Raw genomic sequence first — 229,525 nt, forward strand, 5'->3', positions numbered from 1 at the left:
TCGGGCGAGATCGCTGCGATGGAACCCTTTGAGCTGGTGAGCAAGGGCGACACCATCCCTGTGTTCGCCTGGCGCATCAAGGAGGGTTACACCTCGACGTGGACCCTGTACGACCTCGCTGACAGACTTCGACTTCGCGGATGGCTGGTGCCCGCGTATCCGATGGCCGACGACATGTCGAATCTGGTCCTGCAGCGCGTCGTCGTCAAGAACGGGATGAGTCACGACCTCGCGGTCGCGCTAGTGGCCGACATCAAGAGCCAGGTCAGCTACCTCGAAACCCTTGAGGCGCCGCTGCCACGCGACGGAAGCGGCCCGAACTTTCATCACTGACGGGATACTTGAGGGGTGACTGAGTCAAACGATGTCGAGACCCTCCGTACCCGCGTCCACGAGCTGATGCCACAGGCCCGCAGCGACCTCGCCGAGATGGTTGCCTTCAAATCCGTCTACGACCCCGCCGGAGAGCCCCCGCCCGACTGTGACGAGATGGTCGAGTGGCTGATTACGGCGTTCACCGAGGTCGGGGTGCACGACGTCGAAGCGCATGTGACCGCCGACGGAAGCAAGGCCGTGACCGGACACATCCCCGGACCGCCCGGTGCGCCGACCGTGCTGCTCTACTTTCACCACGACGTGCAGCCGCCGATGGACCTCAACGCGTGGAAGTCGCCCGCATGGGAGCTCACCGAACGCGACGGCCGCTGGTACGGGCGGGGTGCGGCAGATTGCAAGGGCAACATCGCCGTCCACCTCACCGCGCTGCGCGCACTCGCGGGCGAGGCCGGAGTGGACATCAAGATCATCGGCGAGGGCTCGGAGGAACAGGGCTCGGGAGGCATCGAGGACTTCGTGCCGAAGCATCCCGAATTGCTCGACGCCGACGCCATTCTCATCTGCGACTCCGGCAATTGCACTGTCGGACAACCGACTTTGACGACGAGTCTGCGTGGTGTCGCCAACGTGGTCGTGAGTGTCGAAACACTGGAATCGGCAATGCATTCGGGCATGTTCGGGGGTGCGGCTCCCGACGCCCTGGCGGCATTGATCTCGATGCTCGCGAGCTTGCGCGACGAGCACGGCAACACCACGGTCCGCGGGCTGGACGCCACACAGGAATTCGACGGCATCGACTATCCCGCAGAGAACTTCCGACGCGACGCCACTGTGCTCGACGGCGTGGATGTCGTTGGCTCCGGCCGTATTTCGGACATGGTGTGGGCGCGCCCGGCCGCAACGGTGCTCGGCATCGACTGTTCGCCGGTCGTCGGGTCGTCGGCTGCAGTGACGCCGCGTGCACGTGCACGCATCAACCTGCGGGTGCCGCCCGGCATGGACGCGAAGGTCGCACAAGACGCGCTAATCGCGCACCTCGAAGAGGTCGCGCCCTGGCACGTCAAGATCTCGGTCGAGCGCGAGGCCATCGGGGCGCCATTCTCCGGATCGACCGAGGGGCCGGCCTTCGACGCGTTGGTCGACGCGATGAGTTCCGCATACGGGCGCGACGTGGTCATGCAGGGGCAGGGCGGATCGATTCCACTGTGCACCGTGCTGCAGCAGACCTTCCCCGACGCCGAGATCATGCTGCTCGGCGTCGAAGAGCCGTCGTGTCTGATCCACGCTCCCAACGAGAGTGTCGACCCGTCGGAGATCGAGAACCTCGCCATCGCGGAGGCCTTGTTCCTGCGCGACTACGTGCGGCCGGAGTAGTCGACGACTAATCCTTCTCCCCGCTGAAGCGTTGCAGGAGTAGCCCTTTCAGTTCGGGGCGACTTGCGGCGACAAGGGTGAACGTCGCTTCGCGGGAGAGTCGGTCGGCGTCGCTTCCGACAATCAGTGCGCGGCCGCCGTCTGCTGCCACGAGCGCGGCGGCGGCGTCGACGGCCAGTTGCGCTCCGTCGGCGCGTGCGGCGAGCAACGCGTCGGCGTCGGCGAGGGACGTGTCGAGTCGGGTGCGGATCTCGCTGCCGCGCTCGCGGAGTCGTCGGGCCTGCGCGGTTGCGCCACCGCGGTCGAGCAGCGCTGTGCATCGGCGGAGGATTCCGAACGGCAGTGCGCCGTTGAGTCGGATGCCGATGTTCTGGTTGGCGAAGAAGGCGTCGAGCGCGACTCTGCTGACCACGAGTGCGTCGGGAACCGGCAGCGAATCGACGCGCAGGCTGACGGTGTGCGACGCGTTGGCCGCGGTGAGTCGCATCGGCGAGACCGTGATGGCTGCCGACATCGGGTGCGTGGGAACGATAGCGGCGATGACGTCGTCGGTGTCGACGTCGCGCGCGGAGATCTGCAGCAGGTCGATGTGGCCCCAACCGCTGACGAACGGCGCGTAGCCCGAGAAGACCCAGCCGCCGTCGGTACGCGACGCACTCATCCGTGGCGGTGTCGGCACGGCACCCGCGTAGGCGACGCCCGCGCGGGTGCGGCCGGTCACGGCGTCGTCGAGGAGTTCGGTGCGTAGGGCGTCGTTGGTGGTGCTTGCCAGCGAGATGACGACGCCGTGGTGCTGCAGCCAGGTGAACGCCGTGGAGAGGCAGCCGCTGGTGAGGACTTCGATGATCTCGATGACCTGAGTGAGTTCGAGGCCGGGTCCGCCAACCACATGCGGTGCTGCGACGCCGTACAGCCCGGCGTCGGCGAGGGCCTTCCAGTGGGAGGCCGGCACCTCTCCCGTGCGGTCGACCTCTGCTGCGTCGGGAAAGAGGAGGTCGTCGGCGATGCGGTAAGCGGCGTCGATGAGCGCGGTGGGGCTTGGCGCGGTGTCCACGCGTTCAGGGTAATCGGCCGGGCGGCGAACTCGAGCCGAGCTCGCCGTCCGGAGTGATCAGACGGCCCGGGTGATCAGACCGTGCAGAGCGGCGAGTAGTCCGAGCGGCCACCCGTGATGGGGGAGATCAGGAAGGTGCACGAGTTGAAGCCCAACGACTCCGTCTTGAGCCGCAGCATGTGCAGTTTCTCGTTGCTCACGACCTTTTCTCGGCTCAGTACGAAACCCGACAGCCGGTACGGGTCACCGACGATCGCGTACTCATAGGGGCCCTTCGGATCCTTGCCATCCGCGACCCACGCGATCACGTAATTGGGGAACGAACCGGTGTTGATCGTGTTCGGGATTCCCGGAAAAGAGACTGCCAGTGCGGCATTGCTCTTCTTGGGATCGACGACGGTCGCTTTTCCCTTGATCCCGTCGGGTTGTCCGGTGAAGCTGGTGCATTTGTTGTCGACGCCGACCGTCGTCGAGTTGATCAGCGTGTAGGTGGCGTTGGTGTCCTTGGCGCAGCGGATTCCGTAGAACGCCGGAATGGTGGCCTGCTGCCACCAGGTTCCGAGGTAGCGCTCGACGTCGAGGTTCTTCACCGGCTGGAGCGTGGTGTCGGCGCGTGCGGGCGCGAGTATCGACAGCAGCGCTGTCATGGCGGCGAGCAGTGCTGTGGCGAGTACGACGAGAATCCGGACGGGACGCTGCGTGTGCATCGGACGACTCCTGGGGTCGGGTGGGGTCATGGAACGTTGCAGGATTCGACGCCGATGACACGGCGGATTGGTTGGCGGGCCACGTCAGTCGCGCAAAGAGTGCGGTCCCGATCAGCGGCTTGCCCGTTTTCAGTCATTTTCTCGTCGACTGTCGATGCCGACCTGGGCTTTTGCCGATCGACACCGCCCCAAATGACTGGAAACGGGAATGACTGAAAACGGGCGAGCCCTTGTCCAGGGCTCGCCCGCTTTGTCGTGAGTTGGCAGGTCAGGGAGTCAGCGTGTCAGACGACGTCGGGTTGCCAGGTGGACACGGCCCAGATGACAACGATGTCGAGGACGATGATCAGGATCGCCCACCACGGGTTGTAGGGCAGCCAGAGGAACTGCGCGATGATCGAGAGGGACGCGATGATGATCGCCGAGACTCGGGCCCATCCGGAGCCGACCGCCAGGCCGCCCGCGACGATGATCGCGATGATGCCGATGATCAGATGAATCCAGCCCCACGTGGTGAGGTTGAACTTGTAGATGTAGTCGGGAGTGGCGACATAGAGGTTGTCGCCCGCGATCGCGGAGATTCCGGCGAAGACGCCGACGATGCCCGCCACGAACAGAAGTGCAGCGGCCACGACGGTGATTCCGAATGCGGTGCCTTGTTTCGCCTCGTACTTCTCGAACTCACTACTCATGTGCCCGTACCTTTCGCATTGTCGATTCTGATGAATTGGTCGCGCTGGTCGAGAGGTGATTGTTCTGGTTCGGACACTAGTGACCACAGGGGCAGATGTGTCCTTTTTGTGTGGTAGTGATGCCAAACCTTGTCTCAGAATGCGTTGTTCTGAGTCCTTCGGCGATCGCGGTGGTCGGATTGTGTTCCCGTGATTCCCGTTGCTCGCGTCGGAGTTCGCGCTGTGCGGTCGCCTGTTCGCGTTGGCTGCAATCGACACTCTGACCAGGCGATTTAGTAGCTGGGCGGTCGCGGGGGTAAGCTATCGCAGGTTGCACACGGGGTGTGGCGCAGCTTGGTAGCGCGCTTCGTTCGGGACGAAGAGGTCGTGGGTTCGAATCCCGCCACCCCGACAACGGATCTGGTTGAACCCGATCCGACAAAGCTTCTTGTGGTTGAGAAGTAGTAGCAGGCCCTGACCCGGAGTGATCCAGGTCAGGGCCTCCTCGTTTCTATGGGGCTATCGCGTTTTTCTGCGGGGCTGTCCGCCTCGAGCCGTCAGCTCGTCTCGGAGGCCAGCTGCGGCAGCGAGTGGTCTTCGTCGAATTCGGCGTCGCCGTGTGAGACCGGAGTGAGGGTCAGCAGGCTGGCCTCGGGGCGGCAGCAGAACCGCGCGGGCGCCCACGGTGAGGTGCCGAGTCCGGCGCTGACGTGCAACTTCATCGACGTGCCCCAATTCGACGGTCCCTTGACGCGGGAACGGTCGAGGTGGCAGTTGGTGACAATGGCCCCGATGCCGGGCAGGCAGAGCTGTCCGCCGTGCGTGTGGCCGGCCATCACGAGGTCGTAGCCGTCGTCGGCGAAGCGGTCGAGGACGCGCGGCTCGGGCGAGTGCGTCAATCCCAGGCGCAGGTGCGCGAGTGGGTTGGGGCGCCCTGCGATGGTGTCGTAGCGGTCGCGCTCGATGTGCGGGTCGTCGACGCCCGAAGCGACGACGCGGACCCCGGACACCTCGAGCTCGCGTACGGAGTGCGTCGCGTCGAGCCAGCCGCGCTCGATGAACGCCGCGCGCAGATCCTGCCAGGGCAGCGGGGTGCCGTGGGTGCGCTCGTGATCGGTCTTGAAGTACTTCAGCGGGTTCTTGGGGCTCGGACCGAAGTAGTCGTTGGAACCGAACACGAAAAGCCCTGGGCGCGAAAGCAATCCACCAAGCGACTGGATCACGGCAGGCACCGCGCCGGGGTGGGCGAGGTTGTCGCCCGTGTTGACGACGAGGTCAGGTTCGAGCGACTCGAGCTCAGACACCCACGCCTGCTTGAGGCGCTGGTTGGGCGTCATGTGGAGATCGCTGATGTGCAGGACGCGCAGCGGTGCGGCGCCCGGTTCGAGGACCGACATGGTGGCGTGGCGCAACGTGAAGGCGTTGCGCTCGATCACCGTCGAATAGAAGAGTCCGCCCGCGGCGAGGCCCGCCGCTGCGCCGACCGCACGCGCGGTGCGGTGCGACGCCAGTTGCTCACGGAACAGCCCCGAAGGAGTGGACGACGCGATAGACGAGATTGCGGCCCGCACCCGTAATGCGGCATCCGAGTGGACATCAGACATTCACCCAGGATACGCGCCACGGTGGTCGGCCAACCACCTCAACAGCACGCCTCGGCGAGCGCTCCGGCGAACTCACCCCTCCGGCGTCAAAGCCGGGTAGCCCACCCTCCGGCGTCAGCGGGGCAGCCCACCCTCCGGCGTCAGCCGGGAAGCTGGATCACCACGGGACCGACGCCCGGTACCTGCACCGTGGTCTGCGTCGGGCCGGGGCTGTCGCCGCTGTCGTTCTTTCTGCCGTTGCTCACGTAGATCGTGACGGTGCTGCCGGGCATCGCCGAGTCGGACGGCGCTGTGAACACCACCGTGCCCTGCTGCCTGCCGCTGTCGACCTCGAGCTGGTTCACCTTGAAGCCCGCTTCTTGCAGCCGCGACGTCGCGTCGCTGGCGGGCAGTCCCGTGACCTGCGGTATCCGACCGCTGTTGTTGCCGTTCATGTAGCGCGGGTCGGCGGGTGGGAGGCTGACCGGACCGAACTTCGTCGCGATCGGGGTGAGTGCCGAGTACCACGTCCGAGCGGGTTCCATGCCGCCGTAGATGTCGCCCTCGCCGCACAGCCGTGCCGGTCCGGAGCAGACACCCGACGGGTTGGGGCCGTCGGAGTAGACGTAGGTGGCCGCAGCCATCTGGTTGGTGAACCCGACGAACGCTGCCGAGCGGTGTGCTTCCGTCGTACCGGTCTTGCCCGACATCGGAAGGTTCCAGCCCGATGCGCCTGCCGCGCCCGCGGACGTGCCGCCGCCCCTGTCGTCCTGGCTCATCAGATTGGCCATCGTGTTGGCCATACCGGGTTCGACGACCCGTTCACAGCCGGGCGGATTGAACGCGACCGGAGTGGTCGCGGGCTTGCCGTCGGGGTCCAGGACCGGGTTGCCGTACTGGTCGCGCTTGATCTTGCTGATCGACTTGATCGGGTTCGGTGGGCACCACATGCCGCCCGAGCCGAGGGTCGCGGCGACGTTCGAGAGCTCCATGGCGTTGACCGGCCAGGGGCCGAGGGTGAACGAACCGAGATTGCCGTCCTTGACGTACTGCGCGATGCTCTTGTCGCCGAAGCCCGATGAGCCGGGCACCGTGTACGAACGCATGCCGAGGCGGACGGCCATATCGACCGCGGGCTTCACGCCGACCTGCTGCAGCAACTTGACGAAGGCCGTGTTGGGCGACAGTGCAAGTGCCTGCGTGATCGACATCGACGCCGGGTACTTACCGTCGTTCTTGACGCAGTAGAAGTTGACGGGGCAACCGAAGGCTCCGCCGCTGTCGCCCATGCCCTCGACCGCGATGCTGCCGGGAACCGGGATGTTGGAGTTGCCCGGCAGACCCTTCTCGAGGCCCGCGGCGACGGTGAAGATCTTGAAGACCGAGCCCGCGCCGTCGCCGACCAGCGAGAAGGGTTGCGGCTGCACTGTCTGCGACGCGTTGGCGTTGAGTCCGTAATTGCGGCTCGATGCCATCGACAGGACGTCGTGCGAGCGGGTGCCCGGCCGGATCACGCTCATGACAGCGGCGACACCGTCGGCGTCGGGGCTGACGTTGGCTTGCGCCGACCGCACGCTGTTGCGTTGCACCTCGGGGTTGAGAGTGGTCTGGATGATGTAGCCACCGCGGGTGACCGACGATCGCGACATGCCGTTCTCGGCCAGGAACTGCAGTGCGTAGTCGCAGAAGAAGCCGTTGTTGTCGGCGCCGATGCAGCCCTGGACGGGCGTTCGCGGCTGGGGAAGAACACCGAGCGGAGCTTTCTTGGCTGCCTCGAGCTCTGCGCGCCGCTCGGGGAAGTTGACGATCATCGTGTCGAGGACGGTGTTGCGTCTCTCGGTCGCCGCCTCGGGATTGCTGTACGGATTGAGTGCAGAACTCGACTGCACCATGCCTGCGAGCAGCGCCGATTCGCCGACGTCCAGATCCTTGGCGCTCTTGCCGAAGTACGTTTGTGCCGCAGCCTCGATGCCGTAAGCGTTGTTGCCGAACGGCACCACGTTGAGGTAGCGGGTGACGATCTGCTTCTTCGCCTCCTGCTTGGCGGCGGCGTCGTCTAGTCCCTTTCGTTTCGCCTCGTCGCGAAGCGACTGTTCCATCGTGAGTGCCATGCGCACCTCACGCAGCTTGCGCGCGGGCGTCGTCTCGATGGCTGCCTGGCGGTCGGCTTCGGTGCGGGCGAGCACGAGGAGTTGGTAATTCTTGATGTACTGCTGATCCAGCGTCGATGCACCCTGCTGCACTTCGCCCGACGACGAGTTCTTGAGGAATGCGCGGATCGTGCCCTTCCAGTCGACGCCGTCGTGCTCGAGGAAGCGTCTGTCCTCGATCGAGATGATCGCGCGGATCATGTCGGGGGAGATGTCGTTGTATCCGACCTGGTACCTGTACTGGTCGAAGAGTCGCGCGATGGGTGTCCCCGCCGCGTCGGTCATCGTCGTGACCTCTGGCAGCGTTCCGCTGAGTAACTCCGACGAGACGTTCTCTACTGCCGACGCCGCGCGGTTCGACGCGATACCCACGCCGCTGGCCGCGGGATAGAGGAATCCGGCAACGAGCACGCCGGCCAGCACGCATGCCCCTGCGAGCGACCACAGCTTCTTCGACTTCGGCACATCGGACAGGATACGTGTGATTTCTGAGACAACCGCGTGGCCCGCCGATGAGGTGCCCGACGGTCTGCTCCGGCGCGCAACGTCGGCCTGAATCCGCACCCGGCGCGTCGAGTCGATGGGGTCTTTGTCGGCGGTTTTGTCTGTTTCCCTGCGAGTTTGCACGGTTGTGCCAGTTTTCTCCGGTTCAGGGGTTGCGGACGCATGCACAGATCCTTAGATTGAGTGCAGAATGTGACTCACATAACAACGGAGACCAGAAGTGGTACGGGCATCTACGAATGGTCGACCGCCGCGGAATCGGTGACGTGGTGTGGGAGGCGAGCATTCGCCGGCAACGACGCAGGGTCGTTGTGCCGGGCACGGGTCGCGCACAGCGCGCAACGACAAGGGGCGCGCACAGCGCGCAACGACAAAAAGACAGGGGTCGGCTCATGGCGACAGCGGCGGTATCGACCAACGAAACTCGACTGACGTGGGTGGCACGGGCGCGTTGCCGTGGCGAGGATCCCGATGAACTCTTCGTTCGTGGAGCGGCTCAGCGGAAAGCCGCAGTCATCTGCCGCCACTGCCCGGTGCAACTCGAATGCGGAGCCGACGCTCTCGACAACCGCGTCGAGTTCGGAGTGTGGGGTGGCATGACCGAACGTCAGCGTCGTGCGTTGTTGCGTCAGCACCCCGAGGTGACCTCGTGGGCAGAGTTCTTCGCTGCCCAGCGCCGACGCCGCGAGGTATCCGTCGGCTGATCTCGCCCCGGGTTCAACCCCAGGGTGAACGGGGAAACCCGTTGCGCAGGAATGAGATCAGCAGTGCATTGAGTGCGTCGGGTTGCTCAGCGGGCACCATGTGACTGCCCGGCAGTACTGCCAGACGTGCATGCGGGAGTGCGGCTACGACAGCCGAACTGTGATCGAGTGTCACCTCGTCGCGGTCTCCCTGCAGAACCATCGTCGGAGTCATGATCGACGTCAACGAGTTCAGATCTATCCGCGGTTCCGTGGCGAACAGGTGCTTCATCTTCGCGTCGAACGTCGTGAAATGGTCGGCGCCGTCGGGCGAAAGCGCAGCGTACTGCGACCGCAGGCCCGCCATCGCGCTCCCGGAATCGAGAAGCTCGGTCAGCGGGCTGTCGGCAACCTTGCCGTCGTCGTTGTAGTACTAGCCGATCAACACCATGCGCGTGATCTTCTCGGCGCGATCGCGCGCCGCCAATAAAGCGACAGCGGCGCCGTCACTCCAGCCGACGAGATGTGCGGGACCCTCGACGTGACGCTCGAGGTAGGCGACCGTGTCGTCGGCCATCGCCTGATACGTGATCGGGCCATCGACGTCGGGCGTGCGCGCGTGCCCCCGACGTTCGGGGACGTGCACGCGGAATCCGGCCTCGACCAACACCGGCGCGGTGAGCGCCCACGACGACGCCCCGCCGTACCCTCCGTGCAGCAGGGCGACGGCCGGTCCACTCCCCGCGACCTCGTGCCATTCGCGGTGACCTGCGACGTCGACGTAGGAGCCGTCGAATCCGCGGAGCGTGGCGGTCGGCCGCGTGCGTGCTCGCCGACGTTGCGCCATCAGATGTTCAGCCCCTGCCGGTGATCTCTTCCGCGACGGCGTGCAGCGCGTCGAGGTCGGCGACCTCGAACGGCAGCGACGGAACGCCGACGATCGGGACCGTCGGGTGCGACGCGGTAAATCGTTGCAGGAGGTGCAGTTCGCGCTTGCCGGTGGCCGCGCGCGCGGCGTGCAGTCTCAGCACGCCCTCGGTGAGGTCGTCGGAGACTCGTTCCAGAGCGACGTGGGCAGCTTCTTCGGAGATGCTCGTCAGGTTGGGGTGTGTGCGGTTGAGGATCAAGCCCGCCAGGGGCATCGACTCCTCGCTGAGACGGTCGACGAAGAACGCGGCCTCGCGCAGGGCGTCGGGTTCGGCCGCCGCGACCACCGCGAACCGGGTGCCGGGTTGTTTGAGCAGCTCGTAGGTGCGCAGTGCGCGCTCCTGGAAGCCGCCGAACATCGAATCCAGCGATTGCACGAATGTCGCGACGTCGCGCAGCATGTCGCCGCCGATGATCGTCGACACACCTCGCATCGCGAGGCTCATCGCGCCGGTGACCATGCGCCCGACGCCGCGTCCGCCGCCGACGAGCACCTTCATCAGGCGTCCCGACAGGAACGACCCGAGGCGTTGCGGGGCGTCGAGGAAGTCGAGTGCATTGCGCGACGGTGGCGTGTCGACGACGATGAGGTCCCAGCGATCCTGCTCGAGCAGCTTGCCGAGCTTCTCCATCGCCATGTACTCCTGCGTGCCGGAGAACGACGACGCGACGGTCTGATAGAAGGAGTTCTCCATGATCGCCGCCGCGCGCTCGGGCGTCGAATGTTCGAGCACCATGTCGTCGAAGGTGCGTCGCATGTCGAGCATCATCGCGTCGAGCGAACCGGAGCCGTCTGCGGTGACCGGTGAGACGGTGACCGGCTGAGGGTCGTTGGTCAGCTCGGTCATGCCGAGCGACTGCGCGAGGCGTCGAGCGGGGTCGATGGTGAGAACCGCGACGTTGCGGCCGTGCTCGGCGGCGTACACAGCCATCGCGGCGGCGGTGGTCGTCTTGCCGACACCGCCTGCGCCACAACAGATCACGACGCGGGTCTCCGGATCGGTGAGAACGGAGCCCATCTTGAGGTCGAGCGGCATCACGCACCGGCTTTCTGCAGCAGGTTGGCCAATTCGTAGAGCGAGCCGAGGTCGATGCCCTCGTCGAGCAGCGGTAACTCGAGTGTCGGCACCTCGACCTCGTCGAGCTGAGCCTTGGCGACCTGCTGGGCCTGCAGGCGCGTCGCGTGCTCGATGCTCTCGGTGAGCAGACCCGCGAGGTCGGCCTCGGAGACCGGCATCTGCGCGTCGGCGAGACTCGACGCGATCCTCGGGGCGTCGATGACTCCCTCGGCGATCGCGTCGATCTCATCGGCAGGGAGATAGACGGGACTGACCTTGTTGATGATGAGCGTGCCGACGTTGACGTCCTTGGACCGCAGGTCGTCGACGGCCTCGACGGTTTCCTGGATGGGCATCGCCTCGAGAAGTGTCACCAGGTGGACGACGGTCTCTTCGGAGTGCAGCAGCCGGGCGACGCCGTCGCTCTGATTGCGGATCGGTCCGGTCTTCGCCAGATCGGCCATCGCGGTGGTGACGTCGAGGAAGTTGCCGATCCGGCCGGTCGGCGGGGCGTCGACGACGACGGCGTCGTACACGCGGTTGCCCGCCTTGTCGGTGTGGATGATCCGCTCTTTGATCTTGCCGGTGAGCAGCACGTCACGGAGGCCGGGCGCGACCGTCGTGACGAAGTCGATTGCGCCGATGCGCTTCATCGCGCGCCCGGCGAATCCCAGGTTGTAGAACATGTCGAGGTATTCGAGCAGCGCGTGTTCGATGTCGATGGCGAGCGCCCACACCTCGCCGCCCCCCTCTGCGGTGGCGATGCGGGTGTCGTTCGGCGGGAGGGGCGGGATGTCGAAGAGCTGCGCGATTCCCTGACGTCCCTCGCACTCGACGAGAAGCACCCGTTTGCCGTCGGCTGCCAGCGCCAACGCCAGGGCTGCTGCGACGGTTGTCTTGCCGGTTCCGCCCTTGCCGGAGACAAAGTGCAGGCGCGCACGTGAAGCGCTGTCCGGCCAGGTGTTCTCGGCTTCGTCGGCGGTGCCTGGCAGTGTCTCCCCGTCGGCTGTTTTGTCGGCCACAGGTTCACCTTAGATGCTGGGTGTCTCGGGATAGGGTGGGTCCATGACTGAAGTGACCGCCTGGGAGTACGCGACGGTGCCGCTGCTGACGCACGCCACGAAACAGATCCTCGACACCTGGGGTGCCGACGGATGGGAACTGGTCAGCGTGCTGCCCGGTCCGACCGGCGAACAACACGTGGCATATCTCAAGCGACCCAAGGGCTGAGGAGCGTTCCATGAGCTGGAGTGAACGACTTCCGCAGATCGGCATCGTCCTGCCTCCCGCAGCCAAGCCGGTGGCCAATTACGTTCCGGCCGTGCGCATCGGGAACCTGGTCTACACGTCGGGGCAGTTGCCGTTCGTGTCGGGCAAACTCGAGTTCCGGGGGAAGGTCCATGAGGGTGCCGACGGCACCGTCACCCCGGAACAGGCGGTCAGTGCTGCCAGGCAGTGCACGCTCAACGCGTTGTCGGCGATCGACGCGCTCGTCGGCCTCGACGCGATCACGCGCATCGTGAAGGTGACCGGATACGTCGCCTCCGGTCCGGGTTTCTCCGGCCAGCCGCAGGTGCTCAACGGGGCGTCGGATCTGCTCGCCGACATCTTCGGCGAAGCCGGTGTCCACGCGCGTTCTGCCGTCGGCGTTGCCGAACTGCCGTTGGCGTCGCCCGTCGAGGTCGAGCTGATCGTCGAGGTCACGCCCGAGTCGTGATACCCACCGACTGGTGAGTCTCGACGTTGTAGTCCTCTTCGTCGCGGCCGTCGCCGCGGGTTGGGTCGACGCCGTCGTCGGCGGTGGCGGGCTGATCATGATCCCGGCGTTGCTGATCACCAACCCCGGACTGGCGCCGGCGACGGCGCTCGGGACCAACAAGCTGATGGCGATTTTCGGGACGTCGTCGGCCGCGTGGCGCTACTCGCGTCGGGTACCGATGGACCTTCGACGCCTCGCCCCGGTCTTCGCCTGTGCGGTCGTCTTCTCCGCTCTGGGTGCGCTCGTCGCGGGTCTGCTGCCCGCCGACGTCTTCACCCCGATCGTGCTGGTCTTGCTGGTCGCCGTTGGTCTGTTCGTCGCTCTCAACCCGCGCTTCGGCTCCCACGAGATGACGGGAAAGTCGCGCCGGTCGATCATTCTCGGGCTGGCGATCTGCGGTGTCGTCATCGCGTTTTACGACGGCGTGCTCGGACCTGGCACCGGCACGTTCCTGATCATCACGCTGACGGCGCTCGTCGGCACGAGCTTTCTGGAGAGTTCCGCGATGGCCAAGGTCATCAACACCGGAACCAACCTCGGCGCGCTCGCGGTGTTCGCGGCGCAGGGGAACGTGATGTGGCTGCTCGGCCTGGCACTGGCCATCGGAAACATCGCGGGCGCGCAATTGGGTTCGCACATGGCGCTCGGGCGGGGGAGCTCGTTCGTGCGGTGGGTGCTGCTCGCGGTCGTCGTCGTGATGGTCGCGAAGCTCGGCTTCGACATGTGGAGCAAGTAGGGAGCAGCGGTCGGTCGTCGTGGGTGGGCGGCCACATGCGGCCGATGTGAGCCGCATTACGCTGTGTGCATGACGAGTCCAGGCGATCGTGACGACCTCGCCACCACCGCATCCGACGCCACCACCGCATCCGACGCCTCCGGCACGCCCGACGCCGAAACCGATTCGGGCGTATCGCATCCCGCGTACGGGGTGCTGCGTGAGGTGACGCCGTTCGCGTCGGTTCTGTTGTGCGAGAACCCCGGAATGATGGAGCTCGACGGCACCAACACGTGGGTGCTGCGTGCCCCGGGAAGTGACGAGTGCGTCGTCGTCGATCCCGGGCCACGCAAGCACAAGAAGCATGTCAAGCGCATCGCAGAGCAACCGGGGATCGCGCTGACGCTGATCACGCATCGGCACGGCGACCACACCGGAGCAATCACGGCGTTGCACAAGCACACCGGCGTGGCGACGCGGGCGCGGCTTGCCGAACACTCGCGTGGCGCAGCACCTCTCGCCGACCGCGAGGTCATCGAGATCGCCGGGCTGAAGATCACCGTGCTGCACACGCCGGGCCACACCGGCGATTCGGTGAGCTTTCTCGTCGAGTGGGAGGACCAGCGCGCGGTTCTCACCGGCGACACCATCCTCGGAAGTGGCACCACCGTGCTGGATCCCAGCGACGGCACGCTGCGCGATTACCTCAACTCGTTGAACCGGTTGATCGTCGAAGGTGAGGGCGCGGCACTTCTACCTGCGCACGGCCCCGACCATCCCGATCTCGGTCCCGTTGCGCGGTACTACAAGAAGCACCGTGAGGATCGGCTCGACCAGATCGTCGCCGCACTCGACGACATGGGTGTCTCGGCGAAGAAGGCGAAGCCCATGAAGGTGGTCCGCAAGGTCTACGCCGACGTCGACAAGAAGCTCTGGCCTGCCGCACGTATGTCGGTCAAGGCGCAGTTGGAGTACTTGAAGGCGACGTAGGAAGAACTAGCGCGCGCGGCGTGCGAGGCGCTCGGAGTCGGCGATCAGGACGCTCTTGCCCTCGAGGCGCAGCCAGCCGCGCTGTGCGAAGTCGGCGAGAGCCTTGTTCACGGTCTCGCGGGATGCGCCGACGAGCTGGGCGATCTCTTCCTGGGTCAGGTCGTGGGTGACGCGCAGTGCGCCGCCCTCCTGGGTGCCGAAACGCTGTGCGAGCTGCAGGAGCTGCTTGGCAACGCGTCCGGGAACGTCGGTGAAGATCAGGTCGGCGAGGTTGTTGTTGGTGCGACGCAGGCGTCGGGCCAACACGCGGAGCAACTGCTCTGCGATCTCGGGGCGATCCTTGATCCAGGCGCGCAGCGCGTCGCGGTCCATCGACACTGCGCGGACCTCGGTGACCGTGGTGGCCGACGACGTGCGCGGGCCCGGGTCGAAGATGGAGAGCTCGCCGAACATGTCCGACGGTCCCATGATGGTCAGCAGGTTCTCGCGTCCGTCGGGTGAGCGTCGTCCGACCTTCACCTTGCCCGACAGGATGATGTAGAGGCGGTCTCCTGGCTCTCCCTCATGGAAGATCACGTGTCCACGCGGAAAATCCACGGGCTGTAGTTGCTTGGTCAGCGCCGCGACAGCGGAGGGCTCCACACCCTGGAAAATTCCCGCCCGCGCCAGTACTTCCTCCACCTAAGGAACCTTTCTCATCGGCCGCGTGAACGACACACGCACTCAGCAACGCTACTCTCGCCCTGAAGCATATGTGTTGGATGGGTCACTAGCGCCACTTTGGGGCCGTGTTGCGCGTGCTGAATTGATGTTCCGGCGGGGCCGTGTGAATCGTGGAGATCGCCCTACGAGGGCGTGATCATCGGATGGTCGACGACGTCGACGTGGTTCGCCACATGTGTCGGACGAGGGTTGCGCTCAGCTCGCGCGACGCTCGCGCAGCTCGTCGAGCGCTGCCGGAAAACCGTCCCTGGCCAGCGTGTCCACATGTTGTGACTCGGCTGATTGCAGAAACTCCTCGACGTTGTCGCGGGAGACGCTGAGCCGGTCCGTGTGGTGCTGAACCTTCTCCATCGCGAGTGCGAAGAGCATCAACACAGCAGGGAAGAGCAGTGCGGCGAGTCCTTGCATACCGATCAGTAAACACCGACCGCCGACGAGGCTCATAACTGGAATCGTCGCCTTCACTGACTTGTTATCAAGCCGTCGCCACCGACCTGGTCGGAGTCGATGGCTAACCTGAATCGTGTGAGTGCACGTAAGACGGCTGCGGGAGCCAGGACAGAAACCCATCTCGGACTGGTTCGCCGTGCACGCCGCATGAACCGTGAACTCAAGGTCGAGTTCCCGCATGTGTACTGCGAATTGGACTTCACCAACCCGCTCGAATTGTCGGTCGCGACCATCCTGTCGGCGCAGTGCACCGACGTCCGCGTGAACCAGGTGACGCCCGCGCTGTTCGCCAAATACCGCACCGCCGACGACTACGCGGGTGCTGATCGCACCGAACTCGAGGAGATGATCCGCTCGACCGGCTTCTACCGGAACAAGGCCAACTCGATCATCGGGCTCGGGCAGGCACTCGTCGAACGTTTCGACTCCACGGTGCCCCACACCCTGAAAGAGCTGGTCAGCCTTCCCGGATTCGGCCGCAAGACCGCCAACGTCGTGCTCGGCAACGCCTTCGACATCCCTGGCATCACCGTCGACACCCACTTCTCGCGTCTCGTGCAGAGATGGGGGTGGACCACCGAAACCGATCCGGTCAAGATCGAGCACGCCGTCGGCGAGCTCTTCGAGCGCAAGGAATGGACCAACCTCTCGCATCGCGTGATCTTCCACGGAAGGCGCGTGTGCCATGCGCGCAAGCCCGCGTGCGGCGTCTGTGTGCTCGCCAAGGACTGTCCGTCCGTCGGACTCGGTCCGATGGACAAAGCAGAGGCCGCGAAGCTTGTGAAGGGGCCGGAAACCGACCACATCCTCGAACTCGCAGGGATCTCCGCGTAGTGGGCACATCCGCGACGACATCGGGACCCGACGCCCCGACCCCGCACGACGACCCACCGCCGCAGCGTCGAGGCAACCGTTTTCCGTCCTCACTGCGCTGGACCCTGGTGTTCTTCGTCGTCATGGTCGCGTTGATCGTCGCCATCTGGCCGCGCGATTCGGGATCGTCGAACAACCTCGGCAGCCCGACCGACAACTCAGGCGTCGCGGCGGTCCCCGACGCGAAGGTCGACGACGCCACGCTCGCCAAGGCCCGTGCCGACGCCGCCGTCGAACCCTGCCCGAACAACGGCTTGCCCGAATCGAGTGGCGCAGTGCTCGCGGGGGTCGTCGCGCCGTGTCTGGCGACCGGGAGTGCTTACAACCTCGGCGCAGGAACCGCCGGAAAGCCCGTGCTCATCAATATGTGGGCGGTGTGGTGCCTGCCGTGTCGGCGCGAACTACCGGTACTCGCCGAGTACGCGCGGCGCGCGGGCGATCGGGTTACGGTGCTCACCGTGCATGCCGAACAGGGCGCGGGGAATCCGTTCGCGGTCTTGACGTTCCTGCGCGAGGTCGGCGTCCATCTCCCGACGGTCCTCGATGTCGACGGCAAGGTCGCGGCGGCACTTCGGGCACCGCGAGTCTTCCCATCGACCATCCTGCTCCGACCCGACGGGACCATCGCCACAACACTTCCCAAGGAGTTCGGCAGCGTCGACGAGGTTGCCGACGCCGTGCGCGACGCCACCGGTGTCGCCACGTGACGCGCACCGATCAGCCGTCGCAGGAGCCGCACGTCGGGCAACTTGTCGACACAGCGAAGGTTCCTCCGTGGTTGCGGCAGCTCACCGGCAATGTCTCGGCCGTGACCGACAGCGTGCTCGATCGTGGTGGCGACCGCTCTCGCTGGGCGTCGATGCTGCGTCGCGACCGACGCGCGGCGTCGGTGCTGATCCTGTTCTCCGGCTCGTGGGATGCCGACCCCGACTATCCGGGCGGGCTGCCCGCCGACGCGGAGGTGCTGCTCACCGAGCGCGCCCCGACGTTGCGGCAGCACAGCGGGCAGGTGGCTTTCCCCGGCGGCTCGTTCGATCCGGGCGACGACTATCCGGTCGGTACCGCACTGCGCGAAGCGACCGAGGAGACCGGACTCGAGGCGAGCAGTGTCGACGTCCTCGCGAATCTGCCGAGCTTTCCCGTGCCGGTGTCGAATTTCGAGGTGACCCCGGTTGTCGCGCACTGGCGTGAACCGGGGCCGGTCGACGTCGTCGACTCCGCGGAGACGTCGCGGGTTGTGCGGGTGAACCTGCGGGAGATGTTGGCAGCGCAGAACCGTTTTCAGGTGCAGCGGTCGGTGCTCGGTGCGCGCGCCTATCGCGGTCCAGCGTTCTTCGTCGACGGACTTCTGGTGTGGGGCTTCACCGGCGGGCTCATCGCGGCGATCAGCGACGCGTCGGGGTGGGACGTCCCGTGGAACCACGACGACGTCCGGCCGCTCGAAGAGGCGATAGCTCGGGCGGGATCGCCTCAGCTGAGCGGATTTCCGTCGCTGAGCCGCGCTGTCGACCACGGTGACGGTGATGCCGAGACGTCCGAGGATGCAGCTCGGTGAGCGGGTCGACGTGGGTTGACGTGATCGTCATCGCGCTCGCATTGCTGGCTGCGCTGAGTGGATGGCGACAGGGCGCGGTGGCGTCGGGGCTGGCGGTCGTCGGCGTGATACTCGGCGCGATTGCCGGCATTTTGATTGCGCCACATGTGCTTTCGCGGATCGATGATCGGAGTATGCGACTCGTAGTAGGGGTCGCGCTGCTGGTGGTGTTGGTCATCATCGGCGAGACGTCGGGCATGGTGCTCGGGCGCGCGGCCCGCGGCGGGATCAGGTCGACGGCGCTGCGGCACGTCGACAGCGTGATCGGGTTGATGCTGCAGGTGGTCGCGGTATTGGTCGCGGCCTGGTTGCTGGCGATTCCGCTCGGACGCGCGTCGTCGCCCGAGATCGCAAGCGCGGTACGCGGATCCACGATCCTGGGTGGCGTCGATTCATTCGCCCCGACGTGGCTGCGGGATTTCCCGACCCGCGAGCTCGGACCGATGCTCGACGATTCGGGTCTACCCCAGGTGATCGGCCCGTTCGTGCAGACTCCGGTCGCGAACGTCGGCCCGCCCGACACATCGCTCGAGGATTCCGCCGTGGTTTCGCGGGTGCGGCCGAGCGTCGTGAAGATCGAGGGTGTCGCCCCGAGCTGCCAGCAGGCGCTGGAGGGCAGCGGATTCGTCGTGTCGGCCGAGCGGGTCATGACCAACGCGCACGTCGTCGCGGGCACCCGCAGACTGACGGTGCAGACCGTTGGCGGCGACTCGCTTGCCGCGAAAGTGGTGCTCTTCGACAGCCGCAACGACATCGCGGTCCTCGACGTCCCCGGATTGCGCGTCAGCGCACTGCAATTCGACGACTCGTCGGCGAAGCCGGGAGCCGACGCCATCGTGCTCGGCTACCCCGAGGCCGGGCCGTTCACGTCGACCGCGGTGCGCGTGCGCGAGACGATCAACCTGTCGGGGCCGGACATCTATCGGACCGACCAGGTGCTGCGCGAGGTGTACACGGTGCGCGGCACCATCCGGCAGGGCAATTCCGGCGGACCGATGATCTCTCCGGACGGCGATGTGCTCGGCGTCGTCTTCGGTGCCGCCGAGGACACCGCCGACGACACCGGCTTCGTACTCACCGCCAAGCAGGTGAAGTCCGACCTCGACGCCTCCGAGCGCCGCACCGCCCGCGTGAGCACGGGCCAGTGCGTGCATTCCTGACACACACTCGACCGTAGGAAGCGCACAGTCGACGGGTTTTGCGGTCGAGCGTGCGCTCGAGAGCGTCGACTGTGCGCTAGTCGTCGCGGTCGGTGTGGGCGAGAAGGTCGCCCAGCAGCTTGCTGACCTCGGCGGGCCGCTCCTGGTGGGCGAAGTGGCCGCTGCCGGGGATGGGGCGGTAGTCGAAGTCCGAGGCCCATTCGGCGCTGGCACCGACTGATTCGTCGGTGATGTAGGGATCGTCGACGCCGCGCACCGCGAGGACCGGGATGGACAACTGCTTCTCCATGAGGTCCATGAAGCGGACGCCGTCGGGTCGGAATTGCGACCGGAACACCCAGCGCTGGTACTCGAGGCTGCAGTGTGCGGCTCCGGGTATCTGGATCGCGGATCGGTTCTTGTCGACGGTGTCGGTGTAGTCGTCGGTGTCCTGCCATCCGAGGCCCGACCGCTCGGCGAAGTACTCGCCGATGAACGCGCCGTTGTGTCTGGTCAGTCGTCGTTCGGCCATGCGCGGCACCTGATTGCTCAAGAAGTTGCCGAGGAACGACGACCGCTGCTCGGCGTCGCGCAACACGTCGCGCCGCAGAACCCGCGGATGGGGTGAGGAGATGACCGCGATCGCGCGCACGGCGCGGGGGTGCAGCGTTGCGGTTGCCCAGCATGCCAACCCGCCGTCGGCATGGCCGATGAGCGTCGCGGACGTATGTCCGAGTGCACGGACGAGTCCGTTGGTGTCGCCAGCCAGCGTCCACCCGTCGTATCCGCGTGGGGGCTTGTCGCTGTCGCCGTAGCCGCGCAGATCCACCGCGACAGCGCGGTACCCAGCCTCGGTCAGGTCGGCCAGTTGGTGCCGCCAGCTCCACCAGAACTCACCGAAGCCGTGAAGCAGTAGCGCGAGCGGGCGGTCGGGACTCGGCGACGACGTGGTTGGACCGTCGGCTTCGACAGCGTGGAACCGCACCCCGTTGGCGCGAACGTCGAGATGACGCCAGGGCCCGGCGAACCGGACACTGGACGGGTCGGGGGCTGCGGCCAAATCTCAGGCCTCGCGTGCGGGCGGTATCGCGGGATGACTACCGCCGTGCCCGATCGCCGCGTCGTCGTGGCGGCCCGGCAGCACGTTCTGCACTTCCTTGACGCTGCTGATCGTCTTCTTCGGACCGCGGACCCTCTTGAACACGAGGTAACCGACGAACGCTGCGATCAGCGTGATGAAAACGAGGATCGCGAACACGATCAGGAACGCGAGCCAGCGCGACACCCAGTTGTCGAGCAGTTCGGCGAGGAAGAAGAAGAAAAAGAAGCTCGCGTACAGAGCCATCACGCCCGCCACGATCAGCAGAGCGGTACCGGCACCCGCCTTCTTCGCGTCGTCGACCAACTCCGCCTTGGCCAGCGCGACCTCGGACCGGAACAGCGTCGAGACGCTCGCGGTGGCGTTCTTGACCAGGCTTCCGACGCTTGCCTCGCCGGACGAGTCGCGGTCGGCGTCACTCAGCGGGATCGACGGTGTCTTCCCCCCTGCGTTGCGGTAGTCGGACCGGCCGGACTCGTTTCCACTCACAGCATCCTCCGTCTTTGGCGTTCTCCTGCCATATGTTGCCATGCGCCGGTCTCCGCGGTCGTGCCCGCCGCCACGTCGACGTGGCGTGTGGTGCGTGCCGCCCGATCATGAGCGGTGTTGTCGCAGCGTGGCGAGTGCGGCCACTGCGGGATCGTGGTCGGCGATGTGCGCGTCGAGGATGTGCGCGGCTACCTCGCCCGGCAGGTCGACGAGTGCCTGGGCGAGTCTGCTGCGCGCTCGCGAATCGAGATTGTCGCTGTCGAGGAGTCGGCCGAGTTCTGTCGCGATGTCGTCGGCGGTATCGACGGCGTGCGCGAGATCGCGGAGCGTATCGGCCGCGTCGACGTCGTGACTGCCGTCGACGATCATGTCGATCAGCCGCGGAATCATGTCGGCGTGACCTCGTGATCCGAGGACGAGTGTCACGGCATCGGCGACGGCGCGGTCGGAGTCGTCGAGTGCTCGCCGCAGGAGTTCGTCGGCCGTGTCGGTGCCCAGCTTCGAGATCGCCGACACCGCGCGGCGTCGAATCTCAGGGTCTGCGGAGTCGAGGCCAGAGCCGAGAGCAGCCTCGGCGGCGGGATCTGCGGCACTGGCGAGCGCCCAGACGAGGGTGCCGGCGACATTCGTATCGGGCTCGGCCAGAACGGCTTTCGCGAGTGCTTCCGGTGAGAGTCGTCCGTCGCGCGCGGTCAGCGCGGCCCGCTGGCGTAGGGCCGCGGAGTCGGAGTCGAGATCGTGGAGCAGTTTCACCGAGTTCAGCACGTCCTCCCAGTCGGTGGGCGCGGCGTCGGCGATGCGGGTCAGGAGCGTGAGCAACTCGGTCTCGCGCGAGATTCGTTGGCGCGTCTGCGCGATGAGCTCGTCGACCATGTCTGCGGGCTCTGCGGTCCCCGGGGTGTCCAGCAGCGTTTTGATGCCCGCCAGCGGCACACCGAGCGCGCGGAGCCCGACGACGCGGAACAGCCGCGCGATGTCGTCGGGGGAGTAGTCGCGGTATCCGCCCGTCGTGCGGGTCGCGGGTCGCACCAGGCCGAGCCGGTCGTAGTGCCGCAGCATCCGGACGCTGACGCCCGAATGCCGCGACACCTCACCGATCAGCATCGTCGACGCGGACGGGTGCACCACGCAGTGTCAGTGCGCGCCGTGCCTGCTCGACCGCGTCGGCGAAGTCGCCGTCCGGGTCGTTCATCAGGTGCCGGGTGGCGTCGGCGTGAATGCGCACCGCTTCGGAGTCGCTCGCGCTCGCCGTGTCGACAACGGAAGTTGCCGACTCGCCGAGTGCGCTTAGCGCACGGCTGAGACTGCGCTGCACCTCCCGGTCGCCGCGGCCGAGCTCTGCGGCCAGGGCGGCTGCGAGATCGGCGACCTCTTCATCGGGAACGAGCGCGACCGCCGTCCGCCACGCGGTTCGGGCCACGTCGTCGTCCGGATCGTGCAGTAGGTCCGTGACGTGCCGATAGACACTGCGATCGCCGATCTTCGACAGCGTGTGCAACGCCTGACTGCGCGCCTGCGCCGACGTCGAATCCAACTGCGCCAGTACTCGGGGCACCGTCGCTGACGGCGGTGTCCGGGTGAGCGCCCAGGTCAGCATGTCGCGGACGAAGAAGTCGGGTTCAACGCCGCTGCGGTGTACCAGAGTGTCGACCAGCGCCGGATCGGGTTCGGTCCCCGCCGCCAGTGCCGCCCGCAGCCGTATCGACGAATCCGGCGCCGACAGCGCGTCGATAAGTGTCTGAGTCATCGTGATCACCTCCGCGACCCAGTCAAAACCCTGTCACCGTGTCAGGGTCAAGAGCAAGACCGCCTTGAGATGGGATCGCCAGACGCAGCTCGCCCGTTTTCAGTCATTTTTTCGTCGGCTGTCGACCCCGACCTGGGCTTTTGCCGGTCGGCGCCGCGCCGAATGACTGAAAACGGGCGAACAGTACGTGCGGATCAGCCTTTTCGGCTGCGAATCGCCTCGAACACCGATGGGTCGACCAGCGTCGAGGTGTCGCCGAGCTCGCGGCCCTCGGCGACGTCCTTGAGGAGACGTCGCATGATCTTGCCCGAACGGGTCTTGGGCAGTTCGGGCACCACGTTGATCTCACGCGGCTTGGCGATCGGGGAGATCTCCACCGACACCTGCTCGCGGAGCTCCTTGACCAGCTGATCTCCGGTGTTCTCGACACCTTCGCGCAGGATCACGAACGCGACGATGCCCTGCCCGGTGGTCTCGTCGGCGGCTCCGATCACGGCGGCCTCCGCGACACCGGAGTGTCCGACCAGCGCCGACTCGACCTCCGCGGTGGAGATGCGGTGGCCGGAGATGTTCATGACGTCGTCGACTCGGCCGAGGACCCAGAGCGCGCCGTCGTCGTCGTAGCGGGCGCCGTCGCCCGCGAAGTACCAACCCTGCTCGGCAAATCGCGACCAGTAGGTGTCGCGGTAACGCTCGTCGTCGCCCCAGATGCCGCGAAGCATCGACGGCCACGGCTGGTCGAGGACCAGGTAGCCCTGCTCGCCCGCTCCGACGGGTTGGCCGTTGTCGTCGACGATCTTGGCCGAGATGCCGGGCAGCGGTCCCATCGCCGAACCGGGCTTGGTCGCGGTGACACCCGGTAGCGGCGAGATCATGATGGCGCCGGTCTCGGTCTGCCACCAGGTGTCGACGATGGGTGCCGAGTCGGCCCCGATGACCTCACGGAACCACTTCCACGCCTCGGGATTGATGGGTTCGCCGACGCTGCCGAGAAGTCGGATGGAGCTCAGGTCGTGGGCGTCGGGGATCTGGCGTCCCCACTTCATGAACGTACGGATCAGCGTCGGGGCGATGTAATAGGTTGTGACACCGTACTTTTCGATGATCTCGAAGTGGCGGTGCTCGTTGGGGGAGTTGGGGGTTCCCTCGTAGACCACCTCGGTCGCGCCGTTGGAGAGCGGCCCGTAGACGAGATACGAGTGGCCGGTGACCCAGCCGATGTCGGCGCCGCACCAGAAGACGTCGCGGCCTTCCTTGTGGTCGAAGACGTAGTGGAAGGTGTAGCTGGCCTGGGTCAGGTAGCCGCCCGAGGTGTGCACGATGCCCTTGGGCTTACCGGTGGTGCCCGACGTGTAGAGCAGGAACAGCGGGTGCTCGGCGTCGAAGGCTTCTGGTTCGTGATGAGTCGACGACTCGTCGACGGTGTCCTCCCACCACACGTCGCGACCTTCGACCCAGTTCAGATCGGGATCGTGGTTGGTACGACGCACGACGAGGACCTTCTCGACGGACTTCGCGGCGTCGTCGCCGGTGCCGAGTGCCTCGTCGACGGCGGTCTTGAGAGGTGCGGGCTTGCCGCGGCGGAACTGGCCGTCGGTGGTGATGACGAGTTTGGCCTCGGCGTCGTCGACGCGGGACCGCAGCGCGCCCGCGGAGAATCCGGCGAACACCACCGAGTGGGTCAGGCCGAGGCGTGCGCACGCGAGCATCGAGACGAGCGCCTCGGGAACCATCGGCATATAGATGGCGACGCGGTCGCCGGGGACCAGGCCGATCGAGGCGAAGTAGTTGGCCGCCTTGGACACCTCGTCCTTGAGCTGGCTGTAGGTGAGGTCACGCGAGTCGCCGGGTTCGCCGACCCAATGGATCGCGACGCGGTCGCCCTTGCCCGCGGCGACGTGGCGGTCGACGCAGTTGACCGCCACGTTGAGTTTGCCTCCGACGAACCACTTCGCGAATGGCGCGTCCGACCAGTCGAGGACCTGGTCGAAATCGGTGTCCCAATCCAGGCGCCTGCCCTGCTCCGCCCAGAACTCGAGGCGGTCGGCGTCGGCGTGGTCGTAGAGCGCGGCGGTGCCGTTCGCCTGCGCGACGAATTCGGGCGTCGGCGGATACACCTGTGCGGTGGGGTGTGCAGCTGTGGACATCTCTGAGCAGGGCCTTTCACTCTCGGTGTGCATTCACGCGACTCCACCCGCAGTGAGGTGGGGCGTGCCGGGGTCTCATTGTGAGGGTAGTCACGTTGGGGTGGCGTTGCAGTCGCCGGGGGACTGGCGGCACAGCTCGCGCGCCGAGCTGTCGATCGGGTGCGACGAACGGTTCACACGGCGTCTGACACCGGAACAACGATCTGGGTGATCATGTCCTCCGGATCGGCGTCGGGAGTCGGCTGAGTCAGATAGATCTCCCACACGACGTCCCCGCGGATCAGCGAGTGATCGGCAATCCATGCGAACAACTCCGCGTAGACGTCGGACAGGTAGTCGTAGTTTCCGCGATGGTCGTAGGTGACCGCGCGACCTCCCGGCGTCTGGAACGGCGCCACGTCATCGGTCACTTCGATGACTCCGTCGACGGGGAACCCGACACCGACATCAATGGTGTCGGTAGGGAGGCCGAAGGTCAGCCCACGTGGCGGGCCGGTGATCGCCAGCCCCGACGACGCGATCGCCGCGGGCAGTTTGCCGAACGCGTCGTCGTAGAAGCTACGCAGCGCGTCAAAGGTCACGGTCGCGCGTATCAGCGCTAGTTGCTCGGCGTCGACGGAGGTGATCTGTGGTTCCTGGGTGAGAAGAGGCATGCTTCGACGGTGTCACAGTTGCGTGGCCGCGACCGGGTATTGGCCGGGCGGGCTCCAGCTGGGTGGGGGTATTTGCGGGGTGGGTGCGCGCCGGGGCACGATTCGTGGCTGCGCCGGCATCGATTACCGTGGCGAACTGTGACTACCGACCCTCTCGCGCCGCTTGTGGAGTTGCCCGGCGTGCGCGAGGCCGCCGACCGTGCGCGCGATGCGCTCGGCGCCGTGCACCGGCATCCGGCCAATTTGCGTGGCTGGAACAACACCGCGACAGAGGCGTCGTGGCGAGCCGGCCGATCGTCTGCGGCGATCGACGGGGGGAGCGTCGAACTGAGGCGCGACGGAGACTTCGACGACCCGATCCTTGCCGGTGCGATGCGGGTGGCCCAGGCGCTCGATGGTGATTCGCTCGATGCGTTGACGTCGGTGTACCGACGCGCGCCCGCGCAGGCGTTCGCGCGACTGCACATGCTGGCCGCCGCCGACCTCGTCGACGACCCCGACCTGCTCGGCCGTCCGCGACCCGGCTCCGACGTCGCGACGCGCCTCGAACTCCTCGGACAGTTGATCACCGGCGCGACGTCGGCACCTGCACCGGTGCTGGCCGCAGTGGTGCACGGCGAACTGTTGACGCTCGACGCATTCGGTAGCGCCAGCGGTGTCGTCGCCCGCGCGGCGTCGCGCCTGACGTCGACGTCGAGTGGCCTCGATCCACACAGCCTCGGTGTGCCGGAAGTGACCTGGTTCAAGAAGGTCGACGAATATCGTTCGCTGGCAACAGGATTCGGTACCGGTGAGCCGGCAGCACTGGGCGCGTGGATCGTGTTCTGCTGCGAGGCGATGGTGGCGGGAGCGACAGAGGCGAAGTCGATCGCCGACGCCGCCCGCGCGGGATGATTGCCGCCTGATTGGTGCCGGGGAGCCGGACGCTGCCAGCGAGCGAAGACTTGCCCAGACAGCACTGCGGGCGGCCCACCTGTCTCTCGACAGGTTGCCGCCCGCGTAGCACGGACCCAAGTTACCAAGCGTGCTGCGGTGGGTTGTGGTCACCGCCTCGGCGAGGGATCACGTTCTGCGAGAACAGGTCTCCTCCGTCGCGCTGCCCTTGCTCTCTGGCCCGCTCACGGCATCCGTCGATGTCGGTGCCGGACGAACTCTCGGGCCAGGCGTGGCGCTGCAGTTGTCGGAGTTGTTGCTCGAAGCCGCGATGTCGCAGGCGCACAACACTTGTGCCTAATGCGGCGTGCTCCGCGTGGGTGCTTGCCGCCCGTGCTGGGAGTGCTCGCCGGGGGGTTCGGTCCTTCTCTTCCGGATCGGACTTTGCTCGACGAGGTTTCCGTGATTTACGTTCTACACCGTGATCGGCGTCACATCAACCCCCTCGGGCACTGCTCCACAGAACTCATTCGAGGAAGCTCGGCGGACGGGAATGTGGACCCGAACCGGGGCTCGGGATCAGGCCCGAAAGGCGCCCAGCGGTCGTTTGACCCACACGGAACCCCCGCGGATTCGGTTCGACATCTTTAACTTCGATCGACGCGCAAGAGGACTAGTCGGCATATTCGCAGGTCCAGGCCTTACGCGACTCAAACGCCGTTCAGGACGAGCGACCGCTCGGCGAACTATCACAAATGCTGCAATCACTATTCTCACCTGCGGTTCACATGTGTATAGTCAGTGCTACCCGGTTCTTTATTGAACCGGCGCCTTTCAGCCCGACCCCCCGGGGCTGAAACGCGACAACCCCGGCCCCCTCCCCCCCTGGCCGGGGTTGTCCTCTGTCTGGGGTCGTTCATTTTTCGGCGCGGCGGGTGGCCGCGTTTAATCGCCGGGCTGGGCGGATCTGGACGCGTCAATCTGCGGTCAATCAATGTGATGAGCGTACACCATTGTTGAGCAGATTCAGTATAGTGAATCTGCTTACATCGAACCGCCCACCGAGTCGCGCGTGCGTCTCATCCACAAGCACGCCTCAGTCCACAGATGTGCCCACTCCTTGCGGTGCCGGGCGTACCGGCGACCGATGCGACGCATGCTCGGTTCATGTCCGACGACCTCCTCGCCCTCGTGGCCGAACACCTGCACGACGACGTTGCCCGGTGCGCCGCAGCAGCGGGATATCGGTTGATCCCAGGTGACGCACGTGAGTGCCGACGGGACTGGCTGAGAACGCGGGCGGTGGTGCTCGATCCGCCCGCAGTCGCGACACTCGCACCGAGCTCACTGCCACGGCGTGGCGGCGTCGTGCTGATCTCCGATACTGAACCCGCTTCCGCGACGTGGCGCGGTGCGCTCGATCTCGGCGCCGTCGACTCCGCGGTTCTTCCAGAAGACGAGTCCCACCTGGTGCGGATTCTCACCGAGTTGCGGCTGCCGGCGTCACGCCAGGCAGGAGCGTTGGCGTTCATTCCGGCGCACGGCGGGGCCGGAGCGTCGACACTCGCCGTCGCGAGCGCGCTGGCCGCCGTCGAGAGCGGAGAGCGGGTGTTGCTGCTCGACATCGACGAACTCGGGGCTGGGTTGGATCTCACGCTCGGTGTGGAGGCGCGCGAAGGGCTCCGGTGGCAAGACCTCTCCTTCGACGAGGGGGCCGTCAGCGGTGCTTCGCTCCGAAATGCGTTGCCGCGCTACAACGACAGGCTCGCGCTGGTCACCGGTAGGCGTGATGACATCCGACCGCTCGCCCGTGGGCCCGTGCTCGCAGCGGTAGACGCCGGTCGCGCTCATGGCGACCTCGTGATCGCAGACCTCCCGCGTGCCGATACCCCGGTGGTCCGCGCGGTGGCCGAGTCGGCCGAGTTGGTGGTGGTCGTGACGACTCCGACCGTCGCGGGAACTGCCGCCGCACGTCTGCTGATCGCTCGATTGTTGACGGCGTGCCCGCGTGTCGAGCTCGTGATCCGCGGGCCGTCTCCTGGCGGGTTGCGAGCGGCTCAGGTTGCCGACGCCGTCGGTGTGCCGTTGATTGCCGCGTGCCGACCCGACCCGCGCCTGGCCATGCGCCTCGAGGCCGGACGCCTGCGGGTCGCGCCGCGCAGTCCGCTGGGCCGAGCAGCGTCGGCCGTGTACTCGCGATTCACCGATGCTCGAGTGGCGGCGTCATGAGTAGCGTGGCGCCACAGAGGGTGTCACGGCTGCAGTCGACCAATGCGACCTCCGACGACGCTCTGATCGATCGGGTGCGCGAACGCCTCGCCAAGGAGTCGGCCGAACCGACGGCTGCGGTGATCGCGGAGGCGATTCGCGCCGAGTCGGGTGGTGTCCTCGGCGATACCGATCTGCTTGCGGCACTGCGACATCTGCAGACCGAACTGACGGGCGCGGGCCGACTCGAAGTGCTTCTCGCCGAGCCCGGCGTCGCCGACGTGCTCGTCGTCGGACCGCAGCGGGTCTGGGTCGATCGGGGCGGTGGTCTCGAACCGACAGGTATCACCTTCGACGACGACGCGGCAGTTCGACGACTCGCGAGTCGGCTGGCGCTCGGCGCTGGGAGACGTCTCGACGACGCGCAACCGTGGGTCGACGCCCAGCTCACCTCACTCGGCAGGCGCGGACTCACCGTACGACTCCACGCGGTCATCCCTCCGCTGGCCGCGGACGGCACGTGTATCTCGCTGCGGGTATTGCGAACGGCCGGAATGGATATGGCGGGACTGATCGCGTCGGGGGCGGTCCCGCCCGAGTTGGTCGCGGTGCTAGAAGCGATGGTCGCCGCACGTCTGGCCTTTCTCATTGTCGGCGGGACCGGCTCGGGTAAGACGACTCTGCTGAACGCGCTGATCGGTGCGATGGCCCCGACCGATCGGGTGCTGTGCGTCGAGGACGCCTTGGAACTCGCCCCTGCGCATCCGCATGTGGTGCGTCTCGTCGCGCGAACGTCGAATGTCGAAGGGATGGGGGAGGTTCCGGTGCGTGTTCTCGTCCGTCAGGCGCTGCGAATGCGTCCCGACCGCATTATCGTCGGCGAGGTTCGCGGCGCCGAGGTCATCGACCTCCTCACCGCGCTCAACACTGGTCACGAGGGTAGTGGCGGGACGTTGCACGCGAACTCGACGTCGGAGGTTCCCGCTCGTATGGAAGCGCTTGCGGCACTTGGGGGAATGAACCGGGAAGCCTTGCACTCACAGCTTGCCGCCGCTGTACGAATCGTCGTCGGGGTGAGTCGTACGGCCGGTGGCGCGCGGGGGATCGTCGAAATCGGACTGGTATCACGGAACGCCGACGGGTGGGTCACGATACTGCCGATCTGGCTGCGCAACAGTGGATTCACCGACCATCGTGCTGAGTTCGACGCGATGGTCGAGGAACGCACATGAGCGTCGTGTTGGCGGCGCTTGCGGTCGCGGTGACGTGGTGGCCGAGGAGTCGGGTCGAGCACCGTTTGTCCACGCTGACGGGGATGGCGGCGACGCGGTGGGCCCGCTTGCAGCCGAGTGCCTTTGGCTTGATCTGCGCCCCGTTGATGGCATTGCTCGTCGGAGGCATCGCCGGTGCGGTGGCGGCATCGATTGCGGTGGGGCTGGTCGTCTGGCTTCGCCGGCGCAGGGCTCGGGCGGCTGAACACGAGACTCAGCGCGACGAGATGCTGACGGCTCTGGCACTGATGATCGCCGAACTGTCGGTGGGAGCACCGCCGGCTCACGCATGTGCTGTTGCAGCGCAGGAGATCTCGCGGGGAAGAGAGACGCCATCGGAGGTGGCCCAGGGGCTGACCGTCCTGGCCGCGCGCGCAGAACTCGGCGGGAGCGTCGTCGTCGACGACATGTCGGATGGTCGGGGGCAGGTGTCTGGTTCGGATTCCGGGGGTTCGGTTTCAGAGGGCTCGTGGCGGCGGATCGCCGTCGCGTGGCGGACCGCAGAGCATTCGGGCGTTCCGATGGGGGAGTTGCTCGAGGCGCTGCGCGCCGACCTCGCCGCGCGACGCGCATTCACCGAGCGCACGCGTGCCGGTCTCGCGGGTCCACGCGCGACCGCCGTTGTGCTGGCCGGACTTCCGCTTCTCGGGATCGCACTGGGCCAGGCGACGGGCGCACGCCCGATCCAGGTTCTACTCGGCGGAGGCCTCGGCGGCATGCTGTTGGTGATCGGCACGGCGCTCGTCGCGGCGGGCATGGTGTGGACCGAACGCATCACCGACAAGGTGGTGCGCGGATGACGGTGTCGATGTTGCTGCTCGCAGCGGCGTTGCTGACCCTGCCGCCGCGGCGGTGGCTGCTGTATCGGGTTGTCGAGCCACCGGACCGTCCATCGGGCGAAGCGCGGTGGCTCGGCAGGAACCGTGAGGTCGACGATCCGTTCGCCGTTGCCGCAGGCCTCGACCTGTTCGCGGTGTGTCTGCGTGCGGGTCTCACAGTCCCGGCCGCCGCGCTCGCCGTCGCGCAGACGGCGCCTGCGGTGTTGGCGGAACCGCTGACCGCTACGGCAGAGCTACTCGAGCTCGGCGCTGAGCCCGAGCGCGCGTGGTCGACGCCGCTGGGAGATCTGTCCGCGCGCCGAAAGTCCTCCGACACAGACTATTTCGAACAGTTGTCGATGCTCGCTCGGCGGTCGGCTCGTGCTGGGTCTGCGCTGTCGGCTCAGGTAGGTGAGCTCGCTGCCGAGACCCGACGTCGCGCACACGACGACGCGCATGCTCGTGCGGAGCGGGCCGGGGTGTTGGTCAGCGGGCCGCTCGGCTTGTGCTTTCTCCCGGCGTTCGTGTGTCTCGGCATCGTTCCGGTTGTGATCGGCCTCGCAGGCTCGACACTCTCCGGTCTGTAGAAACTCGATGGATCTCTGCGCGGGTTCTCAACGTCAAAGCAGTGCAATACCGACTAGTTTCACCTCAACCGAAAGGCACATCATGAAGATCCTTGACTCGACCCGAAGCGGAATCGAGCGAATCGCGGGTCGTACCAACGCGAACCTGGCCAGATTGATCACCGACGACGAAGGCATGAGTACGGCAGAGTATGCGATCGGGACGATTGCGGCAGCCGCGTTCGGGGCGATCTTGTACACAGTGGTCAGTGGCGACAATATCGTCAGCGCGCTGACCGGGATCATCACCAAGGCGCTCAACACGTCGGTGGGTTGAGATGCGGCCGCGACGGATTGTCGACGACGAGTCGGGAATGGTCACGATCGAGGGAGCGTATGCGATCTCGGCTGTCGTGATCGTCGTGATTCTCGCGGTGGGTGTGGTCACGGCTGTGACAACCCAGATCCGCTGTACCGATGCCGCCCGAGAGGTGGCTCGGCTGACGGCTGCGGGTGATGATCACGCCCGCGCCGCCGGCGAGCAGATCGTGCCGGGGGCGCAGATCTCCATTGCGGCGCAGGAGGATCGGATCGTCGTCGAAGTCCGTCGTGGTGCGCCGATGGTGCCGGGTCTGACACTGTCGGCGCGGGCCGTCGCCGTTCCCGAGCCCGACGGTTCCGACCAGGTCGAAGTCGCGCCGGGCGTGGTGCGGTGAACCGCCGCTTGGCGGGTGCGGCGCGGGCGCAGCGGGATTCACGCCTCACCCGACTTCTCCGCGACGAGGGCGGCTACGCCACCGTGGCTGCGGCAGGCGCGATCGCGGGTATCGCAGCGTTGATCGTGTTGGTCATCTACGTGGGTGCGGCGACGCTGGCTCGCCATCGTGCGCAGTCGGCAGCCGACCTCGCGGCGTTGGCGGCCGCGGCAGATCATGTTGCGGCGCTGAATGATCCGTGTGCCACGGCCAGGTCCCTCACGTTCGAGCAGCGGCCGCGGGCGGAGGTCTTCGAGTGCACGGTCGTAGGTGAGGACGTCGTGGTCGGTGTGCGTGTGTCGGTGTCGTTGGGGGCGTTGGGAATCCGAGCGGCGTCAGCACGGGCGCGTGCCGGTCCGGCAGATGACCCGTGACGCCTTCCGCCGTGCTGCCCACTGGCGACAAGCAGTGTGGTCCGTTCGTACGCAAACGTCGACTTTCCCCTGATCGAGTGACATCGGCGGTGCGCCGGGCTGGGTACCGTCCAGTGGCGCAGTATTGTTCCGTTTGTCCGAATCTCGGAGGTCGTCCATGAAGTTCTCCCGTTCAGCTGGCGCTGCTGCACTGTGTGCTGCCGCGGTGGTCCTGTCGATGCCTGCTGCCGCTCACGCGGGGGGCACCAAGGACCCGCGATACGCGGCGCCGCCCGCTTCGTCGGCGCCGACGTCAGCGTGCTCGGATCGTGCGCCGTACACGGGGCAGTGGATTGGGCACGGGCGATCGATCGATCTGCGCGACAACGGTTCCGGAACCATCACACTCGGCAGCGGTGCGTCGAACAGTGAGACGTGGACGCTGGGCTGGAAAGCGCAGAGGACCACCGTGTTCCCCGACTGCGGCATCCTGACCGAGGTCAAGGCACAGACCAACAAGATCGGTGAGGGCAGCTACGGACTGCTGGCCGCCGGGAAGCGGTTCGAGGGTGCGTTGGGTAAGCGGGAAGGACACACGGTTCTGCTGATGTCACTGCATCCCGGACAGGACTCGATTGCGTTCTGCCGCAAGGACGACTACGCCCGCGACTGTGGCGCGTAGTTCCCTATCCTCGCAAGGGTCTCTGTCGTGGCGGGGGAGATCAGGCTCCGCACTCCCGTGAGTAGCCATACTGGTCCTGGTTGCACCAGGGCAGTGAGTGCCCGGCGGCGGTGAAGCCGGCCATCTGCATGTAGGTGACTGCTTGTGAATCCTTCACCAGCACACCGTGATAGACGGCACCGGCGTGCATCGAGTTGTCTCCCAGACCTTCGCCGTGCTTCGAGATCTGTTCTCCGAGCGTCATGGTGGCGCCGCTGGAGTCAGCGCTCCAGGTGAGTGTCCACTTCTCGCCGTCGGCGGCACCGATCGATACCGACATGTCGCCGGTGCCGTCGGCGTTGAGATTCATGTCTCGCGTGTGACCCACCCATGCCCCGGTGAAAGCGTCGGCACCAGAGGGAGCTTTCGGGGTTGCTGATGCCGTCACGGTATTCACGGGCGTGCCAGGGTTCACGGGTGCGGCAGAGTCGACCTCGGTCGGGCCCGTGGTGCCGGGGGCGGTTTCGGATTCGGTGACGGTCGACGTCACGACGACAGGTGCCGACGGACTGGGCGTCGCGGATGAGTTCTCGTCGGGACCGCAGCCGGTCGCCGTCAGCGCCAACGCGATTGCGGCAGAACCGAGTACACACGCCCTCGCGAGCCGTGTTCGGTGTCGTCTGATGTCGGGCTGATCGATGCGCATGACCGTTCCTCTCGATGACTGGACCCGATAGGTGCTCGATCCGACGACGACTCGAACAGGCAATCGTGACTCGACGAAGCGCGGGCCTCTCACCGACTATCGCAACGAATCGCCGCGGCGTATCACCACGTCATTCAGCTGAACGGCAGCCGGTACGGCGAGGTCGGCGCCATGTGAGGGGCAGAACTCAGAGAGCGTCGTCGCCGATGTGGATACGCTTGGGGTACACCCGTGTCGAATCCATCGGGGCGAACCAGACCTGCGAGAAGGAGACCTCGGCGTCGCCGCGGTAGGCGAGTCGGAGTCGGCCCGGCCCGGCCTTGGAAGTCGAGCCGGGAATCGAGCCGTCGGCAAGGTCGGCACTTGCAACGCGGCTGTTCGGAATGCGCGGTGCCACTGCGTCGACGAATGGGGCCCAGTGCACCACCTCGCTCTCGGTGAGGAACGCGCCTGCGGCGGCGTTGACCTCGCCGGTCTCGGTGTCGGTGGCGAGATAGACCTCGCCGAGTGCGGTGGCGATGCGCGGCCCGACCATTGCGCTCTGCAGGTACCACTGCGCGGTGTCGACGACGTCGGCGTCGAAACGGGCGGCACACCAGGCGAAGTGGATGTCGAGTGCATCGAGTGCCTGCGCCTCGGAGTAGAACACGTCCGGCTCGCCGATCGACGCCGGCAGAGTATCGGCGGATCCCGTCGGACGAGCCATTAGGAAGAACGCTGGGCGCGCGCGAGTAATGAGCGGCGACGGTGTCACGCGATCGGGGGTCCCCTCATACATCGTTCAAGTATCCCTGAGAACAGTCTGTGACAGGCGGTAGTGACCGGATTCGTCAGATTCGACGCGTTGGGGAACGGTCCAATTCGCGGCTGACCTCGGCTGAGCGGTCAGCGGGACGGCACTGGTCAGACGCCCAAGCGGAGGAATACGGCCGCGTGTGGCACGATTCGCCAGGTCCAACCTGAGAGTTCGCTGAGACTGTGCGCTGGGAGCCTTCAGTGCGACACCGCCACACCGATTCACACCCACACACCATGTCTGCAGACGGCACGCCCACAGTCACCACGCCCGCTACCACGCCCGCGGGCTCTGGCTCAGCGACCCCGCGATAAACTGCTGACCAGCGGTCGGGCGCTCTGCGGGGAGTGCCTGTCCGGTCCGCTCTCGCCTATTGAATTTGCTGCGGGCAGTGCTGCCTACGGGGCGTATGTCCGCGGCGTGTTGCCTACGGGAGATGATCGGGTGTCGGCCGAATGCGTCGCGGAGCGGTCCGGCGATGACGCACAACCTGACGACGCGCAATCTGACGAGGCACAACCTGACGAGGCACAACCTTCAGGGCACGTGCGTCGCGGGGCGTTGCTCGGTCGCGAACGTGAACAACGTGAAATCGGCGGTGTCATCGACTCCGTAATCGCAGGCCACTCGGGAGTCGTGCTGGTGCGCGGCGAACCGGGCGTCGGCAAGACGGCACTGGTGACTGCCGCGGCGGACGGTGCAGGCAGGGCCGGGGCCGCGGTGTTGCTCGGGCGCGCGGTCGCCTTTGAACAGTCCCTCCGCAACGCGCTTCTGCAGGTGCTTCTGCTGCATCTCGTCGATGGGTCGACAACTGTTGCATCGCAGCATGTCTCGACGCTGCGCCTCGCGCTCGGACTGGAGGCCGGGGAAATGCCGACGTCACCAGCGCTGGCGGATGCTGTTGTCTCCCTCGTTGCCGAGATATCCACTCGCGCACCGGTCGTCATCGTCGTCGACGATCTCCAACACGCGGACCAGAGCTCGAAGGAGGTGCTCGACGCACTCGTGATGGCGCGGCTGCCACGTGTGGCGGTGGTGGCAACCGCTCCGGCGCACACGCAGTGCGGGCTCGGCTCGTGCACGGTCATCGACGTCGTGCCACTCGTCGGCGACGCCGCGTCGAAACTCCTCTCTCTGGCCCACCCGAACATGGCACTCGAGGTCCAGCGCCGCATACTGGCACTTGCCGAAGGCAATCCACTCGCGCTGCGCGCGTTGCCCGCCGAACTGCGGCACGACCACCTCGACGGCTCGGCGTCGTTGCCGCCAGTACTTCCAATGTCAACTGTGCTGCGAGACAGACTGTTTCCCGACATGCCGGAGCTTCCCGGTGTGACGCGGCGCCTGCTCTTGATGCACGCGTTGGCGCCCGACATTCCGGTCAACGATCTTCTCGCGGCCCTCGGCAGTCGCACATACTCGGAGGTCGTCACTCCCGCGCTGGACGCGGGGGTCGTCGAAATCAGCGTCTTCGACGGCGAGGCCACGCCCGCGGATTCGCCACGAATCCGCTTCACCCGAGCGCTCTTCGGCTCGGCGCTGATGAGCACGGCAACCGATGACGAGCGTTCGGCGACGTATCGATCGCTGGCTCGGGTTACGTACATCTCAGCCGGGATCGAATCCGACTTTTTCGAATCCGACTTGTCTACGGGAAGAACCAGATTCGACGACGCGCTGGCAACTCGACTCGAAGTGGCCACGGAGGCCGACCTGTGCACCGGCGAGTGGCGTTCGGGGCTGGACCGACTTCAGCGAGCCGTCGAGCTGACCGGTGACCGCGGTGAGCGTCACCGGCGACTGGCTCGCGCAACGCAGGTTGCCGCGCGCGTCGATCGTGAAGTGGCGGCACAGATGTTCGTCGGAATGCAGACAGGGCAGCGGCATTTCGAGAATTCGATCACCGACGCACTCGCCGCGTCGGCTGTCATCGTCATCGACGACGACGGCGATGTCGACACGGCGTATCGAATGCTGATGGATGCCTTCGAACGCACTGCGCCGCACGACGCCGACGATCCGGTGGTTGTCGAGGCCGTCGAGGCCCTGCGCGAATTGTGTTGGCTCGGTGGGCGGGCGGAGTTGTGGGACGGATATCGGCGGGTCGTCGACGAGGTGGCTCCCGAGGCGTCGTCTGCGCTCGGACTTATGGCGGCACTCTGGAGGGGGCCGTCGACGCTGTCAGCCGTGCAGCGGACCACTCTGGACGCGCTGATCGCCGGATTGTCGGTCGATCATTCTCCATTGTGGATCGGCGAGATCGCCGAGATGGCAGCGACATTCGACCGGATCGACGAATGTCGTGCGGTACTCGATGAGCTGATCGACGGCATCGACACCTGCCGCGACGTGACGAGCAGGCCGTCGATCGCGGCGGTGTGGGCGATGCTGCTGCTGGCGCAGGACGCGTTCCACCGTGGTAAATGGTCCACCACAACCGAATTGGCGCGACAGGCCAAGGCGGTCTGCGGCGTCGACGGCCACGATCACCTCGGCTGGCTCGCCGACTACCTGCTCGGTATGGTGGCCGCGGTTCGTGGTGAGGTCGACCTGGTGGAGCAACTCGCGGCGCGCATGCGTGCCTGGGCGATCCCGCGTCGTGCCTTCGTGCTCATCCGGTTCGCCGAACACCTGTGGACGTTGGTCGCCGGTGGGCGAGGGGACGTCGGTTCGGTGTACATACATGCAACGGCGGTCAGTCCGGTCGGTCGGCTCGGACCCTACGTGTCGATGTCGGGAATGATTGCGCTCGATCTCGTCCGATCGGCGACTCGCACCGGTCGTGACGACGACGCGCGGGCGCATGTCGCCGCCATCGAAGAAGCTCAGATCGGTCGAATCTCTTCGCGGCTGAACCTGATTGCGCTGGCGTGCCGGGCGATGATCAGCGGCGACGATTCGGGCCGACTGTTCGAGGAGGCGCTGGCGCTACCCGGAGCCGACCAGTGGGTCTTCGAGTACGCGCGTATCCAGTACACCTACGGGATGGAACTGCGACGTAACCAGGAACTCGTCGCTGCCAGGAGGCAACTGCGAGCAGCATTGTCGACGTTCGTCGAACTCGGTGCCACGCCGTGGGCCACGCGCGCCGAGGCGGAACTCGACGCCACAGCACCGACACGCAACGTGGTGGCCGCAGACTCGGAGCTGACCGCCTACGAGCTGCGCATCGCTGAGATGGCCGCGGCCGGACTCACGAACAAGACTGTCGCAGAACGACTCGACATCTCTCATCGGACCGTCGGCAATCATCTGTATCGGATCTACGCGAAGCTGGGAGTGACATCACGGGTCGAACTGCGAGACGTGCTCGCAGTATCGAAGCCGAGGACCGGCAGCCCCGCCGGCCGACTGGTCAGGTGAAGAGGGCGCAATCACGCAGTGCCGTACGGGATCTGACTCCGACGGTGCGGTATACGTGCGAAAGGTGGCTTCCGACCGTGCTCGGTGCAATGCCCATCCGAGCTGCGATGGCACGGTTCGACATTCCGGATACGGCCATCTCGGCGATGCGATGTGCCGTGGCGGAAATCTGTGGGGATCTACGCGGCGGCGTGAAGGTGGTGACCGACTCGCCGAGCAACCGTAGTTCATCGGCGGTTCGTGCAGACCAGTGGTCGGCGCCGAGCACGGTGAACGTCGAGAGAGCTTGGTAGAGTTCCTCTCTCGCGGCGCGACCGAGGCCGTTCATGCGCAACCGACGCCCGAAGTGTAAGCGCACGCGCGCGACGTCGAACGGCCATCGGTCGGCGCCGGGCGTTGCGATCGCAGAGCGATATGCCTCGACATCGTCGGTGACGATCGCATACGAACCCGCACGCAGGAAAGCGAGCCGGAGATCGGGCCCTGGACCGACTGCGGTCAACGCCTGCGCCACCGACTCTGTTGCCGAACGTGATTCGCATTCGGAGGCGGCCTCGGCGAGGTCGATGATGGCGCGGTCGCCGCGAGTGATGACGTCGGCGGGCCCGTCTTTGGAGGCGCGGAAGATGCGTAGCGCGCTCCGCGGATTACCCGCGCCGAGAGCGGTGACAGCCTGGAGGTGGCCATGGTGTCGCGTGACGCCGACCCCCTTGGATATCCACTCGGGTACCGCGAGGGATGCGGTCGATGTCGAGAGCAGCTCTCCGCGATACGCCGACAACAGTTTTCGTGCACTGACGAGATACGCCTGTGCGTAGAGTTGCAGGCCCGACTCGCGGCAGAGGGCAATCCCACCGTCGAGAATCCGCTGTGCCTCGTCCCAGCGTCCCGCACCGAGATAGTGCGAGCCGAGCATCCACGCGGCACACACCGACGAGGTGACCGACGAGCGGGGGTCGCTCCACACGCGATGCAACGCGGCACGCCACCAGTAGCTGCTGCTGCGCGAGGTTGCGACAAAAGCGCTGCGCACTACATCAGCGCTGTCGGTTGAGTGTTGCAGGGTGTCGATCAGTCGGTCGAGCCGAGTATCGAGGTGCGCATGCGATGCGCGATCGGGCGAAAGTGTCTGCGCCGCAATCAGTGCCCATTCCGGTGCTGTCGCCGCGTGTTGGGTTACCAGGGCGGTGAATTCTGACCAGTGCTCCGGCCGGTCGTCGAGATGGCACAGCTGGTAGTGCGACCAGAGTGCGTGGTCGAGAATGCGGTCGCCCGGAATCGACGGCTGTGCGCGAATCGCCCGCGCGAATGTTCGCTGTGCCTCGCGGATCGACTCCGGCGCCTTCGCCGACAGGTACGAGCGCGCAACGACGGCTTCGAGCGAACGCGTCGCTGTGGCGTCGGTGCTCAGTGCGTCATCGAGAAGTGCACTGGCGGTGGGGATATCGGCGCTCACAGCAGAGACCAGAGCCGACGCCGCCGCCAGTCGTCGAGCCTTGGCGGGCGGGTCTGTCGTGCGGGCGGCGCTGAGCCTGAAATTGTCGGCGGCAGTGTGGGAGTCGCCGTGCCGAAGCGCCTGCGCCGCAGAACGTTGGAGAAGATCTGCGACGTCGTCGTAGTCCAGTCCGACTGTCGAGGAATCGCTCTCGGGAAGTGCTGACTCGGTCGACGCGATGGCGAGATAGCCTGCGCGGACCAGTTCGCGGGGGCGGCCGTCTCCGCGAAGCGTGATGCGACGACGATCAGCGGAATCAAGGCTCGGAAAGTGTAGGCGCAGAAAGCGATCGGACGACGACACGTCGAGCGGATGGACCGCGATCGCGACGTCGACCGCATGGCTGGGAAGGCCTGCGACACCCGGCACGCAGGTGGTGACGAGCTTGACCCGGCTGCCGGTCAGGCGTCGGCACAGGAACGAGAGTGTCTGTGCGGCAGTGTCGTCGAGCTGGTCGGCGTCGTCGAGTCCGATGAGTAGCGAGTGAGATCGCGGCCGACGCGCAAGGCTGAGCAGCGTCTGTCGCAGATCGGTGGCGGCATCGTCCGCGACTGTGTCCGAGTGGGACTCCGATGTGTCGGATTCGCGGAGGTGGGCGGCCAGTTCGGTCAGAACCGACTCGGAGCCGGCGCGGGTGTTCAGCCGCGCGAGTCGGTACCCGGCCTCCGACGCCATACGTTCGGCCGCGGCCAGCAGTGCTGTGCGCCCGGTGCCCGGTGCGCCGACCAGCGCAATCGAATGGTCAGTCGGCGACGAGACGAATGAGCTCAGTGACGCAAGAAGCCGGTCGCGCGCCGTCAGGGTGTGTGACACCACCGCGCGGTGACCTCCCCTGTGAGCTAAGTTACTTGCAAGTACAAACAACAATGTAGCTCACCTCGGAGGCGCCCAGATGTCCGGGTTGCCGGAAGCTGGAGTCGGCACGTCCGGCCTTGCACGGTGGCAGAACACAGCGACGCCCACGACCGTGGTGGTCGTGGGCGCCGCGTTGTTCGTGGAGCTGCTACTTCGAGGCGGAGCCGCTCGTCGACGACGCGTTCGACGCGTTGCTGCTCGAAGCCGACGACGGTGACGACGCGGCGTCGGAGTCGGCCGAGGCGGTGGCGTCGGAACTCGCGGCTCCTCCGGCTTCGGCAGAACCGGCGTCGGCAGAACCAGTGCCCGCAGATCCCTTGCCGGCAGTGTCGGTGCCGCTTGTCGTGCCGGGGTCGGCTGCGGGGGAGTCGTCGGTCGCTCCGGCCGCGTCGTCGCCTGCGGTAGCAGGTGCAGACGCGCCGCCTGAACCCGTCACGCCATCCGTGACACCCGGCCCCGTGACGCTCTCGCTCGGCGGGACCGCACCGGCGTCGGACGAACCGGAGTCGGTGGATTCCGACGAGGTAGCGGTCTCCGCGAGATCGGTTGCGGTCGTTGCGTCCTGGGCATCGGACGCTACCGGTGTCGCAGCCCTGACGATCGGCGCGCTCGCGACCGACGAGGCATCGACGGTGTACGACGTCTTCGGAGGTAGCGGAGCGAGCGCACCCGCGATCGACGTCACGATGTGCTGCAGGGCGCCGAGCGTGCCCGGCAGGAGGATGTTGAGCTGACCGTCCTCGTCGAAGCTGCTGTCGAGCGCGGGGTGCAGCAGACCGCCATTGATGACGGGGAAGTCACCGAGACCGATGATGTTGCCGACGCTCGGGCCATAGCCGCCGTTGAGGAGGCCGTCGAGCATGACGCCCGGAGCTTGCATCAGCGCGGTCGCGACCTGCCCGATATCACCGGCTTCGGCGCCGTCGACCACGCTCTGGACAGCATGCCCGACCGCCCCGAGGCCGCCGGCCAGCGGACTGATGATGCCGATTCCGGCGAAGAGCACGACCTCGGGCACCTGATAGACCAGGCGCTTGCCCGCGGCGAACGGCTCCGACAGCGCAGCGCTGATTCGATCGTTCGGGATCGCCCCGGCGAGCGCCAGTCCGGCGTCGAGCGGCACGTCGAGGATCTTCATCAGTGCGGGCATCACCGATCCGGTGGACGGATTGATTGCCGCGTAGATCGGCGCGACGGCGACCAACAGGATGTTGTTCATCGCCGACTCGATGTCGCCCGCCTTCAGTGCTGCGGTGACGGCGGCGAGCAACTGCGGAACGTCGTTGCGCAGTGCGTCGGCAACGTCGTTGACCGCGCCCGACAGCCCTGGTCCGACGCCGGCGGCGGCCTCGGACGCCTGCTTCCACAGCGCGGCGAAATCGGGGCTGGTGCCCGCCTTCCACTCGCCGTTCGCAGCGCCGTCGGCGACGCCCTTGACGAGATTGAGCTGGTTCTCCAACACCTGGCTCAATATCGGCAGCGCTTTGTCGGGCGAATTGGCTTGCAGCGTTTCGATATTCGTGAGCGCCCGCTGGATCGCGTCCGCGTAGATCTGCGTCGGGTCGGCATCGGCGGCCAGGGTGGTCAACGCATGCGCGCCGACGGTTGCGGTGTCGGCGACGAGCTGCGTCGTCGACGCTGCTCCCTCGGTTGCGGCCACCGTCGCGGCCTGGCTCATCGCCGGGACGGCTGCGATCACTGCGGCACTCGCGATGGACATCCCGGTGAGGGCCAACGCGCCCACCCCCGGGCGAACGACAGCGTTCTTCATGGTCACTCCTTGTCAGTGGCGGCACCAGAACCTCGTCCGCCCCCGAGCGACCCGATTGCGGCGCGCACCACCACCCGACGCGCCGTCGTCGAGGGTGCCTCGTTCGCACAGCGAAATGACGGGATACGCGCAAGCCGGTAGCCGCGTGACTCAGCTTGTGACGCGGAACACGGCGCACAAAAGCGCTCGGCGCCCGCGGAGTAAGTGTCCGCGGGCGCCGAGGCGTCGTGAGTGGTGTGTCGGATCAGAGCGTTAGCTTTCGCTCGACGCTGAGCTCCCTGCCGCGTCGGATCCGGACTTCGACGTTGCGGAGTCCGCAGACTCCGTGGTGTCTGCCGCGTCGGCGTCAGCATCGGCATCAGCGTCGGCAGCCGAGCCGGTTCCCTTCGACTCCGCAGAATTCGAACCCGTGCTGCTCGAACCCGCGCTGCTAGATCCCGCAGAGCTCGAACCCGTGCTGCTCGACGTCGAGTCGGTAGCGGACTCCGAAACGTCTGCGGTGCTGGATGATTCGACGCTGCCCGACTTATCGCCGGAAGACTGCGCGGGTGCCTCTGTGGAATCGGCAACCGTTGCCGTCGGCGCAGCCGCATCCGAAGCAGCCCCATCGGACGCGGTCGCAGCCGCGTCGGAAGCAGTCGCGGTCGAGTCGGTCTGGGCCGCGACCAGCGTGGCCATGTCGGCGCTCACGGTCTTCGGCGGCACCGGCGTGATGGCCTTGAGGATGTCCGCCTGAAGGCGCTGAAGCACCCAGCCCGTGCCCGGAATGATGGTGGCGCGGTTGCCGTCGGCGTCCTTGCCGAAGAGCTGCAGCCCGCCTCCGAGCAGGCCGCCGCTGACGACGCGCACTCCGTTGACGCCCACCAGTCCGCCGACGCTCGGTCCGTAGCCGCCGTGCAGGAAGCCGTCGAGCGTGATGGCAGGCGCCTGGACGAGTGCTGTCAGTGCGCCTTCGAGATCGTTGGTGCCCAGGGCGTCGATCACGTTCTGCACGCCGCGACCGAAGCCGCCGATCCCGCCTGCGACCGGGCTGATGATCCCCATCCCGATGTAGGCGAAGTCGGAGCCGATCACGTTGTTCACCTTGATGGCGTTGCTGATCGGTGTCGAGATGGCGGCGGCGATGTCGGCGTTCGGGATCGCACCCGCGGCGATGAGGCCGGCGTTCAGCGGAACGTTGAGCAGCTTGACGAGCGTCGGGACGACTCCGCCGCCTGCCTTGGTCGGCTTGATCACGGAATACACCGGCGTGACCACGGCAAGCAGGAGGTTGTTCATCGCGCCTTCGATGTCGCCTGACGAGAGCGACGTCGAGACGGCTTCGAGCAGCTTGGGGAGCTGATCGGAGAGTGCCGCGGTGACGTTGACTTCGATGCCCGCGGAGTCCAAGCCGTCGAGTGCGGCCTGGATCTGGGTCCAGATCGGCGAGAAGTCGGCGGCCTTGCCCTCTTTCCACTCACCGGCGACAGCACCGTTGATGATGCCGTTGACCAGCGCGGTCTGGTTCGCCAGCAGCTGGTTGAGGATCGGGTACTCGGTCTTCGACGCCGTCTTCTTCAGCTTCTCGATGGCAGCCTGTGCCTTGGTGAGCACCTGCTGGTAGATCGCGAGCGGATCGGTGTCGGTAGCGGAAGGTGTTGCGGCAGAGGGTGTTGCTGCAGAAGATGTTGCGGAAAGTGGCGTCGCCAGCGCTGCGGCGGCCGCAACAGCGGCGTCCTGCGTCACGGCCGTTGGCGTTGCTGCGGCATACGTGGCTGCCTGGCTCATCGACGGGACGGCCCCGATCACCGCGGCACTCGCCACGGAGAACCCGGCGAGGGCCATCATGCTCGCCCGTGGGCGAACGGCAGCGTTCATCATTGTCACTCCTAGAAACCGGTGGCGAGCAGTCGTGAGTAGTCGGGGTGGCCAGGTGGACCCCGCAGGTGGACGCCGTCGCCACTCGCCGGCGCTCACCGCCGATGACTGTGCATGCCGAATCGACAAAAGGGACGAATCGTCGCAACGCCGTGGACAAATGACTCAGCTTGCGAGGTGGGTCATATCCCGCAGCAGGTGTGTGATAGATCGCAGCACGCTCAGGGCTCCCGCCTTGTCGAGCGGTTCATTACCGTTGCCGCATTTCGGCGACTGCACGCACGACGGACATCCCAGCTCGCAGCCGCATTCGGAGATGGCGTCCGCGGTCGCTGCGATCCACGTCGCGAACTGCGCGTACCCACGCTCGGCGAATCCGGCTCCGCCGAGATAGCCGTCGTAGACGAAGACGGTCGGAAGTCCGGTGTCGGGGTGCAGGTTGGTCGAGAGCCCTCCGATGTCCCACCGGTCGCACGTCGCGACGAGGGGCAGCATGCCGATCGCCGCATGCTCCGCGGCGTGCAGGGCACCGGGCAGGCGCGTGGCGTCGATACCCGCGTCGGACAGCGATTCCGGCGTCAGCGTGTACATGACCGCGCGCGTGTGCAGGGTCTGACGCGGCATGTCGAGTTCGACGGCGTCGAGAACCTCGCCAGACGGAAGCGACCGCAGATATCCGACGACCTGATGGCTGACGTCGACGTCGACGAACGCCACCGATAGCGGCCCGTAGGTGTTCGACGAGACCACGGACGTCACCGACACGTCCGTGGTCTCACGCGCCGACGTCGTCCAGTCCGGCTCCTCGGGATGAGCCAGCGCGAGTCCCTCGTCGAGATCGAGTTCGTCGACGACATAGCTCTCGCCCTGGTGGATGTGTAGCGCTCCGGGATGCACCGTGGCGGGTGCGCGACCGGCGTCGACGGTCCCGAGCAGCTCCGACGTCGTCGCATCGACGATGAGGACCTGCCCGCCGATTCCACCGCGAATGTCTATGTCGCCGTGGGGTTCTACGCCCGCGGCCGGATACCAGCCCGCCTTACGCTTTCGGAGTAGACCGTCGGCGGCGAGTTGCTGCACGGCGTCGCGCGCGCCCCAGCGCTCGATCTCGTTGTCCCCCAACGGGTACTCGGTGGCTGCACACAGCAGGTGCGGCGCGAGGATGTACGGGTTGGTCGGATCGATCACGGGCGCCTCGACCGGCGTGGCGAGTAGCGCGTCGGGATGGTGGACCAGATACGTGTCGAGCGGGTCGTCGCGTGCGATCAGGACGACGAGCGCATCGCCGGATTCACGTTGGCGCCCAGCACGTCCCGCCTGCTGCCAGAACGACGCGATGGTGCCCGGGTAGCCCGCAATGATCACTGCGTCGAGTCCGGTGATGTCGACGCCGAGTTCGAGTGCGTTGGTGGTCGTCACCCCGACGAGCCTGCCGTCGGAGATCGCGGCTTCGAGTCGACGACGATCGTCGGCGAGATACCCCGCGCGATACGCGGCCACCTTGTCGACGAGGTCGGGAGCGCTGTGCGACAACAGATCACGAGCCCGCAGCGCTGCGATCTCGACGCCCCGCCTGCTGCGTCCGAAGCACAGTGTGCGAGCGCCCTCGACGACGAAGTCGGCCAGCAGGCGGGATGCCTCTGCATCTGCGGATCGTCGTACCGGAGCATTGTTCTCGCCGGTCACGCCCGGCACGAAGTCGGGTTCCCACAGCGCGACTGTCCGCTCACCTCGCGGCGACCCGTCGAGTGTGACCCCGACCGCGGGTTCGCCGATGAGTCGTTCGAGTGCGGCGGCGGGATCGGCGACGGTCGCGCTGGCCGCGATCACCGTCGGCTCCGAACCGCACGCACGTGCCAGACGCAACAGTCGACGCAGCACCATCGCGGTGTTGGAGCCGAACACTCCACGGTAGTGGTGACATTCGTCGACGACGATGTATCGCAGGTGTGCGAAGAACTGTCGCCATTGGCCGCGCGACGGGCCGCCGGTGTGTGTGCCGGGCGTTGCGACGCCGGTGAGTATCCCCAGGTGCAGCATGTCGGGATTGGTGAAGATCCACCGTGAATGTGCGCGAGCCCACTGTCGGATCTCGGAATCGGTGTCGCCGTCGTACGCGCACGGTTGGAGGTGGGAAAAGTCGCGGCGCCCGGAGATGATCGACGTGAGTGCCTTGAGTTGATCGGCGCCGAGAGCTTTTGTCGGGCTGAGATACAGTGCGGTCGAGTGTGGTTCGGCGAGAAGTGTCGTCAGAATTGGCATTTGGTACGACAACGATTTGCCAGATGCAGTTCCGGTCGCAATCGATACATGTCGGCCTGCGAATGCGTGGTCGGCGGCCTCGGTCTGATGAATCCACGGTCGTTCGATTCCGCTATCGACGAGAGCGGAGCGGACCTCACTCGAAATCCATTCCGGCCAGGGCGCGAAAGTTGCTGAGCGGGAATCGATTACCGAGAGATGGGTTACCGGACTGGAGTCCGGATCTGTTCCAGCCAGTGAGCGACGAAGAAGTTCGGTGCCGAACGTGGAGTGGTGCATAGACGAAATGTCGTGCTGATCGGGCGATCTCGGTTCGCGAGGCCCCAATCGGTGCGAGTGCGTGATTGTGTCCTAGAGCCAGCCGGTTTTCATTGCATACGATGTTACCTTTCGGTCTCGAACGTCGAAAAATCGGGTGCTTTTGGCTCAGAGTGATTGCGACGACTATCCAAGTCGCCTCGAACATGATTGACTGAGTTCGGCCGCAGCTCCCGGGCGGCCATCGCTGATTGCGGTGATCGCGCGGGATCGGGTTGCAGCCGTGGTACTGAAGTTGTCAGGCCGAATGGTGTTCGTCCACGAACTCTTCCAATCGGCGTTCTCCGAGGTATGGCGGTACGACCGGCCGCGACACGTGACCAGCGTGTCGGGACAGTTTGAATGTATGTAAAGGATTGCAGGAATGGCACAGGGGACTGTGAAGTGGTTCAACGCGGAGAAGGGCTTCGGCTTTATTGCTCCCGATGAGGGCAATGACGACGTGTTCGTCCACTACTCGGAGATCCAGGGCAACGGCTTCCGTACCCTCGAGGAGAACCAGCGCGTGGAGTTCGAGGTCGGACAGGGCACCAAGGGTCCGCAGGCGACGGGCGTCCGCGCCGTCTGAGACTTCGGCTCAACAGACGAGCTTGATCGATGCAACGCTCCCGTCCTCTTTCGAGGGCGGGAGCGTTCGTCTGTCAGCGTTCCTTTATCTCCGAAGACGATCGGTGACGCGGCGTTCGACGTCCCTCTGTTCGACGCCCCAGTAGGCAAGGCACCAGTATTGTCTGGTGCGTGGGCCAATTGGCGTTCTTCTCCGCCGAACTCGACGAGCCGTCGCTCGACGACCTCGGTGGTCTTCTCGCAGCGCACGGACAGTCGTCGCGCATCGCAGGTAGCGGGTCGGGCGCGGGTGGTACGCGCGTATCGATCGTGCTGTCGGCGCCATGGCGCGCGTCGGCCGTCGTGGAGGAGCTGAAGGCCTGCGGTGTCGACACCGAGCGCGCCGAGTCCGACGAGGGCAATCCGCTCGCACGCACCGCGCTCACTCCGCTCCTCGACACTCTGCATGCAGCCTGGTCGCGCGGCGCGGTCAAGGCAGTTCCCGCAGGCTGGGTACCCGGCCCCCGTGCGCTGCGACTCTGGACGATCGCGGCGGGATCGTCGGATGCCGGGCACTACCAGCTCGGACTCGATCCACATGCGCCCGATACCCATGCACAACTCGCGACTGCGCTGATGCGGAGCGGGATTGCACCTACTCTTGTTGGCACGCGAATCCATTCGCCCGCACTGCGGATCTCGGGTCGTCGTCGACTCGCTCGTCTCTGCGAGTATGTCGGCGAGGCGCCGCACTTCGCGGGAGCGCGTGCGGACTGGCCGGACGTCGGGGACTGACGAACGACACACATCGTTTCGCGCTCGGCATATTCAGCGTTGACCTGGCGTTATGGTCGGCAGCGTCGTCGAATCGCGTGGTGGATACCCGCCCATCGTGAATTCCGATGTGCAAATGGCGCTATACATAAGGTACAAACCTCAAACGAGACGAGACCCCACCCGCCGGCCAACCGGCACGCGGCGGGCGGGTCCAAACCGAAGGACACCCGTTGGCCGAGACCAGCACCACCGCACCCGCAAAAGGAGAAGCGATCCGACGACTGGTGATCGTCGAGTCGCCGACCAAGGCGCGCAAGATCGCGGGGTATCTGGGGGGCAACTACGTCGTGGAGTCCTCGCGCGGTCACATTCGTGACCTGCCACGGGGTGCCGCCGACGTTCCGGCGAAGTACAAGGGCCAGCCCTGGGCGCGGCTCGGTGTCAACGTCGACGACAACTTCGAGCCGCTGTACGTGGTCTCGGCAGACAAGAAGTCGACGGTTTCCGAACTGAAGTCGTTGATGAAGGATGTCGACGAGCTCTATCTCGCGACGGACGGCGACCGCGAGGGAGAGGCCATCGCCTGGCATCTGCTCGAGACGCTCAAGCCGAAGATCCCGGTCAAGCGCATGGTGTTCCACGAGATCACCGAGCCTGCGATCCGCGCCGCAGCCGAGAACCCGCGCGACCTCGACATCGACCTCGTCGATGCGCAGGAGACCCGACGCATCCTCGACCGCCTCTACGGCTACGAGGTCTCACCCGTGCTGTGGAAGAAGGTCATGCCGAAGTTGTCGGCGGGCCGTGTGCAGTCGGTGGCAACGCGCATCATCGTCGAACGTGAACGCGAGCGCATGGCGTTCGTGTCGGCCGAGTACTGGGACGTCGACGCCACGCTCGACGCCGGTGAGTCGACGACCCCACGCACCTTCTCGTCGCGGCTCGTGTCGGTCGACGACGCGCGGGTCGCCGCCGGTCGCGATTTCGACTCACGCGGCAACCTGAAGCGCGCCGACGGCGTCGTCGTACTGGATCGGGAGCGGGCGACAGCCCTGGCCACGGCCCTCGACGGTGCCGACATGACAGTCACCTCGGTCGAGGAAAAGCCCTACACGCGCAAGCCGTATGCGCCGTTCATGACCTCGACGCTGCAGCAGGAGGCGGGTCGCAAGCTGCGCTTCACCTCCGATCGCACGATGCGCATCGCGCAGCGGCTGTACGAAAACGGCTACATCACCTACATGCGTACCGACTCGACGACGCTGAGCGAGTCGGCTATCAACGCCGCACGAGCACAGGCTCGCGATCTGTACGGCGCCGACTTCGTGCACGCCACGCCGCGTCAGTACACCCGCAAGGTCAAGAACGCTCAGGAGGCGCACGAGGCGATCCGACCGTCGGGCGAGACGTTCCGGACCCCCGGCCAGGTTGCCGGTCAGCTCGAAGCAGACGAATTCCGGTTGTACGAGCTGATCTGGCAGCGGACCGTCGCGTCGCAGATGGCCGACGCGCGCGGCACCACGCTGAGCCTTCGCATCGCCGGAACCGCGAGCGGGCAGGGCGGCAACGGTGAGCGCTGCACGTTCGCGGCGTCGGGTCGGACCATCACGTTCCCCGGCTTCCTGTCGGCGTACGTCGAGACCGTCGATGAGCAGGCGGGCGGCCAGGCCGACAACGCCGAGACACGGTTGCCGCAGCTCACCGAGGGGCAGCACCTCACCGCCACCGACCTCGAGGCCGACGGTCACTCGACCAACCCGCCCGCCCGCTACACCGAGGCGTCGCTGGTCAAGGTGCTCGAAGAGTTGGGCATCGGCAGGCCGTCGACCTATGCGTCGATCATCGGGACCATCCAGGACCGCGGTTACGTGGTGAAGAAGGGCAGCGCGCTCGTCCCGTCGTGGATCGCATTCGCTGTCGTCGGGTTGATGGAGGCGTACTTCGAGAACCTCGTCGACTACGACTTCACGGCGTCGCTCGAGGACGACCTCGACCAGATCGCGAACGGCAACGAGAACCGCACCCGCTGGCTGACCGAGTTCTACTTCGGCGACAAGGCGGCCGACGAGTCGTCGAGCGGTGATCAGGGCGAAGTGCCGGAGATCGCAGGCTCCGACATCGCCAAACACGGCGGATTGAAGAAGCTCGTCGGCGTGAATCTCGAGGAGATCGACGCCCGCGAGGTCAACTCGATCAAGCTGTTCGACGACGAGCAGGGCCGACCGGTGTATGTCCGCGTAGGCCGGTTCGGGCCGTACCTGGAACGCAATGTGGCGACGTCGCCCGACGCAGAACCGGATCTCCAGCGCGCCAACCTGCCTGCCGATATGACTCCCGACGAGCTGACGCTCGAGGTTGCGGAGAAGCTGTTCTCGACGCCGCAGGAGGGGCGCTCGCTCGGCGTCGACCCGGTCAGCGGACACGAGATCGTCGCGAAGGAAGGACGATTCGGACCGTACGTCACCGAGATCCTGCCGTCCGACGACGACGAGGACGGCTCGGGTGGCGGCGCTGCGCCGTCCACGATTCCCGCAGGTCCGACCCCGCGTGACGGCGGCGAAGGCGGTGTGGTGCCGCTCGACGACGCGCCCGCGGGCGGTGGCACGGCCACCAAGACGGTCGCGAAGAAGACTGCCAAGAAGGCCGCGAAGAAGGCGGGACCCAAGCCGCGGACCGGTTCGCTGTTCAAGTCGATGGACATCTCGACGGTCACACTCGACGACGCACTCAAACTGCTCTCACTGCCGCGGGTCGTCGGCGCCGACCCGGAATCCGGCGACGAGATCACCGCGCAGAACGGCCGCTACGGGCCGTATCTGAAGAAGGGCACCGACTCGCGGTCGCTGGCCAACGAAGACCAGATCTTCGGGATCACGCTCGACGAGGCGCTCAAGATCTACTCCGAGCCCAAGCGTCGGGGACGGCAGGCCGCAGCACCCCCGCTGCGTGATCTCGAGAAGAACGACGAGGTCAGCGACAAGCCGATGGTGATCAAGGACGGCCGATTCGGCCCGTACGTCACCGACGGCGAGACCAACGCCAGCCTGCGCAAGGGCGACGACGTCGCGACCATCACCCCCGAGCGGGCGATGGAACTCCTCGCCGACCGCCGCGCCCGCGGCCCGGCGAAGAAGGCCACGAAGAAGAAGGCCACCGCGAAGAAGACGCCTGCGAAGAAGACCGCCACCAAGACGGCCGCGAAGAAGACCGCGGCCAAGAAGACCACGGCTGCGAAGAAGACGACCGCGAAGAAGACCGCCGCGAAGAAGAGCGCCCCGCCGGCCGAGGAGTGATCTCGACAAGCTCGATCAGCGGGTGGGCGCTCGATCAGCGGGTGCACCCCGCTGGGTGATCTCGACAGGCTCGATCAGCGGGATGCCACCTAGCGCCGGTACGGCGTCAGGTGCGGACGGGCGAGCAGCGTCTCGATGCCGCGGCCACGTAGCTCGACGCCTTCGCCGATGTCCCAGTTCTTCGCCTCTTCGCTCGAGGCGAGGAACACCGCGCGGGCCGAGCCGAGCACGCGGGTCGGTTCGTCCTTGGCCAGTTCAGTGAGGCGGGCGGCCTCGTTGACCGGGTCGCCGATCACCGTGTACTCCAGCCGTTGCTCCGAGCCGATGTGGCCGGCGATGGCCTTGCCTGCGGAGACGCCGATGCCGATGTCGGTGTCGCCGAGTGTCTCGTACAACTCCTGGCGCATCTCCCGCGCCGCGGCGAGTGCCTGACCGGCGAAGTCGTCGAGGTTCAGCGGTGCGCCGAAGATCGCGAGCGCGGCGTCGCCCTGGAATTTGTTCACGAATCCGCCGTGACGTCCGACGACGGCCACCACCACCCGGAAGAACTCGTTCAGCAGGTCGACGACCTCTCGCGGTGGCCGATTCACGGCCAGCCGCGTCGAGCCGACGATGTCGACGAACAACACCCCGACGTAGCGTTCCTCGCCGCCGAGTTCTGTTCCGGTCTCGATGGCCTTGCGCGCGACATCCTCGCCGACGTACCGGCCGAACAGGTTGCGTAGCTGCTGCCGCTCGCGCAGGTCGGCGACCATGTCGTTGAAGCCTGCCTGCAGGAGCCCGAGGTCGGAGCCGTCGTAGATCTTGACGGCGGTGGTCAGGTCGCCTTCGCTCACGCGTGTCTGGGCGGCGCGGAGTTGCTTGATGGGGTCGTTGATGGCGCGTACGACGCGCACGATGGCCAGCAGACTGAACGCCAGCGATGCCAGGCACATCCACAGAATGGGGCGCAGCAGCCCGGTGGCGTCGGTCGCGATGAAGTGGATGCGTTGCAGCAAGATGAGGCCGACGATCACGACCATCGGCGCGACGACGCTGATGACCCAGAAGACGGCGATGCGTGTGGTCACGCCCGGCGCGATCGCGTCGTCGGGGTTGTTGGCCATCGCTGCGACGGTGATGGGGCGCAGCACCTTTTCGGACTGCAGGAAGCTGAGCACGCAGGTCACGAGGGCGCCGATCGCGCTGGCGACGGCAACGATGAACGCATCCTTGTGTGAGACGGTCAGGTTGACCGCGGTGAACAGCACACCGCCGATGACCCACAGACCCAGGTTGACCAGCGACAACGTCACCGGCAGACGCAGCGCTCGCTTGCGGGCCATGTCGTTGTCGAGTCGCGTTCGACGTCGGTGCCACACGAGTACCGGCAGCGACAGTTTGATACTCAGCGCGCCGCCCACGATCATCGCCAGGAGGAGATAGGCGAGGAAGATGCCCTGATTGAGTGCGGTGATGTCGTTGAACTGGAACGAATCCTGCGACGGCATACCGAAGCGAAGAAACGCGAAGGTGAACAGCGCGCCAACGAGATTTGCGCGCAACAGGTCGAGAGCGAGGATCGGCCACGGCGTGCGCGCAAGCCATTTGGCCAGGTGCAAGCCGTAAGACAGCCTGGATCGACGTTCAACCACGACCTTTACGGTATCTGGCTGCTTGCAATTGTTAAACGTTCATCCACAAGCCGGGGTGTCCGAACTGCGGATTACGCTGGTGATGTGACAAATGTCTTCGACCGGCTCACCGGGCAGCGGGCTGTGGCGCAGGAGCTGACCGACGCCGCAACGGCGGCCAGGGTCCTCGCCACGCGCCTCGACGCAGGCCCATCCACCCCCGCTGCTGACTTCGACGCCGCAGAGCTCGACGCGTCGGTCCTGGACGCTGCCGACATCGACGAGCCAGACTTCGACGAGCCAGACTTCGACGACCCGACCTTCGACGGCCCCACTCCGGCGTCCCTCGTCGTGCCGCGGGCGTCGATGACGCATGCCTGGCTGTTCACCGGTCCGCCCGGGAGTGGTCGATCGGTGGCAGCGACGTGCTTTGCGGCCGCGCTGCAGTGCCAACATCCCGACGTCGTCGGATGCGGTGAGTGTCGCGCATGCGTGACTGTCATGGCCCAGACGCACGCCGACGTCCGCCACATCGTGCCGCAGGGGCTGAGTCTTTCCGTCGACTCGATGCGCGAGATCGTGCAAGCCGCCGCGCGTCGACCGGGTACCGGTCGCTGGCAGATCGTTGTCGTCGAAGATGCCGACCGGCTGACGGAGCAGGCGGCCAACGCGCTGCTGAAGGTCGTCGAGGAGCCGCCGTCGCGCACGGTCTTTCTGCTGTGCGCGCCGTCCGTCGACCCGGAGGACATCTCCGTCACGCTCCGCTCGCGATGCAGGCATGTCCCGCTGGCAACGCCGACCGTCGCCGACATCGAACGCGTCCTCATCGACCGCGACGGACTCGACGCTGAGGCCGCGCGGTGGGCGGCGTCGGTCTGCGGCGGCCACATCGGACGTGCCCGACGCCTCGCCACCGACCCCGAGGCTCGCGAGCAACGCGACAAAGCATTGGCACTCGCACGCGCGGCCACCCGCGATTCGACGGCCTACGCGGCCGCGGAGGAATTGGTGAAGTCGGCCGACGCCGCCGCGAAGGCGATCAGCGCCGAACGAGACGAAGCCGAAACCGAGGAGATGAAGACCGCCCTCGGCGCCGGCGGCACGGGCAAGGGGACAGCCCGACCGCCCCGCGGAACGGCGGGCGCACTCAAAGAGCTTGAGAAGCGCCAGAAGTCGCGCGCCACCCGCGTCGGACGCGACACCCTCGACCGTGCACTCGTCGACCTCGCGGCTCTCTACCGCGACGCCCTCGTCGTCTCGATGGGTGCACAGGTCACTGCGATGCACCCGGACAAGGCTGCCGACATCGCTGTTCCGATGGCCGCGTATGCCTCTCCGGAGCAATTGCTCCGCTGTGTCGAAGCCGTGCTGGAATGTCGTGAAGTCCTTGACCAGAACGTGAAGCCGAAGTTCGCTGTCGACGCGATGGTTGCCACCATCGGACAGGTCATGCGCCCGAGCTGATCTCCGGGGCTGCCACTTGTCGCGCTCGGCGCCCGGAGTAACCGCCGGGTAATCACGGTGAAACACAACGCTTCTAGCGTGGCAACTCATGACATCTGCACAGGGGGCGACGTCACGCGCGTCAGAGCGGCCGCCGGGGACCGGCATCGACATCTCCGGATTGACCAAGACCTTCACCAGCCGATCGGTGCGTGGGACCAACACGGTCACCGCGCTGTCCGACGTGTCGTTGAAGACCTCGGAGGGTTCGTTCCTGTCGTTGCTCGGTCCGTCCGGATGCGGCAAGTCGACGGTGCTGCGCATCCTCGCGGGACTCGAGGAACCGACGTCGGGTACCGCGTTGATGAACGGCCAGTCGCCGACCGAACTGCAGCGAGATCACTCGCTGGGCATCGCCTTTCAAGATTCTGCCCTGTTGCCGTGGCGGACCGTCGAATCCAACATCAGGTTGCCGCTCCAGGTCGGACACATGCCCTCCGACGACGCCTTGGTGTCGGATCTGATCGAACTCGTCGGCCTCACCGGGTTCGAGAAAGCCAAGCCGGCAATGCTGTCCGGCGGTATGCGACAACGTGTTTCCATCGCGCGGGCGCTCGTCGTGCGTCCTACCGCGCTGCTGCTCGACGAGCCGTTCGGTGCACTCGACGACATGACGCGTCAGCGCCTCAACATCGAATTGCTCCGCATCTGGACCGAGAAGCCCGCCACCACACTCATGGTGACCCATGGGATCGCCGAGGCGGTCTTTCTCTCCGACGTCGTCGCTGTGATGAGTCCACGACCGGGTCGCGTCGTGGAAGTGGTGCCCATCGACCTTCCCCGCCCGCGCGTTCCCGAGATGATGCGCACGCCGGAATTCCATGCGCTGCATGACCATTTGTCCGGCTTGCTGTTCGGCGGCACGGCATCGGACGGTCCTGTGAAGTCCGCCGAGCCCGAACCCGACAGGGATGTTCCCGACACCGCAGACGCCGACGCGATCTCCGAGGCCACGAGTGGCTAGCGCCGTGGTGGAACGGACGTCGTCGGCGCGCACGGTCGCAGGCGCCGACCGGTGGGCCGCGGGACTCATCGGCATCGTCGCCGTGCTGGTGCTCTGGTCGATGGCCGGAGCGTTGGAATGGTTTCACGGGACGATTCCCACCCCCTGGGCCGTCGTGCAGACCATCGCCGACACCGGGTGGAGCTACTACGCCGAAAACTTCTCGTCCACAATCGGATTGGCGCTCCGCGGCTTCTTCTGGGGCAATCTGCTCGCGATCCTGCTTGCCTTGCTGGTGATCGTGATCCCCCCGATCGAGGGCTTGGCGACTCAACTCGCGATCATCTCCTACTGCACACCCATCATCGCCGTCGCGCCGATCATCCAGGTGGCCTTCGCGCAGGTGCAGACGATGATCATCTTCCTCGCGGCCATCTCGGTGTTCTTCACGACAATGATCGGAACGCTCAGTGGGTTGCGGTCTCCGAACAAAGCAAGCCTCGACCTGATCCGCGTGTACGGCGGTGGCCGTTGGTCGCAGTTGCGGCGCGTGCGGATCGAGGCTGCACTTCCGAACACGTTGGCCGCGATCAAGATAGCTGCACCGGCCGCGGTTCTCGGGGCCGTCCTCGGAGAGTTCCTCGCGATGCCGGACAAGGGCGCCGGCCCGGCGATGATCGTCGCGCAGCAGCGCGGCGACATCCCGCAGGTGTGGGCGATCGCGCTGATCTGTGGTGCCGTCGCGGGCGTCGGCTACGCGATCGTCGCCGTCGTCGCCCGGTTCGCAACGCGTTGGGCCGCGGGCAAGGAGGTGTTCGGATGAGCGCTCCCACAACCGATTCGACGACCGACGTGGTGGTCGCCGGTACACCGACACCATCGAACGGACAGCCAGAAAGCGTTGCTACAGGTCCGAACATCGGAGCGCTGCTCTGGCAGATCACCAAGTTCCTCGGATCACTCGTCACCTCCTTTGTGTTGATCCTGGTGATCTGGTGGCTGTTCCTGCTCGCCTTCCCCGACATCGGACCCATCATCGGACGCACCCCTGTGCAGGTGTTCCAATACCTGTTCACCGAGCCCGGCGCTGCGGACGCAAGGTCGGAGATCTTCGACAATCTCGCGATCACCCTGACCGACGCCGCGATCGGCTTCGTCGTGGGAATGACCGCGGCGCTGCTCGTGGCGGCGCTGTTCGTCGTATCACGGCCTGCCGCACAGACATTCATGCCGATAGCGATGCTGCTGCGCTCGGTGCCGTTGGTCGCGATGACACCGCTGATCACCCTCGTCGTCGGGCGGGGAATCGGGGTGGTCGCCGTGATGGGTGGCATCGTGGTGTTCTTTCCCGCGCTCGTCATGATCATGACCGGCCTGGCGAACGCGCCCACCCAGATCAACGACGTGATCGCCGTGTACGGCGGCAATCGATGGACTGCGTTGCGACGCTCCGCGATTCCCTCGGCGGTGCCCTCGTTGTTCAGTGCCGCCAAGATCTCGGTTCCCGGTGCGCTCGTCGGCGCGACCGTCGCCGAATGGCTCGGCACCAATAAGGGACTCGGTGCAACGTTGCAGCAGGCGCTGCCCGCGGCGGCATACAACGAGCTGTGGGCGTCGGTGCTCGTCATCACCGTTGCGTCGATCATCCTCTACGCGATCGTCGGCGTCGTCGAATCAATTGTCCTGGCCCAGATGGGTATGCAGCAGAACTGAGGCTGCTGATCGTGGCCAGCCCGGTCGGGTGATCCTCGCCCGATCCACCTGAAAGGAAGAACACCCAATGAGTAATTCCGTGCGTAGCGGCGGCGGACTCGATCGTCGCGCATTTCTTCGGTACTCGCTCCTTGCGGGCGGTGCTGCGGGTGCACTGGGCGTGTCCGGGGCGCTCGCGGCCTGTAGCAGTGGCAGCAGTTCGTCCGGCGGGGCGTCGTCGGACAATCCCAAGGTGCAGCTCTCATGGCAGAAGAACATCGAATTCGCCGGGGAATACTGGGCTTTGGAGAAGGGCTACTACAAGGCGGGCGGTCTCGGAACGCCCGAGCTGATCACCGGTGGTGGCGCCGGTACCGGTGTCGAGACCGGCCTGACATCGAACAAGGTGTGGATCGGTACCACCGCACCGCAGCTCACCGCGCCGGTGATCCTGCAGGGCGCCAAACTGATGACCGTCGCGGCCACCTACCAGAAGAATCCGTTCTGCATCGTGTCGTCGGCCGAAAAGCCGATCAAGACACCACAGGACATGGCGGGCAAGAAGATCGGCGTACAGGCATCCAACGAGAATGTGTTCAAGGCACTGCTCACCGCCAACGGGATGAAAGAGTCCGACGTCCAGAAGATCTCGGTGCAATACGACCCGACGCCACTCACCAAGGGCGAGGTCGACGGCTGGGTCGCCTACGTGACCAACGAGCCGATCACGTTGGCCGAAAGCGGTTTTGCCAACACCAACTTCCTCTTCGCCGACTTCGGACTCCCGCTGGTCGCCGAAACACTCGTGGTGAAGCAGGAGACCATCGACAACGAGCGCGACAAACTCAAGGCGTTCCTCAAGGCCGAGGTGCAGGGCTGGAACGACGCCGTCGCCGATCCCGCGGGTTCGGCGAAGCTCGCCGTCGAGAAGTACGGCAAGGATCTCAAGCTCAACCTCGATGAGCAGACCAAGGAAGCGACGGCCCAGAACACGCTCGTCGTGTCGGAGGACACGAAGAAGAACGGTCTGCTGACCATGACCGACGCCCTGATCGCACAGAACATCGAGGCACTCGGCAAGGCGGGCTACACCCTCAAGCCCGAGCAAATCTTCGACATGTCGCTGATCAACGAGGTTTTCAAGGAGAACCCGGACCTGATCAAGGCCTGATCTCCTTCACGACACACCCGCGGGGCGGCGAGCGCGCGACGCGTTCGCCGCCCCTGTGGGTACGAGGACCGTCAGGATCGCGCGGCGGTGAGCTCCGCCGACAGTGCTCGACGCAGCTTGGCGATCCGTCCCGGAGCGTCGACGGCCACCGCTCCGAGCAGCCGGTCGCCGTCGGAGTAGAGCACGACGCCGTCGTCCAGGCTCTCGGTGACCGTGCCCGACGGGTCGACCTCGGTGGCGCCGACGATCTGAATGCGGTGACCGTGCCACGACGACCAGGCGAACGGCACCCCTGCATATGTCTGTTGCGCGCCAACCGCATTCGCGCCCGCGACGAATCCCTGTGCGGTGGCAGAGGTCCAGTGCCCGCCGGCAGCGCCGTCGACCGAAGCGACATCGCCCGCCGCCCACACCGCGGGCACGCTGGTCGCCATCGTCGAATCGCAGATCACTGCACCCGACGTGGGATCGAGTTCGACGCTGCTCGCCGCGAGCCAGTCGGTGGCAGGCGTGGAGCCAATGCCGACCACGACGGCGTCGACCGGGACGTCGCGTCCGCAGGATGTGCGGATCGAGTCGATCCCGTTGTCGCGCGACGAGATACCTGCCAGACCGGAGTCGGACAGGAGTGTCACGCCGGCGTCCTCGTGCAGTGTTGCGAGCATGCGTCCGGCGAGCGGGCCGACGCTACGGGCGAGCGGGAACGACGACGTTCCGATCAGGGTGACGTCGATACCTCGCGCGGCAGCGGCCGATGCGATCTCCGAACCGATGAAGCCGGCACCGAACACGGCCAGACGTGTTGCGTCGCGGAGTGTTTCGCGGATTGTGACCGCGTCATCGAAGTGACGGAGCGTGTGGACGTTGTCGAATCCGTCGAGTCTGCCGATCGTGCGGGCACGATGCCCGGTGGCGAGTACGAGCGCGTGGTAGTCGATTGGGCCCGCGTCGGTGAGCAGTTTCCGGCGCGTGACGTCGATTCCCGTTGCCGTGGTGGACATTCGCAGGTCTATGTCGAGTGCTTCCCAACTCTCTGCCCGTCGCAGGGTGGGCAGTTCGGGTTGCTTGTCGGCGTCGAGCAATGCTTTGGACAACGGCGGGCGGTCGTAGGGGAGGTGCGGTTCGTCGCCGATCATGACGATGGCGCCGGTCCACCCTTCGGCGCGGGCGCCCTCGGCGGCGCGTACCCCCGACAAGGACGCACCGACGATGACGAGCGGAAGAGTGTCAGATGACATGAGTGGTGCGGACACGGCGCACCTCAGTCGAGCATCCGCAGGGCGGATACCGGGCAGGAGTCGACGGCCGCCCGCACGTAGGTCTTGTCGCTGTCAGGGACGTCGGATGTCGCTACCTCGACGATGCCGTCGTCGCCGATCTGGAAGTACTCGTTGGCCTGTGTTTCGCACATGCCGATGCCCTCGCAGGTGGGGCGGTCGACCTGGATGTGACTCATGATTCTCTCCTTCGATAGCGGGCTGGTGAACGACTATCTGTTGTCATCTTGACCGGGAGATGCGTCGCAAACATTGGTCCTAGCACCCAATCTGACGCTATCGACTGTGCAATCACACAGTCTCTGGCAGTTTGGGGTGATGACCGAGATCGCCGACTGGCTGGAGATGTTCGTCGCCGACCAGCAGAGCCCGACTGCGCTCGACGACTGGGTGTCGACCACCGTCGATGCGATCATCGCCGGTGTCGATCTGCCCGCCGACATTCGACCGGTGCTCGTTGCCGCGGTCGAGGAGCACTGGCTCGCGTTCCTCGGCGGCGTGACCGTCGACGCGGACGGGGCAACCGAACTCGTACCGGCAGCGGGAGACCTGTCGATCCAGATCGCGCGGCACCACCTCGGACTGCCGGTGCTGTTGAAGGTCTATCAGAGCGCGCAGGAGGCGTCGTGGGATTTCGCCGTCGACGTTGTCGGGCATGCGCCACAAGATCTCGATCACGAGTCGCTCCTCGTGTGGTTCTGGACCAAGGCCAACCGCTGGTTCGCCACCTCGGTCGAACTCTCCGTCGCGTTGTATCAGGACGAAGTGGAGCGGATTCGACGACGCGGCGATGCGCGACGCTACGAGTTGGTCGCCGATGTCCTCGATGGGAAAAGCGTTGGCTCGACAGAACTCTCGGCGGAGCTGGGCGGCCATCCGATCGCCGGCGTCACACAGGTCGCGGTCATCGCGCACGCGATGGACGCCGACTCCATCGAGCGGCTCGAACCGCCACTCGTCCGCCTCGCGTCGTCGATTCCCGGAGCACGGCTGGCAGTTGTGCGGCCGGGAGGCCGCGAACTGTGGGGATGGCTGGCGCTGAATGTGGCACCAAGCACTGCGGCCCAGTGGGATTCGCGTGGCGTCGATCCCGCACAGATTCGCTTTGCGATCGGAGAGGCAGCCGAGGGTATCGAGGGATTCGTCCGTTCGCATCGCGATGCTCGTGCGGCGCAACGTGTCGCGCTGTCGCCGCGTCGAAAAATCGCGCTGACCGTGTACGAGGACGTCGCCGCGCTGACTCTCCTGACCGGAGATCCCGACGCCGCAGCGCGTTTCGCGCGTGCGGTGCTGCGTGGACTCGCCGGACCGGAACTCGACGAACTGCGCGGCACCGTTCGCTACGTGTTGACCACCGCTGACAGTGCAGACCAGGTCGCGACATCACTTGGTATCCACAAGAACACGGTGCGCTACCGGATACAGCAAGCAGAACGCCTGCTCGGGCATCCCATTCGGGAGCGAGCAGGCGATCTGGTGTTGGCGCTGGACTACTTCGACGCCTTCCTCGGCTGAGGCGGGTCGCGGGGCGACTACGCGCTGGTCTCCTTCAGGGGGATGAAGTCGACCTTCTCGCGCACACCGCAGTCCGGGCAGGTCCAGTCGTCGGGGATCTCCTTCCACGCGGTACCCGCGGCGAATCCCTCGAGTTCGTTGCCGACCGCGACCTCGTAGGTGTAGCCGCAGCCGGGGCAGCGGGCCGCGGCGATGTCGTCGTTGATCGCGCCGGGCGTCGCGTCGTCGAGACGCGACTCGTCGAGCGTCCTCTCGCTGGGGATGGGGAACCTGCGGGTGAGACGGTCGAGCTTTCCGGGAGCGACGTTGGCGAGTCGGACGTCGCCGTCGAAGTGTTCGACGACGCGGTGGTCCATGACCCTGCGCCAAAGGGGTGGGAACAGTGCGAGGACGATCATTCCGGCGTAACCGGTTGGTAGTGCGGGTGATTCGCGATAGTCGCGCAGTGTCTGGTAGCGGCGAGTGGGGTTCGCATGGTGATCGCTGTGTCGCTGCAGGTGGTACAGCAGTACGTTGGTCGCGATGTTGTTGGAGTTCCACGAATGCATGGGAAGCACGCGCTCGTAGCGTCCGGCTTTGGTCTGCTGCCGCAGCATGCCGTAGTGCTCGAGGTAGTTGACGATCTCGAGTAGCGAGAAGCCGACGACAGCCTGCAGCACGAGGTAGGGCAGAATCCCGACGCCGAGCCAGATGATCAGCGCGGCCCACAGCACGACGGTCATCAGCCAGGCGTTGAGTACGTCGTTGCCGATATGGAACGGGTGAGTGTCCCTGCGGCGGTATCGCTTTGCCTCGACCTGCCATGCGCTGCGGAGCGAGCCTGACACGGTGCGGAACCAGAACCGGTAGAAGCTCTCACCGAGTCGCGACGACGCAGGGTCTTCCGGAGTGGCGACCCGCACGTGATGTCCGCGGTTGTGCTCGATGTAGAAGTGGCCGTAAAAGCTCTGTGCCAGTGCGATCTTCGACAGCCAGCGCTCGTGGCTCTCCTTCTTGTGCCCGAGCTCATGCGCGGTGTTGATCCCGATGCCGCCGATGAAACCGAGTGTCACGGCGAGCCCGATGCGATTGATGATCGGCCAGTCCGCGGTGGCGATGAGATACATCGAGAGGATGAAGCCCGCGTACTGGATCGGCAGGAACGCGAAGGTGATGTAGCGGTAGTACTTGTCGTTCTCGAGTTCCTCGATCACGTCGTCGGGCGGGTTGGTCGGGTCGAAACCGGCGACGAAGTCGATCAGCGGGACCACGCCGAGCACGATGATCGGACCGACCCACAGGAAGACACCCCACCCGGTGAGTTCATAACCACCGATGGCGATGAATGCGAACGACGGGACGATCAGACCGATCAGCCACAGATAGCGCTTGCGATCACGCCACCTTGCGGTGCTTCCTTCGGCAACGGTGCCGGTGGCCTCGAGTGCCATGATGTACCTCCTGAACACGGGCTGTATTTCTGAACTGTTGTCAGAATCCACGCGTTCTGGATCACAATCACCGTGCTTTTCACCCAATGTGCGGCGTCACGCTGTGCGATCACACAATCAGGTGGTGGACGCCAGCGCGACGTCGAGAAGCTCTCGCGCAGGTCCGCGCACGGTGATGTGCGAGGTCCACACGGCACGGAGTGGACGCACCATCGACAACCCGTCGACGTTGATGCGCACGAGGCGTCCGGCCGCGATGTCGTCGGCGATCGACAGTCGCGACAACACCGTCACCCCGTTCGACGTCAACACCGATGACCGGATCGCGGTGACCGACCGCAGTTCGATGAGTGGGTCGGCGGCGACGAGTCCGAGTTCCGAGAGCGCCTTTTCGTAGGTGATCCGTGTTCCGGAGCCGGGTTCGCGCTGGATCAGCGGCGTCGACGCCAGTTCGTCTGCCGACACCGTGCCCGTGCGTGACCACCGATGGCCGGGAGCGGCGACCACGTACAGCTCGTCGGTGGCGACGAGCGCGGCGTCGAGGTCGGCTGTCTCGCCGGGACTTTCGACGAACCCGAGGTCGGCATCACCGGACCGCACAGTCTCGATGACCTCGGCGGAATTCATGGGGCGCACCGAGATTCGTGCTCCGGTACGTGAGGTGAGCGTGGTGAGCCAGCCCGGTACCAAATACTCGGCGACGGTCATCGACGCCGCGACGACGAGCGTCGCGTGCCTGTTGCCGACCAGTGTGTCGACGCCTGCGACGAACTCGGCTGCCCGCTCGACGAGCGCGTTGGCCCACTCGAGGACCAGGCGACCGTTCTCGGTCGGTTCGACGCCCGCGGGGGAGCGTACGAAGATTTCGACGCCGAGTTCGTGCTCGACGCCACGCACGCGCGAGCTGACGGCCTGCTGGCTGAGTCCAAGGCCGCGGGCGGCGGCGCCCATGCTGCCGAGTCTGCCGACCGCGACGACGACCTCCAGCGCTGTGATGTCGGGAAGGCGGCGTGCGGGCATGGCGATGACGTTAGGCAACGCCTCGTCTGGTCACAAGCATGATCTGTGGCCTTGTAGGGTGGTCACTGCGCGGCCTGCAGTGGGGTCGTGCGGTTCGTAGGATTCCCGACCACTGACGAGGGAGCGAGATGTCGGACTTCATCAAGAAGATCAAAGACGACGCGAAGGCCGTCGGTGCCGCCATCGACAACGAGCTGACCGTGCTCGAAGGCGTTCCCGGCTACGACCCGCTGGCCGACGACGATTCCGCGGGCGACGAGAGCGCCGGGGACGAGAGCGCGGCCGACACGCCTGAGGCTGAGCCGAAGAATTCCTAGGGTCTCGGACCTCACGCCAACGCGGCGCTCGACTCTCGACGCCGCTGCGGGTCGGGGTACGGCACGGCGTCGAGCAGTGCGCGCGTGTACTCGTCGCGCGGCCGGGTCAGCACGTCTCGCGCAGACCCGTGTTCGACGACCCGCCCGTTGCGCAGCACGTACACGCGGTCGGACACCTGCTCGACGACGGCGAGGTCGTGGCTGATGAACAGCGCCGCGAAGCCCAGCTCGTGCTGTAGTTCTGCGAACAGTTCGAGCACGCGTGCCTGCACCGACACGTCGAGCGCGCTGGTCGGCTCGTCCGCGATGAGGAGCTTGGGCCGCACCGACAGCGCCCGCGCCAGCGCGACACGCTGACGCTGACCGCCGGAGAGTTCGTGCGGAAGTCGGTCGGCGAACGAGCGAGGCAGATGCACCGCGTCGAGCAACTCCTCGACGCGGGTCGATTGCTCTGCGCGCGTTCCGATGTGCTGGATGTCGAGCGGTTCGCGAATCGACTCGGCGACGGTGAAGCGCGGGTCGAGCGACGCCGTCGGGTCCTGCGGCACGAACGCGATGGTGTGGCGCAGCGAGCGCAACTGTGCGCGGTCGACGGCGTCGAGGTCGTGTCCGTCGACCAGGATCTTGCCACCACTGAGGTGGGTGAGCCCGCCGATAGACCGGCCGAGAGTCGTCTTCCCCGAGCCGGATTCGCCAACAACCCCGACAACCTCGCCGGGATCGACGTGCAGCGAGACGTCGTCGAGTGCGACGACGGGCTTGCGTCCGAAACCACCGCGATGCGCCGCGGTGACATGCTCGACGGCCACGATGGGAACGGGTGCCCCAGTATCGGCAGCGTCGGCGGTGTCGGAATCTGATGCCGCCCCGGCACTCTCGTCGTCCGTGGAGTCGACGGTCGGCAGCTTCGGGACCGCGGCGAGAAGTTGACGGGTGTACGGCTGTGTTGGCCGAGCGAAGATGTCGAAGACCGTTCCGCGTTCGACGACCTCGCCGAGCTGGACGACGACGACGCGGTCGGCGATGTCGGCCACGACGCCGAGATTGTGTGTGATGAGTAGGATTCCGGCGTCGATCCTGCCGCGCAGACGCAGCAGCAGGTCGAGGATCTCACGTTGCACCGAGACGTCGAGCGCCGTCGTCGGCTCGTCGGCGAGGAGTAGTGCCGGGTCGTTCGCGAGTGCGAGGGCGATCACCACGCGCTGCTTCTGACCGCCGGAGAGTTGGTGGGGGTAGTAGTCGACGCGCTGCTCGGGGTCGGGGATCTCGACGAGCGACAGCAGTTCGACGGCGCGGCGTCGAGCGTCGCGTCGTGAGATCGATTGATGTGTCCGCAGCGCCTGGCGCAGTTGCCATCCCACGGTCTGGGCGGGGTTGAGTGCGGTCTGCGGCTCTTGGAAGATCATGGCGACACCGGTGCCGCGGATCGCGTTGAGGTCGCGTTCGGAGGCGTTCAACACCTCGACGCCGTCGACCTTGACCGAGCCGGTCGCGACCGCGTGCTCGGGGAGCAGGCCTATCGCCGCGCGGGCGGTCATCGTCTTGCCGGAGCCGGATTCGCCTACCAGGGCGACGATCTCGCGCCGATTGACGCGCAGGCTGATGTCGGAGACGGCCGGACGCGGGTAGTCGAAGGTGACTCGAAGGGAGTCGACCTCCAGTGCGGGTGTGGGATCGACTGCTGTGTGGTCGTTGTCTGCAGCGTTGGTCATCTCACTGCCTCCTGCTGCGCGAAATGGATTGGGAAATCAGGTAGAAACCGAGGACGAGTGCTGTGATCACGATGAGCGGCGCCACCGAGAACCACGGATTGGTCTCGAGGTAGCTGTTTCCCGACGACAGAATGCCGCCGAGGGACGGCGTCGGGGGAGTCACACCGATACCGAGGAAGCTCAGTGCCCCTTCGACGAAGACGGCGAGTGATAGCGACAGCGCGAACTGGACCCCGAGTGACTCGATCGAATTGGGCAGTACGTGGCGGCGTAGGACGTAGCTGTTGCGGGCGCCGCTCACACGCGCCGCCTCGACGTAGGGCAGTTCTCTGACGCGCAGTACCGATGTGCGGGCGAGTCGGCCGAAGATGGGAATCTCCGCGAGCACGATGACGATTCCGATTGTGGTTGCGCCAGGAGACAATACGGCGGTCAGGGCGATACCGAGGACGAGCGCGGGAAAGGCGAGGATGACGTCAAAGGTGCGCTGTGCGATGACATCCGAGATCGGGTGGGAGACGGTGAGGACACCGATCGCGGTACCGAGAAGGGCGCCGATCGGTACCGCGATGAAGATGATCAGCAGATCCACCCGGATGCCGTAGAGCACCCGTGTCGCGACGTCGCGGTTGAGGTCGTCGGTGCCGAACCAGTGGTCGGCGCCGGGCGGCAACAGGTATGCGCCGTCGATCTGCTGGTCCGGTCCGTACGACGTCAGTAGCGGTGCGAGCAGGGCGAGCGCCGCGATGCCGAGCACCAGAACGCTTCCGACGAGGCCGCTCCCGGTGAGGAGACTGCGCCACAACGGCGTTCGGATTCGACGCCGCTCCTTGTCGGTGGGCGACTCCGGGATCAGACCCGGTTCGATATCTACGGCGGAGGCCCCGGTCGCGGACGTCGAGCCGGACGAGGTGGTCAGTGAGGTCGACATCAGTTACCTGCCAATCGGATTCGGGGATCGAGCCACGCATGCAGCACGTCGGCGAGCAGTTGGAGCACGACGAACACCGCGACCGACAGCAGCACGAGTACCTGCACGAGCGGATAGTCGCGGGCGAAGATGCCCTGCTCGGTCAGGAGTCCGAGCCCGGGCCAACCGAAGATGGCCTCGACCAGGATCGCCCCGCCGAGAAGGCCTCCGGTGACCAGCCCGAGTGCGGTCAGACTCGGTGGTAGCGCATTGCGTAGCGCGCTGTGAATGACGATGTCTCGCTTCGACACTCCGAGTGCTCGGGCCGTCGTCGCATACGGTTGCCGGAGTTCGGTGCGCAGCGCCTCGGTCAGGAAGCGGGCGAGTGTGGCGCCTGCCGGGAGCGCCAGGGCGACAGCGGGTAGCAGGAGGTACTGCGCGGTGATGCCTGGTTGGCTGAAGAGTCCGTCCGGCGGTGTGCCGCCTGCGGGGAGAAGTCGGAATTTGACGCCGAACACCAAGATCAACAGTGTGCTGACAACGAAGGTCGGAACCGCGATCGCTACCGCATTCACGCCGGTGACAAGGGAATTCACGAAGCGGTTGTCGTAAATCGTTGCCGACAAGCTCAACGCCAGTGCCAGGAGAACGGCCAGGATCAGTGCGGTGACGGTGAGCAGAATGGTGTGAACCAGTCCGAACGAGACGAGCGAACTGATCTCGCCACCGACCTGGTAGCTCTTGCCGAGATCGAACGTGAAGATGCCTGCGATCCAGGTGGCGTATTGGGCGATGAAGCCGCGATCAAGGCCGAGGTCGTGCCGGATCGCCGCCAACTGCTCGGGAGTGGCGTCGGGACCCGCGAGCGCTGATTCCGGTCCACCCGGGATCAATCGGACGATCGCGAAGATCAGCACGGAGGCCACGAACAGCACCAGGATCGCCGTCGGTATGCGGCGCAACAGATATCCGGTCATCAGGAGTTCCGTCCTTGCGTGTTGAGGTAGGTCTCGCCGAGGTGCAGTTGGGCACGCCTGTCCCAATCGACGTTTCCGACGGCGGGCGACGCCGCGGATTGTTGGAACACCACACCGATCTCGACGAGGAACAGATCGTTCAACCAGATGTCGTCGAGCTGCCGATATGCGGCCAGCGCCGCGGGCGACGTCGGATCGGGAGCATTCCAGGCCGCGTTGGCGGCCTTCGCGTAGTCGGGGTTGACGTAGTTGGAGGAGTTCTTCGCCGCGTTGAACGGGTACGCGGAGACGGCGAGCGTCGACGGCGTGAACTGTGCAAAGGCGTGCTGCAGCAACCAGATTCCGTCGAACTTGCCGCCGATCAGCTTTGACGACTGCACGGTGTTGTCGTTGGGGCGCAGCTCCACCGGGATGCCGACATCCTTGAGGTTCGACTGCACGATCTGCGCCACCACCCGGTCAACTCCCTGGGTGGAGTAGTCGAGAGTGATCGGTGCAACCTGCCCGTGCTCGGCGACGAGCTGGCGGGCACGGTTTACATCGCGTGTGTACGTCGTGTTCTTCGACGCGTCGTATGCGGGAGACCACTTGGGCCAGGGCAGGTTGACGACGTAGCCGCTCTTGCGGAAGACGTCGTTGATGATGCGTTCGCGGTCGATGGCGAAGGCGATCGCCTTGCGCAGGCGGACGTCCGCGAGCGCAGGGTTGGCCACGTTGATTCCCACGTACTCCTGCTGTTCGGCGCCGGTGTAGGTGATGCTGTTGAATCCGTATCTGCGCGTGGCCAATTCCTGGTCGTGATTGTTAAGTCCGTAGGCGAGGTCGATCTGGCCCGTGCGTAACCGGGTGTAGAGCGCCTGCTGGTCGGTGATGATGTTGAGGTCGATGGCGTCGAGATTGGCTCGGGGACCCCAGTAGGAGTCGTTGCGCACCAGGCGAACATCCGAGTTCGGCTGCCACGACGAGAAGCGGAACGGTCCCGTTCCGTTGAACACCTTGCCCGCACGCAGCCCGTCGAGGGTGTTGCCGTCGATGATCGGTGCAGAGTCGAGCAGGTCGAAGACGTTGCTGAGCGGGTGGTCGAAGGTCAGCACCACGCGGTGCGGATTGCTGGTGTCATATCCGGTGATCGCGGCGGCGGTCCGCTTGAACTGCGGTGTCCACGGCCCGGCGGTGTACGCCTTCAGTGAGCTCTCGACGTCGGCGGAGGTGAATGCCCGACCGTCGTGGTAGCGCACGTCGTCGCGCAGATCGAGCGCGAGGGAGCGGCCGTCCGGGGCGAGTTGCCAGCGTGTGGCCAGCGACGGCTGGACGGTGAGATCGTCGCGCGAGTAGCGGATCAGGGTGTCGAAGACGTTCGACACCACGTGGCCGTTCATGCTGCCGGTGCCGATCTGCAAGAAGGTCTTCGGGCTCAGGTCGTTGAGCACGCCGACGCGCAGCGTGCCGCCCTGTGGCGGCTTGTGACCCGGCGGCAGGGCGGTCGCTGTCGAGTTCTGCTGCTGTGAGACAGCGGAGGTGCACGCGGTTGCCGTGGCCATCGTCAGCAGTGCGACGAGCGCGAGCAGTGCGGCTCGTGTGCGAGTGGGCATGGTCTTCGGATTCTCTTCCGTCCGATGGGCTGGGGAATGGGGGCTGGGGTTGGGGGCGTGGTCGGTCATGCGGCAGAAGCCGATCCGGACATCGACCACCCGACGCACGGCCGCGGGTTGGTGTACGTCGTCGAATACGAGCAACTGTGAGGGCATACGGGTGGCGACTTCAAGCTCACGGCGCCTTTCTCGGCAGCGTCGGAGAAAGGGTTGACAGACCGACCCACCGTGCGAATGGTGTGTGATGCGTAACCGCGGACAGCGGCGGTCGCACGATCTTCGAGGAGTGACGATGGCAGACGGCAACAGCGAAATACCTGACTACGCACGAGGTTACGAAGGCTTCGAGGGTCGGGTCGGACGCACGTCGTCGCAGTCGACACCCTGGTGGAAGCCCGAACCGAGTGCGCCGGCGGGTGCTCCGAACATCGTCGTCGTGCTCATCGACGACATGGGCTACTCCGACATCTCGCCGTTCGGCGCGGAGATCGATACCCCCAACATCGCAGCGCTCGCAGAGCGTGGATTCCGACTGTCGAACTACCACACGACGCCGGTCTGTTCACCCGCTCGGGCCGCTCTGCTGACGGGACTCAACCCGCATCGTGCCGGCTACGGCAGTGTGGCGAACTCCGATCCGGGCTTCCCCGGTCTACGTCTCGAACTCGCCGACGACGTGCTCTCCCTTCCGGAGATACTGCGCGCCAACGGCTATGCCACGTACGCGGTCGGTAAGTGGCACCTCGCCCGCGACGCCAACATGAGTCCCGGTCGTACACGCGACTCGTGGCCGCTGCAGCGCGGGTTCGACTCCTATTACGGCTCACTCGAAGGGCTGAATTCGTTCTTCTACCCCAACCAGCTCATCGCCGACAATTCAGTCGTCGACGTCGACGAGTACCCCGATGACTACTACGTCACCGACGACCTCACCGATCGTGCTGTCGCGCAGATCAAGTCGCTGCGGGCACACGATGCCGACAAACCCTTCTTCCTCTACTTCGCGCACATCGCGATGCATGGTCCGCATCAGGTCAAGGAGTCCGACCTCGAGAAGTACCGCGGAAAGTACGCGGACGGGTGGGATGCTGTGCGCCAGAGACGATTCGAACGACAGGTCGCGGAAGGCCTCTTCGACGAGGGCACCCCGATCGCCGAGCGCAACACCGAGCCCGGCTACGACGCGCCACCCTGGGACGAACTCGATGTTGCCGAGCAGGAGCGCTTCGCGAAGTACCAGGAAGTGTATGCGGCCATGGTCGATTCGGTCGATCAGAGCGTCGGGCGTATCGTCGACACCCTGACCGAGCTCGGCGAACTCGACAACACGATCATCGTGTTCACGTCAGACAACGGCGGTACCGCCGAAGGCGGTCCGGTCGGAACCCGTTCGTACTTCAGCCAATTCGTGCACGGCCCGGTGCCGTCGGACTGGGAGCGCGACGTTCCCCACGACGAGGACCTGATCGGTAGTGCGGCTCTCGGGGTGCACTATCCGCGTGGGTGGGGCCAGGCGTCGAACACGCCCTTCCGCTTCTACAAGGGGCAGACCTTTGCCGGAGGTGTGCGGGTGCCGTTCGTGCTGTCGTGGCCAGACGGTCTGCCGCGTGACGCGGACGACAGCGGTGTTCGCCGACAGTATGCCTACGTGACAGATCTGGTGCCGACGCTGCTCGAGTTGGCGGGCGTCGAGGCACCGACCGAGCGGCACGGCAAACCCGCGCAATCGCGCGACGGTGTCAGTGCCGCAGGGTTTCTGCGCGATGGAGCGTCGAACTCGGATCACACCGAGCAGTACGCCGAGTTCGGCGGACACCGCGGGTTCTATCGGGAAGGCTGGAAGCTGCTGTCACTGCACCGGGATCCCGATCGCGTCGACGACCCGGAGTGGGAACTCTACGACGTGACAACCGATCCCGCGGAGACGCACGACGTCGCCGCGGAGCATCCGGACGTCGTTGCCGAGCTGGCGCGCGCGTGGGACGAAGCGGCATGGCGCAATACTGTGTTCCCGCTGTACGATTCGCCGGCCGATCAGGGGCGTCGACGACCCGACGAAGAACGCTACAGCGACCCGGTGCGCATCCTCGCCGGCACACCGACACTCGAGCGGTACCGGTCGAGCAAGCTCATCGCATACCGAGACTTCGACATCGAGATCGAACTGCGCGACTGGACACGTGCCGACGAAGGTGTGCTGGTCGCACACGGCGATCCCCAGGGCGGCTATCTGCTCTGCATCGAAGACGGCACAGCACATTTCGTGTTCAACAGCTACGGCCGTATTGCGCGCGTATCCGGTGAGCTACCCGACGGTGTCGACACACTGGTACTCCGTGCCGTCGCGACGCCCCAGGTGCGGTGGGACTTCGTACTCGAGGCGTCGAGTGGCGGGCAGGTCGAGGTAATCGCCAAGTTGGACAACCAGTTCCAGCTCGTCGGCATGGCCCCGTGGACGGGAATCTCCGTCGGGCTCGACGCGCGCGGTCCCGTCGATCTGGAGCTGCGGGAGCGGCGCGGCGTGTTCCGCTTCGGCAGCGCACTACGCGCGGTGACGTACCAGCCAGGCGCCGTGCGGGTTCCGGCCGCTATCCGCCGCGAGATCGACGAGAGCGCCGAATATCACGCCGACTGAGTATCGCGGCGACGCAAGGTTGTAATCGGTGTGGGCGAGAACCTGTCGCCGCGCGCCGATCAGTGGAGAAATCGAAGTAACGACGAAATCAGCCAAGGAGTACACCCGTGACACTGACCGACATCGAACGACGCACCGACAGCGAGTCCGCTGCGCAGGCCCTTTACGACGACGCGTCGATCACCGTGACCAAGCTCGGCGAGAACATCGGAGCCAAGGTCGAGGGCGTCCGCCTCGGCGGAGACCTCTCCACCGAGCAGGTCGAGGCGATCCGCACCGCGCTCGCCGTCAACAAGGTCATCGCCTTCACCGGGCAGGACCACCTCGACGACGAGACCCAGTATGCGTTCGCGTCGTTGCTCGGTGAACCGACAGCACCGCACCCGACGGTGACGTCGCGCGGCGATCAGCTGCTCACCATCGAAGGTGCCGCGAACAGTTGGCATACGGACGTGACCTTCGTCGACCGCATCCCGAAGGCGTCGCTGCTGCGGCCAATCGTGTTGCCCGCCTACGGTGGTGCGACCACCTGGGCGTCGACCGTCGCCGCCTACGAGCAGTTGCCCAAGCCGCTGCGCTCGCTCGTCGAGGAACTGTGGGCCACGCACTCCAACCTGTACGACTATGTGGGACAGAAGGAGCCGTCCGGCGGCGTCGACGTTGTGCAGAAGGAGGAGCACTACGCCGAGTTCACCAGCTCCGAGTACGAGACGCTGCATCCCGTCGTCCGCGTGCACCCGGAGACCGGTGAGCGCAGCCTGCTCCTCGGCCACTTCGCCAAGGAGTTCCGCGGCCTGAAGGCGTCGGAGTTCGCCAATCTGTACCAACTGCTGCAGGCTCGGATCACCAAGCTGGAGAACACCTTCCGCTGGAATTGGAGCTACGGCGACCTGGTGATCTGGGACAACCGGGCGACCCAGCACTACGGCATCGCCGACTTCGGCAATAAGAAGCGTCAGCTGCATCGGATCACCCTGGCCGGCGACGTGCCCGTCGACGTCAACGGGCAGCAGAGCCAGATCATCCAGGGCGACGCGTCGCACTACTCGTCGGTGGAGCAGCCCCGACGTCTGGCGGTGTTCGCTGCCTGATCCTGCTCGCCGGAGATTCTCCGGAGAGTGCACGATGCGGTCGGACCACGTGCTGGGTCCGGCCGCATCGTGCGTTCTACATTGCGTCGTCTGGCCTGTGGATGACTCCCGTGGCATAGGGCTTTCTGCGCATTACACTCCTCGCATGTCGAAGAGGATAGTGGTCGGAATCTGTTGTGGTGCAGCGCTCGTGCTGTCGCTGGCCGGTTGTTCATTGCCGGGTGAGCCGGTGGCGCAATCGAATTCGGGTGCCACCGATATCACGACGAGCACCGCGGACTCCGCCACGGCTCAGCCGACCGGGCCCTCGGTGGGCACTGCGACGATGAAAGTGGTCGGCGGTCCGACGCCGGTCACCATCCGCTACCGCATCAACGGCGGGCCGGAGACCAGAACCGAGTCCGCCGTAACGCTGCCGTGGAGCAAGGACTACCCGGTGTACAACGAGGTCTCGTCGAGCGTCAGCGTGACCGGCGGTACCGAGGTTGGTTGCGCGATCATGATGGGCAGCAGCCTGGTCCCGTACAAGACCGAGCCCAACCCGACCTGCGAGTTCGCGTACTACGGGTGATCAGGCGCCAGCGCTATTGGGCTGGTGTTCGCGGTTCAGAGCTGGTTCAGCGTGGCACCGAGTCCGCGTCGTTCCAGGCTGATTTGCAGGCTCTTGCTCGGCTCATTGGTTTGCAGCCATGTTCGAACACCTTCGACCTGCTCCTCGCGGGGCGCATCGAGCAAGTGAAGAATGGTCAGCAGTTGACCTGCCATTGCGGGCTGCGGGAGATTGACGTCGACAGGGAGATAGACGCTGTCGTCCCAAAGACGATTCGCAATACCCATGATTCCATCCCGCGGGTCGACACAAACTTCAGATCAAACCCATGTTCTCGTTGATCCATATCGAGCGTACGGCTACACGAATCAGTGCGTCACTATGACGGCGCGAATTGTGGGAAGCGTCCCCGCTTCGTCGACGCCGACAATCTGAAGAACAACATACGACGAGAGCAGTAGCTCGCCTTGGTGCGAGCGCACCGTCGCCCAGCGGAGGTATCCAGAGCGCTGGTGTTCCAGCGGGCACCTCGACCTCGAGCAACGCCGGTCCGTCACCAGACGGTGGACGCGTGAACTCACTGGCGGCGACTGCCCTATGAACCGACGTTGCGAAGTAGCCCGATAGAGGAACGGTCTGGCCAATCAGGTCACTGAGGGCGCTCGTATCCAACCCGAACACCTTTGGAGCGTTGCGAACGCCCCGGTAAACGAGCACTCGTTGCGCCAACCGATGTCGCTCGATCAGTACATCGAGAATGTCGGCCCGTTCGACCATGAGCGCGTCGTCGGACTCCTCGCGGGCGACACGTTGAAACTCCTGATACGTGCGGTCGTCGCGCTGCCAGAGGGAGATTATGTGCCGACTCTCATCGTCGAGAATTGCTGCGTCGGAGGCATACTCGGCATCGAGGACACGAGCGGCAGCCTGTCCGTCTTGCCCGCCTGGACCGCCGATAGGCTGCGGTCCCGGTGGTAGCGTCAGCGTCTGCCCTTCCGGTCGTGATGACCACCAGAAGGTCACCGCGTCCGAAGAATCGTAGCCGTTGGTGTGGCCAGAGGGCACTGGAGCCGCCTAGGAGAATCGAACTCCTGACCTATTCATTACGAGTGAATCGCTCTACCGACTGAGCTAAGGCGGCGTGCTGCGCGAGGCAGCGCTCACGAGTGTAGCGAGCCGCGTCGGTGGAACCAAAACCGGCACCGAGACCGGGCATGGTGGGTGCCCTCAGAATGGGAAGTCGCGGTCGCACGGGACCGCGACCGGCGAGCTCGGGTCGAGTGCATTCTGCACCAGCGCGGCCACGGTCGGCGAGTAGATCATGCCCAGATGCCCGACCGTCGACGCCGGGCACACGTTCTGCACGACGACGTTCGTGACGTTCGGCGCGGGTTCCATCAGTGCGTTACGCAGCGGGAAGACCACTTCGTCGTGCGTGGTGGCCAGGTTGACGTACTTGATGTTCGAGTGGTTGGGCCCGTTGTCGCCCTCGCCGCGCGGCACGGGCTTACCGCCGAACGAGTAGCCGCGGTTCGCTCCGGATATATCGACGATGGTGCCGATCTGTGCGGCTCTGCCGGGCAACTGCGTGACCGACTGCGCAACCGCTGCGCCCTGCGAGTGTCCGACGAGGTCGACGGTGCTCGCCCCGGTCTCGCGACGGACGTGGTCGATGAATGTGGCGAGCTGCTGCGTCGACGTCGCTCTGGGCGCCAGTCCGCCGACCGAACCGCTTCCCGGTACCTGGCCGAACGTGAAGGTGTAGACGCAAAAACCCGCGTTGGCCAGCGTCGGAGCGAGGAATGACCACGCTGACGACTGATTCGAGGTCGTGCCGTGCACCAGGATGACGGGATCGCGGTCGTACCGATCGTGACAGTCGGGTCGATTCGCGCCGGCGGGGGCGGCGTCGGCGGGCCCGGTCAGCCCGTCGCGTTGGGCGGCCACCACGTCGGTGGTCACCGGGAACGGGTCGGCGAGTGCCGCGCCGGCCCCGAATGATGTCCCCACCAGACCTGCTACCGCGAGCACCAGCGCCGCACATGCGCGTGTGTGCATGCCGTCGATCATCCCAGAATGTGCCGTCTCGCGGTGGTCGACGAAGAACTGCGTGAACTCCCGACAACCAGTTCATCTCGATCAGACACAACCGCGACCCACATACGACGATCCGCCGTACCGTCGGGCTATGGCCCCTTCTCCGCGAAAGCCCGTCACCGCAGCAGACGCCAGCACTCGGCTGTCCGACCCCTGGCGGGTCATCGGCAACAGCGTGCGTGCGGGGTACGACACCGGCTCGATGGCTCGCGGCGTGCGCTTCCTCCATCGGATCGCGCAGGAAGCAGAGATCGCCGACCACCACCCCGACATCGATCTGCGTTACGGCACAATCCATCTCACTCTCTCGACGCACAGTGCGCACCGCATCACCGAAGCCGACGTCGGGCTGGCGAACCTCATCGCACAGATCGCTCGCGAGCTTGAACTCGAACCGCTCGCCATGCCGGAGGCCCGCTTCGACGTCGCCATCGACGCCCTCGACATCGACAAGATCCGACCCTTCTGGATCGCTGTGCTCGGCTACAAGCAACTCGACGGCGACGCGCGCGAGCTCGAAGCGGCCGACCTCGTCGACCCCGCCGGACGTCTCCCCGCGATCTGGTTCCAACAGATGGACACCGAACGGGCTGAACGCAACCGGATACACCTCGACCTCTGGATCCCGCACGACGAGGTGGAAGCCCGAATGCGCGCCGCACTCGACGCCGGCGGCACGCTGGTCACCGACGAGTTCGCGCCCTCGTGGTGGGTACTCGCCGACGCCGAGGGCAACGAGCTGTGCCTGTGCACCTGGCAGGAGCGCGACGACAAGGGTTACGTCGGCGCTTAGCACGCCTCACTGCGCGAAAGCGCCCACGATCTCGGTGATGTCGTCGAGGGTTTGCTCCCAGCCGTACAGCACGTCGTCGTAGGTCAGCCGAAGGGTGGGTCGGCCCTGCGTGAGTGATCTGCGGTCGCGGTGCCGATCGTTGGTGTAGTTCGCAGGGCTGAGGTGGTAGAGCTTGCTGTCGCATTCGATCAGGAGCCGGCCGATCCGCAGGTCCGCGTGCTCGGCTTCGGATATCTCGGGTTGTACCTCGACCTCGAAACCGGCCCGGCGACAACGGACTCGGGTCAGACTCTCGGTCCCGGACATCGACCGCGGATCGCATTCGAGAAGCAGGGCCTCGATGAGTGGACTCGTCTGGGGCAGCATCAGGCGAAGGTCATCGACATCGATGTCGAGCGTGTGCATCGCCGAATCGAGCGTGGCGATCGTGTCGTCGTCCTTCATGCAGCCCGCGGCGCACACCAGAGACAGACCGATGGTGTCGGTGATGGTGGTGACGGGAAGTGGCGCGCCGGGAAGTGTGCAGTAGTCCGCGCGCCTCGGTGTCGCGCTCTTGCCTGCGCGCACATGGAGCGATTCGTATCCGGGCGGCACCCACAACTTGTGCTTGGTGAGCGCCGACGCGCAGGAGAGTGCGCCATAGCGTTTGGCTGCAGCCACGGCATCCGGATCGGCTTCGGGCTGGGCGTACCAGCCGCGACGCGGAACGAGGAGTTCGCCGCGACGTACCTTTCTGCGCAGGTCGGCGTCGGTGAGCCCGCGTGCCCTTAGCTCCGGCCGAGAAAAGACGCCGAGGTTGACCGCGTCGGGGTCGATTGCGCCGAGCGGAAGCGCATCGGGAGTGAGGTCGGGGTTCACCGGAGGTCGAATAACCATGGCATTTGGACGTACACCGTCCGCAAAGGTTCCAAGCCGTTCCCGTTTTCAGTCATTTTCAGAGGTGCCCGGCCGCAAAAGCCCAGGTCGGATCGCCGAGACGGTTCAGAAATGACTGAAAACGGGAGACCCCAGAACGTGAGGCCCACAAGCGGGAGAGTCAAGGCGGCCTGGCGTGACGCACACGAGTATGTCGTGCCTCCGCGGAGAAATCGGTGTCGCACCGCCCCGACTAGCTCACAAAGATTCGACTAGCTAAGCAATCAGGAGTACAACTTGTATCTATGTTGGATCTGAGCGCCACATCGGCGGCCGATCGGGTGTACGACGAGGTCAAGGAACTCATCCTGACCAACGCCATCGCCGGTGGTGAGCTGATCAGCGAGGGCGAGGTGGCGCAGCGCTGCGAGGTCAGTCGCACCCCGGTCCGTGAAGCGTTTCTTCGGTTGCAGGCAGAAGGCTGGATGCGGCTGTACCCGAAACGCGGCGCGCTGGTGCTGCCGGTGACCGACACCGAGGCCCGCGACGTTGTCGACGCCCGGATTCTCATCGAGTCTCACGCGGTGCGCGGTCTCGTCGCCCGCGGCCTGCCCACCGGCGACCTGGTGGCGGACCTGCGCCGCAACCTGTCCGCACACGCAAACGTGGGACCCGACGACATCGCCGACTTCTCCCGTCTCGACGCGCAGTTCCACCAGCTCATCGTCTCGGCCGGGGCCAACGGCGTACTCGCCGACTTCTACCTCGGTCTCGCAGAACGCCAGCGGCGCATGACCACCGCGAGCGTGCACCGGGAGCCGACCATGACGCCCCGGATCATTGCCGAGCACACCGCGCTCGTCGACGCCATCGAATGCGCAGACGCCGACAGATTCACATCACTGCTCGTCGACCACGTCGCGGGTGTTCATCGCATCGACGATGTCTACGCCGTCCACGCGACCGACGCGAGCGCCGCCCACACAGAGGAAGGACAACGGTGACTACCACCGCAGACAACGCCACCCCCACGGTGACCGGTCCGACGGTTCGTCGCACCGCGTGGATCGCGGTGGCACTTGCCGTCTTCGCATCGGCCTGGGGTGGAAACGAATTCACGCCGCTGCTCGTGATGTACCGCGAGACTGGCAATTTCGGGGCCGTCGCGGTCGACGCGTTGCTGTTCCTCTATGTGGTCGGCATCGTGCCCTCGCTGTTGATCGGCGGTCCACTGTCGGATCGGTACGGGCGTCGCCCGTTGATGTTGCCCGCACCGGTGTTCGCCGCGGTGGGGTCGCTGCTCCTGGCACTCGGTGCGAATTCTGTTGTGCTGCTGTCGATCGGACGCGTGTTCAGCGGAATCGCGTTGGGACTGTCGATGGCGGTCGGCGGCAGTTGGATCACGGAGTTGTCGGTACGTGGTGGCGCCGGAGCGGCATCAGGGGCCCGGCGCGCCGCGATGAGCCTCACCGCCGGATTCGGCATCGGTGCGGGCGTCGCCGGTGCGCTGGCTCAGTGGGCACCGTGGCCGCACGTGCTCGCCTACCTGGTGAACATCTCGCTTGCGGCCATCGCTCTGGTGCTCCTGCTTGTCCGCGCACCCGAAACGCGTTCGCCCAGTAGCACTCCCGGACGACTCGTCGACGACCTGAAGATCCCGTCGGCAGCGCACCGTCGGTTCCTGTTCGTGGTGCTGCCGGTTGCGCCCTGGGTGTTCGGCGCATGCGCGTCGGCGTACGCGATCATCCCCGCGCTGATGTCGGCGCGCACCGCCGGAGCGCCGATCGCGTTCGCCGCGCTGTGCTGTGTGCTCGGACTCGCGGCGGGTTTCGGCATCCAGTCGCTGGGACGTCGAATCGACAACCCCGACGGTGTGCGCGGCGTCGCCGCCGCCCTCACGGTGTTGGCTGTCGGAATGGCGTTGGCGGCGTTGGCTGCTCACATGTTGACGATCTGGATGTCGCTGATCGCTGCGACGGTTCTCGGCTGCGGCTACGGCATGGCGATGATCGCAGGGCTCCTCGAGGTGCAACGGATCGCGGCTCGCAGCGGCCGCAACGACCTCGCCGGGCTCACCGCGGTGTTCTACAGCGTGACCTACCTGGGCTTCGCGATTCCGGCTGTGCTGGCTTTGATCACCGAGTTCTGGCACGCGGTCACCTACACGCACATGTTCATCTTCGGGATCGTCGCGGCGCTGCTGTGTCTCGCCGTCGCGCTGTACGGGCATCGTCGGCACGCCGTGACAGCCTGACCGATAGGGGTCAGGTCCGCCCAGGGCTCCTGGTGAACATCTTGTGCAGCAGTTCCAGTTCGGCGGTGGAGGCCGTGGTCAGTACGTCGGGCGCCGGATCGTCGACGTCCCAGACGGTTTGGAGAACCTCGCGTCCGGCGTCGGTGATACGTACCTCTTTTCGACGACGGTCGCTCGACGACGGCTCGCGCACCACATATCCCGCGGACTCGAGGTCGGTTACCGCGACCGACGCCGCGGGGGCATCGATGGTGGCGGCGTGAGCGATCTCGGTGATCGTCAGCGGGCCGTTCCGCAACCGCTTCAGCACCCGAATCCTGCTGAACGGCAACCCTGTTTCGGCTACCACCGTGCGTCGCCACGCGTCGCGTGAATCTGTCACGAACGAGGTGAGTTCGCGCCAGACCTGCGCGACGAGTTCGTCGTGGGGGGCAGCGCCGTGCTCGTCGGCTGCTCCGGGTTCAGGCATGGGACATCTCCGGTTCGATCAACCGATCTGAGACGGTCTGCGCGGTGCGTAGCGCCCACGGTGTGGTGGACACGATACCGAGTACGAGAATCGCTGCACTGAAAGCGATCACGATCCACCACATGGCCGTCATCGCCGTCGAGAAGTCGATGGCCGTGTGCGCGGCGGCCAAGCCGGTGACGCTACCGGCAAGTGCCACACCGAGACTCACGCCGATCTGACGGCTCGTCGACGCCACGGCGCTGGCAGCTCCGGCTCGATGTCGGGGCATGCCTGCGACCGCGGAGTTGGTGATGGGCGCATTGATCATCCCGAAGCCCAGTCCGAAGATGAAGAACATGAAGGCCAGCAGGGGGACCGGGGTGGCGTCGTCGATGAACAGCATCATCGACGAACTGATGAGAAGTGCGATCCCGGCGATCACGAGCGACGGTCGGGTGCCCCAGCGACCGACTGCGCGCCCGGAGAGTGGCGAGCAGATCAGGACCGCTATCGCGGGTGGAACGAGCATCGCACCGGTGCCGACGGCGCTGAATCCGCGGTCCTCCTGTAGGTAGAGCGACATCAGGAACAAGAACCCGCCCCAGTTGGCGAACGCGCAGATCGCGATCACGGTTGCCGACGCGAACGGGACGCTGCCGAAGAATCGGAGGTCGATGAACGGGTCGTCGTGGCGTCGTTCCCACAGGAGGAAGCCGACGAAAGCGGCTGCGGCGACCGCGAATACGATTACGGTGCGCGGAGATCCCCACCCGTGGCCAGGGCCCTCGATGAGGCCGTAGACCGCGCCGCCGAGTGCGATCATCGCCAACGCCTGTCCGACGGGATCGAGTGTCCGCATGATGGGCGAGCGTGATTCGGGGACCAGGATGGCGGTGAGCACGATCGCGATCAGACAGATCGGCAGGTTGATCCAGAACACCGCACGCCACCCGATGGTGTCGATGAGCACGCCGCCGACGATCGGGCCGGCGGCCATCGAGATTCCGACCACCGATCCCCACACGCCGATCGCGCGGGCGCGCTCGCGAGGGTCGACGAAGATCTGCGTGATGATCGACATCGCTACGGGGTTGAGCATCGACCCACCGACGGCCTGCAGGGCGCGGGCGGCGATCAGGACGCCGACGCTCGGCGCGAGGCTGCACGCCAGCGATCCGACCGCGAACGTGACCAGACCGATCTGGAACAACCGCTTCCGGCCGTACCGGTCGGCGGTGGCTCCGGACACCATCAACAGACTGGCCAGCACCAGCGTGTAGATGTCGATGACCCACTGCAACGACGACACGCTCGCGTTCAGATCCGTGCGGATCGCCGGCAGGGCGACGTTGACGATGGTGGCGTCCATCGACACGATCAGCAGGCTCATGCAGCAGGTGCCGAGGATCGCCATCTTCCTGCGCGGCGTCAGCTCGACGGAGGTAGTTGTGGACATACAAAGATTGTAGAACTACAAGCATTCGACGTCCAGGGGTCATGGCACACGGTCAACGGTGACAAGAGGGTGGCGCGGTAACCTGCACGAGGTCGACCGGTTCAACGGACCGGGATGAATCCGGTTCGGGCCGGTGAGTGAGAGGACGGGTGTCAGTGCTGCTCGGGGCGTGGGTGAGTGTGGTGACCGTCGTCCTGCTCATTGTTCCCGGGGCGTGTGTCGGTCGTCGGATGACGCTGAGCTGGCCCGTCGCGATTGCAGCGGGCGCGCCGATCACGTTCGCGATCGTGAGCGTGTCCACCGTCCTCTACGGCGCGATCGGTTTCGAATGGAACGTCATCACCGCGCTGGTCGCCGTCCTCGTCGCGTATGCGCTGGCCTGGGTTTATGCCGCGCTGCTGGGCACGCGGGCGGGACGTCGAATCGCTCCTGCACCGGGCGCGACGTCGACCTCGGAGGACGGGACGGTCGACGCCCCGCTGAGCTGGCGTGCGGCGCTGCGCGGGGGCATCGGTATCGCGCTCGGGGCGATCATCATCGCGATCACGTGCATCAGGCCAATCGCCAATACCGCGTTCGCCGGACTCGACAGCATTCCTCAGGTCTGGGATTCGCTCTGGCATGCGAGTTCGCTGCGCTGGATTCACGAGACCGGCGTCGGATCGTCGTTGCGCATGGGCGAGCTCATGAACTACGACACCCACGGCTTCAACTACTACCCGAATACGTGGCACGCGCTCGGCGCTCTTGAGATTCCGCTGACCGGCGCGAACCCGGTGCAGCTGTACAACACCTACTCGCCCGCGACGTTGGCGGTCACGGTCACGCTCGGCGTCGCGTCACTCGCGTACTGGTTTGCGCGCCACCGCTTCGACACCTCGACGTCGGCGTTGATCGCCGGTGTTGCGGGCGCGGTGGCGGCGCTGTTCCCGTCGCTGCCGTATGTCGAGGTGCAGTTGACCTCGGTGCCGAATGCCGTGGGTGTGTCGATGGCGCCTATCGCCGCGGTGCTGACGATCAGTGCGGTGCGCGATCGACGTCGGGTGCTGCCCGCGGCCGTCGCGGTCTCCGGCGTCACGGCGACGCACCCGTCCGGTCTGATCCTGGTGGGTGTGATCGTCGGGGTGTGGTGGCTGTTCGAGGCGCTGCGTCGGCCCGTGCACAGCCGCGTCGGAGACTTCGTCACCCTGGCGATCGCCGGGCTGGCGACGGTCGTTCTGGTCTTCCCGGTGGTACTGGGCACGATTCGCGTCGCCGATACCAACGAACTGCCGTTCTTCGACTTCCGTGTCGACACGGTCGGTGTGCTCGAAGGGCTTTCGCAGGCGCTGTTCAACGGCACGGTGCCGTTGCAGACGCAGGACTATCCGGTGTGGGGTCTGGTGATCCTCACCGTGCTCGGTGCTGTTGCACTGCTGTGGCTACGGTGTTGGGGCGGGCTGGTGACCTGGGCAATCTTCGTTTTGGTCACCGCCAATTCGGTTGTCTCGCTTGGCCCGCTGTCGGCGCCGCTCGGGGTGATCGGCGGCTACTTCTACAACTCGCCACATCGGCTGACGTTCGTGGTGGCACTGTTCTGTGCGGCGGCCGCGGGCGTCGCGTTGGGAATCGCGGCGTTGGCCGTGTCGCGGTGGGTGGCGCGGTCGGGGTCCGGCGACCGCGTTGCGACGCAGCGACGTTGGGCTGTTCCGGTCACGTTTGCCGTCCTGCTGGTGTTGATCGCGGGCGCTGCTGTGTGGCGTTACCCGTCGAACGCGCAGATCGCGTCGAAGGAACGGGGCGAAAAGCTGGTCGGCAGAGACGATCTCGCCGCGTACCACTGGCTCGATCGTCAGCCAGACGCGCACGACGCGCTGATCCTGAACAACCTCGATCAGGGCACCGGGTGGCTGTATCCGGTGACCGGACTGACCCCGTTGTTCTCGTTCTATCGGGCAAACGAGTTCTCCGAACGCCAGCGCGACTTGTACTGGGGGACAGCGCAAATCGGCGCCGATCCGCACGTCGATCAGATCGTCCGCGACATGAACGTGCACTACGTCATCGACAGTCCGCCGAGTTACTGGCCGTTCCAGAACGGTGTCCCCGACCCGGAGCACGGTGTGCAGGGCGACCCGTTCCTGGCGCTCCGGGAGCACGGCGCGCCGGGGCTGACGCCGGTGTTCCGGCAGGGCAACGTGACGGTGTATCGGGTCAACGAGAACGTGCTCACCGCGCCGCGCTGAACCGCTGCGAGCTGTACCCCTCAGGCGTCCGGGTAGCCCTCCGGGTTGTTCGACTGCCAGCGCCAGGTGTCGACGCACATGTCGTCGATTGTCTTGCCCGCGAACCAGTTCAGCTCCTTGTTCGCCCTCGTCGGGTCGGCGTACGACGCCGCGATGTCGCCGGCTCGACGCGGTGCGATCTCGTAGGGGATCGGCTTACCGCTGGCGCGTTCGAAGGCCTGCACCACCTGCAGTACCGAAACACCCTGTCCGGTACCGAGATTCCAGGTCGACATGGGTTCGGACCCTGCGCTGATTCGTTCCAGTGCTGCGACATGCCCCGCGGCGAGGTCGTCGACGTGGATGTAGTCGCGCACGCCGGTGCCGTCGGGGGTGTCGTAGTCGTCGCCGAAGATCGAGAGCTTCTCCCGACGTCCGACGGCGACCTGTGCGACGAACGGCATCAGGTTGTTGGGGATACCGCTGGGGTCCTCGCCGATCTGTCCGCTCGGGTGGGCGCCGACCGGGTTGAAGTAGCGCAGCGCGGCGATGCGCCAGGCGGGATCGCTGGCGGCGACGTCGCGCAGCACCTGCTCGATCATCACCTTGGTCCAGCCGTACGGATTGGTCGCCGACGTCGGGGAGTCCTCGGTCATCGGGAGTACCGGCTCCGCGCCGTACACCGTGGCCGACGACGAGAACACCAACCGGTGCACGTCGTGGCGTCGCATCGCGCGGAGCAGCGAGAATGTGCTGCCCAGGTTGTTCTCGTAGTACTCGAGCGGCTTGGCCACCGACTCGCCGACCGCCTTGAACCCCGCGAAGTGGATCACGGCGTCGACGTCCTCGTGGTCGAAGAACTTCTCCGTCTTGTCGACGTCGGTGAGATCAAAGGAGTGGACCGGTATGTGGACGCCGGTGAGGCCCTCGAGCCGGCCGATGACCGTCGGCTTGGCGTTGCTGAAGTCATCGACGACGACGACGTCGTGTCCTGCTTCGACGAGTCGGATCACGGTGTGTGAGCCGATGTAGCCGGCCCCTCCACTGACGAGTACACGCATGACAATCACGGTAAGCGGTCGGACTGGGATTCATCCACGCGGACCCTGTGAGCTACCCCTCGGTGAACAGTTTGCTGCGAAGCACGCTCTCGGGTTGCGGTGGTCGAGCGCGTGAGGCCGAATGTGGTGATGGAGTCGTATGAACTCGTGAGGCCGAGGGGCGACGTGCGATGCTGACTGCCGAGGTTGCTTCGTTCGACATCGCCGCTGCCGCGGGCTGGTACTCGGCGGTGGCGGGTCTGCTCGCGGGTTTCGCCCTGCTGGCGGTACTGCTACCGCTCGACCATGACACCCGCGACGACGATGCCGAGGCTGCAGGGGCGAGCGGCGTGATCGTGTTCACCAGCGCGTTCTTCTCGCTGCTGATCCTCGCGTTCAGCTATGCGATCCTCTCGGGTCGGTCGAACGGTCCGGTGGCCGCGCATGAACAGCAGCTCAACGGTGCCGCGTTCGGCCTGGCGTCGCTGTTGCTGCTGCTCGGTTTGCGGGAGGTGCTGCGGCTTTACGGCACCAACCGGTCGATCATGCAGCCTGCGCAGAACCTCGTCGCTCGCACCACGGCTTTGTGGGGGCCGATGATCGTGGTGGCGTTGCAGTTCAGCAACACCCTCGACACCGAGGCGCTGCGCGAGGGCGGCCAACTGCGATTGGAGTGGCCATTCTCCAGCGGCATCCTGATCAATCTCGGGGTGTCGATTGTGGCCATCATTCTGATCGTGTTGGTGCCCGTCGTCGGGCGGAACCGGCACGTCGCGGCCAAGACGACGGCGGTGATCGGCAGGGTGACCCTCGGATTCACGGTGGTCGTCACCCTGTGGTGTGCGTTGGTGGTGCCACTGCTGCCGTCGGATTTTGTGCTCGGTGCGGTGCTGGAACATGTGACGCTCGCAGTGGCCGCGGTAGCCGCCGTCGTGTACTCGTGGGCGGCGTGGCTGACCCGTTGAGCCGCTCGAGGTAGGCCGCCGGTTGCTGACACGAAAGACCCGGTCTGACAAGCTGTGCTCACCGGAATCTGGGTCGCGAGCGAGACGAGGGGTCATGGGGTCAGAGCGCACCGATGTGGAGTTCACGTCCGACGGCGTCGTCATCCGAGCTTGGCTCTATCGACCAAATGTGCCGAATCCGCCGATCATCGTGATGGCGCATGGCCTCGGCGGCGTCAAGACCATGAGGCTCGACGCCTTCGCCGAGCGTTTCGCCGACGCGGGGTACGCATGCCTTGTCTTCGACTACCGACACTTCGGCGACAGCGACGGCGAGCCGAGGCAGCTGCTGTCGGTGCACAGACAACTCGCCGACTACGACGCCGCGATCACCTACGCGAAGTCGCTCGACGGGGTCGACGCTGCTCGGGTCGTCGTGTGGGTATCGTCGTTCTCCGGCGGACACGCGCTGACGTTGGCGTCGCGCCATCCCGGGCTCGCCGCGGCGATTTCGCAGTGCCCGTTCACCAGCGGTATCGCGTCCCTGACCGCACTCGACCCGATCTCGTCGGCAAAGGTCACGGCGCGCGCAATCGCCGACCTTGCGTCGAGTGCGGTGGGTCGCGACCCGGTGACGGTGGGGCTGACCGGACACGGTCACGACGCCGCGCTGATGACCGCACCGGACGCCGAGTCGGGCTACCTGTCGTTGGTGCCCGACGGGGCGTCGTTCTCCGATCGTGTCACCGCGCGCACCGGTCTCGCGATTCCGCTCTACTCGCCTGCGCGGAAGGCATCGCGTATCAGCATCCCTACATTCGTCGCGATCTGCGAGACCGACAGTGTCGCCCCATCCGGTCCGACAATGCGTGCGGTACAAAGCAATCCGCACATCACAGCGAAGATCTACCCGTACGGACACTTCGATATCTACGTCGGTGACGCCTTCGAGGACGTCGTCGCCGACGAGGTGGGATTCTTGCGCGACGTCGTACCCGTCAACCCTCAGCGAGCGAGCGCGGCCGACGCTCACGCCGGGCGGTCACCGATCTCGAGTCCCGCCAGCGACGAGGTGCCGTCGTAGATGACGCGACCCCATTCCCGCACGGTGCAGCGCAGGGTCCCGTCGAGGAATTCGTAATCGGTGTCCACGTTGCGCCGCTCGTGCGGTATCGGCACCGGCAGCACGGGCGGTTCTCCGACACCGTGGCCGTCGAGTTCGATGGCGAATCGCACTGTGCGCGCGGTGATGTGCCAGTGCCAGGTGTTCCGGTCGAAGTGGTAGCTGGTCAGTGCGGGCGGGGTGATGCGCAGCACCCGAAAGCCGATGCGCACGACCACTCCGGTGACTTCCTGCTTCACCGGGCCGAGTTCGAGTAGCCCACCGGAGAACGCGACGCACACGTCGTCGTCGCCGAAGTCATGCGCCTCGCCCCACCACCACCGCTGCGGGAAACCGGCACCCCAGTTGCGTTCGCAGTAGAGCCGGGCGTCGTCGAACCGCCAGTCCACGCCGGGTCCGGTGACCGTTGCCGACGCCCGGCCGCCAAGACAGTAGGCGTGCCAGTACTGGTTGAGGAACGGGATCGAAGAGAACACCCCGCCGCCGCCGAACGCCTTCGGCCAGGGTCGGGTGTTGTCGACACGCAGGTCGACGGTGACGTCGTCGATGGTCAGAGCGACGCCGCCTCGATTGGCATCGAGGTAATTCCCCTGTTCCTGCGCGCGGACGGAGAACTCGCGAGGATCGGCCACCGCAGCACCGATCGCTGCCTGGCGCACGACGGCGCCGGGTTCGAGCACGATGGCCGCCGTCGACCAGTCCCCGGCGTCGTGGCGGTTGCAACTGCACAGTGCGACCACTGCGCGGCCGGTTGCCCGGTCGGTCAGCCGCCAGAACCAGCCCTCCATCTCGGTGCCGTGGGACGGCAAGGGGTCGCCGTATGGGACATCGGCACCGGTGCGGCGATAGAGCGCCACGAGTTCGCGGAGCGGCCAGTCGAGGGGGCGCATACCCGAGTGTGGCATCCGGGCGGGATCTGCATGCGAGTCCTGCGTGATGTCGCGTCGAGTCACTTCGGGCAGGTGTGCGTCGCCACGGCACCACCCGCGAGCGTTCCGATCGGCCCGACAGTCGGCGGCGAGAGGCACTGCATCACGCCGCCGAGCGTCGGGGTGAGGGTGCGCGGGTCGAATTGGAATGTCCAACGCAGGTGCAGATCCGGCGACGGTCGTCGACCGGGGTACATGCCGAACGCCTCGGGAAGCGTCGAACCGGGTCCGCGCCCGACGAAGGCATAGCGCCGAGTGCCGGGGGCACCCTGATTTGCACTGTGGAGCTTGCGTAACACCGTGAAGAAGTACGGGGCGCTGCCCGGACTGTCCTGACGGTAGATCCCCGCGAACTCGTAGACCTGGACGCCCGTGGCGAACAGTGCCTGGTAGGGCAGGTTCGCCACGTCGTTGACGATCGATACGTTTGTCGGTGCGGCGTCGGCGTGGGTGCTTTGCGTGAACGTCACGCCGCCGGCCACCGCCACGGCGACCAGCGCCGTTGTGACACGGGTGCCGAGAACCTTGCAGCCGGTACGGCGAGCCGAACCCATGCTGACCTCCGATGGTCGACGCCCCGACAGACCTCCCTCTCGCTCCAGAGTGTCGACGGTCGACGGGTGTGTCATCCCACGCGACTCAATGAAACGAACCTGTTATCGGCGACAAGGGCCTAGCTGACCATCGGTGGCCTTTCGGTCACAGTGGCTCAGCCGCCGCAACGATTTCCGAGGATCGCGGCGCCGCCCGTCAGCGGTCCGATGGGGCCGGAGATGAGCTTCGGGCACGGCAGGGGGTGCGGGTCGTAGCTCAGTGGCTGCAGCGTCCGAGGATCGACCCGGAAGTAGAAGTTGCCGACGTTGTGCGGCTCGGGGCGCAGGCGCGAGTAGAGGGCGAACACCTCCGGCAGCTGTGTGCCGGGACCGAGTCCGACGAACCCGTATCGCAGGCTCCCCGGCTTGCCATCGCGTGGGTTGTTCAGCTTCCGGAGCACGGTGTAGTAGTAACGCGGTGTGATTCCGGTTGAATCGGACGTGCCGCGAACCGTCGTCGCATACTCGTATACCTGCACGCCCGCGCCGAAGAGTGCCTGGTAGGTCAGGTCGCCGAGTTGGTCGACCTGGTGGATGCCGGGTTGTGTCGGCGCGGCGTGCGCGCTGGGTGCTGTTGCTACCGCCGCGCCGCTCGCGATGGTTGCCGCGGCGAGTGCGGCGACGACGCCGCGACGAATACGTGAAGCTGTGACCATGAGAATCTCCGATGCCGAGTGTGCTGGACGAACCCCTGTATTAGGGGATTCGTAGCGGCGTCGAAAATCGTTAGCCTGCGTAATTCAATGAGACGACGGCGGAGGCCTCGGTGTCGATAAATCCCATTCGAAGTGCTCAGTCACCCACCCGGCTCCAGAATTTCCCCTCAATTCCGTTGTCTCGCAGAAACTCCTCCAAATCGTCTGTGTATGTGAACCGATCCTTGATGGTCGGCAGCAGTTCGTCGTCGGATTCGAGGCCGAGTAGGTCCCGGAGCCGTGCGACCGCGTCGGACGAGAACTGCTTCTTGAACTCGTACTCGTAGGCACCGAAGAATTGCTCGACGCCGCCGCCGAGGTCGTGGCCTTCGATCATGAGTCCACCGTCGTCGGTGAGCCGGACGACTCGCAGCATGGTGCCCTTGCTGTCGTGGACGTTGGTGATGACCACACTGTTCGGGGGTTGGGGTCCTGGGTTCATCTGCCGCCTTGCGGTCGAGAGGGATTCAGGATGGGACTTCGCGGGAGAGTGGGGCCTCGGAAGGACTTTTCTCGATTCCGAGAATAGCACTTATCGCAAGTGTGCGTAAAGCGTCCGACCGCGACGCTGACCTGTTGAACATGAGACGACGGGCCAGTCTTCTGGGTGCCCGGCATGCCCGGGCGGTGCGCGGCGTGAGGGCTGATGTCGGCGGCTGTCAGTGCAGCCACCTGATCTGTGTGCAGCCACCTTCGGCAGTGCAGAAGGTAGCTCTGCACGGATGAGGTAGCTGCGCGTCGAGTCGGTGGCTCTTAGACCAGTTGGTGTGCGGCTCGGGCTAGTTCGACGGCTTGTCGGCCCGTCGTCGGGTGCTTCGGGATCGTGGTCGCCGCGCTTTACGCTCGGCGGGCGCGCGCCACGCTCAGCCGATGACCTGCTCGGTGGTGGCGTACTTCGCCTCCGCGTCGCCCTTGGCGGCTTGCCACCATGCGGCGTTGTCGCGGTACCAGTCGAGGGTCGCAGACAGGCCGGAGCGGAAGTCGGTGTAGCGCGGTGACCAGCCAAGTTCGGTCCGCAGGCGCGTCGAATCGATGGCGTAGCGACGGTCGTGGCCGGGGCGGTCGGTGACGAAGTCGAAAGCATCGCGTGGCTGTCCGGCCAGTTCCAGGATCGTTTCGACGACGGTCCGGTTGTCCACCTCGCCGTCGGCGCCGATCAGATAGGTCTCGCCGATCTCGCCCTTCTCGATGATCGTCCAGACGGCGTCGTTGTGGTCGTCGACGTGAATCCAGTCGCGCACGTTGCGGCCGTCGCCGTAGAGCTTGGGACGCACGCCGGAGAGCACGTTCGTGATCTGGCGGGGGATGAACTTCTCGACGTGCTGGTAGGGCCCGTAGTTGTTGGAGCAGTTCGAGATGGTCGCGGGCACCCCGAACGACCGCACCCAGGCGCGAACCAGCAGGTCACTACCCGCTTTGGTGGAGCTGTACGGACTCGACGGGTTGTACGGGGTCGACTCGGTGAACCGCGACGGGTCGTCGAGGTCGAGGTCGCCGTAGACCTCGTCGGTGCTGATGTGGTGGTACCGCACGTCGTGGCGGCGAACCGCTTCGAGCAGGGTGTACGTGCCGACGAGGTTGGTCTGCACAAAGGCCGACGGATCGGCGAGCGAGTTGTCGTTGTGCGACTCCGCTGCGAAGTGGACGACGAGATCGGCGTCGGCGATCAAGCGGTCGGTCAGCGCGGCGTCGGCGATATCGCCCTCGACGAGGGTGATGCGATCCGCGACAGGTGCGAGCGTCGCGGGGCTGGCCGCATAGGTGAGCTTGTCGAGGACCGTCAACTGCACGTCGGGGCGCTGTTCGAGCGTGCGGAGGACGAAGTTCGCCCCGATGAAGCCGGCTCCGCCGGTGACCAGGAGCTTCAACGTCGTTCCCTTCGTACGTAGTGGACCCACGGGATGAGTCGCAGGGTGAGTGCAGCGCCATAAGAGTACCGAGCGTCCGACGAGATGTTCCGACGAGCAGTTCCGTTTAGTCTGATCTGCATGCGTGGAATCATTCTTGCCGGTGGTACCGGGTCGCGGTTGCACCCGATTACGCAGGGCGTGAGTAAGCAACTCGTCCCGGTTTACGACAAGCCGATGATCTATTACCCGTTGTCGACGCTGATGTTGGCGGGTATTCGCGACATTCTGGTGATCACGACCCCGCACGATTCGGCCGCGTTTTCCGGACTGCTGGGCGACGGGAGTCAGTTCGGTATCGACATCTCGTACGTCACGCAACCGTCGCCGGATGGTCTGGCGCAGGCGTTCGTGTTGGGTGCCGATCACATCGGGAACGAGTCGGTGGCGCTGGTGCTCGGTGACAACATCTTCTACGGTCCGGGCCTTGGATCGCAGCTCAAGGGGTTCGAGACGATCGACGGTGGCGCGATCTTCGCCTACTGGGTGGCCAATCCGTCGGCCTATGGTGTTGTCGATTTCGACGCGCAGGGGCGGGCGGTGTCGTTGGAGGAGAAGCCGACCTCCCCGAAGTCGAACTACGCGGTGCCGGGTTTGTACTTCTACGACAACGACGTCATCGAGATTGCGCGTGGCCTGCAGCCCAGCGCGCGAGGCGAGTACGAGATCACCGACGTCAACGCGCACTATCTCGATCAGGGCAAGCTCGCGGTGAAGGTGTTGCCGCGCGGCACCGCGTGGCTCGACACGGGGACCTTTGATTCGCTGTTGGACGCGGGCAACTTCGTGCGCACTGTCGAGCAGCGGCAGGGGCTGAAAATTGCTGTGCCCGAGGAGATTGCGTGGCGGCAGGGGTACCTGTCCGACGACGAGCTGGCGACGCGCGCCGAGAAGCTGCGCAAGTCGGGCTACGGCAACTATCTGCTCGACATCCTGGCCCGCGGTAAGGGTTTCGAGTGAACACGATCCACGAGGTAGGAGAGCGCGAGTGAAAATCCGTCCGTTGTCGATCGACGGCGCCTGGGAGTTCACGCCGGTGCAGCACGGCGACGCTCGCGGCCTGTTCGCCGAGGTGTTCAAGGGAGATCTGCTCGACGACGTGATCGGTCACCGACTCGACCTCGCGCAGGTCAATCTGTCGGTGTCGGCTGCGGGCGTCTTGCGGGGCGTGCACTTCGCCGACGTTCCGCCCGGGCAGGCGAAGTACGTGACGTGTCCGAAGGGTGCGATCCTCGACGTGATCGTCGACATCCGCGTCGGCTCACCGACTTTCGGCACCTACGACACCGTGCTCCTCGACGACGTCGACCGTCGTGCGGTCTACCTCTCCGAGGGGCTCGGGCATGCGTTCTGCGCACTCGAAGACGGGTCGACCGCGACGTACCTGTGCTCGACCGGCTACAACCCCGGCGCGGAACACGGGATCAATCCGCTCGACCCGGAGCTGGGCATCGAATGGCCGACGCTCGCGCGCGACGGCTCGCCACTGGTCTACGAATTGTCCGAGAAGGACACTGCGGCACCGGGTTTGACCGCCGCACGCGAATCGGGGCTGCTCCCGGACTACGCCGATGTGACCGCGTATCTGCGGGCGCTGGCCGAAGAGGCGTCGTAGACGCGGCTCGTTCTGGTAGACGCGGCCGGTACACCAGGCGCGTTTGCACGTTCGGGCGGCGTTTGGCGGCGGGCTCGGGCGGACAACACCCTCAGTCGCGCCGGTTCTCGACCTCGGCGTTCTGCAGTGCGACCGCGCGCGCGAGTCGTGCGTAGCGGATCTCCAGCTCGCGAAACCTGAGATACGTTGCGACAGTGGTGAATGCGAACGCGATCACCAGGCAGTAGAGCACCAGGTCGGTGCCGCGGCCGACGCCGACCCAGCCCGCGACAGTCGTCAGATCGTTGGGGCGGAACATCGCGTAGACGCCGAACACCACGAACGCGACGAACAGAAGCTTCACTCCCGCAGACGATCTCGCGTTGCCACGGTTGGTGACGAAGAACCACACGAGTCCGAGGGCCGCGAGCAGGAGCAGTATCTGGATGACGATCATGGCTATCTCCTCATGCGCCCGTGCAGCAGACCGTCGGCGACGATGTTGACGCCGTTGATCAGCGACTGCCCCTTGGCGCGCGAGTAGTCGGTGTAGAGGATGGTGACCGGCTGCTCCGCGACCCGCCAGTGATGGTGGTCGATGAGCGCGACGAACTCCGACGCGTGGCTCATGCCGGCCATCAGCAGATCGAGCTGGTCGGCGACGGTCTTGTTGAACGCGCGTAGGCCGTTGTGGGCGTCGGAGAGTCCGAGTCTGCGCGTGCGCGGACTCAGGAAGACGACGGTCCGCAGCACGATCCGACGCAGCAGTGGCACCGACTCGCTCCGGCCGTCGGCGAATCGGGTGCCGACGATGATGTCGACGGGTTCGGTGCGGAGTCGGTCGATCATCGCGACGACGTCGTCGACGCGGTGCTGGCCGTCGGCGTCGAAGGTGACGAAGTACTGGGCGTCGCGCCGCGCTCGCGCATATTCGACGCCGGTCTGGATCGCCGCGCCCTGCCCGAGATTGACCGGATGGCGCACGAGATGGATGCTGCCGGTCTGCGTGCGCGCGACGTCGGCTGCTGCCGATCGGATCTGAGCGACCGAGTCGTCGGAGCTGCCGTCGTCGACGCAGACGATGTTCGGAAAGGTTTTCGAGGCGTCGACCAGGACGTCTCTGATCACCTCGCCCTCGTTGTAGACGGGGATCACCAACCACACGTCGTCGTTGGTGGGGCGTTCCGTCATGGGGGTAACCCTATCGGAGCAGGTGCGGGGCACTTCGGACGTGCCCGGAAGGCGTGGGCGCGTCAACGTCTACCCTGATCGGGTGCCTATCGACGTCATGATGCCCTTCTACGGCGACGTCGAGCAGTTCAAGCAGGCGGCCACCAGCGTTCTCGAGCAGTCGGACCCCGACTTCCGGCTCGTCGTCGTCGACGATGGTTATCCGAGCGATGAGCCCCGCGAATGGCTGGCCGGCCTCGGAGACGCTCGCGTCCACTACGAACGCAACGCGCACAACCTCGGCGTGAACGGCAATTTTCGACGCTGCGTCGACCTCGTCACCGCCGACCGGTACGTCGTGATGGGCTGTGACGACGTGATGCTGCCCGGGTACCTCAAGGGTGTCCGTGCGCTGGCCGACGCACATCCCGATGCCGCGGTGATCGCGCCGGGCGTCGAGGTGATCGACGCGGACGATCATGTGGTGCGCCCGCTCGGGGATCGGATCAAGTCGGTGCTCGCGCCGTCGTCTGCGACGGTCCTGCGCGGCGAGGCGATGGCCACCAGCCTCTATCGCGGCAACTGGACCTACTTCCCTTCACTGCTGTGGCGCACCGATGCCGTGCGGACGGTCGGATTCAGGGAGGGACTCGACGTCGTCCTCGACCTCGCGCTCCTCGTCGACCTCGCCTTCGCGGGGGAGGCGCTCGCCTACGACCCGCGCGTGCTGTTCCGGTACCGCCGCCACGACGCGTCGGTCAGCTCGGTGCAGGCGGTCGACGGTCGACGCTTCGCCGAGGAGAACGCCTTCTTCGACGGCGAGGCACAACGATGTGCAGCGCGCGGATGGACGCGTGCGGCGCGGGCGGCACGGCTGCATGCGACGTCGCGGTTGCACCACAGCATGGCGCGGATCGCGGGCGCGGCGTCGAAAATCCGCCGCACGAATTGACGTCGCACGAATTGATTACGTCGAGAACGTAGCGAGCCGGCCCAGGTGCACGCCCGCCCCCACGAGCGGCCCGACGACCAAGGAGAGCGCGACGCGGTCGGTCACCTCGAGCGGCACGGTCAGCAGCGCGGCGCAGGCGATCGCGGCAACCCACCAGCCTGCCGCGTACCACCGGTGTGCTCCGACAGACAGCGTTGCCGCACCGGTCACGGTCAGCAGTCCCAGGGCGGTGGCGCCGACCATGAACAACGCGATGGTGCCGCCGCCGAGCGTGAAGTCGGCGCCGAAGATATGTGTGAGCAGCCAGGAGCCGATCGCCCAGGCCGCGACCGCGCCGATCGCACCGACCACGACGACCGCGGCCAGCGGCACGGCGAGCGAACGCAGCAACGCGTCGCGCGCTGCGACGAACCGGGTGATCAGCACCCCTTGAAAGCTGTTGAGCGGCACCAGTAGTGGGGCTCTGGTCAGAGTGACCGCCAGGATGACAGCTCCCACGACGCGTGAATCGTCGTCGGCGCGCGCGGTGATGTTGATCAGCACCGGGAAGCCCATCACCACCACCGCCGACGCCAGCGCGGCCGCCATCGCGGTGAGAGTGTTGCCCGCGAGGCGTCGGTCGTCGACGTCGCCGGGCAGTCCGACGGCGCGTCGGGCTGTCGACGACGTCGCGAGCACCACGATCCACGACACCGAGCCGACCACCGTGATCACCAGATACGCCAGCACGCCCCAGCCGAAAGCGACTGCGATGCCCGCGCCGACCAGTCGGATCAGCGCGTCGACGCTCAGCAGGACGGCGAACGGCGACCACGACAGCGACCCCGACAACGCGCCGCAGAGGTGCGCGTACACCGCGAAGCTCGCGACCCCGACGGCGAGCAGCACCACCGACAGCGCACGGTACTGGTCGAAGACGTGGCCGCTCCACAGCGGCGACGTCGCCGCGACGATGACCGCGAGCGCCGCGCCGATACCGACGTTGACCAGCAGCGGTCGGCCGAGGCGTGTGGGTGTCTCCGAGGCGGCACTCACAAGCCTCTCCGAGGCGGCGCGGATGGTGCGCGTCGTCTCCTGGAGCTGCCCGTTCTGTGCGCCGGTGACTAGGCCGTACGCCGCCCAGAAGACCGCGAAGACGGCGTATCCCGTTGCGCCGAGCTGCCGCGCGGCGAGTAGCAGAACCAGGTAGCCCGACGCCGCCGCGATGATCGTCGCGATCGTGACGCGCCCGACGGCGCTGCGTCCGCCAGAACTGTGTCCGCCAGAACTGCGCCCGCTCGCATCGTCGGATACCGCGGAGATCTCGGGATCAGGACCAGAAGTCATCGACACACCGATGTGCCGGCGTCAGGACGGTTCGGGAAACGCGGGAAGCTCCGGGGTGAACAGCCAGGCCTGCCAGAGGTCGTTCAGCGGGGCGTCGGAATAGTTCGCGGCGAGCGCGATGAAGTCCTCGGTGCTGGCGGTTCCGTAGCGGTACTTGTCGGTCCAGCGACGCAGGAGCGCGAAGAAGTTGCCGTCACCGATGCGAAGACGTAAGGCGTGCAACGTGATTGCGCCACGTTTGTAGACCCAGTCGTCGAACATCTTGCGCGGTCCGGGATCGACGAGCGTTACCCGGACAGGGTGGGCGGCCAGCTTGGCGTAGTAGTGTCGCGCCCATTCGTCGGCGCTTCGCCCGCCCGATCGTTGGCTCCACAGCCACTCGGAGTAGCAGGCGAATCCTTCGTGGAGCCAGATGTCGTGCCACTGTTCGAGTGTCACCGAATTGCCGAACCACTGATGGGCGAGTTCGTGGGCGATCAGCCTCTCGGCGTCGCGGCTGCCGTCGCAGTGATTGGCCCCGAATGTGCTGAAACTCTGTGCCTCGATGGGGATTTCGAGCGAATCGTCGGTCACCACGACGGTGTACTTGGCAAACGGGTAGGGGCCGAACATCTCGGTGAACGCCTCGACCATCTCCAACTGTTTGCCGAAGTCGACGCGGAAGTTCTCTCTTAGTCGTGACGGCAGGATCGCTTCTACCGGAACGGGTTTGGACGCCAATCGAATGTGCTCGTACGGTCCGATCTGGATCGATGCCAGATAGGTCGACATCGGTTCGATCTGCTCGTAGACCCACGTCGTCTGTGCTGCGCGTACCCGCTTGGACGCGAGTACGCCGTTCGCCAGCGCGTAGTACGGGCTGTCGGTGGTGATCGAAATGCGGTAGGGCGCCTTGGCGCTCGGGTGGTCGTCGCAGGGAAACCACGACGCCGCGCCGTTGGGTTGGTTGGCACACAACGAGCCGTCGGTCAGTTCTTCCCATCCGACAGTGCCCCACGGGCCGCGGATGGGTCGAGGGGTGCCGCTGTAACGGATGACGATCGTCATGGCTCCGCCCGGCGGGATGGGCGAGTCGGGGGTGATGAACAGCTTGCGCTGGCGGTGGCTGTACCTGGCCCGCCTGTCGTTGACGGTGACCTTGCTGACGTTGAGCGTCGACGCCATGTCGAGGCTGAAACGTGCCAATTCCACATACGATGTCGCGGTCAGCGTCGCGGTGCCTTCGAGGCGGTTGCTGGCGACCTTGTACTCGAGGTCGAGGTCGTATCGGGAGATGCGATAACCGAGATTGCCATTGTCTGGAAGGTAGGGGTCGACGCTGTCGGTCGGTGTACCGAGAACAGGTTGCCGTGAGTTCTTCCCCGACTTACCCGGCACGCAACGACTCCTGTCTCTGGCTCTACTGGCTCACTCTTCGGCTCTGGCTACCGTCGCACTTCCCGAGCCTGTCCGGCTTGTCGGGAGTGGGCGTTTTCGGCGTCATTTTCTCGATCAGGACGCGAGAACTCACCCTACCCGTAGCGTTGCTTCTGTGAGGCGCGTCAGGTTGTAAACGGACTAGGGTCCGGTTAAATTCATGTTCGATACGTAAGGCAACAGGGGCGAACCACGTCCCGAGAAAGGTGACAGCATGTACCCGATCCGTAGTCTCGGACTCTTCGCCGCGAGGGTGATTCTCGGCATCATCTTCATCGCGCACGGCTGGCAGAAGCTCCACACCTTCGGACTCGACGGAACCAAGGCCAGCTTCACCAAGATGGGTGCACCATTTCCCGAGTTCTCGGCGTATTACGCGACCTGGGTCGAGTTGATCGGCGGCATCCTGCTGATCGTCGGCGTACTCCTGCCGCTCGTCTCCGTGCTGCTGATCATCGACATGGTCGGCGCGATCTTCGTCGCACACATCGATCAGGGCTTCTGGGCATCCGACGGCGGTTACGAGTTCCCGCTCGCGCTCATCGCGGGTCTCCTGGCGGTCGGCTTCGCATCGGCGGGCGGTCTGGCCTTCGACACCCACGTGTTCCGACGACGACGCAATCGCGTGGCCGACTAGCGGCAAATGTGGTGCGCCCCGGGCGACGCTGAGCGTCGCCCGGGGCGGTACGTACACAACTGTGACGTCAGCGGGGCGCGGCGACAATTATTGTCGTGGCCTCGCGCTGACGACCGGATTGTGTACGTACCGGTCGAGCGATGCGCGACGTCGCCCGGGGTTGGAGATCTCGCCAGGTGGAGCAGGACTACTTCTCGCGCCAAAGTGCCCAGATCAGGGCTGCGGGCTACGCCGCATAGCGCGAAATTCTCAGTAGAGAAGTCCGTCGATGGTGACCCGTTCGGGAAGCTGCGCGACATCTGCGGGCGGTGTCGTCGAGATGAACTCCGCAAGCGTTGAGCCCAACGCTCCCGCGTGATGGATCGGTACGCCGTCGAGTCGGTCGTCGGCGAGCAGCGTCGTGGGGTCGGTGTCGTGGCGGTGAACGGCTGCGGCGCCGAGTAATCTGCGCGCTTGCGCTGGGTCGGTGTCCCAGAGGGCGTCGGCGGTCAGCACGTAGAGGCGCAGCGCGCGTGCGTAGTCGGACAGGTGAACCAGTGCCCAGGCCCAGTGCTTGGCGACGTCGACGGTGTCGGCCTCGCCGCGGCCGTGGGTGTGCACGTACTTGCCGTATAGCTCGTGGCAGAGCGGGTTGGAATCGGCCCACAGTTCGAGTGCCGACATGCAGCGCACGCAGTCGTGGACGTTGGCGAGGTACGACACCGAATAGGGCCCTTCGCGTCGTGAGCGCATTTCGCGTAGCACCGAGAACTCGGCGAGGGCGTGGTCGTACTCGCCGGCGGCGTAGAGCGACTCGGCATCCTGTTGCATTTCTGCCAACATCTCCATAGTTTCCCTGATCGCGAGTCGTCGCGTGCCGTCTTCTGCGATTCGCTCCTGGGCCTATCGTGGAGGTGTGAGCGACGAAAACGAATCCATCATCGAAGGTGACAGCGAGTACGCACTCGACCCCGACGATCAGTTGCAGCCTCAGGACTCACTCGACGACCGTGGCGTCGACGACGTCCTCGACGAGGGGTACTCACCGCCCGACTACGAGCCCAAGGCCGCGATGCGCGGGCTCACCGCATCCGAGATGCGCGAGGGCGAGTCGCTCGACGAGAAGCTCTCCGAGGAAGAGCCCGACCCGTGGCAGAAGGACGACCCGATCGACGAGATCGAGCGCGACGAGCACCCCGATTGGCAAGCGCACGAGAGTGATTCGAGCCCCGAGTTCATCGAGGACGACCAGGTGGGCGACCGACGCGCAGGCCGACTCCTCGCACCCGATCAGGGTGGCGTCGTCGACAACGAAGCCGAGGCCGTGGCAACCGACTGCGGAATCGACGGTGCGGGCGCGAGCGCCGAGGAAGCCGCCGTGCACGTCGTCGACGAGGGCGAAGACGCCGCCGACGCCGAGTGGGAGGACGAGGCCGAGGGCCGCTGAGCGCTTCGGTCAGGGGTAAATGTCAGACCCCTGTGCTGGACTGGATGCAGGAGTACGCGAACCGCCTGGTCGACGCCCACCGCGTTGACAGGGTGCGCGGCCCTGGCAACGATGGTGTTGTCGGCGAGTGATCGTCTGATCGCTTGTCCCGCGACGAACAGCCACCGGAGGTATTCCAGTGAGCATCACCAATCGCATATCCGCTGAGCAGATTTCGGCACCTGCCACAGACGAAGCGTCGAGAACACGGCGATTCCTCGATATCCGCGCACTGACAGATCAGTTGTGCTCGACGCTGTCGGCCGAAGACCAGACACCGCAATCGATGACCGCGGCCAGCCCCGCCAAGTGGCATCGCGCGCACGTGACCTGGTTCTTCGAAGAGTTCATCCTGCGCAACGATCCGTCGTATGTGGTGTACGACGAGACCTTCCGCTATCTGTTCAACAGCTACTACGAGACCGTCGGCGAGCGACACCCGCGACCCGACCGCGGGCTGGTCACCCGGCCCGGCATCACCGACATCACGCGCTACCGCGAATATGTCGACGCCGCGATGACCGAACTTCTTCAGCGCGGCGACCACGACGAGTCGACGCTGGGGCTGCTCGAGCTGGGCTGCAATCATGAGCAGCAGCATCAGGAACTGATCCTGATGGACCTCAAGCATCTGTTCTCCACGCACCACTTCGACCCCGTCTACGTCGACCGCCCCGCCGACGAGCAGGGCGAGCCCGACGCGTTGACATGGCGCGAGGTCGCAGGCGGCGTCGTCGAGGTCGGTACACCGTTCGCCGGATCGGGCACCACGCCCGAGACCTTCGCGTACGACAACGAGGGTCCGCGGCATCGCGTGTTCCTGGAAGACTTCGAGATCGCCGAGCGCGCTGTCACCAATGCCGACTGGCTCGACTTCATCGCCGACGACGGCTACCGACGGCACGAACTGTGGCTGTCGAACGGCTGGGCACACATCAACGAAACCGGCTGGCGCGCACCGGGTTACTGGTCGTTCGACGACGGCGAGTGGACCACGTTCACGTTGTCGGGGCGTCGACCTGTCGTGTGGGACGAGCCCGTCGCGCACGTGTCGTTCTATGAGGCAGACGCCTTTGCGCGGTGGGCGGGGGCGCGGCTGCCAACCGAGTTCGAGTGGGAGTACGCGGCAACGGGTGCGCCAAGCGTGCCGGGCGGTCCGAACCCGGCAGGCGTTGGCGGCGCGCGTGGCGAGCTCCTCGATCCGGCACGATGTCATCCCCGACGCGCAGGGTCGGCGATGATCGGCGACGTGTGGGAGTGGACGTCGAGTGCGTACCTGCCCTATCCAGGGTTCGCACCCGCGAACGGGGCTGTCGGCGAGTACAACGGCAAGTTCATGTGCGACCAGCATGTGCTGCGCGGTGCCAGCGCGATCACACCTCGCGGACATGAGCGGGTCAGCTATCGCAACTTCTTCCCAGCCGATTCGCGCTGGGTGTTCTCCGGTCTGCGCCTGGCCCGATGATCTCGACCACAGCCAATCCGGCCCTGGCCGCAGATGCCGCCGAGGGACTCTGGCAAACCCCGCCTGTCCTGCCGACCAAATGGCTCTACGACGAACGCGGCAGCAAACTCTTCGACGAGATCACCTTCCTGCCCGAGTACTACCCGACGCGCAGAGAGACAGCGATCCTCGCCGCGCACGCCGCCGACATCGCGTCGACGACGGACGCGACGATGATGGTCGAGTTGGGTTCGGGAACGTCGACCAAGACGCGACTGCTGCTCGACGCCTTTGCCGCACACGCTGCCGAACGCGGACGTGAGTTCACCTACGTACCGGTCGACGTGAGTGCCGAAATGCTCGCAGGCACAGCCGAGATCCTCGCCGCCGACTACCCGTCGCTGACGATCGAGCCCGTGCTCGCCGACTTCACCGCACCAGGGCTCCAGCTGCCGCAGTCCGACGGACCCAGGTTGGCGGCGTTCCTGGGTGGCACCATCGGAAACTTCGACGACCCCGCGCGCGACGACTTCTTCACCGCACTGTCGGAGGCGTTGAGTCCTGGCGACTACTTTTTACTAGGCGCCGACCGCATCAAGGACACCGGCCGACTGGTTGCCGCCTATGACGACAAAGCCGGTGTCACAGCGGATTTCAACAGGAACATGATCGAGGTGCTGCGCCGCGGACTCGACGCGTCGGGGCTGTTCGTCGACGACTTCGACCACATCGCCCGGTGGAACCCCAAGCTGCACCGGATCGAGATGTGGTTGCGGGCGCGGCGTCCGGTCAACGCGCACCTCGGTGCACTCGATCGCGAGTGGCAGCTACCCGAAGGTGCCGAGATCCTCACCGAGATCAGCACCAAGTTCGCGCCGGAGCAACTCGCCGCCGAGTTGTCCGACGCCGGGCTGCCGGTCGTGGAGACCTGGTCTGATCCTGCCGGCGACTTCCAGGTCACGCTGAGCCGGCGCTGACGTGTTGGGGCGCACCGCGACTGGGCGCGCACAGTCGGCGGTACGCGGCGCCCAGTCGACGGTATGCGGCGCACAGTCGACCGTCTCGAGCGCACAGTCGACGTTATGCGGCGCCCAGTCGACGGGCGGGTTCAAGGGATTGTGGCAACACCTATGGCTGAGTGTGCGAGGTTAGCAGTTCGGTGAAGGCTTCGGTGGGGGTGCGGAATCCGAGTGCGGCGCGTGGTCGGTTGTTGAGTGCTGCGGCGACGTGGTCGAGGTGCTCGCGACTGTGTACCGATAGGTCGGTCCCTTTCGGAAAGTATTGGCGCAGTAGCCCGTTGGTGTTCTCGTTGGTGCCACGCTGCCAGGGCGAATGGGGATCACAAAACCACACCTTCACATTGTGATCGATCGCGATCTGGGCATGAACCCCACGCATCTCCGAGAGCTTGTCAAGATGTCTGTGTAAGAACGTAACTCCTGATTTCTTGGGTTCGCTTTCGGTGTCTAGTTGAGGTGGGGTTCGATGCGGTCGGGGTAGGCCAGGGCGAGTTGTCCGAGGGCCTGTTTCCAGCTGGTCACGACTTGCCCTTCGACGAGTCGTCCGGGCGCTTTACGCTGACTGGCTGGCTTGCCGCGTTCCTTCTCGCGTTGCCTGGCTCGTTTGTCCTCGATGTCGCAGATAGCCAGCCAGAGCAGTTTGCGGACCGCGACGTCGTTGGGGAAGTGTCCCCTGTTCTTGATGACCTTGCGGAGTTGATAGTTCAGCGACTCGATCGAGTTGGTGGTGTAGATGACCTTGCGCAACTCGGGTGGGAAGGCCAGGAATGGGATGAATCTGTCCCAGGCGCGGTCGAAAGCCTGTGCCGCACTCGGATATGTGACACCCAACGCCGAATCTCGGAAGATCTCCCATTCTCGGCGCGCGGTCTCGGCGTCGGGGGCGGTGTAAATCGGTTTGATCGCCCGGGCGACCTGTTTGCGGTCTTTGTAGTTGATGAACCGCATCGCGTTGCGGATCAGGTGCACGACGCAGGTTTGTACGGTGGCCAAAGGCCACGTCGCCTCGATCGCCTCGGGGAATCCGGTCAGCCCGTCGCAGCACACGATCAGCACGTCCTTGACGCCGCGGTTGGCCAGATTCGCGCACACCCCGGCCCAGAACTTCGCGCCCTCTTCAGCCTGTATCCAGATGCCCAGCACATGCTTGACGCCAGCCATGTCGACACCAATAGCTATGTGGGCGTGCTTATTTCGAACGTGAGCACCGTCTTTGACCTTGACCACCAGGGCATCGAGATAGAGGACGGGATACAACGCTTCCAGCGGCCGGCTCTGCCATTCATCGACCGCGTCGCAAACCTCGTCGCAGATCTTGGAGATCGTCTCATGCGACAGATCGGTGCCCACCGTGGCGGCCAGATGATGTTGGATGTCGCGTAACGTCATGCCTCCGGCGTACAGCGAGATGATGATGTCATCGAGGCCGCCGAGCCGACGCGATCCCTTCGGCACCAGACGTGGGGTGAAGGTGCCGTCACGGTCACGAGGGACCTTCAGCTCGACCGGCCCCGCCTCAGACGCCACCGTTTTCGGGGTTGATCCGTTGCGGGCGTTGGGCAGTTCCCGGCCTGCCGGGTCGCCCTTCTCGTAGCCGAGGTGATCGGTCAGCTCGGCCTTCAAACCGCGTTCGAGGGCGAGTTTGATCAAGCCCGGAATCAAGCCACCGTCCCCGGTGACCTGCACCTGACCCGAATCGATCTGGGCCAACAACTCATCGACCATGCCCGAGGCCTGCAACGCTTCGGCCACCTCCGCAGTCGAACGCGGCTCTGCGAGCTCAGGCAGCGGTGGGTGGTCGTCGTTGTCCTGCTGCTTGTCGTCTAACGCCATGCTCATAAATCTTCCTCTCACTAATGAGCACTGGACTTACACAGACCATCTGACACCCCCATCTCCGAGCCCTGATCCCAGGTGATCGAACGCCGAAGGTGTGCCGGCAACCCACCGATCGCCACCTGCAACGCAGCACGCAGGTCCTCACCGGTGCGTGTGGTCGGCATATGCAGCAACATCACATACCGGGTCGAGCGTTCGACCAACGTGCCGATCTGTGAACGCCCGTCACGGCCCACGATGCAGTCACCTTCCCAGTCACCGGGAACCGCACGCTCACCCACCTCGGGGGGACGATGAGCGATCAGCAACTCCCGCGGCACGATACTGGGGCCCGTCGTGGACGCGGTACGCGGTTTACGCGCTGCCCGACCCGACCGCAACGACGCCTTGACCTGCTTTTTCATCTCCCCACGCGGGAACACATACAAAGCCTGATAGATCGCTTCATGACTGATGCGCATGCCCTCATCCTCCGGGAAATCACGCACCAGCCGAGCGCTGATCTGTTGCGGCGACCAGTACTCGTCACCACTGAGTTTGTCCCACACATACGCGCGTAACCGATCATTGTCCTCCAGCTTGCGCAACTTCGGTCGCGCCCGCCGACGCTGCGCGCTGCGATGGGCGTAGGCCGCCCCATACGGGCGGTGCACAGCCCGGTTACGCCGCAACTCACGACTGATCGTCGACGGGGAACGCTGCAGATCACGCGCGATCTCGCGGACCCCAAGACCCGCAGCAGTCTTGTGCGCGACCAGATCACGCTCCTGCGCCGACAAATACCGTGACTGCGGACCAGGCCCCTGTTCATCCACTGCGCTCGGCCGGGCAACTCGAGGGATCACTCCTCCATGTTTGGCCACCAACCGGTAACCCAACCGAGAAGAGAACCCCGCGCGTCGCGCCGCCAACGCCGTGGGCAAACCCTCCCGCCGCGCCTGCCAAACTCCCACACCGCCAACGGCGGCATCGACTGACCACGCCTCAACACCCGCATCACACACCCCAATCACTCAGAGTGTTGCCATGTTCCCTTGAACCCGCCACGGTCTCGAGCGCACGGTGGGCAGGGCGCGGTCAGGACTCGGCGAGCAGCTCGCGGACGCGCGGGATCACCTGTGTCCCATAGAGTTCGACGCTGCGCATGAGGGCGGGGTGGGGGAGTGTGCCGTGCGAGTACTTCAGGTCGAACCGGCTCAGACCCAGCGCCTTCGCGGTGCGTGCGATCTTTTGCGCGACGGTTTCCGGTGATCCGACGTAGAGCGAACCGGCGGGTCCGGTCGACTGGTCGAACTCGATGCGCGTCGGTGGCGGCCAGCCGCGTTCGGCGCCGATGCGCCCGACGGTGACCCGGTAGTGCGGCCAGAGTTCGTCGCGCGCCTGCTCGTCGGTCTCGGCGATGTGCCCGGGGGAGTGGACGCCGACGGGAAGGTCGGTCGGCTTCTCGAGTTGTTCGAGGGCGCGACGGTAGAGATCGACGTACGGCGCGAAGCGCAGCGGGTCGCCACCGATGATCGCGAGCATCAACGGCAGCCCGTAACTTGCTGCACGGACCACGGACTCGGGGCTGCCGCCCACGGCAATCCATGTCGGGAGCGGCGGATTCTCCAGCTCCGGATACACCGTCTGGTCGCGCAACGGTGGTCGCAGAGCACCTTCCCAGGTCACCGGCTCACCCGTGCGCAACTCGGCGAACAGTGACAGCTTCTCGGTGAACAACTCCTCGTACTGATCGAGTTCGAACCCGAACAGCGGGAAGGATTCGGTGAAGGAGCCGCGGCCCAAGATGACCTCTGCGCGCCCGGACGAGATCGCGTCGACCGTCGAGAAGCGTTCGAACACCCGGATCGGGTCGTCGGAGCTGAGGACGGTGACTGCGGAGCCGAGTCGTATCCGCTCGGTGCGCGCGGCGATCGCGCCGAGGACGACGTCGGGCGCCGAGATCGCGTAGTCGTCGCGATGGTGTTCGCCGACCCCCAAGAAGTCGACACCGACCGAATCGGCGAGGACGGCTTGGTCGAGTACGTTGCGGATCGTCTGCGCGTACGAGATGGTGTCGCCGGAGTCGTCGACAGTGACGTCGCCGAACGTGTCGAGTCCGAGTTCGATGGTCAAATGTCTCATCATGCCGGACCTGCCTAATGGCCCGGGTGAGTGAAAGACATTTTGTGGAATTGGTGAATCCGCAGCTCGCGCTTACAGCGCTCGGGATTGCATGTACCGTCATCCACGGCCAATAAGGCCGATTCCCGCCAAGCTAGGAGAAACCGAAATGTGGGAAGGCTTCTGGAACTTCCTGTGGACGATGGTCGTGATCTTTGCGTTCGTCGCCTACCTGATCGTGTTGTGGTACATCATCGCCGACCTCTTCCGTGACCATAAGTCTTCGGGGTGGGCGAAGGCGATCTGGGTCATCTGCCTGATCATTTTCCCGTACATCACGGCGATCGTGTATCTGCTCGCCAAGGGCAAGGGTATGCAGGAGCGTGCGCAGGCAGCCGCCGCCGAGTACAAGAAGGCATCCGACACCTATATCCGTGACGTCGCAGGCACCTCGCCCGCACAACAGATCGCGGATGCAAAGTCGCTGCTCGACTCGGGAGCCATCACACCCGACGAGTTCGAGCACCTCAAGTCCAAGGCCCTCGCCTCGAGCTGAGTTTCGACGACACGCAGAAGTGCCCGCCCAGAACTCGGGGCGGGCACTTTCGCGTGCACCACGCTGCTGTTCGAGAAGGCCGGCAGGCTACGTCGATGACTCCGGCGTGACGGCGTCGCCGAAGGGATCGTCGGTGTGGCCGACGAGGTCGTTGACCGAGTCCAAGATGAGTGTGGGGCGGTAGGGATACTTCTCGACGGACTTGCGTGTGGAGATTCCGGTGAGCACCAGGATCGTCCGCATTCCCGATTCGAGGCCCGCGATGATGTCGGTGTCCATGCGGTCGCCGATCATCAGGGTGTTCTCCGAATGCGAGCCGAGGCGTCGTAGCGCCGACCGCATCATGATCGGATTGGGCTTGCCGACGTAATACGGCTCGCGGCCGGTCGCCTTGGAGATCATGGCGGCCACCGCGCCGGTCGCCGGGATCGAACCGTCGTGCGAGGGGCCTGTCACGTCGGGGTTGGTGGCGATGAACTTCGAACCGCGCTCGATCATCCGAATTGCACTGGTGATCGCCTCGAACGAATACATGCGCGTCTCGCCGAGCACCACGTAGTCGGGATTGGTCTCCGTCGTCACGAACCCCTTCTCGTACAGCGGCGTGGTCAGCCCCGACTCGCCGATGACGAAGGCGGTGTCGCCCTGGTCCTGTGACGCGAGGAAGTCGGCCGTCGCCATTCCCGATGTCCAGATCGATTCCTCGGGAATGTCGAGGCCGATCTGCAGCAATCTGGCGTGTTGGTCACGTGCCGTGCGGATCGAGTTGTTGGTGAGAACGGAAAAGGGAATGTCGTTGTTGCGCAATTCCGCGATGAATTCGTCTGCGCCGGGTACGAGGTGTTCCTCGTTCGTCAGCACGCCGTCCATGTCCATGAGAAACGTCCAGCCCATGACTCTCACCCTACGGTGAGCTTCGTGATGTTTATCGCGAGATGTGGCGGACTGTTATTGGTCCGCTACTTCTCAGACGATTCCCGTTCACGCATGTCGGACGTCGTTGCCGACGCGCCACAACGGGTTGACGGGGCCGTGCCCGGCTCCCAGCGGATAGGCCGAACGCAGGCCGCGGGTAACCCACTGCTTTGCGAAATCGATGGCGTCCGGCACGGCATATCCATGCGCGAGAGCGCACGCGATGGCCGCTGCGAGTGTGTCGCCCGCGCCGTGATCGTGCGGGGTGTCGACGCGAGCTGTCGCGAACTCGAGAAAGTCGGTGCCGTCGTACAGCAGGTCGGGACTGAGCGCACTGGAGCGCAGGTGGCCACCTTTGACCAGTGCCCACTGCGGACCCAAACCGTGCAATTCGACGGCGGCCTTGCGCTGCGACGCCGCGTCGATGACCTCGATGCCCGTCAGCAGTCGCACTTCGTCGAGATTCGGTGTGACGACCGTGGCGAGAGGAAATAGTCTGCGCCGCAACACATCCAGTGCTTCGTCGGCGAGTAACTGATCGCCGTGCATCGACGCGCAGACCGGGTCGACGACGAGCGGGGTGTCGCCACCGCGCCCGATGCCGAGTTCCACGCAGGTATCGACGATGGCGTGGATGATCGGTCCCGACGCCAGCATGCCGGTCTTGACGGCACTCGTCCCGATGTCGGTCACGACACTGCGGATCTGCGCCGCGACCGTCTCCGGATCGATCTCTTGAAAGCCGCTGACGCCCACCGAATTCTGGACCGTCACCGCGGTGACCGCGACGAGTCCGTGTAGTCCGAGCAACGCGAAAGTCCGCATATCTGCTTGGATTCCGGCGCCGCCGCCGGAATCCGAACCCGCGATGGTCATCACCCGGACAGGTGTGACCCCCGGTTCGGTGGTGGGCAACAGTGGTGTCGTCATGATCTGCTTGCGGCTCCCGATGTCGCATCGATCGGCAGGTAGACGCGGTTGCCCGCGTCGGCGAACTCGGCGGACTTCGCTGCCATCTCCTGCTCGATTCGTCGGTCGATGTCTTCTGCCGTCACCAGATTGTGCTCTTCTGCATAGGCCCGCACGTCGGCGGAGATACGCATCGAGCAGAACTTCGGGCCGCACATCGAGCAGAAGTGAGCCGTCTTCGCGGGTTCCGCGGGGAGGGTCTCGTCGTGGTATTCCCGTGCCGTGTCGGGGTCGAGTGCGAGGTTGAACTGGTCTGTCCAGCGAAACTCGAAGCGCGCCTTGCTCAAAGCGTCGTCGCGTTCCTGAGCTCGCGGGTGGGCTTTGGCGAGATCGGCTGAGTGGGCCGCGATCTTGTAGGTGATCACACCGACTTTCACGTCGTCGCGATCGGGTAGCCCGAGGTGCTCCTTCGGGGTGACATAGCAGAGCATGGCCGTCCCAGCTTGCGCGATCATCGCCGCACCGATCGCGGAGGTGATGTGGTCGTATGCGGGCGCGATATCTGTGGCGAGCGGGCCGAGGGTGTAGAACGGCGCCTCCTCGCACAACTCCTCTTCGAGGCGCACGTTCTCGACGATCTTGTGCATCGGGATATGACCCGGCCCCTCGATCATCACCTGCACGCCATGGGATTTCGCGATGCGGGTCAACTCGCCGAGGGTGCGCAGTTCGGCGAACTGTGCCTCGTCGTTGGCGTCGGCAATCGAGCCCGGACGCAGTCCGTCGCCGAGTGAGAAGGTGATGTCGTAGCGCGCGAAGATTTCGCACAGCTCGTCGAAATGCGTGTACAGGAACGACTCTTCGTGGTGGGCGAGGCACCACGCAGCCATGATCGACCCGCCGCGCGAGACGATTCCGGTCACCCGGCGAGCGGTCAGCGGTACGTAGCGCAACAGCACGCCCGCGTGCACCGTCATGTAGTCGACACCCTGCTCGGCCTGCTCGATCACGGTGTCGCGGTAGATCTCCCACGTCAGCTTGGTGGGATCGCCCTTGACCTTCTCCAGTGCCTGGTAGATCGGCACAGTACCGACCGGGACGGGGGAATTGCGCATGATCCACTCGCGGGTGAGGTGGATGTCGTCGCCGGTGGACAGATCCATGATCGTGTCGGCGCCCCATCGCGTCGCCCAGACCATCTTCTCGACCTCTTCCGCGATGGAACTGGTCACCGCCGAATTGCCGATGTTCGCATTGATTTTCACCGCGAACGCCTTGCCGATGATCATCGGTTCGGACTCGGGATGACGGTGGTTGGCTGGGATCACTGCACGTCCGGCAGCGACCTCGCTGCGCACGAGTTCGACGTCGACGTTCTCGCGTGCGGCGATGAAGCGCATCTCGTCGGTGACGAGTCCTGCTCGTGCCCAAGCGAGTTGGGTCGACGCTCCGTCGACGGGGTCGGGACGGTGCCACTCGTCGCGGGTGCGGGCAAGGCCTGCCTCGACGTCGATCACGGCGGTCGAGTCGGTGTAGGGGCCCGATGTGTCGTAGACATCGAGGTGCTCGCCGTTGGTGAGGTTGATGCGTCGCTGCGGAACCCGTAACCCATCGACGTCGGCGTAATGCTTGGTGCTGCCCTCGATCGGACCGGTTGTCAGGATGTCGGAGTCGACCTTGTACGCGGAATTCTGGTACGCGGAATCGCTGCCGCCGGATACACGTGTGCCCATGAGATTCTCCCTACGCCGGCATTACCCGGACAGGTTCATGCGGTCAGCGGCCGCCTGCCGCCATCTCAGCCCTCGGTTACGTGAGAGCCCCCGCGTTGATTCGGTTGTGTGCAGTTCACTCTACTGGCTTGCTGCTGTTGCGTCACGAAACCGGGGGTAGCCCAACGCGAGTTCCTAACTTAGGATTGCCTTACCAAACAGACAGGGTGCTGTTCGAGCTCGCGACGATCCGGAAGGGTGCAACAGCGATGACGTTGGTGGAGATCGTAGGTCTGCAGAAGGATTACGGGGAGGTGCACGCGCTTCGCGGAATCGACGTCGAGATCGCCGAGGGAGAGGTCCTCGGCCTGTTGGGTCCCAACGGCAGCGGCAAGACGACGACCGTCTCGATCCTCGCGACGCTGCAGCGTCCGACCGCCGGACGTGCACTCATCGCCGGACACGACGTCGTCGACGACGCGGCGAGGGTGCGCGAATTGATCTCTCTCACAGGGCAATACGCATCGCTGGACAACACCCTGTCCGCACGAGAGAACCTCGTCATGTTCGGAAGGCTCACCGGCCTGTCGTCGGCCGAGGCGAAGGGCTCCGTGGCACACGTGGCCGAGGCGTTCGGACTGAGCGAGTTCGTCGATCGTCGAGTGTCGGCGCTGTCGGGTGGCCAGCGCCGCCGGGTCGACATCGCGTGCGCACTCGTCACGCGCCCACGGGTGCTGTTCCTCGACGAACCGACAACCGGACTCGACCCGCGTAGCCGTGCCGCGGTGTGGGAAACGATCGCGGCGCTACGAACCGAGGGCATCACCGCGCTGCTCACGACGCAGTATCTCGAAGAGGCCGATCGTCTCGCCGACAACATCGTCATGCTCGATCACGGCTCAGTGGTCGCTCGCGGAACCCCCGAGCAGCTCAAACATCAAGCGGGATCGGCGATCTGCGAGATCACTCTGCTCGACGCAGCCGATGTGACGCGGGTGCGGACCGCGCTGGCCGACCACGAATTCCTCGACGCCGCGACGTCGGCGCAGTCGCGTCCGGTCCTCGTCGTCGAGGCGCCGGGAGAACTCGACACTGTCGTCGCCGTCGCGTCGACGCTGCGCGCCGAAGGGGTGGGCGTCTTCGACATCGCGCTACGCCGGCCGTCGCTCGACGAGGTGTTCCTGCAGTTGACCGACGAGAATCGCGCTGCCAGTGAGGAAGTCGTGCCATGACGATCTCCGCGGAGCGAACGGCGGTGCGTCGGGAAGCGGCGCCACGCACGTCGGTCGGCTGGTCGACGGCATACGCTGTGCTGACCAGGAGGAGTCTCGACTCGTCGATCCGCACCGGGTTGCTCTTCTTCGCGATCGGCTCGCCTATCGTGTTCTTCACCTGCTTCTACGTGCCACTGCACTCTCGCTTTGAACGCAGCGGCGTCGACTATGCGCAATACGTTGCGCCGCTGGTCATTCTGCAGGCCGCCATGTTTGTCGCCATCATTTCGTGTGAGATCGCGGGCGACGAGGCGACCGGCGGTATGCGGGAGCGGCTGAGTTCGCTGCCCATCTCTCGCCTGACGCCAGCGGCTGCGCGCATGACGAATGCTGTTGTGCGGATGTCTGTCTCGGCTGTATCGGTGTCGCTGTATGCGTGCGTGTTCGGCTTCAGGCTGCGCGGCAGCATCGTCGAATCGATCGGGTTCTTCGCGCTCGCAATCGTTTTCGCTCTCGCACTGAGCATGATGGCCGATGCTCTGGGTAGCGTCGCTACGCACGCCGAAAGCGTTGGGCAGATGCTGATGATTCCGCAACTGTTGCTCGTGATGTGTTCGACGGGCCTGGTGCCTGCCAATGCTTTTCCCGGGTGGATTGAGCCTGTCGTCCGCAATCAGCCCGTGTCGGTGTTCGCCGAGGCAATGCGCGCGCTCTCGACCGGTGCCGACGTCCAGACCGGGCCTGTCGTCGGGTGGAGCGTCGGACTGTTGGCCGTCGGAGCGCTGTGCTCGGCGCTGGCCGCACGAAAGGGGGAGCAGCGATGAGCGTCGACATCTCGCCACGCGGTGCAGAAGGGCGCGGTGCGGCAGGAGCAGCGGATCGCAGAGCAGTGGAACGCAGGGCAGTGGGGTGGGGCGTCGGGGCGCGGGTGCTCGCGTCGACGCTGCTGCGGACGTGGTCGCGCGACCCCGGCGTGCTCATTCAGGCAGTCGTCTTTCCCGCCTTCCTTCTCGCGATGTTCCAGCTCGTGCTCGGCCGGATCACCACCGCCATCGGTGCCGGTCAGAGCATCTATGGCTACACCGGGCTCGTCGCGTTGGTCGGCGCGATGTTCGGCACGCTGATGACGGGCATCTACCTCGTGTCCGAGCGTGAGTCCGGGGTGCTCGGGAGGCTGTGGACGCTGCCGATTCCGCGGTCGAGTTTCCTGGCCGGCCGTGTGCTCGCAGAGATGGTCCGCACATTGCTGGGCACGGTCGTGCTGTTCGCGGTCGCGGCGCTCATGGGATTTCGGTTCACCCAAGGGTGGCTCGCCGGGATCGGCGCGGTCCTGGTGCCTGTGGTCTTCGGCATCGGATTCGTCTTCGTGGTCATCGCGATCGCGACTGTCGCGCAGAAGTCGGTCGTCGACCATCTCGGGGTTCTGTTCTTGCTGATGCTGTTCTTCAACACGGGATTCGCGCCGATCTCCGAGTACCCGGGATGGCTGCAGCCCATCGTGCGTTATCAGCCGATGAGCCCGGCGATCGACACCATGACCGGGTTGACCGAGGGCGGCCCGATTCTGGTTCCGTTCTGCCTCACCCTCGGATGGGCGGCGGCATTTGCGGTGGTCTTCGGCGTGCTCTCGATGCGTGGTTATCGGCGGGCCGTCGAACGTGGTGCCTCGTAGCGAGCCGTCGACTTCCTGTCACAGCCGGGTGAACCGCAGACGAACGTTTGCCGTGGATCTGTCTCGATACCGGCGATCTCGACTCAAAGTCCTTGAACCTACGCTCCCGCAGGTTACGATGTGACTGCGATCACACACCGTCGTGCCCGGAGGGACCGGACGCAGCAATCAGTGAGCTGTGTAGACGCTGCGAACGAGCCTGAAGAGGGGATGGACGAGCCATGCATCGGAAGAATCATCAACGGCCGACTCAGTCGGCGCGGTCGATCCTGCAGCAGATAGCGCAGGTCGTGCACAACCCGACGCGTGACAGATTCGAGCTGTGGGTTGCCGGTGACCTGGTGGGTGTTCTCGGATACTCGAGCGAGACGGTCGACGGCGAGACAACACTGACCGTTCTCCACACGGTGCTCTACGACGAGTACACCGGTCACGGCCTCGGTACCGGCCTGACGCGCAGCGTGATCACCTACGCCAGAAGCCAGGGCGCCCGGCTACGCCCGGTGTGCACCTTCACCAAGCACTATCTCGACGGCCATCCGGGGGTTGTTCCGCTCGCTCCCGCCTGAGCGCCGCTCCCGAGAGCGGAGCCGGGCCTGCCCCCGCAGACCCGGCCCGATGAACTCAGCGCCCAGACGTCAGCGCCTGCTCTGAACCACGCCAACGATCCACAGCAGGATCACCGCGCCGAGAACCGCGGTGAAGAGTGTGAACCACCAGCCGCCGGACGCGGTGTCGACGAAGAAGCTCAGCAGGAAGCCGCCGATCAGTGCGCCGATGATGCCGATGACGATGTTCATCAAGATGCCGGAGCCGCCGCCCTTGACGATCTTTCCGGCGATCCATCCGGCAATGGCGCCGATGATGATGTAGCCGATCCAGCCGACGCTTGTCGTCGTCGTCGATCTTGCGAGTACCTCGGTTGCAGCGAGAATTGTCATGACCGACTCCCTATTTAGTGGTTCCCCGTCTGTCTGCAGGGGTGCTGTCAACGTAACCCGGTGTGGCGCGGTGCAACAAGCGTTCCGTCACATGCGTGGCAGTGGGTCGTTTGCCTCAGAGTGGATGATCGTCCCCGACGGGGCGGTGGTCGTCACAGACGGGGTCGGTGGTCGTCACCGACGGTCACGACGGTGACTCCGGCTCGACGCCAGCGCGTGATCACATCGCGTCGTCGGCTTGCCGACGTTTCGAGAAGCGTGGCAAAGGTGCTGCGCGGCACGGCAACGTCGCGATAGTGGTCGCGGAACCGTAGCTGCGACGTCGCGAACCAGCCGAATGCCTCACGGTCGGCGGTCAGTAGGCGGTCGGCGTCGACGATGTCGGTGAGGTAGCCCGCGGGCTTGGAGGTGTGGTTGTCGGAGTCGTCGAGTTCGCGCATGCACTCGTCGAAGGCGTCGGCGTTGTGGCCGAAGTAGTCCGGAAAATCCCATGCGCGCGCATAGGTTTCGTAGAGACCGAGCAGGGTGGTCATCGTTCTGCCGGTCACTTCTCGGAACTCGTACGACGACGGCGCGCTCGGTGGTCGGCTACCAACCCAGAGTCCGACGGCGGGCCCTTGTCGGGCTGCGTCGTCGAGGAAACGCGCTAGCGGAATACCGGTGTCGGAGATGTTGTCGCCTCCCGTGCTGGGTGTCATGGTTTGCGGCTCACAGGTTGGCGGTCATCGGTTGGGGCCTCGGATCTGGACGAAGGTGTTGTAGTGGTCGGCGGTGTACCACGCGGAACCGTCGCTGCCCGTCACGATACGTTCCGCGTCGCGGCTCCTTCCCGCTTCGCGACGGTTGACGTCCCACTCGGTGTAGGTGATCCGCTTACCCGACGACGTCTTCTTCGGCAGCCGGCCCTCGAAGTTCCCGAAGTTGGTCCCGCCCTTGGTTCCCGACGCGTCGTCTGGCGGCCACTTACCGGCGTCGATGAGCGACAGCGTCTTGGTCACCTGCGCCGAAACCGGTGCCGCCGCGGTCGGTGCCACCGTGGTCCGAGAAGCGTTGCCGCCCTGCGAAGCTGTGCCCGACTGCTTCTTCGACGACGGCTTCGCGGTGGATGACGACGGCTTCTCCGTCGACGATGTCGACGAGGCCGAATGGGTGGCGGAGCTCGAGTCGTCGGATCGGTTGATCAGCCACGTCGCCACGACGACGAGTCCGATGACCACCAGAGCGACGGCTGACGCCACCGCTTGTCGACGACGCTGCGCGACCGTCGGTTTGCGTGCCGACATCAGGTCACCGACTCGTAGTGCGAGGTGTGGTGCAAGGCGAATCCCCTTCTGCGGTACCAGCGTCCGGCAACAGCGTTGTCTGCTTCGACTTGCACGTACGCCGACTGCGCACCGTGCGTCACGCCCCACGCCATCAGTCGGGCGAGCACGGCGTCGGCGATATGGCGCCGACGGTGCGCCGGGTCGGTCCACAGCGCGGTGACTCCGAGCCACGCGACGCCGGACGGCGACGAGGTGACGGCCGCTCGCCCGGTTGCGATCAGCGAACCGCTCTCGTCGACGACCGTCGCGAACGTCACCGGGCCCTGAGCCGAACCGGCAACCGCGGCAACGAGATCTGCGTCGGTACCTGGGCGGTACGACTGTGACCAACGCGCGCTCGGCGTCGGAGCGAGTTCGACGTCGATTTCTGTCGAGGTTGTCGGGAAATCACTTGCGATACTGGCGGAGTCGTCGAGGTCACGGGTCAGGATGTGCACGGTTGGGCTGGCGGGTTCGCCCCCGACCGTACGCGCCGCGATCAATCGCTCGGGAAGCGCGAGCAGGACGGGTAGTCCACGTTCGGCATACCAGGATCCGATGGCGTGCAACGTCGGCGCATCCGCGTGCGCCGAACGATCCAGTGGCACAGCAGAATTCGCGCGACGGGAGAATCCGCCACCCGCACGCGCCAGCCAGCCGCCGATCCACGTCGACTCGACGCCCGGCCACGCGAGCGCCGCGGCATGCTCGAGGTCGCGGATTGCGCTGTTGCGCACAGGTTTTGCCGACAAGAGGCGGATCGACACAACCGACTCGCGGGGGATGGACTCGACCTTACCGTCGCGCTCGATCAGCAGCGTCGAGTCGGGGCTCCCGGTATCGGCGCGTTCCACCAGAAAACCCGTGACATCGGACATCGTGGGCGCCGACGCGGGAGCCGGGTTCGGTGAGTGCCGCCAGTCGGCGGGCGCGGCGTCGCCGAGCAGATACCGCACGACGACGCGGTCGCCGGGGTAGGCGTCGGCGGGCAGACGTGCAGGGGGAAGACGTGCAGGGCGCAGACCGGCCGGGTCGGGACCCGAGGGTCGCTCGCTCATCGCGTGTCCCGTCGGTGGGTCAGTCGTCGTCGTCGTGGCCGAACGGGTCGGCCTGCTCGCCGGGAATCCAGGTCAGTCCCGGGATGCCCCACTTGTGCTTCTTGATCGCCTTCTTGGCCGCGCGGGCGTTGCGTCCGATCAGGACGTCGACGTAGAGGAAGCCGTCGAGGTGTCCGGTCTCGTGCTGCAGCATGCGGGCGAAGAATCCGTTGCCCTCGATGACCACCTCGTCGCCGTTGCGGTCGACGCCGGTGACCCGCGCCCACTCGGCACGGCCGGTGGGGAACTGCTCGCCGGGCACCGACAGGCAGCCCTCTTCGTCGTCGTCGGGGTCGGGCATGGTTTCCGGGATCTCCGACGTCTCGAGGACGGGATTGATCACCTCGCCCCGTCGCCGGGCCGAGGCGCGACCCGCGTCGCCGTCGGGACAGTCGTAGACGAACATCCGTTTGCCGACGCCCACCTGATTGGCCGCAAGGCCGACGCCGTGCGCGGCGTCCATGGTCTCGTACATGTCGTCGAGGAGGGTGACGATCTCGTCGGACGGACGACCGGCGTCGTCGAGTTCGACCAACTCGGTCTGCTGGTGCAGGACCGGCTCGCCAACGATGCAGATCGGAAGCACAGACATGAGTGAAAAGCCTACTGCGCGCGGATGACGTCGACTGCCCTGGGCCTTGCGTGATCGGCTCGGTAAGAGCGACTCGACCGGGCGAGTCACACACGGTTGACGGCTTGCGGGCGTGGTTAGATGGTCACGAACCACATCGGTGTCATTCGACGGTCAGCGCACTCGTAGCCCGAGTTCTGTCACCGGGGTGGTACGCCGATTGACCCGGTCGAGGAGCCGACGCGGGTAGGGCCGGAGGCGAGCGTGAGGGAGCAAGATGGACGGCGCAGCAGCGCGTAGTCGCAAGCACGGTGATCAACCCGAGAACGCACCCCAACCGACAACGCAGAGCGCGGCCGGACAATCCGTCGATCCTCACGAGGTGGGTCCGGATGGTCTGTCGCGACGCGAGCACGACATCCTGGCGTTCGAGCGGCAGTGGTGGAAGTACGCGGGGGCCAAGGAAGAAGCGATCAAAGAGCTGTTCGGATTGTCGGCCACGCGTTACTACCAGGTGTTGAACGCGCTCGTCGATCGCCCGGAGGCGCTGGCTGCCGACCCGATGCTGGTGAAGCGTCTGCGGAGGCTGCGGGCATCGCGTCAGAAGGCCCGTGCGGCGCGGCGGCTCGGCTTCGACATCACGTAACGCTGAGCGCGGTTGCCCGCCGCGTGTGCGTTAAGGTCATCGGTGATGAATGCTGATCGCGAGCCCAATCGCCTTCCCTTGCGGGCGGGGGCCATGTTGCTCCTCGCGGTGGCTGTCGTGTTCGTCGGACTCGGCTGGCACTCCGCGGCGACCTCTGGACAAAGTCCGGACGAAGACCTGCGCGAGGCCCAGGCGAGCGTCGCCACCACGACGACCCCCGCGTCGTCGTCTGCCGCGAATGCCTCGACGAGCGAGCGTCTCTGCGTGATCAACGCGGGTTCGGTCTCTGGTCTCGCGTCGGAGGTCACCGACGATCTGAAGGCCAAGGGTTTCAACACGGCCAGCCCGGCGAACTACGACGGCGGCAGCTTCACCGAGAACACCATTCTCTACCGCGACTCGTCGCACAAGGCGGACGCGGAGAAGGTGGCGACCGCGCTGGGTTCGAACCCCAGCGTCGAGCAGCGCCCGTCGTCGTTCACGATGTGCCGGGACGGGCTCGCGGTGGTGGTGGTCACCCGATGAGTTCTGACGCGGCAAGACTTTTCATCCGACTTTGTTCACCCGACGGCCCAACGGATCTCTAGGAGCTTTCATGACCGGCAGTTCGACACTCGGCTCGAAGACCCTGCGCAGCGTGCTCGCGCTGGGTGCTGCGGGCGCCATCGCCGCGGCGCTTGCCGGCTGTACTCCCGACGAACCGCGGTCGGACACTCCCGGCACCACCCCGTCGGTCGTGACGGGCAATCAGGCTCCCCCCGGATCCGTCGACGACGCCGACGGCATCCCGAACTCGTCCAAGGAGTCGGCGACCGCTGAGCTCAAGGACATCAAGGGCGAGACCGTCGGTACCGCGACGTTCACACCGAGCGGGTCGTCGCTTCGCGTCGACGTCAAGGTCACCAACGGCATCGCGGCGGGCTTCCACGGCATGCACATCCACGAGAACGGCGTGTGCCAGGCGAGCGGCTCGACTCCGTTCTCGTCGGCGGGCGGTCATCTGCAGGTCGACGGCCGTACCACTCATCCGTCGAGCGGCGACCTCGTGTCGATCAACGTGCTCGCCGACGGCACCGGCGAGACCGTGACCACGACGGACTCGGTGAACCTCAATCAGGTCGCTGGTAAGTCGATCATCATCCACGAGAAGCCCGACAACTTCGCGAACATCCCGACTCGCTACGCACCGGCGCCCGACGCCGACACGATGAAGACCGGCGACGCGGGCTCACGCTTGGCATGCGGCGTCATCTCCGTCGAGGGCTGACGCGACACCGGTACCGGTCTGACCGGCACCGGTCTGAGCGGAAGGCCTGATCGATGCCGAAGATCATCCCGATCGAGTTCTCCGGTTCGCCGACGCCGACGCTGGGCGTCGAGTGGGAGTTCGCACTCACCGACAAGGTGTCCGGCGATCTGTCGAACTCGGCGGCGGAGCTGTTCACCGAGGTCGGTCGTCGTGCCCCCGACCGTGCGGGCAAGGTTCACAAGGAGTTGCTGCGCAACACCGTCGAGTTGGTGACCGGTGTGAGTACGACGACGCGTGAGGCGATCGACGACCTCTCGGCGACACTCGACGTCGTGCGGTCGATCACCGACGGACTCGGTGTCGACCTGTATGGCGCAGGCACGCATCCGTTCGCGGAGTGGTCGACGCAGTTGCTCACCGAGGGACACCGGTACGCGGAGTTGATCAATCGCACCCAGTGGTGGGGCAGGCAGATGCTGATCTGGGGAGTCCACGTGCACGTCGGCATCGACCGACGCGACAAGGTGTTACCGATCCTGACGTCGCTGCTCAACTACTACCCGCACCTCCTCGCGCTCTCGTCGTCGTCTCCGATGTGGTCGGGTCAGGACACCGGCTACGCGAGCAACCGCGCCATGATGTTCCAGCAGTTGCCCACCGCGGGGCTACCGTTCCAGTTCCAGACGTGGCACGAGTTCGAGGCGTTCGTCGCCGACCAGAAGACCACGGGAATCATCGACCATCTCAACGAGATTCGGTGGGACATCCGTCCTTCACCGCACCTGGGCACCATCGAGGTTCGGGTGTGCGACGGGATGACGAACCTGGTGGAGCTGTCCGGGATCGTCGCGCTCATCCACTGCCTCGTCGTCGATCTCGATCGTCGGCTGTCGGCGGGTGAAGAACTGCCGCACATGGCGCCGTGGCTGGTGCAGGAGAACAAGTGGCGGGCCGCGCGTTACGGCCTCGAGGCCATCGTCATCCTCGACTCCGATTGCGATGAACGACTCGTGACCGACGATCTCACCGTGCTGCTCAAACGACTCGAGCCCATCGCCGAGGAACTCGGGTGCATCGATGAACTGGCGCGCGTCGTCGACATCGTCGATCACGGAGCCAGCTATCAGCGGCAGCGCAGCGTCCACGAGCGCACCGGTGACATGCGCGCCGTGGTCGCGTCAGTGGTTTCAGAACTGGATTGAAAACCCGCGGGTGACGCTGCCCGCGGCATTCTCGGTTGTCGCGAAATCACGTTTTGCGTACATAGCGTGCGTGGTCGATTTTGGCGTTGTCATCGGTTTCACTTCTCGCTTTGCGGTCGGCAACCGGCACAATCAAGGGGTCGCCTTTAAAACCCTCTGAAGGAAATCAGCCATGCATGCTGTTGTGCCCTTGTCGAGTCCTGCCCCGAACATCGCCGGCCCGCTCGATCCGATCGTCGTCCCGGACGCGACGAGCGATGCGACGATGGTCGTCGCGTCGCCGACAATCGTCCCCGACCTCTGGCGCCAGTACCTCGACGGCGCTCACGCCGCGTACTCCGCTCGTGGCGTCGACGATGCGCTCGACTACGACGCGATCAGCGACGGCTCGAGTACCACGCTGTTCTGCGCGGTGCTCGATACCGCGGGGGGCATCGTCGGTGGCCTGCGTGTTCAGGGACCGTACACGCTGCCGCATCAGTCGCATGCCGTCACCGAATGGGATGGCCAACCGGGGCAGTCGGAGCTGATCAGAGCGATCGGCGCGCGCCTGGCGGGAGGCCTGATCGAGGTGAAGTCGGCGTTCGTCGATCCGACGTCGAGCGACGCGGCGGCAGCCGCGGGCTTTCTTGCCCGCACACCGTTGATCGTGATGGCGGCCACCGGCACGCGACACATGCTCGCCACCGCGGCCGACTATGTGCTCGCCAGGTGGGAATCGGGTGGCGGTCGGGTTGATACCGACATTCCATACACGCCGTATCCCGACGAAAGGTATCGGACGCAGGCAATGTTCTGGGACCGCGACCTACTCGCGCGACATGCGAAACCGTCGGTGTGGCGAACAATGTGTACCGAATTCAGGCAAATTTCCCACACATTCGACGCTGGATCCGTCGACGTCGCGTGAAACACATCACCGACGCTATTCGGAAGTGAGCGGCCCGCTGGTCTTCGGTCGCTCACTCGTGCTCTCGCTGAAGACCGCGGCGAACACGTCGGGGGTCAGTTCGTTCCACTGCAATTCGTGGTACTCGCGTTGCGCCAGAATCATGCGCTCGATGTCGAGGACGTAGCGTCCGGACATCACCGGACGACCGCACACGATGTTGCGCGCGGCCGCGGCCGCGATACCACCCGACATTGCCGCGGTGGAGCCCAATTGCGGCCAGGAGGCGAGACTTCGACCGACCTGACTGGCGGAGAACGCCATTCGCGACGTCAGATTGTCGCCGACGATCGCCATGGCCATGTCGAGGCGCTGCACCGGGTCCGCAGCGTCGGCGGCGCTGAAGTTCTCGCCGCGTCCGTGGAAGATCGGGTACTCGGGATCGAGATCGTATCGTTCGATGTCGAGCATTACGTTCTCGCCGATGTCGGTGACGCTGACCACCGGAATGCGCGCCGCGCGTGCCCGACGACGCATGTCGATCTTCATCGCGATGTCGTCGATCTCCTCGATGATCACCGAGACCGGCTTGCCCGTCGCCACCCCGAGGAAGGCGTCGGCGACGTCGGTCGAGTAGCCGTGCACGAACTGTGTCACCGACGAGTACGGATCGCCCTCGAGGATGCGTCGTTCTGCGATGTCGACCTTGGCGAGCCCGACGTCGCAGATCGAGGTCGTCATGCGGTTGAGGTTGGTCGGTGAGAGTCGATCCGAGTCGGCGATGTGGAAACTGCGGGCACCGGTCAGCGCGCACGACGCCAACGCTGACGACCCGACCGAAAGGCCTGCGACAGCGACCGTCGCGTCGCGCCACGCCTCTTGCTCGGAAGTGGTCAGCAGGAATCGGTTGCGCGCGGTTTTGAGCCGATAGAACAGCTCGGCGTCGGGCATCCGGACGACCGTGTTGCGCCAGTCGATCACGACGTACCGTGTTCGGTCGTCGATGACGGCGGGATCGCCGAAGTCGACGAGGGTGTCCGGCGCGGGCCCCGGCTCGACATGCTCGAGCGCATCGAGCGCGCGAAGCTCTTCGAGCGCAGCGGGCCACATGTCGACCAGTTCGCGACGTGACGCGTCGGTGAGCTGCGCAATCCGCGCGGCGTCGTAGTAGGGGTGCAGGATCTCGATCATCGACTCTCTCCTGTTCCACTCGTTGCCGATGACCGTGGCGGTCACGGAGTCGGGCGGTGTGTCGGGTCCAGACCTTGCCGGAGCCGGGGTCGGTGCCGTACCGGCCTGCGCCGCCTTCATGTCGTCCGAGTGCCAATTGACCTCGGCGATCGAGGAGACGACCGACCGGTTTCTACCAAGGTGTTTTGCTGCGTAGAGGAGATGGTCGGCGGGAGCGATGAGCTGGTCGAGGCTCCGCGAGGTCAGTGTGGAGTCGCCGTCGTGGAGTTCGGCGGGGTCGGCGGTCACACCGCCGACGCTGATCGTGACTCCCGCGTGTGCGTGCACCGTCAGACACAGCCGTGCAGCGATGTCGCGCAGTTGTGCCTCGTCGTCGACGGCCATCAGGATGGTGAACTCCTCGCCGCCCGTTCTCGCGACCAGAGCGTCGTCGGGGACGTTGTCGCCCAGCATGGTCGTCACGTCGACGAGGATCGCGTCGCCCGCGGCGTGACCGTGGGCGTCGTTGATGCGTTTGAAGTGATCGATGTCGATGACGAGCATGGCGATACACCTGCCCGTGCGGTTCGCGGCGCGGAAGATCGGTGTGGCGCCGTCGAAGAGACCGCGTCTGTTGAGAGCGCCGGTGAGTGGGTCGGTGATGCTCAGTCGTGCCTGTTCATCGATCAACGACGACAGCGTGCGACGCAGCATCGTGACCATGATCGTCGGGACCGCGATTGCCATCAGCACCGCGCCACCACCGACCGCGAAAGCGGTCACCGACGTGGCGCGTGCGGCCATGACCCCACATGCGAGAGCCATTGCCGCGACCACGAAACCGACAACGAGATGCTGTGGCGACGCCATGGCGGTGAGTGCGGGCACCGCAGCGATGAGCACGAGAACCGCGATTGCCGAGCCGTTGTCGGCGATTACCGCAGCAGAAGCCGCGATGCCCAACATTCCACCGAAACCGTCAAGCGTGAACTGCTGATCACTGAGCTTGCCGGCGCGGATAGTGAGCGCGACCGAGAAGAGCGTGAAAACCCCGACGAGTGCCAATACCCAGTGTGTACCGGGCATGAGAAAAGAATCCGACGCGAGCCCGAATGCGATGAGCGGGACAGCGCCGACCTGGCTGCACAGCATCGCGAGCGAGCGCTGATCAAACCGCTGCGCCACCGACGACACTTCTCACCTCCGCGTGTGCTCTTCGTTCGCGCGGTCGGGCGCGAGGACGAATCCCCTACATGATTGTGACCGAACACTGTGTAGCGTGCGACGCTTCACAGGCGATTGTGACGAGATCAGTCGATATCGCCGCGGTCCAACCGTTCTTTCGCGATCAATCCGTCCTGGGCACGTTGTTCCTGATATACCAGTCGCCCGATTCTATGCGCGATGACCGGTGCAGTGATGATGGCGAAGAGGCCGGCGAGAATCAACATTCCGACGTCGACGTTGTCGCCGAGTTGGATGATCGCGCCGAGGAGGATTTGCAGCAGTCCGAAGGTCTGAGGTTTGGTCGCCGCGTGCATCCGGCTCAGGGTGTCGGGAAAACGGAACACCCCGAGCGCCGCGGTGAACGCCATCAACGCGCCGAGGATGAGGAAGACCGAGCTGACGATGTCGACGATCATGGTCGTTGCCCCCTCACGTCTGGTCGTCCCGGACTCGGAATCGGGCGATCGCGATCGACCCGACGAAGCTGAGTAGTGCCAGCGCCACGACGCCGGGCACCACGGTGGTGTCGCCGCTGTAGGCCGCCCACACCGCGAGACCGCACATCGCGAGCGCGATGAGAGTGTCGAGGGCGACGAGACGGTCGAGAGTTGTCGGTCCCATGAGCGCGCGGGCAGCGGTGAGCACGGCTGCGACGAGCAGCAGCGTGGCCACGATCACCCAGACGACGCTCATTGGTTCTGCTCCGCTTTGATCGACGCCCGCTCGGCGGTGCGCACGTGGTGATAGTCATCGTCGATGCCGTGGTACGGACTCGGGTGCCATTCGCTGTCACGCTCGAATGCCTTGATGAACATCCGCTCGACGAACGCGATCTGCCGGTGGAACGCCCGCACCTTCTTGTCTGAGCGGACATCGAAGACGTGCACGTAGATCAGCCGTCGACGATGGTCGATCTCCAGCACCATCGTGCCGGGCACGAGGTTGAGATAGTCGACGGCGAGGGTGAGCACCATGTCGGATTTGATTGCCACCCGCACCCGGATGACCGCTCCGAGTGGGCGATAGCCGGGTCGGATCGCGGCCCACGCCACCTGCGCGCTCGACACGAAGAAGTCGACGATCAGCCGTGCGATGAGCCAGAGCACCGACACGGGGTGGATACGGCCCTCGACCGGAACCCGCGGCAGCGGCAGCACGATGGAGATGACCAGCGCGAGCACGACGCCACCGATGATGTTGGCCCACGACACCGTGCCCCACAGCAGCACCCAGACAAAGGTGAGCCAGGCGAGGACCCACAGGCGGACGGCCAGTTCACGGCCGTCACTCGCGATTCGGCCCGGAAGCCGGATGTGTTCGCGAAGCCACACGAATACCCGGACGGTGTTCCAGAAGATGAACAGCAGCGACACGCGCCACGCATTGACGAGGAACGATCTCACGGGTCCCTTGCCGGGCGCGCGTACCGCCCCGGAGCTGCGGCGCCGGGGGTCTTGGTTGCCCTGGTCCTGGCTCGTCATCTGTCACCTCCCAGCACGCTGACGATGTAGTTGTCGCGGTCGGATATGTTGTCGGCCGCGCTGTCGGTGAAGCGCAGGATCGGGCCTGCCCAGAAGGTCAGCACGAGACCGGCCGCGACCATCAGCGCGGTCGGTACCACCATCGACGTCGGCATGCGGCCGACGTCTTCGCGGTCGTCGAAGGAGATGTCGGCACGCTCGTCGATGAGGGCAGACGGAGCGCTGTCGGCGAGCTCGCCCTCGGGAGCGTCGGCACGCGGTCGCCAGAACGCCTTGGTCCACACGCGGGCCATAACGTAGAGGGTCAACAGGCTGGTGATCACCGAACCGGCGACCAACAACCACGCGAGCACCGACCCGTCGCGAGTGCCCGCCTCGAGTAACCCGACCTTGCCGATGAACCCGGAGAACGGGGGGATGCCGCCGAGGTTGAGGGCCGGGATCAAGAAGAGTCCTGCGAGCAGGGGACTCGCGATCAGGCCGCCGAGCCTGCGCAACGACGCAGAGCCCGCCTGTCGTTCGATGAGGCCGACGACCAGGAACAGCGTCGTCTGCACGAGGATGTGGTGCGCGACGTAGTAGATCGCCGCGGACAGTCCCAGTCGTGACGACAGCGCGATACCGAAGATCATGTAGCCGATGTGCGAGACGAGCGTGAACGACAAAAGGCGCTTGATGTCGGACTGCGCGATCGCACCGAAGATGCCTATCAGCATCGTCAGCAGGCCCGCGACCATCAGGATCGAATCCATCGATCCGCCGGGGAACAGCAGGGTATGTGTGCGCATGATCGCGTACACACCGACCTTGGTCAGCAAGCCGGCGAACACCGCGGTGACCGGGGCGGGAGCCGTCGGATACGAGTCGGGCAGCCACGACGACAGTGGGAACACCGCGGCCTTGATGCCGAATGCGACGAGGAGCACCGCGTAGAGCGCGTTGCGGGTTCCCTCGGCCACGGTGTCGAGTCGCAGCGCCATCTCGGCGAGGTTCAGCGTGCCGGTCGTCGCGTAGGCGAACGCGATGCCCGCGAGGAAGATCAGCGACGAGAGCATCGACACCATCACGTACGACGCTCCTGCACGCACGCGTTCTCCGCTGGCACCGAGTGTGAGCAGCACGAAGCTCGCCGACAGCAGGATCTCGAACGAGACGAACAGGTTGAACAGGTCGCCGGCGAGGAAGGAGTTGCAGACGCCCGCGCACAGGATCAGATAGGTCGGCAGGAAGATCGACACCGGCTGCTGCGACGTGCCGTCGCGGATACCCTGCCCGATCGCGTAGCTCACCACGCACAGCAGCACAACGGTCGAGACCACCAGCATCAACGCTGCGAGCGGATCGACGACCAACGTGATCCCGAGCGGACCGTTCGGGTACCCCTTCGACCCCCACCCGCCGATGTGGACCGAGAACGTTCCGTGTTCGTCGGTGAGGTAGAGCATCATGCCCGACGCGACGAGCGCGGTACCGATCGCGACGAGAGCGACAGCACGCTGCAGGATGGGGCTTCGACCGGCGAGCAGCGTGATCGCGGCACCGAGCAGCGGTACGAGCGTCGGCAGCGTGATGAGAACCGGAATCCACGAGGGCTGGGGGATCATCGATCGTCTCCCGGCTGCGGGGGATCACGCGGGTCGGCCGTTCCGGGATAGGGCTTGTCCGGATCCTGCAGATCATTGCCCAGCGGCCACGTCATGTCGACGACGTCGAGGCCGGCTTCTGCGAGTTCGTCCTCCTCGCGCGAGACCTCGTCGATGACGTCGTCATCGTCTGGCATGAGGTCGGTCTCGATCTTGGTCCGGTGCAGTGCGGCGTACTCCTCGGGTGTCAGTGGGTTGCCTTCGTCGTCGAACAGGTCGCCGAGTGGTGTGTCGGCGCCGGTCTCGGGGTTGTCGCTGCGGTCGCGGTCCGGTGCGGTCTGCAGGTTCGTGTTGAGGACCTTGCGATCTTCCACGTCGTCTTCGAGGTCGTCGTCGTCTCGGTTGAGGACGAACAGGCGGTAGACCATCGCGAGGATGAACGCGGCGACACCCATCGTGATGACGATCGCCGTGAGGACCATCGCCTGCGCGAGAGGGTCGGCGTCCTGCGTGCGGTGATCCGACGTCCTGCCGAGGATCGGCGGGTTTCCCGGAGGTCCCGCGAGGGTGATGATCAGCAGGTTGATGCCGTTTCCGACCAGCAGCAGACCCAGCAGCATGCGGATCAGACTGCGTTCCATGAGCAGATACGAGCCGCAGGCGGCGAGGATCGCGACGATGACGAGGAGTCCGAGATTCACGCTCATCGGCTTGCCTCCCCGGGTACGCGCATGATGGTGCCTGCCGGGATCGAGGTCTCGACGTCGAGGCGCGCGCCGAGGCTGCGCAGGATGTCGAGCACCAGGCCGACCACGATGAGGTAGATGCCGAGGTCGAAGAACAGTGCGGTGACGATCTTGATGTCGCCGAGCAGCGGCAGCGTGACCTTGAGGACAGCCGACGACAGCGCGGGCGCGCCGAGCAGCATCGAGGTCGCCGCGGTGCCCGCGGAGATCAATAATCCTGTTCCGAGGAACTTGCCGGGTTCGATGGGCAGCGCCTCGCCGAGTTCGTAGCGACCGCCCGCCAGATAGCGCAACACGAGTGCCAGTCCCATCGTGAGACCACCCGCGAACCCTCCGCCGGGAGCGTTGTGGCCCGCGAAGAAGAAGTAGATCGAGAGCACGACCATCGTCGGGAAGATCAGACGCGTCGTCGCCTCGAGCACCATCGACCGGTGGCGTGGGTCGCGGAACTCGCTGCCGCGCAGCCACGTGGTGCGATCCGGCGGGATCGGGTCGTCGTCTTCGTCGTTCTGGCCGTTCGGGTTGCCGTTGGGACCATTCGCGAGCATGCGTGCGGCGTCGGACACGCGCGGCGCGGCACCGAACCTGCGGTTGCGGAACACCATCGACGCGACGCCCGTGGCTGCGACGATGAGCACGCTGATCTCGCCCATCGTGTCCCACGCGCGGATGTCGACGAGCAGCACGTTGACCGCGTTGGCGCCGTGGCCCCACTTGTACGCGGCTTCGGGGATGTCGACCGAGACAGGCTGTGAGTTGCGCGCGGCAGCGGCGAACAGGCCGATGACCACGAGGCTGACACCGACCGCTGCGCCGATGAGTGCGCGGACCGCCTTGAACCCCGTCGCGTGGCGCGGCTCGGGTTCTGCGGGCAGCTTGCGCAGGACCAGCACGAAGATGACCAGCGTGAGCGTCTCGACCAGGAACTGGGTGAGCGCGAGGTCGGGGGCGCCGTAGAGAGCGAACAGCACTCCGCAGCCGTAGCCCGTGACACCGACGATCAGTGTTGCGGCGAGTCGGTTGCGCAGCAGGACCGCCGCGATCGCCGCGGCTGCCATGATCCCACCGATCACCACCTCGATCGACGAGTCGAATCCGCGCGGCGAGAGTCGATCACGTGCACCGAGGAACAGCACCGTGACAGGCAGGATGATCGCGGTGCACATGATCACGCCCTGCGTGATGGGCAGCGAACCGCGCTGGGTGTTGCGGGTCAGTGTGAGCGAGAGGGAGTCGGCCGTGCGCAGCGTGGCGTCGTAGATGCGGTCGGCGTTGAGTAGCGGGCGGTAGCGGAACAGCACATCCCGAAGACGTCGGATCAGCATGAACAGTGCTGCGCCACCGACGATGACGATGATGGAGAAGACCACCGGCAGCCCGAAGCCGTGCCACATGGCCAGATGCTCGATCTTGTGGCCGTACGACGGCAGGGTCTCGGCGTAGGGCTCGAAGGCGGTGCCGATCAGCGGGCTCAGGAAAGCGGTGACGACACCGAGTACCGCGAGGATCGCGGGTGGCGTCTGGAACGCGACCGAGGGCGGATGCATCTGTGCGACGACGCGGCTCGGGAGCTGGCGCACCTTGCGACCGAACGCGCCCCACAGGAATCGCGTCGTGTACGCCATCGTGATGATCGACCCCGCCAACAAGACGTAGTCGACGGTCTCGGCCTGCCAGTGCTGCAGCGATCCGGTATCCCAGATCGAGGCGAACGCGGTCTCCTTGCCGACGAACCCCATGGTGAACGGCAACCCGGCCATGCTCGCACCCGCGATGGCGGCGATGAGGGCGAGGACGGGCAGACGGTGGCCGAGCCGGGCCAGCTTGCGGATGTCGCGGGTACCGGTCGAGTGGTCGATGATGCCGACGACCATGAACAGTGCGGCTTTGAACATCGCGTGCGCCACCAGCATCGCCAGCGCGGCCATCGCGACGTTCGCGTCGCCCATGCCGAACAACACGGCGAGGAAGCCGAGCTGCGACACAGTGCCGAACGCGAGGATGAGCTTGAGATCGAGTTCGCGAAGCGAGCGCCAGCCGCCGAGCAGCATGGTGAAACAGCCGAGCCCGATCGTCATGACCTGCCAACTGGTGAGGCCGGAGAAGCCGGGAGCCAACCGCCCGATCAGGTAGATGCCGGCCTTCACCATCGCCGCGGCGTGGAGGTATGCGCTGACAGGTGTCGGCGCGGCCATCGCGCCGGGCAGCCAGAAGTGGAACGGGACGATCGCGGACTTGCTGACGGCGCCGATCAGCACCAGCACGATCGCGACGTCGACAAAGATGCCGCTCGACGGCGGGTGCGCCACCAGGTCGGAGAGCAGATACGACCCGGTTCGTTCGCCGAGCATGATGATGCCGACGAGCATCGCGAGTCCGCCGAGGGTGGTCACGAGTAGTGCCTGCGTCGCGGATCTGCGCGAGGTGGCGCGGACGTGATAGAAGCCCACGAGCATGAACGACAACACCGTGGTGAGCTCCCAGAAGATATAGAGCATCAGCATGTTGTCGCTGGCGACGAGTCCGAACATTGCCGCGGCGAACGCAATCATCTCGCCACCGAAGATGGCGACCCGCGGGCGAGCGTCGTCGAAGTAATTGGCGCAGTAGCAGAGCACCAACGCCCCGACACCGAGGATCAGCACCGACATGATGGCCGTGAGCGTGTCGAAACGCATCACGAAATCCATCTGCAGCGTCGGAGCCCAGGTGACCGTCTCGACGCGGGGAGGATCGTGCGCGTGTGGCCAGTTGAGCAGGACCCAGATCAGACCGCCGAGCGGAGCGAGCGCGAGTACGTAGAAACCCCTGGTGCCGAGCGCATGAACGATGGCGGGTGCGATGAGCGCACACACGGCCAACGCGGCCAACACCGAGATCAAAGGGCACTCCGTCTTTCGTCGTCTGGCGGGGTGTCACGGAGCAACTGCCCGCTCGACTATCTTACCGTTGCAGTCATGTCCCGCTTAGTCAGGTTCACAGTCGTTCTGCTGACGTGCACGCTTGCGCTGGTCATCGGTGCTTGCGGGTCCGACGAGGACAGCGGTCTCAAGGGAGTGGCACTACCGTCTGATTTTCCCTCCGATCAAGTTCCCCTGATCGACGGAACGGTGCTGACTGCGTCAGGCGATGCGACCAAGGGCTGGTCGGTGACGGTCCAGGCGCCCGCCGGCGATTCCGGTGTCCTGGACACCGCGGTCAAGAAGTTGACCGACGCCGGTTACACAGAGTCGCAACGAACGTCGCAGAACGGACAGTCCGTCGTGGTGCTGACTGCGGATAAGGCAGGCAAGACGTACTGGGTGAGCGCGGGTGTCACCCCTGCCGCCGCGTCCGGCGGGTCGTCGGTATTCTACACGATCACGACGAGCTGAGGTTCACAGCCGACTGCCAGAGAGTGGGCAGTCGGACGCAAGGGATGCCACGCACCGTGGACGGCACTGTTGATGCGTCATCAGCGCGCCGAATGTCCGGCGCTGGTCGACGACGCACCCGAGCGCAGGGAGTCCCCACGATGTCCGCACCCACCACCGGAGAACACTCGACGAACCCCGAGTACCCGACGAATCCCGATCACCCGACGACCGATCACCTGACGCCAGGGCAGGCGGCCTGGCAGGCGGAAGCGCCTCCGGCCGGCGACTCTGCGCAGCCACGAGCCGACCAGGTGCCGCCGAAGGTCAAGAACGCGATCATCGCGGGCGGGATCGGACTGGCCGTCGGGTTCGGACTGCTCGGCTTCGGCGCCGGGTACGTCGTGGGCCACGACAACTCGACGGGCCAGAGCCAGATGCGCGGCCCCGGGATGAACGGCGGCGGCATGAACGGTGGCGGAATGAACGGGGGCGGGATGCCCGGCATGAACGGTGGTGGCATGAATGGTGGCCAGATGCCCGGCATGAACGGCGGCACGGGCCAGAACGGGCAGCTTCCCAACGGTCAGCAGGGGCAGATGCCGAACGGCCAAGTGCCGAACGGCCAGCTGCCGAATGGCCAGCAGGGCCAGACCCCGAACGGCCAAACCCCGAACGGGCAGGTGCCCAACGGTCAGCAGGGTCAGACCGGGCAGACCGGCACCCAGACCAGTTGAACCAGACCAGTTGAACCAGACCAGTTGAACCCAGCCGTTCACTCGCCCCAGCTGTTCACTCACTCCGTCGGTCGGCGTAGGCGCGCAGGTCCTCGACCTGTGCGGCGTCGAGTGACGGTCGAACCCGCGTGCGGGCGTCGACGACGTCGTCGGCGGTGACGGTCGCGGCGTCGATGTCGCGGCGCATGGCCGCGAGTGCCGCCTCACGCAGCAGCGCGGCGCAGTCGGCGGCCGAGTAGCCCTCGAGGTCGGCGGCGAGCGCGTCGAGGTCGATGCCGTCGGCCAGGGGCACCTTGCGGCCCGATGTGCGCAGAATCTCGGCGCGGGCTTGCGCGTCCGGTGGCGGGACGAAGACCAATCGCTCCAGCCGCCCCGGACGTAGCAGTGCCGGGTCGATGAGGTCCGGCCGGTTGGTCGCGCCGAGGACCACGACGTCCTGCAGCGGCTCGACGCCGTCGAGTTCGGTCAACAGCGCGGCCACGACGCGATCGCCGACGCCCGCATCGGTCGACTGGCCGCGACGCGGGGCGAGGGCGTCGACCTCGTCGAGGAAGATCAGCGACGGTGCCGATTCGCGTGCCGCGGCGAACAGGTCGCGCACCGCTTTCTCCGACGACCCGACCCACTTGTCCATCAGCTCGGCGCCCTTGACCATGTGCACCGAGAGCATGCCCGACGCCGCGAGCGCGCGAACGACGAAGGTCTTGCCGCAGCCGGGTGGTCCGTAGAGAAGCACACCGCGCGGCGGCTCGACGCCGAGCCGCGTGAACGTGCCGGGGTGCTGGAGCGGCCAGAGCACGGTCTCGGTGAGCGCCTGCTTCGTCTCGGTCATGTCGCCGACGTCGTCGAGGGTGATGGATCCGACCGCGACCTCGGGGGTGCGTAGCCGCGAGACGGGTCGGATGACGTCGAGTGCCCCGACGAGATCATCGTCGGTGAGTGAGGGCGCCGCATCGGTAGCGCTTGCCCTCGCGGCCGCACGCAATGCAGCCTCGCGCGCGAGCGCAGCCAAGTCGCCTGCGACGAAACCCGGTGTGCGCGCGGCGATGTGGTCGAGGTCGAGTGCACCGTCGGTGGGTACTCCGGTGAGGATCACTCCGAGTATCCGTGCGCGTCGAGCGGCGTCGGGTAGTCCGATGACGAGTTCGCGGTCGCACAGGTCGGGAGCGCGTAGGCGTTCGTCGAGCCCCGCGGGTTCAGCGCTGGTGACGATCAACGCGATGTGGTCGTCGGACGTCGACGTCGCGTCGGTGGGGCTGATCGCTGCCCGCAGTTCGTCGAGGATCAACGTCGAGACAGGCTCGGACTTCGCGGGCAGCAGGGCGTCGACGTCGGTGATCAGTAGCACCCCCGAGCCGGAGCGTCGGAGATCGGCGATCGCGTCGCTGACCGCGCGGAGGCGGGCCGAGGCCTCGAGCGATCCGATGGTTGGTCCGTCGATCGTCGTCAATGTCCTTGCGGCACAGACGGATCGCACGAGCGTCGCCTTCCCGGACCCTGCCGGACCGGAGAGCAGCACGCCGAGTCGGGGAGTGGCCCCGAGCGCGCGCAGCACGCCTGGCTCGTCGAGCGTGATGCTCAGCCACTCGGTGAGTTTCGCGACCTGCGCGTCGACCCCGACCAACTCCGACGCCGGGCGCACCACGTGCCCCGGCGATTCCGCACCCGGCGGTGTGGTGAGCCAACCGCGCCCGACCCCACCTGCTGCCGCGCCGACGGCGCCGCGACTCTCGCCGACAACGCCGGGACTCGTGTCCGCGGCGCGTGGTGCTGCACCGACGGCACCGCGTGTGGCGTCGACGCCATCCGACGCCCACAGCACGGCGGTCGAGGGCTGCACGCTGACCGGCGACCCGGGATCGGTTGCGGTGACCGTCAGCAACTCGTTGGTCCACGTGATGCCGACCGACAACGTGAGCGCGCGGGTGGCGGCGCTCGCGGTGAGTTCCGGACCGAGGTCGCGTGGAAGCAGCGACACCGCATCCCCGACCGACAGCACCTTGCCGAGGAGTGCACGCCGCAGCGTCGCCTCGTCGACGCCTCGACTCGCAACAGCGGAACCGGTGACGACGACCCGTGCCGCGCCGTGCACGGCAACCCCGGAGAGCACGACCGAGGCGTTTTCCTTGATGCCCGCGTTGGAGAACGTGATGTCGTCGAGCAGTAGCGTGCCGGTCGGCGTCCCCGACGGTGCTGCCGCGACGACGGCCGCGGTGACCCGTGCACCCGTGATCGACACCGCGTCCCACTCACGCAATCCGAGCGCCGTCAGCGCTTCGGGATGAGCGCGGACGATCCCGCGGCGCGAATCCGCAGCCGACGTATTGAGCCGAGCGGTCAGCGTGAGCTGCGCGTTCACCGGGCGTCACCGCCGGCCGGGGCATCGGTGACAGGGACGTCGGAAGCAGGGGCGTCGGAAGCAGGGGCGTCGGACACTGTGGTGTCGGAAGCAGGGGCGTCGGACACCGTGGTGTCGGAAACCGGGGCGTCGGAAACACTGTGGGGCGCCGTGGTTTCAGAGCCCGGGATGTGCAAGCCGAGTCGCGCGGTCGATTTGCGCGGTGGCAGCGTGCGGCGCGGCTGGCCGCGGGCGATCGCCCGACGTTCCGCCCGGCGCTCGGCGGGCGGGGCCTCCCAGTGTTCTGGCCGCGCCTGTACCCAGCGTCGACTGCGCCAGGCGAACGGAATGTGCACGGCGTATGCCGCCACCAGGATGATCATCAGCACGTATGGGTAGGTCAACAGCAGTGCTGCGCCGATCGCGACGAGGATCAACAGGCCCGCAAGCTTGCGCGGATGCACAGACGACGTCTTGAGCGATGCTGTCGGAACTCGACTGACCGCGAGCAGTGCCACCACGACCAACCACAATCCGACGACCAGCGGCGAGGTCCACCATCCGTCGCCGAACTGCTGGGCGAGCCCGATCGGCAGCAGGGCCACCAGGGCTGCTGCGGGCGCGGGTACGCCGACAAAGAAGTCGCGGGTGTAGCCGGGGGCATCGGTGTCATCGAGCAGGGTGTTGAACCGCGCGAGCCTCAGCACGATCGCGCAGCAGTAGATCAGCGCGAATCCCCAGCCGAGGTCGTGTCCTTGCAGCAGATACAGGTACACGATCAGCGCTGGCACGACGCCGAAGTTGATGGCGTCGGCGAGTGAATCGATCTCGGCGCCGATCTTGGTGGTCGCGCCCATCAGCCGGGCCACGCGGCCGTCGATGCCGTCGAGTAGGGCCGCGGCGACGACGAGTGCCATCGCAAGGTCGACGTTGTCGTTGATGACAGCGCGTACCGCCGTCAACCCCGCGCAGATCGCGAGAATCGTCAGCGCCGACGGTACGAACATCCGCCCCGCGGCGGCCTGTCGCCGCAGTCTGCCCTGCTCGTCGTTCGACGCCGAGCCCCGGGGGACTCGACGTCGCGTCGACCTCATCGACGGATTGCGGTAGTGCAGCGGGGTGCGGTCTACGCCCGCTCGATTGTTGGTCGGCATGTCATCCGCCGTCGCGGACGCGGGTGGTATCCGAGGTACTCAGCGTGGCGAGCGGGGTCTCGGCGCCGACGGTGCGCTGCCCGACCAACACTTGTTGCTTCGTACCCGGCGGGAGGTAGACGTCGACGCGTGAGCCGAACCGGATGAGTCCGTAGGTGTCGCCGATGCAGAGGTGATCGCCGACCTTCGCGGTGCAGACGATTCGACGCGCAAGCAGGCCGGCGATCTGTACCACGGCGATGTCGGAGTCGCGGGGTGTCGGGTCGGGATCGTCGCCGTCGGAATCGTCCCCGCCGTCGGGGCGCACGACCATCGTCGTGCGCTCGTTTGCCGAACTCGCCTCCGGGAGGTCGGCGGACACGAACGAACCGGGCGTGTGCGTCACCGACAACACGCGACCGCTGATCGGGACACGCTGCACGTGGACGTCGAAGATCGACAGGAACGTCGAGACGCGCGGTCGGGGTTGGTCGCCGAGACCCGATTCCGCTGGGGGAACGGCATCGTCGACGAGGCTGACGATCCCGTCTGCCGGAGCCACCACGACGCCCGGCTCAGTCGGCGGAACCCGTGAGGGATGCCGGAAGAAGGCTGCGCAGGCTCCTGCCGCGGCGGTCGCGGGCACCGCGATCCACCGATGTCGCCGACCAACCACCGCCACCGCCGATGCCGCGGCGACGAACGGGAGGCCTGCCGGGTGGATCGGGGGAAGGGTCTCGCGCGCAAGAGCAACGAGGTGCGTCGGGGTCAGGCCGGAACGGATCGGACCGTCGGATTCGGTTGCCGGATGTTGTGCTGATGCGTCCGGTCGCGGGCGCCTGGCCACCTGATCATCCTCCCGAGTCGGTCGCGCCGGAATTGCCCGTCGCGTCCGTACAGCTTAGCGATGCCAGACAGCTGCGGTTCCGGGGTCTGGGGGTCGCAGACGTCACAGAACGACGACGTTGACGACCGAACCCGCAGGCAATGCGGTGGTCGTGGCGGGGATGTCGATCAACGCGTTCGCCCCCGCGAGGTAGCGCAGATGATGTGACCCCGGTGGACCTATCGGCTCGACGACCAGCCGGCCGTCGACGCCCGGGAGCAGCGACTCGTCGACGACGCCGCGCATGAACTGCCTTTTGCCCTCCGGTGATCGGATGTCGCTGCCGAGCGTGGCCGCGACGCGTGGTCGGTCGGGTGACAGGCCCATCGCCGCGCGCAGGGGAGGACGGATGAACACCTCGAACGACACGAGCGAACTGACCGGATTTCCCGGCAACGTGATGATCGGGACGCGACGGCCGGCCGGGTCGAGGTGATGCCCACATCCCTGCGGCATCCCGGGCTGCATGGCCACCTTCACGAACTCGACCGGCCCGGCGTCGAGTGCCTCCTTGACCACCTCGTACGCCCCGGCGCTCACGCCACCGGAGGTGATGATCAGGTCCGCGTCGGCCGACGCCTCGTCCAGGCGCTCGAGGAAGTCCGCGACATCGTCGGGAACGAAGTGAACGTGCCGTGCCAGCGCGCCCGCCTCGGTGAGGGCTGCGGTGAGCATGGCGCCGTTGGACTCGTAGATCTGCCCGTGCTGCAACGGTTTTCCCGGCTCGACGAGCTCGGAGCCGGTCGACAGCACCACAACCCGCAGCCGTCGGGCAACCGCGACGTCGGCGAGGCCGAGCGCCGAGAGCAGTCCGATCTGTGCCGCCCCGAGCACCGTGCCGGCGGGCAGCGCGACGTCGCCGCGCGCGATGTCGGAGCCTTCGCGTCGAATGTGCTTTCCCGCCTCGACGCCCGAGCTGAACCCGACCGTCGAGTCGGGCACGTGGTCGACAGAGAAGTCGCCGTCGGTGAGTTCAACCGGCACAACGGCATCGGCGCCGTCGGGCAGCGGTGCACCGGTCATGATCCGCGCGGTCGTCCCCGGTGCGAGTGTCACCAGACCCGTGCGGCCGGCAGGAATGTCGTCGACGACGGGCAGCCGGACGGGCTCCGCCGCACTGGCACCGGCGATGTCGTCGGCCCGCACCGCGTATCCGTCCATCGCGGAATTGTCGAAGGCGGGCATCGCGAATGCCGCGACGGCGTCGTCGACGGTGGCCATACCCAGCGCATCCGCAACCGCGACGCGGACCGTTTCCGGAGGCCCGAACAGCTCGCTGACGATCTTCTGATGCTCGGCGACGGAACGCATTGGCCCAGCATGCCACGTAGATCGAGCCCGTCCTGCGCTCGCGCCCGACGGGCACTAGATTCGATGCATGACGCTGGGGCTGCTGCTCGACATCGACGGGGTGATGGTCACCTCGTGGCATGCGCTGCCCGGCGCCGTCGAGGCGATCGAAGAACTCTCCGAGCGCGGCTACCCGCGAATGTTCTTGACCAACACCACATCACGGTCGCGATCACAGATCGCCGAAGCGCTCGGCAACTGCGGATTCGAGGTCGAACCCGACGAGATCCTCACCGCCGCCAAACTCACCGCCGAATTCCTGGCCCGCAACTATCCCGGCAAGCTCGCCTGGGTTCTCAACGAGGGACCGATCGCCGAGGACATGACCGGCGTGCCACTCACCGACGACCCAAACGAAGCTCAGGTCATCGTCCTCGGCGGCGCCGGGCCGGTGTTCACACACACTGCGCTGTCGACAGTGCTGGAGAAGATGCTCGCCGGTACCCCGGTCGTCGCGATGCACCGTTCGATGATCTGGTCGACGGCCCGTGGCCTCTCGATCGACACCGGCGTCTACCTCGAGGGCCTCGAGAAAGCCTCGGGACGAAAGATCCGCGCTATCGGCAAGCCCTCGCCACTAGGTTTTCGCGCCGCCGTCGAACTCATGAACCTTGAGCCGACCCAGGTGGTGATGGTCGGCGACGACATGCACAACGACGTCCTCGGCGCCCAGGCCGCCGCACTCATCGGCGTGCTGGTGCGGACCGGCAAGTTCCGCGAGGACGCGCTGCGCGCCCTGCAGCGCGATGAGTTCGGGCCGGTGCCCGACCACATCATCGACTCCCTCGCCGACCTCCCGGCCCTTATCGAGAAGCTCGACGGCGCCTGACCCTGCCCACTCGACTGGCCGAAGCGCCCACTCGACTGTCTGGAGCGCCCAGTCGACGGTCTAAGGCGCCCACTCGACTTTCTAAGGCGCCCACTCGACTGGCCGAAGCGCCCACTCGACTGTCTAAGGCGCCCACTCGACGCGAAGTGCACCCGTCGACTGTGCGCTCGAGAGCGTCGACTGGGCGCTGTATCCCGTCGACTGGGCGCTGCACTCCGTCGACTGGGCGCTCTATCCCGTCGACTGGGCGCTCTATCCCGTCGACTGGGCGTTCAGGCGGCCCGGGCGGTGCTCGATTCTGCGGCGCGCTTGATCTTGCCCAGGGTCTCGGCCATCCCGACCTTGAGCTCTTCCTCGAACGAGTCGGAGCCGCCGAACACGAGGTCGACGAGCGTCGAGGACACCTTGGTCGTCTTGCCGCCCGCGGCTTCCCGACGTTCCGTCACCGTCACGCCGCCCGACGGGTTCGGCTCGATGGTGTAGCTCCACACGGTGTGGTTCTCCGCGACGCGGAACCCGATCTCCTGGTTGGGTGCGAACCGCACCACCTTCGACGTCGTCGGCCAGGCGAGCGGTCCGCGACGGTTGATGTTGACCGTGCGGGTGCCCAGCTTCACCGGCCCGCCGATGATGAACATCTTGGCGCACTGCGGACTCCACTCGCCCATGCGGGCGAGGTCGGAGATCACGGACCAGACCTGCGTGGGCGTGGCGTCGATGTCGATGGACTCTTCGATCAGTGCGGCGGTCATGGTTCCCCCGGGTTGTGCGTTGCGGACGGTCGATGACCGACGGTGTCGCCGGTCACAGCTCGCATCACCCTAGAACGCCTATTGTCGGACAGTCAATAAGACTCAGACGATGAGCACGGTCCCGATCATCGCCGCGACGCCGACGAAGACCGCGGCAGAGATCCATCCCGCGGGATGCGCGTCGTTCTCGAGCAGGATGGTCCCGAGCTTGCCGGGCGTGAGCCAGTCGATGAGCACGAATGACCACATCATCACCGCGATGGTCAGCACCGCGTAGGCGAGCGTGTAGAGCAGCGCCTTCCACAACACGAGGGTCACCGTGTCGACCACCGAGGCGACCAGCACGAACGCGATTCCGACGACCATCGACGTCGTCAGGATCATCGCGTTGCGGTTGTTGTCCACCCAGACGAGCTGCCGAAGCCGGCCCGGAGTCACGAGGTCGAGGGCACCGAAGCCGACGACCATGAGCGCAACCCCCAGGAGGCTGAACGACGCACCCCAGGCCAGATTGGTGCCGAACACTGCGTCCACCTGTGATCTCCCCTCGTCGCCGACCCTCTGGTCGGTGCGTGGTCGCCGGTGCACGCGGGCGCGACACCCACGAAAACCCTAACCCGCGACGACCCCTGCGAGCCCGAGGTTCTCACGCAGTGTCCGACCCGGATACTCGGTCCGGTACACGCCGAGGTCTTGGAGCTCGGGAATCACGTCGTCGACGAAGCGGTCGAGGCCGCCGGGAGTGACGTGTGGAACGAGGATGAAGCCGTCACTCGCGTCGGCCTGCACGAAGCGGTTGATCTCGTCGGCGACGGTGCGCGCCGAACCGACGAACGCCTGACGCCCCGTGACCTCGATGATCAACTCACGCGTCGTGAGCTTCTTCGACTCGGCCAACGCGCGCCAGCGGGCTGCGACGTCGCGTGGGTCCTCGTGGATGCGGACACTGGCTCGCCCCTTCGCGACGGTGTTCTCGCCGGGCAGCGGGTCGATGCTCGGTAGCGGGCCGTCGGGATCGTGGTCGTGGAGGTCTCGATTCCAGAGTTGCTCGAGGAACTTGATCGCGGTCTGTCCGCTGACCTGCGCGAGTCGGATCTCGTGCGCGAGTTCCGCCGCGTCGGCATCGGTATCTCCGACGACGAACGTCGCGGCGGGCAGGATCAGCAGATCGTCCGGTCTCCGCCCGTGAGCGGCGAGACGCCCCTTGACGTCGGCGTAGAACGCCTTGCCGTCGTCGAGCGTCGAGTGTCGCGAGAAGATCGCGTCGGCGCGCGCGGCGGCGAACTCCCGACCCTCGTTCGAATCTCCCGCCTGGAAGATCACCGGCCGCCCCTGCGGGCTGCGCGGCACCCCGAATGTGCCGCTGATGTCGAACTGCGAGTCGAGGTGCGCGAACTGGCCGGCGTGTGGTCTGCGCAGGAATTCGCCGGAGGACCGATCGGCGACGATGTCGTCGCGTTCCCACGAATCCCACAGTTCCACAGCGGTTTCGAGGAACTGCCGAGCCCGCACGTAGCGCTGATCCGCCGGAAGGTATCCGCCGCGGCGGAAGTTCTCGCCGGTGAACGCATCCCACGACGTCACGACGTTCCAGGCTGCGCGACCGTCGGAGAGGTGGTCGAGCGACGCGAATTGCCTTGCCACCTCGACGGGTTCGTTGAATGTCGAGTTGATCGTCCCGGCGAGTCCGAGATGTTCGGTGACCGCCGCGAGTGCGGCGAGGATGGTGAAGGTGTCGGGCCGTCCGACGACGTCGAGGTCGTAGATCTTGCCGTTCTGCTCGCGCAGCCGGAGTCCCTCGGCGAGGAAGAGGAAGTCGAACAACCCGCGCTCGGCGGTCTGTGCGAAGCGCGTGAACGACGAGAACTCGATGTGACTTCCGGCGGCCGGATCACTCCAGACCGTCGTGTTGTTGACGCCGGGGAAGTGCGCCGCGAGATGTACCTGCTTGGTCATCGGACACCGCCTGACACGGTCGCACGTGAGTATCGATTGACGGGATGGCGCAGACCCAAGGTCTCCCGAAGGGTGTGTGCTCCTGAGGTTTTCGCTTCCGAGTCGACAAGGAGACCGCGTCGACGCAGCTCGGGGGCGAGGTCATCGGCGATGCGGCGAAGGTCGTGCCCGATCGCGGCCGGATGCAGCCGGACCCCCTCCGCCGAGTCAGCTGCACCTGCACGCTCCTCGATGAGGTCGGCCAATCCTGCTGCGGTGCCGACGAACTCCTGTGTGCCGTCGTCGAAGCGGGTGCCGAGCCAATCGTCGTACTGCGCTCGACGACCAGCCGCCGACGCCTGCGTGTCGTCGAGGTAGACGACGAGGTCGTCGTAAAGTCGTAGGTCTTCTCGGCGATTGCTGCCCGACGCTGCGAGCACCTTGTCGAGCGTCGCACGGTCATCTGGACTCGTGAAGAACCCGATATCGGCGCTGCCGCTGAGCAATTCGAGTGACGCGGGATCGCCTGCCGACACCGTCGTCGCGATGAGGGGCTGCCCCTGCGGGGGTCGTGGTGTGATCGACGGGCCGCGCACGGAGAAGAACTCGCCTTCGAAGTCGATGTAGTGCAACCGATCCCGGTCGATGAAGCGTCCGGTCGCGACGTCGCGGATCTCGGCGTCGTCCTCCCACGAGTCCCACAGTCGGCCGATCACCCCCGCGTATTCGGCAGCTTCTCGGTGCAGCGCAGCGCGATCCGATGCCACCTCGAGGTTCCGACGTCCGAACAGTGAGACGTTCTCGGGCCGGTCGTCGACGGCCAGCACGACTCCCGCACGTCCACCGCTGACGTAGTCGAGCGTGGCGATCGCCTTCGAGGTGTGGAACGGCTCGGTGTGCGTCACGGTCACTGTGGGCAGGAGTCCGATTCGCGTGGTGAGCGGCGCGATTCGTGCCGCGATCAGCACGGTGTCGAGCCTGCCGTTGACGAGGTCGGTACGCACCGGCGGCGCGCCGGCCGACGACTCGCCGGGCAGTAGCGGCCGAGGCTCGAATCCGTCGTCGAGCGTGACGAGATCGGCACCAGCGCGTTCGGCGGTGACGATCGCGTCGCGCCAGTAGCTGGCGCTGAACAGTGCGTCCGGTCTGGCCTCCGGGTCTCGCCAGGCAGCCGGGTGTCGACCGGCGCCACGCAGTCCGATGGCCAACGACAGCGTTGAATCACTCACGACTCGTCTCAACGGTCGACCCGCTCGGGCCTCTTCCCGACCGCGACCAAAAGATCAGCGTGAGCACAACCGTTCTCTCGATCGTCATATGGGTGCTTACTGGGACATTGCGGACTGGGAACAGAGCTGCCGAAATTCGAGCTGCGGGAGTGACGATGAGCTGGTTGTCCAAGGTGGGCGGGTTGTCGCAGATGGTCGAGACGCACCACCAGATGTTGTTGCGCGGAGCCGCTGGCCAGACGCCCGAATCGTCGGCGGCGTACTACCCCGGAGTCGGCCATGCCGACCCTGGCGTCAGCACACAGACCGCTCACACCAACCCCCAGCGCGTCCGCCGATGACAGCGAAAAGCGCTGCGCCGCTGCCACTCTCAGTCCTCGACCTTGCGCCGGTCAGTGAGGGGTCGACTCCCGCAGAGGCGGTGCGGCGCAGCATCGCGCTGGCGCGCGCCGCCGAGGGGTGGGGCTACCGACGTTTCTGGCTCGCCGAGCACCACTTCGTCTCGGTCGGTTCGTCGTCGACCGCCACGCTGATAGCCCTGGTCGCTGCCGCAACCGAATCGATTCGGGTCGGCAGTGCGGCAGTGCAACTCGGACATCACACCGCGGCGTCGGTCGTCGAGGCGTTCGGCACCATCGACGCCGTGTTTCCCGGCCGCCTCGACCTCGGGCTCGGGCGGTCGGGGCAACGGCGCACCGAAGCACTCGCCGCGGCGGCGGCTGCGCCCAAAGGGCCGACGGGGCCACCACCCGCGGCCGAATCCGAACGCGTCGTCGACGGCCTGCTCCTACCCGAACCGTTCGTCTTCGCGGGCATTCTGTCGTCACCGCTGATCGGTGCCACCGCGGCGGCACTGGAGTTTGAGGGTGCCGCGCAACCCGACTTCGCCGACGCCGTGTCCGACATCCTCGCGCTGCTCGACGGAGGGCTGCGCGTCGGCGACGTCGAATTGCACGCTGTCCCAGGCGAACACGCCGACGTCGAGGTCTGGGTGTTCGGTAGCAGCAAGGGGCAGAGCGCGCAGGTCGCAGGCGCCGAGGGGCTGCCGTTCGTCGCGAACTATCACGTCAGTCCCGCAACGGTTCTCGAGGCGGTCGAAGCCTACCGGGCCAACTTCCGTCCGTCTGCCCGCCTGTCCGAGCCATATGTGGTGGTGTCCGCCGACGTCGTCGTTGCCGAAGATGATTCGACCGCAACACATCTCGCGTCGACCTACGGCCACTGGGTGCACGACATCCGGACCGGTCGGGGAGCGCAACCCTACCTCGATCCCGATAGCGCGGCGCCGCTGACCGATGAGCAACGTGCGGTTGTCGACGACCGGATTCGGACGCAGTTCGTCGGCTCGCCGTCGACCGTCGCCGAACGACTCGACACGCTGGCACGCGTCACCGGCGCCGATGAGCTCGTGATCACCAGCGTCACACACGATTTCGACGATAGGCTTCGCTCTCACCAGCTCCTGGCAGCAGAATGGGGGCTCACCGACTCACGTCGATGAACCCCCATCTGGTGCGAACCTAGTTGACGGTCACCATTTCGTAATCGCCGAGCTTGCCGGCGAGGACACCGAGGTGTTCGTCAGCGTCGCCGAGGGTGCGAGAGATCGCGGTCAGGCGTGCAACGTAATGTCCCACAGGGTATTCCGCTGTCATGCCGATGCCGCCGTGCATCTGGATCGCTTCCTGGCCCACCTTGCGTGCCGAGCGGCAGATCTGCAGCTTCGTGCGGCTGTAGACCGACGGGTCGTCGACCTCGTCGTTGAGCGAAGCCGTCGCGTACAGGCTCATGCTGCGTGCCAGCTCGAGCGCCACGTACACGTCCGAGGCGCGCTGCGTCAGCGTCTGGAAGGTCTTGAGCGGCACACCGAACTGCTTGCGCGACTTGAGGTATTCGGTCGTCAGTTCCATTGCGCGTTCCATCGCGCCGACAGCCTCGGCGCACTGAGCCGTCTGCGCGAAGATGTCCGCGTAGGCGATAGCGTCGGACTGATCACCCTCGGCCAGTTCGATCGCCGGGGCGTTGGCAAAGCTCACCCGGGCGGCTCGACGGTCGTCGTAGGTGCGGAACCCGTCGACGGTCACCCCCGACGCGTCGGCGTCGACGAGGAACAGTCCGATGGTTCCGTCGGTGCGGCGGGCGCTGACGACGAACTTCTGCGCCACGTCACCCGCCAGGACCGGGTACTTCACCCCGTCGAGAGTGACGCCGTCGCTGGCGCCGGTCGCCGTGGTGGTGACTGCCGCTGCGGGCCAACGATCTTCGGGTTCTGCGTGAGCGTATCCGAGCAGCAGCCGCCCCTCCGATACCTCTGTCAGCAAACTGGTACGGCGGTCGCCGGAGGCGACCTTGTCGATGACGATGCCCGGCAACAATGCGCCGTACAGCAGCGGCTCGGGTGCGAGGCTGCGACCAACCTCGCCCATCAGCGCGCTGACCTCGACCGGTCCTGCACCGGTGCCGCCTGCGTCCTCGCTGAACGGCAGTCCGAGGATGCCGATCTCGGCAAGCGATTCCCAAATCGACGCCGACCAGCCCGTGTCGGTCTCCGACACGGCGCGGATCTTCTCGATGTCATAACTCTTGAACACGCTGCGGACGGTGTCGCGCAGCAGTGACTGCTCTTCGGTGAGCTCGAAATCCATTGTGTTACTCCAAGTGTGGTTGTCGGGCTACAGACCGAGGATCGACGACGAGATGATGCTGCGCTGGACCTCCGACGAACCGCCGTAGATGGTCACCTTGCGGTAGTTGAGGTATTCGGGCACCGCGAGCTGCGCCCACTCCGGAGTCCCGACGCCCGGCGCGTCAACGGCCAATCCGCGCGCGCCCGCAACATCTGCGAGCAACTCGGTTGCCGACTGCTGCAGCTCACTGCCACGCAGCTTGACCAGCGACGACACCGGATTCGGCTTGCCGTCGGCAGAGCCTGCGACGACGCGCAGCTGGGTGACCTCGAGCGCGAGCAGTTCGGTTTCGAGTTCCGCGAGGCGCGCGGCGAACAGCGGGTCGTCGAGCAACGTGCCGGTCGCGGTCTTCGTTGCGGCGGCGAGCTTCTTGGCCTCGGCGAGCTTGGTCTTGGTCCAGCCGACGCGTGCGATACCGGTGCGCTCGTTGCCGAGCAGGAACTTGGCGTAGGTCCAGCCGGCGTTCTCCTCGCCGACGAGATTCTCGACAGGCACCTTGACGTCGTTGAAGAAGACCTCGTTGACCTCGACGCTGCCGTCGATGAGCTTGATCGGGCGCATCTCGATGCCCGGGGTGTCGAGATCGATGAGCAGGAAGCTGATGCCCGCCTGCTTCTTGACGTCGGGGTCGGTGCGCACGAGGCAGAAGATCCAGTCGGCGTACTGTCCGAGCGTGGTCCAGGTCTTCTGGCCGTTGACGATGTAGTGGTCGCCGTCGCGGACCGCGCGGGTCTTGAGTGACGCGAGGTCGGAGCCGGCCTCGGGCTCGGAGAAGCCCTGGCACCACCAGATGTCGAGGTTGGCGGTCTTCGGGAGGAACCGCTCCTTGATCTCCTGGGAACCGAACGTCGCGATGACCGGACCCACCATGTTGACGTTGAACGTCAGGGGATCGGGCACGAAGTTCAGGCTGAGCTGATCGTGATAGATGTTGCGCTGGATGGGCGTCCAGTCGCGGCCACCCCACTCGGTCGGCCAGCCGGGCGTAGCCAGGCCCTCGGCATTGAGGATGCGCTGGGTGGTGACGATGTCGTCGGGCAGGTTCAGCGTGCCTGCGGCAGCACGCTGACGGATCTCCTCGGGGATCTTCGTCGTGAAGAAGCTCTGGAGTTCTTCGCGGAACTTCTGTTCATCTGAATCGAACTTCAAGTGCATGTAACCAGTCTTACCCTGTGGCACCTGTAGTGCGAAAGTGCGGCCCCGCGAGATTCCGCCAGATCGTGACCTCAAACCGTGGTCGCCACGGTCTGAGTTCCAACCGTAGCGAGTCCGTGCCTCGCGCTCGGTGTGACGTCGACTCAGGCCCGAACGCGGTCCTTCCTGGTCCGCGTCCACGCGGTGACCAGTGCGCCGAGCACGGTGATGGCGAGGACATATGCGACGTAGCAGACGACGGTCTCTTGCAAGCCGATGTGCGACACCACGAGTCCAGCGATCACCGCGGGGACGCTGAAGGCGATGTAGCTCGTGATGAAGACTGCCGAGAACACCTGCCCGCGCTGATGCGACGGCGTCTGATTGCTCAGGTTGTCGAGTGCCCCGAGGAACGTGGCCGCGAATCCGGAACCCGCGATGATCGATCCGACGATGTACAGCGGGAGCATCGACGTGAGGACGCCTGCGAGAGAGATGATCGCGCCTCCCGCGAGCGCCGGATAGCCGTAGGTCAGTTTGGTATTGGCGTCCCAGGTTGTGATCGCCAGAGAGGTCACCGCGCCGGAGGCGAAGAACACGAACAGGACGGCGCCCGCGGCTCCGTGGTTGGTGATCCCGAACACGCGCGCCACCACGGACGAACCCAACGAGAGGTAGAGGCCTCCCATCGACCAGGTCGCCACGAATGCGGGGATCGCCGCGAAGAACAGCTTGCGCAGGGCCGACGGCACCGACGCCTGCGGTGCGAGGGTTCGCCACACGTGGCGGCGGGATTCGAAACCGACGCGTTCCGACGTCTCCGGAACGATCAACAGCGCGACCAGCAGGATCGCGAATACTGCCAGCGTCACCTCGTAGACGAGGATTCGTGGCGCGGGTGCGTACTGGACCAACACGCCGGCGACGACGACTCCGGCCGCCAGTCCGATGGTCGGCCCCGCGCCGGTGATCGCCGAGCCGAGGCGCTGTGACGGTTGCATGTCGACGACGGTGGCGGTCAGCGTGCCGATCGCCGCTCCCGTCGCGAGCCCCTGTAGGGCTCGCGCGGCGATCAGGAGTCCGACGCTGTCGGCGACGACGAACAGCACCATGCTTCCGATGAGCAGGACGAGCGCGACCGCGAGGACCGGGCGTCGGCCGATGTGATCCGACAGCGACCCGACGGTGAGCAGGCTGACGAGCATCGTTGCGACATAGATCGCGAAGACCACGGTCAGGGTGAACGGCGAGAAGCCCCATAGCTGCTGGTAGACGGGATAGAGAGGGGATGGGGCCGCCGAGGCGAACAGGACCGTGATGATGGTTGCGGTGACGATCCAGAACGCGCGATGCGGATGCAGCGGCCGTGCGCCGCGGCGACGTCGAGCTGTGTTCTCCAACGTGGCTGTCACGACCGTACCTCCTAAGGCAAAGCTGGCTGCATTAAGGCCAATGTATGTGGTCGCGGTTGTAAAAGCAACGCTATTTGCAATAATGGTGACATGGCTGGAACGTCGCAGGCAACGGGTGGTTCGTCGACGCAGAGTGCGGCGTCGACGACTGCTCCATCAACGGCCCCATCGCACGGCAAGCGGCCCGGTGGCCGTAGCGCTCGCGTGCAGAGCGCGGTCTTCACTGCAGTCGGCCAGCTCGTCGGTAGCGGAGAACGCGAGACGATGACCATCCCGCAGGTCGCAGAGCTGGCAGGTGTGAATCCCACCAGCATCTATCGACGCTGGGGGACCATCGGCGATCTGCTCGAGGAGGTCGCGGTCGCCGCGCTGACGCAGGGCGAGGAACTGCCCGATCACGGCACACTCGCCGACGACCTCGGCGACTGGTCGCGGATCATCGCCGCCGACATCGGCCGTCCCAAACGTCGTGCGTATCTGCGGGCGATGGCGTCGGCTCGCGACGGCATCGTCGAGGTGTGTCCGTGCTGGGAGATCCGACGGCAACAGGCGACGGAGATGATCGAGCGTGCCGGCGCGCGCGGGGAGAGCACACCCAGCGTGCGGCAGGTGCTCAACCACATCATCGCCCCGCTCTACCACCACGCCGTGTTCGCGCTGCCGATCGACGACGAGTACGCCACCGACCTCGCCGCCGACGTCATGGCCATGGTTCGGTGAGCTGGGTCCGGTGAGTCGGGGTCCGGTGAGTCGGCGAGTGGTTGCGAACTGATCCGGTCCTGACGGCCGTCCGGTACGGCTAGGCTTCGGGCCATGCAGCACGTACATGCCTTTCGCGACGACGCGCTGGGCGAACTCGACGGCGTAGGCGTCGGCGCGGCCATTGCCGCAGGCGAGATCTCGGCGGTCGAAGCGGTCGACGCCGCGCTCGATCGCATCGACGCGGTGAACGCGACGCTCAACGCTGTCGCCTTCGACGATCGCGAGCGCGCCCGCAAGCGTGCCGTCGATACCGATTTCGGTGCGGCGTCGTTCGCGGGAGTGCCCTCGATCGTCAAGAACAACACCGACTTTGCCGGAATCCCGACTCGCAACGGTTCGGCCGCTACTCCCGATACCCCCGCATCGACCACGGAACCGCTCCTCGAACAGCTCGTCTCGACCGGCGTGAACATCGTCGGCGCGTCGACCTTGCCCGCGTTCGGACTCACCGCGACAACGGAGTTCGTCGACAGGCCACCCACCCGCAATCCGTGGAACACCGAATTCTCTTGTGGCGCATCGTCGGGAGGGTCGGCTGCACTTGTCGCGGCAGGCGCGCTTCCGATCGCGCACGCGAACGACGGAGGCGGATCGATCCGCATTCCCGCGGCCGCCTGCGGGCTGGTGGGTTTCAAGCCGAGTCGGGGACGGCTGTTGCTGACAGCCGAATCCAAGCAGATGCCGATCGATCTGATCGCCAACGGAATCGTGAGCCGCTCGGTGCGCGACACCGCACACTTCCTCGCCGATGCCGAAAAGTATCGACCTGCAGCCGATCTGACCGCCATCGGTCTCGTGACCGGCGAGGGTCGACGCCGCTTGCGCATCGCGATGATGACCGAACCGATCACCGGACAGCTACTCGACCGCGACACCGAGAACGCGGTGGCGGGTGTCGCCGAACTGCTCGAGTCGCTCGGACACGGCGTCGAACATGTGCCGGTCCCCGTCGACAGGCGATACGTCGACGACTTCACCGAGTACTGGGCGCTGCTGGCATTCTTCATCGACCACTTCGGAAAGCGTTCCTACGGCAGGGGATTCGACCGCTCGCAGCTCGATGCGTTCACGCGTGGACTGTCGCGGAAGTATCTGCGGCGCATGTGGCACACCCCCGCGACCGTCCGTGCCCTCAAGCGCTCCACGGCGATGTTTCGGGAGATGTTCACGCGGTTCGACGTCGTGCTCTCGCCAACCCTTGCGCACACTACTCCGGAGATCGGATTCCTCGATCCCGCAGGCGATTTCGACGTTGTCTTCGATCGATTGATGCGCTACGTCTCGTTCACGCCGATCAACAACACCTCCGGTACGCCGGCAGTCAGCCTGCCCCTGGCGCAGTCGTCGGTGGGAATGCCTGTCGGAGTGCACTTCTGCAGCGATGTCGGCGACGAACGGACGCTGCTTGAGCTGGCATACGAGCTCGAAGCGGCCCAGCCTTTCGCGCGGATTCAGGACGCGGGCGCGACTGCTGGTTGAGCCCGCCCACCGGTTCACAGCACGATGCCGGGCACTCGATCTCGATCGAGCGCCCGGCATCGTCCGGTCCTATGAGGCCGTACTGCTTCGCAACATCGGTTTCGCTACATCAGTGCGCCACAGCCTTTTCGGCACCGATGCCGGTGAGCGAACGCACCTCCATCTCCGCGTTGCGTTCCGGAGTGCCCCGGTCCTTGGGTGCTGTCAGCGTTCCGACGATCCCGAGTAGGAACGCGACCGGGATTGCTACGATCCCCGGGTTCTCCAGCGGGAACCACGCGAAATCGGAGCCGGGGAGCATCGACGTCGACTTACCCGACACCGCCGGTGAGAAGATGATGAGGATCAACGTCAGCCCGAGCCCGCCGTAGATGCTCCACAGCGCACCGCGGGTGTTGAATCGCTTCCAGTACAGCGAGAACAGGATTGTCGGCAGGTTGGCTGCCGCCGCGATTGCGAACGCGAGGGCCACGAGGAAGGCGACGTTCTGACCGTTGGCGAGGATGCCGAGCACGATGCCGAGCACACCGAGAGTCACCGCGGCCATCCGTGATACGCGCACCTGGTCGGCCTCACTTGCCTTGCCGCGCTTGATGACACTGCCGTAGATGTCGTGCGCGAAGGACGCCGACGCGGTGATGGTCAATCCCGCGACGACGGCGAGGATCGTCGCGAACGCGACCGCGGAGATCACTCCGAGCAGGATGACGCCACCGAGTTCGAAGGCCAGTAGCGGTGCTGCGGCGTTCTCCTTGCCTGCTGCGGCCATGATGCGGTCCGGACCGACAATCGCAGCAGCGCCGTAACCGAGCACGAGCGTGAAGAGGTAGAACGCGCCGATCAGAGCAATTGCCCAGACGACGGAGCGTCGAGCCTCCTTGGCGGTGGGGACCGTGTAGAAGCGCATCAACACATGCGGGAGCCCCGCGGTGCCGAGCACGAGTGCAACAGCCAACGAGATGAAGTTGATCTTTGATTCCACCGAGCCGCCGTATTTGGCTCCGGGCGCGAGCACGTCATGCGAGGCGATCTTCTCACTCGACGACCCCGAAATGGCATGCTGCGCAGAGCCGAGGATCTCCGAGAAGTTCATCCCGAACTTGCCGAGCACCATGAGGGTCATGATGGCCGCGCCCGCAATCAGCAGGACGGCCTTGATGATCTGCACCCACGTGGTTCCCTTCATTCCGCCGACGAGCACGTAGACGATCATCAGTGCGCCGACCACGGCGATCACGATCGACTGGCCGGTGCGCGATTCGACGTCGAGGAGGAGGGCAACGAGACCTCCGGCGCCCGCCATCTGCGCCAGCAGATAGAACAGGGAGACGACCAGCGTCGAGATCGCGGCGGCGAGACGGACGGGGCGTTGCCTCAATCGGAAGCTGAGCACATCTGCCATGGTGAACTTCCCTGTGTTGCGCAGTAATTCGGCAACGAGGAGAAGCGCGACCAGCCATGCGACGAGGAATCCAATGGAGTACAGGAAGCCGTCGTAACCGTAGACGGCGATGGCACCCGCGATGCCGAGGAAGCTCGCCGCAGAGAGGTAGTCACCCGCGATCGCAATTCCGTTCTGCGGGCCGGAGAATGCTCGGCCACCGGTGAAATAATCTGCGGCAGTCGAGTTGTTTCGGCTCGCGCGGATCACCACGAACATGGTGATCGCCACGAACGCGGCGAAGATCGCGATGTTGGCGACGGGGTTCCCGACCGTTCCGGCGGCGAGATGCACTGTGGCTGAGGAGTTCATCGAGTCGCCCCCTCATCGGTGCCCTGTGTGGCGTTGGAGCTCTGTGTGGCATCGGCGCCCTGGCCGGTGGCCGCGCACTCCGTGTCCATTTCCTCGCGGAGAGCGGCCGCCCTGGGGTCGAGCTCACGATTGGCAAACCGCACGTAGGCCCCGGTGATGACGAAGGTCGAGACGAACTGCAGCAGACCCAGAATCAGCCCGACGTTGATGTTGCCCCAGACCGGCGTGGCCATGAAGTCGTGCGCGAAGGCGCCGAGGGCCACGTAGAGGCCGTACCAGATGAGAAAGAACGCAGTCATCGGAAAGACGAACCGGCGCAACGTCGTACGAAGATCCTGAAACTGGTCACTGCGCTGCATGTCGATGAACTGTTGTCCCGTCGGCGCGGAATGCGCTTCGGGTACGTGCTCTGTGGTTGACACCGTGCCTCCGAAAGAACTCGTGTGATGTGGATACCCGTCAACTCTCGAAGAGACGGAGATCACTCACAAGAGGTGTCGCAGGTCACACGATGAAGCCCGCGAATCGTGCGCCGAGCGGTCGTTGCGCGCCGACGAACGGTTGGCCTCTGGGCGTCATCACATGCTCGTACAACCTTGTCGCTGCGGCGTCATGGCTCCTCTGGCACCCGTTCGACGCTCAGGCCGAGCCGTTCCGGCACATGCATCCGCGCGAAGATCTGCGACACATCGGCGACCCTGTGGCGTTGGGTCATCGCGCTCACGCAGATCATGGTCACGAAGGCGAGTGGAACGGTGACAGCGGCTGGGTAGCCGATGATCGCCGACGGCCAGCCGTTGCCGACCTCGTCGTCCACGACGTCCGCGATCGCCAGTGACGTCGCGATACCCGACGACAGCCCGCCAACGGCAAGGCCGGCGATGGCGCCCGCGGGCGTCAACCCGCGCCACCAGATTCCGAGTACGAGAAGCGGACACAGCGTCGACGCGGCGATGGCGAAGACGAACCCGACTGTCCGCGACAGTTCGAGATCTGACGCGGCGAACGAGATGACGATCGCGAGTGCACCACCGATCGCGGCTGCCAGTCGAAAGTCGCGGACCCGACCCGGCAGCACGTCGGTCGACAGGGCCCCTGCAACGCTGATGAGCAGACCGGACGACGTAGCGAGGAACGCCGCGATGGCGCCCGCCGCGACCAGCGCGGCGAACAGTTCGCCGAGAATGCCTCCGACCGCTGCGCTCGGGAGCAACAGCACCGCGGCGTCGGCGGTTCCGGTGATGAGGAGTTGGGGGACGTACACCCGGGCAAGCACGCCGAGGAGCAGGGGGAAGAGGTAGAACACGGCGAGCAGGACGATGACGGTCACCGCGGTTCGACGCGCCGAGCGTCCATCCGGATTGGTGTAGAAGCGCACCAGCACGTGCGGCAGCCCCATCACTCCGAGGAATGTCGCGACGATCAGCGAGAAGACGGCGAAAAGTGCGTGCGGGCCACCGAATCCGCCGCCGGACGCGAGCCATCTCTGGCCTGTCGACGGTGCGCCCGCCACAACGGGCGTCGCTGCTCCCGCGCGCAGGTGGATCGTGCTCCCCGCCGCAACGGTGTGTTCACCCGCCGACGCGAACGGTGCGTCGTTGACGGGCTGGCCGTCGATGACGCCTGTCACCTCAACACCGTCGGTTTCCGGTACTGCCACAACCACATCCGTGGTGACGTCGACCGTCGTCGCTTCGGACACTCGAGGGGGTGCGGGTTCGCCCAGTGCGGGCCGATCGGCGAAGAACACCACGAGAAGCGCAATCGTCGGAATTCCGATGGCCGTCAGCTTGAGCCAGTACTGAAACGCCTGGACGAAGGTGATCGACCGCATGCCGCCGCCCACCACGTTCACGACGACGATCGCTCCGACGAGAACCACCCCCACCCACACGGGTGCGCCGAGCAGGATGTTCAAAGTCAGTCCCGCGCCTTGGAGCTGGGGAATCAGATACATCAGGCAGACCACGACGACGACAACCATCGCGGTCTGGCGTGCCGCTCGCGAACCGAGTCTGAACTCCGCGAAATCGGGCACCGTGTACGCACCGGATCGGCGCAGCGGTGCCGCAACGAACATCAACAGGCCGAGGTATCCCGCGGTGAAGCCGACCGGGTACCACAGCGCATCGGCGCCGTACTTGGCGACCAACCCCGCCGCTCCGAGAAACGATGCCGCAGAAAGGTATTCGCCTGAGATCGCCGTTGCGTTGCGCCGCGAACTGACCGCGCGCGAGGCGACAAGGAAGTCGGAGGTCGTGCGCGACCTCCTGCCACCGTAGACGCCGACCGCCACCGTCGCGAGCGCAGCGAGGAGCAGCGCCGCCGCGGTGACGATGCGAATGCCGTAGTCGGTCATGGGCTCTGGCCATCCTCGACGCCCGCGTCGGTCACATTCTCGACGCCAGCGTCGGTCACATCTTCGACGCCCGCGTCGGTGTCCTCCTCGATGAGTCCGAGGAAGTCGTCCTCAGCCTGCTCGGCGATCCGCACGTACACCCGGCCGACCAGGTAGAGCAGGGGATAGATCAGCACGCCGAGAACCAGCCAGTTCAGCCGGATGCCGGCAATCGTAGCCTCGCCCAATGTGGGAAACACGGTGCCCAGCAACGGAATGGAGGCAATCAGCAGAGCCGTCGTGACGCCGAGCCGAAGCGCCAGACCGAGCTGGGCGCGCATCAGGCCCCGCACCAAAGCGTCGCCGACCTCGGTCTGCTCTCGCACCTCGACGCGCGTGCGGACTCGCCGTGCACCCCGTCTCTGTGCGAGTACCACGCGCTCACGGCGAGGAGTCGACGGCTCGCTCATGTGTCGTCGCCGGACGGCGTCCGGTAGGCGCGCAGTGGATCGTGGACGAGGCGCTCCTTCAACTCCCGGGATTGACGTCGACTCACCGGCAGTTCCACCGCGGGCGACGTGCCGTTTGCCCGTACACAGACGAGGGTCTGGGACCCGCTGGTGCGCATTCCGCTGACCATCGGCAGATACACCAGGTACGAACGGTGCACGCGGCTGAATCCGTGCTCCCGCCAACGGGATTCGAGCGTAGAAAGCGGTATGCGCACCAGGTGCGCGCCCGAGTCCGAATGCAGCCGGGCGTAGTCGCCGACGGCCTCGACCCAGGAGATCGAATCACGCCTCACCAACGACGTCACCCCAGACAGCTCCACGGGGATCACATCGTCGCCGACGTCCTGACGTGAATCTCCACCGGCCGCAGACCGGGCGGCAACCGCACGTTCGACGGCCTGCCCGAGCCGATCCTCGCGCAGCGGCTTCAACAGATAGTCGACGGCGCCGACGTCGAACGCATCCACCGCACGATCCTCGTGTGCGGTGACGAACACGATCGACGGCGGATCGGAGTAGTTGCCGAGCACACGGGCCAGTTCGATTCCGGAGAGCCCAGGCATATTGATGTCGAGAAAGATCGCCTCCACCGAGTTCTCGGCGAGTTCGCGAAGGGCGGCGGTGGCGTCACCCGCGCGGATCACCTCGCCGACGTCGGATCGCCGTTCGAGCAGGTACACCAGCTCGTCGAGCGCCGGAGGTTCGTCGTCGACGGCAAGAACGGTCAGGGTCATCGCGGGTTCGCCTCCTGCGTCGGCGTTGCTGGGTGCGTCGGCGCTGCTGGGTGCGTAGGCGACTGCTCCACACGCACACCTGCGCGAAACTTCGGCACCCGCATGGTGACCTTCGTGCCGGCACCCACACCTGTCTCGACCACTAGACCGTAGTTGTTGCCGAACGCGGCCCGCAGGCGATGGTCGACGTTGGTCAGCCCCACCCGTGCGCCCGACGTCTCCTCCGTGGGTTCGGTCGACGTCGCGTCGAGTGCGTCGATGTCTCCGGAGCGCAGCAACTCCGGGTCCATCCCCACACCGTCGTCCTCGACGGCGATGACGCAGTCGGTGCCCTCGTCGCGCGCGGTGATCGAGATCGTTCCGCCGCCCCGCGCCGCGACGCCGTGCCGCACCGCGTTCTCCACCAGTGGTTGGAGGGCGAGGAAGGGAAGCACCACTCCGAGCACCTCCGGGGCGACCTGCAGCCGCACGTCGAGCGCTGAGCCGAATCGGGCACGCTCGAGCGTGAGATAGCGGTCGATGTTGCGCAGTTCGTCGGCCAGCACCGTGTACTCGCCCGCGGCGCGGAAGGAATAGCGGGTGAAGTCGGCGAAGTCGAGGATGAGCTCGCGTGCGCGGTCCGGATCGGTGCGTACGAACGACGCGATGGTGCTCAACGCGTTGTAGATGAAATGCGGACTGATCTGTGCGCGTAGAGCGAGAACCTCGGCGCGGTCGAGACGAGCTCGGGACGCGTCGAGGTCGGCCAGTTCGAGCTGGCTGGACGCGTAGCGCGCGACCTCCGAGATCGCGCTCAGCATGCCCGGGCCCGGCAGCCGGACAGAGGCGACGACGAGTACACCGACCGCGACGTCGTCCACCACGAGCGGCTGGGCGATGAGAGCGCGTATCCGCGCGTCGACTCCGACAGGATCGCGGAGCAACACGTGTCGCAGTTCTTCACCCGCGGTCGCGGCGATGTCGTCGGCCCGGCCCAGCAGTCGTTCGTCCCACGTATGTGGCTCGTCGTGGGCCAGCCGTGTGCCGTCCGCGTCGTACAGGGCAATCGCATCGGTGGCGGTGAGGGTTCGCAGCGGGGCGAGCGCCTGCTGTGCCGATTCGGTTGTCAGACCCCGCCGCAACGGACGAGCGGCCCTCGACGCTGTGTTCAGCGTGGAGTGCACGGCGCGTTCGGTGGGTGTCGCCACGACGCGGCGCGTTCGGAGCAGCACCGCGATCATCGCGACGGCGGCAATGATGAGCACCGCGATCAGTACGGCCACACCGTCGGACATCAGACGTCGGCCTCAACGTCGGCGTCGGTGGGGGCAGCACTTGTCATGCGACCATTCTTGCGAGCACGCGAGCGATGTGTGGCCGAAACGGGCGTCTGTGTCGAGGGAGTACGTCGGACTTCGTGGCAAGGCGAGTGATCCGAGAGTCAACCAGGCGCGAGAGGAGTCGCGATGACACCGCTGTGGGACCAGCACGCGTGTCTGCCGCTGCAACCCGACGCCGACGTCGGCTACCTGACCAGGTTCTCGCGGCCGGGCCCGACGTATGTCTCGGTGAACGTCGGCTACGCGCCGCAGACCCATGCCGACTCGACAAACCTGTTGGCGCACTTTCGTTCTGCCATCTCGCGCCGCAGTGACCTGACGGTTGTCGCATCGCTCGACGAGATCGACGCCGCAGGTGAACGCGGGCAGATCGCCGTCGGCTTCGATCTCGACAACGTCCACCGCTTCGTCGAACTCGGCGTGCGCACCATGCTGCCCACCTACAACCACGCCAACGCCGCGGGTTGCGGTTGTCTGGACGCCACGGACACCGGACTCACCGCGTGGGGGCGGCGACTGGTGGCCGAAATGAACTCTGCCGGAATGGTTCCCGACGGTTCGCACTGCAGTGTCCGTACCGGCCTCGACCTGTGCGAGGTGTCGACCAAGCCGGTGATCTACAGCCACTCGTGCATGCGCGCGGTCTGGGACCATCCGCGCAACATCACCGACGATCAGGCACGCGAATGTGCCCGCACCGGTGGTGTCGTCGGTATCACCGGCGTCGGAATCTTCCTCGGCCCCAATACGCCGACCCTCGAAGCGATGACCCGACACCTCGAGTACGCCGTCGACCTCGTCGGCATCGACCACGTCGGTGTCAGCACCGACCATTCATTCGACGCCGCCGACTTCCTCGCGGAGATCCGCGACCACCCCGACTCCTTCGACGACTCGTACACCCGTTGGGGCCCGATCCAGTGGATGGCTCCCGAGGTGTTCATCACCCTGGGGGCGCATCTCTCGCGGCGGGGCTGGGGCGACTCCGACATCGCAGCAGTGCTCGGCGGCAACTTTCGACGGGTGGCGGCGGCAAGCTGGTGAGCCGCCGAGCGCCCGAGACCGTCGACTGGGCGCTCCAAACCGTCGACTGGGCGCTCCAAACCGTCGACCGTGCGCCGCCGCAGCCTCCCGACCGATCGCTCGGTCTTGACCTTCCCTTGCGGATGTGTAAATCTCCTTGCAGGAGCACTCAGATACACATCCGCACGTGGACGATGCCGATTGTGGCAGGCGCACAACTGATTTCGTAGTGGACAGCGCACAGATGGCAGTGCGCAGTCGGCGCCGGCCAAACGATGCCACGGAATCGACACACAGGAGAGGGGCCACAGTGGCCACAGGAATGTCGTCAACATCCGATCAGACTTTCGAGGGGCGCACCGCCGTCATCTCAGGCGGTAGCCGCGGTATCGGTCTTGCGATCGCGACCGCACTCGGAGCACGAGGGGCCAACATCGTGCTGCTGGCCAAGACCGACGCGCCGCACCCGAAGCTCCCCGGCACCATCCACACCGCCGTCGAGGAGATCGAGGCGGCAGGTGGCAAGGCGACGGGCGTCGTCGGCGATTTGCGCAATGAAGACGACGTCGCGCGTGCCGTGCAGACGGCGGTCGACACCTACGGCGGCGTCGATATCTGCATCAACAACGCCAGCGTCCTGAACCTCACGGCAACCGAAGAACTGCCGATCTCACGCTTCGACCTCATGCAGCAGGTCAACGTCCGTGGGACATTCCTGCTCACCCAGAAATGCCTTCCCTACCTGAGGAAGTCGCCGAGCGCGCACGTGCTCACGCTGTCGCCCCCGCTCAACATGAGCACCGAGTGGCTCGGCAAGCACCCGGGCTACATGCTGGCCAAGTACGGAATGACGCTTGCGGCAATGGGTTTCGCCGCCGAGTATGCCGACTCCGCCGTCGCGAGCAACTGCCTGTGGCCGGAGTCGACGATCGCGACCGCCGCGGTCCGCAACCTGCTCGGTGGTGACGAGGCCGTCGCGCACTCCCGATCGCCACAGATCATGGCCGACGCCGCTGTCGCCGTGCTCTCCAAGGACCCCTCGCAGACGGGGCGGTGCTACCTCGACGTCGAGGTGCTGGCCGAGGACGGCGTCACCGACTTCTCGATCTACGGCGGACAGGAGCCGATCGAGTACGACATCTTCGTCGACCCGCGGTAGCCACCCCCGCGCGCCAATCAGTATGTCGCCCACTCGCCCTGCGCGTAGCGCAGAATGCGCGGGTCCATCAGCGTCGACGGCGGCATGTCGAGTGGTTGCCGGTCGAGCGGAAAGACAGCGGCCGCCGACAGCTCGGATTCGCTGAGGAAGCGCATCGGCCCCGGTGCGCGCAGGTGAAGCTCCGGTGGTGCGCCCTGGTCGGCGAGAAAGAATCCCCAGTCGCCGAACGACGGGACGTCGACGTGGTACGGCGTTATGGCCAGCCCGGCAGAACGCAGCGTCGACCCGATGCACCAGTACGATTTCGGAGCGAAATACGGCGAGCCTGACTGCACGACGACCCGACCTCCCGGTGCGGAATGAGCCTTCGCGAGTGAGTAGAACTCCGTCGAATACAGCTTGGCCGTTGCTGATTCGTCCGCGTCGGGCATGTCGACGATGATCACGTCGTACTGCTCGTGCTGCTGCCGCAACCACGTGAAGGCGTCTGCGGTGACGACGCGTGCACGTGGATCGTTCATGGAGTTCCGGTTCAACCCGAGCAGTCGAGGATCGGTGCGTGCGAGCTGGATCATCGCGGGATCGAGTTCGACGAGGGTCGGCCGAACACCGGGGTAGCGCAACACTTCTCGTAGGGCGAGTCCGTCGCCACCACCGAGCACGAGCACCGACGCCGGAGTCGACCCGCCGTCGCTGCTGCGGGCCACCGCGTCGGCCATCGCTGGATGGACGAGTGCTTCGTGATAACGGTATTCATCGCTCGATGCGAATTGCAGGTCGCCGTTCAGATACAGCCGCGTATCGCGGCCCCCCGAGCCGATACGTCGCTCTGTGATCACGATGTCCTGATATTGCGTGCGTTCGGCGGCGACGATCGGGTCCCGATACAGAGCTTGACGCGCGGTGACCTCGAAACGGTCGGCGTAGAGCAGCGCGGCCACCAACACGGCGATCACCGCGATGGCGGCCGCGCTCAGCACTGCGAACCCGGTGCGCGTCAGCGACTTTCGGAACATCACGAAGACCAGGAAACAGCCGGCGATGGCGTTGACGAGGCCGACGACGATTGCGCCGCGCAACTGTCCGAACACGGGTAGCAGGACGAACGGAAAGCACAGACCGCCGATGAGTGCTCCGATGTAGTCGGCGGCGAACAGGTCGGCGACCGCAGAACCCGCCTCCTGCTTGCGAATACGTTGTAGCAGCACCATCAGCAACGGAATCTCCGCGCCGATGAGCAGACCCAACACGAAAGCGACCACCACGAGGGCCTGGGTATACAACGACAGATATGCGAACGCCGCGTACAGCGCCAGCACCGACAACCCGCCGAGCAGTGCGAGCGCGAGCTCGATGGCTGCGAAAGCCGTGACCGCGTGGCGCTGTAGCGGTTTGGCTGCCAGCGAGCCGATGCCCATCGCGAACACCATGACCGCCAAGACGATCGACGCCTGTGTTGCTGTGTTGCCGATCAGATACGAGCCGAGTGACACCAGCGCCAACTCGTACACGAGCCCGCATGCCGCGCAGACGAATACGACGGCGAGCAATCCGACACGGGCGAACCGTGATCGGGGAGCGGTGTGTTCGGCCAGCAGTGTCACAGTATGGCAGCGGCGATGATCACTGCGATGCCGACGTGCGAGATGCCGTGGACCCACACCGCGGGATGGCTTTCTGCCCCGATGACGATCTCACCGAGCTTGCCCGGGGTGAACAGGTCGATGACGAAGAACGTCGCGCACATCACCGCCAGACCGATCAGCGTGTAGATGACGGTGTATGTCAACCCGACTGCGAGGCGTCCCTCGCTCGCTGCAATCGCAGCGGTGACGATGATCGCGACGGCAATCAGATTGGAGCCGACGAGGATTCCCGCATTGCGGTTGCGGTCGATCCACAGCTGATGACGCAGGTTGCCGGGCGTCAACGCGTCGATGACCGCGAAAGAGATCAGCATCAGCAAGACCCCGACACCCGCGTAGGCGGCGGCGTAGTAGGTGTTGGTGAGAATCGCGTCGGCCGAGATCATGTGTGTACTCCCGTGTCTGATGCTTGCTCTGGTCGGACTTCCGTGTGCTGGCACAAACTGCGCCCCGATGTCTTACTTTCCGGTTCCAATGCCACCACCGCGGTTGGAGCTTCCCGACCCGGAGAAGTCGGGCGTCGGGACCCAATAGCCGCCGACGTAGCTGTGATAGTGGTTGTAGCCCGACCGGTAGTCGCGGCTGACCATCACCTTGGTTTTGTCTGCGGCATAAGGGAAAAGGCCGATCAGGTAGCCCGGGTACTGCAGAAACTGCGTACCTGCGACGTTGCCCGCCCCGGCAGTGTCGCCCGCGCGCTGGTCGGTGGGATTCTGGGCCGACGCGAGTTGGGCTGACACAGTCGACGGGTCACCGTCGGCGATGTATGCGTCGACGTCGGACTCGTCGAGCGAACTGTCGCGCTGATAGTGCGACGTCACGTACGCCCGGGCGTCCCCGCCGCCCGATCCGCGAAATGCGCTGACCGCGCACGAGCCGAGCGCGATCAACGCGACGATCACGATGAGCGCGATGATCGTGTTACGGATGCGCCGCAGCCTCCGGGTCGGATCAGCCTGCCCCTGTCCCTTCCCCTGCGGCCCGCCTGACCAGCCGGGTCCTTGCGGGCCACCCGGGGCGCCAGGCCATTGCCCTCCCGGGTCGTCGCCTCCCGGCGGATAGGTCATGACCGGACCGCCAGGGCGTCACGGTCGATCCGGCTCGACGTGACCACCACCTCGCCCGCCTGCGGATAGGTGTGCCAGGTGCGCCAGACGAGCGCGGCGTCGTCGATGTCGGCGGTCACCGCCGTCACCGCGAGCTCGTTGCCGGGGAATCGCCCGAGGAGTGCGGGCAACCCGGCGCGCGCATGTCCTTCGACCTCGGATTCGATCTGTTGGAGCAGGTCGGCCATCGCCGCGGAACTGCACTCGATGACTCGCGACGAGAACACGTAGCCGTCGGCCTGAAAGCTGTCCGGCAGTGCGGTGGTGATGTCTGGCAGGCAGGCGACCGTCTCGCACAGTTCGTGCGCGTCGTCAGTGATGACGATCTGGTGGCTGGCACCGAGGAGTCGGATGGAGATCGTCAACGCCCCGATCGTGTGATCTGCCGCTGCGAGCGGCTCACGCTGCGCGGCGGTCAGCGAGAATCCGAGCTGACCCGCCCGGGTGTCGGAGAACGCGACGTCGAGGTCGGTGAACGGACTCACCGCTGCTCCGGGCCCGGATTCGACGGGTAGATCCGGTACTCCGAACGATCGAGCACCTGGCCGCGCGCGCATTCCCACCCGCTGCCGTAATCCTCGAAGGACAGCCTGTCGCCACCCGCTTCATAGTCGTGATAGCGCATCCGGCCGACCTGCGCCAGACCTGTCGTACCGAACGACGTGAACTGTGCTGAACCCGCTTCGTCGTTCGTATACCGCCGACCTTCGAGATCGACGTAAGCCGGTCCGGGGGTCACGGTCACGCCGCTGAGCTCCTGCCAGAGGACCACTTCGAGATCCGGATCGTCCTCCACCGAGATCCAGGCCTTCCGGCCCAGACCGGTGTCGAGGAAGTTCTCGGCCCACGAGAAGCCGTCCTGTGAGAGCTTGAGCGCGCCCCGGACCGCGAACGTCTCTCCGCGGATCTCGACGAGGTCGCCGGGTTTGAGCTGGCGAGGATCGCCGCGCACGGCGTCGTCGTCTGCGGTCGAGAAGGGATCACGCGGCTGGTACGTGCGCGAATACAGCGCGTCCCGCTCGGCTTGCTCGCGCTTTCGTTTGCTCAAGACGTTGAACACGAGCACGACGACGATGATCGCCAGCAGAGCGATGACGATGATCAGCAGGAATTCCATTGGTCAGAGGATAGTGCGTCGGGCCGGACATTCGGGGCACCCAGTGTCGGTACCGCGAATGACATCCAGCCCGACGCACCGTCGCTACCGAACCCGTGTCCTACTGAACCCGGTTCTGCTGAACACCGGTCCTACTTGACGTTGGTGTCGATGAACTGGGTCGAGTACAGCTCGTTCGCGGGGATCTGCGCGGGCAGATCAGATCCGGAGTTGTTGAGCACCGGGATCAACTGATTGATCGACTCCTGCGCCTTCGCCATGTCGATGCCGCCCCACACGCCCGCGGCGTCCGGGCCGATGACGCCCTTCTCCTTGAGGATCTTGGCCGAGTACGACGCCTCGCCCTCGCTGTAGGTGCTGAACGAGACGTCCTGCGAAACCCAATCGGTGATGGTCTTGTTGATCGCGTCGGGGGAGTTCACGTAACTCTTGCCGGTCTGCTGGATCATCGGGATCAGCTTCTGCAGGCAGGGAGTCAGCTTCTCCATCTTGTCGGGCCGCACACTCACATTCGACGCGTAGACGTCGTAACCGGCGTCGCGGACCATCGCGTAGGCGACGGGCTTGTCCCACGACGGGGTCTCGTGCTCGTAGGTGTACGGCTCGGAGTTCACGAAGCCCTGCTGCGCGATCGACGGGTCGCCGACGAATCGCGCTGGCGCGCCGTCGTATCCGGTGTCGAGCTGGCTCTGCTTCAGTAGCCCCTTGGCAACCAGCCATTGCGGGAACACCTGCTCCTTCGACACGACGACGGTGGCGTCGGACTTGCCGATATCGGCGATGGTGCGCCAGTCGGGGTGCTTTTCCGGGTCCCACATCAGGATCGACGGGTTGTACTGCAGTAGTGGCGTCAGTGCTACGACCCGCTGCTTCGAGGCAGCTGAGACGAGCTGGTCGCCGTGGACGAGTCCGAGGTCGATGCTGTCGTCGGCGTGCATCACCGAGGGCACCGACTGGAATCCGATCGCGGGACCGCCCGCCCGCAGGGTGATGTCGACGCCGGTGTCCTTGCCGTCGTAGGCGAGCGGGCCGGTGGCCGACTTCTGATTCGCGTCGACGGTGTATCCGGGGCCCATCAGCCCGATCACGCCGGCCATATCCGACTGCGGCTGCCACTGGAGTTGCACCACAACGTTTTTCGGGCAGACGGACGCGAGGTTGTATTCGGCCGGTGCGGACGGCAGCGACTGCGCCGAGCTAGACGACGTCGACGACGAGTCGGTGCACCCGGCGAGTGCGGCGACACACGCGGAGGCGGTTGCCGCTACGACGGCTGCGCGTACTGACAGTCTGCGACGTCGCGAGGCGACGTGGGACGGCGAAGCTTTGGACACGGTGGAACTCCTCTTGCGGAAGGGTGAACGAGACCGACGACGCCGGCCCCTGGAGTGGATTACATGTAAATGTAGGGGTTGCCCGCGGATCGCGCGAGTCCGGTGCATGTAGCGCGGATGGACGGTTCTGACACCGTAAAACCACTTCTGACATGCGCTTTGATGGTGCCTCACCTGCGTGTACAGGGTTCGAGCCCGCGGTTCTGTCACATACTGTTTACGTCACGACACGCGAGCGCAATGCATGTAACCAACAATCAGAAAGCGAAGTAAGTCCGACTCTTACATGTAGGCGCTCTCATGTGCCGTGGCTCTGATGGATGTACCCATGAACCTGATCGACACCGTCAACGACACTGACGCGAGGCATCTCACGAAGGGTGTGATGATCTCGGCGTCGGGAGTATCCAAGCAGTTCGACTCCGGCACAATCGCTCTCGCCGACGTCGACCTCGACATCGCCCGTGGCGACTTCGTCGCGATCGTCGGCCCCTCCGGCTGTGGCAAATCGACGCTCCTGCGCATGGCTGCGGGATTGGAGGCGCCGACAACCGGTAGCGTCGCGCTGGCCACCGATTCGGTCGGCGTGATCTTCCAGGAACCCACATTGCTGCCGTGGCGTTCTGTGCAGGCCAACGTCGAACTATGTGCCGAGATCGCGGGTGAGTCACGCTCGGAGCGGCGGGAACGTGCCGCCGCGGCCATCGACGCCGTGGGCCTGGCCGGCTTCGAGAAGCAGCTTCCGCGCACGCTGTCGGGCGGCATGAAGATGCGAGTCTCGTTGGCGCGCATGCTCACCAAAGAACCTGAGGTGATGTTGCTCGACGAGCCGTTCGGTGCGCTCGACGAGATGACTCGCCTCGACATGCAGGCAGAACTGTTGCGGCTGTACGGCGATCGCGGATTCACCGCGCTGTTCATCACCCATTCGATGCCCGAGGCGGTGTTCCTCGCCAACCGGGTGATCGTGATGTCGGCCCGACCGGGCCGAATCGCCGCGGACATCCGCATCGACCTTCCTTATCCCCGTCAACCCGACGTGCGCTTCGACCCGGCTTTCACGTCGTACGTCGCCGCGATCTCCGAAACACTCCGAGGTGCCTGATGACCATCACATCGACTGCAATGACACAAGATTCGACGGCGGGCCCCGCTGTCACCACAGCGTCGCCTGCCCCCTCGGCCTCGGGAACCGCGCCAGGCGGTAAGACGACATCGTCGACGAGAGCGCGGCTGCGCACAGCGGTGCGCATGGTCGCACCGCCCGCGGTGTCTCTCGCTGCGGCGATCGGGCTCTGGTACCTGGTCAGCATGGTGATCCTCTCTCCGCAGCGGCGCTTCCTCCTTCCGCCGCCGCACGAGGTGTTGACCAACTCGTTGCTCGACAAGGCTCACGTCAACCCAATGCTGGAGGCGCTCTGGGTCACCGCGAAGGTGAGCCTCGTCGGGTTCCTCTTCGCCGCTGTCATCGGCATCGCGATCGGTGTGCTGATGAGCCGCGGCTCCCTGATGGAGCGCGCCATCTACCCGTGGGCCGTTGTGCTGCAGGTCATTCCGGTACTCGCGATCGTCCCGCTGATCGGTCTGTGGTTCGGGTACGGCATGGTGGCGCGCACCATCGTGTGTGTCATCATCGCGATCTTCCCGATCATCGCCAACACCCACTTCGGGCTCACCTCCGTCGACCGCGGCATGCACGAGCTGTTCACGCTGTCGAAGGCCTCGCGCACCCAGCGATTGGTGAAACTCGAGTTCCCCGCGGCACTTCCGGCGATGATGACCGGATTCCGCACGGCGTCGGGGCTCGTGGTGGTCGGCGCGATCATCGGCGACATGTTCTTCGCGAAGGGCGAACCGGGCATCGGGACTCTGCTCGACGTCTACCGCGCGCGACTGCAATCCGACGATCTCATCGCGGCCATCGTGCTCGCGTCGTTGTTCGGCATCGCCGTCTTCGCGGTGTTCAGCATGCTCAACGCCGCCGTCGCACGCCGCCGCTAGCCGCCGACTCTCACAAGGAACTCCTCACATGTTCACCGTTCCCATCATCGACATCTCGCCCTACGCCGACCCGCAGAGCACGCCAGAACAACGAGCACAGGTGGCGCGTCAACTCGACGAAGCCTCTGCCACAGTCGGATTCATGCAAATCGTTGGACACGGAATCTCCCAGAGCGTCGTCGACGGTCTGACCGAAGCCCTCGACGCGTTCTATGCACTCCCGCTCGACGTGAAGAAGAACTACACGCGGCCGGGTGCCAACCGTGGCTACAGTCCGCCCAAGAGCGAGTCGCTGAGCATGAGTCTTGGTGTGGCAGCGGCGAATCAGATGAACGACTTCTATGAGGCGTTCACCGTCGGCTCGGAGCAATCCTGGTATGCGGCAACGGATCTTCCCGAGTCCAGCTATCCCGACAACACCTGGCCCGACGACGCGGTGACGAGCTTCCGGCCGGCCGTCGAAGAATGGTTTTCCCAGGCGCGAGGCGTGTCACGAATCCTGTTGCGTGCCTTCACCGAAGCGCTGGGCCTTCCGGACGGCTACTTCGACGCGCTCACCGATCACTCGATCGACGCGCTGAAGATGAACAACTACACGCTGCCCGAAGGCGAGATCGAACTCGCGGGCGAGTTGACCGGAATGGGCGCACACACCGACTTCGGCATCCTCACCGTCCTGTGGGCCGACCGTGTGCCGGGATTGCAGGTCCTCGATCGCGACGGCATCTGGCACGACGTACAGCCCGAGCCCGGTGCTCTCATCGTGAACCTCGGCGACGCCATGGCCCGCTGGACAAATGATCGCTGGTTGTCGACCATCCATCGGGTCGACCCGCCCGTCGTCGACGGAAGGATCATCCGACGACGTTCCGCGGCCTTCTTCTTCGACGGCAACTTCGACGCCGTCATCGAAACACTGCCCGGATGTGCGCGCACAGATCAGCCCGGGTACCCGCCGATCACCGTCGCCGACAACATCAACGCCAAATTGGCCGGAATGAAACAGGGGGTCGCGCCACAGGCCGCTGATCGGGAGGCGCAGCGGCTGACGTCGGCGCACACGGCGCGATAGGGCGTTACGCTCGATGACCGTGACGGTTGGAGGCGGTGAGGGCGCATTGCTGACGCAGTCGGTGGTGCGCCGACTCCGCGACGAGATCTTCGCCGGGCAGATGGCCCCCGGCACCCCGCTGAGCGTGCCGGGACTTGCCGCGCGTCTCGAAGTGTCGCGCAGCCCGGTCCGCGAGGCGGTGCAGCAACTCGTCGTCGAAGGACTCGCCGAGTACACACCGCGTGTCGGCGCCAAGGTCGCCGCGCTCGACGAGGCTAGTCTGCGCCACGTCTTCGAGGTTCGCGAGGTGCTCGACGGTCTCGCCGCCCGGCAAGCCGTCGAACGCGTGACCTACGCCGAGATCGACGACCTGTGGGAGCAGGTGCGCACCCAGGAGGCACTGCTCGCCGAGGCCGCTGATCACCACCGAGACTCCCAACTCGACCTCGACTTCCACACCGCGGTGCGGTCCCTGTCGGGCAACAAACCGCTGTGCGACGCGTTGTTCAAACTCGACACACAGTCGCACCTGTACCGCTCCGACATGTGGCAGCACGACGTCAACCGACGTCTCGCGGTGGCAGAGCATCATCGAATCGTCAGTGCGCTGGAAGCAGGCGACGCCGCGGGGGCGCAGATCGCGGCACAGGCACACGCCGCCGGAGTCTTGGTTCGGTTGCTCAGATCGTGACTGCGCACAGCGTGACGGGGACAGGCGCGGCGGGGACAGGCGCGACGGGGGCGCGCGAACTCACTGACCTGCCGCCGCAGCTGTGGGGCGAGTACCCGGACACGCTCGCCGACGTGATGCCCTGGATCGGGCGGTGCCTCGGCGTCGACTCCGTCGGTGGCGATCGGCCGACGGCGAGCGAGCGCAGTCGCCTCCCCGAACTCGACGCGGCGTCGGTGGTGCTGCTGCTCGTCGACGGCCTCGGCGAACGGCAGCTCGCCGCCCACGCACACCTCGCACCGACACTCACCGGACTGCAGGGCGCCGTGCTGCGGGCGGGCTTCCCGTCGACAACGGCGACGTCGATCACCAGCCTGATGCGCGGCGAACCGGCGGGTGAGCACGGGATCATCGGCTACAGCTTCGTGCCGGACGACGCGGCCCGCAGTCACGGTCCGGCCCGCACGCTGAACATGCTGCGCTGGACACTCGACAGCGCCGACGGCCCGTCGGCCTACGACGTCTATCCGCCGACCGCACTTACCCCGGGAGACGGCGACGGCGCGGTGGGCGCGCTCGAGCGGTCGGGGGTGCGCGTCTTTCAGGTGATGCCCGGCGAGTTCAAGGACACGGGCTTCACCTCCGTCGCCTCCGGTACCGCAGGCAGACATCTCCCCGCCAAGGCTCCGGCCGAGGTTCGAGCAGGCATCACCACCGCGCTGACCAGGACGCTGCCCCGCTCACACCGGCCGCGAGTCGTCTACGCATATCTCGCCGACCTCGACACCGCCGGTCACATCTACGGTCCGGGCTCCGACCCCTGGTGCGACGCACTGCGAACTGTCGATTCCCTTGTCGCCGGCATCCTCACCGACCTTCCGTCCGACGCCACCCTCGTCGTGACCGGCGACCACGGGATGCTGCGCGCGGGAAAGGCCATCGACCTCGACGCCGAGCCCGCGTTGTCGGCGGGCGTCGCACGGGTCGCGGGCGAGGCGCGGGTGCGCCACGTCTACGCGATCGACGGGGCCGTCGACGACGTCGCGGATGCCTGGCGCAATCTCCTCGGCGACGACGCGCACGTCGCGCCGCGCGAACAGGTTCTCGCCGAACACTGGTACGGACCCTGCACCGCCGATCGAACCGCTGCGCGCATCGGCGATCTCGTCGTCGTGGCAAAGGACCGTACGGTGCTCACCCGACCGGCCGCTGAGCCGGGGGAGTCGCGCATGCTCGGGCACCACGGTGGCTGGACTGCCGATGAACTGCTGGTGCCGCTGCTGATCGGCAACGATCCCGCGTAGACCGCTCCTCACCGTTGACCTTGCACTCACCGGGGTCGAGTGCTAAAACGGACGTTGGCACTCACGGATCGTGAGTGCTAGGTCGGGACGGTGAGATCGGTACCGAATGACACACCGGTCGTCCGTCGCGGGCACCGAGTCCGGCCATACAAACCTAGTGTCACCCCCTATCGGAGGATCACTTACCCATGGCCAAGCAAATCGCGTTCGATGAAGAGGCCCGTCGCGGCCTCGAGCGGGGTCTCAACACCCTCGCCGACGCAGTCAAGGTGACGTTGGGACCCAAGGGTCGCAACGTCGTTCTGGAGAAGAAGTGGGGCGCCCCCACGATCACCAACGATGGCGTGTCCATCGCCAAGGAGATCGAGCTCGAGGACCCCTACGAGAAGATCGGTGCCGAGCTCGTCAAGGAGGTCGCCAAGAAGACTGACGACGTCGCTGGCGACGGCACCACCACCGCAACCGTTCTGGCTCAGGCACTCGTGCGTGAGGGTCTGCGCAACGTTGCCGCAGGCGCCAACCCGATGGGCCTCAAGCGCGGCATCGAGCAGGCTGTCGACGCCGTCACCGAGTCGCTGCTGAAGAGCGCCAAGGAGGTCGAGACCAAGGAGCAGATCGCTGCGACCGCTGGTATCTCGGCAGGCGACCCCTCGATCGGCGAGCTCATCGCCGAGGCGATGGACAAGGTCGGCAAGGAAGGCGTCATCACCGTCGAGGAGTCCAACACCTTCGGACTCCAGCTCGAGCTCACCGAGGGTATGCGCTTCGACAAGGGCTACATCTCGGGCTACTTCGTGACCGACCCCGAGCGCCAGGAAGCCGTCCTCGACGACCCGTACATCTTGCTCGTCTCGGGCAAGGTCTCGACCGTCAAGGATCTGCTCCCGCTGCTGGAGAAGGTCATCCAGTCGGGCAAGCCGCTGCTGATCATCGCCGAGGACGTCGAGGGCGAAGCCCTCTCGACTCTGGTGGTCAACAAGATCCGCGGCACCTTCAAGTCTGTTGCCGTCAAGGCTCCCGGCTTCGGTGACCGCCGCAAGGCCATGCTCGCCGACATCGCCATCCTCACCGGTGGCGAGGTCATCAGCGAAGAGGTCGGCCTCTCGCTGGAGGGTGCCGGTCTCGAGCAGCTCGGCCAGGCTCGCAAGGTCGTCGTCACCAAGGACGAGACCACCATCGTCGACGGCGCGGGCGACGCAGACGCCATCGCCGGACGCGTGTCGCAGATCCGCACCGAGATCGAGAACAGCGACTCCGACTACGACCGTGAGAAGCTGCAGGAGCGCCTGGCCAAGCTGGCCGGTGGCGTTGCAGTCATCAAGGCGGGCGCGGCCACCGAGGTCGAGCTCAAGGAGCGCAAGCACCGCATCGAGGACGCCGTCCGCAACGCGAAGGCTGCCGTCGAAGAGGGCATCGTCGCCGGTGGCGGCGTGGCTCTGCTGCAGTCCGAGCCTGCCATCGACTCGCTGACCCTCGAGGGCGACGAGGCGACCGGTACCAACATCGTGCGCGTCGCGCTGTCGGCTCCGGCCAAGCAGATCGCCGTCAACGCAGGGCTCGAGCCCGGCGTCGTCGCCGACAAGATCCTCAACTCGCCGCTGGGCACCGGCCTCAACGCCGCCACCGGCACCTACGAGGATCTGCTCGCCGCAGGCATCAACGACCCGGTCAAGGTCACCCGCTCGGCCCTGCAGAACGCAGCGTCGATCGCGGCTCTGTTCCTCACCACCGAGGCCGTCGTCGCCGACAAGCCCGAGAAGAACCCGGCCCCGGCCATGCCAGGCGCCGACGAGATGGGCGGAATGGGATTCTGATCTCGTCTCCGACGAGGATGGGATTCTGATCCCGTCTACGACGGGGATGGGATTCTGATCCCGTCTACGACGGGGATGGGATTCTGATCCCACCCACCGCTGCATAGCGAACACACCGAAGGCCGGTCACCCGAAAGGGTGGCCGGCCTTCGGCGTTCCCGTCGACTGGGCGTTGTATCGCGTCGAGTGGGCGCCGCATGACTTAATTCGAGACGCCGCGGAATGATTCTGAGACTTATCGCGCGCCGGGCTGATTCACGCGGCTACCGTGAAGTAAGCGACCCACGTTTATTCGTGGCATGCTCGGATCGATATTTCGCGCGTCGCGGCGAAGTGTCTCGTCGGTGTTGTCAACAACGAACGGAAGTGGATTCCTGTGTGTACACGGGTGATGTGGCCAGAGGCCAACGGTTCTGTGATCGTCGGCCGCAACATGGATTTCCACCAGGATCTCCACACCAATCTCTGGAAGCTCCCGCGCGGCGTCGACCGTAATGATCGCGTCGAGGGAAAGCTGAAGTGGACCTCCAAGTACGGCAGTGTGATCGCCGGCGTCTACGACATCCTCTCGACCGACGGGGTCAACGAGAAAGGTCTGGCGGGTCACATCCTGTGGCTGGCCGAATCCGAGTACGGTGACCCCGACCCCGACCGCCCTCAGCTCGCGATGTCGGTGTGGCTGCAGTACTTCCTCGACAACTTCGCGTCGGTGGCAGAAGCCGTCCGGTGGGTAGAAGAAAACAACCCGCAGGTGATCCCCATGACGGACCCGACCGGCGGCAGCAAACCTGCGATCCACCTCGCGATCGATGACGCGACGGGCGATTCGGCCATCTTCGAGTACATCGACGGCAAGCTGGACGTCTATCACAGCGAGGACTACTGGGTGATGACGAATTCGCCCAGCTACGACCAACAACTCGAACTCGTGAAGAAGTATGAGGGTCTCGGCGGCGACCAACCCCTACCGGGTACATGCGCCGCCCCCGACCGTTTCGCTCGCGCCACCTACTACGTGCACAACCAACCAGAGCCGAAGTCACGCGTGCAGGCCACCGCCGCCATGGCGAGCATTATCCGAAATGCCGCGCAGCCGTACCGGATTCCCGAACCCGGCAAGCCAGATGCGTCGACGACGCTGTGGCAGGTCGTCATCGACCTGACCAACCCGCGCTACATCTTCGAGTCCGTGACATGCCCGAACGTCGTGTGGGTCGATTTGAAGGACCTCGACTTCACCGAGGGTTCCGGCGACGCCAAGTTGGATCTGGTCAAAGGTCTCACGGTCGAGAATGGGCTTTCGGGCAATGTGGCCCACAAGTTCGAAAAGCACAAGTTCCATATCGTTTCCATCGAGCAGGCAAAACTGATCGGCGAAGTAGCCGCCAAGGCAAAAGAAAGCTTGGACTCAACGAAGCCGATCGAGGATCGCATCAAGACGGTCCAGGAAAAGGTGGACGCAAAGCTCGCGGAATTCGTCGACGCGACGTGAGGCGGTGTGACCTGACACGGTCACACGTCCCCTACACATTCGGCGGTACCGTCGGCGCCGCGGAATGTGGCACCGACGCCTCGGCGTTGCACAGTGCATGAGTACTTTACCCATCGACGTCTGGTCGGATATCGCTTGCCCGTGGTGCTACATCGGCAAGCGGAACCTCGACGCCGCGCTCGCGCTCCTCGACGACTCCGACGACGTCGACCCCAACGTTGTTTCTGTCGACTTCCACAGCTACCTACTCGCTCCCGACACACCGCCGGAGACGGACGCTCCCGAGATCGATTTCCTGGTGCAGAGCAAGGGAATGCCTGCCGAGCAGGTCAGGCAGATGTTTGCCCACGTCACCCAGGTCGCCGCTGATGCCGGCCTGCACTACGACTTCGACATCGCGCGCCACGCCAACACCCGCAAGGCCCACGAACTGCTGCACTACGCCAAAAGTGTTGGCCGGCAGGCTGATATGGCCGAGCGTCTGTTCGCCGCACACTTCACCGAAGGAAAGCACATCGGCGGCATCGACGAACTCGCCGACCTTGCGGCCGAGATCGGTCTCGACCGAGACGACGTCGAAAAGGCTTTGCGCGCAGGGACGTACGCGGACGCCGTCGACGCCGACCTCGAGCAGGCGAGTGCATACGGAATCAGCGGTGTGCCGTTCTTTGTGATCGACGGTCGCTACGGCGTCTCGGGTGCTCAACCGCCCGAGGTGCTCGCGCAGGCCATCGGCCAGGTCCTCGCCGAACGCGCTGAAACCTAGAACTCGTTACATTGATTCACCAATGTAATCCGATCGAATCACTTTGGTGAAGTTTCGTATCTTCGGGTGACACGAGTCGGCGCACGGACTCAATACGGTGGGTGCACAACAACTCTCACCGAAGGGGTTCTATGTCTCTCAACAGGTTTCGACGTTTCGCATTGGTGATCGGGGTCGCCTCGGCGCTGGGTGCGCTGGGCGTACCAGGGGCGGCCGTCGCTGATACCTCGACCGGAAGCAGCGTCGACACGGGGTCGGCCGAGGACCTGCTGAAGGCGGTGCCGCCGGAGGTCATCGAACAACTCGGGCTCGGGAGCACGGGTGGCGGTTCGCCCAAGGTCCAGCAGTGCAATCAGTCGACGAAGTCGGGTGGGCAGGGCGTGACCGAGACCAAGCACATCATCGGCCGTACCGGTCCGACGTCGTTCACCCTCAACTACGACACCCGAATTCAGCCGGACAAGATCGACGTGTTCTACCAGGGCCGGCTGATTCGCAGCACCGGATATGTCGGCGACCGCATCAACAAGGGCGAGGGCAGCATCGTGGTCAACGTGCCGCCGGGTGTCGCCAACTACGTGACGGTCAAGGTCACCGGGCCGGAGAGCGGCACCGTCTGGGATTACACAGTCAATTGCCCGCGCTGAACCAACTCAGCGCTGCGGTCGAAGTGAGTTCTCGGCGGTCAACTGGCCGTCGGGTTGATCGACGAACTGTCCGTCGCAGTTTCCGGCTGCTGCACGCGAAACAGCTTGGAATACTGCGGGATTGACGGCCTCGGCCGTGTGCTCGGTGTAGCCGGTCGGTGCGACGAATGCGGGCAACGGCGTGACACGGCACTGGCCGCCGTCGAGGTCGCCGGTCACCCATTCGTACGCGCTGCGAATGCGGTAGTACCTGGTGGGTCCAGGGGTGTCGTCTCCTGCATTGAGTTCACGCAGGAACGCACTGCCCGGGCACAACTGTCCGTCGGCGCCGGGTTGGTTGCATCCGCCCGGCGAGCCGTATTCCGGTGTGCCGACGGCGATTACGTTGGCCACCTTCGACGCGCCGCCGAGCTTCTTCACGTAGTAGCGCGTCGTCACGCCGCCGACGCTGTGTCCGACGAGCGACACAGGCGTCGACGGTCTGGCCTTCTTCTCTGCGTCGACTGCCCTGCCGATGGCGCGCGAGTCGGAGAGGAGTTGCGTGCCCATGAGGTCGAGGACGCGCACCCGGTAGCCATCACGGCGCAGCGCGTCGGCCATCAGCGTGTACGGAGCGGCTCCGAACGACTGGCCGGGCACGATGAGGAGTGTTCCGCGCGGCGCAGCGGCATCTGCGGTCGTCGTCGGCGCTGCCAACGCAACCCCGGCGGCAGCGGCGGTGAGGGCGACGATCGCGGTGAGGCGGCGAAGAATTCTCATGCGGGCATTCTAGCCATGCTTAGCCTTGCCTTACTAACCTATGCGGTGAACCCGCTCGGAGGGCCGTCGTCGGCGACGGTCGGTAGCGTTGGTCTTCGAAGCCGATTTGGACCAGCGAGGGGAATTCCCATGTCGCACCACAACTCTGGGCCGCGGGCCCATCAACTTCCCGAAGCCGACATCACCGACATGTACGCGTTCACGGTCCCGGGAGCGCAAGGTCGTCTGGGCCTGGTGCTCAACCTCGTGCCGTGGACGCCCCCGAACGGACGCTTCTCGGATGCCCTGATCTATCGGTTCCGCATCCGCCCGATCACCGTCGACGCGTCCGAGCCCGCGCTCTTCTCGGCGGCCGACGCTGAGGCAGAGGTCGCCATCGACTGCACGTTCACCACCCCGGACGTCGCCCAGACCGGCACCTGCACGGTGTCCGTCGGTGGCAACCCAACGGGTACGTCGGTCGCGTTCGCAGTCGACGACGAGGCGGGCGGTGCCACCGACGGGGTGCGCGCCTTCGGAGGCCCCCGGTGGGATCCGTTCTTCAGCGACGCAACCGCGCTGGTCAACACCATCTCGACCGGGAAGCTCTCGTTCACCGACCACGGCAGCATCCTCGGTGACGGCAAGAACGTGATGAGCATCGTCGTCGAAGTAGATCTCGAGCCGCTTGTCGGCGACGGCAGCATTGTCGCCGTCGTCGGGGAGAGCGTCATCGGCGGCAAGATTACGGTCCGGTGGGAGCGGTTCGGTCGACCCGAGTTCGAGAACGCGATCCTCGGCATGAAGAACTACGACACCGTCAATCGCGATCTGGAGATCCGCGACCTGTTCAACGCCGAGGACGCTTTCGCGCTCGGCCCCGACTACCTCGGCGCCTACCACGCGCGGCTGAACGCCAACCTCGCCTACTGGGACGGTCTCGACGGCAACGTGGACTGGCCGGTCGACGCCGACGGCAACCACCCGCTCGCCGAGATGCTGCTCGCCGACTTCATGATCGTCGACGCGTGGAAGCCCTTCGGCGACAACACTTTTCTCGAGATCGAACGCGCCGTCCGCGACGGCCGACCGCACGAGACGATGGGCGGACGCTCGCTCAACGACGACTGCATGGACACCCTGTACACCTACCTCGTCAACGCTGCGAAGGGGCCGCGCATCAGCGATCACGTCGACGCCCCGACCCGCCTCGCAAGTGACACGTTCCCGTACCTCGCCCCCGCCAATCCGAATCCGCCGGAGGCGCCCGGGTCTCACTGAATCGCGACAGGTCATCTGGAAGACTCGGTGCCATGCCCTTGAAGCCCGGTGCGCCGAGTCCCGTCTCCAGTCTGCCCAACCTGCGCGACCTCGGCGGCTACCGCGGGCACGGTGGCAGGGTCGTCGTATCCGACCGGCTGTACCGCTCGACGGATTTCCGTTCGATGGCTACGGCCGATCTGCCTACTTTCGAGAGTCTCGGTGTCCGCACGATCTACGACCTGCGTTCGGAGGCCGAGCGGACCGCACTTCCCGATCCGGCGCTTCCCGACGTCGCCGACATCCACCTCGACGTCCTTGCCGATTCGACAACCGCGGTGCCGGCAAATCTGCAGCAGTTCTTCTCCGACCCGGAGACCGTGAAAATGGCCTCGCGCGAACTCGCGGGGGGTAAGGCCGCCGACGCCATCGCTGCCACGTACCGCGGAATGGTCTCGCTACCGAGCGCTGTGCGCTCCTATCGCGGCTACTACCAGGGGCTCCTCGGCGAATACGACGGGCCGTCGCTCTTCCACTGCACCACCGGCAAGGATCGCACCGGCTGGGCTGCGGCGTCGCTACTGGCGCTTCTCGGCGTCGACAAGGACGACATCTATCACGACTACTTGCTGACCAATGAGCGTCTGATCCCGGCGTTGAAGCCGATCTTCGACGACTTCGCCGCTGCGGGCGGCGACCCGGACGTCCTGCTCCCAATCCTCGGCGTCGACCCGTCCTACCTCGACGGCGCGTTCGACGAGGTACGGCAGAAGTACTCCGACATCGAGGGTTACTTCGTCGCCGGACTCGGGTTCGACGACGACGCGCTCACCACGCTGCGCGACACCTATCTCGTCTCGGCCTAGCGAAACACGATGCAGGTGGTGCTACCGTGCGCGACCAGCCTGCCGTCGGCCGAGAACACCTTGCCCTCCGCGGTGGCGGTGCGCCCGCCGACGTGGATGATCTCGCCGACACCGGTGAGTTCGCCGTCGTCGGTCTGCACGGCACGGATGTAGTTGACCTTCAGTTCCAGCGTCGTATAGCCCGCGCCCGCGGGGAGTGTGGTGTGGATTGCACAACCCATCACAGAGTCGAGCAGCGTCGCGCAGATGCCGCCGTGGACGGTGCCGAGCGGATTGGCGAAGTCGGGCTGCGGGGTGACGGCGAAGCTGACCGAACCCTCGTCGACTCGGACCGGGCGCATGCCGAGCAGGCGTCCGATGCTCGGGCGTGCGTCGTCGGGATTGTCGGCCCAGGCGCGCAGCAACTCCAGTCCGGACATGGTTGCGGGGTCGCTCGGTGCTGCTGTATCAGCGGTGGATGGCTCCATGACTATGTATCCTTGCATAGAAGCAATCAACTATGAAGACCTGCATAGTCGAGTTCTGGGAAAGGCGGCGTGACGGTGGCTCACGATGACGGGGAACTCGGCCCGCGAGACCGGATGATCGTCTACGCCGCGGATCTGATCGGGCGAGACGGCGTACCGGGGACGTCGATCGGCGACGTTCTCGCGGCCAGCAAGGCGCCACGCGGTTCGATCTATCACCACTTCCCGGGCGGGAAGTCGGAGTTGATGAACGAGGCCGTGCGGTACGCGGGGGAGTTCATCTCGTCGCGAATCGCCGACACCCACGCGGGTTCGGCCGCCGACGCCGTGGTCTCTATCGGAGACGTTTGGCGCAAGATGCTGGTCAGCACCGATTTCCAGCGCGGCTGCCCGGTGCTCGCGGGGGGACTCGCCCGGCGGGCCGAGCCGACGATGGCCGACGAGGCAGACGAGATCTTTCGACGCTGGCGCCACCAGATCGCGGCACGCCTCGTCTACGAGGGAGTCGACGACGCGCGCGCCGACTCGCTGGCGAATCTGATCATCGCGGGTATCGAGGGGGCCGTCGGACTGTCGATGACCCAGCGCAGCGTCGAACCTCTTGATCTGGTGATCGATGAACTCTCCCGACTGTGTGAATCCGCCGTGGTCGTGGGCTGAAACAGCCCACCGCGTCGACCGTCGCGGGCAATACTGCCCACCTCGGGCCGGAGGTCTCTACACGGTGTTGTGCGCCACATAGTAGGTTCTCCCACAGGCCCGGGCAGATTGTTGCTACCCGGGCAAGCTTGGGGGGAGGGAATCGTGACGCCGGTGTATCGGGAGGCGCTGGGTTCCGACTTCGACAAACTGCACCCCAACGTCGCGTGGCGGTATTCGATCGACTCGACGTCGGGTGTGGCCCAACTCGGCAGCGGAATCTACGAGTCGGTGTACGTATCGTCGGCGCTGCCGCCACCGCTCGTCTGGTTCTACGCCAAGCGAAACGCGTTCCCGGCGCGGTCGAGCCGAATGGTGCCGTTCACCCAGAACCAGTACTGCTACGTCGACGAACTCGGCCGTGAATCGTTGGCCGTGCTGCGCACCTTCTCCTACACCAACGGCGACCGCGCGCTGAACTCGCTTCTGGTCGACGGCAGGTCCGGACTCGTCGACTATTTCGGCGACGGCCCGGACCTGCTGTGGCCCATCGAGCCGTCGGTGACGCGGGCCGGCGAACTGCTTCTCGAGAGCGGGCCGATGCGCTGGCTTGGTCGCGGACCCAAGGTCGGGATGAAGGGCATGTTCGCCACCCAGATGAAGTACATCGAGGGATGGGACGACGAGCATGAGCGCTTCCGCTGCGACGCCACGGTCCGGAATCCGGTCGTCGGCGAGGTCATCCACTTCCGCGGGTGGTTCACCGCCGTCGACGTCGCCTGCGGTCTACGTGATATCCCGGACGAGGCGTGGCCGCTTCGCCTCGTCGACCGCGAGCATTGACGTCATCCCGATCACACGCACAAGGTAGGTTGCTCAGCATGGCCGTCTCAGCAAAGACCGAATTCGATATCGCCGCACCGTTATCGGTGGTGATGGAAGTCCTGATGGACATCGAGTCACTCCCGGAATGGTCCGGCCCCCACAAAGCAGCGCAGATCGTCAGCACCCACGATGACGGCACGCCGGACGAGGTCTCGATGACCGTCAATGCGGCAGGCATCAACGACGATCAGTCGGTGAATTACTCGTGGACCGACACCACCTGCGAGTGGACGCTGATCAAGTCGACGACGCTCTCGGAGCAGCAGGGCAAGTACACGTTGACCGATAACGGCGACAGCACGCACGTCGAATTCGAGTTGCTGGTCGACCTCAAGATCAAACTGCCGGGACTCATCGTGAAGCGGGGGCAGAAGGTCGCCGTCGACACCGCGCGCAAAGGCTTGACCGCCGAGGCGGAGCGTCGCGCAAAGGCTTGAGCCACATAGCTTTTCGTACTTCCTGACAACGACGCCGGAGTCCCGAGAGAGGGGACCCGGCGTCGTTTCCTATCCGTTACCTGAGAACGTGGGTTGCGCGGTATTCCTGATGGCGGTTGCGGGGTACGCTGATCGGGCTGCCCGCGTCTGCGTGACGCCCGATCGTCTTCTGGAGGCCAAATAAATTGCGTATCAACACTTTTGCCGTCCGTGTCTTCGCCGTCGTCTGCGGAGGTGCGGGATTAGTTGCCGGGTTCGCGCTCGGTGGCGGTGATGCGCATGCGGGCACAGAATGTAATGCCGCCAACGGCTCTTCGGTACAGCACATCTCGGGCACGAGCGGTTGCGGTGCGCGCGCGGGAGCAGGCAGCTCGGCAAGCGCGACCGACGCTTCGTCGAGCGGCACCGCGGTGGCAGTCGCCGACGGTGGAGGGCATGCCCGCGCACACAATCTGCAGCCGGGATCGACGGCGCTCGCGGGAGCCAACTCGGGCGGTAACGCCTACTCGGTCACCACCGGCCCGGGCGCGATGTCGATCGCTCAGGCGCGTCGCGGGAGCAACTCGGTCGCCGTCGGCGGATGGGGCGGCCAGGCGGTCGCGACGGAGCAGGGCGTCTCGTGCTCCGGCGGGTTCGCGGCGGCAGCCGACTCGGGCAGCGGCAAGGCATGCCTGCGCTCGGGATCGATCAGCCTGCGCAACTGAACGTCTTCTTCGACTGAACCCGCGCTACTGAAGTCTTGAGTACCGGGCCGACTGCCGACGCTCCCAACGGGGTGCGTCGGCAGTCTGCATTTCGGGACCAACGCCACGTTCTCGCCGAAGCCGAGTTCACCTCATTGCCACGCGGTGTTTGCCGGATACGCATATCTTTGGGTGGTGACCGAGTTACACGATCTCGAAGCCGTCGGCCCCGATTTCAGCAAGTTGAACGGACGTGAGGCCCTCCAGCAGCTCGTCGATCTGAAGGACACCACGCAGTTCACGGTGAACGACGATGACGACGACGACCCGATCCTCCTCACGCTTCCCGAGCGCAATGTGGTGGACACCTGGCGTGAGGATTACCCGTACGACGAGCGCATGAGCCGTCGGGAGTACGAGATCACCAAGCGTCGACTGCAGATCGAACTGTTGAAGATGCAGAAGTGGTCCAAGCAGACCGGCCAACGTCACCTGTGGCTCTTCGAAGGACGCGACGCCGCGGGCAAGGGCGGCACCATCAAACGTTTCAACGAGCACCTCAATCCGCGCGGCGCGCACACCGTCGCGTTGGAGAAGCCGAGCGAGCGTGAATCCACGCAGTGGTATTTCCAGCGTTACGTGCAGCATCTGCCCGCAGGCGGCGAGATCATCTTCTTCGACCGGTCCTGGTACAACAGAGCGGGCGTCGAGCGGGTCATGGGATTCTGCACCGACGAGCAGTACGACGAGTTCATGCGACAGGCCCCCGGATTCGAGAAGATGCTCGTCGACGACGGCATCAGCTTGATCAAGTTCTGGTTCTCGGTCACGCCGCTCGAGCAGCGCACCCGGTTCGCGATCCGACAGATCGACCCCGTCCGGCAGTGGAAGCTCTCGCCGATGGATCTGGCCTCCCTGGACAAGTGGGACGCGTACACCGCGGCCAAGGAGACGATGTTCGAGCGCACCGACACCGACCACGCGCCGTGGACCGTCGTGAAGAGCAACGATAAAAAGCGTGCCCGCATCAACGCGATGCGCTACGTGCTGTCGCTATTCGACTACGAGGGCAAGGACGAAGAATTCGTCGGCCAGCCCGATCCGCTGATCGTCGGGCGTGCCCGCGACCTGGTCGGGGAGTGACCGCCGCCGAACGCACATCGAGAGGTCAGCATCGACCGGTAGCGTCATAGCCGTGCGAACCTTCCTCAGTGGTCTGGCGACGATCGTCGCGGTCGTAGCCATCGTTCTTGCAGTGCCCGCTGTGTGGATCAGCGAACGAATCGTCAGCGACGACGGCTTCAGCTCTCTGATCGAGCCGGTCGGTCACGACCAGGCGGTCAAGGACTACCTCGCAGGCCAGATCACCGACGAGATCGCTTCGCGCACGTCGATTTCGGGAGCCGAGTCCGTCGTGCGGCCGCTCGCAAACGCCTATACCAACAGCTCGCAGTTCCCCGCCGACTTCGCCGACGTCGCCAAGCAGCAGCACCAATGGCTGTTCGACGAGGCGTCGGACCCGAATGCGCCGATGCAACTCGACATCACACCGATGGTCAACCGCGTGCTCGCGAGCGCGCGTGTCGGTGTCACGGTCTCCGGCTCCATCACGATCCCGGTCTCCAGCGGCAACACCGGGCTACACGCGGGCGCATATCACCGGGCGGGCGAGCAGATCACGACGATCGGCAAGGTGTCGGTGATCGTGGGGATCATCGCTGCGGTCATCGCGTTGCTCGTGGCAAGGCGACGCGGGACCGTGATCGCGTGGCTCGGCATCGCGGCGGTCATCGCGGGCGTGGTGTGCTGGGCGGGCGCGAATCTCTACGGGGCATATGTGAAGAACGACCTCTCGTCGTCGGAGAACAGCGCCAAACCAGTCGCCGACGTCGTGATCGACACCATCTCGCAAGAGCTGCAATGGACCGGCGTGATCTCGATGCTGGTGGGTGCTGGCATCTTTGTGTTCGGCGTCGTGGTGCGTCTGGTCTTCGGCGGAAGGCGTTGACCTTCTCCAATGCGGGTGCCGGCTTCTCCACCCCGCAGCGCGCTCCCGACGTCATCGACGACGTCGTGCTCGCCGACGGCACCCGCACGCCGCTGCGGATCTTCGTCGCCGACTCGGTCGCCCCGACGCCGCTGATCGTTCTGTTTCCCGGACTGGGAACTCCGGCAAGCTACTTCGACCTGTTCGCCACCCGCTGCGCCGCCGCCGGGGTGTCGGTGGCGTGCGCAGACCTGCGCGGGCAGGGGGCAAGCAGGCCGCGCCCGTCACGCGCCAGCGCGTTCGGCCAGCAGGAGATGGTTGTCGACGACGTGCCGTCGGCAATCGCCGTCGCCCGACGGCAGGTCCCCGAAGGCCCGCTATTCGTCGCCGGTCACTCGATGGGCGGACACATTGCGTCGCTGTATGCGGCGCGGCAGGCGCACCTCGGCGCCGACGACAGTCATCGACTGAGCGGCCTCATTCTCATCGCCTCCGGTGTGCCGTTCCACAGGCTCTACCGCGGCGGCTCGGGTCTGCGGGCCTCGTTGGGGCCGCTCGCGATGTACCGCATTTCGCATGCTGTCGGCTTCTGGCCGGGAACGGTCGTCGAGGGCTACGGCAGGCAGTCCCGCGTGCTCATCCGCGATTGGACGTATCTGAACAGGCACGGCCGATTCAGTCCACGCGGTGCCGACATCGACTACGAGGCCGCTTTCGGAGAGATCGACATCCCGGTGCTCGCGGTGACGATCGGCGCCGACGCCGACGCACCGCCGCAGGTCATGGGCGCCATGACCGCGAAGTTCACCCGCGGCGCCGTCGACCATCGGCACATCGCAGCACCACTCGGGCACAACCGTTGGGCGCGCGATCCGGCCGCGCCTCGCCTGGTCTGCGAGTGGCTGCACGAGCTGTGAGGTTCCTCCGAGGATGACCTCGGTCAGCGTCGATCGCGGGCGCAGTAGCCTTCGGTGCGTCACACTTGACCACGATGACGCAGGCAACCGGTGACACGACGACGAGCCGGCGACCACGACGTGTGGCCGCCCACCTCGTGTCGTGCCTCCGCAGCGCACCACTGACGTTCCTCTGGCTCGCGGTCTTGTTGGCGACGACCATCGCGCAGCACCTGATGAGCCCGGCCGACCTCGATCGCGTGCTCGGCGCACGCTCGACCAACCTCGAACACCTCACGCACGATCCGATCCACGTCCTATGGACCAGCCTGTTCTGGATCGACGGCGCGTTCTGGCTGCCCTGGGCGGTGGCCTTCTGCATCTTCCATGTGCCCGCCGAGCGGTGGCTTGGCTCGTGGCGCTGGCTCCTCGTCGGAGCATCGGCGCACATCATCGCGACGTTCGTCAGTCAGGGTGTGCTGGGGCTCGCCATCCACGAGGGCGTCCGCAGCGCCGACATGATCCACGTGCAGGATGTCGGCGTCAGCTACTTCTTCGCCGGGGTCGTCGGAGTACTCACATATCGGATCGCGCGACCCTGGCGATGGATCTACCTCGCGGGAGTGTTCATCTACTACGCCGTTCCGGTGATCACCGACCTCAGTTTCACCAACATCGGCCATCTGAGCGCCGCGCTGATCGGGCTCGCGTGGTACCCGATCACGCGCGGACGCGGCGAGGCGTGGGACCCCGTCGCCTCGGCCCGTCGGCTGCGTGAGCGTTGGACGCGTGGACGGCAACGCGTGACGGACTGAACGCCGAGGCGCACCCGCGCCTACGAGCCGTCGTCTCTAGTTCTCGCCTTGTTTCTCCGTCTCACCCAACGTCTCCCAGAGAAACTCGTAGGCCAGCGCCGACTTGTATGCCGCCTGCTTGTTGTCGGCGGCGCCGCCGTGGCCGCCCTCGATGTTCTCGTAGTAGTCGACGGTGTGTCCGTTTTCTTCAAGCCGCGCAACGAGTTTGCGCGCGTGACCCGGGTGTACGCGATCGTCGCGAGTCGAGGTCGTCACAAGGATCGGCGGGTAGTCGACGTCGCGTCGGATGTTCTGATAGGGCGAGAACGGCTCCATGAACGCCCACTCCTCGGGGTCTTCCGGATTGCCGTACTCGGCAACCCACGACGCTCCCGCGAGCAGAAGGTGGTAGCGGTACATGTCGATCAGCGGCACCTGGCAGACGAGTGCACCGAAGAGCTCGGGATAGCGGGTGAGCATGACGCCCATCAGCAGTCCGCCATTCGAACCGCCCTGTGCACCAAGCTGTTCCGGAGTCGTGAAGCGTCGAATGACCAGGTCCTTCGCAACGCTGGAGAAGTCCTCGTAAACGAGATGGCGTCCCGCCTTCTGCGCCACGGTGTGCCATGCGGGGCCGTACTCGCCGCCACCACGGATATTGGCGATCACATAGATGCCGCCGCGTTCGATCCATGCCCTCCCGGCAACCGTCAAATAGCCTGGGGTGAGAGCATTTTCGAAGCCGCCGTACCCGTAGAGCAGCGTCGGCCCGCTCGTGACGTCGGTACGTCGAACGACGAAGTAGGGGATGAGCGTGCCGTCGTCGGACGTCGCGAAGTACTGCTCGGTGGTCACTGCCGATGCGTCGAAGAACTCGGGGCTGTGCTTGATCACGGTGGCGTCGTCGGAGCCGATCGTGCCGTGCAGCAGGCTGGGCGGTTCGGTGAACGACGTGGCCGACCAGAAGACTTCGTCGCTGTGATCGGGGTCGGTGTCGAGCACGGAAATCGTTGCCAGGCCCGGTAATCCGGCTATCTCGACGGGCGACCAGTCGCCAACGGTCAGCACCGTGATCGACGTGTGTACGTCGTGCAGCGTCGTGATGATCAGGTAGTTCTTGGTGAACGTGAAGTCGACGAGGCTGGTGTGGCCATCCGGCTCGAAGAGCACTGTGGCGTCGCGGTTGCCGTCGAGGTAGGCCTGATAGTCGAACGTGAGGAGCGTGCCGGGCGCGTACGTCGGACCGTCGGGACCCGTCGGCGACCATTCCGAGCGCGTCATGACCAGCAGCCAGTCGCGTCGTACGCCCGCGTACGCGTCGGTGGGTACGTCGATGAGGACGAGCTCGCCGTCACGGTTCTCGAAGAGCAGAGAGTTGAAGAAATCCGTTGCGCGAGAAACAAAATGACGTTCGTAGCCGGGGGTGTCGTCGTAGACGGCTCGGATCGAGATGTCCGACGGTTCGCCGGTGAAGACGGTGACGGCGTCGTCGAGAGGGGTGCCGCGCGTCCAGCGTTTCGCGATGCGCGGGTATCCCGATTCGGTCAGCGAGCTGTGCCCGTCGGGTGCGGTACCGAAGTCGGTGCCGACGTAGACGTTGTCCTCGTCGATCCAACTCACCGTCGACTTGTTCTCGGGGAGCGTGAATCCGTCGGTGACCCAGGTGCGTGTGGTGAGGTCGAATTCGCGCACCACCGCGGCGTCGGCACCGCCGCGCGACAGCGAGATCAGCACTCGCCGATAATCGGGGCGCAGCGCCGTCGCGCCCTTCCACACCCAGTTCTCGTCCTCGGACTTGGCGAGTTCGTCGACGTCGATCAATACGTCCCACTCGGGATCGTCGGTGATGTAGGAGTCGAGGGTCGTGCGGCGCCACAGGCCGCGCGTATTGGTGGCGTCGCGCCAGAAGTTGTAGAGGTAGTCGCCGCGGCGTCGAACGTAGGGGATGCGGTCGTCGGTGTCGAGGGCTTCGAGGGTCTGTTCCTCGATCTCGGCGAAGCGCTTCGACGCGGTCAGCCGGTCGACGGTCGGGGCGTTGTGCTCGCGCACCCAGTCGAGCGCGGAGTCGGAGGTGACCTCCTCGAGCCACAGGTAAGGGTCGGTGCTCTCGGATGTCATCGGTGCGCAACCTCTCGTCGGGGACGTCTGGCGTGGTCGATCGTCCGCTCACACGGACCTACTGGCCAAAATAGCGCGCCCGCGTATTCGGGTCGGCGCGCTGCTGGTCGGCGGTGTCGGCAGCGTGTCGATACGGTCAGGCGTGGATAGGCTCGAGAGGGTGAGCCGTTCCGTCGAGCACGTGTCCGCCCCTGTGCGTCGCAGTGCAGAGCCCGATCAGATCTCCGTGCGCGGGGCTCGGGTGAACAACCTGGCCGATCTCGACGTCGATATTCCGCTGCGCGCGCTGGTGGGAATCGCGGGGGTGTCCGGATCGGGGAAGTCGTCGCTGGCTCTCGGGGTGCTGTACGCGGAGGGGTCGCGGCGCTACATCGAGGCGCTGTCCACCTACACCCGACGCCGCATGGCGCAGGCAGCGCGCGCGAACGTCGACTCCGTCGAACACGTACCCGCGGCGCTCGCACTGCGACAGCGACCCGCGCCACCGGGAGTGCGTTCGACGTTCGGTACGTCGAGCGAGTTGCTCAACGTGCTGCGCCTGATGTTCTCGCGCCTGGCGTCGCATCGGTGTCCCAACGGCCACTACGTGCCTCCGACGATCGACGTCGCGGCGGAGCGACCGTTCTCCTGCCCGGTGTGCGGCGCACAGGTCGATGCGCCGGGCGCCGAGGATCTCGCCTTCAACTCGCGCGGCGCGTGCCCGACGTGCGGGGGGACCGGCGTCGTACGGACTGTCGACGACGACGCGCTCGTCCCCGACCCCGACAAGACCCTCGACGAGGGCGCGGTGGTGCCCTGGAACATGTTCGGGTTCAACGTGCAGCCCGCTATCGCCCGCGAGTTCGGCGTGCGCACCGACGTGCCCTGGCGCGATCTCACCGACGACGAACGCGAGATCGTGCTCGACGGACCGGAGGAGAAGAAGCACATCACCGTCACGTCGAAGAAGGGCGTGCACGACCTCGACTTCACCTTCCGCAATGCCCGGCTCACGGTCACCGAGGAGCTCAAGCGTGCCGACAACGAGAAGCGGCTGGCTCGGGTGAGCCGTTTCCTCACTGTCGGAACGTGTCCCGCATGTGACGGCACACGACTGAGCGACGCTGCGCGGGCACCACGGATCGGCGAAGACAATCTGGCGGATATCACCGCGCTCTCGCTCGACGATGTACTCGCCTGGGCGCCAGGGGTTCCGGCGACACTGCCGCCCGAGATGCGGGAAATGGCACAGGGACTCGTCGACACGCTGTTCGGTATGGCGCGGCGGCTCGTCGAGTTGGGACTCGGCTATCTCACCCTCGACCGCGCGGGCGCCACGCTGTCGACGGGCGAACGGCAACGCGTACAACTCGCGCGGGCGGTGCGCAATCGGACCACCGGTGTGCTCTACGTGCTCGACGAGCCGTCGATCGGTCTGCATCCCGCGAACATCGAGGGTCTGCTCGGTGTAATGAACGACCTTCTCGCCGATGGCAATTCGGTGGTCTTCGTCGACCACGACGTGCAGATTCTGCGTCAGGCGGAATGGCTCGTCGAGATCGGACCCGGATCAGGAAGTGACGGTGGCAGGGTCATCGCGCAGGGAACGGTGTCGGCGGTTTCCGACGACCCGGATTCGCGCCTGGCCGGATTCCTCACCGGCGCAGAGGAAGTGGTGGTTCGTGCGCAGAGTCCGCGCGACGAGGTGTTCGCGCTCGGGACATTCCATCTCGAGACGTCGGCGATCCACACCGTCGAACCGCTGACCGTCGACATTCCGCGTGGTCGGCTCGTTGCCGTCACCGGGGTATCGGGCTCGGGCAAGACCACGATGGTGCTCGAGTCGTTCGTACCCGCGCTGGCGGCGTTGTCGACAGAGCCTGCAGGGCGGCTCCCGCGCCACGTCGTCGAACTCGATGTGCCGGAGCTGCCCTCGGGCAAGAGATTTCATCCCCAGGTGGTCGACGCGACGCCGATCGGAATCAACGTACGGTCAACTGTCGCAACTTATTCCGGTGTGATGGACGATCTCCGTCGGGCCTACGCCGACACCGACACCGCACGTGCTGCGGGTTTGACCGCTTCGGACTTCTCCTACAACACCGGATCGCTTTCGTGCCCGAGATGTGAAGGTACCGGCGAGGTCTCACTCGACGTACAGTTCCTGCCCGACATCGACATCGTGTGCCCCGAATGCAAGGGAAGCAGGTTCGCGCCGCGTGCGAGGGAGTTCACCCGCGACGGAGTGTCGCTTCCGGAGCTGCTCGGCTACACGATCCGCGACGCCGCCGCCGCAGTATCGGGACTGGCGCGAGTGATTAAGCGGCTCAAGGCTCTTGACGAACTGGGACTCGGCTACCTGACGCTCGGCGAATCAACCCCGGCGCTGTCCGGCGGCGAGGCACAGCGTCTGAAACTGGTGAACCAGTTGCACCGCGACCAGTCCGACACGGTGTTCGTCCTCGACGAGCCGAGCGTCGGGCTGCATCCGCTGGACGTGCGCACGCTGCTGCAGGTGCTGACCCGACTGACCGAACGCGGAGCGACGGTCATCGTCATCGAGCATGACCTGGACGTGATCGCCAACGCCGACTACGTCATCGACATGGGGCCAGGGGGCGGCGAGGCGGGCGGTCGGATCGTCGCGTTCGGAACGCCCGGCGAGGTCGCGAGCAGTTCCGCGTCGATCACCGGCCGCTACCTCGCCGAGCACCTGCGGGGCTGAGGGGTGGTCTCGACAAGCTCGACCAGCGGATAACGCTCGGCCGGCGGTGGTCTCGACAAGCGGTGGTCTCGACAAGCTCGACCAGCGGTGGGCGCTCGGCCGGCGGTGGGGCGCTCGACCAGCGGATAACAGCGGCGGGTGCGCCCACTCGCGCAGCGGGCACCGCGTGCGCGAGTAGATCGTCGGCATACACAGGTTGCAGTGCGTGCACCGGGAGCGCACGGCGGGGTCGGCGGCGATCCGCAGCGGTAGGTCGGGTTCGCGCAGCAGGGCGCGGCCCATCGCGAGATAGTCGAAGCCCTCGCCCAGCGCGGCGTCCATCGTCTCGCGGTCGGTGATACCGCCGAGCAGGATTATCGGCAGGTCGATGCTCTCGCGCAGCCGGCGAGCGAGCGGCATCAGGTAGCCGGGGTGATAGTCGTAGTGCTTGAGGAAGAAGGGGCCCGCAGCCTTCAGTCCCCACCGCATCGCGCCGTGGAAGGCGTCGGCGAAAGCCTCGCGCGGTGCGTCGCCGTGGAAGAGGTACATCGGGTTCAGCAGTGAGCTGCCTGCCGTCGGCTCGATCGCGTCGAGGTGGCCGTCCGATTCCAGAAGTCGCGCGACCTCGCATGCCTCGTCGACGTCGAATCCGCGCCACCTCCCGACGCCGCCCACGCCGTCGTACATGTTGAGTTTCACCCAGACGGCTGCCGAGTCGCCGACCTCGTCACGCACCGACTCGACCACTTCGCGCGCGAGCCGCGCACGGTTGACCAGTGAGCCTCCGTAACCGTCGTGTCTGTGGTTGAGCAGCGGCGAAAGGAAACAACTGATGAGATAGTTGTGGCCGCAATGGATTTCGAGTCCGTCGAATCCCGAGTCGACTGCGATGCGCGCCGCCCGCCGAAACGATGTGCGGAGATCTGCGATGCTCTCAGCCGAGATCTTTCGTGTCACCGACATCCCCATCGGCGCCGGAATGCGCGACGGACCAAGCGCTTTCGCGCGATTTGACGCCGAGTTCGCGACCGGCCCCGCGTGGCCGAGCTGTGCAGCGGCAAGCGCGCCTTCGGCGTGGATAACGTCGGTGAGTCGACGCAAGCCAGGTTGCGCCTCGGGACGCATCCAGATCTGATGTCGATCGGTCCGACCCTCGGGGCTGACCGCGCAGTACGCAACCGTGCTCATGGCGACGCCGCCCGCCGCGACCTCGCGGTGGAACTCGACGAGATCGTCGGTGACGAGCGCGTCGGGCGTCGCACCCTCGAACGTCGCACATTTGATGAGTCGGTTGCGCAGCGTCAGCGGCCCAAGGCGTGCCGGCTCGAAGGGGTCGGGGGTCGACGACGTGCCGTTCACGAGCTGACCGCGGCCGGGTTGGTGACGGTTGCCGGTGTACACGGCTGACCGAGCCCGGCCACGACGAACTCGGTCAGCGACGTCACGGCGTCGTCGGACAGCGGACGCTCGGCGGAGAAGCGCGACAGGATCAGCTCGAAGGCGAGTGCCCAGCGTCGTCGAGCCTGGTCGTGGCCGAGGGCACCGACCATCGCGACCAGCATGTCGGCCCACCGGTCGAGGTCGAACCACGCACCGTGCCAGGGCGCCTCCGGATTCGCGTGGACGAACCGCGCGAGCAGCTGCAGATGCAGGTGGCCGGCGGGATCGTGTTGAATCTCGACAAACGGCGAGATCACGACGTCGACCAGCGCTGCCACGGAGGCTCGCGAGGTGTCGATCGACATGAGCTGATCTGCCCAGAGCGGCGTGAGGCGCGCCTCGAGCAGTGCCGTCGCGAGCTGATCCTTCGATCCGAAGTGGTAGTGAACGGCTGCCGGATTGGCTCCCGCGCCCGCGCAGATGGCGCGCACCGAGACGGCGTCGTAGCCGTCGGTGAGGAAGAGTCGCTCGGCTGTCCGCAGCAATTGCTCGCGGGTGGGTGACGTGGACACGCTCATTCAGCGATTCAATCAATGATTGAACGACGCGGTGGCCGATTTGCCGGAACGGTCGATTCGGGTCAGTAAGGGGGACGTTCTGCGCGCAGGCTGGCCCTAGTCGTAGGCTGACAGTCGTGGCTGATCACTTTGAAACAGTTGTCCTGGGAGCAGGTCCAGGTGGGTACGTGGCCGCGATCCGGTCCGCCCAGTTGGGCATGAACACCGCCATCATCGAAGAGAAGTATTGGGGCGGTGTCTGTCTGAACGTTGGATGTATTCCGTCCAAGGCGTTGCTGCGCAATGCCGAACTCGCCCATATCTTCAACCATGAGTCGAAGACATTCGGGATGTCCGGGGATGTGACCTTCGACTTCGGCTCGGCATTCGACCGCAGTCGCAGCGTCGCCGACGCGAGCGCCAAGGGCGTGCACTACCTGAACAAAAAGAACAAGATCACCGAGATCGAGGGGTACGGCACCTTCGTCGACGCCAAGACCATCAAGGTCGGCGACCGCGAGATCACCTTCGACAACGTCATCATCGACACCGGCTCAGTGGTCAAGCTCCTGCCCGGCGTCGAGCTTTCCGACAACGTGGTCACCTACGAGACCCAGATCCTCACCCGCGATCTGCCGGGCTCGATCGTCATCGTCGGAGCAGGCGCGATCGGCATGGAGTTCGGCTACGTCCTCGCCAACTACGGCGTCGACGTGACGATCATCGAGTTCCTCGACCGCGTGCTCCCCAATGAGGACATCGACGTCTCCAAGGAGATCGCCAAGCAGTACAAGAAGCTCGGCGTGAAGGTCCTCACCTCCACCGGAGTGCAGACCGTCACCGACAACGGCAACGACGTCACCGTCACCTACAAGGACGCCAAGGGCAACGACGGCGAGGTCACCGTCGACCGCGTACTCATGTCCGTCGGCTTCGCTCCCCGCGTCGAGGGATTCGGCCTCGAGAACACCGGCGTCGAACTCACCGAACGCGGTGCCATCGCGATCGACGACTTCATGCGCACCAACGTCGACGGCATCTACGCGATCGGCGACGTCACCGCGAAGCTCCAGCTCGCACACGTCGCCGAGGCCCAGGGCGTCGTCGCTGCGGAGACCATCGCGGGCGCCGAGACCATGACCCTCGGCGACTACCGGTTCATGCCCCGCGCGACGTTCTGCCAGCCGCAGGTCGCCTCGTTCGGACTCACCGAACAGCAGGCCAAGGACGAGGGCTTCAACGTCAAGGCCACCACCTTCCCGTTCAGTGCGAACGGCAAGGCACGCGGCATGGGCGAGACCGCAGGCTTCGTCAAGCTCCTCACCAACGCCGACACCGACGAGCTCCTCGGCGCACACCTCGTGGGCGACAACGTCTCCGAGATGCTGCCCGAACTCACGCTCGCGCAGAAGTGGGACCTGACCGCCAAGGAACTGGCCCGCAACGTCCACACCCACCCGACCATGAGCGAAGCGATGCAAGAAACGTTCCATGGCGCGATCGGGCACATGATCAACCTGTAGAAAACCTGCAGCACAACGGAATTCACGCGAGCCGGGACCGACGACGATGTCGGTCCCGGCTCGCGTCTCTTCAGCGACGAGACGTCACGGCACGATGATCAGCGGGCACTGGGCCGAATGCAGGACCCGTTGGCTCGTCGACCCCAGTAGAAGCCCGGTGAATCCGCCGCGACCCCGGCTGCCCACGACGACGACATCCGAGTCGGCCGACGCCTTGGTGAGCGCGGCAACCGGAGCGTCGTTGACGATTTGCGTGGTCACCCGCAAGCCGGGCAGGCGTCGTCTGATCGCTTCGACGGGCACGGCGAGTGTGCCTTCGATCTGGTGTTCTGCGGTGGTGAACGCCTTGTGGGAGTGATCGAAACCCGTTGCGTCCCATGCCGAGAGTACGAGCAGCTCGGCGGCTCGGTCGGTCGCCTCGTGCGCCGCCCAATCGAGGGCCTCGAGCGATTCGGGAGAACCGTCGACGCCGACGGTAACCCGACCGGTGGGTTCGACGTCGTTGCTGGTTTCGCGGATCACCGCGAGGGGGCACACCGAATGCGACGTCAGCGCTGACGCCGTGGACCCGATGAAAGCCGCTGTGAGACGGCCGGTTCCGGATGCGCCGACAGCGACCATCGACGACGTCCGCGAGCGCGAGAGCAGCGCGCCACGTGGCGAACCGGTGACGATGTGCGTGCGCGGTGCGAGGTCGGGGTCCTCATGGAAGGCGACGTCTGTCGCCGCGTTGAGCGCGGCCTTGGCGCCGAGACGCGCGGCGTCGAAGAATGCCTCGGGCACCGCGAACTCGATCAGCGGGGGCGATGCCGGCTCGATCGCGAACACGATGTCGAGGGTGGTCTGATGAATAGATGCTGTGTGCGCTGCCCAGCGCGCCGCTGCCAATGCGCTCGACGATCCGTCGATGCCTACGGTGATGGGTTCCGAATACCTCATACTTCGAGTGTGCGCTGGTCAGCGATGCCGATCGTGAGGCTTACGTCCCATCCGGATCGGGTCGCACGCCCCCGATGACGGGCAGTGCGCCCGCGCGGCGATGTCGGACCCGACGACTACAGTCGAGGTGGCGCAGGCGAGGAGAAACGGATGAGCAGCGGCGAGGCCACACGTTCGTGGACGCCGCAGCAGCCGGTCGACCTCCGCGCCACGCTCGGACTCCACCGACGAGGTAGTGGCGACCCGGCTTTCCGGTACGGCGCCGACGGTTCCATCTGGCGCGCGGTGCACACTCCCGACGGCCCGGGCACGCTGGCAATCGCCTCCGACGGTTCGACGATCCGCGGGCGCGCCTGGGGACCTGGCGCCGCATGGCTACTGGAACAGATGCCGGACATGCTCGGCGCCTCGGACGACCCGGCCGCCCTGGTGCCGCGAGACGATGCCGTCGCTCGATTGGTCGCGGCGTCGACAGGTTTGCGCATCGGTAGTACCGGCCGCGTGTGGGAGGCGCTTGCCGCGGCGATCCTCGAGCAGAAAGTCGTCGGGACCGAGGCGTGGCGGGCGTGGCGGCACATACTTCGACGCTTCGGCGAACCAGCCCCGGGGCCCGTCCCGCGCGACATGCGCGTTCCACCCCCGCAAGCCGACTGGACCCGGATTCCCGTGTGGGAGTGGCATCGCAGTGGTGCCGAACCAGTGCGCATGCGCACCATCAGAGGTGCTACCGCCCTGGACGTCGAACGTCACCACGACAAGTTGGACGTGCTCCGCGGAGTCGGCCCGTGGACGGTTGCGGAAACCCGTGCGCGAGCCGTCGGCGACGCCGATGCCGTGCCGGTCGGCGACTACCACATCCCCGCTCTCATCGGTCATACGCTGATCGGCGAGAAGGTCGACGACGCCGGGATGTTGGAACTGCTGGAACCGTATGCGGGCCAACGCTATCGAATCGTGCGCATGGCAGAACTCCACGGCACGTATGCGCCGCGCCGAGGGAACCGGATGTCGGTCCGCGACTATCGGGAGCTGTGATCGGTTGTCAGGCAGTGCGTTCGGTTGTCAGGCAGGGGCTAGGGCCGTCAGCCAATGGGTTCGGGCATGCGGGCAACGCGGTACCCGCACTCGATCGTTGCGCCCGTGGCCTCGTCGGTCATCGCGACGCGCCACGAATCAGCGAACTGGTCTATCCCCTCAACCATCGGAATGGTTCCCGAGATCACAATCGTGCCTTCGCGCAGCAACTTTCGTTCCGCGAGGACGTCGAGCCAGTAGTTCGGCGACAGCAGGTCGCCGAGGGTGCCGGACTGGATCAGGGTGTCTGCGGTGTCGCTCCCGTGCCCGACCCACGCCGACAAGGTGATGTCGTCGATGTGGTCTGCGACGTCGGACAGGCGCCACGCCGCGGTACCGAGCACGTCTGGTGACGCGTTCTTGCTCCACGCGACTCCGTGAACTTCGAGTTCTCGGTCGGTGTGATCGCATGCAACGGTGAGCAAGACGTCGTCACGGGTGTCGCCGGTGACGATCAGGGCCCACTCGGCTTCGCCGGAGGTGCGACCGTGCTGCACTACGACCTCGTCGGTCTGCTGCGCGAGGTACGGCGAGATCGGATACAGCGACGGAGTCACTGCGGGTGCAGGTACTCCGAGCTCGGCGAGTTCTGCGATGTGGCTGGCAACGGCGGCCTGGTCGCGGCCCGCGTAGCCGGCATTGCACACGACCTGCGGTTCTACGGCGACCGACGATCCGTCGGGGAGCGTAAATGTGAGCATGTGGGTCGGAGTCCTTTCGTAAACAGCCTGTTTCGATAGCGCCGAACACTTGCGCATACGTCTTGTATACAGCAAGTATGGGAGACACGTCACACGACGACAGTCCGCGACAACGAATGGAAACTACCGATGACCGATGCTGTCACCGATAAGAAGCCGCTGGTCAAGGCGTTTGCTGCCAGCCTGACCGGCACAGCGCTCGAGTGGTACGACTTTGCCGTCTACTCCGCAGCGGCTGCGCTGGTGTTCCCGAAAGTCTTCTTTCCTGATAGCGATCCACTGACCGGCACCCTGCTCGCGTTCTCGACGTACGCGGTTGGCTATGTTGCCCGGCCGGTCGGCGGTTTCGTCTTCGGCAGACTCGGCGACGTGATCGGGCGTAAGCGCCTGCTTGTGATCACGCTGCTGCTGATCGGTGCGACCACGTTCGTGATCGGATTGATCCCCTCCTACGCGGCGATCGGGGTCGTCGCCCCGATCATCCTTGTCGTCATGCGGTTCGCGCAGGGAGTCGCGGTGGGCGGCGAATGGGGTGGTGCGGTGCTGCTCTCCAGCGAGTACGGCCCGCCGGAGAAGCGAGGCTTCTGGTCGTCGGCAGCACAGATCGGCCCGCCCGCGGGAAATCTCCTCGCCAACGGTGCACTCGCGCTATTGACTCTCACCCTCACCGAGTCCCAGTTCGAGTCGTGGGGCTGGCGAATCGCGTTTCTGCTCTCGGCGGTACTTGTCGCTTTCGGACTCTGGATTCGACTGCGTCTGGAAGACACACCGGTCTTCAAAGCGCTCCAGGACAGCGATGATCGTTCCGATGCCCCGGTGAGTGAAGTCTTCCGTACTCAGACCAAACCGCTTGTGTCGGCGATACTCTCGCGCATTGCGCCGGATGTGATGTACGCGTTGTTCACCGTCTTCTCCATCACCTACGGGGTCAACAAGCTGGGATTCGACCGTGGAGATGTGCTCATCGCGATCCTCATCGGATCGGCATTCCAGCTCGGCCTCATTCCGTTGGCAGGGGCGGCGTCCGATCGCGTGAACCGCCGCCTGCTGTACGCCATCGCGGCCGTTGGCGGCGTCGCGTGGAGTGTTCTCTTCTTTGTGCTCGTCCGCGGAGACTCGCTGCCGTTGCTCATCCTCGGCGTGACGGTCGGACTGGTGTTCCACTCGTTCATGTACGGACCGCAGGCTGCGTTCGTGACCGAGCAGTTTCCGGTTCGGTTGCGGTCGACGGGAAGCTCGTTGGCGTACACGATCGCCGGAGTGTTCGGCGGCGCGCTGGCGCCCCTGATCTTCACGTTCTTGCTCGACAAGACCGATAACTGGGTGCCGATCGTCGGGTACATCGGTCTCGTCGGTGTGCTGACTCTCATCGGACTGGCGATCGGGCGAGACCCGGACCGCGCTGAAGCCGAGGATGCGTCCCTGCGGAGAATCAACCCCGCAGCAGTGCCTGCAGAGTGATCTCCAGATGCGCGTCTATGGCATTTCCGACGGCCGATTCGTCTCCGGATTCAAGCGCGTCGACGATCGCGCCGTGTTCTCGGCAGACCGACTGTTGCCGATCCGGCGTCGTGGACAACGCCGTCAGGCCGGCGCGCAGTTGACGCGACCTCAGCCCGGCGTAGGTCGTCGACAGCAGCTCGCTTCCGGCTGCGTCGATGAGTGCCATGTGGAACGAACCGTCGAGATCGATGAATTGTTTCGCGGCTTCATCGCTCGGCGCGTCGGCAAGTTGATGCTGGTCAGCCAGGATCGCGCGCATCTGGGCTACCGGCGCCGACTTCGCGCGCAGTGCGATCGACGCCGCGTGCCGCTCCAGCACGCCGCGCAGATCCATCAATTCGCGCAACTGGCGGCCGGACATCGGCGGGACGTGCGCGCCACGTTTCGGCACCAACTCGACGAGGCCCTGGGCCTGCAGCATCAGCAATGCCTCACGGACCGGCGTGCGGGAGACCCCGATCTGCGTCGCCAGGTCTTGTTCGTTGAGAAATGCACCAGCGGCCGCGGGCGACGTGAGTACGACGTCGCGCACGTACTCGTATGCCTTGTCCCGGCCGGACGGACTTTGCATACCTTATGTATACCCCATCTATAACCCGTGGTCGCGGACCTATCCAGGAGGATTCAATGAGAACAACATCAAACCCGCAACTGCGCATCGGACTCGCACAGGTCAACAGTGGCACCGACCCGGCCGCGAATTTGAGGATCATAAAACGTCACGTCAGCGATGCCGCAGCACGCGGAGTTGATGTCGTCGTCTTTCCGGAGGCCATGATGTGCCGATTCGGGGTCCCCCTTGGCGAGATTGCAGAGCCGATCTCCGGGGACTGGGCGCGTGCTGTCGACGAGATCGCGTCGGAGGCGGGGGTCACGGTCGTCGCAGGCATGTTCACGCCGGGCGACGGGCCGCGAGTGCGCAACACCCTGTTGATCACGGGACCCGAAACGCGCACCCACTACGACAAGATCCACCTCTACGATGCGTTCGGATACTCGGAATCCGACACCGTGTCGGCGGGTGATCACCTGGTCACCGCGAAGGTGAAAGGCGTGACCATCGGATTCGCGACCTGCTACGACATTCGGTTCCCGGCGATGTTCCAAGAGCTTGCGGCCGCGGGGGCAGACCTCGTGGCCGTCTCGGCGTCCTGGGGTGCGGGCGAGGGCAAGGTCGATCAATGGACGCTCCTGGCACGGGCGAGGGCGTTGGACTCTACGACGTTCGTCGCGGCATGCGGACAGGCTGACCCGGCGGTAAGCGGCGAAATCACCACCGGCACTGCGCCTTTAGGTGTCGGACACAGCATGGTCTGCGACCCTTCCGGGGCGGTGATCGGTCAGCTCGGCAGCGGCCCCGACCTGTTGGTTGCCGATATCGATACGGCGGCAGTCCGACGTGTGCGTGACTCGCTGCCCGTTCTGCGCAACCGCCGACGTATTGATGCCTCGATGATCGGCAGTGCTGTGCCGAGCTGAACCAACGGTTCTTTCGGTCGCGGTGAGTGAAAATGTTTGCGGCGCAGCTGAGCTGGGCCGATGCGACCGGCCTCCGTGTCCGGCAGTGGCGGTGATTGGTGCGATCGCTACACCGGCGCCGACAATTCTTCCCAACATCGACGCCCACGGGGGTGGTCTGGGAAGGAAGAACTGTGTCGAGGAAACGTTGGGGCGCACTGGCCGTCGGACTCATAGCTGCGCTGTCGCTGTCGGTGAGCGCGTGCTCGTTCGACGATTCAGGAAGCGGTACGCAATCGGCGTCGGCGCAACGCATCACGCTGACCGTCGGAGATCAGGTCAAGCAGACGCAGTCGCTCCTGGAGGCGTCTGGTGAGCTGAAAGACCTGCCCTACGACATCGACTGGGCCTCGTTCGAGTCGGGTCCGCCACTGCTCGAAGCCGCGGCTGCTGGCAAGGTCGACATCGGTGGAACCGGCGATGTGCCACCGGTTTTCGCGCAGGCCAGCGGCGCTCCCCTGAAGATCGTCGCCGTCCAGGCGCGCGAGAAGCCCGGAGACTTCCTGTTGGTTCCGAGCGGTTCGTCGGTGAAGTCGATCGCCGACCTCAAGGGCAAGAAGGTTGCATTCACCAAGGGATCGAGCTCCAACGGACTCGTGTTCGCGCTCCTCGACAAGGCGGGCCTCAAGCCCAGCGACATCCAGCAGACATACTTGACGCCCACCGAGGGTCTTTCGGCATTCACCAACGGCCAGGTCGACGCCTGGGCGGTCTGGAATCCGTTTGCTCAAGTGGCGATCTCGCAGCACGGCGCACAGGCCGTCTCCGACGGTGCGGGATTGGTCACCCAGCAGGCCTACTACCTCGCCTCGTCGGCATCGCTCGGCGACTCGGCGAAGCAGAAGGCCATCAGCGATCTCATCGGCCGTCTCGCGCGAGCCAACAAGTGGTCCGTGACCCATGAGGACCAGTGGATTCCGATCTACAGCAAGCTCACCAAGCTCCCCGAACCCGTTGCGCGAGCGACGTTCTCGACGTCGTCCGGTTCTCTGGTCCCGATCGGTGACGCGCAGATCGCCAAGCATCAGCGTCTCCTCGACCTGTTCGCCGACGCCAAGGTGATCCCGAACAAGCCCACGGCCGCCGACTACTTCGACAACCAGTTCAACGGCGCGCTCTCGGGCACGAACTGATGACGGGGGCAGTCGCGGGGTCGGCCACAGCGGTCCGGGGTGACACCGAAGCAGACAGTCGGCGTGCGTCGGGCGGACGACGTCATCGCCTGTCGGTCGGCCCGTGGTTGCGCCTCGTTTCGCCGCTGGTCCTGCTGATCGCCTGGCAGGTGCTGTCGACCAACGGAGTCATTCCGGCCAGCAAGCTGTCTCCGCCGACACAGGTGTGGGCGGCAGCACGTGAGCTGTGGGGGACAGGAGAACTGCAAGCGGCGCTGGGGGTTTCGCTGCAGCGTGTCGGCATCGGCCTGACGCTCGGTGTGGTGCTTGCGGTCGCGCTCGGTCTGCTTGTCGGCTTCTTTCGGATCGCAGATCTGGCCATCGACCCACCACTACAGATGCTCCGCACCGTGCCGTTCCTAGGGTTGATTCCGTTGTTCGTCGTGTGGTTCGGCATCGGCGAAGAGCCCAAGGTCTACATGGTGGCGCTCGGCGTGCTGTTCCCGCTGTACCTCAACCTGGTGTCGGGTATCCACGGAGTCGATGCGAAACTGATCGAGGCGGGACGCTCGGTGGGACTCGGCCGAATCGGATTGGCTCGCACCGTGATTCTTCCCGGGGCGATGCCCAGTGCCCTCACCGGTTTTCGACTGTCGCTCGGTGTGGCATGGCTGTCGCTGATTGTCGCTGAGCAGATCAACGCCGACGCCGGACTCGGCTACCTCGTCATGAATGCGCGCACGTACTTCCGCAACGACATCATCGTGCTCGGTTTGGTGATCTACGCCTTGCTGGGATTGTTCAGCGATTCGATTGTCCGCGGCCTCGAGGCTTGGCTGCTCCGATGGAGGGTGAGTCGATGAGTGGGGAGACAGTTGTTCGTGCACAGGGGATTACACGTTCCTTCGGCAACGTCGAGGTGTTGCACGGCATCGATCTGACACTGCACAGCGGCGAGATCGTGGCACTCGTCGGCAGATCGGGATCGGGTAAGTCGACGCTGCTGCGGATCATCGCCGGGCTCGACGACCAGCACGGCGGCCGACTCGAGGTCGACGGATCGCGCGCGGTGGCATTTCAGGAACCGAGGCTGCTGCCGTGGCGGAGCGTCCGAAAGAACGTGTCGCTCAACCTCTCCGGCGGCAATGCCGCAGCGCGGGCCGTGACGGCGCTCGACGAGGTCGGGCTGTCGCATCGCGTCGACGCCTGGCCGCTGACGCTCTCCGGTGGAGAAGCCCAGCGCGCGTCGCTCGCTCGCGCACTGGTGCGCAATCCAGAAGTACTACTGCTCGACGAACCGTTCGGCGCACTCGATGCTCTCACCCGGATCGAAGCGCACTCGTTGCTCACGAGACTGTGGAGCACACACGGATTCGCCGCGCTGCTCGTCACTCACGACGTCGAGGAGGCCGTCGTACTGGCCGACCGTGTGCTCGTCCTCGAGGACGGCGCCATCGCCTACGACGTCGCGGTCGACGTCGAACGTCCCCGCCACCGGGATGATCAGCGCGTCGTCGAACTGCGTGAACGAGTGCTCGGCCACCTCGGCGTCGGAAGCCGAGACACTACCGCGACATCTGTTGAGGAGCCTGCCCGATGAGTTCGTCATTCCACTGGTTTCTGCCGACGTCGGGCGACGGTCGTGAGGTGTTCGGTGCGCTGCAGTCGTCGGGCGTCCTCGGCACCGCGTCGGCACACCGCGCACCCGACCTCGAGTACCTGACCCTCGTCGCCAAGACTGCCGAGAAGCTGGGATTCGAGTCGGTGCTCACTCCGACCGGAACCTGGTGCCTTGATGCGTGGGTGACCACCGCGGCTCTCATCCAGGAGACGAGCAGGCTGAAGTTCCTCGTCGCGTTTCGACCGGGATTGATCACTCCGACATTGGCCGCCCAGCAGGCCGCGACGTTCGCCGAACTATCCGGTGGGCGACTGGCATTGAACATCGTGACCGGCGGTGATCGCGAAGAGCAGGAGCGCTTCGGTGATCACCTCGGCAAGGAGGAACGGTACGCCCGTGCCGCAGAGTTCTTGCAGATCGTGCGCGGGGCGTGGTCGGGGACACCGTACGACTTCGTCGGCGAGTACCTCGACGTCACCGGCGCCACCGTGGCACGGCCTCCGTCACCAGCGCCCGCCGTATTCTTCGGTGGCGCAAGCGACGCCGCACGGGAGGTTGCCGCTGCACACGTCGACACGTACCTCACGTGGACCGAACCGCCGGACAAGGTGGCCGCCCTGATCGACGATGTGCGTGCCCGGGCGGCGAGGCACGGCAGGACGCTCTCCTTTGGCATCCGTGCGCACGTGATCACCCGCGACACGCGCGAAGAGGCATGGGCAGAAGCCCGCAAGCTGGTCGACCGCATGGACCCGAACGTGATTGCCCTTGCGCGAGAACGGCTTCTGCAGTCCGAGTCCGAGGGGCAGCGTCGACAACTCGCGTTGAACGCCGACCTCGCGAATCTCGAGGTGTACCCGGGCTTGTGGGCAGGCTACGGACTGGTGCGTCCCGGTGCCGGCACCGCCTTTGTGGGCAGCCACGCCGAGGTGGCCGACCTCATCGGTCAGTACCGCGCGCTCGGCGTCGACCACTTCATCCTGTCCGGTCAGCCGCACATCGAGGAGGCGTACTGGTTCGCGGAGGGCGTTGCGCCGCTGGTGCGTGCTGCCGAAGCCCGCGCGCCCCAGGTGATCTGAGGTTCGCGGCGTCTGGATGTGTGTCGTATCGAAGGATGTGGGTGCTGCAGCGCACACATCCTTCGATACGACACACGTTCAGGGACAGTCCTCTTCGGCGGGCAGCCGGGCGAGGACGAATTGCCCCTGCCCGGTGATGGTCTGCTCGACGTCGACCGCGCCGGCCGCCCGCAGGCGATCAACGATCTCGGTGCGGCCGAAGATCCGATACCCGGTGAGTGCGGTGACGGTTCGGACTCCCGGCAGTCCGGTCAGGTTGGTGACCACGGAGGTGAACACCGCGACCTCGCCACCTGGTTTGGCAACCCGGACCAGCTCGTCGATCACCGGCAGCGGGTCGGGGATCAGATACAGCGCGGCCAGGCAGACGACGGAGTCGAAGGTGTTGTCGCCGAACGGAATCGAATGCGCGTCGGCGCGGATGTAGGCGACCCGTTCGCCACTGTTCGTGGCCACGGCCTTGGACAGCATCGTCGGCGAGAAGTCGATACCGACGCAACGGCCGTCGCCGGTCAATCCCGTCGACAGCCTGCGCGCGTAATTGCCCGGGCCGCACGCGACGTCGAGAATGCTGCGCTCACCGGGCCGCGCCAGATGCGCAACCAGTGCGCGGTCGGCGAGCTCGGTCGACGATCCGCCGAAACTGAACAGTCGGGTGAACGCCGGTCGCCACAGTCGCTCGTAGACCTCGCTGAACAGTCGGTTGTTCATGGCCCGCTGGGCCAGCGAGGTCATGGGTGAACCTCAGACGCGTTCGTCGCGCGCGACGCGCAGCGTGTGCAGCGTGGTGGCCAGCGAGTCGTACTGCATGGCGAGCAGGACGAAGGCGATGGCACGGCGTTCGTCGAGATGGCGACGCAGCGACGTCCAGGTGGTGTCGCTGATGTCCTTGTCGGCGATCAATTCGTCGACCGCCTGCAGCATCCACTTCTCCCGATCGCCCCAGCCCGCGTCGGGGCCCGAGATGATCTGGGCGAACTCGGCGTCGTCGATACCTGCGCGTTTGCCCAGGCGGCGATGGTGGTCGAGTTCGTAGTCGCTGCCACGCAGATGCGCGACCCGGATGATCACCATCTCCGACTCGCGGCGTGACAGTGAGCCGAAGGGCATCAGCCTGCTCGAGAAGTAGAGCCACGCGCGGAAGAGCCCGCGCGTGCGGCCCAGGGTGGAGAAGACGTGAGCGTCGCGGACGCCGATGACGCGTGCCGCGCCCCTCGCGAACACCCAGTTGATGAGTCCGAGGTCGCTCAACGTTCCCGGAGCAACACGCGGGCCGGTTGCCACGTCACCTTCGCTGGTCGTCATGAACGCAACGGTAGACTACAGAATTCATGACGGACATCACACCACGGACGTTCAACAGCATCTCGGAGCTGACCGCAGCGATCGGCGAGGACCTCGGCTACGGGGACTGGTTAGAGGTCACCCAGGACCGCATCGACGCCTTTGCCGACGCGACCGGCGATCACCAGTGGATTCACGTCGACCCCGGGCGCGCGAAGGACGGACCCTTCGGTGCGACGATCGCACACGGCTACCTGACTCTGTCGCTGCTCCCGCTACTGGCGGGCGACATCTTCACCGTGAACGGACCCAAGCTGGTGATCAATTACGGACTCAACAAGGTCCGCTTTCCCAGCCCGGTCAAGGTCGGGTCGCGAATCCGCGCCAACGCCGAGATCGTGTCGATCGACGACAGTCCGGCCGGGGTGACCATGGTGGTGCGCAGCACGGTGCAGATCGACGGTGTGGAGAAACCCGCGTGCGTCGCCGAGAACGTGCGCGTGCTCGTCTACTGAAATCACCGATGAGGGCAGCCGCTGCGTGCAGGTGAGCCGCGTAAACGAGCGTCGAGCCAACTCATCGCGTCAGGAAAGCCGATCACGGCGGCGGTGACGTGTTCGCCGACGACGTCACGGTATTGAGCGTTCGCGCCGAGTCGGCACTGTTCGAGGAACAGGTTGCGCGCCCCGGCGGCCGGTATCCACCACTCCTGGGCGCCGTTGTAGATGTAGAGCGGAACCGCCGATCGGGTGTCGGACATCTTTGTCACGCGGTAGATGTGTTCTGCGATGGGCGAATGGAACGGATCACCGACGTTCGCCATCAACTGCATCGGCATGAATGTGGCGCCCGCGAGGGCCTCGGGTATCACGCACACGTTCTTCAACGGCGACGACGCAATCCACTGAGCAGGGTTGTTGGCCATGGTGAGGATCTCGGGCCGCTCACGGGCGATACCGAACGTCGCGGCATGGAATAGTCCGGTCGCGAGGTTGGCGTTCATACTGCCGACGAGCATGCGGAAGTCGGCAGGCACACCTCCCAGTGCTGCCCCGACGACGCGCGGCGCGAGCTCAGGCGCGTACCCGGCCAGGAGTTTCGCCGCACCGGCGGTGGCGATCGAGCCGCCGGAGTATCCGCTCATCGCAATTGCGCTTTGCCCGAACATCTTCGGCTTCAGGTTCGACGCGGCGCGGATGGAGTCGAGCACGATATGACCTGCGACGACGGGCTCTGCGTATGCCATCCGCGGCCCCTGGTGGTCGGGGATCAGCACGCCATAGCCGTGGGCAAGCGCGAGCTGCGTCGTCGGAGGCAGGAGGTCTGTCACACCGCTTGCGATCGAAAAGCCATGGGCAAGCGTGTAACCCGGGTTGCACGCGGTCCCGAGTGAATCGATGGGGAGGTTGTTCACGACGATCGGTCGGGGGCCGCGCACCGGTGCGGACGCGGTAGGAGTTATCAGCGTCGTGGTACCGAAACTCGGTTTTCCGACGGCGTCGGTGCTGCGGAACTTGATGAGCGTCGCCGACGCAATCGGCACGGTGACCACCGGCGCGGCCGACGCGGTCACGTCGCGGGTCGCGATGACGGTGCCGGGCTGGAGGGAGCCGAGGTTCGACGGCCACCGGTCGAACATGGGATCCCCGGTCGGGGTAGGCAACGTCGCCTCATGCAATTCTTGTGTCCGCCAAGACAACCCGGGTGACTGTGCGCGCAACGGGATTGTCGACAGATGTGGAAAGGGTGGTGCGGGGACGACGCGGTCGATGGTATCGGGGACCTGTTGGGGGATACCCATCATGTTCGGCGGATCCGCTGCGGCGACGCTCGGGGCAATCGCGGCGACAACACACGCCAGCAGGAAGACGGCGGCGGAGTTTCGCCGCGATGGGTGTCGCCGTGACGAACGCATGGCGCCTTGCCTCCAGACCGGGAGAAGGGAAGCACCCCCGACGGCTGCTTCCCCTCTCCCGCGCCCACCATAGGGCTGCATCCTGATCGTTCGACCCACAAATGGCTACGCCGTATGACATGTGATTGATCTGTAACCCTCGGACCGGGGTCCGCTTGTGCGACAAGAAGAGTTGTCGAGAATGCGTCGACTGTCATCGCGACTGCGTCGACTGCGTCATAGCGACTGCGTCGACTGCGTCAGAGCGACATGTAGGGCGACACGCTGCTGCGATGGGAGTCGATGCGCAGGCTCGAGCCGAGCGGCGGGAATGCGCGCTGTGCACAGTGCTGGCGTTCGCACACGCGACATCCCGCGCCGATTGGGGTGATTCGCGCCTGCGGGCCGATTTCGAGGCCGTCCGAGTAGATCACTCGAGCGGCGTGGCGCAGTTCGCAGCCAAGTCCCAGCGCGAACGTCTTGCCCGGCTGGCCGTATCGCACCGCCCGCCTCTCCACTGTGCGTGCGACCCAGAAGTAGTCACGGCCGTCGGGCATTTCGGCGATCTGCGTGATGATCTTTCCCGGGTAGGCGAACGTCTCGTAGACATTCCACAGTGGACACGTGCCGCCGCTCGACGAGAAGTGAAATCCCGTGGCGGACTGTCGTTTCGACATGTTTCCCGCGCGGTCGACGCGGACGAACGACCACGGCACACCACGGAGATTCGGGCGTTGCAGCGTCGAAAGTCGGTGGCAGATGGTCTCGTAGGAGACCGCGTAGAACGCCGACAGGCGTTCGATGTCGTAGCGAAAATCCTCTGCCGCACCGTGAAACTGCGTGTAGGGCAACAACACTGCGGCCGCGAAGTAGTTGGCCAGTCCGGTCTTCGCGAGCGCCTGCGCCTCGGTGTTGGTGAAATTCGCCTCGTCGACCAATTCGGTGAGGAGATCGTCGAATTCGACGAGCGCGAGTTCTGCGGCGAGTTTGAACGCCCGCTGGCCGGCCGACAGCGCGGCCGAGACCTCGAGACGTCGTGTCGTGGGGTCGAATCGGTGCAGGAGGTAGTCGCCGAGGTCGACGCGTGGCGCGATCGTCACGCCGTGCACGCGCTCGAGCCGGTCGGCGATCTCCCGTCGGACGTCGCCCGAGTGCATCCGCATGCGTGCGTTGAGCTCTTCTGCCGCGACGTCGAGTGCGTGAATGTAGTTGCGGCGCTGGTAGAAATAGTCGCGCACCTCCTCATGGGGCGCGGTTATCGATCCGCGCATGGCGCGGTCGCTGCGTTCGTCGGTCGCCGCGGCGAGTTGGTCGATCGCGATCCGATACCGGCGATGCAGATTCACCATCGCCTGCGCCATATCGGGGTGAGCCGAGACCATCGCCGCGATCTCCTGCGGGTCGGCGGTCGTCGGCGCGGCCTCGATGTCGTCGTCGAGCAGCGCCTCGCGCAGTTCTGCGACGAGTCGGACGTCGTCTTGCGAGTCGAAGAACCCGCCGTCGACTCCGAATGCCTCGGTGATCCGCGCCAGCACCGACGCGGTGAGCGGGCGGGCGTCGTGTTCGATCTGGTTGAGATACGACGCGGAGATGCGCAGCGTCTGCGCCAACGCCACCTGCGACAGCCCGCGTTCGGAGCGAAGTTGCCGCAAACGCGATCCGACATAGGCCCTGTTGTTCATAGGTCCCCGCAGTTCATAGGTCGCCAATTCGTCGGACCCGCTCAGGGTACGGTGACCCGATGCGTGGGCGGTGGGTTCGACGGTGGGTGGCAGCGACGCTGCTCGCCTGCGTCGCTGTCACGCTCGCGGGCTGCGGTGACGATGACGCGGTCGTGAGCGCCACGGCCGTCGCTCCCGCCGATCTGCTGCTTCGGCCCGCGCAGTTGCCTTCCGGCTTCGCGACGACGCAACTGACCGTCTCCGACCTCGTCGATTCCGACCGGGCCCAACTTGCCGCGGCACGCGCCGACGGTGTGGTGCCGCAGGAGTGCCGTCCAACCGCGGATACGAGCTTCACCGAGAAGGTCGGCGAGTCGAACTCAGCGGTGTTGGCGGCAAGCGCGGCCGACGTCGGGCTCGTGGAGCTGGTGTCCACCGTTCGACGCGACATCGACGACGACATCCGCACGAGGAGCGGGCAGTGCCGAACGACGCGAACCACCGTTGCGTCGGGAAGCCTCGCGGGTGCGACGGTCACCACCGAGTCGACGACGCTGCCCGACCCGCCGGAGGTCGCCAACGGTCCCGACGGACTCAGCGTCGAACGTGCTTTTCTGTCGCGCTCGGATGTGTCGACCGCGCTGCCGGATTCGACGGTCCGCAAGCAGGTCGGATATGTCGGATATGCGCTCGTGAAGCGCGCCGGGGGAGCGGTCTTCACGGTCGCTCTCACGGTGAACGGCCCGGCCGGACGGGCGCAGAACCCGCCAGCCGACGCGGTGGAGCCGATGCCGTCGTCGGCCTTCGTTGATCTCTTCGGCACAGCCCTGAGCGCGGCCGCGCGGTGACGAGGAGTGGCGTCGGCGCCCGGGAGTACCTCGAACCGTGGTGTGAAACACGCCACATGTGAGGTGTCGGGAGTCTTTCCGGCGAGCGTCGACGCGGTGTGCCGCCGTGGGTGGGCCACCGCTGAGGCGTATCGAGAAAACGCAGTACGCGCGTACTTTTTAACGTCCTGCTGACGACTCTTCACATCTCCAGATTTGCAAAATTTGCAAATCTTCGCCACATGGTTGGCGCATTTTTGCAGTCAAAGGGGATTGGACCTGCGTGTTTCCGTTGTGGCACCCTTGAGTCAGGCGTTTCCGGGAAGTGCCGAAGAGTTCGCAAACTCCGACCCCACGCTGTGGTGGTCGTCACACATGCGAGCTCGACGCGCGCCCGGAGGCCTGACACCACCCGGCCTGGATGCATTCCCTGGCAGCCTCGGCCGGGCCCATATAGGCCCCGGTCTCTGTGAGCCGGACAAGCATTCGTCCCGGGAGATCGGGACGAGCAGCACAACGAAAGCGAAGTGGCTAATGAGCAACGTCGGAAAGCCCCGCACCGCCGCGGAAATCCAGCAGGACTGGGACACCAACCCGCGGTGGAAGGGCATCACGCGCGAATACACTGCCGAGCAGGTTGCCGAGCTCCAGGGCACCGTCGTCGAGGAGCACACCCTCGCTCGTCGTGGCGCCGAGATCCTGTGGGAAGGCGTCAACAGCGACAACTACATCAACGCGCTCGGCGCGCTGACCGGTAACCAGGCCGTGCAGCAGGTGCGCGCGGGCCTCAAGGCCATCTACCTCTCGGGTTGGCAGGTCGCCGGTGACGCGAACCTCTCCGGCCACACCTACCCCGACCAGTCGCTCTACCCGGCCAACTCGGTGCCGGCCGTCGTGCAGCGCATCAACAACGCGATGCTGCGCGCCGACGAGATCGCCCGCGTCGAGGGTGACAACTCGGTCGACAACTGGGTCGTGCCGATCGTGGCCGACGGCGAAGCCGGCTTCGGTGGCGCCCTCAACGTCTACGAGCTCCAGAAGGCCATGATCAAGGCCGGCGCCGCCGGTACCCACTGGGAAGATCAGCTCGCCTCGGAGAAGAAGTGCGGCCACCTCGGTGGCAAGGTGCTCATCCCCACCCAGCAGCACATCCGCACCCTGACCTCGGCTCGCCTGGCTGCCGACGTTGCCAACACCCCGACCGTCGTCGTCGCTCGTACCGACGCCGAGGCCGCAACCCTCATCACCTCCGACGTCGACGAGCGCGACAAGCCGTTCGTGACCGGTGAGCGCACCACCGAGGGCTTCTACAACGTGAAGAAGGGCATCGAGCCCTGCATCGCGCGTGCCAAGGCCTACGCTCCCTACGCCGACCTCATCTGGATGGAGACCGGCAAGCCCGACCTGGAGCTGGCTCGCCAGTTCGCCGAGGCCGTCAAGAGCGAGTTCCCTGACCAGCTCCTGGCTTACAACTGCTCGCCTTCCTTCAACTGGAAGCAGCACCTGGACGACGCGACCATCGCGAAGTTCCAGAACGAGCTCGGCGCGATGGGCTTCAAGTTCCAGTTCATCACCCTGGCAGGCTTCCACGCCCTCAACTACTCGATGTTCGATCTCGCTTACGGCTACGCCCGCGAGCAGATGACCGCTTACGTCGACCTGCAGGAGCGCGAGTTCGCTGCTGAGGCTCGTGGCTACACCGCCACCAAGCACCAGCGCGAGGTCGGTGCGGGCTACTTCGACCGCATCGCCACCACGGTCGACCCCAACACCTCGACCGCAGCTCTGAAGGGCTCCACCGAGGAAGGCCAGTTCCACTAGGAACCAGCCAGCCTCTCTGAGGTTTTGCGCATCAGGCGGCTCGCAGCGTTATGTTGCGGGCCGCCTGTTGGCATATCTGGGGGCTTCTGGGCGTGCATCGGAGCTGCTCGTGTGCTCGCCAAATACGTTGTCGCGCATGGGTTATGGGCAGAGTGGATCGGGTCGGCGTTGATCTGAATGGAGGCAGTGGTGGCGGACGCATGGCGTGTCGGCGTGGTCGGTGCGGGCCAGATGGGCGCGGGGATCGCCGAGGTATGTGCCCGGTCGGACGCAGACGTTCTGGTCTACGAACCGACGCGTGAGCTCGTCGCCGGTGGCCGGTCGCGGATACTGCGCTCGCTCGATAGGGGAGTGTCGAGCGGCAAGCTCACCGAGCGTGAACGCGAACAGGCGGCGTTGCGACTGCGATTCACCACCGAACTCGACGGCTTCGCCGACCGGCACGTCGTCTGCGAGGCCGTCGTCGAGGACGAGGCCGTCAAGACCGAAATCTTCGCCGTCCTCGACAAGACCGTGTCGGATCCCTGTGCCGTTCTGGCGTCCAACACGTCGTCGATTCCGATCATCACGCTGGGCATGGCGACCCAGAACCCCGCGCGCGTGGTCGGCCTTCACTTCTTCAATCCTGTCCCGGTGCTACCGCTCGTCGAATTGGTGTCAACGCTGCACACGGGTGCCGACATCGTCACGCGTGCAGAGTCTTTCGCCAACGCGGTGCTCGGCAAGCAGGTCATCGCGTCTGCCGATCGGTCGGGGTTTGTGGTGAACGCGATGCTCGTGCCGTACCTACTCTCGGCAATTAGATTGGTGGAGAACGGATTTGCCGACATCGAAGACGTCGACCGAGGCATGGTTCTCGGTTGTGCGCACCCGATGGGTCCGCTGCGGCTTGCGGACATGGTCGGTCTCGACACCGTCACGGCGATCGCCGACCGCATGTATGCGGAGACAAAAGAGGCGCTGTACGCACCGACGCCGTTGCTGTTGCGGATGGTCGAAGCCGGACACCTCGGTAAGAAGTCGGGGCGTGGCTTTTATCAATACGCCGACGACCAGCAGGCACGATTCTGACTGTGTGCGGTATCACAGCGATTCGGCAATTAGTGCTAGCAGATTGCTTGCAATAGCTAGCAAACGTGGCATACTGGTTTTCGGAACCACTACAAGTGCTGGTGCGGCACCTATCGAGACCAGAAGCGACAAAGTGGTTTGCCTCCTCGATATGCCTTGTGCCGCAACCTTTTTTGGTGACCAATGACTAAGGAGATCGCCATGACCACCACCGAACGCAATCTGCCCAGCCCGTTCTATGCCGTGGTTGGCGCGGGAGACCTTGCACTCAAGCAGGTGAGCGACGCTGTCACGCAGATCAAGGAGCGCACCGAGGCCGCGGGCGAGACCGCTCAGACCCGCTTCGAGGAGACCCGCGGCCGCCTGAACGCGCTGCCCGAGGAGCTCCCCGGCACCATCGAGTCGACCATCGACGACCTGCGCACCAAGCTGTCCCCCGAGGAACTGCGCAAGGTTGCCGACGGCTACGTCGAGTTCGCCACGACCATCTACACCTCGCTCGCCGAGCGCGGCGAAGAGGCCGTCGGCCGCCTCTGGCAGCAGCCGATCGTGCAGGAGGGTCTGACCCGCGCGGAGAAGACCTACAACGACGCCGTCGACCTGACCGAGGACGCACTCGGTGTGGTCTCGCATCAGACTCGCGCCGTTGGTGAGCAGGCTTCGAAGCTCGCAACGCTGGTCAGCACCCGCGTCGGCGAAGCCGGCGATGCCCTCGATGACGCCGTCGACGATCTCAGCGGCAAGGTCGAAGAGGCCGCCCTCGAGGTGAACGAGAAGCTCGACGAGGCAAGTGCAGCGGTCACCGAGGCCGGCAAGACCGCCAAGGCCCGTAGCGCGACCGCAGCGTCGAAGATCGACGGTGCCGCAGGCGCGGTCGAGGGCAAGGCGCGCACCGCAAATGCGTCGCCCGCCAAGAAGATTGCCGCCAAGCGGACCACCACGGCTGCTCCGGCAAAGTCGACCACCGCGACCAAGTCGACCACCGCCAAGAAGTCGACCACCGCCAAGAAGAGCACCAGCTAACCCGTTTCGGTTAGCAGAGTTCGCGTCCCGCGTACTCGGACCTCACGATCGATGATTCGATCGTGCAGCGTCCGAGTCGCGGGACGTTCTGCGTTGACGCGAGTATTCAGGTGGCCGCTAGCCGGGTGAGTCGATGGTGAGTACGGCGAGGACGTCGTCGTCGGTGCTGTAGGTGTGCGGTCGGTCGCTGATCCATTGCAGTGATTCGCCTGCGCCCGCGGGCTTTTCGTCGCCTACGGGTCCTGCGACCAGGTTTCCGCGCACCACCCGGACATGTTCGACGACGCCTGCGCCGTGCGCGGGGGAGCGTCGGACCCCTCCGGAGGAGACATGGAGCCAGAAGACCTCCGTCGTCGAACCGTCGTCGTGATGTTCGACGTGGAGTAACCGTGCGGTGAGGTGCGTGCCGTCGCCTTCGGTTCCCGACGCCTCGCCGAGGAGTGCCGTCAGTGGCACGCCGAGCGGGCCTGCCACGGCATAGAGCGTGTCGAGGGTCGGGTTGCGTTGTCCCGCTTCGAGTTCGGAGAGTGAGCCCTTGCCGATCCCGGCGGCGCGGGCAAGCGCGGACAGGCTGAGGTTGCGTTCGGTGCGTAGCGCGGAGATCCGCTCACCGACGTCCCGTCGTCGATCATCACGCTCCGAGTCGCTCGCAACTCCCTCGACCACGTGCCTGCCTTCCGCTTCATTCGTCGGTCGCGGTGGGTACCGCTCCCGAGTGTTCTGTTTACAGAACGATACCGCTATGCTGGCGTCGTGACCACACAGCAGCGGGTGTCGAACACCGAGCCGATCGTCGCGGGCATCGTCACCGCGCTCGTCGGTTTCACCTCGTCCTTTGTGGTCGTCGTCTCCGGGCTCCGCGCTGTCGGCGCGTCGTCGACGCAAGCCGCCTCGGGTCTGTTGGCGCTGACGGTGACGTTCGCGCTCGGCATCATCGTGCTGTGTCTGCGCTATCGGATGCCGATCACTCTGGCATGGTCGACGCCGGGCGCAGCCCTCCTCGCGGCGATGGGCGCGAGCTACCACGCGGGCTGGCCGGCCGCAGTCGGAGCATTTCTCGTCGTCGGAGTTCTCGTCCTCGCAACGGGATTGATCCCGGCGCTAGGCGATCTCATAGCGAGAATTCCGACGCCCATCGCGCAGGCGATGCTCGCGGGCGTGCTGCTGACGCTGTGCCTGGCGCCGATCAAATCGCTTGCGGTGCAACCGTTGCTGACCATTCCGATTCTCGTCGTGTGGTTGTGTGCCACTCGCTGGTTGTCGCGCTGGGCGTTGCCGCTCGCTCTGATCACCGCGCTCATCGTGATCGGAATCTATCTCGCGGTGCACGGTGTCGACTCCGCGGCGCACACCGAATGGTGGCCGCAGATCACCTGGACCACACCGGATTTCGACGTCTCGGCGATCGTCGGGATCGCGATCCCGCTCTACGTGGTCACGATGGCATCGCAGAACGTGCCGGGCGTTGCGGTGTTGAAGTCGTTCGGCTACCAGACCCCGTGGCGGGCTTCGATGTTCGTCACGGGTACCGGAACGGTCATCGGCGCGCCGTTCGGTGGCCACGCGATCAATCTGGCGGCGTTGTCGGCAGCGCTCGCCGCGGGTGACGAAGCCGGACCGGATCGTTCTCGACGCTGGATCGCCGGGATCTCGGCGGGCGTGTCGTACCTGATCCTCGCCGCACTGTCGGGAGTGTTGGTCACGATCACGGCGATCGCGCCGCACGGTCTGCTCGAAACTGTTGCGGGACTGGCGCTACTCGGCACCTTCGCCTCGGCGCTCGTCGGTGCGCTGGCGCAGGAGGAGTATCGGATTCCCGCCGCACTCACGTTTGTGACCGCGGCCGCGGGAATCTCGTTCTGGGGCATCGGTGGAGCGTTCTGGGCGCTCGTCGTCGGACTCGTGGCGCACACGGTGCTTCGACGCCGCGACGAGTCGGGCGCCGGATCGGCCACGCGGGACTGAACCTCGCGCGACCTAACTGACGTAGAACCAACGCGCTCAGACGGATTCGGCGAGCCGCTTCTTCTGGGCCTCGATGTCGAAGTCGGCCTTCGGCCATTCGAGGTCGAGTCCTTGCAGTGCGGAGATCAGCAGTTCGCAGATCGCGAGGCGTGAGAACCACTTCTTGTTCGCAGGAATCACGTACCAGGGTGCGGCGTCGGAGTCGCAGCGATCGAAGATCGCCTGGTATGCCGCGAGGTAGTCGTCCCAGAACGGACGTTCATCGATGTCGGCCGGATTGAACTTCCAGTATTTGTCCGGCCGTTCGAGGCGCTCTGCGAGACGCGTGCGCTGCTCCTCCTTGGAAACGACGAGCGCACACTTCACGATGGTCGTTCCGGTCGCGACGAGGTCGTCCTCGAACTCGTTGATCGTCGCGTAGCGCCCTTCCCATTCCGATTGCGGCACAAGGTTGTGCACTCGCACGGGCAGCACGTCCTCGTAGTGGGAGCGATCGAAGATGCCGATGCGTCCCGCGGGCGGCACGGCCTTGCGGATGCGCCACAGGAAGTCGTGCTCGAGCTCTTCGGGCGTCGGCTTGCCGAAACCCTTGATGGACAAGCCCTGTGGGTCGACGAGGCCGCCGACGTGTCGCACGATTCCGCCCTTGCCCGCGGTGTCCATTCCCTGCAGCACGAGCAGGACCGATCGGTGATCGCCCGACCGGCCGTTGGCGAACAGCAACTCCTGGAGGTCGGCGAGCACCTCCCCACGCTCGGTGAGCAACTCCGCACCGAGGTCACGGTCGCCGTCGAAGCCGGGGGTCGACTCGGGATCGAAGTCGGCGATCGGCCCGAGCGTCGATGCCCGCAGCGACTCGGTCGCGGGCGTCGTCCATCCAGCCTTCTTAGCCATCGAAGCTGACCTCCTCAGGTCTCGTCGGTTGTGTCAGCACAGGAGGGTCGGCGATGAACGCTTCGCGTGATCCGTTGACGCGTGCGATCCCGGTGACCGAACTCCAGACCATCATCGTCAGGTAGTCGATCAGATCGTCGACGGGAAGCTCGCGGTCGGTCATCCACCAGTCGACGGCGCGCTGCATGCCGCCCACCAGAACGTGCGACCAGACCATGGCGCCCGACGTGTCCGCGGCGCGCTCCTCCATCCGGGCGACGATGGTCGCGGTCAGCAACTGCGCGACCAGACGTTCCGATTCGACGGTCCCGACAGACGACGTCGGAGAGTTCGTCAGGGCGAAGCGGTAGAGGCCGGGATCGTCGGCGACGGCTCGCACGTAGACGCCGATGACGGTTCTGGTCAGGGTGTACTCGTCGGCGTCGTCGGAGATAGCCTCCGCCAATCGAGGGAGGAGCGTTGTCTCGAAGAAGCGCACCGTGACCGCTGTGCCGAGGTCGTTCTTGTCGCTGAAGTACCGGTAGAGCACGGTCTTGGAGACGCCGATGTGCGTGGCGATCTCGTCCATGCCGGCGTCGGCCCCGAGTGCCCGCACGGCCTCGATCGTGCCGTCGGTCAACTCGCTGCGACGTTCCTGTTTGTGCTTTTCCCAGCGCTGTCTGCGACCGTCCGGCTTGACCGCGTCGTCGGTGACCGCACCCAACAGGGCCTGTTCGACCCCGCGTGTCACATGTGCGGCAGCCGAAAGCGCAGTACGTGCCGCGGCCGCAGGGCTTGGCCGGTTGGGTATCACTCGGCCAGCCTAATCCCCGGGAGAGGGTAGAACTTATTGAGTGTCGACAGTGATTCCGGACGTATCCGGCCAACCGGGGCAGACGCCCGCGCGGGCGAAGGGGTCGTCGCCGGGATTCGGTGCCGCCGACGGACCGGGTGATCAGCGCCGCCGACGTGACCTCCGCAAGATGAAAGTGGTCTCGACCGGCTTCCTCGTGGTGGCCGCGATCGTCTACCTCTGCATGCGCTACCTCGAGCATCGCGACGGCGCCGACGTGGCGGCATGGGTGGGTTACGTGCGAGCGGCGTCGGAAGCGGGCATGGTCGGCGGACTCGCCGACTGGTTCGCGGTGACCGCTCTGTTCAAGCATCCGCTGGGCATTCCGGTACCGCACACGGCTCTGATCAGGAAGAAGAAGGACGAGATCGGAGACCAGCTCGGCGAGTTCATCGAAGAGAACTTCATGACGCCCGCCGTCGTCGTCGAACGTGCGGAACAGCTCGACATGCCGCGCAGAGTCTCGACGTGGCTCGCCGATCCCGCGAACCGTCCGCGGATCTCCGACGAGGCAGCACGCGCGATCAAACTGGCCTCGGAGATGCTCGGCGACGAGGACATAGAGCAGTTCATCCAGGCCGTGCTGAAATGGGCGGCAGAGCCGGAATGGGCGCCCCCGATCGGCCGAATTCTGGAACAACTCGTCGACGAGGACCGGCTCGATCCGGTCTTCCAGTTGCTCTGCGACCGAGCCTACGACTGGGCCGTCGGAAGCCAGGACCTCATCGAGCGTGTCGTCGACCGCGACGTCGGACCGTCGTGGAAACCGAAGTTCGTCTCGACGCTCGTCGGCGACAAGATCTACCGAGAACTCGTCGACTTCACCTACAAGGTCAAGACCGATCCCGATCACGAGATGCGACGGTCGATGCATCAGTTCGTCGAACAGTTCTCACACGACCTCCAGCACGACCCCGTGATGATCGAGCGTTTCGAGGGCATCAAGCACGACCTCGTCGGTAGTGCCGAGGTCGCCGACGCGGCGTCGACCGCATGGAACACCGGCAAGGCGGTCATCGAGCAGATGCTCGAAGACCCCAACAGCACGCTGCGTAACACCCTGACCGACGCCGTCATCCGACTCGGAACGCGCATCCGTGACGACCGCCCGCTGCAGGAGAAGATGAACGGCTGGGTGGCTCGGGTGGCTCAGCACGTCGCCACGAACTACTCCCGCGAGATCATCTCCGTGATCACCGAGACCGTGCGGGGCTGGGATGCCGACGACACCAGCCGGAAGATCGAACTGCAGGTGGGGCGCGATCTTCAGTTCATCAGGATCAACGGCACCGTGGTCGGTTCGCTGGCCGGACTCGCGATCTACACGGTGTCGGTTCTGATCTTCGGGTGACGTGACTGCTTGCACGAGCTAGCACGCACCCCGATACTGGCATGGGGCAGCGAGTATCGGGAGTGAGAAGCAGTGCAGAGCAAACCAATCCCATCGGACGACGACGCGAACACCGGGTCCGACGACGCGGGCGCGGTCGTCGAGCAGACGGTTGACGAGGCTGTCGAGGCGGCAGGGGATGAGGGTTCGAGCAACCCCGTCGAGACGGTCGCCAACGCGGCACAGGACGTGGTCGCGACGGCGGCGCAGGACATCGGTTCGTTCATCCGCTCACAGCGTGTGGCAGCGGAGGTCTCGCTGCGTCAGCTTGCCGACCGTGCGGGAGTGTCGAATCCGTATCTGAGTCAGATCGAGCGCGGGCTGCGCAAACCCTCTGCGGATGTCCTGGCCCAAATCGCCAAGGGACTGCGTGTGTCCGCCGAGGTGCTCTACGTGCGCGCGGGCATCCTCGAGGAACGCCCCGCGAGCCCCGTCCGTGATGCGCTGCTGATCGACACGTCGATCAGTGAACGGCAGAAGCAGATGCTGCTGGAGATCTACGAGTCCTTCCAGCGCGAGAACCGCGAGAACGACGCAGACCCGACCGTCGGCAAGCACGACTAGAGTGTGATTCGTGAACTTTGTGAGCTTCATGGCTGCGGGCCAAAACCTGATCCTGTGGGTGCTGACCGTCGTCGCAGGTGTTGCGGCGATCGTGTCGCTGATCCACGCGTCGATCCAGCGCTCCGACGCCTTCCCTGCCGTCGATCGGCAGAAGAAGGTCATCTGGGTGGCGATCCTTGCCGCGGCAACGGTGTTCATCTGGTTCTTTCAGGCGCCGTCGCTGTTCTATCTGATCGGCGTCGTGGCCGTCCTGGTGTACATCGTCGATGTGCGGCCCCGCGTCGACTCGATTCAGGGGAAGTCCTGGTTTCGGAAGGTCGGGCGCTAGTGACGTTGGGGGCCCGGACTGCCTGAATCGCTACGTGTCGATCCCCTGCAGGGAGTGGCGGGAGCCACGATGGGTGGCGAATACACTCTGATTCATGGCTGAGTATCGGATCAACGAGCTCGCGGACGCGTCGGGAGTCAGTGTTCGCAACATCCGCGTGTATCAGGACCGCGGACTGCTCCCGCCTCCGACGATCCGCGGCCGCACCGGTTGGTACTCCGAAGAGCATCTGGTCCGCCTCAACCTGATCTCCCGCATGCTCGAGCGTGGTTACACCTTCGCGACGATCAGCGAACTCCTGCATGCCGCCCACTACGGGATGAAGGTCGAACACGTGCTGCGCGGCGAGCCCAAGGGCGGGCGCTTCCGAAACTTCAAACGCGCCGCGACCATTACGATCACCGAACTGCGCAAGACGCTCAATGCCTCGGACAAATCGATCGCGCTCGGCCAGAAACTCGGTCTGATGGTCAAGGACGGCGCCCACTACGCGATCAAGAACCCCGAGGTCCTCGAGGGTGCCGAAGTGCTGGTCAAGAGCGGCATCGACATCGATGTCCTGCTCGATCGGTTCGTCCGTGTGCAAGACGACCTCGAAGACGCGGCGCGCAGCTTCGTCTCGATCATCACCGACAAGTACTTCGACGAGAAGCTGCCAGAACTCGGTGAGGCCAACGTCAGCAAGATGGCCGAACTCATCCAAACGGTCCGACCGATGGCCCACGACATCGTCGAGACCACGTTCCGCAAAGCCCTCGACGACGAGATCTCCAAGGCCATCGGCGAGGCGTCGACCTACTTCGACGCCGCGTCAGGCGGACCCGAGGCAGACGCTGACGGGGAGCCGGCCGAGGCGTCGACCTATGAGGCATCGCCGTCGAATCTGACAACGGGTAGTGTTACATCGGAAGATGTCATTCGCGAGTAGCGAGCACCACACGGGGTGGAGTGGAGACGTATGAAGACTCGGAACTGGGCGCTCGGCGCCGCAGCGCTCGGACTCGGCGGAGTGGCCGTCGGTGCAGGCACCAACCTCGCTGGAATCGCGCGCGGCGTGATGACGTCGGCTCCGGCCCTCGACGATGGACCCGACGACCTGCTGGCCGACCCGACGGCACCTCGAGTGCAGCGCAGCGTGGCGAGCATCGACGGAACCAGGCTGAACGTCGAGTTGTACGGGCCCGATCCGGGTGCGGCCGACACCGGCGACGTGATCGTCGCGGTACACGGGTGGACCTGCAACACCCACTACTGGAATCCGCAGATCAACCACTTCGCGGGTAAGCGGACCGTCGTCGCGTACGACCAGCGCGGGCACGGGCTCAGCGAACTCGGACGCCGCAGGCCAACCGTCGACACCCTTGGTCACGACCTCGACGCCGTGCTCGGTGCGGTTGTCCCGCCCGGCCGCAAGGCGATCCTCATCGGCCACAGCATGGGTGGCATGACCATCATGTCGTGGGCCAAGCAGCACCCGGAGAAGGTGTCGACGACGGTGTCGGCGGTGGTGCTCGCGTCAACGGCGGCGCGCGGCGTCGTGCAGAACCATCTGCTCATCCCCGAGGGGCTGCCGCGTTACAGCAGGCCGTTCGTGCCCGCGGTCAGTCGGCTCGTCACCAGTGCGTCGACGCCATTGCCGCACGGCCAGTTCACTTCTCGCGTTTCCCAGTACGTGACGCTCGGCTCGGCGGCGCGCGCATCGCATGTGGAGTTCGTCGACACGATGATCATGGCGTGTCCGCCTCGCGCGCGTGGGCGCTGGGGTGCGGCGATGGGCCGCCTCGACGTCGAGGCCGGACTCGAGGCCCTGAGTGTTCCGACGACCGTGATCGTGGGCACCGACGACCGACTCACCCCTCGCCGACACGCCGATGAGATGGCAGGCATCTTGCGCCGCAACGGTTCTCTGCGCGACCAGGTCATCTTCGACGGCGTCGGTCACATGTCGACGATCGAGGCGGCCCAGCGCGTCAACGAGCTGCTCGACGACGTCGTCGATGAGGTGTCGCGCACGCAGGTGCAGGCCGCTCACCTCTGAGGTGTGTTGATCGAGCCGTCCTGGTCAGAGTGAGCAGTTCACCAGGACCGGCTCGGGGTGCAGCGTGACGCCGAAAGCCTCGCGCACTCCGTTGCGTACGTCGCGCGCGAGGTCGAGGAGTTCGTCGGCGGTCGCGCCGCCCCGATTGGTCACTGCCAGTGTGTGTTTGGTCGACAGGCGCGCGGGGGAGGCCGGTCCCGGGTAGCCCTTGGCGTAACCCGCGCGTTCGATCAGCCAGCCCGCCGAGAGTTTGACCCCATCGGTGACGGGGAACGAGGGCATCGAGATGTCTGCGCCGACGCGGTCGCGGATGCGCGCGATGACGGCCGGCGCGTCGTCGGATCCGATGATCGGGTTGGTGAAAAACGAACCGGCACTCCAGGTGTCGTGATCGTCGGCGTCGAGCACCATGCCCTTGCTGCGGCGCAGTCCGAGGACCGTGTCGCGGACGAGTGAGGCGTCGACTCGTGAATCCCGCGCGACGTCGAGTCGGTCGGCGAGGTCGCGGTAGCGCAGCGGTGCGCTGAGCCGATCGTCGTTGAGCCAGAACGAGACAGCGACGACGACGAAATCGTCGCGGTACTTCAGGTTGCTCGTCCGATAGCCCAGTCCGAGTTCGCCAGGCGACACCCAGCGCAGGGTTCGAGCTCGCCTGTCGAGCACCTGCACGCTTCGCAAGATGTCGGCGACCTCGACCCCGTACGCGCCGACGTTCTGTACCGGTGTGGCGCCCGCAGCGCCCGGGATTCCCGAAAGGCATTCCAGCCCACCGAATCCCGCGTCGATCGTTGCTTCGACGAGAGCGTCCCACGCCACCCCGGCGTCGGCGGTCACGTGCGCGCGGCCCGATTCGCGTCCGGTACCGAAATCGACGTGTCCGCTCTCGATCACGACGGCGGTGCCCTCGAATCCGTCGTCGGAGATCAACAGATTCGATCCGCCGCCGATGATGAGGACCCGTTCGGACTCGGCGTCGAGCGCGGTGATCTCCTCGACGACGCTGCGAGTATCCGGGCAGTGCACGATCGCGTGCGCCGGGCCGCCGACCCGCAACGTGGTCAGATCGGCGAGCGGCGCGGACTGCAGGGCGGAGGGGTTGTCGATCACGGTGTAACGGTAACCGAGCGGGCGCTGTCGGGGCCGATGGTGCACGGCGGCTCGGGTAGTCTCCTCAGTCATGGCGAGCACGCTGAATCACACCGTGACCTACACGTTCTCCACCGCGCGGTACTGGGAGATCATCACCAACGAGCAGTACTGGCGTGATCTGCTCCAGATCATCAACTCGAGTCACGGCGTGCTCGAGTCGTTCTCCCTCGACGGCGACACCGTGACCGTCGAGATGAAGCAGGGCATCCCCGAGGACAAACTGCCGTCGATGATCACCAAGGTTCGCCCCGGCGATCTGGAGATCCCGCGCCGCAACGTGTTCACCCGCAACGGCGAGACCATCAGCGGAACCATGACCGCGTCGGTCACCGGCGCACCCGCGACGGTCGAGGCCACGGTGTCGGTGACTGGCGATCCCGCGTCGATGCAGTACAGCGGCAGCGCAACCGTCTCGATCCCCTTTGTCGGCAGCAAGATCGAGAAGGCCGTCATCGACGAGCTGACCAAGTTGCTCGACGCCGAGCACGACGAGACCGTCACCTGGGAGCAGTCCAACCACTGAGCTCGACGTCGAGTCAGTACGGTGCGGGCAGGTCGGCGCCGGTCCCAGTTTTTGATGGCCGTACCGTGCTCGGTTAGCCTGAAACCCATGGCACGACGGCTTAGTTACTCAGCGCGCTACTCGCATCCCGTGGAGAAGCTCTACGAAGCGCAGAGCACAAAGCAGTACTGGGACGACATGATGGCGGGGTTCCAGATGATCTCGCCGCACTGCGAGGTCGAGGATTTCCGATCCGACGAGACCGGCATGAGTGTTGTCCTCAAGCAGACCATCGGACGTGATCAGCTCCCGGCACTGGCGCAGACAGTGCTGATGAAGGACATGGTCATCACCCGCGAGGAGTCGTTCGGTCCGTTCGACCCCGACAACACCAAGGGCGACTACAACGCGTCGATTCCCGCCGGTCCCGGCAGCCTCAACGGCTGGCAGGAACTGTTTCCCACCGAGACGGGCTGCGCGATCCGCAAGACCACCGAGGTCAAGGTGTACATCCCGTTCGTCAACGGCAAGCTCGAGCAGCTGATGTTGGTCAACCTCGTCGACCTGTTCCGCGCCGAGGCCGAGTACGCCGCAGACTGGATCACGAAGAACCTCTAGCGCGTTGCCCCAGCGCGGCTCCGACAAGCCGACCGGCCGAATCACCCGCGGCACGACGAACATCAACCGTCTGCGCCGCGTCGACCGTTGGATGGCGACCGATCCGTCGGTGCTCGCCGCGCTCGACGAGGTGAGCGCACCGCTCGTCGTCGACCTCGGTTACGGAGCGCGACCCGACACCACCGTCGAGATGGCGCAGCGGCTACGAGCCGTGGCGCCCGATCTGGAGATGGTGGGGCTCGAGATCGATCCCGAGCGCGTCGTCGAACCTCGTGACGGCGTGCGTTTCGGTCTCGGCGGTTTCGAACTCGCGGGACTGCGACCGCAGGTCGTCCGAGCGTTCAACGTGCTGAGGCAGTACGACGAAGACGAGGTGTGGCCCGCATGGCGTCGGCTGATGGATCGGCTCGGGCCGAGCGGCGTGATCGTCGAGGGCACCTGCGATGAACTCGGTCGACGCTGCACGTGGGTCTTGCTCGACGCCGACGGCCCCCGCAGCCTCACCCTGAGCTGGGCTCCCGCGTACACGAGCCGACCGTCGGAGGTCGCCGAACGACTACCCAAGGCGCTCATTCACCGCAACGTGCCCGGCGAGCCCGTGCACGATCTGCTCGTCGCCGCCGACCGGTGCTGGGATATCGCCGCTCCGCACGCCGCGTTCGGGCCGCGTGCGCGGTGGCGCGAGACGCTACGGCTCTTGTCCGAGTCGGGTGTTCCGGTCGAGCCGGTCCGCAGGCGCAGCGTCGACAACGTGCTGACGGTTCCGTGGTCCGTCGTTGCACCGACGAGCTAGCCGAGACCGTCTCGACGGTCGGGGCCGGCAACTACGCTTGCCACATGCGCATCGCAATGGCACAGATCAACTCCAGCGATAACCCGGGCGCCAATCTCGTCGTCGTAGCCGACGCCGCGGCGCGGGCCGCTGCCGACGGAGCCGACCTCGTCGTGTTTCCGGAGGCGACGATGTGCCGGTTCGGGGTTCCGCTGGGCCCGATCGCCGAATCGCTCGACGGGCCGTGGGCCACGCGGGTCTCGCAGATCGCCGTCGACCGGCAGATCGCGATCATCGCGGGCATGTTCACCCCCGCCGACGACGGCCGGGTGTTCAACACGTTGCTGATCGCGCATCCCGATGGTCGTCGGGAGTCGTACGACAAGATCCACCTCTACGACGCATTCGGGTTTCTCGAGTCCCGGACCGTGGCCGCAGGCGACAAACCGGTGATCGTCGACGTCGCAGGCACCACGGTCGGCGTCGCCACCTGCTACGACATCCGATTCCCCGACCTGTTCACAACCCTTGCCGAGCGCGGCGCGCAAGTCATCGCGGTGCCCGCGTCATGGGGTGCGGGGCCGGGGAAGGTCGCGCAGTGGGAAGTGCTCGCGACGGCGAGGGCACTCGATTCTTCGTGCTACGTGGTCGCGGTCGGGCAGGCAGAACCCGAGGATCCGGACCTTGCGCGGGGCAGTACACCAACCGGTGTAGGCCACAGCCAAATCACAGATCCCTTGGGTACGGTGGTCGCCGCGTACGGGTCCGGAAAATGTGTCCGGGCTCACGACATCGACCTAGCGGCGGTGGAGACGGCACGGACGCGCATCGCCGTCCTCGCCAACCGGAAATCCATCTGACCGATCTCGGCCCAAGCAATCACCACCGAGCTTGTGCGCCACAGATCGACGACCACGGACCGGAGGTGCTCTGACCATGACCGACAACGACAAGGAACCCCAGGCGCGGCCAGGCGACGCCGACCCATCGGCAACCCCCGACAGCGAATGGGCGCCGGTGGCCGACTCGACTTCGTCGTCGACGACCGGTGGGGCCTCATCAACTGATCAACCGTCAGCTCATCACGCGTCATCTGATGACGCGCCAACCGATCACGCTCCGGCCTATCACGCCCCGACCGAGCAGTTCGCCGCGGCGCCGACCGAGCCCGGACCGCGGGCGTACTCGGCGACCGACGGTGGTACCCGGTCATTCGAGCAGGGGACGGCGACGACTGTCATCGATCCGGCCGACCCCGCAGGCGAGCCGGTCCTTACGTCACCTGTGCGTCGGCGTCGCACCGCCAAGATCATCGGCATCACTGCGGCTGCGCTCGTCCTGGTGCTCGTGATCGGCGCGGTGGCGTCGGAGCTGATCCTGCGTAAGCGGGTGACCGACTGTCTCGAACAGCAGTTCAGCAGCCTCACCGGGGTGCCGACGAGCGTCTCGCTCAGCAAGAAGCCGATGCTGCTGCAGGCCACGGGAAGTGAGATCCCCTGGGTGCAGGTCGACACCGCGAACGACTCGGGCGCGACCAGGTTGCACATCCGCGCGGACCGGATCGACGCCGATGGCGACAAGACCACCGTCGGCTCGCTCGACGGCAACGGATACGTCCCGTTCTCTCGCGTCGTCGAACTCGGTAAGCAGGAGACCGGCGGGAACGGCACCGGCACGGGCACAGGCGGCACCGGCACGAACGGCACCGGAACCGATCAGAGTGGTGCCGGTGGGATCGTCGCGGGCGCGAACATCGAGTCGATCACCGGCAACGAGGCAGACGGAACCGTCGACGTCAGTACGTCGTTCAACCTGGGATTCATCCCGATCCCGGTGAGCGCGACGATCAAACCCACGACAGAGAACGGTCACATCAAGTTCGAGGTCGTCAAAGCCAACGCCTTCGTCTTCGGCATCCCCTCCGACTACGCCCAGCAGATCGTCGACGGTGTGTCCAAGTCGATGTTCGGCCCGTTCTTCGATCAGGTGAACGTCAAGAACCTCAAGGTGACCAACGACGGCGTCGACTTCGCTGTCGACGGCGACAACCTCACACTCACCAGTTCCGCCACGGGCGGCAACGAGAACTCGGGCGGCTGCAACGTCATGTGATCTTCCGCGACCGCTCCGGGACCAATCCCTAGCCAACCGGACCGGTCGACGACGTTGTCGCAGGCCGGACTCGCGCGGCATCGGTACCCTCGAAGGGGGATGTCCGATTTTCTGCCACGACGTCCACTCGCCCCCGTGTTGGAGGAGAACATGACCGCGCTGCTCTTGATCATCATTGTCGTCGTCCTCGTTGTTGGGGTGGTGGTGGTGTCGCAGCAGCGTTCAGGCGCGAGCAAAGCCCGCAGCCTCGACGACGCCAAGGCCGACGCCCGACAGGTCATCGAACGTCTCGGCGGCCAGGTGTACATGCTGGTCGGCGACTCACCTGCGTCGAAGCAGGCGCTCGCCGACGCCGGTGAGCGCTACACGGCGGCAGGCTCGCAGATCGATCAGGCCAACTCACCCGCGCAGGCCCGCCTTGCTAAGCAGACCGCGATCGAGGGGCTCTACTACATCCGCGCCGCGCGCACCGCGATGAACATGGACCCGGGACCAGCGATTCCTGAGCTCGACGGCCAGCGCAGCGCGGGCGCGGTGACCGAAGACCGCACCGTCGAATTCGACGGACGTCAGGTCGAGGCCTCTCCCGCCCCGTCGTCGCGGACCCCGAACTACTACCCGGGCGGCCGCGTCGCCGGACGACCCGTGCCCGCCGGGTGGTACTCCGAACCGTGGTGGAAGCCTGCTCTGGTGGCAGGTGCCTGGGGCGTCGGCTCCATGCTGCTCTTCTCGACGCTGTTCTCGGGTATGCACGGAGTGCCCTACGACGCCGCCGCATTCGAGAACGGCGCAGGCGACGGCTCCGACATGGCAGGCATCGACGGTGGCGGCGACTCCGGCGATTGGGGCGGCGACTCGGGCGACGGTGGCGGCGACTGGGGCAGCGGCGATTCCGGTGGCGACTTCGGCGGCGGAGATTTCGGTGGCGGCGACTTCGGCGGGTTCGACTTCTGACCGCCGACTGGGCTCTCTATCCCGCCGACTGTGCGCTCTATACAGCCGACTGTGCGCGAATCTAGTTGAACACCACGGTCTTTCGCCCGTGAACCAAGACGCGATCCTCGAGGTGCCAGCGCAGTCCGCGTGACAGAACGAGCGTTTCGATGTCTCGGCCCTGACGCACCATGTCGTTCACGGAGTCGTTGTGGTCGATGCGGCTGACGTCCTGCTCGATGATCGGCCCGGCGTCGAGGTCGGCGGTGACGTAGTGGCACGTCGCGCCGATGAGTTTCACACCGCGCGCGAACGCCTGATGGTAGGGGCGCGCTCCGACGAAGCTCGGGAGGAAGCTGTGGTGGATGTTGATGGCCTTGCCTGCCCACCGATCGCACAGCTGCGGCGGCACGATCTGCATGAAACGAGCCAGGACGACGGCATCGGGGTCGAGGTCGTCGACGATCGACGCCACCTTCGCGAAGGCTCCCTGCTTGTCGCCCGCGGGGAACGGCACGTAATGGAACGGCACGCCGAACCGCGTCGTGAGGCCCTCGAGGTCACGATGATTGCCGACGACGGCCTCGACGCGGGCGGGTAGTTCGCCGCGGTCGGCGCGACCGAGCAGATCGGTGAGGCAGTGCCCCTCCTTGCTGACGAGCAGCACCACCGACTTCTGCACTCCGCTGTCGGTGAGTCGCCACACGGTGTCCGGTCCGAAGTCGGCGATGGCTTCGGCAAAGCGCTCGCGCAATTCGTCGACGCCGGTCGAGACGGAGTCGGCGCGGACGGCTTGGCGGGTGAAGAACCAGCCGGTGTCGGGGTCGGAGTGGTAGGCGGCCTCGGTGATCCAGCCGCCGACGTCGGCGAGGAACGTCGAGATCCGCGCGACGATACCGGTCCGGTCCGGACATCCGAGGGTCAGCACATACCTTCGGCTGGAGGTGTCTGCACTGGAGGTGTCTGCGAGGCTCACACCACTCAGTGTGCCAAGCTCGCCTATGTGACCAACACCGACCTGAGGCGCGCCGACGTCGCCGCGATCGTCGACCACACACTCCTCAAACCAGAAGCCACCCGCGCCGATGCCGAAGCGACGGTCGCCGAAGCCGCCGACCTCGGCGTCTACGCTGTCTGCCTCTCGCCGTCGATGCTGCCGATCGCGACGGGAGCTCAGAAGTCCTGCGTCGTCGCAGGCTTTCCGTCGGGTAAGCACCACTCGCTGGTCAAGGCTGCGGAGGCGCGGCTGGCCGTCGACTCCGGCGCCGACGAGGTCGACATGGTCGTCGACGTCGGGGCGGCGCTAGCGGGCAGCTTCGAAGAGGTGTTCGTCGACGTGCTGACCGTGCACGAGGCGATCGGTGAGGCGGCGGTGCTCAAGGTGATCGTCGAGTCGGCCGTACTCCTTGACGTGGCGGGCCCCGAGACCCTCGCCGAGGTGTGCCGTCGCGCAGTGGCGGCAGGCGCCGGGTTCGTCAAGACGTCGACGGGTTTCCATCCGGCGGGCGGCGCGTCGATCGAAGCGGTGCGCATCATGCGCGACACCGTCGGGCCGACGGTCGGGGTCAAGGCCAGCGGGGGCATCCGCACCGCCGACTTCGCGGCAGAACTCATCGAGGCCGGGGCCAGCAGGCTCGGACTGTCCGGCAGCCGCGCGGTGCTCGACGGCTTCCCCGAGTAGCCGTTCTGGAGCCTGCGGCCGGCCGCAGCACGTAAAGCCGCGGCACGTAAATGTGTGCCGTATCGAAGGAGTTGTGTGCTGCAGCGCCCACATCCTTCGATACGACACACATTCTCCGGTCAGCCGAGCGCGTGCGGCGCCGAATCGGGGAACGACTCCCACACGATCGACGACTACGCGGCTGCGCTGCCGACCGTCCTACGTGCATCGGTCATGGCGAGGTCGGCGTTGATCATCGCGCCGGCCTGCGTGCCCGCTGCGGCCGCTGCGCCGACCATGGCCATCGGATCTGCGCAGTTCCCCGCGGCCCACACGCCCGCGAGTGGGGTCCGACCGCCCATCTCCGTCGGAATGAACACACCCGTCGGCGTCGCGGTCGGTTCGCCGCCCAACGACTCGTACAGTGCGGTTCTCGCGAGGAAACGCGGTGCGACGACAAGCGCGTCGAGTTCCACTTCGCTGCCGTCGGCAAAGACCGCGGCGCGAAGACGTCCCGATGTATCCGTGTCCAGTCGGGCCACCGGCCCTGCGGCGTACTCGACGCCGAGTGCGTCGAACATCGCGCGGTCGTCGTCGGACAGCGGCGGCATGCCGTGATCGATCACCGTGATGTGCGGACTCAGCTGCCTGAACAACAGTGTCTGATGCAGCGTGGCCGGTCCCGTACCGAGGATTCCGATACGCCTTCCACGAACCTCGTACCCGTGGCAGAAGGGGCAGTGCAACACGTCCGTGCCCCATAGTGATTCGATGCCCGCGATGTCGGGTAGTTCGTCGACGAGTCCGGATGCCAGCAGCAATCGGCGGGCACGCAGCGTCGTTCCATCGGTCAGAGCTGCGTCGAAGGTGGTGTCTCTGTAGGGCTCTGCGCGGTCGAGTTCTGTGCGCGTGACCGACTGTACCTCTCCCGAGATGATCTGTGCGCCATAGCATTGCGCTTCTTTGCGACCGATGGCGACGAGCTGCAACGGCGAGATTCCCTCGCGGCCGAGGAGGTTGTGTGCTTCCTCGGCGGGCGCGTTGCGGGGCTTGCCCGCGTCGATGACCGCGACCGAGCGTAAGGACCGGGCCAGCGCGACGGCGGCAGCCAAACCTGCTGCGCCACCGCCGATCACGAGCGCGTCATACGTACCAGTGGATGTCTGTGGCATGAAGGTGTCTCCGTTCTCAGAGAGTTGTGTCAGTTGTGCTGTGCGGCTTGGTGATCCACATCCTGCGGCCGCTGCGTACGTTCAGGTCGGTGCGCCGAGCGAGCGACGACGGCGACTCGTCGTCCACGAGTGCATCGATGGCGGCGAGGTCGTCGGCGGTCAGGTCGTCGGCGAGGCCTGTTCGTATCCGCGACAGCCACGACGTGCCGTAGCGAAGCACCGTCGGCGTGATCTCGGAGATCTCCACAGACAGGTCGACGCACTCGACGACGTCGAGATCGGCCTGTGAAAACGCCTGCGTCCAGTCCGCGAATGGGTTCATCTCCTGTGTGCTCATCGCCGCGGCGATACGTTCTTCGAGCGGGTTGCCGCTGGGCAGAAACAGTGGGGGAGAGGTCATCTCGATGATGGCGAGTACGCCGCCAGGCTTCAGATGCGCGGCCGCGGTGCGGAGGAAGGCGTCGGGATCGGCGATGTGATGCAGAGACGACGACGCCCAGATGACGTCGGCGTCGGGAATTGCTGCCGGCCAGCCGTTGTCGAGGTCGGCGATCGCGGTACGCACCCGCGGGTGGCACGCCGCGTCGATGTGGGCGGTCATCTCGGGAGAAGCGTCGACGCCGATGATCTCTGCGGTCGGAAATGCGCGTGCGAGGGCGCGAACTCCGACGCCCGTGCCTGCCCCGACGTCGACGATCACCGACGGCTCGCGCCCTAGCGTCGCGCGGATGCGGTCGGTTGCTGTGTCGAGGTATGAGCCCATGACGGCGGCGTCGAGTTCGAGCATCTCGACCATGTCCTCGCCCTGGTGCTCGTGCTGGTGGCCGTGGCCGTGCCCGTGCGGGTGTGAATCGTGTCCCATGGCTCCGAGGTTAGCCAGCTCGTGCGTTTGAGGCATACAATCTTGCGTATGGAGCAAGAACTCGACGACGTCGTCCGGCAGCGCATCCGCGGCCTCCGACTCGCGAAGGGCTGGACGCTCGACTCGCTGGCCTCGCGTTGCGAAATGAGTCCGTCCACGTTGAGCAGGATCGAGACCGGTGGTCGACGCGTCGCCCTCGACCAGATCGTTGCCATCGCGCGCGCACTCGGTACGTCCGTCGACCAGCTCGTCGAGCCGGCGTCCGACGAGGACGTGGTGATCCGGCCGCAGCCGCACGACAGTGAGGGCGTGACCGTGTGGCCGCTCTCGGGGTCGGACACGCCGGGCGGGGTATCGGTCGCCAAGATGAGGATCGTCCCGGGAGCGCCCGTCGACCCCAAGAACCTCGGGGTGCATCCCGGGCGCGAGTGGTTCACGGTGCTCTCGGGGACCGTCGAGCTCTGGCTCGGCGACCGCGTGATATTGGTTCCTGCAGGTCAGGCGGCCGAATTCGCAACCATGATCCCGCACGCGATCCGGGCCCGCGACGGTGCGGTCGAGATCTTGTCGATCTTCGACCACGACGGCGAGCGCGCCCACCTCGGTCCTGTGCGTCAGGCGTGGTCGACGAAAAGGGGCCACGCAGCGAAGTGAGTCGAAGGTTCCTCACAGGTCTTCGACGGCACTAACACATATGCGATCGCTATTGTGTATTCGATGTCCGAGAATGTAATGCCCAGTCGCCGCACGGTGCTCGCCACCGGTGGTTTGGCGACGCTTGCGGCAGTTGTGCTCGCGGCGTGCGGTAAGTCGAACGACACCCAAGCAGCGAGCGGTCCCAAGAAGCCGACGGTCCGCGTCGAGTTCACGCCGTCGCTCACCGATGAGGCTGCGCCGAATCCGACCGCAAAGGTCGAGGTCAAGGCCATTGACGGGGTGCTCAACCCCGACGTGAAGCTCCTCAACCCCTCGGGCAAGGCCATCGCGGGCACCATGTCCGACGACCGCACGACCTTCACGGTCACCGAGCCGCTCGGTTACGGCACCACCTACACGTGGCAGGGCAGTGCGACCGGATACGACCGGATGAGCAGTCCGGTAGAGGGCAAATTCACCACTCTGGACCCGAAGACGCAGCTCAACGTCGTCGTCAACATCGCAGACGGTCAGGAAGTCGGCATTGCCGCGCCGCTCATCCTGAAGTTCGACGGCACGGTCGACAACAAAGAGGCTGTCGAGAAGGCGCTCACGCTCACCACCGAGCCGCCCACAGAGGGAAGCTGGGCATGGCTCGGCGAGGACAACGGTTCGCGCGTGCATTGGCGGTCCAAGGAGTACATGGCTCCCGGCACCAAGATCCACATGTCGGCCAAGCTCTACGGGCTCGACCACGGCGACGGCGCTTACGGCGCGGCCGACGTCACCAGCGACTACGTGGTCGGGCGTTCGCAGATCGTCAAGGCCGAGGCGTCGAGTCACCAGATCGTCGTCGTGCGCGATGGCGCGACCCTCATGACGCTGCCGTGTAGCTACGGTCAGGGCGACGTCGACCGCAACGTCACCCGCTCGGGCATCCATGTGGTCAGCGAGAAGCACGAAGACTTCTACATGAGCAACCCGGCCGCCGGGTACTTCAACATCCGCGAGCGATGGGCCGTACGTATCTCCAACAACGGCGAGTTCATCCATGCCAACCCGCAAACCGTTGGCGTGCAAGGCGCGTCGAATGTCACCAACGGGTGTATCAACCTGTCGCTCGAGAATGCGCAGCAGTACTTCAACACCGCGATCTACGGCGACCCCGTCGAGGTGACCGGCACGCGGATCGACCTGTCGGAGGCCGACGGCGACATCTTCGACTGGATCTTCGACTGGCCGACCTGGAAGTCGATGTCGGCCATCAAGGGTGAGCCGCGCACGGCGTCGGCCCCTGCGACACCCAAGGGTGCCCCGACGTCGGTGGGCGCCCCCAACTGAGCCGAGACGGACTGATCGGTCCTACCCGGTACGAACGTTGCGGCGCGACGACGCCTGATCGCGTGGCCGGATGACGATCTGGTCGAGGTCGACGTGCGCGGGTCGGGAGGCGACGAATCCGACGACCTCGGCGATGTCGCCCGCGGTCAGCGGGGTCACTCCCGAGTAGACGGCGTCGGCGCGGTCTTTGTCGCCGCCGAAACGTACGAGCGAGAAGTCGGTCTCGACCATCCCCGGGCAGATCTCGGTGAGCCGAATCGGCTTGCCCAACAACTCGAAACGCAGCGTGCGGTGCAGCACGCCCTCTGCGTGCTTCGCCGACGTGTAGCCGGCGCCGTTGTCGTAGACCTCGAGCGCCGCGGTGGAGGTGATCGTGACGATCAGACCGTCGCCCGACGCCTCCAGCGCGGGCAGCAGGGCTTTGGTGACCCGCAGCGTGCCGAGGACGTTGGTCTCCCACATCCAGCGCCAGTCGTCGAGGTCTGCTGTCGCGACCGGGTCGAGTCCCTTCGCGCCTCCCGCGTTGTTGACGAGCAGGTCGACGCGGTCGAGACCGTCGACGAATCGGGCGACCGACTCGTCGTCTGTGATGTCGAGTTGCCTTCCG

General features: G+C 65.7%; 222 protein-coding genes, 2 tRNA genes, 3 pseudogenes and 1 riboswitch (2 of these 228 cut by a window edge). Of the genes and pseudogenes, 116 read left to right on the forward strand and 111 right to left on the reverse strand.

The features are described 5' to 3' along the window. Together RND64_RS02215 and RND64_RS02220 are read left to right on the forward strand one after the other, a co-directional pair. Positions 1–333: the 3' portion of a glutamate decarboxylase gene (locus RND64_RS02215; RefSeq protein WP_290724915.1), read on the forward strand. The gene continues 1,071 nt to the left of window position 1, outside the view; the window shows 333 of its 1,404 coding nt (coding positions 1,072–1,404); its start codon lies off the left edge, out of view; its stop codon occupies positions 331–333. A 15-nt stretch (positions 334–348) separates the two neighbouring features. Further along, positions 349–1,710: a dipeptidase gene (locus RND64_RS02220; RefSeq protein WP_083444461.1), complete on the forward strand. Its 1,362-nt coding sequence runs from the start codon at positions 349–351 to the stop codon at positions 1,708–1,710. 7 nt (positions 1,711–1,717) lie between these two features. Here the strand turns inward: RND64_RS02220 and RND64_RS02225 are convergent, their stop codons facing one another. The 3 genes from RND64_RS02225 to RND64_RS02235 form a co-directional block, all read right to left on the reverse strand. After that, a complete protein-coding gene (locus tag RND64_RS02225; RefSeq protein WP_049700558.1) occupies positions 1,718–2,764 on the reverse strand; it encodes an acyl-CoA dehydrogenase family protein in 1,047 nt (348 codons plus the stop codon). Positions 2,765–2,838: 74 nt separating this feature from the next. Continuing rightward, positions 2,839–3,471 (reverse strand): lipocalin family protein, encoded by a 633-nt coding sequence (locus RND64_RS02230; RefSeq protein ID WP_049700559.1) that lies wholly within the window; start codon positions 3,469–3,471, stop codon positions 2,839–2,841. Positions 3,472–3,755: 284 nt separating this feature from the next. Continuing rightward, entirely contained in the window at positions 3,756–4,163 is a 408-nt protein-coding gene (locus tag RND64_RS02235) for a DUF7144 family membrane protein (RefSeq protein ID WP_049700560.1), read from the reverse strand. A 317-nt stretch (positions 4,164–4,480) separates the two neighbouring features. Between RND64_RS02235 and RND64_RS02240 the strand changes: the two genes are divergently transcribed. Further along, positions 4,481–4,554, forward strand: a tRNA-Pro gene (locus RND64_RS02240). Positions 4,555–4,699: 145 nt separating this feature from the next. Here RND64_RS02240 and RND64_RS02245 read toward each other — a convergent pair. Together RND64_RS02245 and RND64_RS02250 are read right to left on the reverse strand one after the other, a co-directional pair. Next, complete coding sequence (locus tag RND64_RS02245; RefSeq protein WP_200903287.1) at positions 4,700–5,746, reverse strand: metallophosphoesterase; 1,047 nt, start codon at positions 5,744–5,746, stop codon at positions 4,700–4,702. Positions 5,747–5,886: 140 nt separating this feature from the next. Further along, positions 5,887–8,340: a penicillin-binding protein gene (locus RND64_RS02250; RefSeq protein ID WP_049700639.1), complete on the reverse strand. Its 2,454-nt coding sequence runs from the start codon at positions 8,338–8,340 to the stop codon at positions 5,887–5,889. A 431-nt stretch (positions 8,341–8,771) separates the two neighbouring features. On the opposite strand from RND64_RS02250, the gene RND64_RS02255 reads away from it, so the two are divergent. Beyond that, on the forward strand, positions 8,772–9,083 hold the full coding sequence (locus RND64_RS02255; protein WP_049700561.1) for a WhiB family transcriptional regulator: 312 nt from the start codon (positions 8,772–8,774) through the stop codon (positions 9,081–9,083). 13 nt (positions 9,084–9,096) lie between these two features. Here RND64_RS02255 and RND64_RS02260 read toward each other — a convergent pair whose 3' ends face one another. The 4 genes from RND64_RS02260 to RND64_RS02275 form a co-directional block, all read right to left on the reverse strand. After that, a complete protein-coding gene (locus tag RND64_RS02260; protein WP_049700562.1) occupies positions 9,097–9,429 on the reverse strand; it encodes an alpha/beta fold hydrolase in 333 nt (110 codons plus the stop codon). Between the two features lie 66 nt (positions 9,430–9,495). Further along, positions 9,496–9,909: an alpha/beta fold hydrolase gene (locus tag RND64_RS02265; RefSeq protein WP_049700563.1), complete on the reverse strand. Its 414-nt coding sequence runs from the start codon at positions 9,907–9,909 to the stop codon at positions 9,496–9,498. 7 nt (positions 9,910–9,916) lie between these two features. Then, positions 9,917–11,026, reverse strand: coding sequence for an ArsA family ATPase (locus RND64_RS02270; protein WP_290725032.1), 1,110 nt, complete (start codon positions 11,024–11,026; stop codon positions 9,917–9,919). Further along, on the reverse strand, positions 11,026–12,069 hold the full coding sequence (locus RND64_RS02275; protein WP_049700565.1) for an ArsA family ATPase: 1,044 nt from the start codon (positions 12,067–12,069) through the stop codon (positions 11,026–11,028). Before RND64_RS02275 ends, RND64_RS02270 begins: the two co-directional genes overlap by 1 nt. Before the next feature lie 43 nt (positions 12,070–12,112). On the opposite strand from RND64_RS02275, the gene RND64_RS02280 reads away from it, so the two are divergent. From RND64_RS02280 to RND64_RS02295, 4 genes are all read left to right on the forward strand, one after another. Continuing rightward, complete coding sequence (locus tag RND64_RS02280; RefSeq protein ID WP_005208255.1) at positions 12,113–12,277, forward strand: DUF4177 domain-containing protein; 165 nt, start codon at positions 12,113–12,115, stop codon at positions 12,275–12,277. A 10-nt stretch (positions 12,278–12,287) separates the two neighbouring features. After that, positions 12,288–12,764, forward strand: a complete 477-nt coding sequence (locus tag RND64_RS02285) for a RidA family protein (protein ID WP_049700566.1) — start codon at positions 12,288–12,290, stop codon at positions 12,762–12,764. Between the two features lie 13 nt (positions 12,765–12,777). After that, positions 12,778–13,542, forward strand: coding sequence for a sulfite exporter TauE/SafE family protein (locus RND64_RS02290; protein WP_049700567.1), 765 nt, complete (start codon positions 12,778–12,780; stop codon positions 13,540–13,542). Between the two features lie 69 nt (positions 13,543–13,611). Beyond that, positions 13,612–14,511, forward strand: a complete 900-nt coding sequence (locus RND64_RS02295; RefSeq protein WP_235434451.1) for an MBL fold metallo-hydrolase — start codon at positions 13,612–13,614, stop codon at positions 14,509–14,511. 6 nt (positions 14,512–14,517) lie between these two features. Here the strand turns inward: RND64_RS02295 and RND64_RS02300 are convergent, their stop codons facing one another. Both RND64_RS02300 and RND64_RS02305 read right to left on the reverse strand, forming a co-directional pair. Further along, a complete protein-coding gene (locus tag RND64_RS02300; protein ID WP_005171581.1) occupies positions 14,518–15,192 on the reverse strand; it encodes a Crp/Fnr family transcriptional regulator in 675 nt (224 codons plus the stop codon). Between the two features lie 237 nt (positions 15,193–15,429). Next, a complete protein-coding gene (locus RND64_RS02305; protein WP_005171585.1) occupies positions 15,430–15,642 on the reverse strand; it encodes a hypothetical protein in 213 nt (70 codons plus the stop codon). Positions 15,643–15,741: 99 nt separating this feature from the next. Between RND64_RS02305 and nth the strand changes: the two genes are divergently transcribed. From nth to RND64_RS02325, 4 genes are read left to right on the forward strand one after another with little or no spacing between them, the layout of a single operon-like run. Then, positions 15,742–16,518, forward strand: a complete 777-nt coding sequence (nth, locus tag RND64_RS02310) for an endonuclease III (RefSeq protein WP_197494473.1) — start codon at positions 15,742–15,744, stop codon at positions 16,516–16,518. Further along, positions 16,518–17,264 (forward strand): TlpA family protein disulfide reductase, encoded by a 747-nt coding sequence (locus RND64_RS02315; RefSeq protein WP_049700568.1) that lies wholly within the window; start codon positions 16,518–16,520, stop codon positions 17,262–17,264. Before nth ends, RND64_RS02315 begins: the two co-directional genes overlap by 1 nt. Beyond that, entirely contained in the window at positions 17,261–18,112 is an 852-nt protein-coding gene (locus RND64_RS02320) for an NUDIX hydrolase (protein WP_049700569.1), read from the forward strand. The genes RND64_RS02315 and RND64_RS02320 overlap by 4 nt, the downstream gene beginning before the upstream one ends. After that, entirely contained in the window at positions 18,109–19,311 is a 1,203-nt protein-coding gene (locus RND64_RS02325) for a MarP family serine protease (RefSeq protein WP_049700570.1), read from the forward strand. Before RND64_RS02320 ends, RND64_RS02325 begins: the two co-directional genes overlap by 4 nt. A 76-nt stretch (positions 19,312–19,387) precedes the next feature. Here RND64_RS02325 and RND64_RS02330 read toward each other — a convergent pair whose 3' ends face one another. From RND64_RS02330 to RND64_RS02355, 6 genes are all read right to left on the reverse strand, one after another. Beyond that, positions 19,388–20,350 carry an alpha/beta fold hydrolase gene (locus RND64_RS02330; protein ID WP_049700571.1) on the reverse strand — a complete coding sequence of 321 codons (963 nt, stop codon included), beginning with the start codon at positions 20,348–20,350 and terminating at the stop codon, positions 19,388–19,390. A 3-nt stretch (positions 20,351–20,353) separates the two neighbouring features. Continuing rightward, a complete protein-coding gene (locus tag RND64_RS02335; RefSeq protein WP_049700572.1) occupies positions 20,354–20,878 on the reverse strand; it encodes a phage holin family protein in 525 nt (174 codons plus the stop codon). 105 nt (positions 20,879–20,983) lie between these two features. Continuing rightward, positions 20,984–21,982: a MerR family transcriptional regulator gene (locus RND64_RS02340; protein WP_049700642.1), complete on the reverse strand. Its 999-nt coding sequence runs from the start codon at positions 21,980–21,982 to the stop codon at positions 20,984–20,986. After that, on the reverse strand, positions 21,969–22,625 hold the full coding sequence (locus tag RND64_RS02345) for a HEAT repeat domain-containing protein (protein ID WP_049700643.1): 657 nt from the start codon (positions 22,623–22,625) through the stop codon (positions 21,969–21,971). The genes RND64_RS02340 and RND64_RS02345 overlap by 14 nt, the downstream gene beginning before the upstream one ends. A 194-nt stretch (positions 22,626–22,819) precedes the next feature. Then, positions 22,820–24,772 carry an acetate--CoA ligase gene (gene acs, locus RND64_RS02350; RefSeq protein ID WP_049700573.1) on the reverse strand — a complete coding sequence of 651 codons (1,953 nt, stop codon included), beginning with the start codon at positions 24,770–24,772 and terminating at the stop codon, positions 22,820–22,822. 173 nt (positions 24,773–24,945) lie between these two features. Beyond that, positions 24,946–25,425, reverse strand: coding sequence for a GyrI-like domain-containing protein (locus tag RND64_RS02355; protein WP_049700574.1), 480 nt, complete (start codon positions 25,423–25,425; stop codon positions 24,946–24,948). A 138-nt stretch (positions 25,426–25,563) separates the two neighbouring features. Here RND64_RS02355 and RND64_RS02360 point away from each other — a divergent pair, with 138 nt between their 5' ends. The 9 genes from RND64_RS02360 to RND64_RS02400 all read left to right on the forward strand — a co-directional run bounded on the left by RND64_RS02360 (position 25,564) and on the right by RND64_RS02400 (position 32,951). Beyond that, on the forward strand, positions 25,564–26,319 hold the full coding sequence (locus tag RND64_RS02360) for a hypothetical protein (protein ID WP_049700575.1): 756 nt from the start codon (positions 25,564–25,566) through the stop codon (positions 26,317–26,319). A gap of 1,146 nt (positions 26,320–27,465) precedes the next feature. Further along, entirely contained in the window at positions 27,466–28,527 is a 1,062-nt protein-coding gene (gene ssd / locus RND64_RS02365) for a septum site-determining protein Ssd (protein WP_049700577.1), read from the forward strand. Then, positions 28,524–29,738, forward strand: a complete 1,215-nt coding sequence (locus RND64_RS02370; RefSeq protein WP_049700578.1) for a TadA family conjugal transfer-associated ATPase — start codon at positions 28,524–28,526, stop codon at positions 29,736–29,738. Before ssd ends, RND64_RS02370 begins: the two co-directional genes overlap by 4 nt. Further along, the gene (locus tag RND64_RS02375) at positions 29,735–30,577 is read left to right on the forward strand and encodes a type II secretion system F family protein (protein WP_049700579.1); all 843 of its coding nucleotides are present in this window, start codon (positions 29,735–29,737) and stop codon (positions 30,575–30,577) included. Before RND64_RS02370 ends, RND64_RS02375 begins: the two co-directional genes overlap by 4 nt. Then, a complete protein-coding gene (locus RND64_RS02380) occupies positions 30,574–31,182 on the forward strand; it encodes a type II secretion system F family protein (RefSeq protein ID WP_049700580.1) in 609 nt (202 codons plus the stop codon). Before RND64_RS02375 ends, RND64_RS02380 begins: the two co-directional genes overlap by 4 nt. 82 nt (positions 31,183–31,264) lie before the next feature. Next, on the forward strand, positions 31,265–31,498 hold the full coding sequence (locus RND64_RS02385; protein WP_049700581.1) for a DUF4244 domain-containing protein: 234 nt from the start codon (positions 31,265–31,267) through the stop codon (positions 31,496–31,498). A gap of 1 nt (position 31,499) precedes the next feature. Further along, positions 31,500–31,877 carry a TadE family type IV pilus minor pilin gene (locus RND64_RS02390; RefSeq protein ID WP_049700582.1) on the forward strand — a complete coding sequence of 126 codons (378 nt, stop codon included), beginning with the start codon at positions 31,500–31,502 and terminating at the stop codon, positions 31,875–31,877. After that, positions 31,874–32,290, forward strand: coding sequence for an Rv3654c family TadE-like protein (locus RND64_RS02395; protein ID WP_152930148.1), 417 nt, complete (start codon positions 31,874–31,876; stop codon positions 32,288–32,290). Before RND64_RS02390 ends, RND64_RS02395 begins: the two co-directional genes overlap by 4 nt. A 157-nt stretch (positions 32,291–32,447) precedes the next feature. Beyond that, positions 32,448–32,951: a hypothetical protein gene (locus RND64_RS02400; protein WP_049700583.1), complete on the forward strand. Its 504-nt coding sequence runs from the start codon at positions 32,448–32,450 to the stop codon at positions 32,949–32,951. Positions 32,952–32,991: 40 nt separating this feature from the next. Here the strand turns inward: RND64_RS02400 and RND64_RS02405 are convergent, their stop codons facing one another. Beyond that, positions 32,992–33,636: a hypothetical protein gene (locus RND64_RS02405; RefSeq protein ID WP_049700584.1), complete on the reverse strand. Its 645-nt coding sequence runs from the start codon at positions 33,634–33,636 to the stop codon at positions 32,992–32,994. A gap of 187 nt (positions 33,637–33,823) precedes the next feature. Beyond that, positions 33,824–34,414, reverse strand: a complete 591-nt coding sequence (locus tag RND64_RS02410; protein WP_049700585.1) for a hypothetical protein — start codon at positions 34,412–34,414, stop codon at positions 33,824–33,826. Between the two features lie 462 nt (positions 34,415–34,876). Between RND64_RS02410 and RND64_RS02415 the strand changes: the two genes are divergently transcribed. Next, entirely contained in the window at positions 34,877–37,795 is a 2,919-nt protein-coding gene (locus RND64_RS02415) for a helix-turn-helix transcriptional regulator (protein WP_235434453.1), read from the forward strand. On the opposite strand, the gene RND64_RS02420 is transcribed toward RND64_RS02415, so the two are convergent. The 4 genes from RND64_RS02420 to RND64_RS02435 all read right to left on the reverse strand — a co-directional run bounded on the left by RND64_RS02420 (position 37,788) and on the right by RND64_RS02435 (position 46,314). Next, entirely contained in the window at positions 37,788–40,103 is a 2,316-nt protein-coding gene (locus tag RND64_RS02420) for a helix-turn-helix transcriptional regulator (RefSeq protein ID WP_331436415.1), read from the reverse strand. The two genes, RND64_RS02415 and RND64_RS02420, sit on opposite strands and share 8 nt — an antisense overlap. Positions 40,104–40,293: 190 nt before the next feature. Then, positions 40,294–41,916 (reverse strand): hypothetical protein, encoded by a 1,623-nt coding sequence (locus RND64_RS02425; protein ID WP_049700587.1) that lies wholly within the window; start codon positions 41,914–41,916, stop codon positions 40,294–40,296. Between the two features lie 252 nt (positions 41,917–42,168). After that, a complete protein-coding gene (locus RND64_RS02430; protein WP_049700588.1) occupies positions 42,169–43,776 on the reverse strand; it encodes a hypothetical protein in 1,608 nt (535 codons plus the stop codon). Between the two features lie 162 nt (positions 43,777–43,938). Then, positions 43,939–46,314: a DEAD/DEAH box helicase gene (locus RND64_RS02435; protein ID WP_049700589.1), complete on the reverse strand. Its 2,376-nt coding sequence runs from the start codon at positions 46,312–46,314 to the stop codon at positions 43,939–43,941. A gap of 403 nt (positions 46,315–46,717) precedes the next feature. Between RND64_RS02435 and RND64_RS02440 the strand changes: the two genes are divergently transcribed. The 3 genes from RND64_RS02440 to topA all read left to right on the forward strand — a co-directional run bounded on the left by RND64_RS02440 (position 46,718) and on the right by topA (position 50,969). Next, a complete protein-coding gene (locus RND64_RS02440; RefSeq protein ID WP_005171662.1) occupies positions 46,718–46,921 on the forward strand; it encodes a cold-shock protein in 204 nt (67 codons plus the stop codon). Between the two features lie 170 nt (positions 46,922–47,091). Continuing rightward, positions 47,092–47,694, forward strand: coding sequence for a hypothetical protein (locus RND64_RS02445; RefSeq protein ID WP_049700590.1), 603 nt, complete (start codon positions 47,092–47,094; stop codon positions 47,692–47,694). 212 nt (positions 47,695–47,906) lie between these two features. After that, positions 47,907–50,969 (forward strand): type I DNA topoisomerase, encoded by a 3,063-nt coding sequence (topA, locus tag RND64_RS02450; RefSeq protein WP_049700591.1) that lies wholly within the window; start codon positions 47,907–47,909, stop codon positions 50,967–50,969. A gap of 89 nt (positions 50,970–51,058) precedes the next feature. On the opposite strand, the gene RND64_RS02455 is transcribed toward topA, so the two are convergent. After that, positions 51,059–52,603, reverse strand: coding sequence for an adenylate/guanylate cyclase domain-containing protein (locus RND64_RS02455; protein WP_049700592.1), 1,545 nt, complete (start codon positions 52,601–52,603; stop codon positions 51,059–51,061). Between the two features lie 84 nt (positions 52,604–52,687). On the opposite strand from RND64_RS02455, the gene RND64_RS02460 reads away from it, so the two are divergent. The 5 genes from RND64_RS02460 (at position 52,688) to RND64_RS02480 (ending at position 57,891) form a co-directional block, all read left to right on the forward strand. Then, a complete protein-coding gene (locus RND64_RS02460; protein WP_049700593.1) occupies positions 52,688–54,046 on the forward strand; it encodes a DNA polymerase III subunit delta' in 1,359 nt (452 codons plus the stop codon). Positions 54,047–54,134: 88 nt separating this feature from the next. Beyond that, positions 54,135–55,049, forward strand: a complete 915-nt coding sequence (locus RND64_RS02465) for an ABC transporter ATP-binding protein (RefSeq protein WP_049700594.1) — start codon at positions 54,135–54,137, stop codon at positions 55,047–55,049. Then, positions 55,042–55,851, forward strand: a complete 810-nt coding sequence (locus tag RND64_RS02470) for an ABC transporter permease (RefSeq protein ID WP_049700595.1) — start codon at positions 55,042–55,044, stop codon at positions 55,849–55,851. The genes RND64_RS02465 and RND64_RS02470 overlap by 8 nt, the downstream gene beginning before the upstream one ends. Beyond that, complete coding sequence (locus tag RND64_RS02475) at positions 55,848–56,741, forward strand: ABC transporter permease (protein WP_197494536.1); 894 nt, start codon at positions 55,848–55,850, stop codon at positions 56,739–56,741. Before RND64_RS02470 ends, RND64_RS02475 begins: the two co-directional genes overlap by 4 nt. Positions 56,742–56,808: 67 nt before the next feature. After that, entirely contained in the window at positions 56,809–57,891 is a 1,083-nt protein-coding gene (locus RND64_RS02480) for an ABC transporter substrate-binding protein (RefSeq protein ID WP_049700596.1), read from the forward strand. Positions 57,892–57,962: 71 nt separating this feature from the next. Here RND64_RS02480 and RND64_RS02485 read toward each other — a convergent pair whose 3' ends face one another. Continuing rightward, entirely contained in the window at positions 57,963–59,129 is a 1,167-nt protein-coding gene (locus RND64_RS02485; RefSeq protein ID WP_049700597.1) for an NAD(P)/FAD-dependent oxidoreductase, read from the reverse strand. Between the two features lie 23 nt (positions 59,130–59,152). After that, complete coding sequence (locus tag RND64_RS02490; RefSeq protein ID WP_049700598.1) at positions 59,153–59,347, reverse strand: ferredoxin; 195 nt, start codon at positions 59,345–59,347, stop codon at positions 59,153–59,155. A gap of 139 nt (positions 59,348–59,486) precedes the next feature. On the opposite strand from RND64_RS02490, the gene RND64_RS02495 reads away from it, so the two are divergent. After that, the gene (locus RND64_RS02495) at positions 59,487–60,683 is read left to right on the forward strand and encodes a PucR family transcriptional regulator (protein ID WP_049700599.1); all 1,197 of its coding nucleotides are present in this window, start codon (positions 59,487–59,489) and stop codon (positions 60,681–60,683) included. Positions 60,684–60,700: 17 nt separating this feature from the next. On the opposite strand, the gene RND64_RS02500 is transcribed toward RND64_RS02495, so the two are convergent. Further along, positions 60,701–62,113 (reverse strand): fatty acid desaturase, encoded by a 1,413-nt coding sequence (locus tag RND64_RS02500; protein ID WP_049700647.1) that lies wholly within the window; start codon positions 62,111–62,113, stop codon positions 60,701–60,703. 117 nt (positions 62,114–62,230) lie between these two features. Further along, on the reverse strand, positions 62,231–63,133 hold the full coding sequence (locus tag RND64_RS02505; RefSeq protein ID WP_049700600.1) for a LysR family transcriptional regulator: 903 nt from the start codon (positions 63,131–63,133) through the stop codon (positions 62,231–62,233). Between the two features lie 128 nt (positions 63,134–63,261). Between RND64_RS02505 and RND64_RS02510 the strand changes: the two genes are divergently transcribed. Further along, positions 63,262–63,450 (forward strand): hypothetical protein, encoded by a 189-nt coding sequence (locus tag RND64_RS02510; RefSeq protein WP_049700601.1) that lies wholly within the window; start codon positions 63,262–63,264, stop codon positions 63,448–63,450. Positions 63,451–63,461: 11 nt separating this feature from the next. Here the strand turns inward: RND64_RS02510 and RND64_RS02515 are convergent, their stop codons facing one another. From RND64_RS02515 to RND64_RS02530, 4 genes are read right to left on the reverse strand one after another with little or no spacing between them, the layout of a single operon-like run. Continuing rightward, positions 63,462–65,162, reverse strand: coding sequence for a dipeptide ABC transporter ATP-binding protein (locus tag RND64_RS02515; protein ID WP_049700602.1), 1,701 nt, complete (start codon positions 65,160–65,162; stop codon positions 63,462–63,464). A gap of 1 nt (position 65,163) precedes the next feature. Then, positions 65,164–66,093, reverse strand: coding sequence for an ABC transporter permease (locus RND64_RS02520; RefSeq protein WP_049700603.1), 930 nt, complete (start codon positions 66,091–66,093; stop codon positions 65,164–65,166). After that, positions 66,093–67,049, reverse strand: a complete 957-nt coding sequence (locus RND64_RS02525) for an ABC transporter permease (RefSeq protein WP_049700604.1) — start codon at positions 67,047–67,049, stop codon at positions 66,093–66,095. Before RND64_RS02525 ends, RND64_RS02520 begins: the two co-directional genes overlap by 1 nt. Next, positions 67,049–68,641, reverse strand: a complete 1,593-nt coding sequence (locus RND64_RS02530) for an ABC transporter substrate-binding protein (RefSeq protein ID WP_049700605.1) — start codon at positions 68,639–68,641, stop codon at positions 67,049–67,051. The genes RND64_RS02525 and RND64_RS02530 overlap by 1 nt, the downstream gene beginning before the upstream one ends. A 292-nt stretch (positions 68,642–68,933) precedes the next feature. On the opposite strand from RND64_RS02530, the gene RND64_RS02535 reads away from it, so the two are divergent. From RND64_RS02535 to RND64_RS02545, 3 genes are all read left to right on the forward strand, one after another. Then, positions 68,934–71,276 (forward strand): sulfatase-like hydrolase/transferase, encoded by a 2,343-nt coding sequence (locus RND64_RS02535; protein ID WP_049700648.1) that lies wholly within the window; start codon positions 68,934–68,936, stop codon positions 71,274–71,276. A gap of 107 nt (positions 71,277–71,383) precedes the next feature. Continuing rightward, positions 71,384–72,367: a TauD/TfdA dioxygenase family protein gene (locus tag RND64_RS02540; RefSeq protein WP_049700606.1), complete on the forward strand. Its 984-nt coding sequence runs from the start codon at positions 71,384–71,386 to the stop codon at positions 72,365–72,367. Between the two features lie 145 nt (positions 72,368–72,512). Then, entirely contained in the window at positions 72,513–72,938 is a 426-nt protein-coding gene (locus RND64_RS02545; protein WP_235434455.1) for a hypothetical protein, read from the forward strand. 35 nt (positions 72,939–72,973) lie between these two features. Here RND64_RS02545 and RND64_RS02550 read toward each other — a convergent pair whose 3' ends face one another. Beyond that, the gene (locus tag RND64_RS02550) at positions 72,974–73,204 is read right to left on the reverse strand and encodes a hypothetical protein (protein ID WP_049700607.1); all 231 of its coding nucleotides are present in this window, start codon (positions 73,202–73,204) and stop codon (positions 72,974–72,976) included. A 433-nt stretch (positions 73,205–73,637) separates the two neighbouring features. On the opposite strand from RND64_RS02550, the gene RND64_RS02555 reads away from it, so the two are divergent. Further along, complete coding sequence (locus RND64_RS02555; RefSeq protein WP_152930149.1) at positions 73,638–73,895, forward strand: hypothetical protein; 258 nt, start codon at positions 73,638–73,640, stop codon at positions 73,893–73,895. A gap of 87 nt (positions 73,896–73,982) precedes the next feature. Here RND64_RS02555 and RND64_RS02560 read toward each other — a convergent pair. Both RND64_RS02560 and RND64_RS02565 read right to left on the reverse strand, forming a co-directional pair. Beyond that, positions 73,983–74,058: transfer RNA gene (locus RND64_RS02560), tRNA-Thr, on the reverse strand. Positions 74,059–74,144: 86 nt separating this feature from the next. After that, the gene (locus RND64_RS02565; protein ID WP_049700650.1) at positions 74,145–74,975 is read right to left on the reverse strand and encodes an esterase/lipase family protein; all 831 of its coding nucleotides are present in this window, start codon (positions 74,973–74,975) and stop codon (positions 74,145–74,147) included. Positions 74,976–75,105: 130 nt separating this feature from the next. Here RND64_RS02565 and RND64_RS02570 point away from each other — a divergent pair, with 130 nt between their 5' ends. Further along, positions 75,106–75,807 carry a VOC family protein gene (locus RND64_RS02570; protein ID WP_049700609.1) on the forward strand — a complete coding sequence of 234 codons (702 nt, stop codon included), beginning with the start codon at positions 75,106–75,108 and terminating at the stop codon, positions 75,805–75,807. A 6-nt stretch (positions 75,808–75,813) separates the two neighbouring features. On the opposite strand, the gene RND64_RS02575 is transcribed toward RND64_RS02570, so the two are convergent. Beyond that, positions 75,814–76,683, reverse strand: a complete 870-nt coding sequence (locus tag RND64_RS02575; protein WP_083444464.1) for a type IV toxin-antitoxin system AbiEi family antitoxin domain-containing protein — start codon at positions 76,681–76,683, stop codon at positions 75,814–75,816. Between the two features lie 284 nt (positions 76,684–76,967). Here RND64_RS02575 and RND64_RS02580 point away from each other — a divergent pair, with 284 nt between their 5' ends. Together RND64_RS02580 and RND64_RS02585 are read left to right on the forward strand one after the other, a co-directional pair. Then, positions 76,968–77,666, forward strand: a complete 699-nt coding sequence (locus tag RND64_RS02580; RefSeq protein WP_049700610.1) for a GntR family transcriptional regulator — start codon at positions 76,968–76,970, stop codon at positions 77,664–77,666. Then, entirely contained in the window at positions 77,663–78,916 is a 1,254-nt protein-coding gene (locus tag RND64_RS02585; RefSeq protein ID WP_414651986.1) for an MFS transporter, read from the forward strand. The genes RND64_RS02580 and RND64_RS02585 overlap by 4 nt, the downstream gene beginning before the upstream one ends. Positions 78,917–78,926: 10 nt before the next feature. On the opposite strand, the gene RND64_RS02590 is transcribed toward RND64_RS02585, so the two are convergent. Together RND64_RS02590 and RND64_RS02595 are read right to left on the reverse strand one after the other, a co-directional pair. After that, positions 78,927–79,385, reverse strand: coding sequence for a MarR family winged helix-turn-helix transcriptional regulator (locus tag RND64_RS02590; RefSeq protein WP_049700611.1), 459 nt, complete (start codon positions 79,383–79,385; stop codon positions 78,927–78,929). Next, positions 79,378–80,781, reverse strand: coding sequence for an MFS transporter (locus RND64_RS02595; protein ID WP_083444465.1), 1,404 nt, complete (start codon positions 80,779–80,781; stop codon positions 79,378–79,380). The genes RND64_RS02590 and RND64_RS02595 overlap by 8 nt, the downstream gene beginning before the upstream one ends. Positions 80,782–80,978: 197 nt before the next feature. On the opposite strand from RND64_RS02595, the gene RND64_RS02600 reads away from it, so the two are divergent. Continuing rightward, a complete protein-coding gene (locus RND64_RS02600; protein ID WP_049700613.1) occupies positions 80,979–83,048 on the forward strand; it encodes a DUF6541 family protein in 2,070 nt (689 codons plus the stop codon). Positions 83,049–83,068: 20 nt separating this feature from the next. Here RND64_RS02600 and galE read toward each other — a convergent pair whose 3' ends face one another. Continuing rightward, complete coding sequence (gene galE / locus RND64_RS02605) at positions 83,069–84,088, reverse strand: UDP-glucose 4-epimerase GalE (protein WP_049700614.1); 1,020 nt, start codon at positions 84,086–84,088, stop codon at positions 83,069–83,071. 170 nt (positions 84,089–84,258) lie between these two features. Between galE and RND64_RS02610 the strand changes: the two genes are divergently transcribed. Further along, positions 84,259–85,032 carry a hypothetical protein gene (locus RND64_RS02610; RefSeq protein WP_049700615.1) on the forward strand — a complete coding sequence of 258 codons (774 nt, stop codon included), beginning with the start codon at positions 84,259–84,261 and terminating at the stop codon, positions 85,030–85,032. Between the two features lie 94 nt (positions 85,033–85,126). Further along, entirely contained in the window at positions 85,127–86,095 is a 969-nt protein-coding gene (locus RND64_RS02615) for an alpha/beta hydrolase (RefSeq protein ID WP_049700616.1), read from the forward strand. Here RND64_RS02615 and RND64_RS02620 read toward each other — a convergent pair. The 5 genes from RND64_RS02620 to rfbB all read right to left on the reverse strand — a co-directional run bounded on the left by RND64_RS02620 (position 86,041) and on the right by rfbB (position 90,219). After that, the gene (locus RND64_RS02620) at positions 86,041–87,039 is read right to left on the reverse strand and encodes a tocopherol cyclase family protein (protein ID WP_049700653.1); all 999 of its coding nucleotides are present in this window, start codon (positions 87,037–87,039) and stop codon (positions 86,041–86,043) included. The genes RND64_RS02615 and RND64_RS02620 overlap by 55 nt on opposite strands. A gap of 44 nt (positions 87,040–87,083) precedes the next feature. Then, positions 87,084–87,692: a hypothetical protein gene (locus RND64_RS02625; RefSeq protein WP_235434456.1), complete on the reverse strand. Its 609-nt coding sequence runs from the start codon at positions 87,690–87,692 to the stop codon at positions 87,084–87,086. Positions 87,693–87,772: 80 nt separating this feature from the next. Continuing rightward, the gene (locus RND64_RS02630; RefSeq protein WP_049700617.1) at positions 87,773–88,312 is read right to left on the reverse strand and encodes a hypothetical protein; all 540 of its coding nucleotides are present in this window, start codon (positions 88,310–88,312) and stop codon (positions 87,773–87,775) included. A gap of 136 nt (positions 88,313–88,448) precedes the next feature. Continuing rightward, positions 88,449–88,793, reverse strand: a complete 345-nt coding sequence (locus tag RND64_RS02635; protein ID WP_049700618.1) for a hypothetical protein — start codon at positions 88,791–88,793, stop codon at positions 88,449–88,451. A gap of 421 nt (positions 88,794–89,214) precedes the next feature. After that, on the reverse strand, positions 89,215–90,219 hold the full coding sequence (gene rfbB, locus RND64_RS02640) for a dTDP-glucose 4,6-dehydratase (protein WP_049700655.1): 1,005 nt from the start codon (positions 90,217–90,219) through the stop codon (positions 89,215–89,217). Between the two features lie 120 nt (positions 90,220–90,339). Between rfbB and rfbA the strand changes: the two genes are divergently transcribed. Continuing rightward, positions 90,340–91,218 (forward strand): glucose-1-phosphate thymidylyltransferase RfbA, encoded by an 879-nt coding sequence (rfbA, locus tag RND64_RS02645; protein WP_049700619.1) that lies wholly within the window; start codon positions 90,340–90,342, stop codon positions 91,216–91,218. A 28-nt stretch (positions 91,219–91,246) separates the two neighbouring features. Then, positions 91,247–91,873, forward strand: a complete 627-nt coding sequence (locus tag RND64_RS02650) for a dTDP-4-dehydrorhamnose 3,5-epimerase family protein (RefSeq protein ID WP_049700620.1) — start codon at positions 91,247–91,249, stop codon at positions 91,871–91,873. A gap of 91 nt (positions 91,874–91,964) precedes the next feature. On the opposite strand, the gene RND64_RS02655 is transcribed toward RND64_RS02650, so the two are convergent. Together RND64_RS02655 and RND64_RS02660 are read right to left on the reverse strand one after the other, a co-directional pair. After that, positions 91,965–92,309, reverse strand: coding sequence for a DUF2304 domain-containing protein (locus RND64_RS02655; RefSeq protein WP_005206720.1), 345 nt, complete (start codon positions 92,307–92,309; stop codon positions 91,965–91,967). A gap of 2 nt (positions 92,310–92,311) precedes the next feature. Beyond that, positions 92,312–93,043: a glycosyltransferase family 2 protein gene (locus tag RND64_RS02660; RefSeq protein WP_049700621.1), complete on the reverse strand. Its 732-nt coding sequence runs from the start codon at positions 93,041–93,043 to the stop codon at positions 92,312–92,314. A gap of 82 nt (positions 93,044–93,125) precedes the next feature. Here RND64_RS02660 and RND64_RS02665 point away from each other — a divergent pair, with 82 nt between their 5' ends. Beyond that, entirely contained in the window at positions 93,126–93,974 is an 849-nt protein-coding gene (locus RND64_RS02665) for a glycosyltransferase family 2 protein (protein WP_049700622.1), read from the forward strand. Between the two features lie 15 nt (positions 93,975–93,989). Here RND64_RS02665 and RND64_RS02670 read toward each other — a convergent pair whose 3' ends face one another. Together RND64_RS02670 and RND64_RS02675 are read right to left on the reverse strand one after the other, a co-directional pair. Beyond that, positions 93,990–95,300 carry a hypothetical protein gene (locus RND64_RS02670; RefSeq protein WP_049700656.1) on the reverse strand — a complete coding sequence of 437 codons (1,311 nt, stop codon included), beginning with the start codon at positions 95,298–95,300 and terminating at the stop codon, positions 93,990–93,992. Between the two features lie 21 nt (positions 95,301–95,321). Next, positions 95,322–96,677 (reverse strand): M1 family metallopeptidase, encoded by a 1,356-nt coding sequence (locus RND64_RS02675; RefSeq protein ID WP_049700623.1) that lies wholly within the window; start codon positions 96,675–96,677, stop codon positions 95,322–95,324. Between the two features lie 253 nt (positions 96,678–96,930). Here RND64_RS02675 and RND64_RS02680 point away from each other — a divergent pair, with 253 nt between their 5' ends. After that, positions 96,931–97,353, forward strand: coding sequence for a DoxX family protein (locus RND64_RS02680; protein WP_049700624.1), 423 nt, complete (start codon positions 96,931–96,933; stop codon positions 97,351–97,353). A gap of 249 nt (positions 97,354–97,602) precedes the next feature. On the opposite strand, the gene RND64_RS02685 is transcribed toward RND64_RS02680, so the two are convergent. Then, the gene (locus RND64_RS02685) at positions 97,603–98,163 is read right to left on the reverse strand and encodes a hypothetical protein (RefSeq protein ID WP_053117524.1); all 561 of its coding nucleotides are present in this window, start codon (positions 98,161–98,163) and stop codon (positions 97,603–97,605) included. 85 nt (positions 98,164–98,248) lie between these two features. Here RND64_RS02685 and RND64_RS02690 point away from each other — a divergent pair, with 85 nt between their 5' ends. The 3 genes from RND64_RS02690 (at position 98,249) to egtD (ending at position 101,239) form a co-directional block, all read left to right on the forward strand. Continuing rightward, complete coding sequence (locus RND64_RS02690) at positions 98,249–98,779, forward strand: DUF5709 domain-containing protein (protein WP_049700625.1); 531 nt, start codon at positions 98,249–98,251, stop codon at positions 98,777–98,779. A 178-nt stretch (positions 98,780–98,957) separates the two neighbouring features. Continuing rightward, positions 98,958–100,283: an ergothioneine biosynthesis protein EgtB gene (gene egtB / locus RND64_RS02695; RefSeq protein ID WP_049700626.1), complete on the forward strand. Its 1,326-nt coding sequence runs from the start codon at positions 98,958–98,960 to the stop codon at positions 100,281–100,283. After that, complete coding sequence (gene egtD, locus RND64_RS02700; protein WP_049700627.1) at positions 100,280–101,239, forward strand: L-histidine N(alpha)-methyltransferase; 960 nt, start codon at positions 100,280–100,282, stop codon at positions 101,237–101,239. Before egtB ends, egtD begins: the two co-directional genes overlap by 4 nt. A 131-nt stretch (positions 101,240–101,370) precedes the next feature. Here egtD and RND64_RS02705 read toward each other — a convergent pair. The 4 genes and pseudogenes from RND64_RS02705 to RND64_RS02720 form a co-directional block, all read right to left on the reverse strand. Beyond that, positions 101,371–101,648, reverse strand: a pseudogene (locus tag RND64_RS02705) (IS30 family transposase); the annotation flags it as partial. An 80-nt stretch (positions 101,649–101,728) separates the two neighbouring features. Continuing rightward, positions 101,729–103,120, reverse strand: coding sequence for an IS256 family transposase (locus RND64_RS02710; protein WP_227918570.1), 1,392 nt, complete (start codon positions 103,118–103,120; stop codon positions 101,729–101,731). Positions 103,121–103,134: 14 nt separating this feature from the next. Then, on the reverse strand, positions 103,135–103,965 hold the full coding sequence (locus tag RND64_RS02715) for an IS30 family transposase (RefSeq protein WP_270483548.1): 831 nt from the start codon (positions 103,963–103,965) through the stop codon (positions 103,135–103,137). A gap of 232 nt (positions 103,966–104,197) precedes the next feature. Further along, the gene (locus RND64_RS02720) at positions 104,198–105,247 is read right to left on the reverse strand and encodes an LLM class flavin-dependent oxidoreductase (RefSeq protein WP_049697556.1); all 1,050 of its coding nucleotides are present in this window, start codon (positions 105,245–105,247) and stop codon (positions 104,198–104,200) included. Between the two features lie 145 nt (positions 105,248–105,392). Between RND64_RS02720 and RND64_RS02725 the strand changes: the two genes are divergently transcribed. Then, positions 105,393–105,779, forward strand: a complete 387-nt coding sequence (locus tag RND64_RS02725) for an SHOCT domain-containing protein (protein WP_049697557.1) — start codon at positions 105,393–105,395, stop codon at positions 105,777–105,779. Between the two features lie 87 nt (positions 105,780–105,866). On the opposite strand, the gene RND64_RS02730 is transcribed toward RND64_RS02725, so the two are convergent. The 3 genes from RND64_RS02730 to thiC form a co-directional block, all read right to left on the reverse strand. Then, entirely contained in the window at positions 105,867–106,673 is an 807-nt protein-coding gene (locus tag RND64_RS02730) for an HAD-IIA family hydrolase (protein ID WP_049697558.1), read from the reverse strand. A gap of 87 nt (positions 106,674–106,760) precedes the next feature. Next, on the reverse strand, positions 106,761–107,624 hold the full coding sequence (gene thiD / locus RND64_RS02735) for a bifunctional hydroxymethylpyrimidine kinase/phosphomethylpyrimidine kinase (RefSeq protein ID WP_049697559.1): 864 nt from the start codon (positions 107,622–107,624) through the stop codon (positions 106,761–106,763). After that, positions 107,621–109,336 (reverse strand): phosphomethylpyrimidine synthase ThiC, encoded by a 1,716-nt coding sequence (thiC, locus tag RND64_RS02740; protein WP_083444312.1) that lies wholly within the window; start codon positions 109,334–109,336, stop codon positions 107,621–107,623. Before thiC ends, thiD begins: the two co-directional genes overlap by 4 nt. Beyond that, a riboswitch (TPP riboswitch) is annotated at positions 109,330–109,440 on the reverse strand. It overlaps the preceding gene by 7 nt. A 144-nt stretch (positions 109,441–109,584) precedes the next feature. Here thiC and RND64_RS02745 point away from each other — a divergent pair. The 4 genes from RND64_RS02745 to RND64_RS02760 all read left to right on the forward strand — a co-directional run bounded on the left by RND64_RS02745 (position 109,585) and on the right by RND64_RS02760 (position 112,770). Beyond that, on the forward strand, positions 109,585–110,547 hold the full coding sequence (locus RND64_RS02745) for a daunorubicin/doxorubicin resistance ABC transporter ATP-binding protein DrrA (RefSeq protein WP_049697998.1): 963 nt from the start codon (positions 109,585–109,587) through the stop codon (positions 110,545–110,547). Beyond that, positions 110,544–111,353, forward strand: a complete 810-nt coding sequence (locus RND64_RS02750; RefSeq protein ID WP_049697560.1) for an ABC transporter permease — start codon at positions 110,544–110,546, stop codon at positions 111,351–111,353. The genes RND64_RS02745 and RND64_RS02750 overlap by 4 nt, the downstream gene beginning before the upstream one ends. Continuing rightward, entirely contained in the window at positions 111,350–112,201 is an 852-nt protein-coding gene (locus RND64_RS02755; RefSeq protein ID WP_083444313.1) for an ABC transporter permease, read from the forward strand. Before RND64_RS02750 ends, RND64_RS02755 begins: the two co-directional genes overlap by 4 nt. 221 nt (positions 112,202–112,422) lie before the next feature. Further along, entirely contained in the window at positions 112,423–112,770 is a 348-nt protein-coding gene (locus RND64_RS02760) for a GNAT family N-acetyltransferase (protein WP_049697561.1), read from the forward strand. Between the two features lie 69 nt (positions 112,771–112,839). Here RND64_RS02760 and RND64_RS02765 read toward each other — a convergent pair whose 3' ends face one another. The 5 genes from RND64_RS02765 to RND64_RS02785 form a co-directional block, all read right to left on the reverse strand. Beyond that, positions 112,840–113,142, reverse strand: coding sequence for a GlsB/YeaQ/YmgE family stress response membrane protein (locus tag RND64_RS02765; protein ID WP_049697562.1), 303 nt, complete (start codon positions 113,140–113,142; stop codon positions 112,840–112,842). Between the two features lie 152 nt (positions 113,143–113,294). Continuing rightward, positions 113,295–113,840 carry a barstar family protein gene (locus RND64_RS02770; RefSeq protein ID WP_049697563.1) on the reverse strand — a complete coding sequence of 182 codons (546 nt, stop codon included), beginning with the start codon at positions 113,838–113,840 and terminating at the stop codon, positions 113,295–113,297. A gap of 24 nt (positions 113,841–113,864) precedes the next feature. After that, on the reverse strand, positions 113,865–114,425 hold the full coding sequence (locus RND64_RS02775; RefSeq protein WP_049697564.1) for a ribonuclease domain-containing protein: 561 nt from the start codon (positions 114,423–114,425) through the stop codon (positions 113,865–113,867). Further along, positions 114,425–115,504, reverse strand: coding sequence for an N-acetylglutamate synthase, CG3035 family (locus RND64_RS02780; RefSeq protein WP_083444296.1), 1,080 nt, complete (start codon positions 115,502–115,504; stop codon positions 114,425–114,427). The genes RND64_RS02775 and RND64_RS02780 overlap by 1 nt, the downstream gene beginning before the upstream one ends. Before the next feature lie 19 nt (positions 115,505–115,523). Continuing rightward, on the reverse strand, positions 115,524–116,135 hold the full coding sequence (locus tag RND64_RS02785) for a peptide deformylase (protein ID WP_049697565.1): 612 nt from the start codon (positions 116,133–116,135) through the stop codon (positions 115,524–115,526). Positions 116,136–116,391: 256 nt separating this feature from the next. Here RND64_RS02785 and RND64_RS02790 point away from each other — a divergent pair, with 256 nt between their 5' ends. The 5 genes from RND64_RS02790 to RND64_RS02810 all read left to right on the forward strand — a co-directional run bounded on the left by RND64_RS02790 (position 116,392) and on the right by RND64_RS02810 (position 120,121). After that, positions 116,392–116,760 carry a DUF3263 domain-containing protein gene (locus RND64_RS02790; RefSeq protein ID WP_049697566.1) on the forward strand — a complete coding sequence of 123 codons (369 nt, stop codon included), beginning with the start codon at positions 116,392–116,394 and terminating at the stop codon, positions 116,758–116,760. 45 nt (positions 116,761–116,805) lie between these two features. After that, positions 116,806–117,285, forward strand: coding sequence for a LytR C-terminal domain-containing protein (locus RND64_RS02795; RefSeq protein ID WP_049697567.1), 480 nt, complete (start codon positions 116,806–116,808; stop codon positions 117,283–117,285). Positions 117,286–117,355: 70 nt separating this feature from the next. After that, on the forward strand, positions 117,356–118,027 hold the full coding sequence (gene sodC, locus RND64_RS02800; protein WP_049697568.1) for a superoxide dismutase[Cu-Zn]: 672 nt from the start codon (positions 117,356–117,358) through the stop codon (positions 118,025–118,027). Positions 118,028–118,080: 53 nt separating this feature from the next. After that, positions 118,081–119,211 (forward strand): glutamate--cysteine ligase, encoded by a 1,131-nt coding sequence (locus tag RND64_RS02805; RefSeq protein WP_049697569.1) that lies wholly within the window; start codon positions 118,081–118,083, stop codon positions 119,209–119,211. Positions 119,212–119,383: 172 nt separating this feature from the next. Further along, positions 119,384–120,121 carry a hypothetical protein gene (locus tag RND64_RS02810; protein WP_053117358.1) on the forward strand — a complete coding sequence of 246 codons (738 nt, stop codon included), beginning with the start codon at positions 119,384–119,386 and terminating at the stop codon, positions 120,119–120,121. Positions 120,122–120,136: 15 nt separating this feature from the next. Here the strand turns inward: RND64_RS02810 and RND64_RS02815 are convergent, their stop codons facing one another. The 7 genes from RND64_RS02815 to RND64_RS02845 form a co-directional block, all read right to left on the reverse strand. Beyond that, entirely contained in the window at positions 120,137–122,455 is a 2,319-nt protein-coding gene (locus RND64_RS02815) for a diguanylate cyclase (protein ID WP_235434280.1), read from the reverse strand. A gap of 125 nt (positions 122,456–122,580) precedes the next feature. After that, positions 122,581–122,913 (reverse strand): monovalent cation/H(+) antiporter subunit G, encoded by a 333-nt coding sequence (gene mnhG / locus RND64_RS02820; RefSeq protein WP_005206692.1) that lies wholly within the window; start codon positions 122,911–122,913, stop codon positions 122,581–122,583. Between the two features lie 13 nt (positions 122,914–122,926). Beyond that, a complete protein-coding gene (locus RND64_RS02825; RefSeq protein WP_049697570.1) occupies positions 122,927–123,190 on the reverse strand; it encodes a monovalent cation/H+ antiporter complex subunit F in 264 nt (87 codons plus the stop codon). Next, positions 123,187–123,978, reverse strand: coding sequence for a Na+/H+ antiporter subunit E (locus tag RND64_RS02830; protein WP_049697571.1), 792 nt, complete (start codon positions 123,976–123,978; stop codon positions 123,187–123,189). Before RND64_RS02830 ends, RND64_RS02825 begins: the two co-directional genes overlap by 4 nt. After that, on the reverse strand, positions 123,975–125,582 hold the full coding sequence (locus RND64_RS02835; protein WP_049697572.1) for a Na+/H+ antiporter subunit D: 1,608 nt from the start codon (positions 125,580–125,582) through the stop codon (positions 123,975–123,977). The genes RND64_RS02830 and RND64_RS02835 overlap by 4 nt, the downstream gene beginning before the upstream one ends. Then, complete coding sequence (locus RND64_RS02840; protein ID WP_049697573.1) at positions 125,579–126,268, reverse strand: Na(+)/H(+) antiporter subunit C; 690 nt, start codon at positions 126,266–126,268, stop codon at positions 125,579–125,581. Before RND64_RS02840 ends, RND64_RS02835 begins: the two co-directional genes overlap by 4 nt. Then, on the reverse strand, positions 126,265–129,189 hold the full coding sequence (locus RND64_RS02845; RefSeq protein WP_049697574.1) for a Na+/H+ antiporter subunit A: 2,925 nt from the start codon (positions 129,187–129,189) through the stop codon (positions 126,265–126,267). Before RND64_RS02845 ends, RND64_RS02840 begins: the two co-directional genes overlap by 4 nt. 75 nt (positions 129,190–129,264) lie before the next feature. On the opposite strand from RND64_RS02845, the gene RND64_RS02850 reads away from it, so the two are divergent. Next, a complete protein-coding gene (locus RND64_RS02850; RefSeq protein ID WP_049697575.1) occupies positions 129,265–129,681 on the forward strand; it encodes a hypothetical protein in 417 nt (138 codons plus the stop codon). A 140-nt stretch (positions 129,682–129,821) separates the two neighbouring features. After that, positions 129,822–130,397 carry a hypothetical protein gene (locus RND64_RS02855; protein ID WP_049697576.1) on the forward strand — a complete coding sequence of 192 codons (576 nt, stop codon included), beginning with the start codon at positions 129,822–129,824 and terminating at the stop codon, positions 130,395–130,397. Between the two features lie 55 nt (positions 130,398–130,452). On the opposite strand, the gene RND64_RS02860 is transcribed toward RND64_RS02855, so the two are convergent. The 4 genes from RND64_RS02860 to moeA all read right to left on the reverse strand — a co-directional run bounded on the left by RND64_RS02860 (position 130,453) and on the right by moeA (position 136,065). Beyond that, complete coding sequence (locus RND64_RS02860) at positions 130,453–132,756, reverse strand: AAA family ATPase (protein WP_049697577.1); 2,304 nt, start codon at positions 132,754–132,756, stop codon at positions 130,453–130,455. Beyond that, the gene (locus tag RND64_RS02865; protein ID WP_049697578.1) at positions 132,753–133,889 is read right to left on the reverse strand and encodes a CDP-alcohol phosphatidyltransferase family protein; all 1,137 of its coding nucleotides are present in this window, start codon (positions 133,887–133,889) and stop codon (positions 132,753–132,755) included. Before RND64_RS02865 ends, RND64_RS02860 begins: the two co-directional genes overlap by 4 nt. Position 133,890: 1 nt before the next feature. After that, the gene (locus RND64_RS02870) at positions 133,891–134,715 is read right to left on the reverse strand and encodes a phosphatidylserine decarboxylase (RefSeq protein WP_414651992.1); all 825 of its coding nucleotides are present in this window, start codon (positions 134,713–134,715) and stop codon (positions 133,891–133,893) included. 102 nt (positions 134,716–134,817) lie between these two features. Next, positions 134,818–136,065, reverse strand: a complete 1,248-nt coding sequence (gene moeA, locus RND64_RS02875; protein WP_049697579.1) for a molybdopterin molybdotransferase MoeA — start codon at positions 136,063–136,065, stop codon at positions 134,818–134,820. A gap of 67 nt (positions 136,066–136,132) precedes the next feature. Between moeA and RND64_RS02880 the strand changes: the two genes are divergently transcribed. Beyond that, a complete protein-coding gene (locus RND64_RS02880; RefSeq protein ID WP_049697580.1) occupies positions 136,133–136,933 on the forward strand; it encodes an HAD-IIA family hydrolase in 801 nt (266 codons plus the stop codon). A gap of 272 nt (positions 136,934–137,205) precedes the next feature. On the opposite strand, the gene RND64_RS02885 is transcribed toward RND64_RS02880, so the two are convergent. The 4 genes from RND64_RS02885 to RND64_RS02900 all read right to left on the reverse strand — a co-directional run bounded on the left by RND64_RS02885 (position 137,206) and on the right by RND64_RS02900 (position 140,849). Next, the gene (locus RND64_RS02885) at positions 137,206–137,685 is read right to left on the reverse strand and encodes an SRPBCC family protein (protein ID WP_049697581.1); all 480 of its coding nucleotides are present in this window, start codon (positions 137,683–137,685) and stop codon (positions 137,206–137,208) included. A gap of 102 nt (positions 137,686–137,787) precedes the next feature. Further along, complete coding sequence (locus RND64_RS02890) at positions 137,788–138,219, reverse strand: DUF350 domain-containing protein (protein WP_005206677.1); 432 nt, start codon at positions 138,217–138,219, stop codon at positions 137,788–137,790. Positions 138,220–138,297: 78 nt separating this feature from the next. After that, entirely contained in the window at positions 138,298–139,641 is a 1,344-nt protein-coding gene (locus RND64_RS02895; protein WP_049697582.1) for an NtaA/DmoA family FMN-dependent monooxygenase, read from the reverse strand. Then, positions 139,638–140,849 carry an LLM class flavin-dependent oxidoreductase gene (locus RND64_RS02900; RefSeq protein WP_049697583.1) on the reverse strand — a complete coding sequence of 404 codons (1,212 nt, stop codon included), beginning with the start codon at positions 140,847–140,849 and terminating at the stop codon, positions 139,638–139,640. Before RND64_RS02900 ends, RND64_RS02895 begins: the two co-directional genes overlap by 4 nt. A gap of 155 nt (positions 140,850–141,004) precedes the next feature. Between RND64_RS02900 and RND64_RS02905 the strand changes: the two genes are divergently transcribed. Further along, positions 141,005–141,190, forward strand: a complete 186-nt coding sequence (locus RND64_RS02905; RefSeq protein ID WP_049698004.1) for a hypothetical protein — start codon at positions 141,005–141,007, stop codon at positions 141,188–141,190. Then, the gene (locus RND64_RS02910; RefSeq protein WP_049697584.1) at positions 141,187–142,350 is read left to right on the forward strand and encodes an LLM class flavin-dependent oxidoreductase; all 1,164 of its coding nucleotides are present in this window, start codon (positions 141,187–141,189) and stop codon (positions 142,348–142,350) included. The genes RND64_RS02905 and RND64_RS02910 overlap by 4 nt, the downstream gene beginning before the upstream one ends. A gap of 19 nt (positions 142,351–142,369) precedes the next feature. Here the strand turns inward: RND64_RS02910 and RND64_RS02915 are convergent, their stop codons facing one another. From RND64_RS02915 to RND64_RS02925, 3 genes are all read right to left on the reverse strand, one after another. After that, complete coding sequence (locus tag RND64_RS02915; protein ID WP_049697585.1) at positions 142,370–143,494, reverse strand: acyl-CoA dehydrogenase family protein; 1,125 nt, start codon at positions 143,492–143,494, stop codon at positions 142,370–142,372. Positions 143,495–143,521: 27 nt separating this feature from the next. Beyond that, positions 143,522–144,691 (reverse strand): acyl-CoA dehydrogenase family protein, encoded by a 1,170-nt coding sequence (locus tag RND64_RS02920; RefSeq protein ID WP_049698005.1) that lies wholly within the window; start codon positions 144,689–144,691, stop codon positions 143,522–143,524. 143 nt (positions 144,692–144,834) lie between these two features. Next, the gene (locus RND64_RS02925; protein ID WP_049697586.1) at positions 144,835–146,082 is read right to left on the reverse strand and encodes an MFS transporter; all 1,248 of its coding nucleotides are present in this window, start codon (positions 146,080–146,082) and stop codon (positions 144,835–144,837) included. 90 nt (positions 146,083–146,172) lie between these two features. On the opposite strand from RND64_RS02925, the gene RND64_RS02930 reads away from it, so the two are divergent. Beyond that, entirely contained in the window at positions 146,173–146,802 is a 630-nt protein-coding gene (locus RND64_RS02930) for a TetR/AcrR family transcriptional regulator (protein WP_235434281.1), read from the forward strand. 93 nt (positions 146,803–146,895) lie between these two features. Continuing rightward, the gene (locus RND64_RS02935) at positions 146,896–148,323 is read left to right on the forward strand and encodes an amidase (RefSeq protein ID WP_049697588.1); all 1,428 of its coding nucleotides are present in this window, start codon (positions 146,896–146,898) and stop codon (positions 148,321–148,323) included. A gap of 109 nt (positions 148,324–148,432) precedes the next feature. Here the strand turns inward: RND64_RS02935 and RND64_RS02940 are convergent, their stop codons facing one another. From RND64_RS02940 to RND64_RS02965, 6 genes and pseudogenes are all read right to left on the reverse strand, one after another. Further along, positions 148,433–150,076, reverse strand: a complete 1,644-nt coding sequence (locus RND64_RS02940) for a solute symporter family protein (protein ID WP_049697589.1) — start codon at positions 150,074–150,076, stop codon at positions 148,433–148,435. An 83-nt stretch (positions 150,077–150,159) separates the two neighbouring features. Next, positions 150,160–150,435: pseudogene (locus RND64_RS02945) on the reverse strand (DUF485 domain-containing protein); the annotation flags it as partial. A 251-nt stretch (positions 150,436–150,686) separates the two neighbouring features. After that, positions 150,687–152,435, reverse strand: coding sequence for a sodium/solute symporter (locus tag RND64_RS02950; protein ID WP_049697591.1), 1,749 nt, complete (start codon positions 152,433–152,435; stop codon positions 150,687–150,689). After that, complete coding sequence (locus RND64_RS02955; RefSeq protein ID WP_049697592.1) at positions 152,432–152,884, reverse strand: membrane protein; 453 nt, start codon at positions 152,882–152,884, stop codon at positions 152,432–152,434. Before RND64_RS02955 ends, RND64_RS02950 begins: the two co-directional genes overlap by 4 nt. Beyond that, positions 152,881–153,660 (reverse strand): LytR/AlgR family response regulator transcription factor, encoded by a 780-nt coding sequence (locus RND64_RS02960; protein WP_049697593.1) that lies wholly within the window; start codon positions 153,658–153,660, stop codon positions 152,881–152,883. Before RND64_RS02960 ends, RND64_RS02955 begins: the two co-directional genes overlap by 4 nt. Continuing rightward, a complete protein-coding gene (locus RND64_RS02965) occupies positions 153,657–154,934 on the reverse strand; it encodes a sensor histidine kinase (RefSeq protein ID WP_049697594.1) in 1,278 nt (425 codons plus the stop codon). Before RND64_RS02965 ends, RND64_RS02960 begins: the two co-directional genes overlap by 4 nt. A 171-nt stretch (positions 154,935–155,105) precedes the next feature. Here RND64_RS02965 and RND64_RS02970 point away from each other — a divergent pair, with 171 nt between their 5' ends. Beyond that, positions 155,106–156,023, forward strand: a complete 918-nt coding sequence (locus tag RND64_RS02970; RefSeq protein WP_049697595.1) for a dipeptidase — start codon at positions 155,106–155,108, stop codon at positions 156,021–156,023. Between the two features lie 301 nt (positions 156,024–156,324). Continuing rightward, on the forward strand, positions 156,325–157,161 hold the full coding sequence (locus RND64_RS02975; protein WP_049697596.1) for an SDR family oxidoreductase: 837 nt from the start codon (positions 156,325–156,327) through the stop codon (positions 157,159–157,161). Between the two features lie 17 nt (positions 157,162–157,178). Here the strand turns inward: RND64_RS02975 and RND64_RS02980 are convergent, their stop codons facing one another. The 6 genes from RND64_RS02980 to RND64_RS03005 form a co-directional block, all read right to left on the reverse strand. Next, the gene (locus tag RND64_RS02980; protein ID WP_049697597.1) at positions 157,179–158,765 is read right to left on the reverse strand and encodes a polyamine aminopropyltransferase; all 1,587 of its coding nucleotides are present in this window, start codon (positions 158,763–158,765) and stop codon (positions 157,179–157,181) included. Further along, a complete protein-coding gene (locus RND64_RS02985) occupies positions 158,762–159,193 on the reverse strand; it encodes a DUF350 domain-containing protein (RefSeq protein ID WP_152929994.1) in 432 nt (143 codons plus the stop codon). Before RND64_RS02985 ends, RND64_RS02980 begins: the two co-directional genes overlap by 4 nt. A gap of 72 nt (positions 159,194–159,265) precedes the next feature. Next, complete coding sequence (locus RND64_RS02990; RefSeq protein WP_083444297.1) at positions 159,266–159,874, reverse strand: DUF4247 domain-containing protein; 609 nt, start codon at positions 159,872–159,874, stop codon at positions 159,266–159,268. Continuing rightward, complete coding sequence (locus tag RND64_RS02995) at positions 159,871–160,398, reverse strand: DUF2617 family protein (protein WP_049697598.1); 528 nt, start codon at positions 160,396–160,398, stop codon at positions 159,871–159,873. The genes RND64_RS02990 and RND64_RS02995 overlap by 4 nt, the downstream gene beginning before the upstream one ends. After that, positions 160,395–161,030 (reverse strand): DUF4178 domain-containing protein, encoded by a 636-nt coding sequence (locus RND64_RS03000; protein WP_049697599.1) that lies wholly within the window; start codon positions 161,028–161,030, stop codon positions 160,395–160,397. Before RND64_RS03000 ends, RND64_RS02995 begins: the two co-directional genes overlap by 4 nt. Before the next feature lie 131 nt (positions 161,031–161,161). Then, positions 161,162–162,364: a hypothetical protein gene (locus tag RND64_RS03005; RefSeq protein WP_049697600.1), complete on the reverse strand. Its 1,203-nt coding sequence runs from the start codon at positions 162,362–162,364 to the stop codon at positions 161,162–161,164. Positions 162,365–162,692: 328 nt separating this feature from the next. Between RND64_RS03005 and RND64_RS03010 the strand changes: the two genes are divergently transcribed. From RND64_RS03010 to RND64_RS03050, 9 genes are all read left to right on the forward strand, one after another. Next, on the forward strand, positions 162,693–163,469 hold the full coding sequence (locus tag RND64_RS03010; protein ID WP_049697601.1) for an ABC transporter ATP-binding protein: 777 nt from the start codon (positions 162,693–162,695) through the stop codon (positions 163,467–163,469). Next, positions 163,469–164,365: an ABC transporter permease gene (locus RND64_RS03015; RefSeq protein ID WP_049697602.1), complete on the forward strand. Its 897-nt coding sequence runs from the start codon at positions 163,469–163,471 to the stop codon at positions 164,363–164,365. Before RND64_RS03010 ends, RND64_RS03015 begins: the two co-directional genes overlap by 1 nt. Positions 164,366–164,393: 28 nt before the next feature. Then, positions 164,394–165,437 carry an isopenicillin N synthase family dioxygenase gene (locus tag RND64_RS03020; protein WP_049697603.1) on the forward strand — a complete coding sequence of 348 codons (1,044 nt, stop codon included), beginning with the start codon at positions 164,394–164,396 and terminating at the stop codon, positions 165,435–165,437. 13 nt (positions 165,438–165,450) lie between these two features. After that, on the forward strand, positions 165,451–166,107 hold the full coding sequence (locus RND64_RS03025; RefSeq protein ID WP_049697604.1) for a GntR family transcriptional regulator: 657 nt from the start codon (positions 165,451–165,453) through the stop codon (positions 166,105–166,107). Between the two features lie 116 nt (positions 166,108–166,223). Continuing rightward, positions 166,224–167,390: an alkaline phosphatase family protein gene (locus RND64_RS03030; RefSeq protein WP_083444314.1), complete on the forward strand. Its 1,167-nt coding sequence runs from the start codon at positions 166,224–166,226 to the stop codon at positions 167,388–167,390. Between the two features lie 188 nt (positions 167,391–167,578). After that, positions 167,579–169,204, forward strand: a complete 1,626-nt coding sequence (groL, locus tag RND64_RS03035; protein ID WP_007238086.1) for a chaperonin GroEL — start codon at positions 167,579–167,581, stop codon at positions 169,202–169,204. Between the two features lie 376 nt (positions 169,205–169,580). Beyond that, positions 169,581–170,696 carry a linear amide C-N hydrolase gene (locus RND64_RS03040; RefSeq protein WP_049697606.1) on the forward strand — a complete coding sequence of 372 codons (1,116 nt, stop codon included), beginning with the start codon at positions 169,581–169,583 and terminating at the stop codon, positions 170,694–170,696. 97 nt (positions 170,697–170,793) lie between these two features. After that, positions 170,794–171,462 (forward strand): DsbA family oxidoreductase, encoded by a 669-nt coding sequence (locus RND64_RS03045; protein WP_152929995.1) that lies wholly within the window; start codon positions 170,794–170,796, stop codon positions 171,460–171,462. Between the two features lie 131 nt (positions 171,463–171,593). Further along, entirely contained in the window at positions 171,594–172,109 is a 516-nt protein-coding gene (locus RND64_RS03050; RefSeq protein ID WP_049697608.1) for a hypothetical protein, read from the forward strand. Positions 172,110–172,115: 6 nt separating this feature from the next. On the opposite strand, the gene RND64_RS03055 is transcribed toward RND64_RS03050, so the two are convergent. Then, positions 172,116–172,868, reverse strand: a complete 753-nt coding sequence (locus tag RND64_RS03055; protein WP_049697609.1) for an esterase/lipase family protein — start codon at positions 172,866–172,868, stop codon at positions 172,116–172,118. Between the two features lie 129 nt (positions 172,869–172,997). Between RND64_RS03055 and RND64_RS03060 the strand changes: the two genes are divergently transcribed. Further along, on the forward strand, positions 172,998–174,128 hold the full coding sequence (locus RND64_RS03060) for a DUF4331 family protein (protein WP_049697610.1): 1,131 nt from the start codon (positions 172,998–173,000) through the stop codon (positions 174,126–174,128). A gap of 32 nt (positions 174,129–174,160) precedes the next feature. After that, positions 174,161–174,973: a tyrosine-protein phosphatase gene (locus tag RND64_RS03065; RefSeq protein WP_049697611.1), complete on the forward strand. Its 813-nt coding sequence runs from the start codon at positions 174,161–174,163 to the stop codon at positions 174,971–174,973. Here RND64_RS03065 and RND64_RS03070 read toward each other — a convergent pair. Further along, positions 174,970–175,458, reverse strand: a complete 489-nt coding sequence (locus RND64_RS03070; protein WP_049697612.1) for a PaaI family thioesterase — start codon at positions 175,456–175,458, stop codon at positions 174,970–174,972. The two genes, RND64_RS03065 and RND64_RS03070, sit on opposite strands and share 4 nt — an antisense overlap. A 96-nt stretch (positions 175,459–175,554) precedes the next feature. Here RND64_RS03070 and RND64_RS03075 point away from each other — a divergent pair, with 96 nt between their 5' ends. The 8 genes from RND64_RS03075 (at position 175,555) to RND64_RS03110 (ending at position 181,782) form a co-directional block, all read left to right on the forward strand. Beyond that, positions 175,555–176,100 carry a TetR/AcrR family transcriptional regulator gene (locus RND64_RS03075; protein WP_235434296.1) on the forward strand — a complete coding sequence of 182 codons (546 nt, stop codon included), beginning with the start codon at positions 175,555–175,557 and terminating at the stop codon, positions 176,098–176,100. Between the two features lie 144 nt (positions 176,101–176,244). Beyond that, complete coding sequence (locus RND64_RS03080) at positions 176,245–176,922, forward strand: DUF4166 domain-containing protein (protein ID WP_049697614.1); 678 nt, start codon at positions 176,245–176,247, stop codon at positions 176,920–176,922. Positions 176,923–176,960: 38 nt separating this feature from the next. Next, positions 176,961–177,401: an SRPBCC family protein gene (locus tag RND64_RS03085; RefSeq protein ID WP_049697615.1), complete on the forward strand. Its 441-nt coding sequence runs from the start codon at positions 176,961–176,963 to the stop codon at positions 177,399–177,401. Between the two features lie 185 nt (positions 177,402–177,586). Then, positions 177,587–178,105, forward strand: a complete 519-nt coding sequence (locus RND64_RS03090) for a DUF6764 family protein (protein WP_049697616.1) — start codon at positions 177,587–177,589, stop codon at positions 178,103–178,105. Positions 178,106–178,279: 174 nt separating this feature from the next. Continuing rightward, the gene (gene ppk2, locus RND64_RS03095) at positions 178,280–179,227 is read left to right on the forward strand and encodes a polyphosphate kinase 2 (protein WP_049698008.1); all 948 of its coding nucleotides are present in this window, start codon (positions 178,280–178,282) and stop codon (positions 179,225–179,227) included. 52 nt (positions 179,228–179,279) lie between these two features. After that, the gene (locus RND64_RS03100) at positions 179,280–180,092 is read left to right on the forward strand and encodes a hypothetical protein (RefSeq protein ID WP_049698009.1); all 813 of its coding nucleotides are present in this window, start codon (positions 179,280–179,282) and stop codon (positions 180,090–180,092) included. After that, positions 180,089–180,988, forward strand: a complete 900-nt coding sequence (locus tag RND64_RS03105; protein WP_235434282.1) for an alpha/beta fold hydrolase — start codon at positions 180,089–180,091, stop codon at positions 180,986–180,988. Before RND64_RS03100 ends, RND64_RS03105 begins: the two co-directional genes overlap by 4 nt. Before the next feature lie 74 nt (positions 180,989–181,062). Continuing rightward, entirely contained in the window at positions 181,063–181,782 is a 720-nt protein-coding gene (locus tag RND64_RS03110; protein WP_235434283.1) for a rhomboid-like protein, read from the forward strand. A gap of 36 nt (positions 181,783–181,818) precedes the next feature. Here RND64_RS03110 and RND64_RS03115 read toward each other — a convergent pair whose 3' ends face one another. After that, positions 181,819–183,879 carry a prolyl oligopeptidase family serine peptidase gene (locus RND64_RS03115; RefSeq protein WP_049697617.1) on the reverse strand — a complete coding sequence of 687 codons (2,061 nt, stop codon included), beginning with the start codon at positions 183,877–183,879 and terminating at the stop codon, positions 181,819–181,821. A 160-nt stretch (positions 183,880–184,039) separates the two neighbouring features. Between RND64_RS03115 and RND64_RS03120 the strand changes: the two genes are divergently transcribed. Further along, complete coding sequence (locus RND64_RS03120; protein WP_053117362.1) at positions 184,040–186,583, forward strand: AAA family ATPase; 2,544 nt, start codon at positions 184,040–184,042, stop codon at positions 186,581–186,583. A gap of 147 nt (positions 186,584–186,730) precedes the next feature. On the opposite strand, the pseudogene RND64_RS03125 reads toward RND64_RS03120, so the two are convergent. Together RND64_RS03125 and RND64_RS03130 are read right to left on the reverse strand one after the other, a co-directional pair. Then, positions 186,731–187,921: pseudogene (locus tag RND64_RS03125) on the reverse strand (oxidoreductase); the annotation flags it as partial. Then, positions 187,918–188,520: a TetR/AcrR family transcriptional regulator gene (locus tag RND64_RS03130; protein WP_049697620.1), complete on the reverse strand. Its 603-nt coding sequence runs from the start codon at positions 188,518–188,520 to the stop codon at positions 187,918–187,920. The gene RND64_RS03130 and the pseudogene RND64_RS03125, both read right to left, overlap by 4 nt. 116 nt (positions 188,521–188,636) lie before the next feature. On the opposite strand from RND64_RS03130, the gene lpdA reads away from it, so the two are divergent. Next, positions 188,637–190,022, forward strand: a complete 1,386-nt coding sequence (gene lpdA, locus RND64_RS03135) for a dihydrolipoyl dehydrogenase (RefSeq protein ID WP_082937874.1) — start codon at positions 188,637–188,639, stop codon at positions 190,020–190,022. 84 nt (positions 190,023–190,106) lie between these two features. Here the strand turns inward: lpdA and RND64_RS03140 are convergent, their stop codons facing one another. Further along, on the reverse strand, positions 190,107–190,961 hold the full coding sequence (locus RND64_RS03140) for a universal stress protein (protein ID WP_049697622.1): 855 nt from the start codon (positions 190,959–190,961) through the stop codon (positions 190,107–190,109). Between the two features lie 150 nt (positions 190,962–191,111). Here RND64_RS03140 and RND64_RS03145 point away from each other — a divergent pair, with 150 nt between their 5' ends. After that, a complete protein-coding gene (locus RND64_RS03145; protein WP_049698013.1) occupies positions 191,112–191,996 on the forward strand; it encodes a DNA-3-methyladenine glycosylase family protein in 885 nt (294 codons plus the stop codon). Positions 191,997–192,043: 47 nt separating this feature from the next. Here RND64_RS03145 and RND64_RS03150 read toward each other — a convergent pair whose 3' ends face one another. Then, positions 192,044–192,736, reverse strand: coding sequence for a DUF2848 domain-containing protein (locus tag RND64_RS03150; protein WP_049697623.1), 693 nt, complete (start codon positions 192,734–192,736; stop codon positions 192,044–192,046). A gap of 129 nt (positions 192,737–192,865) precedes the next feature. Here RND64_RS03150 and RND64_RS03155 point away from each other — a divergent pair, with 129 nt between their 5' ends. Continuing rightward, positions 192,866–194,197 (forward strand): MFS transporter, encoded by a 1,332-nt coding sequence (locus RND64_RS03155; protein ID WP_049697624.1) that lies wholly within the window; start codon positions 192,866–192,868, stop codon positions 194,195–194,197. On the opposite strand, the gene RND64_RS03160 is transcribed toward RND64_RS03155, so the two are convergent. After that, positions 194,169–194,810 (reverse strand): GntR family transcriptional regulator, encoded by a 642-nt coding sequence (locus RND64_RS03160; protein ID WP_049697625.1) that lies wholly within the window; start codon positions 194,808–194,810, stop codon positions 194,169–194,171. The two genes, RND64_RS03155 and RND64_RS03160, sit on opposite strands and share 29 nt — an antisense overlap. A gap of 80 nt (positions 194,811–194,890) precedes the next feature. Between RND64_RS03160 and RND64_RS03165 the strand changes: the two genes are divergently transcribed. The 5 genes from RND64_RS03165 to RND64_RS03185 all read left to right on the forward strand — a co-directional run bounded on the left by RND64_RS03165 (position 194,891) and on the right by RND64_RS03185 (position 199,569). Continuing rightward, entirely contained in the window at positions 194,891–195,718 is an 828-nt protein-coding gene (locus tag RND64_RS03165; protein WP_200903213.1) for a carbon-nitrogen hydrolase family protein, read from the forward strand. Positions 195,719–195,891: 173 nt separating this feature from the next. Continuing rightward, positions 195,892–196,890: an ABC transporter substrate-binding protein gene (locus tag RND64_RS03170; RefSeq protein ID WP_049697627.1), complete on the forward strand. Its 999-nt coding sequence runs from the start codon at positions 195,892–195,894 to the stop codon at positions 196,888–196,890. Beyond that, positions 196,890–197,732 carry an ABC transporter permease gene (locus tag RND64_RS03175; RefSeq protein WP_049697628.1) on the forward strand — a complete coding sequence of 281 codons (843 nt, stop codon included), beginning with the start codon at positions 196,890–196,892 and terminating at the stop codon, positions 197,730–197,732. The genes RND64_RS03170 and RND64_RS03175 overlap by 1 nt, the downstream gene beginning before the upstream one ends. Then, a complete protein-coding gene (locus RND64_RS03180; RefSeq protein WP_083444316.1) occupies positions 197,729–198,469 on the forward strand; it encodes an ABC transporter ATP-binding protein in 741 nt (246 codons plus the stop codon). Before RND64_RS03175 ends, RND64_RS03180 begins: the two co-directional genes overlap by 4 nt. After that, positions 198,466–199,569, forward strand: a complete 1,104-nt coding sequence (locus RND64_RS03185; RefSeq protein WP_049697630.1) for an LLM class flavin-dependent oxidoreductase — start codon at positions 198,466–198,468, stop codon at positions 199,567–199,569. The genes RND64_RS03180 and RND64_RS03185 overlap by 4 nt, the downstream gene beginning before the upstream one ends. 78 nt (positions 199,570–199,647) lie before the next feature. Here the strand turns inward: RND64_RS03185 and RND64_RS03190 are convergent, their stop codons facing one another. Then, complete coding sequence (locus RND64_RS03190) at positions 199,648–200,304, reverse strand: class I SAM-dependent methyltransferase (RefSeq protein ID WP_049697631.1); 657 nt, start codon at positions 200,302–200,304, stop codon at positions 199,648–199,650. Positions 200,305–200,313: 9 nt separating this feature from the next. Then, the gene (locus RND64_RS03195) at positions 200,314–200,874 is read right to left on the reverse strand and encodes a carboxymuconolactone decarboxylase family protein (RefSeq protein WP_049697632.1); all 561 of its coding nucleotides are present in this window, start codon (positions 200,872–200,874) and stop codon (positions 200,314–200,316) included. A 26-nt stretch (positions 200,875–200,900) separates the two neighbouring features. Between RND64_RS03195 and RND64_RS03200 the strand changes: the two genes are divergently transcribed. Further along, the gene (locus tag RND64_RS03200) at positions 200,901–201,368 is read left to right on the forward strand and encodes a MaoC family dehydratase (RefSeq protein ID WP_049697633.1); all 468 of its coding nucleotides are present in this window, start codon (positions 200,901–200,903) and stop codon (positions 201,366–201,368) included. A 2-nt stretch (positions 201,369–201,370) separates the two neighbouring features. On the opposite strand, the gene RND64_RS03205 is transcribed toward RND64_RS03200, so the two are convergent. Both RND64_RS03205 and ramB read right to left on the reverse strand, forming a co-directional pair. Then, complete coding sequence (locus RND64_RS03205; RefSeq protein WP_083444298.1) at positions 201,371–202,768, reverse strand: lipase family protein; 1,398 nt, start codon at positions 202,766–202,768, stop codon at positions 201,371–201,373. 239 nt (positions 202,769–203,007) lie between these two features. Further along, the gene (gene ramB / locus RND64_RS03210) at positions 203,008–204,429 is read right to left on the reverse strand and encodes an acetate metabolism transcriptional regulator RamB (RefSeq protein ID WP_049697635.1); all 1,422 of its coding nucleotides are present in this window, start codon (positions 204,427–204,429) and stop codon (positions 203,008–203,010) included. A 59-nt stretch (positions 204,430–204,488) separates the two neighbouring features. Here ramB and RND64_RS03215 point away from each other — a divergent pair, with 59 nt between their 5' ends. From RND64_RS03215 to RND64_RS03230, 4 genes are all read left to right on the forward strand, one after another. Continuing rightward, complete coding sequence (locus RND64_RS03215; RefSeq protein ID WP_235434284.1) at positions 204,489–205,256, forward strand: hypothetical protein; 768 nt, start codon at positions 204,489–204,491, stop codon at positions 205,254–205,256. Between the two features lie 513 nt (positions 205,257–205,769). Then, the gene (gene aceA / locus RND64_RS03220) at positions 205,770–207,056 is read left to right on the forward strand and encodes an isocitrate lyase (RefSeq protein ID WP_005209419.1); all 1,287 of its coding nucleotides are present in this window, start codon (positions 205,770–205,772) and stop codon (positions 207,054–207,056) included. 177 nt (positions 207,057–207,233) lie between these two features. Beyond that, the gene (locus RND64_RS03225; protein WP_049697637.1) at positions 207,234–208,127 is read left to right on the forward strand and encodes a 3-hydroxybutyryl-CoA dehydrogenase; all 894 of its coding nucleotides are present in this window, start codon (positions 207,234–207,236) and stop codon (positions 208,125–208,127) included. A gap of 201 nt (positions 208,128–208,328) precedes the next feature. Next, a complete protein-coding gene (locus RND64_RS03230; protein WP_049698014.1) occupies positions 208,329–209,150 on the forward strand; it encodes a hypothetical protein in 822 nt (273 codons plus the stop codon). A gap of 117 nt (positions 209,151–209,267) precedes the next feature. Here the strand turns inward: RND64_RS03230 and RND64_RS03235 are convergent, their stop codons facing one another. Next, complete coding sequence (locus RND64_RS03235) at positions 209,268–209,816, reverse strand: helix-turn-helix domain-containing protein (RefSeq protein ID WP_049697638.1); 549 nt, start codon at positions 209,814–209,816, stop codon at positions 209,268–209,270. Between the two features lie 87 nt (positions 209,817–209,903). On the opposite strand from RND64_RS03235, the gene RND64_RS03240 reads away from it, so the two are divergent. Beyond that, positions 209,904–211,115: a benzoate/H(+) symporter BenE family transporter gene (locus tag RND64_RS03240; protein WP_049697639.1), complete on the forward strand. Its 1,212-nt coding sequence runs from the start codon at positions 209,904–209,906 to the stop codon at positions 211,113–211,115. Positions 211,116–211,151: 36 nt separating this feature from the next. Here the strand turns inward: RND64_RS03240 and RND64_RS03245 are convergent, their stop codons facing one another. After that, entirely contained in the window at positions 211,152–212,009 is an 858-nt protein-coding gene (locus tag RND64_RS03245) for a polyphosphate kinase 2 family protein (RefSeq protein ID WP_049697640.1), read from the reverse strand. After that, on the reverse strand, positions 212,002–212,799 hold the full coding sequence (locus RND64_RS03250; RefSeq protein WP_231894135.1) for a TetR/AcrR family transcriptional regulator: 798 nt from the start codon (positions 212,797–212,799) through the stop codon (positions 212,002–212,004). Before RND64_RS03250 ends, RND64_RS03245 begins: the two co-directional genes overlap by 8 nt. Positions 212,800–212,851: 52 nt before the next feature. On the opposite strand from RND64_RS03250, the gene RND64_RS03255 reads away from it, so the two are divergent. From RND64_RS03255 to RND64_RS03275, 5 genes are all read left to right on the forward strand, one after another. After that, positions 212,852–214,192 carry a DUF445 domain-containing protein gene (locus RND64_RS03255; protein ID WP_152930014.1) on the forward strand — a complete coding sequence of 447 codons (1,341 nt, stop codon included), beginning with the start codon at positions 212,852–212,854 and terminating at the stop codon, positions 214,190–214,192. Between the two features lie 72 nt (positions 214,193–214,264). Next, on the forward strand, positions 214,265–214,795 hold the full coding sequence (locus RND64_RS03260; RefSeq protein ID WP_049697643.1) for a helix-turn-helix domain-containing protein: 531 nt from the start codon (positions 214,265–214,267) through the stop codon (positions 214,793–214,795). A gap of 10 nt (positions 214,796–214,805) precedes the next feature. Further along, positions 214,806–215,123: a DUF2516 family protein gene (locus RND64_RS03265; RefSeq protein WP_064868961.1), complete on the forward strand. Its 318-nt coding sequence runs from the start codon at positions 214,806–214,808 to the stop codon at positions 215,121–215,123. A gap of 94 nt (positions 215,124–215,217) precedes the next feature. After that, entirely contained in the window at positions 215,218–216,051 is an 834-nt protein-coding gene (locus tag RND64_RS03270) for a MerR family transcriptional regulator (protein WP_049697644.1), read from the forward strand. A gap of 30 nt (positions 216,052–216,081) precedes the next feature. Next, entirely contained in the window at positions 216,082–217,161 is a 1,080-nt protein-coding gene (locus RND64_RS03275; RefSeq protein ID WP_049697645.1) for an alpha/beta fold hydrolase, read from the forward strand. 24 nt (positions 217,162–217,185) lie between these two features. Here the strand turns inward: RND64_RS03275 and RND64_RS03280 are convergent, their stop codons facing one another. Further along, the gene (locus tag RND64_RS03280) at positions 217,186–218,268 is read right to left on the reverse strand and encodes a UDP-N-acetylmuramate dehydrogenase (RefSeq protein WP_197494482.1); all 1,083 of its coding nucleotides are present in this window, start codon (positions 218,266–218,268) and stop codon (positions 217,186–217,188) included. Positions 218,269–218,338: 70 nt separating this feature from the next. On the opposite strand from RND64_RS03280, the gene RND64_RS03285 reads away from it, so the two are divergent. From RND64_RS03285 to RND64_RS03310, 6 genes are all read left to right on the forward strand, one after another. Continuing rightward, positions 218,339–218,833, forward strand: a complete 495-nt coding sequence (locus RND64_RS03285) for a DUF2505 domain-containing protein (RefSeq protein ID WP_049697646.1) — start codon at positions 218,339–218,341, stop codon at positions 218,831–218,833. 87 nt (positions 218,834–218,920) lie between these two features. After that, positions 218,921–219,430 carry a DUF2505 domain-containing protein gene (locus RND64_RS03290; RefSeq protein ID WP_049697647.1) on the forward strand — a complete coding sequence of 170 codons (510 nt, stop codon included), beginning with the start codon at positions 218,921–218,923 and terminating at the stop codon, positions 219,428–219,430. Positions 219,431–219,521: 91 nt separating this feature from the next. Continuing rightward, on the forward strand, positions 219,522–220,223 hold the full coding sequence (locus RND64_RS03295; RefSeq protein ID WP_235434297.1) for a class I SAM-dependent methyltransferase: 702 nt from the start codon (positions 219,522–219,524) through the stop codon (positions 220,221–220,223). A gap of 44 nt (positions 220,224–220,267) precedes the next feature. Then, positions 220,268–221,062, forward strand: coding sequence for a carbon-nitrogen hydrolase family protein (locus tag RND64_RS03300; RefSeq protein WP_049698018.1), 795 nt, complete (start codon positions 220,268–220,270; stop codon positions 221,060–221,062). 76 nt (positions 221,063–221,138) lie between these two features. Further along, positions 221,139–222,314 carry an LmeA family phospholipid-binding protein gene (locus RND64_RS03305; RefSeq protein WP_049697648.1) on the forward strand — a complete coding sequence of 392 codons (1,176 nt, stop codon included), beginning with the start codon at positions 221,139–221,141 and terminating at the stop codon, positions 222,312–222,314. Positions 222,315–222,464: 150 nt separating this feature from the next. Beyond that, positions 222,465–223,268, forward strand: a complete 804-nt coding sequence (locus tag RND64_RS03310; protein WP_049698019.1) for a hypothetical protein — start codon at positions 222,465–222,467, stop codon at positions 223,266–223,268. Between the two features lie 61 nt (positions 223,269–223,329). Here RND64_RS03310 and purU read toward each other — a convergent pair whose 3' ends face one another. Further along, positions 223,330–224,223 (reverse strand): formyltetrahydrofolate deformylase, encoded by an 894-nt coding sequence (purU, locus tag RND64_RS03315; RefSeq protein ID WP_270483503.1) that lies wholly within the window; start codon positions 224,221–224,223, stop codon positions 223,330–223,332. Between the two features lie 27 nt (positions 224,224–224,250). Between purU and deoC the strand changes: the two genes are divergently transcribed. Then, a complete protein-coding gene (gene deoC / locus RND64_RS03320; RefSeq protein WP_049697650.1) occupies positions 224,251–224,928 on the forward strand; it encodes a deoxyribose-phosphate aldolase in 678 nt (225 codons plus the stop codon). 173 nt (positions 224,929–225,101) lie between these two features. On the opposite strand, the gene RND64_RS03325 is transcribed toward deoC, so the two are convergent. Continuing rightward, positions 225,102–226,079 (reverse strand): NAD(P)/FAD-dependent oxidoreductase, encoded by a 978-nt coding sequence (locus RND64_RS03325; RefSeq protein ID WP_049697651.1) that lies wholly within the window; start codon positions 226,077–226,079, stop codon positions 225,102–225,104. A 16-nt stretch (positions 226,080–226,095) separates the two neighbouring features. After that, positions 226,096–226,941, reverse strand: coding sequence for a class I SAM-dependent methyltransferase (locus RND64_RS03330; protein ID WP_235434285.1), 846 nt, complete (start codon positions 226,939–226,941; stop codon positions 226,096–226,098). Positions 226,942–226,989: 48 nt separating this feature from the next. Here RND64_RS03330 and RND64_RS03335 point away from each other — a divergent pair, with 48 nt between their 5' ends. After that, positions 226,990–227,595 (forward strand): helix-turn-helix domain-containing protein, encoded by a 606-nt coding sequence (locus tag RND64_RS03335; RefSeq protein WP_049697653.1) that lies wholly within the window; start codon positions 226,990–226,992, stop codon positions 227,593–227,595. A 78-nt stretch (positions 227,596–227,673) separates the two neighbouring features. Continuing rightward, entirely contained in the window at positions 227,674–228,918 is a 1,245-nt protein-coding gene (locus tag RND64_RS03340) for a L,D-transpeptidase (RefSeq protein WP_152930015.1), read from the forward strand. A 21-nt stretch (positions 228,919–228,939) separates the two neighbouring features. On the opposite strand, the gene RND64_RS03345 is transcribed toward RND64_RS03340, so the two are convergent. Further along, on the reverse strand, positions 228,940–229,525 hold the 3' portion of the coding sequence (locus RND64_RS03345) for an SDR family NAD(P)-dependent oxidoreductase (protein ID WP_235434286.1). 215 nt of this gene lie beyond the right edge of the window; the window shows 586 of its 801 coding nt (coding positions 216–801); its start codon lies beyond the right edge, outside the window — the gene reads right to left on this strand; it ends in the stop codon at positions 228,940–228,942.

This window comes from Gordonia sp. w5E2 (assembly GCF_036540975.1).
GTDB lineage: Bacteria > Actinomycetota > Actinomycetes > Mycobacteriales > Mycobacteriaceae > Gordonia > Gordonia jacobaea.

Bases quoted from the DNA above. Each gene is read 5' to 3' on its own strand.
- RND64_RS02775 (WP_049697564.1), bottom strand. From the start codon at position 114,425: ATGTCGGCACGCAAACCGACGGTCGCGCAGCGTCGTCGACAAGCGGTG.
- RND64_RS03335 (WP_049697653.1), top strand. From the start codon at position 226,990: ATGGAGCAAGAACTCGACGACGTCGTCCGGCAGCGCATCCGCGGCCTC.
- RND64_RS03310 (WP_049698019.1), top strand. From the start codon at position 222,465: ATGACCGCGCTGCTCTTGATCATCATTGTCGTCGTCCTCGTTGTTGGG.
- RND64_RS02770 (WP_049697563.1), bottom strand. From the start codon at position 113,840: ATGACACCCAGCACGGGAGGCGACAACATCTCCGACACCGGTATTCCG.
- RND64_RS02545 (WP_235434455.1), top strand. From the start codon at position 72,513: ATGTCGAAGAGGATAGTGGTCGGAATCTGTTGTGGTGCAGCGCTCGTG.
- RND64_RS03185 (WP_049697630.1), top strand. From the start codon at position 198,466: ATGAGTTCGTCATTCCACTGGTTTCTGCCGACGTCGGGCGACGGTCGT.
- RND64_RS02680 (WP_049700624.1), top strand. From the start codon at position 96,931: ATGTACCCGATCCGTAGTCTCGGACTCTTCGCCGCGAGGGTGATTCTC.
- RND64_RS02895 (WP_049697582.1), bottom strand. From the start codon at position 139,641: ATGACCAAGCAGGTACATCTCGCGGCGCACTTCCCCGGCGTCAACAAC.
- RND64_RS02790 (WP_049697566.1), top strand. From the start codon at position 116,392: ATGGACGGCGCAGCAGCGCGTAGTCGCAAGCACGGTGATCAACCCGAG.
- RND64_RS02305 (WP_005171585.1), bottom strand. From the start codon at position 15,642: ATGCAAGGACTCGCCGCACTGCTCTTCCCTGCTGTGTTGATGCTCTTC.
- RND64_RS02950 (WP_049697591.1), bottom strand. From the start codon at position 152,435: ATGACCGACTACGGCATTCGCATCGTCACCGCGGCGGCGCTGCTCCTC.
- RND64_RS02520 (WP_049700603.1), bottom strand. From the start codon at position 66,093: ATGTCGACCTCACTGACCACCTCGTCCGGCTCGACGTCCGCGACCGGG.
- RND64_RS03275 (WP_049697645.1), top strand. From the start codon at position 216,082: ATGAAGACTCGGAACTGGGCGCTCGGCGCCGCAGCGCTCGGACTCGGC.
- RND64_RS03000 (WP_049697599.1), bottom strand. From the start codon at position 161,030: ATGGAATTCCTGCTGATCATCGTCATCGCTCTGCTGGCGATCATCGTC.
- RND64_RS02565 (WP_049700650.1), bottom strand. From the start codon at position 74,975: ATGCACACACGCGCATGTGCGGCGCTGGTGCTCGCGGTAGCAGGTCTG.
- RND64_RS02270 (WP_290725032.1), bottom strand. From the start codon at position 11,026: ATGCCGCTCGACCTCAAGATGGGCTCCGTTCTCACCGATCCGGAGACC.
- RND64_RS03150 (WP_049697623.1), bottom strand. From the start codon at position 192,736: ATGCTCACATTTACGCTCCCCGACGGATCGTCGGTCGCCGTAGAACCG.
- RND64_RS02865 (WP_049697578.1), bottom strand. From the start codon at position 133,889: ATGCCGACCAACAATCGAGCGGGCGTAGACCGCACCCCGCTGCACTAC.
- RND64_RS02400 (WP_049700583.1), top strand. From the start codon at position 32,448: ATGAAGTTCTCCCGTTCAGCTGGCGCTGCTGCACTGTGTGCTGCCGCG.
- RND64_RS03115 (WP_049697617.1), bottom strand. From the start codon at position 183,879: ATGACATCCGAGAGCACCGACCCTTACCTGTGGCTCGAGGAGGTCACC.
- RND64_RS02905 (WP_049698004.1), top strand. From the start codon at position 141,005: ATGAGCTGGTTGTCCAAGGTGGGCGGGTTGTCGCAGATGGTCGAGACG.
- RND64_RS02285 (WP_049700566.1), top strand. From the start codon at position 12,288: ATGAGCTGGAGTGAACGACTTCCGCAGATCGGCATCGTCCTGCCTCCC.
- RND64_RS03340 (WP_152930015.1), top strand. From the start codon at position 227,674: ATGCCCAGTCGCCGCACGGTGCTCGCCACCGGTGGTTTGGCGACGCTT.
- RND64_RS03025 (WP_049697604.1), top strand. From the start codon at position 165,451: ATGACCGTGACGGTTGGAGGCGGTGAGGGCGCATTGCTGACGCAGTCG.
- ssd (WP_049700577.1), top strand. From the start codon at position 27,466: ATGTCCGACGACCTCCTCGCCCTCGTGGCCGAACACCTGCACGACGAC.
- RND64_RS03055 (WP_049697609.1), bottom strand. From the start codon at position 172,868: ATGAGAATTCTTCGCCGCCTCACCGCGATCGTCGCCCTCACCGCCGCT.
- RND64_RS03155 (WP_049697624.1), top strand. From the start codon at position 192,866: ATGACCGATGCTGTCACCGATAAGAAGCCGCTGGTCAAGGCGTTTGCT.
- RND64_RS03205 (WP_083444298.1), bottom strand. From the start codon at position 202,768: ATGCGTTCGTCACGGCGACACCCATCGCGGCGAAACTCCGCCGCCGTC.
- RND64_RS02975 (WP_049697596.1), top strand. From the start codon at position 156,325: ATGTCGTCAACATCCGATCAGACTTTCGAGGGGCGCACCGCCGTCATC.
- nth (WP_197494473.1), top strand. From the start codon at position 15,742: ATGGCTAACCTGAATCGTGTGAGTGCACGTAAGACGGCTGCGGGAGCC.
- RND64_RS02765 (WP_049697562.1), bottom strand. From the start codon at position 113,142: ATGACAATTCTCGCTGCAACCGAGGTACTCGCAAGATCGACGACGACG.
- RND64_RS02710 (WP_227918570.1), bottom strand. From the start codon at position 103,120: ATGAGCATGGCGTTAGACGACAAGCAGCAGGACAACGACGACCACCCA.
- groL (WP_007238086.1), top strand. From the start codon at position 167,579: ATGGCCAAGCAAATCGCGTTCGATGAAGAGGCCCGTCGCGGCCTCGAG.
- RND64_RS03325 (WP_049697651.1), bottom strand. From the start codon at position 226,079: ATGCCACAGACATCCACTGGTACGTATGACGCGCTCGTGATCGGCGGT.
- RND64_RS02795 (WP_049697567.1), top strand. From the start codon at position 116,806: ATGAATGCTGATCGCGAGCCCAATCGCCTTCCCTTGCGGGCGGGGGCC.
- RND64_RS02500 (WP_049700647.1), bottom strand. From the start codon at position 62,113: ATGGCACTCGAGGCCACCGGCACCGTTGCCGAAGGAAGCACCGCAAGG.
- RND64_RS03030 (WP_083444314.1), top strand. From the start codon at position 166,224: ATGCCCTGGATCGGGCGGTGCCTCGGCGTCGACTCCGTCGGTGGCGAT.
- RND64_RS02475 (WP_197494536.1), top strand. From the start codon at position 55,848: ATGAGCGCTCCCACAACCGATTCGACGACCGACGTGGTGGTCGCCGGT.
- RND64_RS03285 (WP_049697646.1), top strand. From the start codon at position 218,339: ATGGCGAGCACGCTGAATCACACCGTGACCTACACGTTCTCCACCGCG.
- RND64_RS03230 (WP_049698014.1), top strand. From the start codon at position 208,329: ATGACCACCACCGAACGCAATCTGCCCAGCCCGTTCTATGCCGTGGTT.
- RND64_RS02810 (WP_053117358.1), top strand. From the start codon at position 119,384: ATGCATGCTGTTGTGCCCTTGTCGAGTCCTGCCCCGAACATCGCCGGC.
- RND64_RS03010 (WP_049697601.1), top strand. From the start codon at position 162,693: ATGAACCTGATCGACACCGTCAACGACACTGACGCGAGGCATCTCACG.
- RND64_RS02935 (WP_049697588.1), top strand. From the start codon at position 146,896: ATGCAGCACGTACATGCCTTTCGCGACGACGCGCTGGGCGAACTCGAC.
- RND64_RS02495 (WP_049700599.1), top strand. From the start codon at position 59,487: ATGACCGAGATCGCCGACTGGCTGGAGATGTTCGTCGCCGACCAGCAG.
- RND64_RS02825 (WP_049697570.1), bottom strand. From the start codon at position 123,190: ATGAGCGTCGTCTGGGTGATCGTGGCCACGCTGCTGCTCGTCGCAGCC.
- RND64_RS02575 (WP_083444464.1), bottom strand. From the start codon at position 76,683: ATGGTTATTCGACCTCCGGTGAACCCCGACCTCACTCCCGATGCGCTT.
- RND64_RS02410 (WP_049700585.1), bottom strand. From the start codon at position 34,414: ATGTATGAGGGGACCCCCGATCGCGTGACACCGTCGCCGCTCATTACT.
- RND64_RS02635 (WP_049700618.1), bottom strand. From the start codon at position 88,793: ATGAACCCAGGACCCCAACCCCCGAACAGTGTGGTCATCACCAACGTC.
- RND64_RS03085 (WP_049697615.1), top strand. From the start codon at position 176,961: ATGGCCGTCTCAGCAAAGACCGAATTCGATATCGCCGCACCGTTATCG.
- aceA (WP_005209419.1), top strand. From the start codon at position 205,770: ATGAGCAACGTCGGAAAGCCCCGCACCGCCGCGGAAATCCAGCAGGAC.
- RND64_RS03295 (WP_235434297.1), top strand. From the start codon at position 219,522: ATGGCGACCGATCCGTCGGTGCTCGCCGCGCTCGACGAGGTGAGCGCA.
- RND64_RS02370 (WP_049700578.1), top strand. From the start codon at position 28,524: ATGAGTAGCGTGGCGCCACAGAGGGTGTCACGGCTGCAGTCGACCAAT.
- RND64_RS02920 (WP_049698005.1), bottom strand. From the start codon at position 144,691: ATGCACTTGAAGTTCGATTCAGATGAACAGAAGTTCCGCGAAGAACTC.
- egtD (WP_049700627.1), top strand. From the start codon at position 100,280: ATGATCTCGACCACAGCCAATCCGGCCCTGGCCGCAGATGCCGCCGAG.
- RND64_RS02850 (WP_049697575.1), top strand. From the start codon at position 129,265: ATGTCCCGCTTAGTCAGGTTCACAGTCGTTCTGCTGACGTGCACGCTT.
- RND64_RS02510 (WP_049700601.1), top strand. From the start codon at position 63,262: ATGTCGGACTTCATCAAGAAGATCAAAGACGACGCGAAGGCCGTCGGT.
- RND64_RS02915 (WP_049697585.1), bottom strand. From the start codon at position 143,494: ATGGATTTCGAGCTCACCGAAGAGCAGTCACTGCTGCGCGACACCGTC.
- RND64_RS02480 (WP_049700596.1), top strand. From the start codon at position 56,809: ATGAGTAATTCCGTGCGTAGCGGCGGCGGACTCGATCGTCGCGCATTT.
- RND64_RS03300 (WP_049698018.1), top strand. From the start codon at position 220,268: ATGCGCATCGCAATGGCACAGATCAACTCCAGCGATAACCCGGGCGCC.
- RND64_RS02525 (WP_049700604.1), bottom strand. From the start codon at position 67,049: ATGACCGGATATCTGTTGCGCCGCATACCGACGGCGATCCTGGTGCTG.
- RND64_RS03200 (WP_049697633.1), top strand. From the start codon at position 200,901: ATGACGGACATCACACCACGGACGTTCAACAGCATCTCGGAGCTGACC.
- RND64_RS02615 (WP_049700616.1), top strand. From the start codon at position 85,127: ATGGGGTCAGAGCGCACCGATGTGGAGTTCACGTCCGACGGCGTCGTC.
- RND64_RS02590 (WP_049700611.1), bottom strand. From the start codon at position 79,385: ATGCCTGAACCCGGAGCAGCCGACGAGCACGGCGCTGCCCCCCACGAC.
- RND64_RS03075 (WP_235434296.1), top strand. From the start codon at position 175,555: ATGATCGTCTACGCCGCGGATCTGATCGGGCGAGACGGCGTACCGGGG.
- RND64_RS02960 (WP_049697593.1), bottom strand. From the start codon at position 153,660: ATGACCCTGACCGTTCTTGCCGTCGACGACGAACCTCCGGCGCTCGAC.
- RND64_RS02535 (WP_049700648.1), top strand. From the start codon at position 68,934: ATGGCAGACGGCAACAGCGAAATACCTGACTACGCACGAGGTTACGAA.
- RND64_RS02620 (WP_049700653.1), bottom strand. From the start codon at position 87,039: ATGCCACACTCGGGTATGCGCCCCCTCGACTGGCCGCTCCGCGAACTC.
- acs (WP_049700573.1), bottom strand. From the start codon at position 24,772: ATGTCCACAGCTGCACACCCCACCGCACAGGTGTATCCGCCGACGCCC.
- RND64_RS02230 (WP_049700559.1), bottom strand. From the start codon at position 3,471: ATGCACACGCAGCGTCCCGTCCGGATTCTCGTCGTACTCGCCACAGCA.
- RND64_RS02955 (WP_049697592.1), bottom strand. From the start codon at position 152,884: ATGAGCGAGCCGTCGACTCCTCGCCGTGAGCGCGTGGTACTCGCACAG.
- RND64_RS03060 (WP_049697610.1), top strand. From the start codon at position 172,998: ATGTCGCACCACAACTCTGGGCCGCGGGCCCATCAACTTCCCGAAGCC.
- RND64_RS03020 (WP_049697603.1), top strand. From the start codon at position 164,394: ATGTTCACCGTTCCCATCATCGACATCTCGCCCTACGCCGACCCGCAG.
- RND64_RS02990 (WP_083444297.1), bottom strand. From the start codon at position 159,874: ATGACCTATCCGCCGGGAGGCGACGACCCGGGAGGGCAATGGCCTGGC.
- RND64_RS02760 (WP_049697561.1), top strand. From the start codon at position 112,423: ATGCATCGGAAGAATCATCAACGGCCGACTCAGTCGGCGCGGTCGATC.
- RND64_RS02880 (WP_049697580.1), top strand. From the start codon at position 136,133: ATGACGCTGGGGCTGCTGCTCGACATCGACGGGGTGATGGTCACCTCG.
- RND64_RS02425 (WP_049700587.1), bottom strand. From the start codon at position 41,916: ATGAAGAACGCTGTCGTTCGCCCGGGGGTGGGCGCGTTGGCCCTCACC.
- RND64_RS02745 (WP_049697998.1), top strand. From the start codon at position 109,585: ATGACGTTGGTGGAGATCGTAGGTCTGCAGAAGGATTACGGGGAGGTG.
- RND64_RS02245 (WP_200903287.1), bottom strand. From the start codon at position 5,746: ATGTCTGATGTCCACTCGGATGCCGCATTACGGGTGCGGGCCGCAATC.
- RND64_RS03270 (WP_049697644.1), top strand. From the start codon at position 215,218: ATGGCTGAGTATCGGATCAACGAGCTCGCGGACGCGTCGGGAGTCAGT.
- RND64_RS02725 (WP_049697557.1), top strand. From the start codon at position 105,393: ATGTGGGAAGGCTTCTGGAACTTCCTGTGGACGATGGTCGTGATCTTT.
- RND64_RS03130 (WP_049697620.1), bottom strand. From the start codon at position 188,520: ATGAGCGTGTCCACGTCACCCACCCGCGAGCAATTGCTGCGGACAGCC.
- RND64_RS02610 (WP_049700615.1), top strand. From the start codon at position 84,259: ATGCTGACTGCCGAGGTTGCTTCGTTCGACATCGCCGCTGCCGCGGGC.
- RND64_RS02280 (WP_005208255.1), top strand. From the start codon at position 12,113: ATGACTGAAGTGACCGCCTGGGAGTACGCGACGGTGCCGCTGCTGACG.
- RND64_RS02235 (WP_049700560.1), bottom strand. From the start codon at position 4,163: ATGAGTAGTGAGTTCGAGAAGTACGAGGCGAAACAAGGCACCGCATTC.
- RND64_RS02530 (WP_049700605.1), bottom strand. From the start codon at position 68,641: ATGCCCACTCGCACACGAGCCGCACTGCTCGCGCTCGTCGCACTGCTG.
- RND64_RS02340 (WP_049700642.1), bottom strand. From the start codon at position 21,982: ATGCTGATCGGTGAGGTGTCGCGGCATTCGGGCGTCAGCGTCCGGATG.
- RND64_RS02655 (WP_005206720.1), bottom strand. From the start codon at position 92,309: ATGATCGTCATCCAGATACTGCTCCTGCTCGCGGCCCTCGGACTCGTG.
- thiD (WP_049697559.1), bottom strand. From the start codon at position 107,624: ATGACGACACCACTGTTGCCCACCACCGAACCGGGGGTCACACCTGTC.
- RND64_RS02855 (WP_049697576.1), top strand. From the start codon at position 129,822: ATGTCCGCACCCACCACCGGAGAACACTCGACGAACCCCGAGTACCCG.
- sodC (WP_049697568.1), top strand. From the start codon at position 117,356: ATGACCGGCAGTTCGACACTCGGCTCGAAGACCCTGCGCAGCGTGCTC.
- moeA (WP_049697579.1), bottom strand. From the start codon at position 136,065: ATGCGTTCCGTCGCCGAGCATCAGAAGATCGTCAGCGAGCTGTTCGGG.
- RND64_RS02550 (WP_049700607.1), bottom strand. From the start codon at position 73,204: ATGGGTATTGCGAATCGTCTTTGGGACGACAGCGTCTATCTCCCTGTC.
- RND64_RS02685 (WP_053117524.1), bottom strand. From the start codon at position 98,163: ATGCAACAGGATGCCGAGTCGCTCTACGCCGCCGGCGAGTACGACCAC.
- RND64_RS02625 (WP_235434456.1), bottom strand. From the start codon at position 87,692: ATGACACACCCGTCGACCGTCGACACTCTGGAGCGAGAGGGAGGTCTG.
- RND64_RS03180 (WP_083444316.1), top strand. From the start codon at position 197,729: ATGAGTGGGGAGACAGTTGTTCGTGCACAGGGGATTACACGTTCCTTC.
- RND64_RS02970 (WP_049697595.1), top strand. From the start codon at position 155,106: ATGACACCGCTGTGGGACCAGCACGCGTGTCTGCCGCTGCAACCCGAC.
- RND64_RS03225 (WP_049697637.1), top strand. From the start codon at position 207,234: ATGGAGGCAGTGGTGGCGGACGCATGGCGTGTCGGCGTGGTCGGTGCG.
- RND64_RS03215 (WP_235434284.1), top strand. From the start codon at position 204,489: ATGCGTGGGCGGTGGGTTCGACGGTGGGTGGCAGCGACGCTGCTCGCC.
- RND64_RS02580 (WP_049700610.1), top strand. From the start codon at position 76,968: ATGTTGGATCTGAGCGCCACATCGGCGGCCGATCGGGTGTACGACGAG.
- rfbA (WP_049700619.1), top strand. From the start codon at position 90,340: ATGCGTGGAATCATTCTTGCCGGTGGTACCGGGTCGCGGTTGCACCCG.
- RND64_RS02490 (WP_049700598.1), bottom strand. From the start codon at position 59,347: ATGAGTCACATCCAGGTCGACCGCCCCACCTGCGAGGGCATCGGCATG.
- RND64_RS02485 (WP_049700597.1), bottom strand. From the start codon at position 59,129: ATGTCATCTGACACTCTTCCGCTCGTCATCGTCGGTGCGTCCTTGTCG.
- RND64_RS03175 (WP_049697628.1), top strand. From the start codon at position 196,890: ATGACGGGGGCAGTCGCGGGGTCGGCCACAGCGGTCCGGGGTGACACC.
- RND64_RS02570 (WP_049700609.1), top strand. From the start codon at position 75,106: ATGGCCCCTTCTCCGCGAAAGCCCGTCACCGCAGCAGACGCCAGCACT.
- RND64_RS02755 (WP_083444313.1), top strand. From the start codon at position 111,350: ATGAGCGTCGACATCTCGCCACGCGGTGCAGAAGGGCGCGGTGCGGCA.
- RND64_RS02295 (WP_235434451.1), top strand. From the start codon at position 13,612: ATGACGAGTCCAGGCGATCGTGACGACCTCGCCACCACCGCATCCGAC.
- RND64_RS02255 (WP_049700561.1), top strand. From the start codon at position 8,772: ATGGCGACAGCGGCGGTATCGACCAACGAAACTCGACTGACGTGGGTG.
- thiC (WP_083444312.1), bottom strand. From the start codon at position 109,336: ATGGGCACACGTGTATCCGGCGGCAGCGATTCCGCGTACCAGAATTCC.
- RND64_RS02985 (WP_152929994.1), bottom strand. From the start codon at position 159,193: ATGATCTCGGCCGACGCGATTCTCACCAACACCTACTACGCCGCCGCC.
- RND64_RS02930 (WP_235434281.1), top strand. From the start codon at position 146,173: ATGGCTGGAACGTCGCAGGCAACGGGTGGTTCGTCGACGCAGAGTGCG.
- RND64_RS02345 (WP_049700643.1), bottom strand. From the start codon at position 22,625: ATGACTCAGACACTTATCGACGCGCTGTCGGCGCCGGATTCGTCGATA.
- RND64_RS03110 (WP_235434283.1), top strand. From the start codon at position 181,063: ATGACGCAGGCAACCGGTGACACGACGACGAGCCGGCGACCACGACGT.
- RND64_RS02405 (WP_049700584.1), bottom strand. From the start codon at position 33,636: ATGCGCATCGATCAGCCCGACATCAGACGACACCGAACACGGCTCGCG.
- RND64_RS02750 (WP_049697560.1), top strand. From the start codon at position 110,544: ATGACGATCTCCGCGGAGCGAACGGCGGTGCGTCGGGAAGCGGCGCCA.
- RND64_RS02965 (WP_049697594.1), bottom strand. From the start codon at position 154,934: ATGTCCGACGGTGTGGCCGTACTGATCGCGGTGCTCATCATTGCCGCC.
- RND64_RS02940 (WP_049697589.1), bottom strand. From the start codon at position 150,076: ATGAACTCCTCAGCCACAGTGCATCTCGCCGCCGGAACGGTCGGGAAC.
- RND64_RS02465 (WP_049700594.1), top strand. From the start codon at position 54,135: ATGACATCTGCACAGGGGGCGACGTCACGCGCGTCAGAGCGGCCGCCG.
- RND64_RS03195 (WP_049697632.1), bottom strand. From the start codon at position 200,874: ATGACGACCAGCGAAGGTGACGTGGCAACCGGCCCGCGTGTTGCTCCG.
- RND64_RS02380 (WP_049700580.1), top strand. From the start codon at position 30,574: ATGACGGTGTCGATGTTGCTGCTCGCAGCGGCGTTGCTGACCCTGCCG.
- RND64_RS02385 (WP_049700581.1), top strand. From the start codon at position 31,265: ATGAAGATCCTTGACTCGACCCGAAGCGGAATCGAGCGAATCGCGGGT.
- RND64_RS02805 (WP_049697569.1), top strand. From the start codon at position 118,081: ATGCCGAAGATCATCCCGATCGAGTTCTCCGGTTCGCCGACGCCGACG.
- RND64_RS02720 (WP_049697556.1), bottom strand. From the start codon at position 105,247: ATGATGAGACATTTGACCATCGAACTCGGACTCGACACGTTCGGCGAC.
- RND64_RS03245 (WP_049697640.1), bottom strand. From the start codon at position 212,009: ATGGCTAAGAAGGCTGGATGGACGACGCCCGCGACCGAGTCGCTGCGG.
- RND64_RS03045 (WP_152929995.1), top strand. From the start codon at position 170,794: ATGAGTACTTTACCCATCGACGTCTGGTCGGATATCGCTTGCCCGTGG.
- RND64_RS03160 (WP_049697625.1), bottom strand. From the start codon at position 194,810: ATGCAAAGTCCGTCCGGCCGGGACAAGGCATACGAGTACGTGCGCGAC.
- RND64_RS02830 (WP_049697571.1), bottom strand. From the start codon at position 123,978: ATGACGAGCCAGGACCAGGGCAACCAAGACCCCCGGCGCCGCAGCTCC.
- RND64_RS03145 (WP_049698013.1), top strand. From the start codon at position 191,112: ATGAGCAGCGGCGAGGCCACACGTTCGTGGACGCCGCAGCAGCCGGTC.
- RND64_RS02780 (WP_083444296.1), bottom strand. From the start codon at position 115,504: ATGAGCGAGCGACCCTCGGGTCCCGACCCGGCCGGTCTGCGCCCTGCA.
- RND64_RS02785 (WP_049697565.1), bottom strand. From the start codon at position 116,135: ATGTCTGTGCTTCCGATCTGCATCGTTGGCGAGCCGGTCCTGCACCAG.
- RND64_RS02375 (WP_049700579.1), top strand. From the start codon at position 29,735: ATGAGCGTCGTGTTGGCGGCGCTTGCGGTCGCGGTGACGTGGTGGCCG.
- RND64_RS03015 (WP_049697602.1), top strand. From the start codon at position 163,469: ATGACCATCACATCGACTGCAATGACACAAGATTCGACGGCGGGCCCC.
- RND64_RS02660 (WP_049700621.1), bottom strand. From the start codon at position 93,043: ATGACGGAACGCCCCACCAACGACGACGTGTGGTTGGTGATCCCCGTC.
- RND64_RS02505 (WP_049700600.1), bottom strand. From the start codon at position 63,133: ATGCCCGCACGCCGCCTTCCCGACATCACAGCGCTGGAGGTCGTCGTC.
- RND64_RS02515 (WP_049700602.1), bottom strand. From the start codon at position 65,162: ATGACCAACGCTGCAGACAACGACCACACAGCAGTCGATCCCACACCC.
- RND64_RS02595 (WP_083444465.1), bottom strand. From the start codon at position 80,781: ATGGCGATCCTCGGCACCTGCTGCATGAGCCTGCTGATCGTGTCGATG.
- RND64_RS02670 (WP_049700656.1), bottom strand. From the start codon at position 95,300: ATGACTTCTGGTCCTGATCCCGAGATCTCCGCGGTATCCGACGATGCG.
- RND64_RS03065 (WP_049697611.1), top strand. From the start codon at position 174,161: ATGCCCTTGAAGCCCGGTGCGCCGAGTCCCGTCTCCAGTCTGCCCAAC.
- ramB (WP_049697635.1), bottom strand. From the start codon at position 204,429: ATGAACAACAGGGCCTATGTCGGATCGCGTTTGCGGCAACTTCGCTCC.
- RND64_RS03330 (WP_235434285.1), bottom strand. From the start codon at position 226,941: ATGGGACACGATTCACACCCGCACGGGCACGGCCACGGCCACCAGCAC.
- mnhG (WP_005206692.1), bottom strand. From the start codon at position 122,913: ATGATCGTCGACATCGTCAGCTCGGTCTTCCTCATCCTCGGCGCGTTG.
- RND64_RS03140 (WP_049697622.1), bottom strand. From the start codon at position 190,961: ATGAGGTATTCGGAACCCATCACCGTAGGCATCGACGGATCGTCGAGC.
- RND64_RS02440 (WP_005171662.1), top strand. From the start codon at position 46,718: ATGGCACAGGGGACTGTGAAGTGGTTCAACGCGGAGAAGGGCTTCGGC.
- RND64_RS02260 (WP_049700562.1), bottom strand. From the start codon at position 9,429: ATGGCGGGCCTGCGGTCGCAGTACGCTGCGCTTTCGCCCGACGGCGCC.
- RND64_RS03190 (WP_049697631.1), bottom strand. From the start codon at position 200,304: ATGACCTCGCTGGCCCAGCGGGCCATGAACAACCGACTGTTCAGCGAG.
- RND64_RS02355 (WP_049700574.1), bottom strand. From the start codon at position 25,425: ATGCCTCTTCTCACCCAGGAACCACAGATCACCTCCGTCGACGCCGAG.
- RND64_RS02390 (WP_049700582.1), top strand. From the start codon at position 31,500: ATGCGGCCGCGACGGATTGTCGACGACGAGTCGGGAATGGTCACGATC.
- RND64_RS02630 (WP_049700617.1), bottom strand. From the start codon at position 88,312: ATGGTCACAGCTTCACGTATTCGTCGCGGCGTCGTCGCCGCACTCGCC.
- RND64_RS02910 (WP_049697584.1), top strand. From the start codon at position 141,187: ATGACAGCGAAAAGCGCTGCGCCGCTGCCACTCTCAGTCCTCGACCTT.
- RND64_RS03050 (WP_049697608.1), top strand. From the start codon at position 171,594: ATGTCTCTCAACAGGTTTCGACGTTTCGCATTGGTGATCGGGGTCGCC.
- RND64_RS02265 (WP_049700563.1), bottom strand. From the start codon at position 9,909: ATGGCGCAACGTCGGCGAGCACGCACGCGGCCGACCGCCACGCTCCGC.
- RND64_RS02435 (WP_049700589.1), bottom strand. From the start codon at position 46,314: ATGCACCACTCCACGTTCGGCACCGAACTTCTTCGTCGCTCACTGGCT.
- RND64_RS02835 (WP_049697572.1), bottom strand. From the start codon at position 125,582: ATGATCCCCCAGCCCTCGTGGATTCCGGTTCTCATCACGCTGCCGACG.
- RND64_RS02730 (WP_049697558.1), bottom strand. From the start codon at position 106,673: ATGGGCTGGACGTTTCTCATGGACATGGACGGCGTGCTGACGAACGAG.
- RND64_RS03305 (WP_049697648.1), top strand. From the start codon at position 221,139: ATGACCGACAACGACAAGGAACCCCAGGCGCGGCCAGGCGACGCCGAC.
- RND64_RS02840 (WP_049697573.1), bottom strand. From the start codon at position 126,268: ATGAGCGTGAATCTCGGACTCCTCGTCATCGTCGCGATCCTCGCCGCC.
- galE (WP_049700614.1), bottom strand. From the start codon at position 84,088: ATGCGTGTACTCGTCAGTGGAGGGGCCGGCTACATCGGCTCACACACC.
- RND64_RS02885 (WP_049697581.1), bottom strand. From the start codon at position 137,685: ATGACCGCCGCACTGATCGAAGAGTCCATCGACATCGACGCCACGCCC.
- RND64_RS03290 (WP_049697647.1), top strand. From the start codon at position 218,921: ATGGCACGACGGCTTAGTTACTCAGCGCGCTACTCGCATCCCGTGGAG.
- RND64_RS03070 (WP_049697612.1), bottom strand. From the start codon at position 175,458: ATGCAAGGATACATAGTCATGGAGCCATCCACCGCTGATACAGCAGCA.
- RND64_RS02430 (WP_049700588.1), bottom strand. From the start codon at position 43,776: ATGATGAACGCTGCCGTTCGCCCACGGGCGAGCATGATGGCCCTCGCC.